We start from the raw sequence: 182,223 nt of genomic DNA, 5'->3' as shown, positions 1-182,223 counted from the left end.
TGGAGCGGTGTACGCGGAAGTGGCTCTGCCGGAGGAACATCGGGTCCAGGCGGCGGGGTTCGGGCTCCACCCGGCACTCCTGGACGCCGCCATGCACACCGTGGCCTTCCACAACCGCGACGAGGCCGATGCGGAGCTCGTGCTGCCGTTCGCCTATCGAGAGGTGGCGCTGCATGCCTCGGGGGCCTCGGCACTGCGGGTACGCGTGACACCGTCCGGCCCGCACACCATGTCCCTGGAATTGGCCGATGAGAGCGGCGCCCCCGTGGCTTCGGTGGGCTCGGTGGTGTCCCGTCCGGTCGGTTCCGAGCAGTTCGGCACGGCGGCGGCGACGGCGGACCGGATGTTCCGCGTCGCATGGGAGGAACTGCCGGTTCGGCCGGACGGTACGACCGTGGAACCCGTATCGGTGGGCGACGCCGAGGACGTACACCACCTGGCCAGGACGCCGGAGACCTCCCAACCGGACGTGCTGCTGCTGGACCTCGGCGACGGTACGGCCGAGGTGCGGGAGCTGACCGGGCGGGTGCTGCGGGTCGTACAGGCGTGGCTGGCCGAGCCTTCGTTGGCGTCCAGTCGGCTGGTCGTGGTGACGCGGGGTGCCGTCGCCGTCCGGGAGGCCGATCCGGTCGAACCGGCGGCGGCCGCCGTATGGGGCCTGGTGGGGTCCGCACAAGCGGAGAACCCCGGGCGGATTCTCCTCCTCGATGTCGACCGGGCGACGATACCCACCGCGTTGCTGCCCGCACTGCTCGCCGGTGACCAGCGCCAACTGGCCCTACGCGACGGCACCTGCTTCGCCCGGCACCTCACCCGTGTCACGGATGTACCCCAAGCCGGTCCGGGTGGTTCGGGGTCCGGCGGGACGGTGTTGGTGACGGGTGGTACGGGGGCGCTGGGCGCGGTGGTGGCGCGGCATCTGGTGACCGTGCGGGGAGTGCGGAGTCTGGTGCTGGCCAGTCGGAGCGGGCCCGAGGCCGTTGGCGCCGCCGAGTTGGAGGCGGAACTGGTCGAGGCGGGTGCGCGGATACGGATCGTCGCGTGTGATGTGGCCGACCGCGACGAGGTGGCCGGGCTGCTGGACGCTGTCCCGGAGGACGCTCCGTTGTCGGCGGTGGTGCATACGGCCGGTGTTCTGGATGACGGGGTGCTGACCGCGTTGACCCCGGAACGTATGGACGCGGTGTTCCGGCCGAAGGTGGATGGTGCGCGCCATCTGCATGAGCTGACCCGGGACCTGGACCTCTCCGCCTTCGTCCTGTTCTCCTCCGCCGCCGGCACTCTGGGCAACGCGGGACAGGGCAACTACGCCGCCGCCAACGCCTACCTCGACGCGCTGGCCCATCAGCGCCGGGCCGAGGGGCTGCCCGCCGTGTCCCTGGCCTGGGGCATGTGGCAGCAGACCGCCGGAACAGGGATGACCGGCCGCCTCGGCGATGCGGACCAGCGCCGTATGACACGTGGCGGTGTCGCCCCCTTGTCCCCGGTCGAGGGCATGGAACTGTTCGACACCGCACTGCGTACGCCCGCACCCATGGTCCTCCCCATCAGGCTGGACCTCGGCGCGCTCCGTGGCCAAGCCGCCGGCGGGGCGGTCCACCCGATGCTGCGCCGGCTGGCCCCGGCGGCCCGCCGAGCCGCTGCCCCTCGGGCCACGGCCGATGAGGGCCTGGTGACCGGCCGACTGGCCGGGGCGGATCCCGAGGAGCGGGAGCGGATCCTGCTGGACATGGTGCGGCAGGAGGCCGCCCGGGTGCTGGGACACTCGGCGGCCGCCACCCTCGACCCGGACCTCCTGTTCACCGAGATCGGTCTGGACTCACTCATGGCGGTGGAACTACGCGACCGCCTGGCCAAGCGCACCGCGCTGCGGCTGCCTCCCAGCTTTGTCTTCGACCACCCGACCCTCCGGATGCTGGCCTGGCAACTGCGGGACGAGCTGGAGAAGGCGGACGCGGACGCTCCCTCTGGTGCTGCCCCCGCCCCTGGAGCCGCCCAGGAGTGACTCGGCCCCCGCACCCGGTTCAGCTGGACCAACCCCGACCGAAGCGGCAAGAAAGGGATCGCACATGTTCAGCGCGGAGACGTACCTGGCGCATCTGGGGTTCTCCCAGCCGCCCGCCCCCACCCTGCCGAACCTGCGGCAGTTGCACCGCAGCCATCTGATGACGGTCCCCTATGACACCAACCACACCCACCGCCTCAGCGCGGAGAACATGGCCGACATCGATATCGACAAGGCATTCGAGGCCATCGTGCCGACCGGCGACGGTGGCATGTGTCTGGAGCTGAACACCCTGTTCGCCCGCTTGCTCCGCGATCTGGGCTATGACTTGGACGTCATCAGCGGAGGCACGTATCTGCCCGGTGACATCTTCGCCCCCGACCCCGAACACATGCTGATGCTCGTCCGTATCGAGGGGCAGGAGTGGCTGGCCGACGTGGGACACGCCGGTCTGTGCTTCACCGAGCCGCTGCGCCTGTCCGAGGAGGAGGTGCAGTGGCAGTACGGCTGTGCGTTCCGGCTGATCCGGCGGGACGGCTTTCTCGTGCTGCAGGCCAAGACCCTGGATCACGACTGGCGCACCACCTACCGCTTCACCACCGAGCCCAGGACCTATGACGCCTGGGCCGGCGTCGGTGATGGCAATGGCCCGGCCATTCTGGCGGCGATGCGCCGGCGCAGGCGCGCCATCGACAAGGGGCAGGTCTTCCTCACCAACAACATGTTCACGATCGTGGAGGACGGCCATGAGAAGGTCACCCTCCTCGTCGATCCGGAACAGCGCGCCCAGGTGCTCGACACGTACTGGGACGGTCGCGACTGACCGAACCGGTGCCGCCATCCCCGTCCCGGCCCGTCCCAGCAAGCGGTCCCGACCGAGCCCGCCGCCGACGACCAGCAGATGAGAGTGATGATGCGCCATGAAATTCGGCTTGCTGTACGGGGCCCAGCTGCCCCGACCCTGGACCCAGGACTCCGAACACCGCCTGTTCAAGGAGATGTTGGAGGAGATCGAGCTGGCCGATCGGCTGGGCTTCGACCATGTGTGGTGCCCTGAGCACCACTTCCTGGAGGAGTACTCGCACATGTCCGCGCCGGAGGTGTTCCTCGGCGCGGTCAGCCAGCGCACCAGCCGCATCCGCATCGGCCACGCGGTCGCTCTGATGCCCCCGGGGTTCAATCCGACGGCACGGGTCGCCGAGCGGATCGCCACGCTGGATCTGCTCTCCGACGGGCGGGTGGACTTCGGCACGGGCGAGTCCACCACCCCCACCGAGCTGGGCGGATTCGGCGTGGAGCGCTCCGTCAAACGGGATCAGTGGGCGGAGGCGGTGGACGCCGTCGCCCGTATGTTCGTCGAGGAGCCCTTCGCCGGGGTCGAGGGCAAGTACGTGTCCGCTCCGGTCCGCAATGTGCTGCCCAAGCCGCGGCAGAAACCTCATCCGCCGATGTGGATGGCCTGCGGCAACCGGGACGCGATCCGCATCGCGGCCACCAAGGGCCTCGGCGCGCTGAACTTCTCCTTCTTCGGGCCGGCGGAGACCAAGAAGTGGGTCGACGCCTACTACTCGGGCATCGAGTCCGCGGACTGCGTACCCGCGGGATTCGCGGTCAATGCCCAAATCGCCGCGACCATTCCGATGTTCTGCCACCAGGACGAGACCACGGCGGTGGAACGCGCCGTCGACGGCGTCCAGTTCTTCAACTTCGGCCTCGGCTTCTACGCGGGCTTCGGCACCGCCGCACCGGGCCGCACCCGGCTGTGGGAGGAGTTCCAGCGGGACCGCGACAAGCACGGCATGGGCCGCTCCGCCTTCGGCAAGCCCGGTATGCCACTGGGCAATCCGGCCCGGGGCGCGGTGGGCAACCCGCGTCAGATACGCGACTTCCTGCGGCTGCACGAGGAGGCCGGACTGGACCAGGCGATCTTCCTCGTTCAAGGCGGTGGGACCCGGCACGAGCACATCTGCGAGTCGCTGGAGCTCTTCGCCAAGGAGGTGCTGCCCGAGTTCAAGGAGCGCGACGAGACCGCCGAACGGCTGAAGGCGGCCCGGCTCCGGCCCGCCATCGACGCCGCCATGGCCCGGCGCGAGCCGCCACGGACGGCCGACCCCGACTACATCATCCCCGCCCGGAGCCAGAGCTGACTCCGGAGCCCGGAGCTGACAGCAAAGCCGACACGGCATCGGCATCACCGAAGCAGAAGGAGAACGTGGTACCGCCATGGCTGACACCCCCGAAGAAGAACTTCGCATCCTCGACCCGCAATCCGTCGCCGAGGAGCTGCGCAAGCACGGCCCTCCGCGGCAGATCACGATGCACGGCACCACGGCATGGCTCGTCTCCCGCTACGAAGACGTCCGGGACTGTCTCGGACACCCCGGCATGAGCCCGGCCGCCGCCTACGCCGCCTCCCAGGGCCAGTCCACTCCGGTGAGCGGGCTGTTCGAGGACACGCTGCCCGGCACCAATCCACCCCAGCACACCCGCCTGCGCAGACTGCTCGCCAAGGCGTTCACCGCCCGCAGGGTGGAGAGCCTGCGGCCGCGGGTGCAGGAGATCACCGACACACTGCTGGACCGGATCGCCGTCGACGGCCGGGCCGATCTCGTCACCGCGCTGGCCATCCCGCTGCCCATGCAGGTGATCTGTGAACTCCTCGGCGTGCCCATCGCCGACCGCACCGAATTCCACCAATGGGCCGATCTGATGCTCATGCCCCCGCTGGACCCGGACACCGCCGCGCGTTCCCAGGACGCCGCCACCAAGCTGTGGACGTACATGGAGGACCTCGCCGAGGCCCGGCGGAAGGCCCCCGAGGACGACTTGATCAGCGATCTGATGTCCGCACACGAGGACGACCGGCTCAGCCACCGCGAGGTGGTCGCCACCGCCCGGATGATGCTGATCGCCGGATACGAGCTGACCGGCAGCTTCATCAGCAACGCGGTCTTCTCGCTGCTGTCCCAGCCGGACCAGATGGAGCTGCTGCGCAAGGACCCCGAGCTGGCCGGGCGCGGTCTGGAGGAGCTGCTCCGGCACGCCGGGCCGGGCATCCTCGTCGTGCGTTTCGCCAACGAGGACGTGGAGATCGGCTCCGTACCCATCCGCGCCGGCGACCAGGTGCTCCTGGACATGGACGCCGCACACTCCGACCCGGCACACTTCACCGACGGCGAGCGGCTGGACCTGACCAGGGACTCCGCCGTGCATCTCCAGTTCGGCCACGGCATCCACTACTGCATCGGCGCGCCGCTGGCCAGGGTGGAGGGGCAGATCGCCCTGGAGAGCCTGGTCCGGCGGTTCCCCGACCTGCGGCTGGGCGTTCCCGCCTCCGAGATCGGCCACAGCAAGAACCCGTTCATCCGCTCGCTGACCGCGCTCCCCGTGGAGTTCGAGGCTCAGCGGCCCGCGGGCGCGGGGTGATCGCGGGACGGCGTCGGATCGGCCAGGCCGGTGACCCGCATGGTGATGTTCAGCCGTCCGGACTTCAGTCCGGTGGCCGGGTCGCCGGTTCCCGGCAGGATCTTGGGGACGGCGTGGTACGCGTAGCGGGAGGGGCCGCCGAAGACGAACAGATCCCCGGAGGCGAGTTCGAGGTCGGTGTACGGCTTGGTGCGGGTCTCGGTGTTGCCGAAGCGGAAGACGCAGCTGTCGCCGATGGTGAGCGAGACCACCGGGGCGGATGACCGCTCGTCCTTGTCCTGGTGCATGCCGAGCTTCGCCTGGGCGTCGTAGAAGTTGATGAGCGCGGTGTCGGGGGTGTAGCCCTGGCCCGCTGTCTCGTCGTGGTACGCGTCGGCCAGGGCGCGACGGCCCAACTCGACCATCCAGTCGGGGAATTCGGCGACCCGGGCGCCGTTCACATCGTCGGCGGTGCGGGTGTACGCGTAGGGCTGCCAGTGCCAGCCGATGCACACCGTCCGCACCGACATGACGCCCCCGCGCGGCAGCCTGGTGTGCCGGATCGGGACCGGGCCGGTGGCCCAGCCCCGGCAGGCGATGACCAGCTCCCGCTGCCGCTCGAGGCTGAGCCAGCCCGGCACATGGACGGCGCCGGGGGCCACCTCGAGGCGCGGGCGGGGGATCAGGGCGTTCATACGGGGATTCTCCGCGGACGGGGACTGGCGGGCGACATCAGGTGGCGTCGTGGAAGACCAGCCCCAGCGCGTGGCGCCGCCCGGAGCGCACCGCGCTGACCCCGTGCCGCATGACCCCGGCCGACCAGCCGCGCTTGGTGGCCACGGGACGGTCACGAGTGGTGAAGATCAGGCCGCGCCCCTGCTGGAGGACGGTCGTGGTGCCCCGGGACTGGGCCCGGGGCCGCTGCTCGACCAGCAGGAACTCCCCGCCCGTGTAGTCCGTGCCGTACGCGTCCAGCCCGATCACCACCTGGAGCGGAAAGAGCATGTCGCCGAACACATCGCGGTGCAGGGCGTTCCAGTCGCCCGGACCGTATCGCAGCAGGATCTGCGCGGAGCGGTCCTGCCCGGCCTCATGGCACATGGCCAGCCACTTCTCGAGGCTGTCCGGCCACGGCGCCGGGCGGCCGAGCCGCTCCGCCCAGTCACGGGCGATGGGCAGCAGCCGCGGATAGAGCGCGGCGCGCAGCTCGGCGACCGGTTCGGGCAGGTCATGGGTGAAGTAGCGGTACTGACCTGAGCCGAAGCGATGGCGGGCCATGTCGATGGTGTTCCGGAACTGCCCGTCCCGCTCATAGAGCCCGGCGATGCGGGTGCACTCCGCGGGGGTCAGCAGCCGTGGCGTGAGCGCGCACCCGTAGGTGTCCAGCCCCTCGGCCAGTTGTGTCCAGTCGGCCGCGGCCACGCGCTGGTGGAGACGTGCGGTGTCGGTCGTGGTGCTCATCGGTGTGCTCCGGGTTCTCCGGGATCCGGGAAGGGTGCGGTGGGGGCCCGCGGTGGCTACGAGGCCCGTGGCTCAGGTCGTCCGGAGGGCGCCTTCGTGGACGAGGAGCCGCTCCTTGCGCTCCAGCCCGCCCGCATAGCCGGTCAGTGCGCCGGTGGCGCCGATGACACGGTGGCAGGGCCGGACGACCAGCAGCGGATTGCGGCCGATCGCGGTGCCGACGGAGCGGACCGCCGTACGCGGGGCGCCGATCTGCCGGGCGATGTCGCCGTAGCTGACGGTGGTGCCGTACGGAATGGCCTCCAGCGCCTGCCAGACCCTGCGCTGGAACTCCGTACCGCCCTCGACGCACTCGATGTCGAAGCGGGTGAGCTCGCCGTCGAAGTAGGAGCGCAGCTGGGAGACGATCTCGGTGAACGCCTCGGCGTCCTCGCTCCAGCCGTCCTGGACGACGGCTCCGCCCTTCTGCCCGGGCACGGACAGGGAAACGAGCGCGGTACCTCCCGTCGCGGTGGCGGACCGCTCGCCCACCAGCAGCAGCTCGCCGAGCGGGCTGTCGATCGTCGTGTGGACCGTCATGGCTGTGGTCTCTCTCTTCTTCTCGCCGTTCTGTCTTGCGCTGCTCCCAGCATGCGTCTTTCGGACACGGAAAGCTGGCGGGATTCGGACATGGCGTTTCGGGGACCAATTCCGGTGCTCCCGCCCGCCGGGTGACGTGGCGGGCCGGCCCCGCCAGCCGGTGAATCTCCCCCCTGGGGATCAGAAGACGCGGGGTTCCTGACCCGTGGACTTGCGGTTGCGGTTGGCCATCTTCTCCCAGAAGCCGTGCAGCTCCCTGACGGGGATGCTCACCCACGGAGCCGTGTGGCGGCTGACGGCAGGGGGCCGCCAGCGGAAGCGGCTGTGCAGGAGCGCCTGCTGCTGCCGGCAGAAGGGCTCCTCCATCTCCGTCTGGGTCCTGCCGCCCTTGGGAGGATAGGGGCACAGGCGGAAGTGGCACGTGGGCAGGCAGGTGGCCCCGGGCTCGTTGCCGTCCGCCCGGCCGATGCTGTGCTCGGGGTGGAGCGGGCTGCGATCATGCGTGAGACAGGGCGGAAGGGTGTCCTTGGTGGCCCTCCTCAGCCGCTCTTCGATCTCGTCGGGGTTACCGTTGCGCTCCGTGAGATTGAGCATGACGAGGATGTCGGCGACCAGGCGCTGGGCCCGCGGGTGCAAGGTGCTCCAGCCCACCGACGGGGCGATCCACAGATTGTGCTTGCGGTAGCGCTCGGGGTCGGCCGGGCTGGAGCCGACGTTGTAGATGGCCCGGTTCTCATCGATCCACAGGAAGCGCTCGGGATGTCCGGTCTCGAGGGCCAGGGTCACCAGGTCACCGGCCTCGGCGACGAATGGGTGCAGAAGTCTGTCGGCGTGGTGTTCGGGATGGGCGCTGGTGGGAGTGGGCGTGTCGTATGCGGTGCCCGCCGTGGAAAGCCAACGGGCCACCGATCGCACGGGGTCGGCCCCTTGGTTCGGTGGGACCGTGTCGCCGTTCGGGACCTGATCCGCGGACGCCGTCCGCGCCCGGCCCCGCCGGTGCCGCTCCGTCGTGTCCGGCCCGGCTGGGCGTCCGATGGCGTCGGGAAGCGACCACAGGCACAAAGCGTGCAACAGGGTGAGTTGCGCATACCAGCAGCGGCTGCACGTCAACATCTTCTCGGCCTGCTTGACGAGATAGGCGAGCGTCTCGTCACAGACGTCGGGGTGGCGTCGTCTGCGGTTGGCGGCGTTCTTGAAGCCCCGGGCAAGAGCGTTCTCCAGCGAAAGGGGCAGGTCCGGCTCTGTGTGCGGAGCATGAGGCATCACGGGGCTGCGGAGGCGGGTGGTGGGCGCGAGGTGCTGCAACCAGATTTCCAGCCGCTCCTTCGCCTCGTCGCGGTACTTCTCGGAGACGGAGCCGACCATCATGGGAAGGAGCCAGGCTCTCAGAGCGAAGTGCCGCCACCAGCCGGCCCTGTCATTCTCGTAGTCCGCCACGAATCGGGCGTGCTCCTGTTCTCGCCGTCTCGCTTCGCCGGGGTCGATGGGTTCGCGATCTCCTCTTTCCAGCCACTTTGTGTATGCGTCATTCAATTTCCGTTTGGCCTGGCGTGTCTTCCGCAGGTACTGCAGTACGGGATCGGTCCCCAAGGGGAAGTGTTTCCGCAGCGCGCTGAAGGCCGTGTCGCCGCCCGAGCTGATTTCCTGTGTGATGGCGATCCGCACCGGATGGGAGGGCTCGTGGGTTCCGATGTCGAAGAACTGGCTGTACGGCAAAGGTGGTGGCGCCCCGGGCCGGTGTGTGGAGCGCCGGTCCGACCTGCGGTGGTCCACTTCGCGGAGGGCCGCTCCGAAGTGGCGCACCAGCTTGAGCTTCGCCTCCTCGACGGTTCGCTGGTCACCTCTGATGGCCAGTCCGGGCCAGGCGGCAAGGAGTTCATCGGCGATCTCGGTCTGCTCGGATTCGGGATCCACGCTGTCGATGTCCAGGGCCGCGGCGTAGAGATCGAAGTACTTGGGATCCTGCCGACCATGGGCGGCCTTGCGGAGAATGCCGGATAGCCTTTCGCGTCTCTTCTTACGGGCGAGGGCATGGCCGCGGGCGGGACGCGGCGCGGCAGTCGGCTGGGCGCGGCCCGTCGCCGCCCGATGACGAGAAAGCAGCACCAGTGCGATCAGCAATTCGCGGGCAGGCCCTGGGCTGTGCAGGGCGGGCTCGACGACCTGATGTATCTGATCGTCGTCCATGCGATACAGCAGGCGATATCCCAGATATGCCTGGATGATGCTGTGCGGGAAACGCACCTTGTTCTCATGGGCCATCACCAGCCCGAGCAGCTGTCCATTATTCGCGAAGCGAGAAAACTCGGTCCTGCAGGCGTTCGGATGCTCCGCGGGTTTCAGCCAGTGTGCCGTGTCGTCGAACTCGTCCGCCAGAGCCTTCCAGATGGCGGCGCGCTGCCTCTCGGAGACCGGCAGACACCCATCCCTGGGCTCCTGGCCGTCCTCGTCATCCGTGCCCGTCTCGACCAACTCGTCGAACGTCACCTCAAGGCGGTCCCGGACAAGCCCCAGGCAGGCGAGGGCGGAGATCACCCGTATGGTCTGCCAGCGCTCCTGACGGCCCATCACCAGTTCGTCGAAGAGAAGCCCGTCCTCGATCGCCTTCCGGTAGGTGTCCAGGAGCCACAGCCGGAGGGTGGCGCAGTCATGGCTACGGGTGTCCAGCCGGTCCGGTTCCTCGCGCAGGGTCATGTGTTCCAGCAGACCGCGTTCCTGGAGGAGCCGGGCGATCTGCAGATAGCTCGGCGAGTCCGAGACATTGGCCGTCTCCACGATCCAGTCCAGACGGCGCTCATCGACCTCGGAGAAGTCCCTCACCAGGTACTCCAGCGCCGCCTCCTCGCTCAGCGGCTCCAGGTCGGCGATCACGGCCCGGGTGCCCTCCAGGGGCGGATGCGGGCGGGAGGCGATGACCAGCGGCAGCTTCTGCCGGGCCGCCCGGTCGATGGCCCGGCGGATGATGTTGTCGCGGTCGTCCCGGTACTCCCTGTCGAGAAGCGCCTCCTCCAGCCCGTCGGCGATGACGACGGCCTTGTCGTCGAGCCGCAATTGCCGCCAGGTCTTGTCGAACTGGCCGCTGGCCAGCACCCCTTGATCCGCCTCCTCCGCCAGCCGGCGCCGGGCCATTTTCTCGAAGTCCAGATCCCCGTCGGCGTCCATGTCACGAAGGCGTATGGGCACGGGCACGGCGGCCTGCTGGGCCAGCATGTGCGTGAGCTCGACCAGCACCGCGGTCTTGCCCACCCCCACCCCGCCGACCAGCAGATAGGGCCGCCGCGTCCTGCGGTTGCGCAGGGTCTGGGCGATGACCTGGGAGAGCTCCCGGCGCCCGACGATCCGGTCGATGAGCGTTCCCGCGGTGGGGACCAGATCGTGCGGTGCCGATCTCGCCTTGTCGACCAGCGGTTTCTTGGTCTTGTGGTACCAGTAGATCAGGAAGAGCGTCAGGACGAAGGAACCCGCGAGGAGCGGTCCGACGACGCGGGTGGCGGTGGCGAACCACGTGGTCCGCTGCATGGTGTGGATCCAGGTTCGCTCCGCGCTGACCGAGTCGTAGATGGCCGCTGCCAGCCACAGGGCGAGGAGGGCCGTCCCGGCATAGGCGTAGGCGCGCACGAGACGGCCGAAGGTGGGCCGCCATCCGCGCCAACTCCGGTTCGGGAGGATGCTGCGGCTCGCCTCCCGGTTGGTCCTGAAGGTTCGCCAGCGTCTGCCCACGCCACCGCCGATGCGGGAGAACGCCCGTCGGGGATACAGCGTGTACCAAGGAGCGTTGGGCGGACGTATCTTTCCTTCAGGGCTTCGGACGACCTTGGTCATGAGGTCCGTTCCCAGCTGATACTCGCCGTACGGATGTCTCTCATTCCATGAAACCCACCCCTGGAACAGCACGCAACGTGGCCCGGTGCGCCCCGCGCCGCGTTCGGCCCAGGTGCGGCGCATGCCTGTGCGGGCCTCGGGCTGGTCCAGGGCCGGGCAGGGCGTGGGCTGCCGCGCTCAGCGGCCGTCCAGGGGTGTCTCGGCCCAGACGACCTTGCCGTACGGGGTGTAGCGGGTGCCCCAGCGCTGGGCGAACTGGGCGACGAGGAACAGTCCGCGCCCGCCCTCGTCGGTGGTCGCGGCGCGGCGCATATGGGGTGCGGTGCTGCTGCCGTCGGATACCTCGCAGATCAGGTCGCGGCCGCGCAGCAGTCGTATGCGTACGGGAGGGGCGCCGTACCGCAGGGCGTTGGTGATCAGTTCGCTGATGAGCAGCTTGGCGGTGCACACGGTGTCCTCCAGGCCCCACGCCCGGAGCCGGCGGGCGCAGTCGGCGCGCAGCGGGGCGACCGCCGCCAGGTCGAACGGCACGTCCCACTCGGCCACGTTCTCCGGGCCGAGCAGGCGGGTGCGGGCCACCAGCAGGGCGACATCGTCGCTCGGGCGGGGTGGCAGGACGGTCTGGAGCAGGCTCCGGCAGGTCTCGGCCGGGTCGAGGTCCGGCTCGGCCGCGAGGGCGCGGCGCAGCAGGTCCAGGCCGGCGCCGGTGGTTCGGCCGTGTCCTTCGAGGAGACCGTTGGTGTACAGCACCAGGCGGCTTGCGGCGGGCAGCGAGAAGCCGACCGTCTCGAAGGGCTCGCCGCCCAGGCCCAGGGGCGGGGAGACCGGCACCGCGGGGATGTCCACGGTGCCGTCGGGGAGGGCCAGGGCGAGGCCCGGATCGCCGGCCCGGGCCACGGTGCAGTCGCCCGACACCGAGTCGTGGATCGCGTACAGGCAGCCGGCGCCCGTGATGCGGGTGCCGTGCGGCTCGGCGTGGTGCTCCTGGTCGAGATGGGCGACCAGCTCGTCCAGGTGGGAGAGGAGCTCATCCGGGGGCACGTCCCGGGCCGAGAAGTTCTGCACCGCGGTGCGCAGCCGACCCATCGTGGCCGCGGCGTGCAGGCCCTGTCCGGCCACCTTCCCGACCACCAGCGCGACCCGGGCGCCGGGGAGAGGGATCACATCGAACCAGCTTCCGGCCGTCCCGCCCGGCGCGGGCAGATAGCGGGCCGCCACCCGCGCGGCGTCCTGATCGGGCAGACCGCTGGGAAGGAGGGTGCGCTGGAGGGCGGTGACCATGGCGTGTTCGCGGGCGTAGCGGCGGGCGTTGTCGACACACACGGCGGTGCGCACGGCCAGCTCCTCGGCGATCGCCAGATCCGTTTCGTCGAACGGCGCACGGTGCCGGGTCCGCCAGAAGGTGGCGAGGCCGAGGGTGACACCGCGGAACCGCAGCGGGACGGTGATCAGCGAGCGGATCCCGTGGTCGAGCAGGCGCCGGGCCTCTCCGGTCGGCCACTCGGCGAGGCGGGGTGGATCGGCTCGGGGGGCGGTTGGATCCGCCTGGAGGTCGGTCGGATCCGTTCGGAGGCCGGTTGGATCCGCTTGCAGGCCGGTCGGATCGGCCTGGAGGAGGACGGTGGATCCGGTCCGCACGGCCCGGCTCTGCGGTGTGGAGGGGGCGTAGACGACCCGCTCGCCCACGCGGAAGAGGGGGGCTTCCGCGGGTGCCCCGCCGACGGCGGTCCGGTGCGGCGACAGGGGCTCGTACGGCGGCTCGGGCTCCTCGCCGCGCAGTACGGGGTCCAACAATTCGACGGCGGCGATGTCGGCGAACCGCGGGACGGCCACGTCCACCAGCTTCTCGGCGGTACCCGTCAGCTCCAGGGTGGAACTGATCCGCACACCGGCTTCGGACAGCAGCTTCAGCCGCTCGCTCGCCTGCACCGCCCGGTCGGAGAGGACTCGCAGCGCGGTGGTGTCCCGCAGCGTCACCACGCTGCCGGCGGGGGCGCCCGCACGGCCCGTGGACCGCACGTTGACCGACAGTAGCCGCCCCCCGCGGGGGTGCACCTCGTCCGTGACGCGCCGTCCCGACGTCAGCAGCTCTGTCAGGTGGGGTTCGAGGCCGAGCGCGCCGACGTGGCGCCCCTCCGTGTCCGGAGCCAGCCCGAGCAGCTCCCGGGCCTCGTCGTTGACCAGCAGCAGCCGCTTGTCCGCCGTCAGGACCAGCACCCCTTCGCGGACCGAGTGCAACACCGCGTCATGGTGTTCGTACATCCGCGTCATCTGCTCGGTGCCCAGGCCGTGGGTCTGCCGCCGCACCCGCCTGTTGAGCAGCGTCGCCCCGCCCATGGCCAGGACCAGCGCCCCGGCGCCGCTGCCGAGCAGCATCGGCAGCCGGCGGTCCACCGCGCTGTGCACGCTCCGGATCCTGACCCCGACCGACACTCCGCCGAGGAAGGTGCCATCGGGCCCGGTGACGGGGACCGCCGAGACGACGGAGGGGCCCTGGCTGGCCCGGAAGGACTGCGTGATCGTCTTTCCGTGCAGCTCGTCCCGCACCAGTCCGGCGGGTCCGACGATCCGCTTGCCGATCAAGGGCGTCTCGGGGTGGGTGAGGCGGATGCCACGAGTGTCGAACACGACGACGCTGTCGACACCGGAGCCCTTCCGCGCCGCCTCCGCATGCGACTCCAGCGCCGATGTCGGTTTGTCGCCGCTCATGGCCCGGGAGATACCGGGAGCGTGCGCGAAGGTCTCGGCGACCGCGAGCGTTCGCCGACGGGCGTCGACCGTGCCGTGGCCCCGGGCATCCGCGGCGACGGCCGCCACCGCGGCGGCCACCAGAACCAGGATCAGCAGAAGCTGCAGGATGAACGCCTGCCCGGCGACGCTGCGCAGATGCGGCAGGGACCCCAGCCGCCTCCGGGCCGGACGAGCATGTCTGCTCATATCGGCATTTATAACATTCCCGTCGTCGTGGTCGGCGGGGAGTCCGCGACATCGCTTGATCGATCAATGTGCTGATCAAGGGTGGTCCGCGATGGTGCGGGGAGGTGGGTTACGCGTCCGCCCGGCCACGGGCACAATGAGGCGGCTGGACCAACTACCGCCCCTTTCAAGGAGGTTCGGGTGAGAACAGCACGCCGCACCAGAAGACGTGGTCGGTTCCGGTTGATCGCCGCGGTGTCCGGTCTGTTCGTCACGGCGGCCCTCGCGACGGTCGGCACGAGCGCGGCCGCGCCGTCCGTGTCCGGTGCCGCCGTATCCGGTGCCGCCGTGTCCGGTGCCGCCTCGGCCGTGGAGTCCCTGGATGTCCCCGGCACCGCCTGGACCGCGGACGAGCGCACCGGAACGCTGCGTGTCCTGGTCGGCTCCACGGTCCGGGGCGCCGACCTGGCCAGGCTCGACCGCACCGCCGAGCGCTTCGGTGGCGCCGTCACCGTCGAGCGGCTCGACGGCCCGCTGCGGACCCTCCTCTCCGGTGGCGACGGGATCTACTCCGCCACGGGCGTGCGCTGCTCAGCGGGGGTCAATGTGCAGAGCGGCGCCACGTATTACTTCGTCACCGCCGGCCACTGCACCGACGGCAATGCCACCTGGTACACCGGCTCCGGTACGAACACCCCGGTCGGCCCGACGACCGGCACCAGCTTCCCGGGCAATGACTACGGCGTCGTCCAGTACACCAACACGGCCGTTCCGCACCCCGGGACCGTGGGCACCGTCGACATCACCGGGACCGCCACCGCCCACGTCGGCCAGCAGGTCTGCCGCCGGGGTGCCACGACCGGTGTCCGGTGCGGAGTGGTCACCGCGCTCAACGCGACCATCAACTACGGCGGCGGTGACATCGTCTACGGCCTCATCCAGACCAATATCTGCGCCGAGCCGGGCGACAGCGGTGGTCCGCTCTACGCGGGCGACAAGATCATCGGCATTCTCTCGGGCGGCTCCGGGGACTGCACCTCCGGGGGCACCACCTACTACCAGCCGATCCAGGAGGTGCTGAGCGCCTACGGCCTCACCGTCTACTGACCCGGTCCGATCGGCTGTCGTGGCTCCGTGACGCGTCGCCGGGCCGGGATCGCCCGCCGGAGATCCCGGCCCGCGGGGGGCGGGAGCCGGTCCGGGTCCGCGCAGGGCCGCACACCGTACGTCACAGGCCGTGGCGGCGGTCGCCCAACACCGCTTCGCAGACCCGCGATTCCACCTCCGCGGAGAACGCGACCTCATCGCGGGCCCGGGTCGCGGCGACCGCCTGACGGGTCTCCTCGGCGATCAGATCCGCGTTGATATGGGCGGCCGCGGTCGCGCCCGCCGCCGCGGCGGCACCCACCTGGGCGGACAGATCGGTGACATTGCCCGCGACCCACACTCCGGGCACATCGGTGCGGCCGATCGCGTCGGCCGGGATGTGTTCACCGGCGCCACTCGGATGTTCCACCGGCCGCAGCCCGAGCGCCGCCAGGAAGCCGGTGCGCGCCACCATCCGGGGCGCGACGGCCAGTGCCTCGCGCTTGACCACGGTGCCATCGCGCATGCGCACACCGACGAGACGGTCCTCGACGATCTCCAGGGACGCCACCTCGCCGGCCACTACGCGGATGCCACGGGCGGCCAGCTGCTCCGCCTCCTCGCCGGTCGGCACCGGCAAGGTGTGGGGGAAGAAGGTGACGTCGTCGCTCCACTGCCGGAAGAGCGATGTCTGGTGCACCGACATCGGCCCGCTCCCCAGCACGCCGATGGCCTGGTCGCGGATCTCCCAGCCGTGGCAGTACGGACAGTGCACCACATCCCGGCCCCACCGCGACCGCAGCCCGGGGACGTCCGGCAACTCGTCGACCAGCCCGGTGGCCAGCAGCAGCCGGAGCGCGCGGACGCTCCGGCCGTCGGTCAGGGTCACCTGGAACCCGGTGTCCTCCCGGGCCACGGTGGCCACCTCGCCGGACACCACCTGACCGCCGTAGCCGCGGACCTCGGCCCGGCCCCGCTCCACCAGCTCGGCCGGGGGGATCCCGTCCCGGGCCAGCAGTCCGTGCACCCCCGGGGCCGGGGCGTTGCGCGGGGCGCCCGCGTCGATCACCACCACCGAGCGCCGCGCCCGGGCCAGCATCAGCGCCCCGCTCAGACCCGCGGCGCCACCGCCGATCACCACCACGTCGTAGGCGTTCTTCAGCTCATCGGTCACCTCGACCACCTCCATGGCCCACCTTGCGAGCCCGCCCCGAGATGAGGCAAACCGGATTGCCGCTATGGCAAACAGATGGCAATCGGTGGCTCGGACCTGCGGGCTCAGCCCCGTCGGGCCTCCGCCGCCTGGGCGGCGGACGTGGTGCCGCGCCGATGCGCGACCCCGCCCATGACGATGTCGACGGCCAGGAAGGCGGCGAGCGGGATGCCGAGAAGGGGCAGGTAGTAGCCGATCACGGCGATGGCCGCGGCCAGAGGGAGGAGGACGTACACCGGCACCCGTCGCCACGCGCCGCGCGGGATCGGGCGGCCGAACGCGGAGGCGCGGCCACGCTGCCACCACATGCGGTAGCCCCAGACGATCAGGAGGATCAGTGAGAGCGCGAGAGCGGCCAGGGCGATCTGGTTGACGAGCCCGAAGAGGTTTCCGGTGTGGAGGTCGATGCCCCAGCGGCTGAGCTTGGCGAGCACCGGATAGTCGGCGAACCGCTGGACGTCGGTCACCTCACCCGTGGCCGGGTCGATGGCCACCGAGTCCTGCTTCTCGGGCCAGCTGCGCTGGATCTGGCTGACGACATAGGCACTGCCCGGCTCGGCGGGCGGGACGATCTCGACGGGGTTGTCCAGGTCCTTGGCGCGGGCGGCCTTCAGGACGGTGTCCAGACCCACATCGGCGGTGTGCCCGGCCTTCTCGCCCGTACCGCCCATGTCCATCCCGGGCATGGAGCCGGAGCCCATATGGTGTCCGGCGTGTTCGCCGCCGCCGACGGTGGCCGAGACGGTCGGGGTAGTCTGGCCGATGGCGGTGCGCAGGTCCTCCACATTGGCCCCCGCGTAGGTGGACCAGGTCAGACCGGTGGCGGACAGGAACAGCAGCCCCAACGCCACCCACAGCCCGACCGCGCCATGGAAGGACATGGTGCGCTTCCGGCCGGTGGCGGCGCGGTCGGGCAGAGCGACGGCCCGCAGCGTGCGCCGCTTACGGCGGCGGCTGAACCAGAGCACCACACCGCCGAGCGCGATGACCCACAGCCAGCTGGCCGCGAGTTCGCTGTAGAGGCGGCCGGTCTGCCCGAGGTGCAGATCGCGGTGGAATTCATCGATCCAGGTGCGCAGCGGAAGGGCTCCGGTGGAGCCGTACTGCTCCAGCGCGCCGCGCACCTTCCCGCTGTACGGGTCGACGAAGACCGCCAGTGTGTGGTCGGAGCTGACGCCCTTGACGCCGGAGAGCAGCACCCGGGTGGTGGCGCCCTCCTCGGGGGAGGGGCGTACGGCGCTGATCTCGCCCTCCGGGTGGGCCTTGCGCGCGGCCGCCACCTGCTGGGAGATGGGCAGTTCGCGGTCGCCCACCGGGACGCGCAGCTCATGCGCGTAGACCAGCTTCTCGGCCTGGAACGATCCGGCGTACAGCAGACCGGTCACGGCCGCGACCAGCAGGAACGGCGCGACCAGTACGCCTGCGTAGAAGTGCAGCCGCAGCACCAGCGGCCGGAGGGCGGCCCATGCGGACCCACCGGACCCGGCCCCGCGCCGCCCGGAGTCACCCGGCCCGGACCCGCCGGGTCCGGTGGGTCCGGTGGGTCCGGTGGGTCCGGCGGGGGAGTGCGGCTCCTTGCCGGTGGCATCGTCCGGGGAGTCGCCCGTGGCCGGGGCGAGGGGTTCAGCGGACATGGACGACTCCTGGGTCGGGGGCAACGGCGGGAGGCGGACGCATTGCTGGCCGCGCCGATTGAGTCGTCGGTTGAACCCGCGGATGAGTTCCGGGCAGTTTTTGTGACCTGGCTCACATGGTTCGGGTGGGGGCGATTCACGGGCCACGCTTGTCATCCGCGTGATGAAGATTGAGCCACCGTCACGCACACCAGCGACGGCTGGCACCATGGCTGCCATGTCCGCCGGGCCACCCTTCCGCCTCGCACGAGCCGCCGTGTTCGCGGCGGTGTGCGTCGTGGTGACGGCGCTTGGACACACGCTGATGTCCGGCGACACCCTTCCGGTGTGGGCCGTGGCCGCCGCGTTCGCCGGGACGACGGCCGCCGCGTGGTGGGTCGCAGGGCGCGAGCGCGGAGCGCTGGTCGTGACCGGTTCGACGGTGGTCGCGCAGCTCGGCCTGCACATGGTGTTCCGGTTCGCGGAGGCGACAGGCGCCCCCGTGGTGGGAAGCGCCACGGGCGACGGGATGCCGGGGATGCGGGACATGGGCGGAGCCCCGATGGGCGGCGCCATGGGCCATATGCACCACGGCGCGGACGCGATGTCCGCCACCACGCCGTCCATGGGCCAGCTGCCGTGGCCCTGGGCGGGTCCGGGTGGGCCGGGCATGGCCACGGCCCACCTTCTCGCCGCGCTGATCTGCGGGTTGTGGCTGTGGCGCGGTGAGCGGGCCGTCTTCCGGCTCGGCCGCGCGCTCGCGGCCCTGCTGTTCGTCCCGCTCGTGCTCGCCCTGCGCGTCCTGGGCGCGGGCGCCACTCCGCTGCCCGCGTGGCCGTCCGCACCGGCCGTCGCCCGCCGGTTGCGCGGAGTTCTGCTACGGCACGTCATCCTCCGCAGAGGGCCACCGGCGCGGTTCGCCGCCTGCTGAACCGCCCGTCCTTCCCCTGCCCTGGTTCGGGGTCCCGCCCCGATCCGAGGTCCCACCTCGATCCGGGGTGAGCGCCGGTGACGGGCGGAGTACCGGCGCCCGCCCGGCGTCGGCCCCATCCGTCGGCACCGCCGGCCTCCGCGCCGCCCCGCCGCGCCCTCGCGCGGCCGGTGGCGCCTGCCGGTGTGCCGTTCACCGCCTTCCCGAAGGACGTTTGACGATGCCTTCCCCCATGCTGTCCGCCGCACCAAGAAGCGCCGTGCAGTCCGCTGCCGTGCACGGGTACGGCCTCGCCACCGCGGCGAACGACCACCAGGTCACCGAATGGGCGCTGGCCGCCCGTGACGGCGACCGCGACGCGGTCGACCACTTCATCCGCGCCACCTACCGCGATGTGCGCCGCTTCGTACTCCATCTCAGCGCCGACCCCCACGGCTGTGAGGACCTCGCCCAGGAAACGTATCTGCGGGCGCTGACCGGGCTGTCGCGCTTCGCGGGCCGCTCATCGGCCCGGACGTGGCTGCTGTCGATCGCCCGCCGGGTGGTCGTCGACCGCTACCGCATGGCCGCCGCCCGCCCCCGCACCCTGGACGCCGACGACTGGCAGGAAGTGGCCGAACGGGCGCAGCCCGTCGGGCTCCCCGGGTTCGACGAGGGGGTGGCGCTGATGGATCTGCTGGCGGCGCTCGCCCCGGCGCGCCGTGAGATGTTCCTCCTCACCAAGGTGCTCGGCCTGCCGTACGCGGACGCCGCCACCGCCACCGGCTGCCCCATCGGCACCGTACGTTCCCGTGTGGCCCGCGCCCGCGAGGACATCAGCGCACTGCTGGCCGCGGCGGAAAAGGCCGCGGAACCGGTGCGGTTGGCGGGCTGAGCCCAGGCGATGACGCGGGGCGCGGCGGGCAGCAGGCCATCAGCGGCTGCCCGCCGCGCCCCGCGTACGTCACCGTCTGCCCGGCTGGTGGCGTACGGAACGCGAGTCCGACAGAACGCGGGCCTTACAAGACGCGCGGGGTCTTCGACCTCGTCTGGGCGATGGACCCGGGCGGAGACACCGGTCGGTCGGACGGCCGGACCTACGGAACCGTCAGCGACAGCAGTTCGGACGGCTTGTGCAGGATCACATCGGGCTCGGCCGCGAGCAGGGTCTTCTCGTCGGTCTCGCCCCACATCGCGGCCACGGCGGTGATCCCGGCCCCCCGGGCGCTGGCCAGGTCGGTCACCGCGTCCCCGACCATCACGGTCCGGTCGGGGTCCGCGCCCATGATGTCCATCGCCTTCAGCACGATATCCGGCGCGGGCTTGGGCCGGGCCACCTCGTCGGAGCCGAGGATCACCTCGAACTGCCCATCGATGCCCAGGGTGTTGAGCAGCGAGCGCGCCCGCGGGCCGCTCTTCCCGGTGGCCACGGCGAGCCGCAGCCCGCGATGGCGCAGCTCCGACAGCAGCTCGGGCACACCGTCGAACATCTCCACCAGGTGGGCGAGCCGGTAGCTCTCGCGGACGAACGGGCCCTCCATCTCCAGTGGCAGACCCATGATCCGCATGATGTCGGGGAAGTAGCGGCCCAGATGGCGGTTGTACTCCTCGAAGGGCGGCTCACCGTCGCCGACGACCTCGGCGTAGGCGAGGGTGAATGCCTCGCGCATCACCGCGAAGCTGTTGACGAGGACACCGTCGAGGTCGAAGACCACCGAGGTGACCGGGGCGATACCCGCGCCGGAGAGCGGGCCGTCGTGACTGATCGGATGGCTGGTCATTGAGCACTCCCGTAGTGCGGGCACGGCCGGTACGGCGGACCGCCGGTCCGGGTCTCGGATGCGGTCCGTGGAGCGCGGACCGGGAAGGCGGTCCGTGGAGCGCGGACCGGAAGGCGGTCCGTGGAAGGAAATGACGAGGGTGAAGCCGAGGAGGCGGTGAGGTGACAGGCCGTCGGCGACGGTTCACACCGGCGCCGACTCCCGGACCTGCCTGGGGATCCGGGCCGAGGTGTAGACCCGTTCGATGGCGCCGATGGTCCGGCGGACCTCCTCGATCACCTGCCCCCGCCCCGCCGGATCGCGCAGCTGCGCGGGAAGCATGTCGAGTTGCCGGTCGTACTCGGTGCCGATCGGTTCGGTGGGCACGGCCACCGGGCGCGTCGTACCGTCGACGGTGCGGGTCAGGGTGGACCGCTCGAGACGGTTCGGGCTGAATCCGAAGGTGCAGCGCAGGGTCGCGCTGCCGCCGCTGCCGTCGATCGTCACCCGGGTGGAGTCCAGTGCCTCGTGCGAGGCCCAGCTCGCGTGCAGCACGACCGAACGGCCGTCGTCGGTGATGAGGAACCCGCGCGCGGTGTCCTCGACATCGGTGGCACCCTCGGTGGCGCCCGGGAGCGCCGGGCCACCGTCGTCGCCACGCCACGCGGCCCCCGAGGACCGCTGGGTGATGAAGTCGGAGGACACGGTGCCGATGGCATGCCGGAACGCGGCGGTGCCCAGCAGCGGAACCGCGATGTCGAACAGATGCCAGCCCAGGTCGACCAGCGCCCCGCCGCCCGCGAGCGACCGCTGGGTGAACCAGCCGCCCCGGTCGGGTACGCCGCGCGCCCGCACCCAGGCGAGTTCGACATGGCGGATCCGGCCCAGCCGGGCGGCGATCCGGTACAGCCCGCGCACATCGGCGCGGTAGCGCGCCGCGCTGCCGGCCAGCAGCACCGCGCCACCGGAGCGCTCCGCGGCGGCCAGCCGTTCCGCCTCCTCCGAGGTCAGGCACACCGGCTTCTCCAGGAACACCGGAATGCCCTTGGCCAGCAGCTCACTGGCGACCGCGCAGTGCAGATGGTTGGGGACCGCGACCACGGCCAGATCCACCTCGGCGGGATCGAGGTCATGGACCGCCGCGAGCAGCGGTAACCGGTCCGCGCCTTCCGCCTCGGCCTCCGCCACGGCCGCACGGCCGCGCTCGTCGGGATCCACCGCGGCGGTCACGGTGAAGGCGGGGTTGCGGAGCAGCCGGGGCAGCCAGATCGAGCGGGCCGCCCACCCCAGCCCCACCACGGCGGTCCGGATCGGCGTCTCGCCGATACGCGGCGCGCTCATGCGCCCGCGAGCACATCGGCGACGACGGCGGCCACTTCGTGCATCTGCTCCTCGCTGCCCAGCAGCACCCGGTGGTGCAGCCAGATGCAGTCGCTGGTGAGCGCCTCGGAGTGCGGGCAGCGGCGGGCGAGCTCGTCCACCGTCAGATCCGGCGCCGCGACCTCCCAGAAGGCGGCCGTACGGTAGACCGCGCGGAAGGCGACGAACGCGGGCACCCCGCGCTCGACGAGCATGTCGACGACCTTGGCGCGGCGCTCCTCGGTGATGCCCGGCACCCGGAACATCGCCATGTAGTGCGGGTTGCGGTCGCCGCGGTCGTCGCGCGACTGCGGTACGACACCGGGGATCTCGGCGAGCAGCCGGTTCAGCACCGGCCAGCGCTGCTCACGCGTGGTGATCTGGTCCTCCAGACGGGCGAGTTGGGCGCGCAGCACCGAGGCGGAGAACTCGTTCAGCCGGAAGTTGGAGCCCGAGGTGCGGTGGAAGTAGCCGCGGTCGGTGCGCGGACGTCCACAGCTGTGCCGGACGAAGCCCTTCTCGTACATCTCGGCGTCGGGGAAGAGCACCGCGCCGCCCTCACCGGCGGTCATCAGCTTGCCGTTCTGGAAGCTGAACGCCGCGACCGAGCCCAGTTCACCGACCCTCTTGCCGCGCCAGCGCGCCCCGTGGGCGTGGGCCGCGTCCTGGATCAGCGGCACCCCCGAGTCGGCGGACAGCTTGTCCAGCGCGTCCATGTCGCACATCTGACCCGCCATGTGCACCGGCATGATCGCGCGGGTCCTCGGGCCGATGGCCGCCTCGACCGCCGACGGATCGATGCAGTACGTGTCCGGGTCCACGTCCACCGGAACGGCCACCGCGCCCAGTCGCTGAGCGGCCTGCGAGGAGGAGATGAAGGTGAACGCGGGAACGATCACCTCGGTGCCGGCGCCGACGCCGAGCACCTCGAGGGCGAGCTCCAGCGCGTGCGTCCCGTTGGTGACCGCCAGGGCGTGTTCGCCGCCGTGGGCCGCGGCGAACTCCGCCTCGAAGGCATCGACCTCACCGCCCCCGATGCGCCACCATTGCCCCTGCTCCAGGGCCCGGATCAGCGCCTCGCGCTCCTCGTCGCCGTACTGCGGCCATGCGGGCAGCTCGGATTCCAGTCGCACATCATTGCTCATGATTTCCCTACTCCCTTAATGCGTTATGGAGGCAGGTCCGCGGCGGACGCATTAGCACGCTAACCGGACGACGGGCGAAACGTCATTCCCCCTCAGCGCCCCCCTATAGCCCCCTTAAAAACACGGCCGGTCAAACTCCCACGCCCAGGCCAGGGGTGCCGTGCTATAAATGGCACTTCCGTGATGAGCCGCTGTAATTGAGCCGACCCCACATGGTGAGGTGCGCAGTGAGCAGGCTGTTGTTGGTGAACGGACCGAATCTCGGCATCCTCGGGAAGCGTCAGCCCGAGATCTATGGCACCGATACGTTGCAGGACATCGAGCGCTGGGTCGGAGAAGAGGTCGCGGAGCGCGGCTGGAAAGTGGATTCCTACCAGTTCGACGGCGAAGCGGAGATCATCCAAACCATTCAGGGGAACTACGATACGGTCGGCGCCATCATCAATCCGGCCGCCCTCATGATGGCCGGATGGGGTCTCAGGGACGCGCTGGCCAACTATCCGCGGCCCTGGATAGAAGTGCATCTGTCGAATGTCTGGGCCCGCGAGCAGTTCCGCCATGAGTCGGTGACCGGACCGCTGGCCGCGGGCGTCATCTTCGGGCTCGGCGCGGTGGGCTATCGGCTCGCCGCACGCGCCCTGCTCGAAAAGGTGCCGGACTGAGCGCCCGCCCCGCCGCCACCCCACACCGCGACGGCTGACGAGCCGGGAGGCGACCATCAGTCATCTGGGAATCGACGTGGGCGGCACCAAAGTGGCGCTGCGCCTCGAACACGACGACCTGAGCACCCGCGAATCCTCCTTCCGCTGGGCAGAGCCGGACGGTACGGACGCGATCACGCCGGGCGGCGCCACCCGCGACCTGGAACTGCTGGCGCGGCACATCAGGGAACTGTGCGACCCCGAGCGACTCACCGGCGTCGGGGTCGCGCTGCCCGCCACCCTCGACGCCACCGGCACGGTCACCGCCTGGCCCGGCCGCCCCGGCTGGGCCGGAGTGGAGCTGCGTGGCGCGCTGTCCGCGCTCTTCGGCGACGCCGAGGTGCGCTGCGCCGACGACGGCGATCTGGCCGCCCTCGCCGAAGCACACGAGGCGGGCTGCCCCGATCTGCTCTACCTCGGCGTCGGCACCGGCATCGGCGGTGGCATCGTGCTGAACGGACAGCCCGTCCCCGGCGTGGGCCGCGGCTCCTGCGAGGTCGGCCACCTGATCGTGGACCGTGACGGCCCGCTGTGCGACTGCGGCCGGCGCGGCTGCGTCCAGGCGGCGGCATCGGGCCCGGCGACCCTGCGCCGGGCGGCGCGGCGGCGGGGCGAGGAGGTGGACTTCACCGCGCTGCGCGAGGCCGTGCGGGACGGCGAGCGGTGGGCCGTGGCGGCGCTGCGGGAGAGCGGCCGGGCCCTGGCCACGGCCGTGGCCGGTGTGTGCGAGCTGGTCCATCCCTCGCTGGTGCTGATCGGCGGAGGGTTCGGCGCGGCGATGCCGGAGCTTGTCGCGATGGTGGCCGAGCGCACGGCGGCGCTGGAGCGGCTGGGGCATCCGCTGCCACCGGTCCGGCCTGCGACACTGGGCGGGCTGTCGTCACTGCACGGCGCCGTTCTGCTGGCCAGGGGGCTGCCGGACTGATCCGGCCGCCCCTTGACCCTCACACCGTGTCAGGCGCTGAACTCGGAGCCATCATGTTCACCATCGGAGACTTCGCCCGGCACGGCCGCGTCTCGGTCCGGATGCTGCGCCACTACGACGCCACCGGACTGCTGCGCCCGGCCCATGTCGACCCCGCCACCGGATACCGCTCCTACTCGGCCGCCCAGCTCAGCCGGCTGAACCGGATCATCGCGCTGAAAGAGCTCGGCTTCACCCTCCAGCAGGTGCGGGACATCGTGGACGACAAGGTCGGCACCGAGGAGCTGCGCGGCATGCTGCGGCTGCGGCGGGCCGAGCTGGAGGCCGCGGCGGCCGCCGCGGCGGCACGGCTGGTGCAGGTCGAGGCGAGGCTCCGGTCGATCGAGAGCGAGGGACACATGCCCACGAACGACGTCGTCATCAAGACGCTCCCCGCGGTGCGGGTGGCGGAGCTGACCGCGACCGCCGCCGGTTTCGAGCCCCAGGACATCGGCCCGGTCATCACGCCCCTCTACGCCGAGCTGTTCCGGCGCCTCCACACGGCGGGCATCACCCCGGCGGGCCCCGGTGTCGCGTACTACGAGGACGCCCCGGAAGGCGGTGGCGCCGTCACCGTCCACGCCGCCGTCCAGGTCTCCGCCCCGCTCCGGGACGGTGCGGACCTGACGATCCTCGATCTGCCGCCCGTCGACCGGGCCGCGACCATCGTCCACCGCGGCTCGATGGACGCGGTGGTGCCCACGGCCCAGGCCCTGGCCCATTGGATCGACGGCAACGGCTACCGGTCGGCCGGCTACCCCCGGGAGATCAACCTGGAGTGCCCGGAGAACCGCGACGAGTGGGTCACGGAACTCCAGGCACCGGTGGTCCAGGCCTGACGGGACCGGACGAATTGGTCAGGAAGCCCGTGAGTGGTTCCTGCCGCGGGGGCGGCCCGCCCCGGGTGGTTCGGCGCGCGGGTCAACCCCCAGTTGCTTCAGCTGTTCGATATCGGCCGTGTCCATCCTCTCCAGGATCTCCAACTGCCGTGCCAGGGCATCGGTTTGGCCCTCGACATCGTCATGCCGCCGGAGCGCGGCCGCCGTGGTGATGTGGAAGCGGGCCAGGGCCACCTTCAGACTGCGGGTCTCGAGAATCATCCGGTAACGGGTCTCCTCGGCCAGCGCGTCCTGCACCGACCGGACCGGCCGGGCGAAGAACAGCGTGACGATCTGCCCCGCGCCGAGTGCCCCGAGCACGGCGGGGCTCTGCCACCCGATACGGTCCGGGAGGAAGACGCCGACGAGTGACAGCAGAAGCGCACTGGCCAGCAGGCATGTACCCAGCCCCAGCAGGAACTTGCTGGCGAACCCCACCGTGTGCTGCGCTCGCCGGAGGCGTTCGGCGGTCTGGATGCGATAGTCCCGCATCCTGGCGTCCTCGTAGGACAGGATGCCCTGCTTGTCCTGGATGTACGAGGAGTACTCCACGAACTCCGCGTCCCCGCCACGGGACAGCCGCCGGTCGTCGTCCGGCCGCGAGCCCAGGAAACGGGCCAGCTCCGCCAGACCGGTCATCACCTCGGTGTGCAGCACACGCTGGCAGAAGTCCAGCGCCGTCAGATGGCGCTCCAGGGTTCTGCTGGCGGTGAGCGCGTCCGAGACCACGAGCTGCCGCACGTCGTAGCGGGAGCGGATACCGGTCAGCAATAGCTGGACCTTGATGTCGGTGAGCACACCGATCACCACGACATGCGTGGTCTCCCGCCGTCCGTCGCCCAGCAGACCGTCCAGCAACGTCGTCAGCGGCGCCGGTTCGCTGAGCTCGGGACGTCCGCCGGAGCTGTGCTGGAAGTCGAAGAGGGTGTTGGACCGCACATGGTGGACGCGGAGTTTCCCGCCCCAGCCGTCTTCGGCGTCCGCGGGCGCACGCACATCCGGGGCCAGCAGGTCCGTGAGCCCGTCGACGTACGCCGCCCCCCAGGTGTCGGCCTCGCAGTGTGCTCCGTAGTGCCTGCGCTCCAGGTCGTACGCCTCTCCCGGAACATGCCAGTCACGGATGTTGATCAGATGCAGGACCCCGTCCCCGTGTCCGCGTGTCCGGGAGCCCACGGTGGCGTCGAGGAAGCGGGCAAGTGGCGAACGGCGCAGCTCCGCCGCGGACAGCGCCCGGCGGTGGCCCTCCGTGCGGAGGGACGCACCGCTCTCGCTGTCGAGCAGCAGTTTGGACACCGCGCCGTCCGGCAGGGACAACTGGCAGTCCAGGTTGAGGAAGAAGTCGTTCTGCAGACACTGTGTGATGAGTATGTACTGCGACGGTGCCGTCGGCTCCATCGCCACCCCCCGCGGTTCCGAGTGTGTCCTTTCGGTGTGCCGCACGCCCTCAGCGCGGCAGCAGCGGCCACTGACCGGACAGCCGCATGGCGGCCTCCGTGACCGCCGGATCGCCGGACTCCATGGCCACGCCGTCCAGGTAGGCGTGGGCCGCCGCTTCGTACAGCTCGTCGACCGCGTAGAGCCGCTCCTCATGGGCCGCGCGGCGGGCGCTCACGCGGGCGCCCACGGTGGCCTCGGCCTCCCTGGCACGCTCGGAACCGGCGAGATCCGTCTCGATGTCCCGCTCCAGCTCCCGCAGCCGCTCGGACGTGGTCCGGTACGCCGCCAGATACGGATGCTCCTCGCCCAGCCCGATCAGGAAGGCGATGCCACCGGAGAGCAGCAGCAGGGCGATGAACATCCAGGACACGCTGTGCGGGTCCAGGTGCAGGGAATCGAGGAGGCTCGGCGGGTTGCGCACGTTGTCCTCGACATCCGCGGCCACATCGGGCGGCAGCTCCAGCGGAGGCTCCTGCCGGAACGCCACCTTGGCCCGTAGATCCCCCAACGCCCAGGCGCCGTAAGCCCATATGCCCAGCAGGGCGAAGGCGGGCACGGACGACAGCCGGACCGCGCCGGTGACGGAGCGCCGCCGCAGGATCCAGCCCGCGATATGCGGGGCGAGGACCATCGCCACCGCCACGGCCACCATGAGGCTGTAGGAGAGCAGATCGGCGAACCGCCCGACACCGTGCAGATTCTCGAACACCGAGTAGTAGACGGGCAGTTCGACCACGATCAGGATGACCAGCACCCCGAACTTCATCCAGCGCGGCATACCGGGGCGCGCCGCCGCCCCCTCCCATGCCGCCCTGGTGGACAGGGCCCGCTCGGCCGCGTCCGCCTCCGCCACCGGATCGTGGTCGGACACCGCCTGCCAGCGGGCGTGGCCACCGGTGGTCTGCGGCTCGTCCTCGCTCCGCGTGGCGTTTGGCCGTTCGGGAGCGGTGGCGTCGTCGGCATCGGCGGGCATACGGGCGCGCAGCCACCGGCGCTCGAAACCGCCTCGTACGGTGTCGCGGAAGGTCTGCCACCGGTCGGCCCGCCGCGCCAGCCGGTCCAACTGGTCGGTGGTCACCGTCTGCCGCTGCTCCAGGGCGGCCCGCCGTCGGCCCGCGCGCTCCAGCCGCACTCCGGCGGCGGTGGCGGCCGCCCGGACCCGGCTCGCCTCCAGCGCGCCGTCCTCCTCGGCCCGCGCCTGCTCCTCGGCGAGCCGGTGCCGGACCTTGTTGCGCAGACTGGCCAGCTCGGCGAAGTAGGGCACCCGGTCTGGGGCGGCCAGCACCCAGGGGTCGAAGACCTTGTGCGAGGCCGCCGAGGCGCCGTGCTTGCGCGCCCGGTCCAGCAGCCAGACGCTGTCACCGGCCCGGATGACATCCGAGGCGACGGGCTCGGGCTGCGGCAGCGCCCCGTCGGGGAACCGCCGCGCGGCCGTCCGCCCGCCGCGGCGCCCGCGGTCGGCGTCGGCCCTGCGGCGGCGCAGCCTCAGCCGCCGCGGTGCCTCGTCGTCACCGGCGATAGGTGGTGTGGACATGTGCCTTCACCCTCCCCTCCAGAAGCTCCGTCCAGAAGGAGTTGAACTGCTCGTACCGGGAGGTGCCGGTGCCGTACTTCATGCCGTAGCCCACCGGGTAGATGTCGGCGCCGGACAGCTCCGGCCTGCCGTGCGACTTCAGGAAGCCGTCGATGACGGTCCGGCGGCTCGCGGCGGTGGACAGGTTCTGCCGCCCCAGCCGGAAGTCGGTGTCGCCCTGGTCGAAGTCGCTCACCACCAGGACGTCGAACGCCGCGTCGTCGCCGGACGGCTTGGACAGCCCGATGCGCGACAGCCCCCCGAGCACATCGGAGCCGGGCTCCTCCTTCTGGGCGCAGCGCAGCAGCTTCAGGGCGTTGGAGAGGGCCACCGCGCGCATGGTGGTGCGGGTCCGCTCGCGGTCGGCCGTCTTCGAGGTGTTCGGATCCAGATCCAGCGGGCTGACCTGGCACTTGGACGCCTCGGACACCTTGGTGATCGGGGCGAAGGACGTCTTGCGGCACTTCTTGTCCGCCAGGAACGTCTGGAGGGTCGCCCTGAGCTTGGCCTCCGCGTCGAAGCCGGTCCGGGAGGCGGCCGCCGAGCCGGAGCCGTCGACCACGACGCCACACGTCCGGGAGTAGCGTGACGGCTCGTCGGAGCCGCAGGCCGTGCCGCCCGCCGCCAGGGCGAGCACCAGCGCGGCGGTGAGCGCGTGCCGCCGGTTCCGGTGTCGCCGGGCGGCCGGACGCTCCGGAGCGGGGCTGTGGACGGTCTGGGCGGTCATCGCGTGGTCCTCCCGTCGACGCGGTCGGTGTTCTGCCGTTCGAGTATGTGCAGCGCCCGTGAGGTGGCCGTCCGGGCGCTGTCGTCGTCGGCCAGCAGCCAGACGTCGGGCCGGTACCAGGACCCGTCCAGCTCCACCCGGCCGGGCAGCCAGTCCCCGGGCGGACGCCGGGGGAGCCGGGAGAGCTGGGGGTGGGTCTCGCGCACCGCGTCCCAGTAGCAGGCCAGACGCTGATTGGCCTGGTCGACGACGGCCTGGGCATGCGACCGGCACCGGTCCACGCTGGTGCGCCACTGGCCCATCCAGTGGCCGTACCGCGCGAGCGCCGCGGGCCGGGGGTCCTCCCGGACGTCGTACTGGGTGACCACGCGCACCGACTCCGCGCGCAACCTGCTGAGCAGGGCGTGCTCCCGCCCGATGAGGGCGGCGCGCATCTGCTCGGTGGCCCGGCGGACGCCGGTGCGCACCTCCATCACATACGGGGTGATCAGCAGCTCGGGAGCCGGTGGCTCGATGGGCGGCGGTGGCGTCTTGCCCCGCTCCTCCTCGGGCGGCGCCGGGATCGGTACGCGGGGGACGCCGCGGGCGCCGTCGCGCCTGCCCCGCCATCGGGCCGCGAAGCGGGCGGTGCGGCCGAGCCTTCCCCGGCGCACCACCCCGTTGACACTGTCGGTTGTGATCATGGAAATGGATCCCCCGATTTCCCCGGCGCGGAAATTCCCGCTCCGGACAGCCGCATTGCGGACAGTGGAATTCCGCTTCCTCCCGCAAAGGGCTCGCAGTCGATGTGGATGACTCCGGCGCTGTCGTTGTCGATTCGATTCCCTGTCAGACCGTATCGATGAGGTCGTACCCGGGAATGCTCCCCATAGGACATGATCCTGAAAACGCCCGGAAGTCGACCGGAGAACGCCCTCGTCGACACCTGACGCCGGGTCATACTGGAACGGTTCCGGGGGAACGCCTCATTGATCATGACTCCCGGAACACGACCTCGGGGGAATGGGAGATGGGTCGGTGGAGAACGTTCCAGAGTGCGCGGAGCTTACGCTCCGGATCAGCCAGACGCACTTTCCGGTGGAGACCCTGGGCCCGGGGCGGCGCCTGGGCATCTGGTCCCAGGGGTGCGGGCTGGCCTGCGCCGGCTGTATGTCCCGGCACACCTGGGATCCGTCGGGCGGCGCCTCCCGTGCGGTGTCGTCCCTGCTCGGCCTGTGGCGCGCGGCGTTGGCCCGGGGCGCCGACGGGCTGACGGTCAGCGGCGGCGAGCCGCTCGACCAGCCCGCCGCCCTGGAGGCGCTGCTGGCCGGGGCGGTGCGGGCCCGTGCGGAGGCGGTGGCGCCGGGCGGTCCGGCGGCGGGTCGCGAGATCGACATCCTCCTGTACACGGGATACGAGGAGGAGGAAGTGGAAGCCGACGCGGCGCGCTCCGCCGCCGTCCGCCACGCCGATGCGCTGGTGACCGGGCGCTTCCGGGTGGCCGAGCCCACCGCCCTGGTGTGGCGCGGCTCGGCGAACCAGCGCATCCGGCCGCGTACGGCGCGGGGGTGGGCGCGTTACCAGGAGCATCTGGCCCGGACGGAGAGCGGGCCGCGTTTGCAGATGGTCGAGGGGGACGGCGATGTGCGGCTCTACGGAGTGCCGCGGCGCGGTGAACTGGCCGCGCTGGAGCGTCGGTTGCGGCGGGCGGGGATCGCCCTCACCGGTGCGAGCTGGCGCCCCTGAGCGGGGGCGCCGGGCCGGTCGGTACGGCGTGCGGCGGGCCGGGAGACTGTGGCCGGGGCGGCCGTGGACCCGGCCGCTGGGGTTCGGGCGCTTGTGGTGCGGGCTGCTGGGGGCCGGGCGCCTGTGGTCCGGGCTGCTGAGGGCCGGGCGGTTGTGGTGCGGGCTGCTGGGGTTCGGGCGGTTGTGGTGCGGGCCGCTGAGGGCCGAGCGGTTGTGGCCCCGGCCGCTGAGGGCCGGGCGGTTGTGGTCCGGGCGGTCCTGGCCCCCGCCGCTGGGGTCACAGCGCGCCCACGGCCTCGGCGATCTCCCGGCCGCGGACCACCAGGTGCACCCGCCAGCGGGCGTCCCGGGCGAGTTCGTCGCGGATCGCCCAGCGCAGCCAGGTCGCGCTGACCGCCGGTGCCAGTCCGCCCCGGCCCGCGCCGAGCAGCGGGAAGCAGATGGAGGAGAGGGCGGGCTCGTAGCGGTCGCGCTCCGCCCTGGCGAGCGCGAAGCACGCGCTGACCGCGCGGGCGATGCTCTCCGGGCGGACCTCGTACGTATCGTCCAGCGGTGTGGCCACCGCGGCGTGGTAGATCCGCCGGACGCCGCGCGCGGCGAGCGCTCCCGGCGAGGTGGGCACCACCGTGCCCGGCCGGATCGGCAGCCCCGGGCGGCCGTGGGCGCGCAGCCACGCGGCCAGTTCGCGGGCGAGCACATCGTCGACGATCTCCCCGGCGGGGTCGCGTACGGCGGCGGCCAGCCGCAGCGCGCCGGAGACGGTGGGGCGGAAGGTCTTGGACATCTCCAGGTAGACGTTCTCCGAGGAGACCAGCACCTCGATGTCCCGCAGCAGTTCGATGGGCGAGACATGCACGGTGAACGTGCTCTGCGCGTCCACCGGCACACTGTCGACCCGCAGCGGAGGCTCCTGACCGATCCGGCCGGTCCGGTCGCTGCGGCCGCTTCGGCCGCTCCCTTCGAGCGTGCCCTGCCCGGCCGCGCTCGGTCCGCCGGGGAGCCGCGCCCCGGGGCCCGGTCCGGGGCTCCGTCCCGTCGAGCCCGGTCCGCCGGAGAGGGCCGGCGGCTCGCGCAGGATGGTCAGCACGGCCTCCGCGAGCTGCTGGACGACCTGCGGTTCCTGGTGCTTGCGGAATCGCTCGGGGGTGACTCCGTACACTGCGGCGGCCGTCTTACGGCGGTCATGGGCGGGCGCGCCCCGGCGGTCGGGGAGCAGCCCGAAGGTGTGGGCCGCGGCCTGGCCGAGCAGATCCCGTTCGCCGAGGCGCCGCACCGCCTCCTTGAGCAGCGCCTCGATACCGGCCGGGGCGTCGTCGGAGCCATCGCAGAAGCCGCCCGCCACGGCCGCGGCGCGCAGCGCCGGACGATCGATGCCGCGCAGATCCGGCAGGCCGGGTCTGCGTATGCCCTTGAGTTCTTCCAGGAGTTGATCGTATGTGGGCAGATTTGACTCAAACGGCTCCTGACTCATGGTCACCAGGCTAGCGACCGGCCGAGAAAGAGGAAATCGGTCTCCCGGTGCCCGTTCCCTGCCGGACTTTGTACCGCCGGTAATTCACCGGTGCTGGAACAGATTTCCGATTTCCAGGGTTCCGCTTTCTTGATCCACGGCCCGGCGGCCCCCGGCCGCCGTTGTCGCCGTCATGAATCCAACAGCGCCTGCCCGTTCAGGAGGTGACCTTTGTGACCCATCCGCACCAGCAACCGCCCGCCACGGAATACGAGGACGACGAGGAGTACGGGGTTTCCGCGGAGCCCGAGGAGCGGCCGCGCGCACACGACGCCGGGCCGCCGCTCACCGAACACGAGGAGCCGCCCCCGTCGGCGGCCGCCGCATCGGCCGGGCTCACCGAGGACGAGATCCCCTCGGCGGCCTCCGCGCAGGTCGTGGACGGGGGTCGCGACCTGCGCGGGGACACCGGAACGCTGCCGGTCTCACTGCGCGGCCGGTTCCGTCTGAGGGCCGTGCTGCGCCGCCCCGACCATCCGCACCAGGCGGCCGTCTACCGCGTCGAGGACGACCGCGGCAGCCACATCCTGAAGTGGTACCACCGCGGCCACGCCCCGGACCGCCGGGTGTGGGAGCCGCTGCGGGACCGGCCGCGCCGCCACCTCACCCACTTCACCGAGACCAGCGACACCGGGGCCGACGGCCATCCGTACGACCTGGCGCCCTCCTACGGCGAGACCGATCTGGCCGGATATCTGAGGGACAATCCCGGCCCGGCCGACCCCGTGCTCATCCACAGCGTCGTACGGCAGTTGCACGAGGCCCTCACCACCCTGCACGAACTCGACATCGTGCACCGGGACCTCAGCCCCGCCAACATCGTGCTCGGCAGCCTCGACCCGGCCGCCCCGGACCTCGTCCTCGTGGACTTCGCCGTCTCCGCCCATGAGCCCGCCGAGCGCTACACCCGGGACGAGCGCTGGGTCGGCACCGCCCTCTACATGTCCCCGCAGGCCTCGCTGCGCAACCAGCTGATCCATCCGCCCGCCGACTGGTGGTCGCTCGGCATGATCGTCGCGGAGATGGCCGGTGGGCGCCACCCCATCCGGTTCACCGACAACGACTTCGTCCGGGAGGAGATCAGCTCCCGCGCCCCGGATCTGTCCCTGGTCACCGACCACCGGCTGCGGCTGCTGTGCCGGGGGCTGCTCACCCGCGACCCCGACCACCGCTGGGGCACCGACGAGGTGGCGCAGTGGCTGGTGGGCGGCGCACCGCCGGTCGCCCCCTGGGACACGGGCGCGGCCCCCGGCGCCTCGGACCCGGCGGACGACCCGGACATCGAGCCGTTCGCCTTCCTCGACGAGCGCTACACCCGGCCGAAGCAGCTGGCCCGAGCGTTCAGCGAGAACTGGCGGCCCGCCCGGCAACTCCTCTCCCGACGGCGTGGCCGTGGTGAATTCACGTCGTGGCTGAGGCAGTTCGAGGGCACCCCGGGCCGCGACGCCGAGGAACTGACCGCGCTGCTCGGCCTCCTGGAACCGCAGCACCCCGCCACGCCGCCGCGTGAGCCCAAGCCGGCCACGATGGTGCGGCTGATCTCGTGGCTCGGCCCCACCCTCGACGCCTCCTACCGCGGGGTGCCGCTGGACCACGCGGGGCTGGGCGATCTGCTGCGGGAGGCCGGGCGCGGCGATGAGTTCGCCCTCTCCGTCGTGGCGGACCTGCGGGACCACACCATCCTGCCGCTGCTGGACTCACGGCCCGGCGGCGAAGGGCTCGCCGAGGTGCAGCAGCGCTGGCTGACGGCCCGCTCCCGCTGGCAGCCCACCGTGGACGAGGCGCTGCACGCGTCGCCCCGGCTGCGCGACCGCCGCGCCGAGGTGCGCGCCGCCACCCGGCTCGACCGCTCCCGGCTCGCGGCCCTCCTCTCGCTCGCCGCGGCCCCCACCGCGCACCGGCGCAGGCTCCAGGAGCGGACCGCCCGTGTCCAGGCGGCGTTCCCGCAGCCGGTGGCCTGGTACGGCCGGTTGCTGCGCGACCCCGACGACCTGGTGCGGATGCAACTGGCCGAGTGGCTGGCCGGATTCGCCGAACAGGAGTCCACGGAGGCGCAGGGCCGGGTGAACGACGAGCGCGCCCTGCTCCGCCAGGAGCGCGACCTGGACGTGGCCACGCTGTGGGTGCGCAGACAGGACATGCTGCCCACGCTCGGCTGGGCCCTCGGCGGGGCCGTCGGCCTCGTCTTCCCGTGGATCTTCGTGATCGGTCTCGGCGATCTGACGGGATGGCCCGCCCAGCGCGCGGTGCTGACGGCGTGGATGCTGGCCGTCCCGGCGGCCGCCGCCGTCCTGGCCCTGGAGCTGTGGACGGCGTATCGCATCGGCAGCCCCGGCTACCACCCGGACCGTTCCCTGGCCGGGCTGCTGATCGACCGGGCGCGGCCGGTGGCCCGGTTCATCCGCCGCCCCGGCTCGCGCTTCCCCGTCCAGGGCCTGCTGATCCTCCCGGCCATCGCCCTGTTGTGGGCCACCGTGGCCTACGCCCCCTGGGTGTGGCCGATCGCCACGGTGGCCGTCCTTCTCTGGTGGACCTGGCACCGGACGCGGCGCTGGCGCCGCTATGTGGCGGAGCTGCGCGGCCGGGACGACCGGGTCCGCCCCGGCCGGCCGAGGGCGGCCGCCCCGCCGACGTCAGGGAGTGTCATATGAGTTCGGGCCAGGCGATCCCCATCATCGGCGATGTGATGCCGGATGTGTACTTCCCCCAGCCTCCGGCCGCCGAGACCCTCCAGCACACGTTCCAGAACACGGTCCAGGACACCGTCCAGAACACCGGGGTGCCGCACCAGACGGTCCAGGGCACCGGCCTTTCGGACCACCTCACCACCGGCGTCGGACAGCACATCGGCGACGCCGTGCAGAACGCCGGGGGCCATGCGCTGCACGCCGCCATGGACCAGGTGCACGACCTGATGATGCCCGCCCTGATCGGCCTCGGGTCGCTCAGCGGGGCGCTGCTCGTCGGCCGCGCCACCATGGCCGGGGCGCAGGTGCTCGCGGCCGCCGCCCTCCGCGCCGCCGAGTACCAGGCCGAGCTGCGGCAGCGGCAGTTGGACGCGCGGCAGGCCGCCGAGTGCTGGCGGGACGCCGCCTTCGCCGCCGTCCGGGCCAACGCCCGCCGTGACACGCTGCTCGCGCGCGTCCGGCGGGACGCCACGGCAGCCGGACCCGACGGGCCCCCGGAGCCGCCCGATCTGCCGCCGCCACTGTCCCTGACCGGCATGAGCCTGGACGAGGTGTGGCGACGGCTGGCCGACACCGACCGCCGGCTGCGCCACGCGGAGGTCGCGTACGCACGCGCCACTATGGAGGCCGCCGCCCGCCCGGTGGCCGGAGCGCACCCCGCGGACTCCGGCTGGCACGCCGCCCTGCGCGCCCGCCGCCGCAAGGCCCTGGAGGCGTACGAGGAGGCCGCCACCGAAGCCGAGGCGCGCGATGCGCTGCCGCAGCCGCCGCCCGCCGCCTCGGCGGCCCCGAGCGAGGAGGAGGTGCTGCGGCTGGGCGCGGACCTGCTGGCCACGCTGCCGCGGAATGTGGCGGTGGCCGACTACCGGCTGGTGGAGGGGAAGGTCACCGTCGCCGCGGAAGTGGCCGCCCAGCGGCCCGCCGCGGCCAAGCGTCATCTGCGGGAGGCCGCCCGCTTCGCCGAGCGGGTCACGCGCGACGCCGAGCGGCGGCAGGAGACCGAGGAGTGGGCCGCCCAGCAGCTCGCCTTCCTCCGCGCCGACCACCCCGAGACCCCCGTTCCGCTGCCCGACGCCGGGGCGGAGATCGCCGTCCTGGAGCGCTTTCTGCACCGGGGCGGGACGCTGGAGGAGGCCGAGCGCACCCGCGTCGCGGCCCGGGTGGGAGAGCGGGTCGACGCGTACCAGCGGATGTACGCCGCGGAGGTGATCCGCGCGGCGGTCCAGCGGTCGGAGCCCGAGAGCGCGGGATACGCCACCTCCGGGGCGGTGCAGTTCATCGACTGGACCCCGCCGGGCTGGGGCGATGACCACTGGCTGCGCATCAGCGTGGAAGCCGAGGGCACCGCCCGGGTCTCCACCATGCACCGCGAGCGCGACCCCGCCGAGGAGACCGACGACGATCTGGACCTGGACTGGCAGCGCTGCGTCGAGGCCCCCGACCATCTGCGGGAGCTGCGGAAGCTGGCCGAACGGGCCGGGCTCAGCGTGCCGTTCGAGTTCGATGAGCCACCCGCGCGGCCGGTCCCGCGCACGGCGGCCCGCCCCGCCCATGACCACCGCGCCGGACCCAGGGTCCGCCACCGTGACCAGGAGACGCAGTCATGACCGAGGCACCAACGTCCCCGGGCGGCCCCACGTCTCCGGGCCCCGCGTCTCCGGGCCGCGCTGACCGCACTCTCCCGGCCTTCGCCGAGGAGCTGGTCGGCACGCTCAGCGTCCACTCCCAGTACGTCCTGCACGGCAGCATCCGGGACATCCACCTCGTCCGCCACGACAAGGACCCCGACGAGGGCGGCCCCGAGCGGACGTACGACGCCCACCACACCCTCACCGAGGTGCTGTGGAACGCGCTGTGGCAGGAGGGGTACGAGGCGCTGATCCGCTTCGACATCGCCGACGGCTTCACCGTCGTCGCGGGCCCCGCGGCCAAGGAGGTCCGCGAGCTGCTGCACGGGCGGGACGCCACCAGGCCCGGGCGTGTCCGGCGCGCCGACACCCCCGTCCACCTGGCCGACGCGGAGCGGACCCTGGGTGACATCGTCACCGGCTGGAAGCAGCAGGGGCGGCAGCCGAAGACACCGGACGGACGCCCCCGCCCGGACACGGTACAGCGCCAACAGCCCTATCGGGTGGTGCTGTTGATCGACTATGCCGCCCGGATCCCCACCGATGTCACCCGGCTCAGCGATGCGGAGCGGGACTTCTTCCTCAACTGCCTGAAGCTGGCCGAGGACGCGCGGCCGATCTCCTCGCCGGGCAGCGGACGGCGGCTGTTCAACCCCGTGATCTGGCTCGCCGACGGGGAACGCGACCTGCCCACCTGGCTGGTGGCGGGCAGCGAACGGGTCCGTACCATCGGCATCCCGCTGCCCGACCTGGGCAGCAGACGGCGCATGGCCGAGCTGCTGGCCGTGGAGCACACCGCCGCGTCCGCGCCCGAGGACGACGGGGACGACAGGGACGACAGGGACGACGGGCCGGTGCGGCTCGACAAGCGACGGCGGCCGGACGAGCACGACCTGGACACCTTCGCCCGCGCCACCGCCGGGCTGACCCTGCGCGCGATGCGGGAGAGCGCCCGGATGGCGCTCGACCGCGGGCTGTCGTTCGCCGAGATGCGGGACGCGGTCCGGGTCTACCAGCTCGGCGTCAAGGACAACCCGTGGCGGGCGGACTACATCCGCGCGCAGATCAAGAAGGGCGAGGCGGATCTGCGGGCGCGGGTGAAGGGCCAGGAGAAGGCGGTCGGCAAGACCCTCGACATCCTCAAGCGCGCCGCGCTCGGCCTGTCCGGTGCCCAGGCGTCCCACCCCGGCAGCCGGCCGCGCGGTGTGCTGTTCTTCGCCGGGCCGACCGGCACCGGCAAGACCGAGCTGGCCAAGTCGGTGGCCAAGCTGCTGTTCGGCACCGAGGACGCCTGTCTGCGCTTCGACATGAGCGAGTTCTCCGCACCGCATTCGGTGGACCGGCTGCTCGGCGCGCCGCCGGGCTACGTGGGCTACGAGGCGGGTGGTGAGCTGACCACGGCGGTGCGCAACGACCCCTTCCGGGTGGTGCTCTTCGACGAGATCGAAAAGGCCGACAAGGGGGTGCTCGACAAGTTCCTCCAGGTGCTCGAGGACGGCCGGCTCACCGATGGTCAGGGGGTCACCACGTACTTCAGCGAATGCGTGCTGATCTTCACCTCCAACCTCGGGGTCAGGAAACGGACCGGCGAGGGCGGGCGCGAAGGGCGGGTGGCCGAGCCCGGTATGCCGTACCACCAGCTGGAGGAGATCATCCTGGCCAATGTGAAGGAACACTTCGTGGAGGGGATCGGCCGCCCGGAGCTGATGAACCGGTTCGGCGGCAATGTGGTGGTCTTCGACTACATCGACGCCAAGGTGGCCGCCGAGATCTTCGACTCCCAGGTGGGCAACATCCAGCGGGTGCTGCGCGAGGATCAGGGGGTGCATCTGCGTCTCTCCGACGAGGCGCACCAGGCGCTGTCCACGTACTGCACGGCGGATGTCGACAATGGCGGCCGGGGCATCGGCATGTTGCTGGAGACGCATCTGATCAACCCGCTGGCACGGGCGCTGTTCGACCAGGAGCAGCTGGCGGGCACCGCGGTCACCGTCACCGGTGTGCGGCCCGCCCCGGACGGGACGGTGGCGCTGGACCTGCGGGTGGTACGCACCGGGGCCGCGGGGCTCGGCTACGGCGGCGGCCGATGAGCGGTGGGGCCGCTCCGGCTGGGTGGTGGCGCGAGCCGGACGACGAGGAGGGGGAGGCACCGGCGGGACCGGCGGAAGCACCGGCGGGACCGGCGGAAGTGGCCGAACCGGCGGAGGCGGCGGGAGCCGACGCGGCGGGGAAAGCGGACGCGGAGGCCCCGGAGGCGCGACCCCGGCCCGGACCCCGGCCGGAACCCCGGCCCGGACCCCGGCCGGAACCCCGCCCCGAACCTCAGCCCGGACCCCGGTTCGCGCCGCCCCGGGCCGGGGGCGAGGTGTCCGCGCCCTGCTGGAACTGCCGTGCGCCGGTGGCTCCCCGGGACGCCCGTTGCGCGTCCTGCGACTGTGCGCGCACCCATGCGCTGCTGGTGTGCACCGAGCCCTGTCTGGAGCTCCGCCACGGCCCGGGCCCACCGCTGCGCCTGGGCCGTCACCCGGACTGGGCGCCGCGGACCGCCGCCGCGTTCACGGGCTGGAACAAGGTCTCCCGCCGTCATGCCTCGATCACGGTGGAGCCGGACGGTACCGCCTGGGTCGAGGAGCCCGAGGCGGGCAGCCGCAACGGGACGTATCTCAACGGCGCCCGGATCGCGGCGGGTGTGCGCACCCCCGTGCGCGACGGCGACCAGCTGCGGCTCGGGCTGCGGGTCAGCTTCGCCGTACGGCTGTACGGACCGGAGCCCGGCACCGGCTGAGCCGGCGCCGGGCGGGGTCGCGGGGCGGCGACCCCCGCGCCGCCCCGCGGGCTCATGTCCGCATACCGGGCGGAATGATGACCGCCCGCAGCGGTGCCAGCAGCTGGTTGGCCTCGCCCGCCCCCTCGAACGTGCCCAGGTTGTGGGCCTGGCCGGGCACCGCCTTCAGCGGCTCCTCCCCGCAGCGGTCGCCGAACAGCACCAGGGCGGGGTGCGGGCGGTGTCGCCGCGACTGCCACACCAGCCCCTGCGCGTCCGGCACCTGGCGCCGGATCTCCCGCGCCCAGGCGCGGGTCTGCGCGTACTCGTCCGTCTCCAGCAGCCAAGAGGTCTGGAACACCGCGGCCAGGTCCTCCTCCTCGATCAGCCGCACCAGGACCAGGTCCTCGGTCACCCGCACCTTGGACAGCGAACGGGTGGCCGCCAGCGCCCACGGCACCTGACGCCGCCCCTGCGGTCCGGTGAACTCCATGTCCCGCAGCATCACCTCGGCGAGGGTGGTGGTCGGTGCCACGGCCGCGTAGAGATACGGATACCGGTCCTCGGCGGTGGCGTCGAAGCGGTTGCCACCGAAGAAGGAGTGCGCGGGCTTGGGGTTGAACTCGGTGCAGCCGTAGGCGGTTTCATGACAGCGCCACAGCTCGGTGCCCGCGCTCAGGACGTACAGGTTCGGGCTCATGCGCGCACCCTCGGGGGGCGCCTGCCTCACCATCCGCCGTCTCCGATCAGCGCGGCGGCGGCCTCGGTCAGCCGGGCGTCCGGCACCCGCCCCACCAGGGCGGCGGGCGCGTCGCGCAGCCAGGTGTTGCCGCCGAGCCACCAGTCGGCGGCGCCCCACGGGTCCTGGTCCGACAGCAGCATTCTGTTGATCCGCTGCACCACCGGCCGTGGCTCACCGGTGTCCGGATCGAATTGGAAGTCCGGGTAGCGGTCGCCGCGTTCGGGATCGGACAGACGGATCAACCCGGCCCCGGCGGGATCCTCGGCGGCCGGGCCCGTGAGCTGCTCAGGACCCCGCGCGGGGGCGGTGAGCAGCCGCTGCCGTACGGACCGGGCGATCTCGGCGCTCTCGGGGTCGAGCGTCGGCCAGTCCACGGAGTCCAGCAGCCGGATCAGCTCGGCCAGCCGGTCGGTGTCCGGCAGGACGGCGGAGGGCGCCGCGCCCCCGGACCGGAACTGGTCCAGCTTTCTGCGCAGTTCCGTCTCACGGGGGAGGGGCAGCAGCGCCAGCCGCACCTGCCGCACCGCGCCGCGCACGGCCCTGGCGTCGTCTCCGGCGGCCCGCAGCCGCAGCACACTGTCCTGGAAGCCACTGAACTGCGCGGCGGTGAGCGAGGCGCGGATCTCCGGCAGATGCCGGCGCAGCAGCTCCAGGAGATCGTCGGTGGTCATGGCTGTCGTCCTTCCACGGGTGCGTGGGGAGCGGGGTTGCCCTGGTGGATGAATCCGGCCCAGGAGACGGCCCGGCCCAGGCCCCCCGCGTCGCTCTGCGTCTCGGCCAGCAGGAGCCCGGTCAGCCCGGGGACGGGATGGCGGTCGTGGTCGAGCATCCACAGCTGGGCTGCGCGCAGGGCGTCCGGCGGGGCCAGCCCGGCGACGGTCAGATGGTGGTGGAAGACCACCATCAGCGCGGCCGAGGCGCTGTCCGAGACCTTCCACCGCGAACCCACCACATCCGTGGCGCCGCGCGCCAGCAGCGCGGTGGTCGGGGTCAGCGCCTCGTCGTGGTCACGGCTGCTGAGGTCCGTCTCGCAGGCGCTGAGCACGATCAGCGGCCCGGTGGCGGGTCGTACCCCGGCGGGTACGTCGAGAATGCGCGTCACCGTCAGCCTGCCCAGGTCCGGGGTGTCCGCGGGGTCGCTCGTGGTGTCCGGGCCGGCCAGGTGGAGGGCCGAGTCGGTGGGCCGCAGCCCGGCCAGGCCGTGTACCACCAGGTGCAGCAGCGAGGCGGCGGGTACGGCCGGGTCCCCGGGGAGGTGGGAGAGCACGTCATCGGGGGTGCCCAGCGCGCTCTCGTCCGCGTCCTCGTGCCAGCCGTAGAGCAGGGCCTCGGTGTAGTACGCCGTGCGAAGGGCCGTCACCTCGTCCTGCGCCCACGTCAGATCCCCGCTGGGGTCGGCCACCAGAACCGCGCGCTCGCTCGCGGCCACCCGGCCGCGCCGGGCGGCCCGCAGGAACTCGCCGCCGGACGCGGCGTACGAGATGACGGCGTCCTCGCAGGCGTACGCGTACGGGCGCCGTCCGTCGGGCCGTGGCCCGGGGAGGCGGGCGGCGTGCCACGGAACGGCACCGAGGTTGCCGCACGGCACGAGGACCAGCCGGACCGGCGCGTCGGGTTCCGCGTGTGCTCCGGGCCCGTCCTCCGCCTGGGCGTCCAGCGCGTCCAGCACGGGCGCGAGGACGGCCGGGCCCGCCCAGTCGCACAGCCCCTCCAGCGCCGCCTCCCAGCCGCGATGGGCCTCGGCATGGGCGTCCATGCCCTGCTCGGACACGGCCGACCGCCGGGCACCCGCGTCCAGATAGCGCTCCAGCGGCTCCCGGCCGAGCGCGCCCAGCCCCGGCAGCGGCAGCGCAGTCGGCTCACCGGTGCTCCGCACCAGGACGGCCACGCCATCGGCGGTGCCCTGCCCGGGTACCAGATACACCAGGGCGTCGGAGTCGGTGGCGCGCAGCCCGTCCCGCAACTCCCCGATGCCGGGCGCGCCGAGCAGCCCGCGCAGCGGCGCCTCGCCGCTGTCCCGCCGCAGCACGTCCAGCGCGCGGCGGCGCAGCGTGCTGGGGATCTCGACGCCGGGGGCGGCCCCGGCCGGCATGACCCGCGCGAGCGCGTTCCGGACCTCCTCCGGGGTACCGCCGCCGATGCCGGGCGCGGGCCCGCCGCCGGTCGACGCGGCCCGGGGCGGGAGGTCCCGTACGGCGGTCCGCCACTGCTCGGCCAGCTCCGCCTCGCCCCGGGCGGCCAACTGCTCGGGAACCCCGGCGGCCGCGGCCGCGGCGCGCAGCACCAGGCCCCGCCCGTTCTCCAGCGACGTCACGGCCTCCTCGATCCGGCCGTCCACGGCGGCCCAGTGGGCGGCGAGCAGCCCACGGCTGGCCCCCGCCCTGGCCACCTCGAGGCCGTGCTCGGCGCCGAGTTGCAGCAGCACGTCCTCCGCCAGCACCCACAGCGAGGCATGGGCGGTGGCGACGGCCGCCTCCGTGTCATCGCGCAGCCGGTACGCCTCGGCCAGCTCCCACAGCAGCTTCTGCCGGATGTCCGGGTTGGTGCGCTCGGTGAGTTCCCGCCTGGCCTGTTCCAGCTCCCCGACCGCCTCATCCAGGTCGGCACGGTCGCCGGTCGACCTGTGGACGGCGAGCAGCGCAAGGCCGATGCCCTGCCGGATCCACACCCGCTGGTCGGGGGTCGAGGCGGGGCCGTCCAGGGCCCGGCGGGCCCTGGACACGGCCTCGGAGACCCGCGCGGGATCCGGTTCGACCATGGAGAAGAGGGCCAGCAGGGGCGCGCACTGCGCGTCCATGAGGGGCCGTGCGAACCTCGGGAGCCTCGGGTGGTTCGCCGCCTCCTCGAAGTAGGCCACGCCGGCCCGTAGCGCGGGGATCCCGCCGTCCAGCGTGGCCAGGCTCAACTGGGCCTGTCCGAGCAGGAAAAGCACCAGGAACTGCCATTCGCTGTTCTCGCCGGCCTCCTCCAGCAGGTCGAGCAGTTCGTCCAGAAGCTCCTCCAGCGTTTCGGTGTCCCGCTCGTCCAGCGCCTCGGTGAGGCGCAGTTGCAGGTGCATGCAACGGGTGCACAGCCTCAGCCCCTCCGCGCCGGGCCCGGTCGCGTGGGCGGATTCGAACACCGCGGAGGCGGGGCCGAAGAGCGCGTCGAGGCGGGCACGCGCCTGGTCGCGGTCCGTCAGATTGCCGCCCAGGATGTTGGCCGCGGCCAGCAGTCCCGGGGATATGACCCCGGCCATCCAGTCCACCCGGCCGGATCCCGCACCGGCGGCGGTGCCGATCAACTCGGCCGCCTCGGCCAGCCGGTCGGCGTCGCCCGTGCGCATGCCGTGCGCCATGCGGCTCATCGCGGCGCGCATCGCGGTCTCCGCCTCTTCACCGGCCGGTCCCTTGCTCACCTCGTTGACCAGGGCCCCCAGATCCTCGGCCCGGATGGTGCCGGGCACTTCGAGCTCCAGCAGGAGGGCGGTCTCCGCGAAGGTGAGGGCCGTCTCCTCATCGGAGGACTCCGCCATCGCCTTGACCTCATCGCCTACGGCAGCCGCACCGCCTTCGCCCGTCTCCCCGGACCCGGAGAACTCGGCGGCCAGGCCGCTCAGGGTGCGTAGCAGCTCGGAGTTGCGGCCCGGCAGCCGCTGCGCCATCTGCGCGGCCAGGTCGGCCATCTGATCGAGGTCCCGGGAGCGTACGACGGCGGGCACCCGCTCGAGGACGCCGGCCGTCCAGAGCAGGGATTCGGCGGCGTCTTCGGGGAGGGTCGGCGCCAGCTCGGTCACCAGACCCCGCAGCTCGGTCAGATCGGCGGTGAGTTCAGGGTCGCCAAGCGCCACTCGGCGCCCCAAATCGAAGGACTCCTGGAGACGGGACAGCGTGCCGTCCCATCCGGCCGTCATACCGGGCGTCAGCAGCAGTCGCACCAGGTGGAAGGCGGAGGCCCGCTCGTCCCGTGGGTCGAGCGTCTTAGGGGCGCGGGCGGCCCGCAGCACCCGCAGGCCCCTGCGCCGGTCGTCGTCCGTGGGATTGCGCCCATAGCGGTTGGCGTACAGGCCGCCGAGCCGGGCGCGTACGGTGCACAGCAGCGCGTCCCCGTCGGGCACGGCCGCCGCCAACTCGGCTTCCAGTCCGTCGAGTTCGGCGATGCGTCGGTCGAGCAATGCGGGGTCGGCGGTGGCGGGGGACCGAGTGCCGTCGGGCGCCCGCATGGCCGCCGGGCCGTCGGACGAGCCGTCCGCACCGGGGCCCTTCGAACCGGCGGGGGCGGACGAGCCCTGGGCCACCGGGTCCTCGGTGGCCGGGCTCTCGGTGGCCGGGCCCTTCGTGGCAGGGCTCTTGACGGCCGGGCTCTCGGTGGCCGGGTTCTCCGGCGGGGGCGGGGCGATCAACGCCAGCGCGTCGGCCGCGGCTCGTTCGGCGCGGTCGCGTAATGCCGCGAGATCCTCGCTGCGCATGAAACGTCCCCCTTCGTCATGCTCCTCTCATCATCCGCCCGTCCGCGTGAGCGCAGGAGTCCTTTGATCGCTCTTTCCGGAAACCGACCAGAAGACGTCCGCGAATCGCCCGCTCGGATACGCGGGTCCGGCGCCGCGTGAAAACTCCCGCGGCGCCTCCGCACTCTTCTTCGTACGGTTTCCTTAGAATCGCTCGCATGTCTGATCTGGTGACTGATGAGCTGATTGACCTGCAAAAATCCGCCGATGCAGAGCATCGCCTGATGTTCGGGCTGGACGGCGAGGAGCGCCGGGACCAGTGGGAGCGGTGGCGTGCGGCGGCGGAGCGGGTGCAGGCGGCGATCACGGAGCACGCCACGTCGGCCGGGTTGAGCAGATTCGAGGTGGAGCGAGCGGTGAAGAAAGCCGTAAGACATCCGGAGGGCTCATCCGCGGCGTAGACGCTCCGGGGCGAGGGCGGCGCGGATGGCCCCCGGGCCGCACTCGCGCCGCCCCGGGCCGCACTCGCGCCACCCCGGGTCACCCGCGCGCCGCCCCCGGGCCACCCGCGCACCGCCCCGCGGCGACCCTCGGCCGCCCCGGGCCGCCCTTGTGCCAGGCACATGCCCCCGGCACAACACCACCCATCTACGACAAAGGGGAAAACGGACATGAGGTGAATCACGTGACATCCCGTCACGCCCGGTGAGACACCTTTATCGATGCGTGACCAAATGTGTGGGTGGCGTGCTCGGCCGCGCCCTACCCTCGCCGGTGAACCAACGTTTCTGCACAGGATCCCCGCGGCGAAAAGGGTGGAGCGTACATGTACGGCACGATCGACGGGTTCAACTACGGGGCCGCCACCCCGCTGGCGGCCTACCTCATGGCCTGTCTGGGAGGAGCCCTCGGCTTACGCTGTACCGCCCGGTCCGTGCGCACCCAGCGCTCCTGGAAGGCGGGCTGGCTCGCGCTCGGCTCCGCGTCGATCGGCTCGGGCATCTGGACGATGCACTTCATCGCCATGATGGGGTTCCATGTGAAGGAGACCCCGATCGGCTTCGACGTACCGATCACCCTGCTCAGCCTTGCCGTGGCGATCGTCGTCGTCGGCATCGGCGTCTTCATGGTCGGCTACCGGGGCACCTCCCCGGGGGTGCTGCTCTCGGCCGGTGTGTTCACCGGACTCGGTGTCGCGGGCATGCACTACATCGGGATGTCCGCGATCCGCATGCAGGGGCATCTGGAGTACTCCGTGCCGACCGTCCTGCTCTCCGTCCTGATCGCGGTCGCGGCCGCGACCGCCGCCCTCTGGGCCGCCGTGACCATCCAAGGTTTCCGCGCCAGCCTGGCGTCGAGCATGGTGATGGGGGTCGCCGTGACCGGGATGCACTACACGGGCATGGCCGCGGTCAGCGTGCGGCTGGACGATGTGCTCAGCGCCTCCGTGGGCGGTGAGGCGCCCGCTTCGCTGATCCTCCCCATGCTGATCGGCCCGGTGATCTTCCTGGTGATCGCCGGGACCATCATCATGTTCGATCCACTGCTCGTCCTGGGCGAGGGGGAGTGGAACGAGAAGAAGGCGGACAGTGCGCGCAGAACCCCGCCACCACCGCCCCGGCCGGTCTGGCCGACGTGGCCGCCGGAGGAGGAGCCCGCCCGGGTCCGGACGAACCGCCCGGCCCCGCCCCATGGCCGCCACGAGTACCGCGACTGGTGAACCCACGGCCGTTCCGGGGCGGTTCCGGGGCACGACGAGGCGGCCGTGACCCGCGCGCGGAGCGGACACCGATCCGCCGCCACGGCCGCCGCGCCGCGCTCCGCACGCCCTAGTGGAACCGGTGCGTTCCCGACCAGCCGGGGTCCCCGCTCATGGCGAAGCGCACCCACGCGCCGTGCATCTCGGCGGCCAGCGACGGTGGGACGTCCGGTCCGAGCAGTCCGTTCGCCGTGCGGAGCGCGGGCAGATCGGTGGTGTCGAAGACGAACGGGAGCTCCACGGCGTGGCACGCGCCGAACGGCCCGCCCCGCCAGTCGAAGTCGTACGTGAACGCCTTGCCGTGGCGGGACACCAGCCGCTCCCGGGCGTCGCGGAAGATCGCGTCGAGGGCCGCGCTCTGTTCCGGCCGCTGGTAGAGCAGCGACTCCTGGGTGTTCGTGCCCACCAGCAGATCCACCGGATGCGGCGGCGGCGCGTCGTCGAGCCCGTCGAACACCACACCGAGCGGTGACAGCCGCGGCCCCACCCCGGGCACCTCGGCGAGCGCGGACACCAGACGCTCGTCGGGGATGTCGGCGAACGCCTCGGCCGTCGCCGCAACGCCCAGCCGGTCCGCCAGAGCGCGGGTCGTCTCCGCCGCCTCCGCGCCGGTCAGGGCGTAGAGCCCACCGCTCTGGCTGATCGCGCCCCGGAACAGCCCGGCGGCCTCGGGCATCAGCAGCAGCGCGCTGAGGATCATCCCTCCGGCCGACTGCCCGAACACCGTGACCCGGTCCGGGTCCCCGCCGTAGCCCGCGATGTGCTCACGCACCCAGCGCAGCGCCGCGAGCACGTCCAGCAGACCCCGATTGCGCGGGGCGTCCGGCAGATCGAGCCAACCCAGCGCGCCCAGGCGGTAGTTGAGGGTGACCAGGACCACGCCGTCGCGGACGAACGACGTCCCGTCGTACACCGGCGCCTGGCCGGTGCCGGAGATGAACGCGCCGCCGTGCACGAAGACCATCACCGGGGCGTTTCCGTCGGTCCGTGGCGTCCAGACGTTGAGCGTCAGATAGTCCTCGCCACGCACCCATCCCGGGCCCGTCAGCGGGCTCAGGTCCGCCGGGAACCGCCGCTCGGGTGCCGGAGCCGTCGGCCCCGGCTCGTCGGCGCCGGGTACGCCGTGTACCGGGGCCGGCGCGGCGAACCGCGCGGCGCCGGTCGGCCCGGCCGCGTACCGGATGTTCCGGAACACGCTCACCGCCATGCCGCCCACTCCTTCACCGCGAACCGCTCGCCGTCACGTCGCACTTCGACCGCGCTCGCACCGGGGAAGTGCGCGGGGAACAACAACGCGCCCTCGTCCGCGGCCTCGCCCAGCACCCGGCCCCGGGCGACCCGCGCCCGGGGCTCGTCCTCGTCGAAGCAGGGGCAGGCGTCCGGCTCCACGATCTGCAGCGGGCTGTGCATCAGATCGCCCACGAAGACCGCCCGATCCGTACCCGACCGCAGCCGCACCACGGAGGAGCCGGGGGTGTGGCCGGGGGCGGGCTCGATGCGCAGCTGGGCGTCGACGTCGTAGTGGTCGCCCTCCCACAGCACGGTCTGCCCGGCCCGGTGGACGGGGGCGACGCTGTCCTCGAACACATTCGCCATCCGGGGGCCGGAGCGGGTCCGGTTCCCGTTCTCCGGGTTCCAGTAGTCGAAGTCGGCGCGGGGGATTACGTATCGCGCGTTGGGGAAGGTCGGCCGCCACTCACCGTCCGACCATGAGGTGTTCCAGCCGACGTGGTCCCCGTGCACATGGGTGCAGATCACCAGGTCCACATCGGCCGGGCGGACCCCGGCCGCGGCCAGCTCCCCGAGATAGTTCGTATGCAAATGGTGGAAGTGCGGCATGCCCGGCCGCTCCCGGTCGTTGCCGATGCCCGTGTCGATCAGGATCGTCCGGCCCTCGCTGCGGACCAGCCAGGTCTGGATCATCGTGAGGATCTCGTCGGCGGCCGGATCCAGGAATTCGGGGGCCAGCCAGCTCTCGTGCGTGCGCCAGTGCTCCGGGGCCACGTCGGGAAAGATGAAGCCACGTGGCAGGCCCCTCGGGGCCACCTCTACCACGCGGGTGACCTCGACGTTTCCAAGCGTGATGGTATCCATGTCTCCAGCCTGCGCCTCGGCGGCCACCGGCGGTATCGGTCACATGACTGCACCACGGGCTAAAGTCGGAGGATGACCATGGTCGGGCGGGAGAGCGAGAGCGCGGCCGTACTCGGTCTGACCAGCGGTGTGCTGATCCTTACGGGTGAACCGGGCACGGGCAAGAGCACCCTGCTCGGCCTCGCGGCGGATCGCCACCGGGGCCGGGTGCTGCGGATGACGGGCAGCGAGAGCGAGGCGAACCTGACGTTCGCGGGGCTGCATCAGCTGCTGCGCCCGGTGCTGGGGGACGCCGCCCGGCTGCCGGGGCGGCAGCGGTCGGCGCTGCTGGGGGCCATGGGCTTGGCGGACGACCTCGGGGGGAGCGGCGCCGGGGACGTCGGGCTCGGCGGCACCGGCCGTGAAGCCACCGTTCCAGGGCGCGTCACGCCCGAGAACACTGGGCAGGCCGAGCTGGGCAACGCCCACCCCATCAACGCCCACCTCATCAGGTACGGCGAGCCCGGCGGCGCCCACGTCAGGGACGGCGAGCCCGGCGGCGCCCACGTCAGGGACGGCGAGCCCCGCGACGCCCACGTCAGGGAGGCCGAACCCGACGGCGGCGACACCCGGCCCGGCGGCCCGCCCGATCGCTTGTTGCTCGGGGTCGCGCTGCTCACCCTGCTCTCGGACCTCGCCCGGCAGTCGCCCCTCCTCGTGGTCGCCGACGACCTCCAGTGGATCGACGCGGGCTCGCTGGAGCTGCTCGCCTTCGCCGCCCGGCGCATCGGCGACGAACCCCTCGCCGTGCTGGCCGGGGCCAGGGACAGGGCGGACGAGGGCGCCCGGGGCGGGGCCACGGCACCGTTCTCCGGCTTTCCGCTGCTCACGCTCGACCCGCTGGACGCGACCGCCGCGGGCCTCCTGCTGGACCGGCAGCCGTATCCGCCGACCGGCAGTCGCCGGTTGCGCATCCTCGACCAGGCCGCCGGAAATCCCCTGGCGCTGATCGAGCTGGCCCGGGCGAACGACGCCTGCGGCGCGGACTCGGCCGACTCCGCCGACGCGGAGCTGCTGCCGCCCACCGACCGCCTGATGCGGGTCTTCGCCGCCGACCTCGAGACGCTGCCCGAGGCCACCCGGCAGGCGCTGCTCCTGGTCGCGGCGGACGACCGGGCGGTGGCGGGCCGGGTCGAGGCGCTGGCCCCGGCCGAGGCCGCCGGACTGCTGCGGATCACCGGCGGCGGCCGCGACGGCTGGCGGGCCCGGTTCCGGCATCCGCTGATCAGGTCCGCCATCTACCACTCCGTACCGCTGGCCGCCCGCCGTCAGGCCCACCGCGACCTCGCCACGCTGCTCGGCGCCGAGCCCGACCGCCGCGCCTGGCACCTGGCCGCCGCCGCGGAGGGGCCGGACGAGGAGATCGCCGCCGCGCTGGAGGAGTCGGCGGCCAGGGCCCGGGAGCGTGGCGGCTACACCGCCGCCACCACCGCGCTGGAGCGGGCCGCCGAGCTGAGCCCGGAGCGGCGCGACCGCGCCCGCCGCCTGGTGGCCGCGGCGGGTGCCGCGGTGTCCACCGGACAGCCGCACTGGGTGCGCCGGCTCGCCGCGCGGGCCGCCACGCTCACCGACGACCCGGAGCTGTCGGCCGAGGCATCGCTGCGCGTGGGTCAGGTGCTCACGCTGAGCACCGAGCACGACACCGCGATGTCCCTGCTGCTGCGGGCGGCGGAGGACCCCAAACTGCGCCGGGCCGCGCTCTCCTCGGCGTCGGTGGCGGGCTTCTACTCGGGCGACGAGGAATACCGCCGCACCGTACGGGCCCGGGCACATGACGACCCCTGGACGCTCGCGGTGACCGACCCCACCGCGCACCGGTCCGAGCGGGTGGCCGCGATCCCGGCGCTGGTCGAGCGGGCGGACGGCGACCCCGCCCGGCTCATCTCGCTCGGCGCCATGGCCTGGCTGCTCGACGAGACCGCACTCGCGGTACGGATCTTCGACGACGCCCTCCACCGCTGGCGGCTGGGCGGCTCCCTGCCCATCGGCCTCGGCTGCTCGGCCGGGTGGTCGTACCTGGACCACGGGCTGTGGGCGCAGGCCCGTACCGCCGCCGTGAACACCAACTCCGCGGGCGCCGGGCTGCCGCACCTCGACGCCGCCGCACGGTCGCTCGAGGCCGCCGCGCTCGCGCTGACCGGACGGACCGACGAGGCCCGCACCGCGGGTTCGGCCGCGCTGTCCCTCGTCGACCCGCACCGCAGCCGTGCCGTCGCCGTCCGTGCGCGGTGGGCGCTGGGCATGGCCGCGGTGGCCGACGGCGACCACGTCGGCGCGTACGAGCAGTTCCGCCTGCTGTTCACCGCCGACGGCGACCCCGTCCACTACGCGTGCTCCTACCCGGGGGTCGCCGAACTGGCCGCCGCGGCCGTCCGCACCGGCCACGGCGCCGAGGCCGCCGCCATCGTGGAGCGCACCGCCGACCGGCTCGCCGATGACCCCTCGCCCCGGATGCGCATCCTGATCCACCGCGCCCGCGCACTGCTCGAACCGTCCCGGGCCGAGCCGCACTTCACCGCGGCCCTCGCCGAACCCGGGGCCGGCCAATGGCCATTCGAACGCGCACAGATCCTGCTGGACCACGCCGAATGGCTGCGCCGCCGCCATCGCATCACCGAGGCCCGCCACCAGCTGAACACCGCGCTGGAGACCTTCCGCCGCCTCGGCGCCCCCTCCTGGATCGACCGCACCCAGGCCGAACTGCGCGCCGCCGGTGTCGAATCCGCCCCCGCCGGCCCCGACGCCCTCACCTCGCTGTCCCCGCAGCAGCAGCACATCATCCGCCTGGCCGCGCAGGGGCTGAGCAACCGCGAGATCGGCGAACGGCTCTTCCTCTCTCCGCGCACCGTCGGCTCGCACCTCTACCGCAGTTTCCCCAAGCTCGGCGTCACCGCCCGCTCCCAGCTGCGCGACCTGATCGAGGCGTCCGGCCGGACGTAGCCGCGGTGGCCACGTGAGCGCCCGGCGACCGCCACTCGCAGGGCAGCTCCACCGCTACGATGGCCGGCCCGCCGCGCGGGCCGGCCACCGTCACCGTTCCATCGAGCGCGGCGACACGGCGGCGTATCCCGAGCAGCCCGAGGCCACGTTCGCGGCCACCCGTCTCCCCGGTGCCGGACGTGTCCGCGTCGGATCCGTCCGCACCGGAACCGCCGGTGGCGGCCTCGGCGCCACCTCGCCCCTCGTCACGCACCGAAACGGACAACCCGCTCGGAGTGCGGGCCAGCCGGACCTCGGCCCGGTCGGAGCCGCCCTGCCCGGCGATGTTCGCGAGCGCCTCCGCCACCACGAAGTACGCGGCCGCCTCGACCGCCGCCGGTGCCCGTGCCCCGTCCTCCGGACCGTCCACTCGCACGGTGACATCGAGCCCGCCGCTCGCCGCGAGCGCCCGTACCGCCCCGGCCAGACCACGGTCGGTGAGGACCGGCGGATGCATGCCGCGCACCACCTGGCGCAGCTCCGCGAGCGCCTCGTCGGCCAGATCCTGGGCGTCGTCCAGCATCCTGCGCGCCGCCGTCGGATCCCGGTCGTACGCCCGCTTCGCCAGCCCGATCCGCAGTGACAGGGAGACCAGCCGCGCCTGGGCGCCGTCGTGCAACTCCCTCTCGATACGCCGCAGTTCGGCACCGTGTGCGGCGATGGCACCCGCCCGGGTCGCCACCAGCTCCTCCACCCGCCGGGCCAGCCGGGCCGTGGCCCGCGCCGCGTGCCGCATTCCCCTACCCATACCGACGAGGCTAGAAGACCGGCCGGACCCACGCGGGAGAGCGAGCCGCCCCTTCGACGGTGGAGCCCGCTACACCCCCGGGCCCCGGTCCGGGGGTCACCGGCATGGACGCATCAGGGTGCGGGTACGGGCCTGGGGAGTCATGGTGGAGGAACCGGTCCGCCCAGAAAGGCACCCGATGACGGATCTTCAGGAAGTGGACCGCATCGCCGCGGCCGACCACCACCTGGCGGTCGTGTCGACGACGCGCGCCGACGGCTCGGTCCAGGCGTCCGTGGTCAACGCCGGGATCGTCGGCCATCCGGTGTCCGGTGACCAGATGGTCGCCTTCGTCACCTACGGCCCCGCCAAGCTCGCCCATCTGCGGGCGCGTCCGCGGGCCACGGTGGTCTTCCGCTCCGGATGGAACTGGGCCGCGGTCGAGGGCCGCACCGAGATCGCCGGGCCCGACGACTCGTTCCCCGGGATCGCCCCGGAGCGGCTGCGCCTGCTGCTGCGCGAGATCTTCACCGCCGCGGGCGGCACCCACGACGACTGGGCGGCCTACGACCGCGTCATGGCCGAGCAGCGCCGCGCCGCGGTCTTCGTCCACCCCGAGCGCGTCTACGGCAACTGAACCCGTGGCGGCGCCGGGGCCACGGTACGCCCCCGGCGTCGTCAGAAACGGACGCGGCCGTCCCCGTCCACCCTTGTCGCGGGGGCCGGCTCCTGGGAGACCTCTTCGACCTGTCGCAGGATCCGCCGTGCCGTCGAGGCCGGGGGAATCACGGGCTCGCCGTCCGCGGTGAGCTCGACCGGGTGGAGACGCAGCCGCGGCGGGCCTTCGCCCAGGGTCACCTCGAACACCGCGCTCTCGAACCACGGCCGGTCGAACATCCGCTCCTTGTAGCGGGAGGGCGGGCGCCGGTCGGCGGGAGCCACCTCCTCGCAGGGATGGAACAGGAAGTTCCCGGTCGAGTAGAGGATGAGGCCGTCCCCGTACCGTTCGACCGGGTGGAGGCAGTGCGGATGGTGTCCGATCACCAGATCCGCCCCGGCGTCGACCAGCCGCCGCCCCAGCGGCCGCTGGTACTCGGCCAACGGCCCCTGATTGCTGGGCAGATAGCACCAGGGAACGCCCCAGTGCACCGCCACCACCACGGTGCCGGCCAGCTCCTTGGCCCGCCGGACCGCCTCCTCGGCCCGCACCACATCGGCCTCGTGCGCCCTGGTGCGGACATACGGCACGGTCCCGGGCTGCTCCTCGATCAGCACGCCGTCGAACTCGTATGCCTGCTCGACCCGCACCGGGGCGATCCCGGGCCGGTGCGAGGTGGCGTTGAAACCTGGTGGCAGGGCACAGCACAGGCTCAGAAAGGCCACCTCGGCGCGGCCCCGGCCGGTCAGCTGCACGGCGCGCAGCGCCTCGTCGAGGTTCTCCCCGGCACCGGCGTGGGCGACACCGGCCTCGTCCAGCGCCGCCCGGGTGCTGCGCAGACCGTCGATGCCGTAGTCGAGCGCGTGGTTGGTGGCCAGCGAACAGGCGTCGAAGCCGAGCCGGGCCACTTCGGGGCCCATGTCGCCGCCCACGCGGAAGGCGACCGGCTTCTCGGCCGGGTATCCGGTGTCGGTCAGCGGGACCTCGAGGTTGCCGATGGCCAGATCGGCGTCCCGCAGCAGCGGCAGCGCGGAGGTGCCCACCGAGAGGTCCCCGTCGAGGGCCACGGCCGGTCTCCGGGCGACCACCACGTCCCCCACGGCGATCAGCTTCATATGCCACTCCCCCCACTCGGGCCGGTCCGCGACGGGATCAGGCTACGCGGGAGCCGGGAGCCGGGGCATCGGCCGTGGCGTCCGCCGGGCCGGTCAGCCGTCCGCGCGGAGGATCATGCAGGTCGTGGTCGCGTGGGCGATCAACTTCCCTTGTTCGTCCAGCACCTTGCCCTCGGCGGTGGCGGTGCGGCGACCGGCGTGGAGGACGGTGCCTTCGGCGATGAGGGTCTGCCCGTCGGTGCGGGCCGCGCGGATGTAGTTCACCTTGAGCTCCAGGGTGGTGTAGCCCACCCCGGCCGGGAGAGTGGTGTGAACGGCGCAGCCCATGGCCGAGTCGAGCAGGGTGGCGGCGATACCGCCGTGGACGGTGCCGAGGGGATTGGCGAAGTCGGGGCGGGTGTCGAGGGAGACGACGACGCGTCCGGGGTCCACCTCGTCGAAGCGCATGCCGAGGAGCCGACCGATGGTGGGAACGTCGGTGGGACGCTCGGACTGCACCCATCGGATGAGGTCGAGGCCGGAGAGGGTGGTGAGGTCGGGGGTGGTGGTCACAGGCGTTCCTTGCGGTCGTGGTGGTGGCCGCGCAGTTGGGGAGGGGCGCGGCGCGGGAGCCGGTGGGGCCGTCGGCCGAGGGGTTTGTCGGCCAAGTGGGTTGTCAGCCGCAGGGTTTGTCGGCCGAGGGGGTTGTCAGCCGAGGGGTTTGTCGGCCGAGGGGTTTGTCGGCCGAGGGGTTTGTCAGCCGAGGGGGTTGTCCTTCGCACGCAGTGCGGCCAGTACGGGGGCGTACATCCGGGCCTTGATGGTGCCGAGGGAGTCACCGGCCTTGCCCGCCTGCGCCGCCGCGAGCTCGACCGCGGTCGACCGGACGGCGTCCTCCGCCACCGCGTGGTCGACGATCCCGGCGGCCAGCGCGTCATGGCCGCCGTAGCGACGAGCGGTGACCATGGCCTCGTGGGCGGTGCGCGGGCTCAGCCGGGCCTGGATGAGCGCGGACATGCCCGGGGTGAAGGGGATGTTGATGTCCGCCTCGGGCAGACACCAGAAGCCACGGTCGGCGCGCATCACCCGGACGTCATGGGCCAGGGAGAACATCGCGCCCGCCGCGAAGGTGTGCCCCTGCGGCGCGGCCACGGTCACGAGCGGCAGCGACAGCATCCGGGCCAGGAGTCCGTGGACGGAGGTGACATAGTCCTGGTGCTGGTCGGCATGTGCCAACAGCCAGTCCAGGTCCAGGCCGTTGGAGTAGAACTTGCCGGTGGCGGCCGTCACCAGGGCACACGGCCCCTCGGCCTTCTCCACCTCGTCCAGGGCGCCGTCGACGGCGGCGAGCCAGTCGGGGTGGAAGCGGTTCTCGCCGTCCCCGAGGTCGAGCACGAAGACGTTGTCCTGGCGGTCCAGCGTGGGCATGGCTGCTCCTTCACACAGGGCTGGGTCGGCCGACGGGGCCGCGCACCACCTGTCCGGCGGCCCGCGGACCACGGCGGTGGTTCACCGTGGCTTCGCGGTGGTGGCGCTGTTTCACGGTGGTGGCGCGTCGCGGTCGCGGGCGGGGTCCGCCAACGAGCCGGTGGTACGCAGAGCGTGGGCCAGAAGGTCATGGATCTCGGCGGCGGCCGCCTCCAGCGGGGCGGTGCTCCGCTCGGCCCGGCACATGATGACGGCGCCCTCCACCGCGGCGATGATGAACGCGGCCAGCCGCCTTCCCCGCTCCTCCGGCAGACCGTGCCGGACGAACAGGGTGGCCAGCGCCTCCTGCCAGCGGGTGAACGCCGCGGCCGCGGAGCGGGCGAGCTGCGGGGCGTCGTCGTTGGTCTCGACGGCCACCGCCACGATGGGGCAGCCGGTCCGGAAGTCGCCTTCGACGAGCCGTCCGCGCCATAGCGTGAAGAACGCGTCGACCGCCTCCACCGGGTCATCGGCCCGCGCACCGGTCTCGATCAGCCCGGCGATGAAGTCACCGGCGAGCGCCACCGCCTCGTCGATCAACTGCGCCCGGCCGCCCGGGAAGTGGTGGTAGACCGAGCCACGCGGAGCTCCGCTGTGCGCGAGCACCCGGTCGATGCTCGTGGCGCTCGCGCCGTACTCACGCAGCAGCGCCGCGGCGCTCAGCACCATCCGCTCGCGGCTGTCGCTCTTGCGCCGGACCATGCCACCCACCACCTCCCTTACGTGTGGGTAACTTATGCTCCATGACATAGAACATGCAAGAGCCGTCGGCGAACCCGCCCGGCCACCGGCCGTCGTCCGTTCCTACGGCACCCGAGCCGTCCACTCCTCGCTGCTGTACTTGGTGCGGGCGAGTTCCTCGGCGCGTGCCATCTCCTCCTCGGTGACGTGCCCCTGAGTGAGGCCGTAGCGGGCGCGGAAGGAGCTGAGCATGCGGTCGATGATCTCTGCTCGGGGCCGGCCGGTCTGGCGGCGCAGGGGGTCGACGCGCTTCTTGGCGCTCGCGGTGCCCTTGTCGGACAGCTTCTCCTTGCCGATGCGCAGCACATCGAGCATCTTGTCCGCGTCGATGTCGTACGCCATCGTCACGTGGTGCAGCACCGCGCCGTCACCACTGGCCAGACGCTTCTGCGCGGCACCGGCGATCTTGCCCACCTCGGAGGCGATGTCGTTGAGCGGCTGGTACCAGGCCTTGACGCCCATGTCGCCGAGCGCGGTCAGAACCCAGTCGTCGAGGTAGGCGTAGGAATCGGCGAACGACAGGCCGGAGACGAGAGAGGCCGGTACCGAAAGGGAGTAGGTGATGGTGTTCTCGGCCTCGACGAACATGGCTCCGCCACCGGAGATGCGCCGCACCACGGTGACTCCGTGGCGAGCCGCGCCCGCGGGGTCCACTTCGTTGCGGAGGGACTGGAAGCTGCCGATGATGACGGCCGGGCTGCCCCACTCCCACACCCGCAGCGTGGGCGGCCGCCGTCCGGCGGCGACCTCGTCGGTCAGCACCTCGTCCAGGGCCATGTGCAGCGCCGGGTCCTGCGGCGCGTCGTGGATCAACCGCCAGTCGTAGTCCGTCCAGTCGGTGGCGCGGGCCAGTGCCCGCCGCACCGCGATGCCCACGGCCTCGGGGGAGAAGCCGAACATCACGGTGTCGGCCGGCAGTCCCGCCCTGACGCGGGCGGCGAGCGCCTGTGCGTCGGCGTCGGCGGGCGCGCCCTCCAGGGCCCGGTCGATGGCGTGCAGCGCCTCGTCCGGTTCCAGGAAGAAGTCGCCCGCCACCCGCACCCCGCGCAGCGCGCCGTCGTGGACCTCCAGATCCACCACGACCAGCTTGCCGCCCGGCACCTTGTACTCACCGTGCATAGCCTGCACCGCCTCCTGTTTCCGCCCCGGCGCTCCCGATCATTATCCCGCGTCAGTGGCCGGTTCCCGCGCAGTGACCGGCTTCGGGCCACGGCGCGGGAGATGGGGCGGGAGATGGCGCGGGAGATGGGGCGGGGTCAGGCTCCGGTGGTCGAGCCCGGACGGACGATCATGAGGATGGTCACCGTCGCCCACAGCAGGTTGAACACGCCTGTGAACATGGCCAGTTGGACGGTGTCGGACCGCTCCAGGGCCTTGCTCGCACCGAGGCTGTCGAGGAGTTCGCCCTGGCGGGGCAGGACGAAGGCGACCAGAACACCGGCGGCCGCGGCCGTCAGGGCGATGGAGGCGGTGAGCCAGCCGCTGTCGAGGACGCCCATCACGGCGGCCGTGGCGAAGCCGAAGACGGGGACGGTCAGGCCCATCGCGGCGTAGACGCGGCAGATGCGGTGGAGCAGCCGGACCGTGGACAGGTCCGGATCGCCCTCGGCGGCGGCCGTGTGGGCGTTGCGGGCCGCGGGCGGGAACATGCTGGCCGCTACGGTGACGGGGCCGATCGCGACAATGGCGGCCAGGACGTGCAGGGAGAGCAGGAACTTGGTCATCGGGTGGCGTCCGGCTCCCTTTCGAACGTGGCAGGCACCAGCGTCTCCTTCCGAGCGTGGGCGGGTGGTACCCGCCCACGCTAAGGAGCCGGGAGAAGATCTCCCAGGGGCTGAAATGACAGAAGTCAACGGATTCTCGCCATGCCGGGCCCGATGGCGGCGTCTCATCCCTCGACGTACTGCGCCACCCCGTGTCCGAACGACCAGTCGGCCGACTCGTTCTCGGTCAGGGTGATGAACACGTTCCGCGGCTCGGTCCCCGCGTACTCCTCGGCGAGCTCGGCGATCCGCCGGTACAGCGCCTGCTTCTGTGCCGGTGTGCGCCCCGAGCGCATCGTGATCGCCACGTAGACGATGCCGTCGTCGCGCGGCACACCGAGGTAGTCGTCGTAGCGCAGCATGCCGCTGGTGCCGTCATGGCTGGTCAGCACCTGGAACCGGTCGTTGGGCGGGAAGCCGATGGTGTCCACCAGGGCGTCGTGCACGGCACGGCCGAGCGCGTCGAGCCGCTCGGCGTCGGCCCGCAGCGCGTCGATGCGGACGAAGGGCATGTCGGGGCTCTCTTTCGGGCGAGGGGTGGGGGAGGGGGCTCAGCGGACATGGGCGGCGAGCAGGCCGAGCGCCCCGTCCATCGCCCGGGCGTACACCTCGGCCGAGTCGGCGGCGCGGGCCAGCACATAGCCGCCCTGCGACACCGCGACCAGCGCGGTGGCCGTGGCCACCGGGTCGAGCCCGGTGCCGAGCTCGCCGCTCGTCCGGGCCTCCGCGAGCAGCCCGGCCAGCCGGTCGGTGAGCCAGCCGAAGGTCTCCTCGACCGGGCGACGCAGCTCCGGGTCCGCCATCACATCGGGGTCCTGGGTGAGACGGCCGACCGGACACCCCTTCAGCGCGTCCCGCTCCCGCCGCAGATAGGCGGTGATCCGCTCGACCACGGTGCCCGGACCGCCGAACTCGGCCTCCGCCCTGCCCCTCAGCTCCTCCGCGCTGCGGCTGATCGCGGCGAGCGCCAGGTCGGACTTGCCGCGGAAGTGGTGGTACATGCTGCCCTGGCCCGCTCCGGAGCGCTCCTGGATCGACTTCGGGCTCGTGCCCACGTAACCGCGCTCCCACAGCAGCTCACGAGTGCTTGCGATGAGTCGTTCCCGGGTGTCCATGGATGCGACCCTACATACTAGTAGGTACAAAAGGAAACGCGCGGACCGCCCCCGGGTGAGAGGATCCCCCCGTACTGCGTGCGCTGGTTCGGACGGTGGAAGGTGACGATGTACGCGATACCCCTGGGCGAGGACGGCGCGGAGCTGCGCCCGCTGGAGCCGTGGCAGGCCGAGGAGTTCCTCGCCCACATGGACCGGGGACGGGAGTTCATCGGGCGCTATATCGCGCTGGCGGACGCCGCCGCCGACCTGGAGTCGGCCCGGGCGTTCCTCCAGGGATACGCGGACAAGGCGGCGGCCGACGCCGGGCGGATCCACGGCATCTGGACGGACGGCAAGCTGGTCGGCGGGGTCCTCTTCCGCACGATGGACGTCCAGCAGCGCACGGCGGAGGCGGGTTGCTGGCTGGAGCCGTCGGCGGTGGGCAGGGGCCTGGTGACCCGCGCCACGCGCGTGATCATCGACTGGGCCATCGAGGAGCGCGGCATCCACCGCGTGGAGTGGTGGGCCGCGGCCGCGAACGAGGCCAGCATCGCCGTGGCCCGGCGGCTGGGCATGACCAAGGACGGTGTGCTGCGGGAGGGCCGTCTGCACCGGGGCGAGCGGCATGACATGGAGATCTGGTCGGTGCTCGCGCCGGAGTGGCGGGCGGTCCGCCGGCCCTCCTGATGGGAACCCGGACCGATGATGGGAAGCTGGACCGATGCCTTCGATGTCCGGTCCGAGCCCCGAATCGCTCGACCAGCGGCTGGCCGCCATCGCCCGCCATCCGTTCCGCGCCAAGTTCCATCTGCGCGGTCGCGACCGGGCCACGGCCGAGCTGAGCGGTCCGTCGACGTTGCGCTGGCACGCCTACGACCTGATCGCCAAGCGGCTGGCCCCCGCCGAGCCGCACAAGGACGGCAAGCAGACGCCCTATCGCGGCCATCCCGTGTTCGTCGCCCAGCATGCGACCGCCACCTGCTGCCGTACCTGTCTTCAGCGCTGGCACGAGATCCCCAAAGGGCGGGAGCTGAGCCGCGCGGAGCGGGCCTATGTGGTGGATGTGATCTGCCGTTGGATCGAGCGCGAGGTGGCGGGAGCGCAGATCAGACCAGGTCCATAAGGTTTTTTGCCATCGGCGGAGCCGGACGGTAAACCTCTCCGGGTCCGATCGCGTCTAGATCGACAACGGACGCACAGCACCGGTGGCCCTGATGGCGCCGGTTTCCCGGCTCCTATACACACCGTGTATACAGGGAGTGCATACACCCCGCGTATACACTCGGTGTATAGAGGCGTGTGCTCCCAGGGACCAACAAACGGAAAGGCATCCATGTACGGCAAGGCATTCGCCCCTGAGTACCAGGGCTCTCTCACCACCCTGTCCGTGAACTCGTCCTTGGTCGAGGTGCTGGCAGCGGGCACCGAGCAGTTGCGGGCGGCCGAACGGGGCGGCTCCCCGGGCGAGGCGGCCCGCGCGGGGCTCGCGGTCGCCGAGGCGCACCGGAGGCTGGGGCAGGTGGGTGAGGCCGACCGCGAGTGGAAGGCCAGCTACCGGGCGGCCCGTGCGGCGGGGGACCTCGGCGCGATGGCATGGGCGCTGTGGAGCGGAGGCACCCTCGCCCGGCAGCGGGGCGCGCTGGCGCTGGCGTGGCGGCTGCTCGGCCTCGCGGCCGACCTCGGCGAGCGCGGCGGGGACATCGTCGTCCGTGGCTACTCACTGGCCGGGATGGCGGAGACCGGCCGTATCCAGGGCGACTACGACGCCGTGGGCGCCCTGCACGAGCAACTCCTCGCCGAGGCACGCAAACGCGGCGAGGCACGCCACACCGTCTGGGCCCTGGAGGGCATCGCCCAGATGCACCGCAACACCGGGTCGTACGACTCGGCCCACGCGATGTTCGAGGAGGCCGCGGAGATAGCCGCGAAGGCCGAGGACCGGCGCGGACACGCCTGGGCGCTGCGGGGCATGGCCGACATCGTCTCCGTACGCGACGGGGACGTGGAGCGTGCGCTGGAGCTGCTCTCCGAGGCCGAACTGACCTGCCGCGAGATGAACCTGGTGAGCGCGCTGGCGTACAACCACAAGATGCGTGGCAATGTGCTCTACCGCGCGGGCCGTTACGAGGCGGCCCGCGCGATGTACCAGCAGGCCCTTGACGAGTTCCGCGAGATGAGCGAGCCGCGCGGCGAGGGTCTCGCCCGGCTCGGGCTCATCAAGTCCCTGGCCCGGCTGGGCCGCGACCGTGCCGAAACCGCCGACGACCTCTCCGAACTGGCCGGTGTGCTGGAGCGGATCGGCCTGCGGCACGCCCGCCGGATGGTGGACCGGGCCCGCGAGGAGTTCGGCCTCACGGAGGTCCTGGAGGTGGCGCTGTGACGACGACGTTCCCCGAGCTCCTCGGAGCGGACGAGACCGCCGCCACCGCGGACCTGACCACCGCCACCGCGGGCGAAATCCTCGGCCGCTGCCGGGAGTTGGTGCGCCCGGCGCTGGCCGACACGGTCGGGCGGCTGCACCCATGGGTGGCCGAGATGGCCGCGTACTCCTTCGGCTGGTGCGATGTGGGCGGTACGCCCGCCGAGGGATCGGGCGGCAAGGGGGTGCGGCAGGCCCTGGCCGTGCTGTGCGCGGAGGCGGCCGGGGCATCCGGTGAGGCGGCGGTCGCCGGGGCGGTGGCGGTGGAGCTGGTGCACACCTTCTCGCTGCTGCACGACGACATCATGGACGGCGACCAGACCCGCCGCACCCGCCCCACCGTGTGGAAGGCGTACGGGACCGGTCCGGCCGTGCTCGCGGGTGACGCCCTGTTCGCGCTGGCGGTGGAGGCGCTGGCCACCGTGGACGGCGCCGGAGCCGCGGCCGCGGTGCGGCAGCTGAGCGTGGCGCTGGGCGACCTCGTCCGCGGCCAGGCGGACGACCTGCTCTTCGAGTCGCGCCCCTGGACGGGGCCCGAGGCGGTGGGGCCGGCGGAGTACCGCACGATGGCCGAGCACAAGACCGGCGCGCTGCTCGGCTGCGCCGCCGCCCTGGGCGCCGCGCTCGCCGGGGCGCCGGAGCACACCGTGGCCGCTTTGGACCGCGCCGGACGGCACATGGGCGTGGCGTTCCAGGTGGTGGACGACCTGCTGGGCATCTGGGGCGACCCCGCGGTCACCGGCAAACCCGTCCACCGGGATCTGCGGCAGCGCAAGAAGACCTTCCCCGTGCTCGCCGCGCTGAGCGCCCGCGGCCCCGGCGCCCCGGCCGCCGAGCGGCTGGCCACGCTGCTGGAGGTGTCCCCGGACACCCCGGACGACGCCACCACGCGCCGGGCGGCCGCCCTGATCGAGCAGGCCGGTGGCCGCTCCGCGGCCCTGGCGGAGGCCGACCGCCACATCGCGGCCGTGGAGACATGCCTGGCGAGCCTGCCGCTCGCGCCCCGGGCGAGCGCGGAGCTGCGCACCCTGCTGGGCTTCCTCGTACGGCGCGACATCTGATCCGCAGCGGGCTCACCGCCGTGTGGTCTGGTCACGCAGCGGGCTCACCGCCGCCTGGTCGGCGGCGGTCGCGCACCGCGTCCAGCCGGTCGCGCACCCACAACTCCCCATCGCCCACATGCCGGCTGGCCGCCGTGAACGCTGCCAGGCTGTCATGGGCGCGCACCGGCGAGGCCAGGGTGCGGTTGCCGGACGCGGCGACGACGTCGGCGTGGAAGGCGATGTCCTCGTGGACCAGCTCCCCGGGGTCCCGCGGATCGCGCATCCGCTCGATCCGCTCCTGGAGCCGGTCGAGAGCGGGTGTTCCAGGCCACCGTGCCGCCGACCATCCTGTCCGGCGCCCATATGGCCGGGACCATCGCGCTGATCTCCGGTTTTCGGCAACCTCGGCGGCTTCCTGGGCCCGTATCCGATGGGCGTCGCGGAGTCGGCGACCGGCTCGGGTGCCACCGGCCTCTATGCCATCGCCGCCATCGTGGCGGCCGGTGTGCGCGGCCACCACCCTCCGCTGGGTAGGAGCACCTACCACGCCGTCACGAGAGGAGAGGACGACAGATGACACGCATCGTGCGCTTCGCCGATGAGGCCGGGACGGTCCGGACCGGAGTGGCCGACGACGCCGGCGGGATCCGCGCCTTCCCCGGTGCGCCGCTCATCGCCGAGCTGCTGCGGCTGCCCACGGTGGAGCTGCGGGCCCTGGTGGAGAACACCGTCTCCGGCCCGGCGGCCGCCCATGAGCGGGACGTCCTGCCGCTGCCGCCGCTGGACGGGCTGATGGAGCTGTGGGCGGCGGGGGTGACGTATGAACGCTCGCGCGAGGCCAGGGTGGAGGAGAGCACCGAGCAGTCGGTGTACGAGCGGATCTACGACGCCGAGCGCCCGGAGCTGTTCTTCAAATCCCCACCGTGGCGAGTGGTGACCGACGGCGAGCCGATCGCCGTACGCGACGACTCCGAGCTGAACGTCCCCGAGCCCGAACTGGCGCTGGTCCTCAACCGGCACGGCGAGACCGTCGGCTATCTGGTCTGCGACGACGTCAGCTCACGGTCCATCGAGGGCGAGAATCCGCTCTACCTCCCGCAGGCCAAGATCTACGCCGGAAGCGCCGCCGTGTCCTCGGCCATCGTGCCCGCCTGGGAGATCGAGGCGCCCGACGCGCTGGGCATCACCATGGTGGTGTGGCGCGACGGCGAGGCGGCGTACCAGGGGGTCGCCTCCACCGCCGCGTTCCACCGCACCCCGCGGGGGCTGGTGGACCACCTGTGGCGCTCCCAGCCCTTCCCCGACGGCGCCGTGCTGTCCACCGGCACCGGCATCGTGCCCGCGCTCGACTTCACCCTGCGGGCCGGGGACGTGGTGGAGATCTCCATCGAGGGGGTCGGCGTCCTGCGCAACCCGGTACGGGCCCATCAGGCCGAACTGGACTGGCTGGTGGAGGCCATCGCCGAGCCGCTGACCCGCCGTGCCCACCGCAGCCGCTTCCCGGAGTGACCCGGGAAGTGACCAGGGGAAACGCGGCGCCGCGGACGGCCCGGCGGGTCAGCGCTCCAGCGAAGCCGCGTCGCCCATGACGACGATGGGCTCGCGGTCGGGGTCCAGCGCCCGGAGCAGCTCCTTCATGGCGTCCTCCGCGAGGCCGACACAGCCGCGTGTGGGGCCGCCGTGGTCGATGTGCAGCCAGATGCCACCGCCCCGGTCCGGGCCGAGGGGGCGGGCCCGGTCCAGGGGAGAGGTGCCGGGGCGGCGGTTGTAGTCGATGGCGATCACGTAGTCGAACGAGCCGGACAGGGGCTCGCCCTCGAAGCCCGTACCGCTCGCGGTGAAGCGGGCCGAGCGGTCGTAGGGCAGCCGGGTGCCGGGGTCGGGGAGTCGTCCGCCGGCGTCCGTGAGGGTGTGGACGCCGACGGGGGAGCACAGATCGCCTTCCCGGTGGTCGTCGGTCCAGCCGTGGAGCGCGTTGTGTGCCGCCCGGCTCGCCCCGGCCCGCCACCCGGCCCCGGTGTGCTCGTACAGGACCGCCGTGGACACCGGTGAATTCCGGTCGTGGCCCGTCACCACCAGCACCTGCCGGGAGCGGCGCGGCACCCCGGCCCAGGTCCTGGGCCCGAGCCCCGGTGGCCGGGAGGGTGCCGGACGCGGAGTGCGTCGCGATGTGTCATGTGGTGTGCCATGTGATGTGCGATGTGGTGTGCGCATGGTCATGGGCCGACCCCCGGCCTGGACGGAAAGCGACGCGTGCGGCCAAGTGTCGCGCGGCGGCTCGAATGATGTCGCCGTTGCCACTGTTCGGCAGCGACCGGCCGCTGACCAGCGCTGTTGTCGCCGAAGCGGCCATGGGCGCAGCCGCCTGGGTCGGCCAGTAGAACGTTTGCTCGATTACACGGGTACGCTGCACATATGGGTGCGTATCTCCAGGGCTCGCTCTTCGACCAGGCCGATGACATCGGTCTCGGCTCGCTGCGCGGGACGCGCCGGACCGAGCTCGGGTCCGGGGCCTGGATCGATCTGCTGCCCGGGTGGCTGAGAGGGGCGGATGACCTGTTCGCCCGGCTCGTCGCCGAGGTCCCCTGGAAGGCCGAGCGGCGGCATATGTACGAGCAGGTGGTGGACGTGCCACGGCTGCTCGCCTTCTACGGCGCCGAGGACCCGCTGCCGCACCCCGTCCTGGCCGAGGCCCGGGAGGCGCTCTCCGCGTACTACGCCGCCGAGCTGGGGGAGCCGTTCACCACGGCCGGGCTGTGCTACTACCGCGACGGCCGGGACAGCGTGGCCTGGCACGGCGACCGCGTCGGCCGCGGCAGGACCGAGGACACCATGGTGGCCATCCTGTCCGTGGGTGCGCCCCGGGACCTGCTGCTGCGCCCGCGTGGCGGTGGCAAGGCCGTGCGGCGGCCGCTCGGCCACGGCGATCTACTGGTGATGGGCGGCTCCTGCCAGCGAACCTGGGAACACGCGATCCCCAAATCCTCCCGCGCCACCGGTCCACGCGTCAGCGTCCAGTTCCGCCCCAGCGGCGTGAGGTGACGACTGGATTTTGGTACAGACCATTGACATATATGTTCGGGGGCGGTGTCATGGGCCCGTCAGCTCTTGAGAGCGCCTCGGGTGGATGTCGTCATCCGGGGCCGGACCTCGGAGAGTTCCCCGTGAATGGACGTCCCGTCTCAGGGGTGTCGGCCGCCGCCGTGGCCACGCCGTCGCTGGGCCGATTATGGACGGACCGGGCCGCGGAGCCCGTGTCTGGTGTGCGAGATTGTCATGATCGTGACAATTCTTCCTTCCGTGTACCCCTTCAGGGCGCGGCCGCGAAGGGCCTGAGCGGACTGAGTCCCGGTCCGCCGTGGCGGGGGCACGGCGCATGACCTCCAGTGGGTTCACCAGTTTTCCGTAGCGCCTTTCCCGTCGCGCCATCGCGCGGCACCTTCCCACGGGCCTCTCGCCCCAAGGGCGGCCGCGCGTCGCCCGTGCGTCGCCACGCCCGATGACCGCCCGGCATCGCTGTGCGTCAGCGGCGCGGTGGCATCCGAATGTTCCGCCACGAAAGAGAGATGAGACATGCCCATAAGACGTGCCCTCGTGGCCATGGCCGCGACGGCGGCGGCCGGTATATCGGCGCTCGCGCTTCCCCCTTCGGCCGCCGACGCGGCCTCCGGCAGGGCACAGGACTCGTCGGGGGTGCAGGCACAGGCCGCCGGCTTCGTGGTGAGCCGGGCCCAGTACCAGCGGATGTTCCCGAACAAGAACGCGTTCTACACCTATGACGCGCTGGTCGGCGCGATGAACCGATTCCCCGGCTTCGCCACGACCGGTACCGATACGGTCAAGAAGCAGGAGGCGGCGGCCTTTCTGGCCAATGTCAGCCATGAGACCGGTGGCCTCCGCTACATCGTGGAGCAGGACACCGCCAACTACCCGAAGTACTGCGACACGACGCGCCCCTACGGATGTCCGGCGGGGAAGGCCGCGTACTTCGGGCGCGGGCCGATCCAGCTGAGCTGGAACTTCAACTACAAGGCGGCGGGCGACGCGTTGGGCGTCAATCTGCTCAACAACCCGGGCCTGGTGCGGACGGATGCCGTCATCTCCTGGAAGACCGCGCTCTGGTACTGGACCACCCAGTCCGGGCCCGGCTCCATGCCCGCGCACAAGGCCATGACCACCGGCGCCGGATTCGGCCAGACCATACGCGCCATCAATGGCGCGTTCGAGTGCAACGGGGCCAACCCCGCCCAGATGCAGGACCGGGTCAACCTCTACAAGAAGTTCACCGGCCTCCTCGGCGTCGTCCCCGGCGCCAATCTGACCTGCTGAGCGCGGATCCCACGGAGGAGTCATGCGCAGAATTCTGATCGGCCTGGCCACCGCGGCACTGGTGGTGCTGGCGGCCCTGCTGCCGACCGCGGGGACGAGCGCGGCCACGAGCGTGGCGATGCCGACCGGCGACGCACCGGTCGCGGCCAAGACCGCTCTCGCCGCCGACCACACGGTCACCTTCGTCAATCACACCGGACGGAATGTGTGGATCGGCAGCGCGGTCAACGCCGACGGCTCCAAGCAATTCGCCAAACTGCCCATCCTGGACCCCGGACAGTCGGCGTCGGTGACGATCCCCGAGAACGCCGACCCCGGCCACTGGCGTGGAAAGTTCTTCGCCCGCCTGGGGTGCACCGGCGCCTCGGGCAGCACCTTCCACTGCCAGGTGGGGGACTGCGGCAAGTTCGCCGACCACTGTGAGCTGGGCGAGCAGCCTGTCAGCCTCGCCGAGTTCAACTTCGACACCAAGGACACGCTCGCTCCCTGGTACAACGTGAGCTACGTCAACGCGTTCTCCAACCCGATCACCATCGCCCCCAACAACCCGGCCGGTGGCGGCGGTTGCGGCACCCAGGGCTGCACAGAGAACCTGCTGCCGTTCTGCCCGGCCGCCAACCTCACCCGCTGGCCGGACGGTACGCCGATGCTGTGCACCAACCCCAGCCGGGACGTCAAGACGCCGTACAGCAACGCGATCGCCTCCCGGTGCCCCAAGGCGTACGCCTACTCCAAGCAGGACCAGGAGCCCGGCAACCAGGTGATGCAGAACTGCGGCAAGTGCAGTGGCTTCACCGTCACCTTCAACGCGGGGTCGTGACCATGAGAAGGAGAAGCGTTCTCGCCGCGCTCCTGGCGGGTCCGGCCGCGCTGACCGCGGGAGGCCGGGCGAACGCCGAGGCGTCCACCGCCGCGGTGAAGAAGAAGGGCGTCAGCGCCTGGAAGTTCAACGGGGTCACGGCGGCGATGTCCGATGCCAAGGTGGGCTGGTTCTACACCTGGGCCTCGGGCAAGCAGCAGATCCAGCCCCCGGCCGGGGTCGAATTCGTGCCCATGATCTGGGGTCCGGGCTCGGTGACCGACGCCGAACTCGACCAGGCCAAGAGCCAGGGCACGATCCTGCTCGGCTTCAACGAACCGGATATGGCGGGCCAGGCCAATATGACGGTCGCCAAGGCGCTCGAGCTGTGGCCCCGGCTGCAGTCGACCGGTATGCGGCTCGGCGCGCCCGCGGTGGCCTACGGCGGCGATGTCGCCGGTGGCTGGCTCGACCGCTTCATGAAGGGCGCCGCCGACCGGAACTACAAGGTCGATTTCATCCCGCTGCACTGGTACGGCGCCGACTTCGACGCGACCCGCGCGACCGAACAGCTGCGCGGCTATCTCCAGGCCACCCACAACCGCTACAACAAGCCGATCTGGCTCACCGAATACGCGCTGATCGACTTCTCGACCGGTACCCCGAGGTATCCGACCCCGGCCCAGCAGGCCGCGTTCGTGAAGAAGTCCACCGCCATGCTGGAGGGGCTGTCCTTCGTCCAACGGTACGCGTGGTTCACCCTCTCCGCGGACCGCGGCGGCACCGGTCTCTACAACGGCGCGACGCCCAACCAGATCGGCACCGCCTATCGCGCGGCCGGCTGAGACAGGGCCGCTCACGCCACTCACACCACACCACGACAACCGAAACGAGGTCCTCCGCCATGCGCAAGGCAACGCTGATCGGCCGACTGGCGATCGGAGCCGCCGCACTGACCGCCGTGGTGACCGTCGCCCCGACGAGCACCGCCGCCACCAGCGACACCCCACCGCCCGGGCAGAACTGCTGGGCCACCCACTACGGCTACATACCACCCGGTGCCTACACCGCCAGCGGCGAGCTCTTCGACAACAACGCGGACACCGCCGCCACCTCCCTCAGCCGCAGTCCGCAACTGCCGTTCGGGACCAGGGTGAAGGTCACCAACGTGGCCAACGGCAGATCACTGGTCGTGCGCGTCAACGACCGCGGCACCTTCGGCTGGACGCCGGCCGTGCCCAAGTGCCTGGACCTGACCGACGGCGCGTACTCCCGGCTCGGCGGGGTCCTCGATCCCGACTCCGGCCACATCGTCGTCAAGGAGGAAATCGTGAGGTGAAAGGGCGTTTGGTGAAGGATGTGGAGCGCCGGTTCCGGCGCTCCGCGTCCGCTCCCTGACGCCCCGCTCGCGCAGCGAGCCGTCGTGCGCCGGAGGCTCCCTCTTTCCGGGGGCTGTCCACCGGAAGCGCTACCCACTGACCCCGCGGGCAAGTACTCTCCGTGGCGACACTGGTACGTGACGGGTGATGAAGCGGGGTAGCGGGGGTGCGGGTGATGGCGGAGGCCGGTGACAAGGTCGCCGACCGATATCTCCTCCAGGAGCCCATCGGGAGAGGGGGGATGGGGGTCGTCTGGTTGGCCCACGATGAACTGCTGGACCGCCAGGTCGCGGTGAAGTGCGCCCGTCCGGACGACGACCGCGCGGTGGCGCGCCTGACCAATGAGGCGCGCAACGCCGCACGGCTGCACCATCCGCACATCGTCTCGGTGTTCGACTTCGTGGACGAGGGCGAGATCTGCTGGATCGTCATGGAGTACGTGTCCGGGGGCAGCCTCGCGGACATGGTGCGCGGCCGTGTCGCGCTCACTCCGGAGGAGGCGGCCGCCGTCGGCTGCCAGATCGCCGCCGCCCTGGCGAAGTCGCATGCCGAGGGCGTGGTGCACGGCGATGTCACCCCGGAGAACGTCCTGATCACCGAGGACGGGGTCGCCAAGCTGACCGACTTCGGCATCTCCCGGGCGCTGTGGACCCAGGCCACCATGACCCAGACGGGCGGGGTGCGCGGCAAACCGCCGTATCTGCCGCCCGAGGTGGCCAGGGGAGAGGCGGCCGACCGGAAGTCCGATGTCTTCGCACTGGGCGCGACCCTCTACGCGGCAGTCGAGGGCCGGTCCCCGTACGGCGAGGCATCGCATCCCATGGCCTATGTGGCGCGGGCCATCGAGGGCTATATCGAGACCCCGCACCGGGCCGGTCCGCTGGTGGACGCGCTCACCAAGCTGCTGGCCCCGGAGCCGAAGCGGCGCCCCGCCGCCGACCAGGCCGTACGGCTGCTGCGGCGGGTCGCCCCGGCGTCCCCGCGGATCGAGGGCCTCGAGGGCCCGCACGACGGGGACACGCTGGACCGCACCCCCTTCACGATGCGGCTGGTGCCGCCGTCCGTCCGTGGGGCGTGGCGCCGCCCGAGCCGGCGGGTGGTCATCACCGCGACCGCGTTGGGCACCGCCGCGGTCCTGGTGGCCTGGGCCACCCTCTTCGGCCCGTGGGGGGACGGGCGTTCCGACGAGAGCCGCGGGTCCGGGAAGGACGGTGGGCCTGGCGCGTCCGGTACGGCCGACTCGCCGGCCCGGACGGGCCCGGCCGGCACCATAGGCGACGCGCGGACCGCCGATCCCTGCACGTTGCTCAGCCCCGCCTCGCTCAGCCGCTTCGGCGAGACCGTGCTCGACCCGGATTACGGCGAGATCGATCGATGCGATGTCCTGCTGCGCGGCGAAAGCGGATCTGACATCGCCGATGTCCAGCTCAACTTCGGCACCGATCCGCCGGAGCCGGGTGGCGATGTGCCCACCAGAAGGGTCGGCAATGTCACCGTCGGCGCGTACCAGCGCGATGGGGACGAGTGTCGGCGGAACATCGGGTCCGCCGACCGCAAGCAGATCTGGATCATCACCGAGCGGCTCGGCACCCCGGCGCCCGACCCCTGCCAACTGGGCGATGCCGCCACCGACTACGTGGTCAGCGTGCTGGACCGGGGTCAGGTCCCGCGCCGCTCCGGGCAGCCGGTGGCCGGCTCCCTGCTGCGGGGACACGCATGCCGGCTGCTGGACGGTGACGAACTCGAGCGGGTCGCCGGTGTCCGGGTGGCGGAGCGCGACCCGGGCTTCGGGGACTGGCAGTGCGAGTGGACGGACGGCTCGGGCGACGCGGGGGTGAAGGTGGTGTTCAACCGGGACAACCAGTTCACCACGGACGACGGAGAGCGGGCGGCGGTCATCGCCGGGCGGCGGAGCACCGTGGCGCCGAACGAGTGGCAGGACGACTCATGCCTGGTCCGGATGTTGCACCGCTCGTACCGCAACTACCTCGGTGACGACACCGTCGAGTTCCTGTCGCTGAACGTCTACGGGCCCAGGTCCACCGAGAAGCTGTGCGAGACCGCCAAGGCGCTCGCCGCCACGGCCGCGAAGAAACTCCCGGCATCATGACCACAACCCCTCCCGGCGGCGACCGCTCTGCCACCGGTCGGGCCACCGCCGCCCGCCGCCCCGCCACCGGCCGTACCGCCGCGGGAGGCCGCCCGCTGCCCGCCGTGCACGGCAGCCTGGCCCGCGGGGTGGCCGCGCCGGTGCCGGGCACCGCCTTCGCCCTCGCGCTGACCGGTGGCATGACCCTCGGCCCCGGCGAGGGCCGTGAGCTGCTCTTCGGGCGGAACCGCCCCGAGGTGCACATCTGTGTGGGCGAGGACGACCCCCAGGTCAGCCGCTGCCAGGGCAGACTGACCCACCGCCACGGCCGCTGGTGGGTCGCCAACAGCGGCCGGCTGCCGCTCCGGTTCCCGTCCCGGCTGCTCTTCACGGGCGAGGAGCCACTGCCCCTCGAAACCGGCTACACCCCGCTGTTCGTCCGGGGCTCGCGCGACCGTGAGCATCTGCTGGAGGTCTTCGTCAGCGGCCCCGGGACCGAGCGGCCGGTGGCCCTGCCCGGGGATGTCACCCGCCCGCCGCGCGTATGGGTGCTCACCGACGAGGAGAAGCTCGCGCTCGTCGTCCTCGGCCAGCGCTATCTGCTCCACGAGCCCCGGCCGCAGCCCCTCACCTGGCGGCAGACGGCCTCCCAGCTCGCGGAGTTGTGCCCCGGTGAGGGCTGGAGCGAGAAGCGCGTGGAGCACCTGGTCAACCGGGTCCGCACGATGCTGTCCCGGGACGGAGTGCCCTGGCTGACCCGCGAGGAGGTCGGCGAACCGGTCGGCAACGCGCTCAACGACCATCTGATCCGCGCCCTGATGATGTCGACCACGCTCGTCCCCCCGGACCTGGTCCTGATCGACGCCGCCTGACCGCTCGGCGCGCCCTGGCCGTTCCGGGTGCCTCCTCGCCGTTCGGTGCGCGCCGGCCGCTCAGAGCCTGTGTCATATCCCCGGCCGGGCGTGCGACGCCTGGCACGCTCCCCCAGCTACCGCTGGGAGGTGCCCCCTGACGCCGCACGCTGATCCGACCGAGGATATGACACAGGCTCTCAGCGCGTGTCCTCGGCCGCCGCCGCGCCGGTCTCCGGGCGCTGGAAGAGCGCGTAGAGCCAGCCCAGGGACGGGATCAGCAGCAGCGCCCCGACCGCGAACACGATCAGCACGGCGGCCAGTACCGACGGCGGTGCGGCCGCCCGCGCCACGGTGAGGTCCGGGACCAGCATCAGCGGGTACTGCGCCACGCCCCAGGACCAGACGATGAGCGCCACGGCGAGGGCGGCGGCGGCCCGGGCCCAGCCCCACAGCGACCGCATGAGCAGGGCCAGCCCCGCCACACCGGTCACGGCCGACAGCACCACCAGGGGCAGGGCGCGATGGGTGAGCCCGTGGAACAGCCGTGGCGCGTCGGCGTGCAGCACGGCGATGCCCACCAGCGCCACGGCACCCGCGGCCAGCCCGCTGACCAGGGCGCGCCGCTGGAACGCCCGCACCAGTTCGGGCCCGCCGCCGCGGGCCGCGTCCGCGCACAGATAGACGGCGGCCAGATGGGCGCAGGTCACCACGGCCAGCACACCGCCGAGGAAGGACGCCGGATTGAGCCAGCTGGTGACCGTACTGCCCGCGGCGAGGCCGGGTGGCACGCGCCCGGAGGCCACGCCACCGGCGACCGTGCCCAGGAAGAAGGGCGTGACGACCGAGGAGGTGGCGAAGCAGGCCCCGAACAGCCGCTGCTGCCACAGCTGGGTGCTGGCCTTGCGGAACGCGAACGCGGCACCGCGCGCGATGATGCCGAGCGCCGCCAGGGTCAGCGGCAGATAGAGGGTGGACATCACGGCGGCGAACACCTCGGGGAAGCCGCTCCACAGCATCACCACCACGAAGATCAGCCACACGTGGTTGGCCTCCCAGACCGGCCCGATGGCGTGCTCGATCAGTGCGCGCTGCGGCCGTCCACGACGGCTGCCACCGGCCACCAGATCCCACAGCCCGGCCCCGAAATCGGCGCCGGCGAAGAGGGCGTAGCACATCAGACCCAGCCACATCACCGCCAGGACGGTGTCCGCGAGCATCAGGACCTCCAGCGGTTCACACGACCGGATAGCCGGTCACATCGGCTTCCTGCGGGGCCACCGGGACCGGGCGCTCGCCCGCGAGCCGGCGCAGCACGTAGACGGTGGCCACCGTCATCGCGGCGTACACCACGAGCACCAGCCACAGCCCGGTCATGAGGCCGGGGGCGGGATTCACCGCGTCCCGGACGCTGAGCACCCCCTGCACCACCCACGGCTGACGGCCCTCCTCGGTGACGACCCAGCCGCACTCCAGCGACACGACCGCGGCCAGGCCGCTGAAGGACGCCAGCCACAGGAAGAGGCGCGTGCCCCGGCGGGCCAGCGGGTCGCTCTCGCCCCGGCGCCGGGTGCGCCACCAGGCCAGCAGCAGCCAGACCCCGAGCCCGATCAGGAACAGCCCGCCGAGCACCATCAGGTCGAACGCCAGATGGGTGCCGGTGATCGGGGGCCGCCGCGCGGGAGGCACCTCGTTCAGCCCCTTGACGACCGTGCTGGGGCTGAACCCGACCAGCAGCGACAGACCGCTGGGGATCTCCAGACCGCCCTTGAGGCCATGGTCGCCCGCGATACCGCCCACGGTGAGCGGCACATGGCTGGAGGTGATGAAGACACCCTCCATGGCGGCGAGCTTGACCGGCTGGTAGTCGGCCACGAAGCGGGCGATCCAGTCGCCCACCACCAGCTGGACGGGCGCGACGACGGCGCCGAGGACGAACGGGATGAAGAACCCCGCGCGGTGGTAGCGGTCGGTGCGGCCGCGCAGCAGGGAGACCGCGTACACGCTCGCGGTCAGGAAGGACGCCACCATCAGCGCGGCGAGGATCATATGGACGGTCTGCGGCGGGCTGGCCGGGTTGAACATCGCGGCCAGCGGATCGACGTCCACGACCCTGCCGTGGCGGACGGTGAAGCCACGCGGCTGGTTCATCCACGCGTTGGCGCACACCACGAAGAACGCCGAGGCCACACCGGCGATGATGATGGGGATCGCGGTGAGCATATGGACGCGTGGCGGCAGCCGGTCCCATGCGTAGAGATAGATGCCGAGGAAGATGGCCTCGATGAAGAAGGCGATGCCCTCGATGGCGAACGGCAACCCGATGACCTGGCCGTAACGGCCCATCAGTCCCGGCCACAGCAGCCCCATCTCAAAGCTGAGGATGGTGCCGGAGACCGCGCCCACGGCGAACAGCACCCCCATGGCCCGCGCCCAGCGCCGGGCCAGCAGCCGGTACGAGGGGTCGCCGGTGCGCACGCCCCACCATTCGGCGATCAGGGTGAGCAGCGGGAGCCCCACGCCCAGACAGGCCACCACGATGTGCCAGGCGAGCGAGAAGCCCATCTGGGCGCGGGCCGCGGCCAGATCGCCGGGCGTGGCCGGGCCCGCCAGCCAGTCCCTCACCACGGCCGCGGCCTGCGGCCACGGGTGCTGGTCGACAGCGGGCACGGCCGCTCCTCACTCGTCGCTGAGCCCCCCTCCCGGAAAAACACCTTTACCCGCATCTGGGATGTCGCGGGGGTTTCCCGGCCGCGACACGCCGGGGTGGGGCAACGGAGGTCGCCCCACGACCGTCACTCGGTGTCCCCGCCGATGGCCTCCAGCATCGGGACGCGCGCGGCCTGCCGCCCCGGCCAGAGCGAGGCCAGCACACCGATCGCGGCACTCGCGAGGAAGAAGAGGGCCGTCCTGTCCCAGGGGATGACGAGCGGAACGGACTCCTGGCCGAGGACGGCCGCCGCGCCGATGGCCGTACCGGCGACGACCCCGAGCGCGGAGCCGAAGAGCGAGATGGTCACCGACTCCAGGCGCAGTACGGATCCGACACCACCGTGGTCCAGCCCGATGGCCCGCAGGAGCCCGATCTCCCGCACCCGCTCGAAGACGGCCATGCCCATGGTGTTGACCACCCCGAGGGCGCCGATCAGCACGGTGACGCTGAGCATGGCGTACATGATGTTCAGGAACGGCGCGCTCCGCGCGGTGGCGGCGGCCCTCGCGTCGGCGCGGTCCTGGACGAGCAGCGCCGGGTTGTCCAGGGCGCGCCGGATCTCCTCCTGGAGCGCGGCCGTGCGGCCGGCGGCGGCCTTGACCAGGACCGAGCTGATGGTCGGCCGGTCCTCGGCGCCGGCCGCACGTGGCAGGGCGCGCTCGGAGACGAGGGCGGGGGCCAGATCCTCCGGGCCGTCGTAGATCGCGACGACCGGCAGGTCGGCCTTGGCGCCCGGCGTACGGCCGCTCGCACTGGTGAAGCTTCCGGTGACCCGGGAGCCGAGCCGCCAGCCGTGGGCGGCGGCCAGTTCCTCGGTGACGGCGATGCCCTGGCCGAGGCGGTCCAGCGATCCCTCGCGGACGGTGAGCGACGCGGCGCGTTCCACCGCGGCGGGGTCCACCGCGGTGACCGAGAGGGGGGTCTTGTCGGTGAGGTCGAGGTAGGTGGGGATGACGGGGGTGACGGCCTCGGCGTCGGCGAGCCGCGCCACCCGGGCCGCCGTGCCCTCGCCGATCTCCCCGAAGTCGACGGCCTTGATGCTCAGGTCCGAGGCCATGGAGCGGTCGGCCTCCCGCTCGTCGAAGCGGTTCACGGAGGTGACGGCCACGGTGACGGCGGTGACCATCGCCAGACCCACCATCAGGGTGGTGGCCGTGGCCGCCGTACGCCGTGGATTGCGGCGGGCGTTCTCCACCGCCAGCTTGCCCCGGACGCCCGCCAGCCGGGTCAGCGGGGAGCGCAGCAGCCCGGTGACGCCGAGCGCGAGCAGCGGGGTGAGGACGATCAGGCCGACCAGCAGCAGGGGCGCGGCGCCGAAGAGCAGATCCGGCTCGCCGACGGCCGCGGCGATCAGCAGCGCGCCGCACGCGGTGGCGATCAGCCCGATGGTGTTGCGGCGGCGCAGCGAGGCGGCGGTGGACGGCTGGACGGTCCGCAGCGCCGCCACGGGCGGTACGGCCGCGGCCCGGCGGGCCGGGACGTAGGCCGCGAGGACGGTGACACCGATGCCCACGGCGAAGGCCGCGAGCAGCGGCTCGGCGGACAACGCGGGCACGGTGGCGTTCTTGGCTCCGGAGGCGTCGAACAGGCCGCCCAGCAGATGCGCGGCGCCGACGCCGAGGCCGTAGCCGATGGCCGAGGCCACCGTGCCGACCACGGCGGCCTCGGTCAGGACCATCCGCAGCAGGTAGTTCGTGGTGGCGCCGATGGCCCGCAGCAGCGCGTGTTCCCGGGCGCGGGCGGCGCTGAGCATGGTGAAGGTGTTGGCCACCAGGAAGGTGGAGACGAACAGGGCGACCCCGGCGAAGCTCAGCAGCAGTGTGGTGAGCTTGTCCGCGTCCCCGTCGGAGGCGGCACCGGACTCCAGATCGGCGCGGGTGACCGCCCGCAGCCCGGACGGCAGCGACTTCTGTGCCGTCTGGGCGAGTTGGGTATCCGATATGCCCTCGGCGGCGGTCAGTGTGATGGCCGAGTAGCCCTTCGGCGCGGGGGCGAAGTGCCGTTGCGCGGTGGCGGTGTCGAAGGCGGTGAGCGTACCGCCGGAGTCCACCCGGCTGTCCTGGGCGGTGAAGACGCCGACCAGCCGAGCGTCGCGGGCCGTGCCCGCCACGACGATACGCACCCGGGCGCCGACCCGGTACCCGGCCCGCTCGGCGGTCCGCCGGTCGACGGCGATCTCGGCGGCGCCACGGGGGCCGCGGCCCTCGGTGAGCGGATAGCGGACGTCCTTGCCGCTGCCGTCGGGCACATAGTTGACGCCCGCTGCCTGGTTCAGATCGCCCACCAGAGTGCCGTCGGAGCCGACGAGGAAGGAGCGGCCCTCCACCACACCGCGCGCCGCGGCCGCCGTCGGCAGCGCCCGCAGCCGCCGCAGCAGCGTGTTATCGAGCCAGTGCGGCACGGCGGGATCCGCCGTGATCGAGACGGACGCATCGGGCTGGGAGTTGGACTGTGCGCGGTTCACGGCCGCTCTGACGGAGTCGCCGTAGAGCAGCGAACCGGTCACGAAGGCCACGCCGAGCACGATGGCGAGGGCGGGCATCGCGAAACGGAGCCGATGGGATCGGAGGGTGCGCAGGGCGGTGCGGAACATCGACGGCCTTCGGAGGGGCTAGTGGATCAACGGTCGGAAGGGGCGTGGCGCATCGGGCTCGAGTGCGCTCCGGTCGCCCCGGATGCCATCCTTCGCGCGGACGTGGCGCGGCGGATCCACCGGAATGCCGAAGCGGTCCGCGCTGCTTCCCCGGTTACCTCGGCCGAAAGTCTGATGTGGCGACGGCGGCCGGACCGTAGCGTGACCTGCCATGATCTCCGAGTTCCGGTCCCGTTTCCGCTTCCGGCACCTCTGGCAGGGCCTGGTCGGCATCGCTCTGGTCGTCCTCGTGGTCCTGGAGGGGCTGAACGCGCCGCATCCGGCGATGGCCGCGGCGACGATGGTGTCCGGTGTGCTGTGCCTGGCCGCGCCCGCCGTGCCGGAAGGTCTCTTCGCGCGCTACGCGATCGGCGCGGCGGCCGTCTCGTGCGTGCTGACCGTGACGGAAGCGCAGTTGTCCGAGCGGCCCCCGAACACCCCGGGCCTGGTGGAGCTGGGTGCGCTGCTGCTGCTCAGCACCCGCGCCGTGCGGCGCTGCCCGCCACTGCGAGCGGCCGGGCTGGTCGCGGCGTCCTCCCTCGCCGCCGTGGTCCTTCCGCTGCGGATCGAGCTGTGGGACGACCACCTCAAGGACCTGATCACCGTCATCGCGGTCTGCGCCGTGCCGTTCATGGTGGTGGTGGGGCTGTGCCTGCGGCTGTACGACACACTGCGGGAGCGGGAGCGGGAGGCCGTCCGGCAGGCGCAACGCCTCGAGCACGCACGGGAGTTGCACGACTTCGTGGCCCACCACGTCACGGCGATCGTCACGCAGGCCAAAGCCGCGCGCTTCACCGCCGCGGCCGGACACACCCAGTCCCCGGAGGATCTGGACCGGATGCTCGCCCAGATCGAGCGGGCCGGATCCCAGGCGCTGGGGTCGATGCGCGCCATGGTCACCAGCCTGCGGGACCACGCCACCGCCTCCGCCACGACCCGGCCCACGGGCGATCCGGCGGGTTCGCGCGGGCTGCGTGATCTGCGTGCCCTCACCGAGGAGTTCTCCGAGGTGGGACCGGCCGCCGAGCTGATCCTCGCCCCGGAACTCGCCGACCGGCCACTCCTGTCCGGCATCGCCACCACGGTCCACCGTGTGGTGCAGGAGTCCCTGACCAACGTCCGCAAACACGCCACCGGGGTCAGCCGGGTGGAGGTGCGGATCAGTGTCCGGCCCGGTGATCCGGAGGGACTGGAGGTGTCGGTCGTCGACGACGGGGAGGGCGGCGCCTCGCCCGCCGCCGAGCGCTCGGCCAAGGGGAGCGGCTACGGCCTGGTGGGGCTCGCCGAGCGGGTCGAGGGGGTCAACGGGCGCATCACATCAGGGCCACGGGACGGCGGCGGCTGGCGCGTCCTGGCGGTCCTGCCGCTGGACAGGACGGCCGTCGAGGAGACGATCGCCTGCGATCATGCGTGACATGACGATCCGGGTACTCATCGCCGACGACCAGGAGATGGTCCGCGCCGCCTTCCGCATGATTCTCGACTCCCAGCCGGACATGCGGGTCGTCGCGCAGGCGGCGAACGGCGTCGAGGCGGTCGAGCGGGCCCGCCACCTGCGGCCCGACGTCTGCCTCCTGGACATCCGCATGCCCGAGCTGGACGGTCTGGAGGCCACCCGGCTCCTCGCCGGACCCGATGCGCCCGACCCCCTCAACGTCCTCATCGCCACCACCTTCGACCTCGATGAATACGTCTACCGGGCGCTGCGCAACGGCGCGTGCGGCTTTCTGCTCAAGGACGGCGCACCCGGCCTGCTCACCGAGGCGGTACGGGCCGCGGCGTCGGGCAACTCGTTGATCTCCCCGTCGGTGACCGTCCGCCTGCTCGCGCACATGGCCCCCCACCGCGGTCGGCCCACCCCCTCCGAGACCCGTCCGGGCCGCCGGGGGAGGATCGGGCCGAAGGATCTGATCGAGCCGCTGACCCAGCGCGAGGTCGAGGTGGTCGGGCGGGTCGCCCGTGGCCGTACCAATGAGGAGGTGGCCGCGGACCTCCATGTCACCCTGTCCACCGTCAAGACCCACCTGGGCAACGTCCAGCGCAAGCTGGCCGCCCGCAACCGTGTCGAGATCGCGGCCTGGGCCTGGGAACACGGCATGGTGGACGACTCCGCGCCGGACGGCGGAGCCTGACCCGCCCGCGCGTGTCTCCGCCGCGTGCGCGCTACCAGGTGCGTGCGGCGCGCTGAAGCCGCTCCCGGACCCGGGCGACGTCCGGGTTGGCGTCGGCCCCCGGCCGCTGTACGAGGAAGAGCGTGTTGAGCGGCGGCTCTTCGGGCTCATGCAGCAGGACGAGTCCACCGGAGGCGAGTTCGTCCTGGCACAGGTAACGGGGGAGCACGCTGTAACCCGCGCCCGCGGCGACGGCCGACACGGCCCCGCGCAGATCCGGCACGGTCACCGCGGCCTGGGCGGTGAGTCGCTTGCCGAAGACATTGCGCCAGTACCGGCGGGCGATCGGGAGGTCCTCGGCGTAGGTGATCAGCGGTACGTCACGGACGGCGGCACACGGGCCGTCGGCCGCCAGACGCTCCCCGATGCGCCGGGCCCAGCCGGGCGAGGCGACCAGCACATAGTCCTCGTCCGCCAGCGGGCGCGAGGTCAGCGCGCGGCCGCCGGGGCGTCTGGTGGCGCTCCTGCAGGACCGGCTGACCGAGGCGGGTCTGACGGTGCGGGTCGGCGACCCCTTCGCACCGCATGTGGAAGTCGACCGCAATGTCATCACCGGCCAGAACCCGGCCTCCTCCGGCCCGCTCGCCGAAGAACTGCTCAAGAAGCTCGGCTGACCTCTCGGCCCTCCCCTCGCGCCTCAGCCGGGTTCGGCCGTGGTGCCCCGGACGACGAGACGGGGGGCGACCACGGCCTCCCCGTCGGGCATCTTCTCTCCCTCCAGCCGGGCGATGGCCCGGCCGACGGCGAGTTCGGTGAGCCGGGGGATGTCCTGGCCGACGGTGGTCAGGTTGATATGGGCCAGGCGTGCCAAGTGGCTGTCGTCGAAGCCGATGACGGAGATCCCGCCGGGGACGGGAACCCGGGCGCGGAGGAGGGTGTCCAGGACGCCGGTGGCGGAGCGGTCGTTGAAGGCGAGGACGGCCGTGGGCCGGGAAGTGGCCTCGAGGAGGGCGCGGGCGCCCGCGGCGCCGTCCTCCTCGGTGAGGCCGCCGGGCAGGACGCGGACGCGGTCGGCCAGGCCGTGGCGGCTCATCGCGGTGCGATAGCCGCGGCGCCGGTCGGCGGCGCCGGGCGCCCGGCCGCCGTCGATATGGGCGATGTCGCGGTGGCCGAGGGCCACCAGGTGGTCCACCGCCTGGCGGGCGCCCTCGTCATCGGCGGTCCGCACCACCTCCACACCCGGGGCGGACCCGCGCAGCCGCCGGGCCACGGAGACCACCGGGAGCTGTGCGGCGAGTTCCGCCAGCCGCGCGGCCGGGGCCTGCGGGCCGAGCAGGATCAGGGCCTCGCAGCGGTCGGCGAGCAGAGTGTCGGTGGCCCGCTGCTCCCCACGCCCGGCGGCCACGGCGCTCAGCGCGATCTGGTACCCGGCGGGCTCGGCCACCGCGTAGATGCCCTCCAGCAGATCGGAGTGGAACGGGTGCTGAAGGCCGAACTGCACTCCGAGGAGATGGGACCGGTGGCTGCGCAGCAGCCGGGCCCTGGCGTCCGGCCGGTAGCCGATCTCCTGTGCCGCCCGGAGGACCCGCTCACGGGTGGCGGCACCGGCGCCCTTGGCGTCCCGCATCACGATGGAGACCAGCGCCGTGGACACGCCTGCCCGCGCCGCCACGTCCGCGAGCGTCGGGCGCTTCCCATGAGGGACGGCCGGCGTCGGTGGCACCACTGGTCTCCCTTGGTCTCGTCGGCCGAGGTGTCGTCTCCGGCCGGGGTTTCGCTTACGGGCGCGACGATCGTAGCCCAGGGCCCGACCGAGCGCGCCCCGCTTCTATAACGTTCTAGTGATTCCGTCGTCCGCCCTTGACAGGCGTGGTCGGTGACTGGCGTACTGCTGCTCGTTCCTAGAACGTTCTAGTGATGACTGCGACGTTCTATTCGCTTTGTTGCCGGGGTCGTCGGAGAGAGGGCGAGCAGTGGCGATGTACACATTGGCGGTCTGTGCCGAGATGGTCTTCCGGGATCTGCCGGTCCAGGAACGGGCGCGGCGCATCCACGACGCCGGTTTCCAGGTCGAGATCTGGGACTGGAGCCGACACGATCTGGCCGCCCTCGAGCGGACCGGTGTGGTGTTCTCCTCCATGACCGGCTACCTCCGCGGTGGCCTGACGGACGAGGACGGGGCGGCCGAACTCCTGCGCACCGCCGAGGAGTCGGTCAAGGTGGCCGAGCGGCTCGGCTGCCCCCGGCTCAATCTGCACGGCACCGGGCTGGACGGCGCCGGCCTGCCGGTGGCGCCGGTGACGGGCGAGGCCACCGGCCCGATGTGGATCGCCGCCCACCGCACCCTCACCCGCCTCGCCGAGCTGGGCGAGCGCACCGGGGTCACCTTCACCCTGGAGAACCTCAACACCGCCGTGGACCACCCCGGTGTGCCGTTCGCCAAGGCCGCCGACACCCTGGCCCTGGTCGAGGCCGTGGACCGGCCGGGGCTGCGGATGAACCTGGACCTGTACCACGCGCAGATCGGCGAGGGAAACCTGATCGAGCTGGTTCGCCGGGCCCACGGCCGGGGCCTGATCGGCGAGATCCAGGTGGCCGACGTACCCGGCCGCTGCGAGCCCGGAACGGGAGAGATCAACTACCCGGCCCTCGCCCGGACCCTCACCGACCTCGGCTACGAGGGCACCGTCGCCATGGAGGCATGGGCCTCCGGCGACAGCGACCGCGCCCTGGAGCGCTTCCGCTCCGCCTTCACCGGCTGAAGCGCGCGGCCGCGCGGCCGTCCGGCCCTGATCGCTCGCATCCGCCACCACCCCCGGAACCACGGACCCCACGGAGCATCCGCATGACCACACCACACTCCCTCCCCATCGGCCTCATCGGCGCCGGACGCATGGGCTCCTTCCACGCCGAGACCCTGGCCCGGCGCCTCCCCGGCGTCCGTCTCGCCGCCATCGCCGACCCGGCCCCCGGCGCCGCGCAGGGGGTCGGCGACCGGCTGGGCGGCACCACGGCGTACACCGAGATAGCCGAGCTGCTCGCCGACCCCGGGGTCGAGGCGGTGGTCATCGCCACCCCGGCCCGCACCCACGCCGGGCTGGTCGAGGCCGCGGCGCGGGCGGGCAAGGCCGTCTACTGCGAGAAGCCCATGGCCGTCACGCTCGAGGAGGCCGACCGCGCCATCGCGGCCGTGGCCGACGCCGGTGTCCCCCTCCAGGTGGGCTTCAACCGCCGCTATGACACCGGCTTCCACGCCGCCCACGAGAAGGTCCGCGCGGGCGCCATCGGCACCCCGCAGCTGCTGCGCTCGCTCACCCGCGACCCCAAGCTGGCCGACCCGGGCCGTATCCCGCCGTGGACGATCTTCCTGGAGACCCTCATCCACGACTTCGACACCCTGCGCTACCTCAACCCCGGCGCCACGCCGGTCGAGGTCTTCGCGTTCGCCGACGCCCTGGTACGCCCCGACTTCAAGGACCGTGGACTGCTCGACACCGCCGTGGTCACCATCCGCTTCGACAACGGCGCCCTCGCCACCGCCGAGGCGAACTTCCAGGCGGTGTACGGGTACGACGTGCGCGGCGAGGTCTTCGGCTCGGCGGGGATGCTCACCATGGGCGACATCCGCCGCGGCCATCTGACCGCCTACGGCCCGGACGGCACCGCCGCCGAATGCGTCACCTACGACCAGGATCTCTTCCACGACGCCTACGTGGCCGAACTCGCCGACTTCGCCGAGTGCGTGCGCACCGGCCGCGCCCCCTCCGTCACCGGACAGGACGCCCGCGCCGCCCTGTCCGTCGCGCTCGCGGCCATCCAGTCGGTCACCACCGGCGGCCCGGTCCGCGTCGACGACATCGCGTAGCGGTACGGCCCTTCGGCTCTCGGTGACGGCGTCCGGCGACGTACCCCGACGACCACGTACGGGCGGCGGGTTCGTTTCCGGAGAGGCGTTATATTCGGGCTATGCAGGACGCGGCCGGTCTGCGATCCGCACGGCACCGGGCTCCCGAGGACGATGACAGGTGACGCCATGGGTGTGGATGAACAGCACCCGGACAATGCGGACACCCGGATCACTCGGTCGGCGCGGACACGGCTTCGGCTGATGGGTTCCGCGGGTGGCCAGCTGAGTGGCACCGGGCCGGTGAGGCTCGCCCTCGGACAGGCGGTCGCCGAACTCGGCGCCCTGGGCGGCATGATCCATGTGTGTGATCCCCGCCAGGGGGCGATGCGCCTGGTGGCCAGCGTGGGGCTGCCGGACAACCTGGTCGCGGGGTGGGAGACCCTCACGGACGAGGACAGCGCGGCCCCCGTGTCATGCGTCCGCTACGGCACCCACGTCTGGACGCCGCCACCGCCCGATGTGCCGCACGGCGCGCCCATCCCGTCGTCCGGCCGCTCCTCCCACGAGAACCTCCCTCCCGGTTCCGGTTCCCACGGGGACTTCCCTCCCGGCGCCGGGTCGCTTCCGCCCGGAAGCGGGGTGGCGTCGGTGCCCGTGATCACGGCTGACGGGGAGCCGGTGGGCGCGCTGTCCGCCCTGGTGGAGGCGCCGGATGAGCTGGACGACGCGCAATGCGCATTCCTGCGGCTGGTCGCCGACTGGGTCGCCGAGTATCTGCGGCCCGCCCGCCCCGCCGCCGCGGACGTCGAGCACGAGCGGCACCCCCTCGGCGGCGACGCCGTCAGCAGTGCCGTATGGCGGATGAACGACGGCCTCCTCGCCCTCGACAACCAGGCTCGGCTGACCTTCGCCAACCCCGCGGCCCTGGAGTTGCTGGGTTCTTCCGCCCAGGAGGCGCTGGGGACGGTGCTGTGGGACCACCCGGTGGTCCGGGACACCGGGATGGCCGCCTGCCACGGGCGGGTCGTGACCACTCACGCACCGGCCGGATGCGACACCCGGTGGCCCGGCAGACCGGGCTGGTACCACGTGCGCGTCGACCCCGTCCCCGACGGACTGGTCATCCACATCTCGGACATCACCGAACGCCGGGCGGAGGAGGCCGAGCAGTCCGCGGCCCAGCGCGCCGCGGCCGAGCGGGTCATGCGCATGGGAGAGCTGACCTCGGCGCTCGCCGAGGCGCTGACCGTCCAGGACGTGGTGAAGGCGGTCGCCGACCGGGTGCTTCCGCCGTTCGGCGCGACCGGCCTCATCTGCCAGGTGCTCGAGAACGGGCGGCTGCGGATGGTCGGTTCGGCCGGGTATCCGGAGGAGTTCCTGGAGACCGTCCAGAAGCTGATGGTCTCGGACATGTCCGCCATCGTCCAGGTGCTCAGCTCCCGCTCCCCGACCTTCCTGTCCACACCGGCGGAGTACGCCGAACAGCATCCGGACGCCGCCTACTACCTCTACCGCAGCGGGATGAAGGCGTGGGCGTTCCTCCCGCTGATCGCCTCCGACCAGCAGATCGGCTACTGCGTGGTCAGCTTCTCGCGGCCGCGCCACTTCTCCGAGGAGGACCGCTCCCTGCTCATCGCGCTGAGCGGACTGGTCGCCCAGGCGCTGGAGCGGGCGCGGCTGTACGACGCCGAGCACACCCGCGCCCAGGAGCTCCAGCGCGGGCTGCTGCCCCGTACGCTGCCCGTCGTACCGGCCGTCGCCGCCGAGGCCCGCTATCTGCCCGCCACCGAGGGCGTGCAGGTCGGCGGCGACTGGTACGACCTCATCCCGCTGTCCGGGGAGCGGGTCGCCCTCGTCATCGGCGATGTCATGGGCCACGGACTGTCCGAGGCCGCGACGATGGGGCGGCTGCGCACGGCCGTGCACACCCTCGCCGATCTCGAGCTCCCGCCCGACGAGCTGCTCACCCATCTCAACGATCTGGTCGGCGACCTCGGCGATGACTTCTACGCCACCTGTCTGTACACGGTGTACGACCCGGTCACCAATCGCTATGCCTTCGCGAGCGCCGGGCATCCGCCGCTCGCCATCGTCCGCCCCGACGGCACGGCCTACTTCCCGCATGTCGACGCCGATCCGCCGCTCGGCGCCGCCAGCCCGCCCTTCGAGACCCATGAGGTCCAGGTGCCCGAGGGCAGCCATCTGGTGCTGTACACCGACGGCCTGGTCGAGTCGTCGACGGTCGACATCGACGAGGGCATGGCCCGTCTCGCCCAGGCCCTCACCAGGGCCGCCGCGCCCCCTACCGATCCGCCGGGGACCGCGTCCGCCCCCACCACGCTGAACGATCCCGGCCGGCTGTGCGACGCCGTCATCAGCGCGCTGGTGCCGGAGCAGGCCGAGACCCACGACGACGCCGCGCTGCTGATCGCCCGGACGCGGTCGATGTCCCCGGAGCGGGTGGTGTCCTGGGCGCTGCCGGACGGCCCCATCGCCGCGGCCGAAGCCCGCCACCATGTCACCGAGCAACTGTCCACGTGGCATCTCGACGAGCTGACGATGACGACGGAACTCCTGGTCAGCGAGCTGGTCGGCAACGTCGTACGGCATGCCAAGGGCCCGCCGCGGCTGCGCCTGCTCTACGGCCGGACGCTGATCTGCGAGGTCTCCGACGGCAGCCTCACCACCCCGCGGATCCGCCGCGCCGCCGAGACCGACGAGGGCGGGCGCGGGCTGCAACTGGTCGCGGCGCTGTCCGATCGCTGGGGCATGCGGTTCTCGGCGACGGGCAAGTGCATCTGGACGGAGCAGGCGCTGCCCCCGCCCGCCCACCCGGCCGCCGCCTGAATGAGGGCGTGGGGCCGCTTGATGGGCACGGGGCCGCCTGGTGGGCGCGGGATCGCCTGATGGGTGCGGGGTCCGCCGCCCAGGGGACGGGCCCGCCGTGTGCCCGGCGGTGCGGCCCGCTGCCGGCACGCTCTAGGATCGGTCGGTGACCGCCGTGAAACAGCAGACCACCAGGGATCAAGCGGCACCGGGGCGGAAGCGCTCGGACGGTGCCGGCCGGAGCGCCACCGTCAAGGACGTGGCGACGCTCGCCGGGGTCTCCCCGAAGACCGTGTCGAATGTGATCAACGGCTTTGTGCATGTGTCCCCGGCGACCCGGGAGCGGGTCCAGCGGGCCATCCGGGAGCTCGGCTACCGTCCCAACCGGGTGGCCCGCAACCTCCGCCGGGGCAGCACCGGCATGATCGGTCTTGTCCTGCCCGAGCTGGACGTCCCGTACTTCGCCGAGTTGGGACGCCACTTCCTCACCACGGCCGAGGAACACGGCCGCACCCTGCTGATCGAGCAGACCCTCGGCGACCGCGAGCGGGAGGCGGCGGTGATCCACGGCCTCGGCGACCAGGTCGTGGACGGCATGGTGGTGAGCCCGCTCGCCCTGCATGGCAGCGCGCTGGCGAACCACCTCGGCACCGTGCCGCTGGTGCTCATCGGCGAACGCCCCAGCGGCGGCCTCGCCGACCATGTGGTGATCGACAACGTGGCCGCCGCCAAGGAGGCCGTGGCCCATCTGGTGGCCGGTGGGCGCCGCCGGATCGCCGCCATCGGCGTCCAGCCCGAGCCGTACATCGGCACACCGCTGCTCCGCAGAACCGGCTACCGCCAGGCCCTGGAGGAGGCCGGGCTGCCGCCGGACCCCCTCCTGGAGCGCGAGACACCCCGCTACCACATGGGCGAGGGCGCCCGTGCGATGGCGGCGCTGCTGGACCGGCCGGCACCGCCGGACGCCGTGTTCTGCTTCAACGACGCGCTCGCCCTCGGCGCGCTGCGGACGCTGTACGAGCGCGGACTGCGGGTGCCGGACGACATGGCCGTGATGGGCTTCGACGACATCGAGGCCGCGCGCTACAGCACACCGAGCCTGAGCAGCGTGGCACCGGACAAGAACGCCATCGCCCGGCACGCCGTCGATCTGCTGCTGGAGCGGATCGAGACACCGGACCGTCCGGCCCAGGAGGTCGTCGTCGGGCACACCCTCCACACCCGCGAGTCCACCGAGGGCGGCATCCCCGCCACCGCTCACTGACCTCCCAGACCCGTGGTGGCCACCGACTTCACGATCTGACGCTGGAACATCATGAAGACGATGAGCAGCGGGATGGAGCCGAGGATCGAGGCGGCCGACTCCTGGGCGTTCCGGAGCCCGGTGGAGTCCTTCACGGTCGACAGCCCCACCGGCAGCGTCATCAGCTGGGGATCGCTCGTGCTGATGAACGGCCAGAGGAAGTTGTTCCAGGTGTTGATGAAGACGAAGATGGCCACGGCCGCGAGGATCGGCCGGGACAGCGGCAGCACCACACTCCAGAACACCCGGAAGCTGCCCGCCCCGTCGATCCGGGCCGCCTCCTCCAGCTCCCGCGGAATGCCGTCGAAGAACTTCTTCAGGATGAACACCATCGCGGGCGCCACCACCTGCGGCAGGATCACCGCCGCGTAGGTGTCGACGAGGTTCATCGCGAGCATCTGCCGGAACAGCGGCACGATCAGGATCTGCGGCGGCACCATGATCGAGGCGACGGTGACGGCGAAGAGCACCCGGCGGCCGCGGAAGAGCGTGCGCGAGAAGGCGTACGCCGCCATCGCCGAGATGGCCACGGTGATGGCCGTGACGCACACGGCGATCACCACGCTGTTCACCGCCCACACCGGCAGATTGCCCTGGCCGAAGATGGTCCGGTAGGCGTCGAGGGTGAAGCCCGCCTTGGGGATCCAGTCGACGCCCGACGCGCTCGCGTCGACCTCCGACTTGAACGAGGTGTCCACCCCCCAGCCGAACGGCACCAGCCAGACCACCGTCAGCAGCGCGAGCGCCAGCAGGGTCAGCACACGGGGGAGCGGGCCCGTCCCGAGCGAGGGGTGCCAGACGGGGCCGCCGTAGCGGCGCCGCCGGACCACCTCCCGGGGCATGGTCGAGCGGGGCTTTCCGGGGGTACGGGGGGAAAGTGTCTCGGTGGTCATGGCGCGATCAGTCCTCCCTGCGCGAGAAGATCTTCAGCTGTGCGATCGAGAGGATGATGATGAGCCCGAAGAAGACGTACGACACCGCCGAGGCATAGCCGAGCCGGTAGTTGGTGAAGCCGGTGTCGTAGATGTACTCCAGGATCGGCCGGGTGGACCCGTTCGGGCCGCCCTTGGTCAGCAGATAGATCTGGTCGAACACCTTCAGCGACGCCATCACCTGCAACACCGCGATCAGCCCGGTGGTCCGGCGCAACTGCGGCAGGGTGACCGACCACAGCCGGCGCCACGCCCCGGCGCCGTCCAGCGCGGCCGCCTCGTAGAGGTGGTCGGGTATCGCCTGCAGCGCGGCCAGGTAGAGCAGGAAGTTGAATCCCACGGTCCACCACAGGGTCACCAGCGCGATGGACCACATCGCGTACTTCTCGTCCGTCAGCCAGCCGATGCCGTCGATCCCGAAGATCTTCAGCAGGCCGTTGAGCATCCCCCGGTCCGGCTGGAACAGCATGCTCCAGATCTGGTAGACCACCGCGACCGGCAGCAGATGCGAGGCGAAGAAGGCCAGCCGCCACAGCCACTGCCCCGGCATCCCCGTGTACACCAGCAGGGCCATCGCCAGGGCGACGAGCACGAGGGGGACGGTGGTCAGGACCGTGAACCAGACCGTGTTGCCGAGGGTCTGCCACACCTGGCTGTCGCCGAACGCCTCGGAGTAGTTGTCCAGGCCGACGAGGGCGTTGTCACCGTGCCCGGTCAGGCTGGCGTCGGTGAAGCTCATCCACAGGCCGATGCCGATCGGCACGATGAGGAAGAGCGTGAAGAACACCAGGAAGGGGGTGGCGAAGAGCCACCCGGCACCGCCCGACCGACGTCGGTCCGTGGCGGCGGCCCGCCGGAATCCGGCGCGCCGGGATCCGGCCGCGGCCCGCCGCGCGGGCGTGGAGACGGAAGCCATGACATCGCTCCTTTCCATTGCGACTCCGTCGCGATCAGGCCGGATTCGGCTGGGCCAGCAGGGTGTTGATCTGGGAGACCATCGTGCGCACCGCGCTCTGCGCGGACGACGAGCCGCCGAGCGCGGGATCGAGCGCCTGGCACATCCGGGTCTGGAAGTCCGAGCCGGAGCCGGCGAACCACACCGGCGGGTCGAGCACGAGCTGTTTCGCGGCGCCCGCGTACTCGGACTGCGGGCGCAGCTTCGCGTACTGCGGGGACGAGACGGCCGGTGTGTACGCGGGGATGTGGCCCGCCGTCGCCCAGGTCAGCCCGGACCGGACCAGCTCGGCCACGAACCGGTGGGCGCGCCGCCTGCGCTCCGGATCCGGGTTGTCCTGGTGCGGCAGCACCAGGGCGTGGCTGTCCGAGGCCCCGGCCGGTCGGTCGTAGAAGGTGGGGATGGGGGAGCCGCCCAGCTTGTCCTTCAGGGCCGACTTGTAGGTGGCCATGTCCCACTCACCCGAGAAGATCATCGGCGAACGGCCGTTGGCGAAGGCGGCGATGGCCGTCTGGACGTCCATGGTGCGGCTGTCGCGGCTCAGGTCGGCCATGAAGCGCACCACCTCGACGGCGGTGTCCTCGTCGATCTCGGCCCGCTTCCCGGTGAGGTCGAAGGTGGCGCCGGTCTGGCTGAACAGCGTCCAGAACATCCGCCAGCCCATCGCCGCGTCGTTGGCGTGGCCGAAGACCGGCCCCAGCTTGCCGCCGTCCTTGCGGAGCTTGTCCATCAGTTCCAGGGCGTGTTTCGGCGATTCGAAGGGCACCAGTTGCCCGTCACCGGTGAGCAGCCCCGCCTTGTCCATGACGTCCCGGTCGAAGAACACGACGAACGGGTGGGTGTCCAGCGGAACGGCGTACGGGTCGTCCTGGTACAGACTCCGCTTGACGAGCGTCTTGTTGAGGTCCTCCTGCTTCAGGCCGAACTCGGCCAGCAGATCCAGGTCCCACGGGTCGAGCAGACCACCGGGGGCATAGCCCGCCAGCCGGGTCAGGTGCATGATCGCCACATCCGGCGAACGGCCACCGGCGGAGGCCATCGCCAGCTTGGTGTAGTACGGCGGGCCCCAGTCCAGCACCGTCGTCCTGACCTTGAGACCCGGGACGCGCTTCTCCACGTTCCGCGTCATGGTCTTCATCAGTTCGCCGTCGGGGCCGGTGAACAGCGTCCAGTACTCGATCTCGTCGGCGCTCCGCACGCTTCCGGCGAGCGAACCGCAGCCGCTGAGCGCGGACGCCGACACGGCGGCCCCCGCCCCGTACACCGCGCCTCTCAGCAGACCGCGCCGGGTCAGACCGCTCATCGCCCCTCCTCACCGGCCGGGCGCTCGAAGGCGGCGGGGCGCTGCTGCGCCGCGCGCAGCCGCTCCACGTCCAGCTTGTGGCTCCGGTCGAAGCGGTAGACGCCGTTCTGCTCCTGGAACACGTCGGTGAGCTGGGTGTAGCAGTAGCCGAACATCAGGGGGTCGTCGAGCAGTGCCCCGGTCAGCCCCGCGAAGCGGGCCTGGAACTCCTCCTCGGTCCGCGGCCGCTGCCCGTACCCCCAGGACACGTCGCGGTCGTCACCGGCCGCGGCGTCCGCCTCCTCGGGGTTCCACCAGATGCCGCCGAACTCGCTGCAGAAGTAGGGCTGGCCGCGGTACGGCAGCGACCACACCGCGTCGGTGTCCTTCTTGCCGGGGTTCCCCCGGTTGTCGGGGTTGAGATACGGGTCGTCCTTGTCCAGTCCCGCCATCTGGCGGCGGAACGCCTCCGGGTCCTGCTCGTAGCTGTGCGAGTCGTACACATCGGTCTCGGCCACGCGGTGGGAGTAGCCGGAGGCGTCCAGGATCGGACGGGAGGTGTCGGCGGCCTTCGTGGCCAGGAACATGCCCCGGGTGACATCGTCCAGGACGGTCTGCCGGTCGTGGAGTTCCTGGTGTGTCTCGTTGAGCGGGCACCAGCCCACGATCGACGGATGGGAGTAGTCGCGCTCCACGGCCTCCAGCCACTGGGCGATGAATCCGGCGGTGGGCTGCTGGTTGTCCCCCGTGGTGCGGCCGGTACTGGCTCCCCAGTCGCCGAACTCGCCCCAGACGAGATAGCCGAGCCGGTCCGCGTGGTGCAGGAACCGCTCCTCGAAAACCTTCTGGTGCAGCCGTGCCCCGTTGAACCCCGCGGCCAGCGACAGCTCGATGTCCCGTACCAGGGCGGCGTCGTCGGGCGCGGTCATCAGCCCGTCCGGGTACCAGCCCTGGTCCAGGACGAGCCGCTGGAAGACCGGGCGGCCGTTGAGCAGCAGCCGCTTGCCGTCGATGGCCACCGACCGCAGCCCGGCGGTGCACTCGGCCCGGTCCACGGTCTCTTCGGCGCCGTCCAGCAGCTCGATCCGCACCCGGTACAGATGGGGATCCTCCGGAGCCCACGGCCGGCGCCGGTCCTCGGGCAGCGCGAGCACCATTCGGGGGGCCAGATCCAGGTCGGCCCGCACGCTCGCGTCGGCCACCGGCCGTCCGTCCGCGTCGCTCACCCGGGCCGTGATCCGGTGGCCCGGGCGGTTGGCGCTCAGCGGCAGTTCGAGGTGGAAGGCCCCGGACGCGAGGTCGGGGGTGATCCGCGGCCTGCGCAGATGGACCTCGGGCACCGGCTCCGCCCACACCGTCTGCCAGATACCGGTGGTGCGGGTGTAGTGGCAGTCGCTGTTGGCGTAGTCGGTGGCCTGCTTGCCACGCGCCTGAGTGCCGTGGCGGGCGTCCCGGGCCCGTACGACGATCACGACTTCCGCGTCGCCGCCGGCCGCCCCCGCCACCACGCCGAGGTCGGCGGTGAAGGAGGTGAAGCCGCCACTGTGCCGGGCCACCTCGCGGCCGTCGGCCCATACGGTGGCATCGTGGTCGACGGCCCCGAAGTGCAGCAGCACCCGCCGGCCGGCCCAGCCCGCCGGTATCCGGACCGTGCGCCGGTACCAGACCGCGGGGTGGAAGTCGGTGTCCCCGATCCCCGACAGCTCGGACTCGGGGCAGAACGGGACCAGGATCCGCCCGTCCAGCTCCTGGTGCACCAGGCCGCGCTCGAGTCCGCTGTCGCCGGGGTCGAAGGCGAACTGCCAGGTGCCGTTGAGATTGAGCCAGTCCTCACGGACGAAACTGGGCCGGGGATATTCGGGTCGTGGAACGCCGTTCGAGACTTCGGGCGAGGTGATGTCCGAGTGAGCCATGGGATCTCCGGGAAGGCGGGGGATTTGACCGGGCAGGGGTATGCCATCACCCGTTTACATCGATGTAAAGATCCCGCGCAGCAACTTTTGCCACGACCTCGGGCGTCCGCCGGTGAGCCTGGCTAGATCTCGCCCTTCTTCACCTTGTACAGCTCGATGTCCTGGTTGGCGAAAAGGTGCACATAGCCACAGTTCCAGCAGATCAGCCCGGTGGCCGATTCATTGGCCCAGCCGAACTTGAACAGCTCCATGCCGGTGCTGTTGAGCTTCACCTCGCGATCCCGGAAGAGGTCGCCCTTGCAGAACACACATGTGATCCACATGTCCCCGATAGCCGCACGTACAGGCTTGGCCACGCTCTCTCACCTTCTCCGGCCACCGAAGCGGCCCCCGCCTCGCGTCAACAACGTTGATCAGCATAGGACGGGGGCCACCCGGCAGGTCAGCCGCGATAGGTGTGCAGGTAGTCGAACCGCGCGACCGCGCCCGCGGTGTTCTGCGCGACCAGCCCGATTCTGAGTTTGCTCACGGTCGGCAGGGACCAGACGCCGGTGTGGACCCAGTGCACCCCGTCCGTGCTGGTGGCGGCGCGCACCTCGGTCTCGTCCCGCGCGGTGTCGGCGTGGTACGACAGCCGCATCCACAGCGTGTCCGCGGGCGGGCCGCCGAACATCGGCCCGTAGGCCACCGGGGTCGGCGGTGTGGTGGTGGGACGCTCGCCCTCCTTCGCGAACTCGGTGACATGCGTGGTCTTCCCGTCCGCGTGGCTCACCGGGAGCACCGCGTGCACCAGCTTGTATTGACTTCCGCTCACTCCCCTAAAGGGAGGTGATTCCTACCACGGTTGGCTGACCGTCTCGGTGGGTTCCTGCTTCACCGCGCTGTGCCGGTACGGGTACCGGTCTTACCTGCGCTCGACAGGCTGTCACCGCCAGTCCGGCGGCCCGGCCGATGTTCACGGCCGCATTGATGTCCCGGTCCAGGACGGTCCCGCAAGTCTGACACGTCCATTCGCGGACGTGCAGGGGTTTGGGGCCGTCCTTGACGCCGCAGGCCGAGCAGACCTGTGAGGTGGGCTCGAAGCGTCCGATGCGCACGAGGGTGCGCCCGTACCGGCTGGCTTTGTACTCCAGCATCGTGACGAACGCCGACCATCCGGCATCGTGGACGGACTTGGCCAGGCGTGTGCGGGCGAGTCCCTTGACTGCCAGATCTTCCACCGCGATGGCTTGGTTTTCGCGGATCAGCTTGGTGGAGAGCTGGTGGTGGAACTCTCGCCGCGCATCGGCCACCCGCGCATGGGTGCGGGCGACGTGAAGCCTGGCCTTTTCCTTGTTCTTCGACCCCTTTGCCTTCCGGCTCAGGGCCTGCTGTACGCGCTTGAGGCGCTTCTCAGCCCGGCGCAGGAAGCGCGGGCTGTCGATCTTCGTGCCATCGGAGAGGACCGCGAAGTGTCCCAGGCCCAGGTCTATGCCGACCTCCGGTGCGACCGGCGGGAGGGTTCCAGGAGCGGTCTCCACGACGAACGAGCAGAAGTACCGCCCGGCCGCGTCCTTGAGTACCGTCACGGTGGCTGGAGTGGACGGCAGGGTCCGCGACCACTTCACGCGCACCTCGCCGATCTTCGGCAGGCGCAGATCACCGCCGGCCGTGATGGACCAGCGGGCGTTGGCGGTGAACCGTACCGACTGCCGTTGGTCCCGCTTGGACTTGAAGCGCGGTTCGGCGATCGAAACATCCGAACTGGTCGCCACTGCGCGTTCGTCCTGCGCGCGTATTTGGTTTTCGTGATGAAGAACCGGCACAAGGTGTTTGCCGACCGGCACTACTGGCGGGCGAACAAGTTGTGGTCCGGCGCCTACTTCGCCGAATCGGTCGCGCCGCTTGTCTGTCTGTCGTCCGCCAGACATCGAGCAGCACAATCGGCTGACCTGAAGGCCCGTCATGAGCGCCGGTCAACAGTGCAGACCCGTGCACACGGCTGAGGTCAGAGCGGGCCGCCTCGCGGGGCGTCGTGGGGGTGGGCCGCGCCGGTGCCTCGCGGGCCGGGCGTGCGGCGGCCGTCGCCCGAGCCGCGGGCAACAGCCCGGCCAGCAGCGTGCACAGCGGCGCGGCGACGAGAGTGCCGGGGCCGCGTCGAGGGCTCCGGCTGCGGCTTCGTCTCATCTACGCGGTCCCTTCCGGCTCGAAGGAGCTCAGGCTCGGGTCGTAGTCCAGGTCACCGATGTCGAACATCGGGGTCATCCAGTGGTAGAAGTTGTCACCGCGCTCCCGCAGCAGGTCGTACAGGCGGCGCATCAGACGGCGGCGCACGGGCAGCAGTTCGGGGTGCTCATAGCGGTTGGTCAGCTCATGGGGGTCGGCGTCCAGGTCGTAGAGCTCGTTGACCGACTCCGGGTTGACGATGAGCTTGTGGCGCTCGTCGCGGATCATCCGCTGTGGATACGGGAAGTGGTGGCCGTGGAACTCGGCCAGCAGCTCGGCGGGCCACCGCGGATGCTCACCCCGCACCAGCGGCACCAGGCTGCGGCTGTCCACGGCGGGTGAGGTGTCACAGCCCGCGAGGTCCAGGATGGTGGCGGTGCAGTCGGTGAGGCTGACGAACTCCTGGCGCACCTGCGGGGCTTCCCCGGGGACGCGGATGATGCCGGGGATGCGGTAGATGTCCTCGTACATCGCCGGGCCCTTGTCGTGCAGCCGGTGGGCGCCGGTGAACTCGCCGTGGTCGGCGGTGAAGAACACCGAGGTGTCATCGGCAAGACCGAGCTCGTCGAGGCGGGTGAGGATGCGCCCGATCTGCTCGTCGACCAGCGTGACATAGCCCCAGTAGACCGCGATCAGCTTGCGGGTGACCTCGATGGGGATGGTGTCGAAGGTCCAGTGGGCGCTGTAGTTGCGCTGTACCGGTGGCTTTCCCTCGAAGGTCTCGGCGATCGAGGCGGGCAGCTCCACCAGATCGGGGTCGTAGCGGTCGAAGTACGCGTCGGGCAGCAGATACGGCAGATGCGGCCCGAAGAAGTGGGTGGCCAGGAAGAACGGCCGCCCGTCCGCGGCGTAGCGGTCGAGCTGCTCGATGGCGCGGGTGGCCAGATAGTGCTCGAAGGTGGCCTCCACCGGCTGGTGGAGCCGCGCCGCCAGCAGATTGCCCGGATTGCCGTTGGGCGTGGTGCCGCGGATCGGATCGGATATCCGGTACGGCGGCAGGCCCCGCTCCTTCAGATACGCCGCGTAGTCCGGGTGGTCCACGGGGTTGTGCCAGCCGGGCAGATCGGGTCCGTCGAAACCGTACGAGGCGGCGTTGCGGTGGGTGCCGACATGCCATTTGCCGACCAGTCCGAGCTGGTAGCCGCGCTCGGCCAGGGCGCCGGGGAAGGTGAACGCGTCCTCGCGCAGATCCTCCAGATAGCCGACGTTGCGCTCGTAGTTGGCCAGCAGCCGGTGGCGGAAGGGCGCCTGGCCGGTGAGCAGACTGGCGCGGGCCGGGGTGCAGATGGCGGTGGGGGTGTAGAAGCGGTCGAAGCGGGTGCCGGTCGCCGCCAGCCGGTCGAGGTTGGGCGTGGCCACATGGGGATTGCCGTAACAGCCGAGGGTGTCGACGCGGTGCTGATCGGTCATCAGGAACAGCAGGTTCATCGGGCGGCCGCCTTCGTGTAGAGGTCACCGGCGTAGAACGTGGACGGGTCGGGAGCCTTCGGCAGTTGCCCGGTCCGGACGAAGAAGTGGCTCATGCCGTCCAGCCACTTCCCGACGGTGCCGTCCTTGGTTCTGGCCACCAGCTCGGCGGTCGTCATCGTCTTCACATGCTTCGCGTCCGCCGCGACCTTCGCCTCATCGGCCTTGAGCAGCTTCGCGGCCAGCGCGATGGACTCCTTCGCGTGCGCGGCCCGCCAGTCGTTGGCCTCCTGGAGCACCTTCACGACCTTCCGGTCGCGCTCCGGCTTCGCCTTGGCGGCCGAGACGAACGCGGTGGGGAAGGAGGAGCCGGGGAGGTCCTCGGTGCTCGCCACCTCCTTCATCCCCGGCACCTTCTCCTTGATGGTGTCGATGAGCGGATACCAGATCCCGGCGCCGTCGATCTGGCCGGAGGAGAACGCGGAGACCACGGTGGGCGCGTCCATCACCACCTTCGAGATGTCCTTCATGGTCATCCCGGCCTTCTGCAGCGCCAGATTGAGCGCCATCTCACCGGAAGTGCCCTCGGGGACGCCGACCTTCTTCCCTCTCAGGCCCTGGATCGAGTCGATACCGGGCCTGGCGATGACCCGGTCGGCGTAGGTGAGGGTGTCGATGGCCACGATGGTGGCCTTGCCGGAGGCGGGCAGCCACAGGGCGCCGGGACCGATGTAGCCGTAGTCCAGATTGCCGGTGCGCAGGGCCTGGATCTGGACCGGGCCGTTGACGAACACCTTGGGCTCGGCGGTCAGGCCGTGTTTCTTCCACAGGCCCCGCTCCTCGGCGATGGCCAGCAGACTCGCGCCGTTGTAGTCGGCGATGTAGCCGAACCTGACCGCGGAGCCGCCGCTGCCGGAGGACGAACACGCGGCCACCGAAAGTGCCGCTCCGGTCGCGGAGAGTGAGATCATGAAGTCGCGTCGGCTCATCCTCATCGCGGGTGAGTCCCTTCGAAAGAAGTGCGGTTGGGGAGTGCGGTCAGGCGGCGGAGCCGGCCGGTGACTGGTGGTAGACGTGGGTCCAGACGTCGTTACGGATGCGCGCGAACTCCGCGGAGAGCCGGATCTCCTCGGTCCGCGGATAGGGGAGGTCCACATCGATGACCCGGTGGATCCGGCCGGGCCTCGCGGCCATCACGACCACCCGCCCGGCCAGATACACCGCCTCGTCGACGTCATGGGTGATGAACAGGACGGTGCGCCGCTCCTGAGTCCAGGTGTCCAGCAACTGGTCCTGCAACTGCACCCGGGTGAGCGCGTCCAGCGCCCCGAACGGCTCGTCCATCAGCAGGACTTCGGGGTCCACGGCGTAGGCTCGGGCGATGGCGCAGCGCTGCTTCATCCCCCCGGAGAGGGTTTTGGGCAGGGCGTCGGCGAAGTCGGCGAGCCCGACCAGCTCGATGGCGTGATCGGCGCGCCGCCGGCGCTCCGCGGCCGGGACGTGTGCCAGCTTCAGCCCGAACTCGACGTTCCCGCGCACCGTCAGCCACGGGAACAGCGCGTACTGCTGGAAGATCACCCCACGGTCCGGCCCCGGCCCGGTGACCGGCGCGCCGTCCACCGTGACCGTGCCGGAGGTGGGCTCCACCAGTCCGGCCACCATGGACAGCAGGGTGGACTTGCCGCAGCCGGACGGGCCGACGACCGCGACGAACTCCCGGTCCCCGATGTCCAGGGAGACCTGGCCGAGGGCGGTGAAGGTGGTGCTCTTCAGCGGGTAGGTCTTGACCACGTCCCGGAAAGAGATCTTGGGGCTCATCGGCGCTCCTGCCACGCGGTGAGACGGCGTTCGGCCAACAGCAACAACCGGTCCATGACCAGGCCGATGACACCGATGCTGATCAGACCCACGAAGATCGTGGGAACGTCGTAGTAGGTCTGGGCGTGGACCATCTCGAAGCCGAGACCCTTCTGGGCGCCGATCATCTCGGCCGCCACCACGGTCGCCCAGGCCGCCCCGAGCCCGATGCGCATGCCGACCAGGATGAACGGCGTGGACGCCGGGATGACCACCTTGAGGAAGACGGTCCGGTCCGAGGCGCCGAGCACCCGCGCCGCGTCGATCAGCGTCCGGTCCACTCCGGTCACCCCCTGGAAGGCGGCCACCACACAGGACATGAACGCCGCCAGGAAGATGACGAAGATCTTCGGTGTCTCGCCGATGCCCATCAACACGATCACCAGCGGGATCAGCGCGAGTGGCGGGATCGTACGGAAGAACTGGACGTACGGCTCCAGCAGGCCCCGGGCCACCGGATACCAGCCCATCAGGAAGCCCACGGGCACGGCGACCAGGGTGCCGAGCGCGAACCCCAGGAGCACCCGCTGGAGGCTGGCCAGCGCGTCCTCGGTGAGGGTTCCGTCGGAGAGCAGTTCCCGCGCTCGCGAGCTCACGGAGAGCGGTCCTGGGATGTCCGCGAGCCCCGCCGCGGCGGTCAGCGCCCAGACGGCGATGGCCAGGACGAGGGCGATCAGATTGAACACGAGGGGGTGGACGGTGCGTCGTGCGCCGCGTGGCGCCTGTGGTGTCGTGGGGGTCTTCTCGGGCGCGGTGACCACCGTCATGGACGCCTCGCGGGGTACATGGGTCCTCCTCTTCGGCCCGGGACCGGGCCGGGTCAGCCCGGACCGGCCGGGTAATGACTGAGCAGCGGGGATTCACGCAGGACAAGGGCGATACCGCCCAGGGCGCCACCGGCCTCGCCGAGCGCCGCCGGTCTCAGGTCCACACGGTCCCGTGAGATCGGCATGATGTGTGCGCGCAGCGCCCGTTCGACCGGCTCGAAGAGCGGGGGGCCGGCCGCGGCGAGCTCGCCACCGAGCACGATCACCCCGGGGCCGATCGCGTTGCACACGGCGGCCAGCACGGTGCCGATGTGGGCGGCGGCCGCCTCCAGTGTGCGCAGCGCCACCGGATCGCGGGCCTCCAGCGCCCCGAGGAGCGCGGCCAGGCCGTCCGCGTGGCCGCCCGCGCGACGGTAGGCGGCGAGCACGGCGCCCACCGAGGCCACCGTCTCCAGGCAGCCGGTGGCGCCGCACGAACATCGTCCGTCGCCCGACTCGACCGCGATATGCCCGAACTCGCCGGACAGGCCGTACGCCCCGCGGTGCAGGGAGCCGGCCACCACCAGCCCGCCGCCCACACCGTGCGACAGCCGCAGATACAGGACGTCCTGACCGCCCGCCGCGGCGCCCCAGGTGGCCTCGGCGAGCGCGGCGAGCCGGGTGTTGTTGTCCACCAGCACCGGGGCCTCGAAACGCTTGCGCAGCAGGGCGGGCAGCTCGGCGGACGGGCACGGTTGCGCGGGCCCCGCGTCGGGGTCCTCGACCGGGCCGACCACACCCACCCCGATGGCGTTCAGCGCGCCCAGCCGCAGGGCGCCGTCGGCTAGCGTGCCGACCAGCCGCTCGGCCAGGGCGATCCGCTCCTCCCAGGGCAGCCCCGGGTCGTGCGGTTCACTGGCCGAGCCGATCACCTCGTGGGCGACGTTGACCGCGGAGACATGCACCGCCCGGCGGGCGAAGTCGATGCCGATGGCCTGGCCCGCGCTGGGGTTGAGCGTCAGCGCCTCCACCGGCCGTCCCCGCCTGCGCGGGGCCGTTCCGGGCGCCGTGGCGACCACGGCGCCGCTCTCGATCAGCTCGGTGACGATATCGCTGAGGGTGGTCCGGGAGAGCCCGCTGTGCTGCCCCAGTCCGGCCCGGCTGAGCGGGCCGTGTTTGCGCAACAGATCCAGTACCAAGTCTTCGTGTCCCCGCCGCAGCCGGGCCAGCGGGCCGTCCTGATGGGGGTGCATGCCGAACAGCATGCGCACGCCAATCTATTTCGTCAACACCCCGGAATAAAAGAAGGCTCAGGCGTCGCGGACGCAGCGGAAGCCGAGGTTGCCGGTGGAGCTGTCGGGGGTGTTGGAGGTGCGGGCGGCCACGCGGTAGCGGTTGCAGTACGACTGATGGCACAGGTAGGAGCCGCCGCGCATCACCTTGGCGGTGCCCGTGGCCGGGCCGCCGGGATCGGTGCGCGGCCGGTCGGTGTGGTCGGTGGACCACCAGTCGGCGCACCACTCCCACACGTTCCCCGACACGTTGTACAGACCGAACCCGTTGGGCTCGAAGGCGTCCACCGGGGCCGTCCCCCGATAGCCGTCCTCCGCCGTGTTCTTGACGGGGAAGCGCCCCTGCCAGATGTTGCAGCGGTGCACACCGCCGGGGGTCAGCTCGTCCCCCCAGGGGTACCGGCGCCCCGCCGCCCCGCCACGGGCGGCGTACTCCCACTCGGCCTCGGTGGGCAGCCGGGCCCCGGCCCACCGGCAGTACGCCACCGCGTCGTTCCAGGAGACATGGACCACCGGGTGGCGGTCCCGATCGCCGATCCCACTGCCAGGACCCTCCGGCGCCCGCCACGAGGCCCCCTCGACCCCGCACCACCACGGCGTCCCCTCGGGGCGCGGCGCGCCCCGGCGCAGCGCGGCGGGCAGGAACCCGGCGAACACATAGGACCAGCCGAACCGTTCGGCCTCGGTCACATGGTCGGTCTCGCGTACGAAGCGGGCGAACCGCTCGTTGGTCACCGCGTGCACATCGATCCGGAACGCGGCGACGGTCACCTCCCGGATCGGCCCCTCGCCGTCGGCGGGGAAACCCTCCGCGTCCTCGGCGCCCATCAGGAAGGCCCCGCCCGGCAGCGGCGCCATGTCCGCGTCGTGGCGGCCGGTCCCGGCCGTGGCCACGGGGGCGGTGGCGGCCGTGGCCGTGGGGGCGGTGACGTCCGCGCCGCCGCGCGATGGGGCACAACAGCTGGTAGGGCCTGCCTGGCTACGGTCCATGCGATCCTCTCCCGGGCCTGCGAGACGGTGACGGGCGGGACGCCCTGCGGAAACGCTGCCCGCGGCGTGTGCCGAGTATTTCACCGGAAATCGTCCCCGGGCCCGCCACCTCCCGCGCACCCCCCGTATCCCGCCCCAGCGCACGTGCTATAGCTGTTGGCTGACTCTTCATCACGGCGACATCTCCCGCCGCCGCTCAAGGAATGCGATCATGCTGACCTGAGCATGCCAACCCCCCACCCTCCCGGTGTGCAGTCACGCCGAGGTCGTTCAGGAGGACGCAGTGAAGAAGAGTTCGCGGATCGGCAGAGTGTCCGCCATCCTCGGCAGCGCCATCGCGCTGGTCGTGGCCTTCCCGGGCAGTGCGCTCGCGGACCCGCCCAAGGCCCTGCCCGCCAACGCGGACGGCACGGAGCAGACGTTCCAGCCGGCGTTCGACTACGACACCGACGGCTGCTACCCCACGCCCGCCATCGGCCCCGACGGGACGATCGCGGGTGGGCTCAACCCCAGCGGCGCCCTCAACGGCCAGTGCCGCGACTCCTGGGACCTGGACAACACCAACAGCTACTCCCGCGCCAAGTGCAACAACGGCTGGTGCGCGATCATCTACGGCCTGTACTTCGAGAAGGACCAGGCCGTGGCCGGTAGCGGTCTCGGCGGCCACCGCCACGACTGGGAGCACGTCGTGGTGTGGGTGCAGAACAACGAGGCCAAGTACGTCGCCACCTCGGCCCACGGCAACTTCGACATCTACAACCGGGACCAGATCCGCTGGGACGGCACCCACCCCAAGGTCGTGTACCACAAGGACGGTCTGAGCACCCACTGCTTCCGTCCGGCGAACTCCAACGACGAGCCGCCGGAGAACCACTACCACACCTGGCAGTACCCCGCGCTGGTCGGCTGGAACGGCTACCCCGCCGGGCTGCGCGACAAGCTGAGCCAGGCCGACTTCGGCAGCGCCACCCTCGGCCTGAAGGACAGCACGCTCAACTCCCACCTCGCGAAGGCCAAGCCGGCCGACATCCCCTTCGACCCCAACGCGTGAGTGACACCGCCCCGGGAGGCGACGTGGCGTCAGCCGCCGCCTCCCGGGGCCGGGCGCGGCCCACCGGCCCGGTCGGCGGCCCGGTCAGCGCCGGTGAGGCCCGGCCGGCGGCGGCTCGACCTCGAGATAGCGGTGGCGGCGCGGCCCCCGGTACTCCAGCGTGTCCCAGCCCAGCCGCCGCAGTACGTCCGCGCAGTTCCGCAGCGCATCCTCCGCCGCGTACCCGGCGCCACTTCCCGGCGGCCCCAGCCACTCGACCCGTACCACCCCGGCCCGCTCCGCCGCGCCGAGGCAGTATCCGGTCGCCGTACGACGGCCCTCCGCGTCGACGGCCGACGGCGGAACACCGGCCGCCTCCAGCGCCAGGGCCACGGCCCGCACCGGTTGACGCCGTTCCCACTCGGCGGGCACCCCTTCCGGGTCGGCGGCGTCGGCGTTCATCAGCCGGCGGATCTGCAGCAGCCCCTCGAACGCGGTCCGCACCGCGGCCTCGCGGCCCCGGTCGTCGTCGCCGGGGAGCGCCGCGGCGCCGGTGGCCACCTCGAACTCCGCCATCCCTTGTCCCCCTCGGCCCCGGCCCTCCGTGGCCTCCCGTGGTCCGGCCGCGCCGCTCAGCGCCGTCGCAGACGGTCGGCCTCGAGCACGGCGGCGGCGAAGGCCTCCGGAGCCTCCTGGGGCACATTGTGACCGATGCCCTTCAGTGTCCGGTGGGCGTACGGCCCCGAGAACTTGTCGCGGTACGCGGCCCCGCCCCCGGGCGGGGTGAAGGGATCGCGCCCGCCGTCCAGGGTGACCGTGGGGACGCCGATGACGGGACCCTTGGCCAGGCGCCGCTCCAGACCGTCGTACCGGGGATCGCCCGCCGCGAGCCCCAGCCGCCACCGGTAATTGTTTATCACGATGCGCACATAGTCCGGATTCCTGAAGGCGGCGGCGGTGCGTGCGAAGGTGGCATCGTCGAAATGCCAGGTCGGGGAGTTGAACCGCCACACGAGCAGCGCCAGTTGGCGTCGGTAGTCGGGGTTCTCCAGCCCGAGCACCCCCCTCTCGGTGGCAAAGTAGTACTGATACCACCAGGCCCATTCGACCTTCGGCGGCTGTGGCCGCTGGTTCGCCTTCCGGTTGCTGATCAGGTAGCCGGTGACGGAGACCAGGGCCTTGCAGCGCTCCGGCCACAGCGCCGCGACGATGTCGGCCGTTCGCGAGCCCCAGTCGAATCCGGCGAGGGTCGCCCGCTCGATCCCGAGGGCGTCCATCAAGGCGATGAGATCGACGGCGAACACCGACTGCTGGCCGTCGCGGAACGTCCGGGGCGACAGAAAGCGCGTCGTCCCGTAGCCGCGCAGATACGGGACGATCACCCGATAGCCCTTGGCGGCCAGCAGGGGCGCCACATCGGCATAGCTGTGGATGTCATAGGGCCAGCCGTGCAGCAGGATCACCGCGGGGCCGTGGGCCGGACCCGCCTCGGCGTAGCCGACGTTCAGCAACCCGGCCCTGATCTGCCGCGGGGCGGCGAAGGACGGATGCGGCCGCGCGGCCGACACCCCCTGCTCCTCCGGGTCCGAAAGCACCCCCGAGGCATCCGCCGAGCCGGTGGCGGCCCTTGCGGCGAGCGGTGCCCCGATCGCACTCGCACCCACGATCTTCCAGAAGCTGCGCCTGCTGAACATCCGCACCCACCCTCCACCAGTGCGAACCGCTGCCCGGCCCTGGCATCCACCATGGCGCACGCGGCTGCACCCCGCACGCCGTGCGTCACCTGCCGGAGAGGTGATAGGAGGGGTGGAGTGGGTCTCTACTCGGATGGACGGTCTCCACTCGGGCGGATGGCGCTCTACTCGTAGAGCTCCTCCTCCTCGGCGAGGTCACGCTCCGCCGTCACCGCCATCCTGCGCTTGATCACCGCGACCGCCGCCAGCGCGCTCGCGGTGAACGCCGTCGCGATCAGCCACGGCCGGTCCAGCACATGGCAGGTGAGGTGGTCGAGGGAGTAGCGGCCGGGCCCCGAGATCCCGAGCGCCGCCGCCGAGCAACCCAGCAGAGCCGGGAACTCATAGCCTCCGGACTGGGCGAAGAACCCGGCCGGCGCGTTCACCGACACCGCCCCCGCCATCGTCCCCGCGGCCGCCGCGCCGGCGGCGGGAGTGGCGAGCCCGAGCGCGAGCAGCAGCCCGCCGCCCGCCTCGCCCAGCCCGGCCACCACGGCGCAGGCCCGCCCCGGCCGGAAGCCCATCGCCTCCATGGCCTGGGCGGTACGGGCCAGGCCGTCGCCCCCGCCCCAGCCGAAGAGCTTCTGCGTGCCGTGTGCGGCCAGCACCCCGCCCACGCCGAGGCGCAGGGTGAGCAGCCCGAGATCCTTGCGGTGGGGCATGAGGTCTCCTCCGCTCCGGGGCATGGTGTCTCCTCCGTTCCCGTACGGGCACACCACGGGCGGCCGCCCGGCGTCTCACCCAGTCTCGGCACGTCTCCCGGGCCCCGCCGTCGTTACTACGCCATCGGAGTGCATGCCGATGTCCCGGTGAGTCCTGGTGCTCGTCCAGCCAGGTGCCGGGCGAGGACGGTTGACACGGGCCCCGGCGCGCTCGGCCTCGGACAGCAGCGAGCGGGCGAGATCCGCGCCGCCCTGGCCGTGGAAGGCGAGGGCCACCGCGCCCCGGTCCGAGGCCGCCCCGGAGGAGAGCGTCTCGGTGGGATGGCCGACCGGGCCCGTCGGCACGCATGGCACGCTGGGCCTTTGCATGTTCGTGTACCACCGAGGAGACGAGCGACCGTGTCGGAGAACCACCCACCGGAGTCCGGCGCCGCGCCGGCGGTGCTCGCCGAGGAGCGACGACTCCACAAGGACCTCGGATTCTGGGCCCTGACCGCGATCGGGTTCTCCAACATCCTGGGGTCCGGGTGGCTGTTCGCGGCCCTGTACGCCGCCCAGACCGCCGGCCCCGCCGCCCTGCTGTCCTGGATCGCGGCGGGTGTGCTGTGCGCCCTGATCGCGCTGGTCATGGTGGAGCTCGGCGCCACCCGCCCGGAGGGCGGCGGCACCGTCCGCTGGCCGCTGTACGCCAGCGGACGGCTGGTCGGCACGATGATCGGCTGGTCGGTGCTGCTCTCGGTGGGTGGCACGGCGGCCGAGATCAGCGCGATCATGCAGTACGCCGCCCACTATCTGCCGGGGCTCTACAACGGCGGCAGCCTCAGCGCCTCCGGACTCGCCGTGGCCGTCGCGCTGAGTGTCGTGCTGACGGCCTTCAACTGGTTCGCCGTGCGGATATTCGCCCGGCTGAACAACCTGATCTCGGTGTTCAAGGTCGTCGTCCCCATCCTCACCATCGTGGCGCTGTTCCTGTCCGGCACCCACTCCGGGCGTCTCACCGATCACGGCGGTTTCGCCCCGTACGGCTACGCGGCCTGCCTGACCGCGCTCGCCGGCGGTGGCATCGTGTACTCCGTCAACGGCTTCCAGGCCCCGCTCGACTTCTCCGGTGAGGCCCGCAACCCGCGCCGTACCGTACCGGCCGCGGTGCTCACCGGCATCGGTCTCGCCGTGCTGGTCTACCTCGGACTCCAGCTGGCGTTCCTGTACACGGTGCCCGAGTCGCTGCTGGGCCACGGCTGGAAGGGAGTCGACTTCGAGTCGCCCTTCGGGCAGCTCGCCCTGGTGCTCAATCTCCACTGGCTGGCCACGCTGCTCTACGCGGACGCGGTGATCTCACCGGGCGGGTCGGCCTATGTGGGCGTGGCGATCGACGCTCGCCATACGTACGCCCTGGCCAAGAACGGTCTGCTGCCCCGCTTCTTCATGCGCATCCACCCCTGGTCCGGGGTGGCGCGCCGGGCGCTGCTGCTCAACCTCGCGGTCATCGTCGTCTTCATGCTGCCGTTCGGCGGCTGGCAGGACATCGTGAGCGTGATGGGGGACATGTATCTGCTGATCTACGCCGCCTCGGCGGTGGCCGTCGCGGCGTTCCGGGCACATGACCGCGAGCGCGGAGTGGCCCGGACCGAGGGCCAGGTGCCCGGGGTGCGCTGGATCGCACCGGTGAGCTTCGTGGTGGCCAGCGAGTTCGTCTACTGGTCCGGCTGGCACGATCTGCGCCTCGCGCTGCCCTTCGTACTGCTCGGCGCCGGGTTGTTCCTGCTGCAGCGCCGTGAGGACGGAGGCGCGTCGCTGGGGGAGGAATTGCGGCGCGGCGCCTGGCTGGTCTTCCACCTCGCCGCGCTGACCGTGCTGTCGTGGCTGGGCACCTTCGGTGGTTCCGGCCGCCTCCCGGCGCCGTACGACACCGTGACGGTGGGCGTTCTCGCGCTCGCCGTGTTCGGGTGGGCGGTCCGCGAGGGCGCCCAGCACCTGCGCACCGCGCAGCTCAGCGCAGCGTCGCCGTGAAGCTCCGGCCGTAGGCGTGGCGGGTGGTGACGACGATCCGGGTGCCGCCGGGGACCCGGCCCACCCGGACACCGTCGTCCGCCGCCACGGCCCGCATCCTCCGGCCCCGGATGACGAGAGAGACCGTGTCGCGCTCGGTGGTCGGGTCGGACACCGCGACCGCCACGCCGCCGTCATGGGTTTCCCGCAGGATCACCGAGCCGGGCCCGCGCACCGACAGCCGCCCGGCGTGGTGGTTGCCGGGGGCGAAGGCGTTGAGCGCGGTGATCCGCAGGCCCTGGTGGACCACGGCCTGGAGCCGGGTGGTGTTGGCCAGGACGGCGAGCGGGCGCCGGGCGTAGCCGTCCAGTTGGCGTTCGGTGGCATTCGGGACGAGGGCGTAAGCCATCGAGGTGTGCGGCGCGCCCGCCGCCCGCTCCACCGTGATGGCGAAGAGCTGTTTGGTCACCGGGGTGTCGGGGTTGGCCAGGCGGACCGCGCGGCGGCTGCGGGTGACGGTGTCCAGTGTGACGGTGGGCGGTGGCCCGTCCAGGAAGACGTACCCGACCGAGCCGGCCCGGGTGGCATTGGCGTGGCGCAGCCATGCGAGCGGGGCCGTGCCGGTGCCGGACCAGGGCGCACCGCCGCGGAGCCGCCCGGTGAGGACGAGGGTGTCCGAGGGCGCGGCGATCCGGGTGTCGAGAGTCGTGGTCACCGCGCGGCCGGTGGCATCGCCGACCCCCGCGGCCAGCACCACGATCTCGTCGTCGAACAGGAACCACGACTTGGTGGCATCGGCGTTGCGGTACACCACGAAGTCCCCGGGCAGGTCGCCCGCCTGCTTCGCGTCGTACGCGACGTCGTCGGACTGGACGAGTCCCGTCACGCCGTACGGGCCCAGGGCGGCGCCACCGGAGAACGGGTGGGTGCTCCGGGGGAAGTAGACATAGGTGTTCTGCGCCTCCGACGAGGAGGTGAAGCCACGCTCGGGGTTGTCGTACCAGAGCGTGCCGTACAGCTCGGGGACGGTGCGGCGGGTCTCCACGGGGGCGGTGACACCGGCGAGGCGGTACGGCGGGACGGTGGTGAGGTAGTCGATGCCGAACGCCTGGGTCTGGTCCTGGCCGGACAGATACAGATGGTGGGCGCCGTCCCCCTGGAACCAGGGCATCAGGTTCTCCCCGCTCATGTACTCGTATCTGCTGATCCTGGACGAGCTCCGGGCCAGGGCGAAGGCGTAGCCGGGGCGCCGGTGGACGGTTCTGTCCATCGCGTTGAACGCCACATGGCGCGCGGCGGGCCCGAGGTCGCCCGCCGGGACCGAGGAGTCGGCGAGGATGTCGGCGTAGGCCGCGATGCTCACCGGGGAGACGAACCCCGAAGGGTCGAGCGTGGCCTTCGAGGTCTGCCGCAGATACGCCACATAGCCCTTGAGCGCCGTGGCGTCGGCGCCGGTGGCATGGGCGGAGAGGCCCACCACGGCCTCCACCACCTCGGCCGCGTCGGCGTACCCCGTGGCCGGCCGGGACACCCCGCGCCCCTTGACGATCTCCATCAGCCAGCCCTCGAAGATCAGTGGCGCGAAGCCGTCCACCACCCACCCCTGGACGACGCGGACCAGTTGGTCGCCGGTCGTGTAGCCGGTGCCGTCGAGCATCTTGACGGTCTGCACGACACGGGTGAGCAGGCCCTTGCCGTAGGAGCCCGTGTAGGCCACGGACGCGTGCTGGATGAAGGAGCCGTCGGCGTAGAAGCCGTCGGTGACACCGTGCCGCAGCTCGTACGGGTCGATGGTGGCCAGGATGGTGAGCTGGTCGGCGAGGGCCTTGGTGATCCGGGCCTCGTCGCCGAGTACGGCGCCCTGGAGGACGCGGTTGGTGGTGATGTCGGCGAGGTTGGCGCCGGTGTGGAAGCGTGAGTCGAGGTCGACGTCGCCGCCCTCGCCGTTGCGCAGATACGCGTCCATCGAGGCGACGTAGGTGGCGGCGAGGCCGGGCCGGTAGGCGGCGAGTTCGTCCGCGAGCAGCGCCAGCGTCTTGCTGACGTGGGTGGAGATGCCGATCTCCCAGGTGAACCAGTTGCCGTAGTAGCCCTTGGACTGGTCGCCGTAGTAGTGCTCGTGGAGCCATATCAGGCCGTCGATGACGCGCCGCTGGACACCGGTGTCGCCGTGGAGACCGGACGGGCCGGACGGTGTGCCGCCGTCCGGGGTGCGGGTGGCGAGGGCGATCTCGTAGAGGTACTGGAACGAGGTGTTCAGGTTGGGGTCGCTGGTGCCCAGCGCGAGGCCCTGGAAGAGCTCGCCCTGCCCGGCGCGGTCCATCGCGGTGAGCCGGGAGCGGGCGGTCGTGGCGATGGCGGCGAGTTTGGCGCGCACCTCGGGGCGGGCGTTGGTCTCCCGCGTCCCGGCGAAGACGGCCACGGTGTTGTCGATCAGCCGGGTGTGAGCGGCCCCGGTCGTTTCACCGGCCGCCGCTGGGTGTCCCGCGGCCCGTGCGCGCAGTGGCAGGGCCATGGCCGTCAGTGCGGCGGCCGGGAGCGTGGAGACGAGAGCACGACGCGAGAGAGGCACGGGCACGCTCCAACGGTCGACGGGGTCCGATGGGGAACCGACGGACCATTGAAGCAACCCCGGCTTTCCCTGTCACGGGGCCGGACTGGGCCGGACTGGGCAGGAATGGGCCCGGACTGGGCCGGAATGGGGCCGGAATCAGGGGTGCGTGGGCCGATTCGTGTCGCCAATATGGGCAACGAAATCGTTGACAATCTTGTTGGCCTAGATTTACCTTCGACAGGCACTCACTCAGGGAGGGCACGATGCCGAAGGAAGCCCGTCCAGGCACCGGAGAGCAGGCCAAGCAGCATGCGTTGGAGCAGCTGAGGCAGGCGATTTCGCGCGGGGAGATGGCGCCGGCCCAGCGGCTGGTGGAGAACGAACTCGCCGAGCAATTCGGTGTGACCCGGGCGAGCATTCGCGCGGCGCTGATCGAGCTGGCCTCCGAGGGTCTGGTCGAGCGGATCCGCAACCGTGGCTCACGGGTGCGGGTGGTGAGCGTGGAGGAGGCCGTGGCCATCACGGAATGCCGCATGGTCCTGGAGGGGCTGTGCGCCGCCAAGGCGGCCGTCGAGGCCGACGAGGAGCAGCTGACCGAACTGGCCGACCTGGGCACGGCGATGTCCAAGGCGGTCGCCGACGGCGAACCGCTGACCTACTCCGACCTCAACCACCAACTCCACGCCCGCATCCGGGAGTTCTCCGGTCAGCGGGTGGCGGTGGAGCTGCTGGAGCGGCTCAACGCACAGCTGGTGCGCCATCGGTTTCAGCTCGCGCTGCGGCCGGGACGTGCCCAGCGGTCCCTGGGTGAACACCTGGCCGTGATCGAGGCGATCAGGGCCAGGGACCCACAGGCGGCCGAAGCGGCCGTCCGTGCCCACCTCGCCAGTGTGATCGACGCCTTGAGCGAATGACGCGGGGCGCGAGCCACGGGGTGGGCCACCGACCTGTCCAGCAAGGAGATATCAGCAATGACGCACGGTAGCGCGGGCGACGCGCCCGCCGCCGCACGGCCGAGCGGTGTGATCGTCACCGACCCGCCTCGCGCCGAGGCCGAGCATGTGGCGGCCCTGCGGGGGTACGGCGTGGCCACGGTGCACGAGGCCATGGGCCGCACCGGATCCCTCGGCCCCGGGCTGCGCCCCGTCCAGCAGGACGTGCGCATCGCGGGCACCGCGGTCACGGCGCTGTGCCGGCCCGGCGACAACCTGATGATCCACGCCGCGGTCGAGCAGTGCGCCGAGGGCGACGTCCTCGTCGTCACCACCACATCGCCGTCCACGGACGGCATGTTCGGCGAGCTCTTCGCCACCGCACTCCAGTACCGCGGCGTCCGCGGCCTGGTCATCGACGCCGGGGTGCGCGACACCGCCGAGCTGCGCGCGATGGGCTTCCCCGTGTGGTCGGCCGCCGTGTGCGCGCAGGGCACCGTCAAGGCCACGGCCGGATCCGTCAATTTGCCCGTGGTGGTGGGCGGGCAGTGCATACGCCCCGGCGATGTGATTCTCGCCGACGACGACGGGGTGATGTGCGTACCCCGCCGGTCGGCCGCCACGGCCGTCGAGGCGGCCGTGGCGCGCACCGCGAAGGAGGCGGCGACCCGGGCCGCCTTCGCCGAGGGCCAACTGGGCCTGGACCGCTACGGGTTGCGGGAGACCCTGGCCCGGCTCGGGGTGCGGTACCAGCCGTACGCCGAGTATGCCGAGGACGTCCGTGCCGAGGACGTCCGTGCCGAGGCCGTCCGTGCCGAGGCCGTCCGTGTCGAGGACGTCCGTGGCGGGACCGTCTCATGAGCGGGCCGGAGGGGGTGCGCTGCATGCTGATGCGCGGCGGCACCTCCAAGGGCGCCTACTTCCTCGCGGAGGACCTGCCCTCCGACCCCAGCGCCCGGGACGATCTGCTGCTGCGGATCATGGGCAGTCCCGATCCACGCCAGATCGACGGCCTCGGCGGGGCACACCCCCTCACCAGCAAGGTGGCCGTGGTCTCCGCCGCCCGGGGCCCGGACGCCGATGTCGACTATCTCTTCCTGCAGCTCGGCGTGGACAAGGCCGAGGTCTCCGACCGGCAGAACTGCGGCAACCTCCTGGCCGGGGTCGGCCCCTTCGCCGTGGAACGGGGCCTGGTCGCCGCCCGGGACGGGCGGACACCGGTACGGATCAGGATGGTCAACAGCGGTGACCACGCCACCGTGGCCGTTCCCACCCCGGACCGGCGCGTCGACTACACCGGCTCGGCCGAGATCTCGGGCGTCCCGGGCTCCGCCGCCCCGGTGGTGATCGGCTTCGAGCGGGGCAGCGGCCCGCTGCTGCCCACCGGCCACGCCCGCGACCTCATCGACGGTACCCCGGTGACCTGCGTGGACAACGGCATGCCGACCGTGCTCATCGCCGCGTCCGCCCTGGATGCAACCGGCTATGAGGACCCCGGGGAACTGGAGGCGAACGCGGCACTCGGCGCCCGGCTCCAGGAGATCCGGCGGGAGGCGGGCCGGCTGATGGGCCTGGGCGATGTGAGTGCCACGACCGTGCCCAAGCTCAGTCTGCTGGCCCCGCCCGCACACGGTGGCACCGTGATGACCCGGACCTTCATCCCGGTCCGCTGCCATACGGCGATCGGCGTCCTGGGAGCCGCCAGTGTCGCCGCCGGGCTGTGCGTCGAGGGAAACGTCGGCGAGGACGTGGCCCGGCTCCCGGCGACGGGGGAGCGGCTGCGCATCGAACACCCCACCGGCTTCCTGGACATCGACACGTCCGTGGACAACGGCGCCACTCCGGCGGCGCGGGGCACGGCCGTCGTGCGCACCGCACGGAAGATCTTCGACGGCACGGTCTTTCCCCGGCCCGCCTGATCCACCGCCCATCGGGCGGGCGGCATGCCGGTGGCGTTGCCGGGCCCGTGGCCGGTGGAGCCGTTCGGCCGGCGCTCCGTCTTCTGGGTCGGGCCGGTGCCGCTGGTCGCCCGGATCCGCCCTGCCCGGCCACGCCGCACAGCGGGCCCACAGGAACGCCTCATGTCCGTCAAAGGTTCGCCCGCTAGCCTCCGGGCATGTCGATGACGCGCTCCACGGATGAGGCACTGGCACGGGCCGCCGTGCTCGCCCTGATCGCCCAGGCGGAGCTGACGCCGAAACCGGGCCTCGCCGACACTCGCGATCTCCAGGCCCGTGCCACCGGCGCGGATCTGCTCGCGCTGCGCTGGTCGGCCAAGGCGCTGACGCCCGGGTTCGCGGCCATGGCCGCCGCCGCCCGTCGTCCCGGTGAGCCGACCCGGGCGCTGCGCGAGGAACTGGGGGCCATCGGCCGCTGCGCCGAGTGGACGATGGCACGGGCCGGTGGCGGCGCGGCCGCCGGCCCTCTCCACCACGGCGCGCTGTGGGTGATGGGCCTCCTGGTGGCGGCCGCCGCGCTGCGCCCCGGCGCCGGGCCCGACGAGGTGACCGCCATCGCCAAACGGATCGCGGATCACCCCGACCGTGGCGCGCCGCGCCGGCCCTCGCCGGGCTCACATGTCTCCGCCACCTATGGGGCGCCGGGCGTGCGCGGCGAGGCACGGGCCGCCTTTCCCCATGTGCGCCGCGCTCTCGATGCCCTGTCCCGGGCGCGTGCGGCGGGCGCCACCGAGACCCAGGCGCGGCTGGACGCGCTGCTCACCGTGATGAGCACCCTCCAGGACACCGGCCCGCTGTACCGGGCGGGCCCGCCCGCGCTCAGACGGGTCAAGGAGGGCGCGTACGCCGTGCTCGCGGCGGGCGGCACCGCCACGTCCGAGGGCGCCGCCGCCCTGGCCGCGCTGGACGCGGAGCTGCGGGAGCGGGGCGTCGCGCCGCGCGGAAGCGCCGCGTTGCTCGCGGGCGCCCTGTTCCTGGACGGCCTCCCGGCGCCGTCCGCCACCGCACCGGCCGTCACCGCACCGGCCGTCACGGCGCCGTCCGGGCGGTGACCGCCCTCGGACTTTCCGGGTGTTCAGTCCTTCGCCGGTGCCGTCAGCCCGTGGCGGTGGAGGAAGGCGTCGACGAGCCGGTCGGTGAACTCCTGGCCGACGGGTTCGCCGGTCACCAGCACCCGGTAGTAGACGGGGCCCATGAGCTGGTCGGTCTCGGCCGCCAGATCCAGGCCGGGCGGCAACTCCCCGCGCTCCATGGCCCGTTCCAGCGGAAGGCGGTCGCGGCCGCGCTGGTCGTCGAGGTACCGGGATCGGAAGTCCGCGGCGAACGCCGGATCGTGCTGCGCCTGGGCGACCAGGGCCTTGAAGACGGCACCGGAGTCGGACGCGCTGAGGAACCAGGCCAGCTCGCGCAGATACGTGCGCAGGTCCCGGGCGAGGTCACCGTGGTCGCGCACGGTCAGGTCCTCGGCCACGTCCTGGAGGAACGCGTCCATGAGGACGTCGGTCTTGGTGCTCCACCAGCGGTAGATGGTCTGTTTGGCGACACCGGCCCGGGTGGCGATGCCCTCCATGGTGACGCCCGCGAAGCCCTTCTCGACCAGCAGGTCGTCGGCCGCGTTCAGCACCGCCAGCCGGGCCTGCTCGCTGCGTCCGTGCCGGTTGCCGTGGTGACGTGCCGCCGGTCGGCCGGTATCGGGCGTCCCGGTGGTCTGTGTCGCGCGTGCCATCTCGCCTCCCCGGGTCAGGATAGCGACCCGCCGGGGCCGCTCCCCCCGGGAGACCCCCGCCGTGGAGTCGGCATGACACATCGGCCGTCGCGTCCGAGCCACCTGGCCGGGCCCGCCCGCCGGTGGGAGATCACCGGCTCGCGGGCCCGGATGCCGAGAGGGGAGTGGCTAGTCCCGTTCCCCTTCGGCCTGTGAAGGAGTCGTCCTCTGTACGTCGGGGTGGCCGGTGTCCATCTCGTCGTCGCGCTCGCCCTCGGCCTGCGAGGGAGTCGTCCACGGCACGTCCGGGTGGCCGGTTTCCCGTTTGTGTTCGGTGCGGGAGGGGGCTGCCTCGGTCATCTGATGCCTCCGCTCCTCGTGCCCTCCTGGTGCGGACGCTGCCGATTTTACGCCCGAAAGCCCACGTCGGCGTGGTGGCGATCACGAGGGCCGGAGCGAGGCCGGGAGCTGCCGGTTCACCAGCGCGGCGTACCGGCCCCCGGCGAGCATGAGGTCGTCATGGACACCACGCTCCGTGAAACGGCTGTCTTCCAGCACGACGATCTCGTCCGCATCCATGATCGTGCTGATCCGGTGCGCGACGACGATCCTGGTACAGCCCAGCGCGGACAGCTCACCGGCCACCTCCGCCTCGGTCACGGCGTCCAGGTGACTCGTGGCCTCGTCCAGCACCAGCAGCGCGGGGTCGGCCAGGAGCGCGCGGGCGATCGCCAGACGCTGGCGCTGGCCCCCGGACAGCGCGCTCCCGCCCTCCGAGACATGTGTCTCCAGCCCCATGGGCATTCGCCGCACATCGGTGAGCAGCCCGGCCCGGCCCAGCGCCTCGAAGAGGGCCGTGTCGGGCAGGCCGTCCCGGCCGAGCCGCAGATTCGATCCGATGGTGCCGCCGAAGACATGGGGTTCCTGCGTGACGACGCCGAAGCGGCGGCGCAGACTGTCCGCGTCGTACTCCTCGATGGCGCGCCCGTCGAGCAGCACCGTGCCCTCGGTCGGCCGCAACAGCCCGGCGAGCAGGCGGATCATCGTCGTCTTCCCGGAGCCACTGGTCCCGACGACGGCGAGTTTCGCGCCCGCGGGAACGCGCAGGGTCAGGTCGCGCAGGATCCACGGCCCCTGCCCGTAGCGGAAGCCCACCCCGCGTAGCTCGATCTCGCCCCGCACCACGGCCGGGGCGATGCCACCCGGCCGTGGGACCTCCGGCCGCTCGTCCAGCACATCGTGCACCCGCTCCAGATGGGCACCGATGGTCTGGAGGTAGCGCATGCTCGTGGCCAGCCCGGCGATCGGGGTGAGCAGCCCGGCCGCGACCGCGTTGAGCGCGATCATCGAGCCGATGGTCAGGGCGCCCGAGCGCACCTGCGCGATGCCCAGCAGCAACAACACCAGCGGGGACGCCACCTGCAACAGCAGAGTGAGGGAGTCGGTGAGGGCGTCGAGGCGGCGTCGGCGGAGCGCCGCCCGCAGATAGTCGCCCATCGACCCACGCCAACGGTCGAGCACGCTGCCGACCAGCCCCGCGCTCTTCACGAATTCCGCGCCCCGCAACGCGTCCACCGCCACCGACTGTGTGGCGGCCTCGGCGCTCAGCTCCCGTTTCGCCAAGGCGTTGGCCGGTCGCAGGGTGGCCAGCACGATGGCGATCTGCGCCACGCCCAGCCCCGCTGCCAGGAGCGCGTACCAGGGACTGACGGCGCACAGCAGCACCAGATAGCCGACCACGAAGACACTGTCGATGACCAAGGTGACCATGCGCGAGGTCAGCAGGTCCCTGATCACGGTGTTGCTGTTGAGGCGGGCCAGCAGATCCCCGCTGCTCCGTGCCTGGAAATAGCCGAACGGCAGACGGAACAGATGGGTCATAAACCGGTCGCCGAGTGCGCCGTCGAGCCGGTGTTGCAGCACCAGCAGGGCCCCGGCCCGCCCCAGCCCGATCAGTGCGTACACCGATACGAAACCGGCGATGCTCAGGGAGAAACCCGAAAGCGTCCCGGCCCGTTCACCGATGAGCGAGTCGATGCCGTACTTGGTGAGAAACGCCGACCCCAGGGCGAGTAACTGCACCATCCCGGAGAGCAGGACCGCGAGGACGGCCCACCGCGGTGCCATCCGCATCATGTCGCGCATCAGCCGCAGCGGCCAGGAATCCCGGGACCCGCGCCGCTCGGTGAACGACGGGCCGGGGGCGAACTCCAGCAGGGTGCCCGAACTCCGCGCGCGGAACTCCTCATGCGAGACGGTGGCGCGTCCCTCGCCCGGGTCGAGCACTCGCACCCCCTTGCGCCCGACATCTCGCACCACCACGAAATGGTGGTCGTCCCAGTGGGCGATGGCGGGCTTGCGCACCGCGCCGAGTGCGTCCGGCCGTATCCTCAGCCCCCGGGCCTCGAGCCCGTGGGCGTGCGCGACCTCCAGGATCCGGCGGGCGCTCGCGCCGTCGCGGCTCATCCCGAACTCCGCGCGCAGCTCCCGCAGGGGGACCCTGCGGCGGTACGCCCCGAGCACCATGGCCAGACAGGCGGGACCGCACTCGACCTCGCTCATCTGGGCCACGAACGGCACCCGCGCCCCCACCTGCCCGCCGCTCATACGTGTCTCCTCCCGCGCCGCGTTCTCTGCCGCAGCAGCGTGCGGCACACCGGTTCGGTCCCGGTTCACCGCCGGTTCATTCCGCCGCCGGCGGGTGCGGATGGCAACGCGGGAGGCGGCGGCACAAGGTTTCCGCAAGGTTCCCCGCCAACTCGCTCGCCCAGTTTTGGTGGTGTCACACCGGGCCGACCGGAGTGACGTCCATGAACGAACCGACGAGAGCACGTCGAACGGAGGAACCATGAACCGGACCACCAAGGCATGGAAGGACCCGGTCTTCCGCGCCGGGCTGAGCTCCGAGGAGCTCAGCGCACTGCCCGCCCACCCGGCGGGTGCGATCGAGCTGACCGACCAGCGGCTGGACAACGTCGTGGGCGGAGGGCTCACCGACACCTGGGTGACGTGCGGTCACAAGACCTGCCGCACCTGCTTCACCTGTGACTGGCTCTGTGGCTGACCCGGTGCGTCCCCGGACGCGGTGACCCATGAGCCATTCCGGCGCGGGCCCCACGGGGTCCGCGCCGGACCGCAAGGGCCTCTTCGCACGGCGACAGGGCCATAGAGGGCGACGCGGCCATCAAAAGAGGGGGAGAGATGAGGAATCGGCAGCAGGACATCCTGGACTCGACGACGTGGTGGCGAGGCGTGCCCCTGCACGACCGGCGGCCGGGCGCTCCGGCGGCGGCCACCGCGGAGCAGCGTGCACAAGGGCTGCGCCGCCTGGAGCTGTGGCGCGGTGGCATTCTCTTCTCCGCCGGGAAGCCCACCACCGGCGTGGACCCGCTGGAGCGCTGGACGGCCACGGGCGTCACCGAGGAGGAGCTGATCACCCTGCTGGGCGAGCCCGCGGACTCGCTCGCCGGGAGGCTGCCCGCACCGGAGTGGCTGAAGACGATCGCCGAGGCATGGCGTCATCACACCTCGGACGGCGACGACGACGTCCGGGGACATGTCCATGCGGCGGCCCACGGTCACGGCCATGACCACGGTCCCCGGTCCGGGCTGGGCCCGGCCGAACTGGCCCTCCCGCTGCTGCGCTGGGCCCGCGGGGAACTACGGCGCCGGGTGCCGGGGCTCCATCCGGACCACCCCCTCCTTCTCCCCGCCCTGGACACGATCTCCGGCATGGTGTCCCGCGTCCTGGTTCTGGAGCTCAACGTGGCCAGGGTGACCGGGGAGCTGGCCGGCGCCACCCCCGAGGAGCGGTTCGCCTCGTTCATGGCCACGGTCCGCACCCCCGGGCGGGCGCTGGAGATCCTGTCCGAATACCCCGTACTGGCCCGTGAACTGGTGGCTTCGCTGCGTCACTGGATCGACGTGAGACAGGAGTTCGCCGAGCGTTTCCTGGCCGATCTGCCCCGGCTGCGCGCGGTGTTCGGCGGCCCCTGGCGTGGTCTGGGCGATGTGACGGACATCGGCTTCGGCGCCGGTGACACCCACAACGGCGGCCGGTCGGTCGCGCTGTTCACCCTCTCCGACGGTACGAAGCTGGTCTACAAACCGCGGTCGGTCGCCGTCGAACGCCACTTCAACGACCTGCTCGGCCGGCTCAACGACCGGGGGCTGCGCCATCCGCTGCGTACCGTGGAGGTACTGTCCCGCCCCGGGTACGGATGGGTGGAGCACGTGGCCTCCGGGACGTGCGCCGACGAAGCCGGGGCCGACCGGTTCTTCTGGCGCCAGGGCGCCCAGCTGGCGCTGTTCCACGCCATCTGCGGTGCGGATCTGCATCTGCAGAACCTGATCGCGGCGGGGGAGCACCCGGTCTTCGTCGACTTGGAGGCCACCTTCCTCGGGCGGTCCCGAGCGGTGGCCGACCCTGTGCTGCGGATCGCCGGGGCGGTGCCCGATGTCCTCAACGACTCCGTCCTGGGCATCGGGCTGCTGCCGGAGCGGATCATCGAGGTGGATGACTCGGGCTGGCGCGACGCGGAGATCAGCGGGCTCGCGGGCGGCGGCGACCAGCTCTCACCGAGCGTGCTGCCGACCTACGCCGGCCAGGGCACCGACGAGATGAGGCTGGTGCGCGAGCGGATGCCCATCGCCGGCGCGGCGAACCGAGCCTCCGTGGGCGGAACGTCCGTCGATCCGCTGCGGTACCGCCGGTCCCTGGTGGAGGGCTTCGAGTCCACCTACCGGCTCATCGAACGGGAACGGGACGAACTGCTCGCCGAGGACGGCCCGATCGCCGCCTTCGCCGAGGACGCCGTGCGCTATGTGCCCCGCCCGACCTCGGTCTACAGCCGCATCCTCGCCGAGTCGATGCACCCGGACGTCCTGCGCGACTCGCTGGACTGGGAGTATGTGCTCGAAGCCGGCCTCGCCGACGGGCATCGGGGCGTCGAGGGCAGAGTCGAGCTGCTGACCAGCGAACAGCGCCAACTGGCCGGGCTCGATGTGCCGACCTTTCACACCACGCCGTCCGCCACCGACCTGTGCGACGCGGGCGGTGTCGTCGTCCCCGGCTTCCTGGCCAGTTCCGGGATGGAGGCGGTGCGCGCCAAGATCCGCCGCATGGGCCCCGTCGATCTGCGCCGCCAGAAGTGGTGCGTCGACGCGTCACTGACGGGCCTCACCTTCGGCACACAGGGGAGGCCCGTCCCCCGGCCGGAGGAGCTGCCGGACCGCCCCCTCGACACCCGGCTCGCCCTGCGGGCCGCGACCGCCCTCGCGGACGAACTGCTCGACACCGCGGTGCACGGCACCGACGACCAGCCCCCGCACTGGCTGTCGCTCAATGTCGTGGGGGAGCGCTACTGGCGCGCGGGACCCGCCGGGATCAGCCTCTACGACGGGGTGAGCGGTATCGCCCTGTTCCTCGCGCACCTCGGCTCGATGACGGGGGACCAGCGGTACCGGAACGTGGCCGAACGCGTCGTGGAATCGCTCGCGGCCGCGCTGACCAGCCCCGACCGTGGCCGCCACCTTCGTTTCACGCTGAGCATCGGCGGATTCGGCGAACTGGGCGGCGCCGTCTACACGCTCACCCACCTGGCCGCACTGTGGGACGCGCCCGAACTGCTGGACGCGGCCGTCGCGCTGGTTCCCGAGCTGGCCGGGCGGTTCGAGGGCGACCGGGAGCTGGATGTGGTGCAGGGAACGGCCGGGGCGGCGCTGGCCCTGGCCGCGCTCCACCGGACGCGTCCGGACGAGCGCATCGCGGACGCGCTGCGGCTCGCCACCGCCACACTCGCCAAGGCGGCGACCGAGGTGACCGGCGGAGTGGCCTGGCGGACGGCGGTCGACCCCGACCGGCCGCTGCTGGGAATGTCCCACGGGGCGAGCGGCTTCGCCCTCGCCCTGGCCCGCGCGGCCGAGCTGACCGGCGAGGATCACCACTACCGGCTGTGCGAGGAGGCGCTCCGGTTCGAACGCCACGGTCTGGACCCCGAGCGAGGCAACTGGCCGGATCTGCGCAGCATCGTGCCACGGGGATCCTTCATGGACGCCTGGTGCCACGGTGCCGCCGGTATCGGGCTGGTCCGGGCGGCACTGCTCGGTGTCGAGGGGCTCGCCGATGCCCACCGGCTCCTCGCGGAGGACCTGCGCATCGCCGCGGCCACCGTCCGCGACGACCTGCTGCGGGACGGCGCCCGCACGGGCCTGGGCAACGACTCGCTGTGCCACGGCGATCTGGGGCTGGTGGCGACGTTGCTCGCGGCCGGTCCCGCGCTGGGGGAGACCGACGACCTCGGCCCCCGCGTGGCGCGCCTGGTGGCCGACCGGGTGCTGGCCGGGGACGTCCGTCCCGGCGTCCCGATGGGAGTGACCACCCCCGGACTGATGACCGGATCGGCCGGGATCGGATACGGACTGCTGCGTGTGGTCGCACCGGACCGGGTGCCCGATGTCCTCACCCTCGCCGCCCCCGGAGCCGGCGGCGGATGCGGTGGACGCCGATGACCCCGGCACCGGTGCGCTACTGCATCCTCGGGCCACTGGAATTCCGGGGGCCGGACGGCGCTTTCCGCATGGTCAGCCAGGCCAAGTGCCGTGCGCTGCTGGCCGTACTGCTCGTCAACGCGGGCCGTACGGTGCCGGCCGGGGAACTGCTGGAGCAGCTCTGGCCGGGCGGGGCGCCGAAGTCCGCCCCCAAGCTGGTCCAGCAGTACGTCCACCGGCTCAGGCGTGCGCTTCCCGCGGCCCCGCCGGAGCGATGCCCGGCGGGGCGGGGCGGAAGCCGGCTGCTCACCAGCCCGCCCGGCTACCGGCTGGCGGTGGACTCCGGTGAGCTGGACGCCGACCGCTTCACGGCGCTCGCCCGTGCGGCGCGCGGGTTCCTGGCCGAGGGGAGGACCGGGCAGGCGGCGGAGGGGCTGCGGCGGGCCCTGGACATGTGGCGCGGGCCCCTGCTCGCCGATGTCCCGGACATCCCAGCGATCACGGCCGAACTCGTACGGCTGGAGGAGGCGCGGCTCGCGGCCACCGAGGCATGGGTGTGGGCCGAACTGCACCGGGGGCACGCCCAGGACGTCGTACCGGAACTGGAGATCCTGGTCGCGGCCCACCCGCTGCGCGAGTCCTTCCGCCATCAGCTCATGATCGCGCTGTGTCTGTCCGGGCGCCGTGCGGACGCGCTCGGTGCGGCCCGGCAGTTGCGGCACGTACTGGCCGAGGAACTGGGCATCAGGCCGGGAGCGGAGGTCCTCGCCATGGAACAGGCGATCATCCGGGACTCCCTCGCGGATCTGCCGGGCCTGGTGTCGAAGGCGATCGGCGCACCGCCGGCCGCCCGGGGCGTATGAAGGACGCACCCGGGCGACCGGCGGTGACCCACTCCGAGCCCGGTTCGCGTTCCCCGTCGTGATGTCCCTTCCATACCGGGAAGTCCTCCCCGTACCTTGGGGAGTTGTTGACTCGGTATTGCGCCGACTGTCATACACAGGTGGTCGGTGCGGGGGCTACGACACAACGGGGGAAACGCATGGGGGCGCGATTCGGCGTGCTCGGTGCCATAACGGTGTGGCGGGACGGGACGCCGGTGGACGTGGGGCACGCACGGCAGCGGCTGGTGCTCGCGGCACTGGCCGTGGACACGGGACGGGTGGTGCCCACGGGGCCACTGGTGGACCGGGTGTGGGGGGTGAGGGTGCCCCGGCGCGGCCGGGAGGCGCTGTACGCGTATGTGTCCCGGTTGCGGCAGGCGCTGGCGGGCACGGGAGCGGAGCTGGTGCGCGAGCAGGGCGGCTACCGGCTGGCGGCGGAGACGGACGCGGTGGACGTGCTGCGGTTCCATGAGACGGTCGGCCGGGCCCGTGCGGCCGGCCGTGGGGAGGAGGCGGCGGCGCTGTGGGAGACCGCCCTGGGGCTGTGGCGGGGTGAGGCGTTCGCCGGGGCGGACACGCCCTGGTTCAACGCTCAGCGTTCGGTGCTCGAGGCCGAGCGGTTCACCGGGCAACTGGATCTGATGGACGTGCGGTTGCGGCTGGGACAGCACAGTCGGGCACTGCCCGAGCTGGCCGCCCGCGCCGAGGCGCATCCGCTGGACGAGCGGGTGGCCGGGCAACTGATGCTGGCCCTGTACCGGTGCGGGCGCCAGACCGAGGCGCTGGAGCACCATGAGCGCATCCGGCGCCGGCTGGCCGAGGAGACGGGGCTCGATCCCAGCCCGCCGCTGGAGCGCCTGCGCCAGCGGATCCTCACCGCGGACCCGGCGCTCGACCTCGCCCCGGCCGCGGCGGTCATGACGCCGCGGCGGCGGCCGCAGCCGGTGCCTCAGCAACTCCCCGCACCGCCGGTCACGTTCGTCGGCCGTGAGCGGGAACTCGCCGCGCTCGACGAGCTGTGCGAGGCCGCCGACGGGGAAGGCACCCACGTCATCGCGGCGATCAGCGGTGTCGGCGGAGTGGGCAAGACCTGGCTCGCGCTGCGCTGGGTCCATCGCAACCTCCCGCGCTTCCCGGACGGGCAACTGTATGTGAACCTGCGCGGGTTCGCTCCCGCCGCCGGCCCCGTGCCCGCGGCGGCGGCCGTACGCGGCTTCCTCGACGCCCTGGGCGTGGATCCGCAGGAGATGCCCGCCGATCCGGAGGCGCAGGCCGGGCTGTACCGGTCGCTGGTCGCCGACCGCCGGATGCTGATCATGCTGGACAACGCCCGCGACGCCGACCAGGTGCGGCCGCTGCTGCCCGGCATGGGCGGCTGTGTGGTGCTGGTGACGAGCCGTGACCGGCTGACCGGACTGGTCGCCGCCAACGGGGCACGACCCTGCGCGGTGGACCCGCTCACCGACGGCGAGGCGTGGCTGCTTCTGGAGCGGCACCTCCGGCGGGTCCGGCGGAGGGACGACCCGAAGGCGTTCGACGCGATCGCCGCGGCGTGCGCGGGGCTGCCGCTGGCGCTGGCGGTCGTGGCCGCGAGGGTCGCGGTGACCCCGCGGTTTCCCCTGCGGACGCTCGCTACGGAGCTGCACGACACCCAGCTCGGCCTGGACGTCTTCAGCGGGGGCGATACCGCGACCGACGTACGGGCGGTGTTCTCCTGGTCGTACCACGCGCTCGGCACGGACGCCGCACGGCTGTTCCGGCTGCTCGGCCTCCATCCCGGACCGGACCTCTCTCTCCCGGCCATGGCGGGCCTGGCCGGTCTCCCGGTTCCCCGGGTGCGCCCCCCGCTCGCCGAGCTGGCCCGGGTGCATCTGGTCGACGAGGTCACACCTGGCCGGTACACGCTGCACGACCTGCTTCGCGCCTACGCGGCCGAACTGGCCCACACCGTGGACTCCGAGGCCGATCGGAGCGCCGCCCGGCACCGTGTCGTCGAGCACTATCTGCACACCGCCGATCGCGCGGCCGGGCTGCTGGACCCGCACCGGGACCGCGTCCCCCTGCCTCCCGCCGTCTCGGGTGCCGGTCCGCAGGAGCCGGCGGACCGGGCCGCGGCGCTGGGCTGGTTCACGGCCGAGCACGCCGTATTGCTGGGCGTGGTCGACCTGGCGACCGATGCCGGTCTCGACGCGGGCGCCTGGCGGCTGGCCAGGAACCTGGAGACCTATTTCGACTACCGCGGACACTGGCACGACTGGGCCGCCGTCCAGCGCATCGCCCTCGGTGCGGCCCGGCGGCTCGGCGATCCGGCGTGGCAGGCCGGCGCCCACCGCGGCCTCGGCAACTGCCACACCCAGATGGGCCGCCTCGACGAGGGACACCGCCACTTCCGTCACGCCCTCGACCTCTACGAGCGGGTGGGCGATCCCGTCCGTCAGGCACATGTTCACCGTGGCCTGGGCTGGGTCTGCGGCCGGCTGGGTCGCCACCGGGACGCGCTCGGTCACAACGAACGGGCGCTGACGCTCTACCGGCAGGCGGGCCACCGGGCCGGGGAGGCCCTGGCGCTCAACAACGTCGGGTGGGTGCACGCCGTACTGGGCGACTACCGGCAGACGCTGGACTACTGCGCCCAGGCGGTGTCCGTGAACCAGGAGATCGAGGACCGGCATGCCGAGGCCGGGGCGTGGGACAGTCTCGGTTACGCCCATCACCACCTGGCCGAGTACCCCGCCGCCGTGACGTGCTACGACCGGGCCCTGCGCCTGGTGCGCGGCTTCGGCGACCGGTACAACGAGACCGAGATCCTGAACCATCTCGGCGACACCCAGCTGGCCGCGGGCGACCTGGACGCGGCCCGTGGCGCCCGGTGCCAGGCCCTGGAGATCGCCCTCGAGATCGGCCATCCGGACACCGACGAGCTGCGTGCCAAGCGGGACGACCTCGACCCGGCAGGCGCCCGTGAGCTCGGGGCTCTCCACCCGGCCGGGCGCTGATGCCGGCCCGTGAGTATGTCTAGACCAGTGTCATGTTCGCTGCCATGATGACCTCGCACCCCCCCGCACCCCGGCTTCACCAGCACTCCTCATTTCCCCCACTGACGCGGCCCATCGGCCGTGCGAGAGGTGACGTATGTCCAGACGCGTCTCCACCCGATTCCGGACCCTGCCCTGCTGGGCGTCGGCCTTACTCCTGGCCCTCGGCATGACCGCACTGGCCCCCGAGGCGTCCGCCCGGCCGGCCGTGCCGAGCACGATCCCGCTGAAGTTCACCAACAACTCCGGGCGCGGCGACCAGATCTACGTCTATACGCTCGGCACCCTGCTCTCGACCGGGCAGCAGGGCTGGGCCGACGCCTCCGGGACCTTCCACCCCTGGCCCGCCGGTGGCAACCCGCCCACCCCCGCTCCCGACGCGTCGATCGCCGGACCGGCCAACGGCCAGTCCCTGACGATCCGCATCCCGAAGCTCTCCGGCCGGGTCTACTTCTCCTACGGCCAGAAGATCGACTTCAGGCTCACCACCGGCGGTCTGGTGCAGCCCGCCGTGCAGAACCCCTCCGACCCCAATCGGAACATCCTGTTCAACTGGAGTGAGTTCACCCTCGACGACTCCGGGCTGTACATCAACAGCACCCAGGTCGACATGTTCTCCGCGCCGTACGCGGTGGGCGTGCAGGGCGCCGACGGCAGCACGAAGACCGCCGGGCACCTCAAGGCCGGCGGCTACAACGGCGTCCTCAACGCGCTGCGGGCACAGGGCGGCGGCTGGGGCAAGCTCATCCAGACCCGTCCGGACGGCACCGTGCTGCGGGCCCTGTCACCCGGGCACGGCATCGAGGCGGGCGCCCTGCCCGCCAACGCGATGGACGACTACATCAACCGTGTGTGGCAGAAGTACGCCGGTTCCACTCTCACGGTCACGCCCTTCGCCGACCGGCCGAACGTCAAGTACTTCGGGCGGGTCTCCGGCGACGTCATGAACTTCACCAATGGTTCGGGAGCCGTGGTCACCAGCTTCCAGAAGCCGGACTCCGACTCCGTCTTCGGCTGCTACAAGCGCCTCGACGCACCCAACGACCAGGTACGCGGCCCGATTTCGCGGACCCTGTGCGCGGGCTACAACCGCACCACGCTGCTCACCAACCCCAACCAGCCGGACACCAGTGACTCCGGGTTCTACAGGGACGGCGTGACCAACCACTACGCCCGCGCCATCCACGGCCAGATGGCCGACGGAAAGGCGTACGCCTTCGCCTTCGACGACGTCGGCCGGCACGAGTCGCTCGTCCACGACGGCAATCCGCAGCAGGCGTCCATCACCCTGGACCCCTTCAACTAGGCCGGGAGGAGGCACGGCATGAGACGCAAGAGACCGCTGCGCACCCGCCTGGCCGCACTCGCCACCGGAGCACTCGCCCTGCTGGCTCCCCAGCTCCTCCCGGCCACGGCCCAAGCGGCGCCCTCCGCCACCGTGTGCAACAAGTACTGCGACGCCCGCGATCCGGCGCTCGCCCCGCAGACCCGCACCCCCGTCACGGCCACCCTCTTCTCCCGCTCCATCGCCCTGCACTTCGACGACACCGATGCGATGGGCTGGGCCTCCATCGACAACGGCAGCCCCGGTGACGAGGTGTGGCTGGACCGCTCGTTCGACGGCGGCCGGACCTGGTCCTCGGGCAGCCGCCTCGGCAACACCGCCATCCCCGCCGGGCAGCGCGGCTGGCGTACCCTGATGTACAACGTGGACGACTGGGGCGCCCAGGGCATCGGCGCGCTGCGGGCCTGCGGCAAGGCCGGTGACCGCGCCGACATCGCGTGCACGCCCTGGGCCCGTACGACCTGGAACGCATGGGACCGCCGTACGGCCGCGGCCACCGCCCAGATGGCGTTCTACTCGTACGGCACCGGGCTGTTCTCCACCACCGGCTGGTGGAACTCGGCCAACGCCCTCACGGCCGTCATCGACAACATCCGCGTCACGGGCATGCGCAGCTACGAGTACGCGATCGCCCGCACCTACGACCTCAACCTCGGCGCGCAGGGCGGGCAGTTCCGCAACGACTACATCGACGACACCGGCTGGTGGGGGCTGGCCTGGGTGGCCGCCTACGACCTCACCGGGGACTCCCGCTATCTCGCCACCGCCCGCGCCGACGCCGACTACATGGCCTCCTACTGGGACTCCACCTGTGGCGGCGGGGTGTGGTGGAGCACGGCGAAGACGTACAAGAACGCCATCGCCAACTCCCTCTACCTCCAGCTCAACGCCGCCCTGCACAACCGGATCCCCGGCGACACCGCCTATCTCCAGCGCGCGAAGGCGGAGTGGAGCTGGTTCCAGGGCACCGGCATGGTGAACTCCTCGAACCTGGTCAACGACGGCATCGACCTGGGCACCTGCAAGAACAACGGCAGCGCGGTCTGGTCCTACAACCAGGGTGTGCTGCTCGGCGGCCTCACCGAGCTGTACCGGGCGACCGGTGACGGTTCCGTGCTCGACACGGCCCGTCGCATCGGCACGGCCGCCACCACGTCGTCCCAGCTCAACACGGCCGACGGCATCCTCAGAGACCCCTGTGAGACCGGCGACTGCGGGGCCGACGGCCCGTCGTTCAAGGGCGCCCATGTGCGGGGGCTGGCCAAGCTCAACACGGCCCTGCCCGACCACCCCTACACGGCCTACCTCAAACGGCAGGCCGACCGCGCCTACGCCGCCGATCGCAACGCCCTGGACCAGTACGGACTGCGCTGGCCGGGACCGCTGGACAAGACCGACGCGGCACGACAGCACAGCGCACTGGACCTGATGAACGCGGCCTCCTAGGCGACGCCTGCGGCCACGACAGCGGCCGCGGCCGCGGCGGCGCTCATCAGGGCCGCAGGATGAGCTTGCCGCGGCTGTGGCCGGTCTCGCTCCGCTCATGGGCCTCGGCGGCGTCGGCGAGCGGGAAGCTCCGCACCACGGGCACCCGCAGCCGGCCCTCCGCGGCGAGCCGGGCGTAGTCGGCGATGGCTTCCACGGGGCGGTCGCCGCCACCCCCGGAGAAGGTGACACCGAGATCGGCGGCCGCGGGGTCGGCGATGGTGACGACGCGGTCGGTCGTGCCGCCCCGCAGCTCGATCGACACGGGCAGGGCGCCCTGGCCGGCCGCGTCGTAGACGGCGTCGACACCCTTCGGCGCCACGGCGCGCACCCGGTCGGCCAGGCCCTCGCCGTAGGCCACCGGGATCGCGCCGAGCGAGCGCAGATAGTCGTGGTTGGCGGGCGACGCGGTGCCGATGACGGTGGCGCCACGGGCCACCGCGAGCTGGACACCCACTCCGCCGACCGCTCCGGCGGCCCCGTGCAGCAGCAGGGTCTCGCCCTCCTTCAGCCCCAGCAGGTCCAGGACGCGGGCCGAGGTCTCGGTGGCCACGGGCAGCGCCGCGGCCGTCTCCCAGTCGAGTCCGGCCGGCTTGGGGGCGACATCGGTGGCCAGCGCGTACGTGGCGTAGGCCCCGGTGTCCGTCCAGCCCAGCACCTCATCGCCCACCGACACACCGGTGACCCCGGCACCGACCTCGTCCACCACCCCGGCCGCCTCCGAACCCGGGATCGCGGGGAACGCGGAGGGGCCCATCTGCGGCATCCAGCCACGGCGGATCTTGTAGTCGAGGGGGTTCACGGCGGCGGCCTCGACCTTCAGCCGCACCTGCCCGGGACCCGGATGGGGCTCCTCCGTCTCCTTCAGCCGCAGCACCTCGGGGCCGCCGTACTCCTCGTAGACGATCGCCTTCATCTCACTCACTCCCGTCAGCCCTGTGGAGGGGGCATGTTTGTATCGACAACGCCATCGTCGGCCGGGACATGCCCCGCCCCGGCCGTTCCTTCGGCCAGTTCCACCTGGCCGGAGGGACAGCCGGGGCCGCGGGACGGGCCCATTACGCTGACGGACATGGACCTCACGGCCGCAGTCGATGTGATCCGGGCGCCCCTGGGCGAGATCCTGCCGCGCCTGTCCGCCGCGCTCTCCGAGGCGATCGGGCACCAGGCGATGGCCGAGCTCTCCGGCAACTGCCCGCACTCACCGTTCAAGGCCCATGGCGACCCGCCCGGCGACCCCGGAACCGCCATCACCTCCGCCGAGCTGGCCGCCGTCGCCCCGGTGGCACGCGCCGAGGGAACGTGGCAGGGCCGGGCGTGGATGGCCGGGGCCGAGGTGCCCGTGCTGGCCGTGCACAGCGACGCCACCGCACGGGGCGCGCTGCTCGTCCTCGTACGGACCGAGGAGACCCCCGTCCCGGCCGAGGACCTGGCGGCCGCCCGCGCCCTGTGGGACCTGGTGACCGCCCACCGCGACCGGATGGCCTTCGAGGCGGTGCCCGGGGCGCTGGGCCAGTCGCGGGCCGCCGCCGCGGCGCGGGCCACGGCCATCGCCGAACTGGCCGACGCCCACGGCGCCGCCCTGTCCGCCCTGCTCGGCGTGTTGCGCGGCCGCGATCTGGACGACCGGACCGCCCGGGCCCGCGCGGTGGACCTCGCCGTCGGCGCCCTGGCCGAGCTGCGCGCCCGGACCGACCGCGATCAGGCGCTGGTGGAGGAACCGGCCGGTGACGCCTTCGCCCGGCTCGCCGAATCGCTCCGCCCGGAGCTGCGCGGCCTGTCGGTACGGCTGGACCTCGGTCCGCCCGGCACCGAGGAGGGCGCGGACCGGCTGCTCGCCGCTGATGTGGCCAATACGGCCCGCGCGGTGGTGCGGGCCGTGGTGCACGCCATGCTGGACGAGCAGGGACCGGGCCGGGCCGGCGCGCCGCGCCCGGTGCACCGCGTGCACATCGGCTGGAAGGTCGGCGAGGGCGAGCTGCGCGCCACCGTACGGGACGACGGCCCCGGCGTCCTGCGGCGGACCGCCCTGGACGCCCGCCGGGTCGGGGAGCGGCTGGCCGCGCTGGGCGGACGGCTGGACGTGGACGCGGTCCCGGAGTGGGGCACCACGGTGACGGCCACCGTGCCGCTCGGCCCGCCGCAGCCGGCCCGCGCGGATCCGCTGGACGTCCTGGGGGCGCGCGAGCTGGAGGTGCTGGCGCGGCTGGCCCGCGGACGGCGCAACCGGCAGATCGCCCAGGAGCTTCACATCAGCGAGTCGACGGTGAAGTTCCATGTGGCGAACATCCTGGAGAAGCTCGGTGTCACCTCGCGGGGCGAGGCGGCCGCGCTGGCCCACACCTGGGGGGCCACCGGCTCCTGAGCGGCCGCTGACATGGCGTACCGGCAGGCACGTCGGCGGACAGCCTCGGGCTTCGGAACGTATCGTTGGCGAGGAACGGCGAGCGGAGCGTTTGATGACCACACCGCGGGACCTGCTGATCGTCACCCTGGACGTGGCACCCATCCGCCCCCTGGAGCGGGGCGACCTGTCGCTCGCGCTCGCGGGAGCCGAGCTGATCGACCTCCTCGGCACCGAGGCGCTCACGATCGAGGACGAGCGGATCGTGCCGGGGCTCTGCCCGCCGACCGGGGATCGCCTGCTGGACGAGGCCGCGGCGTCCCTCGTGCGCCGGCCGCCCCACGAGCCGGTCGGCGACTGGCTGTGGCGCAGGGGCCGCGGTCTGTCCTCCGCCTATCTGGACGCCCTGGAGGAGGCGGGACAGATCACCCGGCGGCGCCACGGCTGGCTGCCGCTCCGCGCCGGTCAGGCGGTGCCGGTCGACTCGCCCGCCCGCCGCCACGCGATGGACCGCTGGGCCTCGGACGAGCCGGTCCTCGCGAACCTCGCGGCGGCCATCGGCATCCGTGAGGACCCCGCGGAAGACTCCGCGGGCACGGCAGGCGACGCGACCGTGACCGTGCTCGCCGCCGTCAACGACGCCGTGATGGAGCTGGAGGCCGAGCGGCAGCGGCGGGCCATCGAGGAAGCGGCCTACGACAACATCTGGCGCGGCCAATGACCGTGTGACGGTGACGGGGGAGCGGCGGACGCCGCCGGGGGTGGCGCGGCGATCGCGGGCGGCGGCGGCCGGGCCGCCGCCGCCCGCGGCGGCGGGTCTACTCCTTCGTCACCAGGTCAGGGGCAGTTCGTAGACGTCTGTCACCAGGCCACGGGGAGTTCGTAGACGCCGTAGACCGATCCGTCGTGTTTGAACGGGATCCGCTCCAGCTCGGTGGCCGGGCGCAGGGTGGGGATACGGCGGTAGAGGGTGCCGTAGACGACCTGGAGCTCCATCCGGGCCAGCGGCTGGCCCAGGCACTGGTGCACCCCGAAGCCGAAGGCCACATGGCGGCGGGCGTCCCGCCGGAGGTCCAGCCGGTCGGGCTCGGCGAACATCCCGGGGTCGCGGTTGGCGATGTCATTGGCGAGGATCAGCCCCTCGCCCGCGCGGATGACCTCCCCGCCGATCTCGATGTCCGCCACCGCCACCCGGCGCCGCCCGCTGTGGGTGATGTGCAGATAGCGCAGCAGCTCCTCCACCGCCGAGGCGATCAGCCGGCGGTCGTCGGTGTCGCGCAGCAGCGCGAGCTGTTCGGGGTGCTCGAACAGGGCGAGAGTGCCGAGCGCGATCATGTTCGCGGTGGTCTCGTGACCCGCGATCAGCAGCAGCACACCCATCTGCGCCGCCTCGTTGCGGGACAGCTCGCCCGCCGTGACCCGCTCGGCGAGACCGGACAGCAGATCCTCCACGGGATGGGCCATCTTCTCGCCCATCAGGCCGTCCAGATACTCGATCAGGTTGCCATGGGCGGCCGAGCGCTGCTCGGGGGTGACATCCCGGTTGATGATGACCTTGCTGTTGTCCTGGAAGAAGTCGTGGTCGGCGTAGGGCACTCCGAGCAGCTGACAGATGACCAGCGAGGGCACCGGCAGGGCGAACGCCTCCACCAGGTCCACCGGGTTCGGACCGGCCAGCAGCTCGTCGATCAGATCGTCCACGATCCTCTGCACACCGGGCCGCATGGCCTCCACCCGCTTGATGGCGAACGGCGCCGTCACCATCCGCCGCAGCTGGGCGTGCTCCGGGTCGTCCTTGAGGATGAAGCTGACCCCTATACCTCCGGGCGGCATGGGGGCCTGGCGGGGGTAGCCGGGCCGGTAGATGTCGGCGCTGACCCTCGGGTCGCCCAGCAGCGCCCGCTGATCGGCGTACCGGGTCACCAGCCACGGGGTGCTGCCGTCCCAGAGGCGGACCTTCGCCAGCGGGCCCTCCCGCTGCAGGTCCCGCAGCGCCGGGGGCGGGTCGAACGGGCAGCCCGCCGCCCTGGCCATCGGAAACTCCGGGGCCCGCGCGGCGCGCTCGTCCACCGGGTTCACTGTGCTGGTCATCGCTCCCTCAATTCGTTTGAGGCGTGTGGTGGAACCCCCGTTGTCCCCCGTCAGCGGGTGACGGGCGCCAGCCACAGCCCGACGATCCCGTCGATCAGGCCGGTGGCGGCGTCGTGCCAGCTGGACCGGGGCGTGGCGGTGTTCTCGGCGAGTGCGCGTTCCCGCTCGGCGCATATGTGCAGGATCAGCTGGCGCGCCATGGCCCCGCGCTCGATGTGCACCTCGAGCGGCAGCTCGGGGAGACACCGGTTGAACCCCTCGACGGTCCGCTGGAGCGCCGGAGAGGCCAGGGACTCATCGGTCATGATCTCGTGGAGCGCCGGGTCGGTCATCACCTGGGCGCAGAACCGCGCGTACCAGGTCGGGCTGGGCAGCTCCGCCAGATGCTCGAGAACCGGACGCACCAGACAGGCCACCCAGTCCCGTACGTCGGTGGAGTCGCCGATCTCGCCCAGAATCCGCAGGCGCAACCGCTCGACCTGCTCGGCGTGTGGCCGGGCGATCGCCCGCACCAGGTCGGCCTTGGTGCCGAAGTGGTAGCCGACCGCCGCGTTGTTGCCCTGCCCGGCGGCCTCGCTGACCTGGCGGTTGGAGACCGCGTACACCCCGCGCTCGGCGAACAGCCGCTCCGCGGCGGCGAGGATCGCCCCACGCGTGGCATCGGCCCGCTCGTGCCGTACGGCCCGGTCCGCCATGGTCACCACCGCACCGGAAGGCAGCAGGGCCCGCCCACGGCCAGGCCCTCGGGCCCGGCGACCGGCAGTGCCCGGCCGGTGGTCACCGGCTTCGCGTCGGACATCCCGTCCGACTCGCTGTCCGGCACGCGGGCCGCGTCTGCGGCGTTCGGCAGCCGGGTGAACCGCGGGCCGGACGGCACCTGTAACCGCTCGCCATCTCCTGAAGTCACGACGCTCTCCCTCGCTCCGGGGCCGGGCGGTCATCGACAAGATCAGGCAACCCCATGGGGCACGCTTAAGTCAAGCGACTGAATTAAATTACCCCTCATCGTTCACATTGTCGTGATGGTCGTCCTCGGCCTGGCGGTGGGCGCGCCGGGCGGTGCGCTCGGCGGTCGAAGCCGCGGATGAGACCGCGGCCGGCGACCGACCGGGTCACCGGCCGCGAGCCCGCCTCACTTCCGCGTGGCGATCCGCATGAAGGTGATGGAGTTGGCCGGGAAGGTGTAGTCGAAGGTGGTGCCCACACCGTCGAATGTGGAACTGCTCGGCTTGATGGGCTGATCGGTGGCGGTGTTCACCGCGTCCGGGTCGCCCTGGAGCGTGGTCAGCCGTGCGGTCCGCCGGACCTTGACCCCCCGGCCGAGGTCGATCCGGGTACGGGCGGCCGCGTCCTGGGCGTTGACCACCTTGACGATGAGCTCACCGGTGGCCTTGTCGCGGGTCACCACCTGGCGGAACGGCTCGGCCACCTGGTCGTCGGTGAACGAACCCCACTTCTTCCCGTCCAGGTACAGCGTCACCTGGCGGCCGCGGACCTCGATCCGCACGTCGTACGACCGGCCCGTCTCGATCTTCGTGCCGTCCTCGGCCATCGTCTGCTTGGCGCCGTCCGTGGCCTTCTCCACGGCGGACCGGGTGTTGCCCCAGCCGCCGAGGTTCCACCAGTAGTAGTTGCCGGTGTCCTTGACCCCGAAGGCGATGAGGAAGCCCTCGCTGCCCGCGCGCTTGGTGGCCCTCAGCTTCAGGTCGTAGTTCTGCCAGCCGCTGTCGCCCGCGGTGACCATGGTGTTCTCGGCGGCGGTGTCGGACTGGACGTACGCGCCGTCCCGCACCTGCCAGGAGCCGGTCCCGGTGGCCTTGGTCCACTTGCCGTCGCCGCCGGAGAAGTCGTCGCTGAGCAGGGTGGCCCCGTCCGCCGAGGTGACCTGGACGTCGTCGTACGCGGCGCTGGTGGCCCAGGTGGACAGGCCGACGGCGCCGGTGATCGGGCCGGAGGGGAGGGACGGGGTGGCGGACGCCCGGCTCGGCACCACCTGGTCCCCGACGTTGTTCATGAACAGCTTCTGGGTCTCATAGCTGGTCGAGCCCCAGGCGGCGGCGTTGTCGAACCAGATCAGATCCGGCCGCCACTGGACGTAGTCCTCGTTGGCCAGCAGCGGGGCGTAGGAGGCCATCTCGACCACGTCGGCGTTGCGCTCCAGGCCGGTCATGTACGCGGCCTCGGCGAGGGAGTTGGAGAAGCGGTTGTCCTGCGAGGCGTATTCGCCGAGGAACACCTTCGGGCCCTGGCGGTCGTAGGAGTCGTAGCGGTTGTTGTTCTCCAGGAACCACCGCGGGCTGTTGTAGTAGTGCTCGTCGACCATCTTCACCTTGGCCGCGCGGTTCAGCTCCCACGCGCGGTCGAAGGTGACACCGCTGTCGTCGGGTCCGGAGTTGCTGATCACCGTGATCTCCGGGTGCTTGGCCTCGATGGCCTCGCGGAACTCGGTGAACCGCTCGAAGAAGGCGTCGGGGAGGTTCTCCTCGTTGCCCACCTCCAGCCGGTCCAGGCCGAAGGGGGTCGGATGGCCCATCTGAGCCCGTTTCTTGCCCCAGGTGGAGGTCACCGGCCCATTGGCGAACTCGATCAGATCGAGGGTGTCCTGGATGTGGCGCTTGAGCAGTTCGGGGTCGTCGGTGGCCTTGTTCTGGCCGCAGCCGGTGACGAGCGCGGGCACCACGGGCAGCGGTCTGGCGCCGATGTCCTCGGCGAACTGGAAGTACTCGTAGTAGCCGAGGCCGTAGGACTGGTTGTAGCCCCAGAAGTTGGCGTTGGTGGGCCGCTCCTCGACCGGGCCGACGGTGTCCTTCCACTGGTAGGACCGCTTGCGCTCCCAGCCCGGCGCCTCGTACGCCTCATGGCTTCCGGTGTTCACCAGACAGCCGCCCGGGAAGCGCAGGAAGCCCGGCTTCAGCCCGGCGATCTTTTCCGCGAGGTCCTTGCGCAGCCCGTTCGGGTGGCCCTTGTAGGTGTCGCGGGGGAAGAGGGAGACCATGTCGAGCCGGACGGTGCCGCCACCGCCCGCGGTCACCGCGAGCCGTCCGGTGGCGTCCGTGGCTCGCGCGGTGAGGGTCCCGGTGTACTTCGTCCAGCGGTCCCCGCGCACGGTGGCGCGCAGCGGGGTGGCGAGCGCGGTGGCGCCCGAGGCGGTGTGCAGACCGATCGTCAGCGGGGTGCCCGAGGGGTTGTCGGTGCGGGCCCAGACCGAGAAGTCGTACTTCTTTCCGGCCCGGACGGCGATGCCGGTGTTGTAGCCGGAGTTGGTGACGCCGTATCCCCCCCCGGCGCCGCCGCCGTCCCCGCGGAGGTCAAGCCGCAGATAGGCGCGGTTGTTCTCATTGAGCCGGGCCGCGTCGTTCACCACGCGCGCCGTGCCGGTGGCGCCACCGGTCGCCGTCTCGGTCCACGAGGTGAGCGGGGTGTACGAGGCGTTGTCGGCGGTGTCGTACTCGAAGGACCGGTTCTGGACGAGCTCGGCGTACAGCCCGCCGTCCGCCGCGCGGTTGATGTCCTCGTAGAAGACGCCGTACATCGCGTCGTCGATCTCCGGGCCCGCGCGGTCCTGATCGACGGTGATCGAGTAGTCGGTCACGGCCGCGGAGGAGGCCCCGGCGGCCGTGGGGTCGGTGAGCAACGCGGCGGCGAGCGAGGTGGTGAGCAGGGCGCTCACGGTGAGGCCGGGGCCCCGTCTGATACGTCCCGTTGTTCGCATGGCGACTCCTGTACCGCAGAATGTTCGAAATATCGGACACTGCTCAGTACTTCGAACGGACGATAGGCAGGGGACCTACGGGGCGTCAATGGCCGGTGCGCGACGGGGATATGGCACCGGCTCTCAGTCCGCCGAACGCGGCGGCGCCGTCGTGCCGCGGACCTCCAGCACCGGGGCGGTGAGGGCCACCTCGCCGGGGCGCGCGGGGTCGGCGATCCGGTCGAGCAGCCGGCGCGCGGCGCGGCGGCCGATGTCATGACCGGCGTTGTCCACGGTGGTGAGCCACAGATGGCGCAGCCGCGCGAGATAGGTGTTGTCGTAGCCGACGAGGGCGAGGTCGCCCGGCACCCGCAGGCCGAGCTCCTCGGCGGCCGACAGGGCGCCGACCCCGGCCATGTCGTTGAACGCGAAGACGGCGGTGGGCCGGTGCGGCGCGCCCAGCAGCCGGACCGTGGCCCGGTAGCCGCCCTCCTCGGTCAGATCGCCCTGCTCCACGGTCGCCGACGCGGACAGGCCGTGCTCGCGCATGACCGCCTCGAAGCCACGGCGGCGCAGTGCGCCCACCACGCCCTGCCCGGCGATATGGGCGATGTGCCGGTGGCCCAGGCCGATGAGGTGCTCGGTGGCCAGCCGGGCGCCCAGCTCGTCGTCGCCCGCGACGATGTCCACATGGGGCAGCACGGGCTCGCGGGTGCCCGCGACCACTGTGGGCACCCGCGCGGCCGCCGTGCGCACCGCCGCCGGGTCCGGGAGGGTGCCCACGGCGATCAGGCCGTCCACCCGCAGCTCGGTGAAGGTGTGGGTGAGGTCCTCGCCGAGCCGCCGGTTGAGCCGGCCGTCGGCCAGCAGGGTGCGCAGACCGCTCGCGTACAGCTCGGAGTTGAGGCCGTCGAGCAGTTCCACGAACCAGGGGTTGCGCAGATCGTTCAGGAGCACTCCGACGGTCCGGGTGCGCCGCTCGCTGAGGCTGCGCGCGGCGGCGTTGGGCCGGTAGCCGAGCTCCTCGACGGCGGCCAGGACGGCCCGCCGCTTCTCGGGGCGCACCTGCTGGGAGCCGCGCAGCACCAGGGAGACCAGCGACTTCGACACTCCGGCCCGTTCGGCGACATCGCGGATCGTCGGTGGTCTCATGGTCTGGACCGTTCCACAGGGTGGATGCGGTTGTCAAAGGGGGTTGACACCTGCGGGGATGGCTTTCAGTGTGGGTCGGGAAAGATCTGGAACGGTCCAAAGAAGGGCAGTCATGGTGAGCACGCTCGGGGTCGCCGTCGTGGGATTCGGCTGGATGGGACGGGTGCACACCCAGGCGTACGTCCGGCTGCCGCACCACTTCCCGCAACTGGCCGTACGGCCCGAACTGGTCGCCGTCGCCGACGAGGTGCCCGGCCGCGCCGAGGAGGCCGCCGGGCGGTACGGCTTCGCCACCGCCGCCCGGGACTGGCAGGAGGTGGCCGCCGACCCCCGGGTCCAGGCGGTGAGCATCGCCGCGCCGAACTTCCTGCACCGCGAGATCGGCGTCGCCATGGCCCGTGCGGGCAAGCACATCTGGATCGAGAAGCCGGTCGGGCTCACCGCCGACGACGCCCGCGCGGTCGCCGGGGCCGTGGCCGAGGCCGGGGTCCAGGGCGCGGTCGGCTTCAACTACCGCAACGCACCCGCTGTCCAGACCGCCCGCGCGCTGATCGCCGCCGGGGAGATCGGCACCGTCACCCACGCCCGCGTCCGCCTCTTCAGCGACTACGCCGCCCACCCCGAAGGGGCCCTGACCTGGCGGTACGAACGTGCGCGGGGCGGCAGCGGAGTGCTGGGCGACCTCGCCTCCCACGGGGTGGACCTGGCCCGCTTCCTGCTCGGCGAGATCGACGCGCTGACCGCCGACACCGCCGTGTTCGTACCCGAACGGGCCCGGCCCACCGGCGCCACCGCCGGTCACACCCGGGCCACCGGCGGCGAGCTGGGCCCGGTGGAGAACGAGGACTACGTCTCGTGTCTGCTGCGCTTCGCCTCCGGTGCCCGCGGGGTGCTGGAGGCGTGCCGGGTCTCGGTCGGCGAACAGAACACCTACGGCTTCGAGATCCACGGCACCGAGGGCGCGGTGTTCTGGGACTTCCGGCGCATGGGCGAACTCGGCGTCAGCCGCGGCACCGCGTACCAGGACCAGCCCGTGTCCACCGTGTACGTCGGCCCCGGGCACGGTGAGTACGCCGCCTTCCAGCCCGGCTCGGCCAACGGTATGGGCTATGACGATCTGAAGGTGATCGAGGCGTACCACTTCCTGCGCTCCATCGCCGAGGGCACGGCCCACGGCGCCACCCTGGACGACGCCGTGCACAGCGCCACCGTGCTGGACGCCATGACCCGCTCCGCCGACCTGGGCACGTGGGTGAGCCTGGGCTGAGCCGAGCGGCGGACGACTTCCGGTTCATGGCGGCCGCGGTGAGCACACGGGGCCGAACCGGCGTACTGGAGGGGGCGGGGAACCGCGCCACACACCCTCGACGCCGGAGGTACCTCACCCGTGACCACCACGACCGAAGCGGCCCCGACCGCGGCCGATCGCCGCGACGCGGGCGATCCGCGGGGCGGGCGGTTCGATTCCTCCCTCGGCCTCATCATGCTGCTGCTCGTGGTGGTCGTCGCACAGGGGCCGGTCCGCCGGGCGCTGTCGGCCCCGGTGGCACAGAGCTGGATGACCGTGTTCACCGCGGTGGTCCTCCAGGCCCTGCCCTTCCTCGTGCTCGGGGTGCTGCTGTCGGCGCTCATCGCGGTGTTCGTCCCGCCGTCGTTCTTCGCCCGCGCGCTGCCGCGGCGTCCCGCCGTCGCGGTGCCGGTGGCGGGCGTGGCCGGGGCGGTGCTGCCCGGCTGTGAATGCGCCTCCGTCCCGGTGGCCGGGGCGCTGGTGCGCAGGGGCGTCACCCCCGCGGCGGCGCTGGCGTTCCTGCTGTCCGCCCCGGCGATCAACCCGATCGTGCTGACCGCCACCGCCGTCGCGTTCCCCCGCCAGCCGCAGATGGTGCTCGCCCGGTTCGTGGCGAGTCTGTTCGTGGCGTGTGCGATGGGCTGGCTGTGGCAGCGGCTGGGGCGGGCCGACTGGCTGCGCCCACCGGCCCGCCCCGCCTTCCACGGCCACGGCAAGGGCGCCGCGTTCTGGGCGTCCGTGCGCCACGATGTGATGCACGCCGGTGGCTTCCTCGTCGTCGGCGCGATGGCCGCCGCCACCCTCAAGGCCGTGGTCCCGGCGAGCTGGCTGCGCGGGGCCGCCGATGACCCGGTCGTGTCGATCCTGGCCCTGGCCGTGCTCGCGGTGCTGCTGTCGATCTGCTCGGAGGCCGACGCCTTCGTGGCCGCGTCCCTGTCGCAATTCTCGCTCACCGCACGGCTGGCGTTCCTCGTCGTCGGGCCGATGATCGACCTGAAGCTGTTCGCCATGCAGACCGGTACCTTCGGCCGCGGCTTCGCGCTGCGGTTCGCGCCCGCCACCTTCGTTCTCGCCGTCCTGGTGTCGACCCTGGTCGGGGCGGTGCTGCTGTGAACCGGAAGGCTCAGGCGATCGTGTTGTTCCTGGTCGGCGGGGCGGTGCTGCGGGCCGGATCGACCGACCTCTATCTGCGCTATGTGAAGGCGGGGCTGCGCCCGTTGCTCCTCGCGGCCGGTGTCGTCCTGATGGCGGCCGCCGTCGCCACCGTCTGGTACGAGCGGCGGACGCGCACGGCCGGTGAGGACGCGGGGGAGGGCGAAGGCGGCCACGCGCACCGGGAACCACGTGTCTCCTGGCTCCTGGTGCTCCCGCTGTTCGCCCTCATCCTGGTGGCGCCGCCCGCGCTCGGCTCGTACACGGCCATGCACACCGGCACGGCGCTGCAACGCCCTTGGGGCTTCCCCGCCCTCCCCGCCGGGGACCCGCTGCCGCTCAATGTGGCCGACTACGCCGGGCGCGCGGTGTACGACCACGGTCGCTCCCTGGAGCACCGGAGGGTCAAGATCACCGGCTTTGTCGCGCTCGACGGCCACGGCGCCCCCTACCTCGTCCGGATGGCGCTCAACTGCTGTGCCGCCGACGCCCAGCCCGTCAAGATCGGCCTGACCGGACGGATGCCGACGGTGCTGCAGCCCGACACCTGGCTCCAGGTCATCGGCACCTACACCCGCAAGCGGACCAAGGACCCGGTGGGCGGTGGCGCCATTCCGTACCTCGAGGTCAGCCGGTCCACGCCGGTCCCGGCCCCGCGCGATCCGTACGACGAGAGCTGGAACGGCTGACCGACGGGGGCTGGAACGGCAGCGGGCTGACCGGGGGTCAGGCCGCCCCGGCCGCCTCGCCACCCGGCCGGATACAATCCGCCGCGTGGCTGCTGATCTTGAGGCAATGGGCGGCCGACCATTGGAGTTCTTCCTGCCACCCCCCTGGGAGCCGACCATGGAGCACACCTCGCCCGAACGGACGGCCACGGCGCCGCTCGGACCACCGCCGCCGTTCGACCCGGAACTCACCTCGGCGCTCGCGGCCATCCATGAGCTCGTGCCGCCCGGCGGATCCGGGGCCGATCCGGGTGCGACGCCCCCCGAGGACGTGCCCGGACTGGCACCGGTGACGAACGAGGCCCTGGAGCGCGACGGGGTCTTCCGGGTCGAGGAGCGGTCCGTCCCCGGCCCGGCGGGCGCGCCGGACGTCTCCCTGCTGATCTGCCGTTTGGCGGACGCGGCCACTCCGGTGCCCGCGCTCTACCACATCCACGGGGGCGGCATGACGGTCGGTGACAACCGTACCGGCATGCCGGAGATGCTCGACCTCGCCCAGGAGCTGGGACTCTCCGTGGTCTCCGTGGAGTACCGCCTGGCGCCCGGGACCCAGCACCCGGGGCCGGTCGAGGACTGCTACGCCGGTCTGGTCTGGACGGCCGAACACGCCGCCGAGCTGGGCATCGACCCGGGGCGCGTCATTGTCGCCGGGGGCAGCGCGGGCGGTGGCCTCGGCGCGGCCGTCGCCCTGCTGGCCCGGGACCGCGGCGGCCCCGCCCTGTTCGGGCAGCTGCTGATGTGCCCCATGCTGGACGACCGCAACGACACGCCCTCCGCCCGGCAGCTGACCGGCGTCGGGGTGTGGGACAGGGCCGCCAACGAGGCCGGGTGGACGGCGCTGCTGGGCGCCGCGCGCGGGGGTGACGATGTCTCGCCGTACGCCGCACCGGCCCGTGCGGCGGATCTGTCCGGTCTGCCGCCCGCGTTCATCGACGTGGCGTCCGCCGAGACCTTCCGCGACGAGGACGTCGACTACGCCTGCCGCATCTGGCTGGCCGGGGGACAGGCCGAACTGCACGTCTGGGCCGGCGGCTTCCACGGATTCGACAGCATGGCACCGCAGGCGGCCATCTCGCGGGACGCCCGGGAGGCGCGGCTGCGGTGGCTGCGCAGGCTCCTGGCCGACTGACGGCGGGCCGCGCGGTGACCGTGGGGACGGTCATGTGGTGATCCGTGGGGATGGCCGCGTGGTGACCGGGACGGCCGCGTGGTGACCGTACGGACGGCCGCGTGGTGACCGTACGGACGGCCGCGTGGTGATCCGTGGGCGGACCACCACACGACCGTGAGAGTCAGTGGTCGGCGGTCAGTGGGACTCTCGGGGCACCGGATGTCCGCTGCCGCCGACCAGGAAGTCCAGGTCAAGGCCCTGGTCCGCCTGCAGCACATGCTCGGTGTACAGCCTGCTCCAGCCCCGGTCGGCGACCGGCGGCGGGGGCTCCCAGGCGGCCCGTCGGCGCTCCAGCTCCTCCTCGCCCACGTCCAGGGTCAGCGTACGCGCCGGGACGTCCAGCGTGATCCAGTCGCCGTCGCGCACCAGCGCGAGCGGGCCGCCGACGGCGGATTCGGGGGACACATGGAGCACCACGGTGCCGAAGCCGGTGCCGGACATCCGGCCGTCACAGATGCGCACCATGTCCTCGACGCCCCTGCGCAGCAACTTGGGCGGCAGCACCACATTGGACACCTCGGGCATGCCCGGATAGCCGCGCGGGCCGCTGCCCCGGATCACCAGCACGGTGTTCTCGTCCACCGGCAGATCCTCGTCGGCGTGCACGGCGAGGTAGTCCTCCGGGGTGTCGAACACCAGGGCCTGGCCACGGTGGGTGAGCAGACGGCGCGATGCGGCGGACTGTTTGATCACCGCGCCGTTCGGCGCGAGATTGCCGCGCAGTACGGCGGTGCCGGTGCCGGCCTCCTGGAACGGGTCGTCCAGCGTCCGGATCACCTCGCGGTTCCAGCACTCGGCGTCGGCGACGTTCTCCGCCACCGTACGGCCGGTCACCGTGGTCGGCTCCGGGTGCAGCAGCGCGCCCAGCTCGCGCATCACCACCGGCAGCCCACCGGCGTAGCAGAAGTCCTCCATCAGGAACCGTCCGGAGGGCTGCAGATCGACCAGCGTGGGCACCTCCCGGGCCAGCGCGTCGAAGTCGTCGAGAGCCAGCGGCACCCCCAGCCGTCCCGCGATGGCCAGCAGATGGATCACCGCGTTGGTGGAGCCGCCGATGGCCGCGTTGACCCGGATCGCGTTCTCGAACGCCTCCCGGGTCATGATCTGAGACGGCCGCAGATCCTCCTCCACCATGGCCACGATCCGCTGCCCGGCGCGCTGCGCCGTCTCGTACCGCCGCGAGTCCACCGCCGGCCAGCTCGCCGAATAGGGGAGCTGCATACCGAGCGCCTCGGCCATCGACGCCATGGTGGACGCGGTGCCCATGGTCATGCAGTGCCCGTTGGACCGGGCCATACAGCCCTCGGCGAAGAAGCACTCCTCCTGGGTCATCCGCCCGGCCGCCAACTCGGCCTCGAACCGCCACACCTGGGTGCCCGAGCCCACATCCCCGCCCCGGTACTTGCCGTTGAGCATCGGGCCGCCGGTGACCATGATGGCCGGCAGATCGACGCTGGAGGCGGCCATCAGCAGCCCCGGGGTGGTCTTGTCACAGCCGGACAGCAGCACCACACCGTCCAGCGGATTGGCCCGTATCAGCTCCTCGGCCTCCATGGCCAGCAGATTGCGGTAGAGCATCGCGGTGGGTCGCATCAGCGTCTCGCCCAGCGCCATCGCGGGGAACTCCAGCGGAAAGCCACCGGCCTGCCACACCCCGCGCTTCACCGACTCGGCCACCCGCCGCAGATGGCTGTTGCAGGGCGCCAGCTCCGACCACGTCGTGGCGATGCCGATCACCGGACGGCCGTCGAACACCTCACTGGTATAGCCCTGGTTGCGCATCCAGGACCGATAGACCATCCCGGACCGGCCCTCCGCACCGAACCAGGCCGCGCTGCGCCGACGGCCGTGTGTTCCCGTGTCAGTCATTTCCGCACTCCCTCTGGCGATCCTTGTCAGCGAAGGGTGATGACGTTTCCGGTGATGAGCGCGGCCTCGTCCGAGGCGAGGAAGACGATGGTCCTCGCGACGTCGGCCGGATCGGCGACATGGAAATGGGTGGGGCTCGCGGCGACGAACCGCCGGACCTCGTCCGTGACCCACCCGGTGTCGGTCACGGGCGGCCGCACCACATTGGCCGTGATGCCGAGGCCGGCCAACTCCGCGGCCGCCGACAGCGTGTAGTCGGTCTGGGCGGCCTTCGCGGCGCCGTAGGACACCTCTCCGGGGAAACCGAGCTCCCCTCCCGACGTCAGGCCCACGATCCGCCCCCAGTCGGCACCGCGCGCCCGGTGGCGGCGGGCCAGCTCGCCGATCAGCAGCGCGGGCGCCATCGCGTCCACCGAGAACTGCCGGGACCAGGTCTCCGCGGTGACGGGGCGCAGCGGCCGGTCGAACCGGTCGGCCGAATCGGGGGTGAAGGTGTCCTGGATCCACCCCGAGGCGTTGTTGACCAGGATGTCGACCGGGCCCAGGCGGTCCTCGGCGAGGTCGAAGAGCCGCTCCGGAACCGCCGGGTCGCCGAGGTCCGCCTCAAAAGCCTCGGCGCGCCCTCCGGCCCGGCGGATCTCGGCCGCGACCTCTTCACCGTCGGTGGATCGCGCGGCGTGGTACGGATCCGGGGCGTCCCCCTCGCCGGTGCCGGATGGCGGTCGCAGATAGGTGCAGAGCACCGCGACACCGCGGGCCGCCAGCGCTCGTGCCGTCGCGGCCCCGATTCCCTGGTTCGCCCCCGTCACCAGGGCGACATGGCTGGTTGACGATGTTTCCCGCATCCCCGCAGTACAGCAAAGACGAGCGCCACGCGGAAGATCGTGTCTCCGTTCAGCCCTCGGGGCGGCGAGCCGTACGGCCCGGTGGGGGTGGGTGCGGTAAGCATCCGGTGCGTGTGGTGTGGATCGGTGTCCGGCCTACGGTGAGGAGTGTCCGTATGAGGGGTGAGCTGTCCGGTGCCACGGCCCTGGTCACCGGCGCCACGGCGGGGATCGGCCGGGCCGTGGCGCTGCGGCTGGGCGCGCTGGGGGCCGAGGTCGTCGTCCACGGCCGGGACGCGCGCCGGGGCGCGGAGGTGGTCGAGGAGGTGTCCGCGGCGGGGGCCACGGCCAGGTTCGCGGCGGCGGATCTGGCCGAGGCCGACGATGTGCGGCGGCTGGCCGCCGAGGCGGGGGACGTGGACATCCTGGTCAACAACGCGGGCGTCTACCGGTTCGCGGACACCGCCGGGACCTCGTCCGAGATGTTCGACGTCCATATGGCCATCAACGCCCGCGCACCGCTTCTGCTGGTCGGGCGGCTCGCGCCGGGTATGGCCGCCCGGGGCCACGGGGCCATCGTCAACCTCAGCACCATCGCCGCCGGTGCCCCCGCCCGCGACGCCGGGGCGTACGGCGCCTCGAAGGCCGCGCTGGAACTGCTGACCCGGGTGTGGGCCGATGAGTTCGGCGGCCGGGGAGTCCGGGTCAACGCCGTCCGTTCGGGCCCGGTCCGCACCCCGGGCACCTCCGAGATGGGGGAGGAGGCCCTGCGGACCGTGGTGCGGGCCACGGTCCTGGACCGGCCCGCGGTGCCCGAGGAGATCGCCGAGGCCGTGCTCTTCCTCGTCTCCGCGCGGGCGAGCTACATCACCGGCGCCATCCTGGAGGCCCGGGGCGGCGAGCCGGCCATCGGCTGACGCACGCCGGCCCCTGGGGCGGCCTCATCAGGACGCTGCGCCGGTCCACGCGATGGGCTGCTCCGTCCAGATGCACTTGCCCTCGGCGGTGTAACGGGTCCCCCAGCGCTGCGACAGCGCGGAGACCAACTGCAGCCCCCGGCCTCCCTCGTCCGTCTCGGCGGCCCGGCGGATCCGGGGAGTGGTGGCGCTGGCGTCCGAGACCTCGCAGATCAGCGATCCGCCGCGGATCAGCCGGAGCCGGGTCGGCCCCCTGGCGTGCCGGACGACATTGGCGACCAGCTCGCTGGCCAGTAGTTCGGTGGTCATGACCAGCTCGTCGAGACCCCATGCCTGGAGCTGTTCGCGCACATGGGCGCGGGCGAGACCGGCGGCCACCGGGTCCGCCGGCAGTGGCCACCCGGCGGTGTTCCCGGACGCCAGCCCGTGCAGCCGGGCGATCAGCAGGGCGGTGTCGTCGGCGGTCAGCCGCTTCGTGGGCAGCATGGCCCCGACCAGGAGGTCGCAGAGCCGGTCGAGCCGGTCGTGGTCCGTCCCGTGCGGGCCGCCCGCCCCGCGGCCGCTCATCCGGGGGCGGGGCGGAGGACAGGTGAGGAGACGGCCGTACTCGCTGGTCAGCACCTGGGTGCACTCGGCGATACCGGTGTCGATGTCGCGCGCCGCGGACTCCACCAGGCCGTCGGTGTACATCACCAGCAGACTCCCGTCGGGCAATCGCAGATCCACCGTGGAGAACGGGGGCTCCCCGGCGCCCAGCGGCGGATCGGGCGTCGGCCCCAGGCACTCCACGCTGCCGTCGGGGCGCACGATCAGGGGCGGGGGATGACCGGCGCGGGCGAGGGAGCAGTGCCCCGTGATGGGGTCGTACACCGCGTACAGACAGGTGGCGAAGGAGTCGTCGCCCAGATCGCTGACGACCTCGTTCAGATGGGCCAGGACCTCCTCGGGGGGCAGCTCGAGGTTGGCGAGCGTGTGCACGGCGGTGCGCAGCCGCCCCATGGTGGCGGCCTCGGCCAGACCGTGGCCCATCACATCGCCGATGACGAGGGCCACCCGTTCAGCGGACAGCGGGATCACGTCGTACCAGTCGCCACCGATGTCCGTACCGCTGCTGGCGGGCAGATAGCGGACGGCGGGGGTGAGGGTGGCCGGTGAGGGCAGGACCCGGGGCAGCAGACCGCGCTGGAGGGCTTGGGCGCGGGCGTGCTCGGTGTCGTAGAGCCGGGCCCGGGCCAGCGCCTGGGCGACCATTCCGCTGAGTGCGGTGAGCAGGGTGCGCTCATCGGCGGACAGGTGCCGGGGCTCGTCGAAGGAGACGCTGCAGGTGCCGATGGCGTTGCCGGAGGCGATCAGCGGAAGCACGGCCCAGGCGTTCTTCCGTGCGATGGCGGGGTTGCCGGTGAGATCGGGGAACAACCGCTCGTACTCCTCGGTCGAGGCGATGAAGCGCGGCCGGCGCGAGCCGAGCACTTCGTTGAGCAGCCGGTAGCCCCCGAACGCCGGGACCCCGTCGACCCTGCTGAGGAAGGCCCGGGGATAGCCCACGGACCCCACCACGTTCAGCCGGCCGCCCTCCAGACACAGCATCAGCAGACCCGAGGCGCCGAACGGCGGCAGCACATGGGCGGCCACGACCTGGACGACGTCCTGGGTGGTCACCGCGTCGGCGAGCGCGTTGCCCAACTCGCCGATGCGGGCGGCCTGTTCGGCGCCGACACGCTCGGCCTCCGCGCGCCGCGCGGCCTGGGTGCGCCGTTCGGTGACATCGGTGAGATAGGCCGTCAGCCCATCGGGCACCGAGACCAGCCGGATGTGGTACCAGCGGCCGTCGGTGGGCCACTGGATGTCGAACCCGGTCGGCCTGCCGTCGGAGGCGGCGCGCCGGCAGCGGTCCTCCAACTCGGGGACCGTGCCCGCGGGGCCCTCCCAGAGCGGCCGGCCGAGCACCTCTCCGGCCGGGCCGACCAGGCGCTCGGCCTCGACATTGAGGAAGGTGATCCGCCAGTCCCGGTTCACCGCGAAGAACGCGTCGCTCATGTAGCGCAGCGCCTGCCCCACCGACTCCCGCGCCATCCGGCTCTCGGTGGTGTCCCAGACCTTCCCGAGCATGCGGACCGGCTCGCCGTTCGCGTCGAGCTCGAGATGGGCGCGGCTCTGCACCCAGCCGGTGGTGCCGTCGGGGCGGCGGACCCGGTACTCGGCCTCGTAGCCGCTCCGCTCGCGCAGCGACTTCTCGGTGGCGGCCATCACCCGCGGCATGTCCTCCGGGTGGATCAGGTCGAGCCAGCTCTCGATCCGCCGCTCGTAGCCACCTGGGAGGCCGAGAAGCGTCAGCCCCGCCCGGTCCCAGCGCATCTCACCGGTGTGGATGCCCCATTCCCAGGAGCCGGCCTTGACCGCGTCCAGGGACTGCTGGAGCACCGAGCCGCCCGGCCGCTGCTGCCACCAGGGGTGCTCGTCGCAGTCGTCGACCGCGGCTCCCGAGCGTGCGAGGCGGCGCTCCGCCCAGCGTCCCACCGCCTCGAGGAAGGCGGCCTGCTCAGGGGCCGGCTCCCGCGGGCCGGTGAGGACGGACAGCGCGCCCACCGGCCCGTCCGGCCCGCTCAGCGGAACGGACGCCACCGTGGTCGCCGCCGGGAGGCTCCCGGCGGCGGCGCGGGCGGCCTCAGCGGGCCCGGCGGCTTCCCCGGGCCCGGCGGTCTCTCCGACCCCGGCGGTCTCTCCGACCCCGACGGCCTCGCCGGACGCCGCCGGCAGCCATACGAAGCGGCCGTCCCGTACCGCGCGGGCGGGGGCGAGCGGGGCATCGTCCTGGCGGATCTCCTCCCAGCCGCCCAGGGCGGGCAGCGGCAGCCCGCTGGCGAGGACCAGGCGCAGCGTACGGCTCCCGGCCGGGCCGCAGGACCAGTGCACCAGGCCCGCCAGGCCGCCCAGCTCGGAGACCGCCTGGTCCAGGGCGTGCTGCAGCACCTCGCGGTCGGTGAGCGCCGTGCCGACCGCCGAGAGGAGGGATAGCCGTTCATCGCCCCATGAGTGGGAGCGCCCCACCGCGTCTGTTCCGCGCCGCTCCACCATTCCAGGACCTCACTCACGGAATAGGGCGTTCTCGGACAAACGTAGCACTGGCATATGCCGCACATCACTTGGTGGACGTCCACCGCCAAGTTCCCTATTTTCCCTACTGGAAAAATAGGGAATGATGGAGTCCGGCCGAATGGAGGGGAGCGGGCGTGACGGTGGTGGATGCGGCGGCCGAAGCGCCCGACCGCGCGTGGTGGCTGCAGATCGCCGGAGAGGCGGCGGACGACCTCGCCACGGACGCGGTCGTTCGCGATCAGGCAGGTAAGACGCCGTACGACGAGATCGCGCGGCTCCGCGAGGCGGGGCTGCTGGCGCTGCTGATCCCCGTCGAGCACGGCGGCGGGGGAGCGGGCTGGTCCACGGCCTGCGCCGTCGTACGGAAGATCGCAGCGGCCGATGGCGCGATCGGCCAGGTGCTCGGCTGTCACTACCTGCTGTCCTTCAGCGCCCGCTTCTTCGGCGGGGCCGAGCTCGCGGCCCGGGTGGAGCGCGAGTCGGCGGCCGGGCAGTGGTGCTGGGGCGGCGGTCTGGCCCCCCGCGAGCCACGGCTGACGCTCACCTCCGGGCGGGACGGCCGGCTGGTGAACGGACGCCAGGGGTACGCCACCGGCGTCCTGGTCGCCGACCGGCTGGCCGTCCGCGCCACCCACGCCGACACCGGCGAACCGCTGGCCGTGCTCGTCGACACCGCCCACCCCGGTGTGGTGTGCGGCGGCGACGACGGGGACACCTTCGGACAGCGGCTGGCGGCCGGCGGCAGCGTGGAGTTCGACGCGGTGCCGGTCGGGGACGACGCGGTGCTCGGCACGCTCTCCTGGGACGAGGACACCCTCTCGCCGTTCAGCGGCCTGGCCGCGCCGACCGGCCGACTGGTCTCGGCGCAGATATGTCTCGGGATCGCGCAGGGGGTGCTCGCCGAGGCCCGCGAGTACACCAGGGCGGTGCACGCTCCCTGGCCGCACACCTCCCCGCGCGATCCGCACGCGCTGACCACCTACGGGGAGCTGACCGTCGCCACCTTCTCCGCCGCCGCCCTCGCCGACCAGGCGCTGGAGGCCCTGGACGGCGGGCTGGCGCGCGGCGAGGACCTGACCGACGACGAATGCGCCGAGATCACCGTGCTCGCCGCCGCGGCCGAGGCCGCCGCCTCCCGGGCCGCCCACGACGCCACCGCCCGCGCCCTGGACGTCGTCGGCGCCCGCTCCGCCTCCTCCGCCTACGGATTCGACCGCTTCTGGCGCAACGCACGCACCCACACCCTCTACGACCCCGTCGCCCACCGGCTCCACGAGGTCGGGGACTACTTCCTCAACGGCGAGCACCCCCCGTTCACCCTGCCCTTCTGACGGCCCGGCGTTCAGGTGGCGGATAATCGGCGCATGCGGATCTCGGCGAAGGCGGACTATGCGGTGCGGGCGGCGTTGGAACTGGCCGTGGCGGGGGAGGACACCTCCGTCAAGGCCGAGGCGATCGCCGCCGCGCAGGGCATCCCGCACAAGTTCCTGGAGGGGATCCTGGGCGATCTGCGCCGGGGCGGCCTGGTGGCCAGCCAGCGCGGCGGCAAGGGCGGCTACCGGCTGGCCCGCCCGGCGGACGCCATCAGCATCGCCGAGGTGATCCGGGTGGTCGACGGCCCGCTGGTGTCGGTGCGCGGAGTGCGCCCGCCCGAGCTGTCGTACTGCGGCCCCGCGGAGTCGCTGCTGCCGCTGTGGATCGCGGTACGGGCCAACGTACGCAAGATCCTCGGCGAGGTGACCCTCGCGGAGGTGGCCGCGGCCAAGCTGCCCGGCGACGTCCTGGGTCTCGCCGAGGACCCGGAGGCGTGGACCAACCCCTAGGCCTCCCCTAGGCCTCCCCTGGACCTTCTTACGAGCCCGCGTCCAGGCCGTCGACCATGCGGTCGAGCAGCCGGGCGAACGTGGCGTCGGGGGTGAGCGGGCGTACCGGGGCGGAGAGGGCCTCGGCCAGCTCCGGATGGTGGCCGTCGGCGGCCACCGCGGCGAGATAGCGGGCTTCGGCGGCGGCTTGCCCGGGGGAGGCGGAGAGGGCGGCCTGGGCGATCTCGTCGGCGACGAGTCTGGCGGCGAAACCCGTGATCAGGCTGAACACCTCCAGCTTCGCGCCGCCGTCCAGCGCGGTGGGCCGCAGGGCGGCGAGCGCGTGTTCCAGGAAGGCCAGGGTGTTGGGCCCGAGGGACCAGCGGCGGTTGAACAGCGCGGCGGGCAGCCAGGGGTGGCGGAGCATCAGGGCGCGCTGGGCATGGGCGATGGCCTTTAGATCGGCACGCCAGTCGCCGGTCAGCGGGTCCGGCGGTGACAGCTCGCCGCTCACATGGTCGACCATCAGCTGCAGCAGCGTCTCCTTGTCGGGGGCGTAGCTGTACAGCGACATCACCCCGGCGCCGACTTGCGAGGCCACCCGCCGCATGGTGACCGCGTCGATTCCCTCCGCGTCCGCGAGAGCGACCGCCGCGGCGGTGATCGCCGTACGGCTGAAGGCGGGTTTGCGCCCCTTGCGGGGGCGGTCGGAGTTCAGCCACAGCTGTTGGGGGTCGACGCCTCCGGCGCCGGACCCGTCACCGCGCACCACGACCTGATCGCTCCTTCCCCGCCACGGCGACTTGCCCCGCCATGGCGACTTGCCCCGCCATGGCGACTTGCCCCGCCACGGCGACTTGCCCCGCCACGGCGACTTGCGGAATCCATCCAAGCATCTACTATTCTCGTACGTGGTACGAGATTAGCGGAGGGGAACGCGGGATGACGTCACACACACGCGATGGAGTGTCCGGAGCCACCGGCGGCGGGGCCGGAACCACCTGGGTCGCGCCCTCTGCCAAGCCGCCGCTGTCCGCACGGATGATGCGGGCGACCTGGCGCGGCCTTCCGGCCAAGCGGTACGAGGCGGGATGGGAGCCGGGCCTGGAGGTCCCGGCCGCCGACGGCAGCCTCCTCCGCACGGACCACTACTTCCCGCGCGCGGACGGCGACTTCCCCACCCTGCTGGTGCGCTCGCCCTACGGCAGGGGAGTGCCCTGGTCACCCATGTACGGCGTGCTCTTCGCCGAGCAGGGCTTCCACGTCGTGCTGCAGAGCTGCCGCGGCACCGGTGGCTCGGGCGGCGAGTTCCACTTCTGGCGGAACGAGGCCGCCGACGGCCTGGCCACCGTGCGCTGGTTGCGCGACCAGCCCTGGTTCAACGGCGCGCTGGGCACCCTCGGCCCGAGCTACCTCGGCTATGTGCAGTGGGCGCTCGCCCTGGACCCGCCGCCGGAGCTGCGGGCGATGGTGGTGCAGGTCGGCCTGCACGATCCGTATGCCCTGTTCCACCGCGACGGTGCCCTGCGACTGGAGAACGCGCTGCTCGTGGGCTCCGGTATGACCTCCCAGCACCGGGGGTTCGGCCCCTTCCTCCGGGCCACGCTGCGGCTGCGGCGCCACCTCGCGGAGATGACCCGGGCGCTGCCGCTGCGCGGCTCGTACGTCCGCGGACTCGGGGGCGAAGTGCCCTGGCTGGACGAGGTGATGTCGCACCCGGACGCCGACGACCCGTTCTGGGAGGGCGCGTCCACGGGTGGCGCCGCGGCCACCTCGCCCATCCCCACCTGTCTGATCAGCGGGTGGCATGACGCGCTGGTGGACCAGACCTTCGAGCAGTACGCCCGGCTGCGCCGGGCGGGCTGCGAGACCTCCCTGCTCGTCGGCCCCTGGACCCACACCTCCGCGCTTCAGGCGGGCTGGCCGGAGGTCTTCGCCGAAAGCCTCGCCTGGCTGCGTGCCCATCTGTGCGACGACCCCTCGGGGCTGCGCCCGGCCGGGGTGCGGGTGCACATCGGTGGTCAGGGGCACTGGCGGGACCTCGCCGAGTGGCCGCCGTCCCCGGCCGTCGGCCAGTGGTTCGCCGCGGGGGACGGGCGGCTCCTCCGGCAGCCGCCCGAGACGTCCGTCCCGCTCGCCGCCTTCCGCTACGACCCGGCCGATCCCACCCCGTCCATCGGCGGGCCACTGCTCTCGCCAGCCGCCGGGAGCCGTGACAACGGCGACCTCGAGGGGCGCCCCGATGTGCTGACGTTCACCAGTGAGCCGCTGAACGAGCCCATGGATGTCCTGGGCCCGGTGGCCGCACGGCTGCGGATCTCCACGGACACCGGGTACGCCGATGTCTTCGCCCGGCTCTGCGACGTCGACGAAAAGGGCCGCTCCTTCAATGTGTGCGACGGGCTGGTGCGGCTGCCCACCACACCGGCGCACCCCCTGGAGATCACCGTGCCGATGAGCTCCACCGCCCACCGCTTCGTCCCCGGCCACCGGATCCGTCTGCAGATCAGCGGTGGCGCCCACCCACGGTTCGCCCGTAACACCGGAAGCGGCGAGCCGGTGCTCGACGCGACCACCCTCACGCCCGTGCGCGTCACCGTGCACGGGGGCTCGGCCCTGGAACTGCCCCAGGTCCGCGCCGAACGATGAAACGGTCGCCGGCGCGCGGGGGGCGTCAGCGGCCGTTTCATCCGTTCACGGCGTATCGGCCGTCTCATCCGGTTCGCCCAGGTCGGCGCGCCAGTCCGTGACCTCGCCCGCGGTGTGCGGGGAGACGATGACACCCGGCATCTCCCACAGGGGCGAGTCCACCGGCAGCGGCTCATGGGTGAAGGCGTCCAGCGCGGCCCCGGCCGGCCTGCCCTGGGCCAGGGCGTCCACGAGGGCCTGTTCGTCGACGAGCGGGCCACGCCCGACGTCGACCAGCCGCGCGCCCCGCTTCATCGCCGCCAGTACGGGCGCGTCCACCATGCCACGGGTGGCGGGGGTGAGCGGGGCGGCCGGGACCACATAGTCCGCCTCGCCCAGCGCTTCGCGCAGACCCGCCGGGCCGTGCACCACGCCGAAGTCCGGGTCGGCGGCCCGTGGTGTGCGGCCGGCGCCACTGACCCGCCTGCCGACCGCGCGCAGCAGCCCGGCGACGGCCCGCCCGATGGAACCGGTGCCCCAGACCAGGACCGTACGGTTGCCGATGCGCTCGCTGTCCGAGGGGGCCGCCACTCCCGGCGGCGCTGATGCTCCCAGGTGCCGGGGAAGTCCTTGGCGAGGGAGACGACGCTGACCACTTGCTGGACGACAACCCGGCCCTGTGGTTCCTGTGGGACGACAGCCAGGCTCACCGGTTCTGCCGTCCCCGGTGGTGCGAAACGGATGCGCCGCAAGGAGACTTCGCGTGCACGCTGTACCTGGAGCATCCCGGCGAGCACTCATGGGCGTTCGTTGACCCGGTGGTGGAAGCGTTTCGGAACCAGATCGAACGCGCCCTGGACACGCTGACGGCGGCCGGCGCGGGAGGATGGGGCACATGACATCCGAGACCGGCTATCTGCTGGACAACCGGCAGCGCGAGGCCGGCCGGCGCTTCGAGGCGCTGGCCGAGCTGTTCGACCCCTGGACCCTGGACCACCTCGACCAGCTCGGCCTGGCCGCCGGATGGCGCTGCTGGGAGGTGGGAGCGGGCGGGCCCTCGGTGCCCACCGCCCTCGCCGAGCGTGCCGGGCCCACCGGGCGGGTGCTGGTGACCGACATCGACACCTCCTGGCTCACCGAGCTGTCCGGCCCGGCCACCGGACCGATCGAGGTACGGCGCCATGACGTGGCCCGCGACGAGCCACCGGGCGACGGCTTCGACCTCGTCCACGTCCGGCTGGTGCTGGTGCATCTGCCCGACCGGGCCGAGGCGCTGCGGCGGATGGCCGGGGCGGTGCGGCCGGGCGGATGGCTGGTGGTGGAGGACGCCGACCCGGCGCTCCAGCCCCTGGCCTGCCCCGAGGAACGCGGCCCGGCCGAGGAGCTGGCCAACCGGATCCGCCGCGGATTCCGCGCGCTGCTCGCCGAGCGCGGTGTGGACCTCGCCTTCGGCCGCACCCTGCCCGCCCTGCTGCGCGGCGCCGGGCTGCACGACGTCCGCGCCGAGGGCTGCTTCCCGCTGACCTCCCCGGCCTGCCGGGAGCTGGAGGCGGCCACCGTGCGCCAGCTGCGCGGGCAGCTGGTGGCGGGCGGCCTGGCCACCGAGGAGGAGATCGAGCGCCACCTGGACCATCTGCGCGGCGAGGGCATGGACGTCACCACCGCCCCGCTCATCACCTGCTGGGGCCGACGCCCGCACTGAGCGCCGAACGCACCGAGGAGCCACATTCGGCCCCGAGCAGAGACACTCAGCCCCGAGGAGCCACACTCGGCCCCGAGCAGAGACACTCAGTCGAGCAGGCCGAGCTGCCCCGCCGCCCGGATCGCCAGCCAGACCTCGGCGAACGCGCCGGTGGTGGACAGATCGCGGCCGGTCAGCTCGCTGAAGCGGCGCAGCCGGTAGGCGAGCGTATTGGGGTGCACATGGAGCGCCGCGGCCGCCTCGTCCGTACGGCGGTCGCGCTCCATCCAGGTGCGCACCGACGTCAGCAGCCGTGAGCCGTGACCGGTGTCGTAGCGCAGCGCCTCGCCCAGCACATGCTCGACCAGATCGGTCAGCGCGGCCGGGTCGTCGGGCAGCCAGCGGCCGGTGACATCGTCGCCGTACCGCACGAGGGCGCGGCCGGACGCGACGGCGTGCGAGGCCGCCCACAGCGCCTCGCGCTGGGCGATCCGCAGCGGTGAGCCGGGGCTGAACGGGCGGCTCATCCCGGCGGCCACCCCCGGCAGGGACTCGACCGCCTCACCCAGGTCGGGCGAGCCGAGCAGATAGCGGTCCTCACCGCGCTTGAGCAGCAGACACGGCTGGTCCTCCAGCGCCCGCAGCACGGCGTCCTCGGTGACGCCCCTGACCACCGCCAGCACCGTCTCGCCCTCGATGGAGTGGCGCAGCAGATGGCGCCGCGCCACCGCGGGTTCGAGCGCGCCCTGGAGCAGCTCGGCGAGGGTCTCCGCGCCCTCGCGGCGCAGCGTCTCCCGCTCGGTGCGGACCATGGCGAGCTGGAGGGCGGCCACCGTGGCGATATGCTGCACCACGGCGAGCCCCGCCGGGCGTGCGCCCTCCCGCTCGAAGGCGATGAGGAAGCCCGCCGGGCCACCGGGGGAGGGGACCGGGAGGGCGAAGCCACCGGGGATGGTCGGCGGGGCGTCCGCCGAGCCGGGGATCACCGACGCGTCGGGCGCGGGCACCCCCGGCAGCAGCGGCCGGCCCTGCGTGGTGCACAGATAGATGTCGTAGCCGGACAGCTTCTCCAGCCGGCCGAACAGCGTCGCGGTGTCCAGATTCTCCGAGGTCAGCCAGCGCAGCGCGCCGAACACCTGAAGCTGGGCGCCCAGCCGGTGCCGGGCGTCCTCCTGGACGGCGGCGGCCACCTCCTGCGCCACCGCCATGAACGGCACCGCCAGCGGAATCTCCAGGACCGGCATCCCCCGCTCCTCGGCGGCGTCGAAGAACGCCCGGCGCAGCGGGGGCATCCGCAGCTGGGCGGAGACCGCCAGGGCGGCCACCCCGGCGTCGTCCAGCCGCTCCAGATAGGCGCGCTGCCCGGCCGCCGAGCGGGGCATCGCTATCCCCGTCGTCATGATCATTTCGGAGCCGAGCAGCCAGGGCGTGGGGTCGTCCAGCTCGCTCACATGCGCCCATGACACCGAGCGGTGCAGCCCCGCGCCACCCGCGATCAACCGCAGTTGCAGGGCCGGATACGACAGCAGATCCTCGACCGTCACACCCTGCTCTTTGTTGTTCACCACAAATCGAGCCTAACTCTTTGGCTCAGCAACGATTGTCGCGCGGTTCCTCCGCTGTGCAGACTCGCTCGACCGGACCCCACCGGCGCACGTCAAGAAGGGACCGCAACACCATGACCGAACCCCGAGGACCCGTCGACTCCTCCCGGGTCCCGCGCTTCGCCGGCCCGGCCACCTTCGCCAGGCTGCCCCGCCTCGACGAGGTCGCGGGGGCCGACGTGGCGGTGGTGGGCGTCCCGTTCGACGGCGGTGTCTCCTACCGCCCCGGCGCCCGCTTCGGGCCCGCCGCGGTCCGCGAGGCCAGCCGGCTGCTGCGCCCCTACCACCCGGGCCTGGACGTGTCCCCGTTCGCCACCCAGCAGGTGGCCGACGCCGGGGACATCGCCGTCAACCCCTTCGACATCGGCGAGGCCATCGAGACCATCCAGGACGCCGCGGGCAGCCTCCAGGCCGAGGGAACCCGCCTGGTCACCATCGGTGGCGACCACACCATCGCGCTTCCGCTGCTGCGCGCCGCCGCACGGCGCCACGGCCCGGTCGCGGTGCTCCACTTCGACGCCCACCTGGACACCTGGGACACCTACTTCGGCGCCGAGCACACCCATGGCACCCCGTTCCGCCGGGCCGTGGAAGAGGGCATCGTCGACACCTCCGCCCTCTCGCACGTCGGCACCCGCGGCCCGCTGTACGGCAAGCAGGACCTCACCGAGGACGAGAAGCTGGGCTTCGGCATCGTCACCTCCGCCGATGTCTACCGGCGCGGCGCCGACGAGGTGGCCGACCAGCTGCGGCAGCGCATCGGCGACCGGCCGCTGTACATCTCCATCGACATCGACTGCCTGGACCCGGCCCACGCCCCCGGCACCGGCACCCCCGAGGCGGGCGGCCTGACCTCGCGCGAACTCCTGGAGATCCTGCGCGGACTGGCCGGATGCCGGCTGATCGGCGCGGACGTGGTGGAGGTGGCGCCCGCCTACGACCACGCCGAGATCACCTCGGTCGCGGCCTCCCACGTCGCCTACGACCTGATCAGCCTGCTCGCACTGGGGGGGAAGCGGGAGAAGACGGATGAGTGAATCCCCGGCGCTGACCGAGGTCGAGAGCTACGGGGTCGAGCGCATCCCCGACGCGGACCGCAGCGCGACCCCCTTCGACCTGTTCCGCGTCGCGTTCGGTGGCGCCAACACCTTCGCCACCTGTGTGCTCGGCGCCTTTCCGATCCTCTTCGGGCTCTCCTTCTGGCAGGGCCTGGCGGCCACGTTGCTCGGCGTGGTCGGCGGCTCCCTGATCCTCGCCCCGCTCGCGGTGTTCGGCCCGTGCAACGGCACCAACAACGCGGTCTCGTCCTCGGCGCACCTGGGGGTGCACGGGCGGATCGTCGGCTCGTTCCTCTCGCTGCTCACCGCCATCGCGTTCTTCTCCATCTCGGTGTGGTCCTCCGGTGACGCGCTGGTCGGCGGCGCCCACCGGCTGCTGGGCGTGCCACAGAACGACGGGGTGTTCGCGCTCGCCTACGGCGTCTTCGCGCTGCTGGTGCTGACGGTGTGCGTGTACGGCTTCCGGTTCATGCTCTTCGTCAACAAGATCGCGGTGGTGGCGGCCTCGACGCTGTTCGTCCTCGGCTTCTTCGCCTTCGCGGGGGACTTCGACCCCGGCTACCAGGGGATGTTCCCCTCGGCGTCCACGGCCGGGTTCTGGCCCGCGTTCATCGGCTCGGCGCTGATCGTGCTGTCCAACCCGGTGTCCTTCGGCGCCTTCCTCGGCGACTGGGCGCGCTACATCCCCGCCGACACCGCGCGCCGCAAGGTGGTCACGGCGGCCTTCGCCTCGCAGCTCGCCACCGTCCTGCCGTTCTTCTTCGGCCTGGCCACCGCCTCGATCATCGCCAAGAAGGCCGCGCCGTACATGGACGCGGGCGCGCCGAACTACGTCGGCGGACTGCTGGCCATCTCGCCCGGCTGGTACTTCCTGCCGGTGTGTCTGCTCGCCCTCATCGGCGGCATGTCCACCGGCACCACCTCGCTCTACGGCACCGGCCTGGACTTCTCCAGCGTGTTCACCCGGTTCAGCCGGGTGCAGGCCACCCTGCTCGTCGGGGTGATGTCGATCGGGTTCATCTTCCTCGGCCGCTTCGCCGCCAATCTGTCCCAGTCCATCTCCACCTTCGCCACGCTGATCATCACCTGTACCGCCCCCTGGATGGTCATCATGGTGCTCGGCTATGTGACCCGGCGTGGCTGGTACGACCCCGATTCGCTCCAGGTGTTCAACCGGCGCCAGCGCGGCGGCCGCTACTGGTTCCACCACGGCTGGAACTGGCGTGGCATGGGCGCCTGGCTGACCGCGGCGGTGCTCGCCCTGCTCTTCGTCAACGTCCCCGGCCAGTTCGTCGGGCCGTGTGGCGATCTGGCCGACGGCGCGGACATCTCGCTGCCGGTGGGCCTCGCCACCGCGTCCCTCCTCTATCTGGCGCTGTTGTGGCTCTTCCCCGAGCCGCGCGAGGTGTACGGGCCCGAGGGGCCGCGGCTGGTCCGCGCCTCGGACGCGCCCGTACCGCCGATCACCACGGAGGCCGGTACGCCCGTGCCCGCGGTGGCGGAAGGGGTGTGAGGCCGGCGTGCGCCTCATCGACCTCTCCGTACCCGTGGCCACGGGCATGCCGGTCTACCCCGGCGATCCGCGGGTGGCCATCGCCCCCGCGCTGAGCGTCGCCGCCGACGGGGTGAACGTCCTGCACCTGGACATCGGGTCGCAGTCCGGCACCCATGTCGACGCGCCGTTCCACATCGACGACGCGCTGCCCACCCTCGACCGGCTGCCCCTGGAGCGCTTCTGGGGCCGGGCGGTGGTGGTGGACGCCCGTGGCGCGGGGCCCCGGACACCGCTCGGGCCGTCCCTGTTCGAAGGCCGGCTGCGGGCCGGGGCCATCGTGCTGGTGGCCACCGGCTGGTCGCGGCACTGGGGTCACGACGACTACCTCGCCCATCCGTATCTCACTCCGGAGGCCGCCGAACTCCTGGTGGAGGCCGGGATCCGCACCGTCGGCATCGACGCGCTGAGCGTCGATGCCACTCCCGCCGACGACCTCCCCGCCCACCGGATCCTGTGCGGCGCCCACGCCGTTATCGCCGAGAACCTCACCGGTCTCGACCCCCTGCTCGACGCGCAGACGGCGGGAGAGCCCATCGAGGTCTCCCTGCTGCCGCTGCGGCTTCCCGCCGCCGACGGCGCCCCGGTACGGGCCGTGGCCCGCGTCGGCTGAACCACCCACGCATGGCACACAAGGCACGCATGGCACGCAAGGAGCACCACCCCATGAACGACGAGGTTCTGCGGGCCGCCGACGCCCTGGTGGCGGCTTTCGGCGAAGGCCGTCTCGACGACTACTTCGCGGCGTTCGCGCCCGACGCCACATTCGTCTTCCACACCACCTCCGAACGCCTCGGCTCCACCGCGGACTACCGGGCACTGTGGGACCGCTGGGTCGCGGAGGACGACTTCCGCGTCCTGTCCTGCGCCTCCACCGACCGGCTGGTCCAACACCTCGCGGACACGGCGGTGTTCACCCACCGGGTGGAGACCACCGTGAGCACCACGTCCGGTGCGGAGACCACCCACGAGCGCGAGACCATCGTCTTCCGCCGTCAGACCCACGGCCACTGGCTGGCCGTGCACGAACACCTCTCGGCAGCGCCCGGCACGACGACGGCCACGGCCACCGCCACGACGACGGCCACGGCCCCTCCCACGACGACGGCCACGGCCACTCCCACGACGACGGCCACGAGCACGGAAACGGAACGATGAGCGAGCTTCTCGTACTGCGCAACCACATCGACGGCGAGTACACCGACGCGGCCGACGGCGGCCATCTGGAGGTCACCGACCCCGTCACCGGCGAGGTGTACGCCACCTCGCCCCGGTCCGGCGCCGCCGACGTCGACGCCGCGATGGCAGCCGCCGCGGCGGCCTTCCCCACCTGGCGCGACGCCACCCCGTCCACCCGGCAGAAGCTGCTGCTGAAGATCGCGGACGCGGTCGAGGCGCGAGCGGAGGAGATCGCGGACGCGGAGTGCCGCAACACCGGAAAGCCGCGCGCCCTCACCCTCACCGAGGAGATCGCCCCGATCGTCGACCAGATCCGGTTCTTCGCCGGAGCCGCGCGTCTGCTGGAGGGCCGGTCCGCGGGCGAGTACATGGAGGGCCTGACCTCGATCGTCCGGCGGGAGCCGATCGGGGTGTGCGCCCAGGTCGCGCCCTGGAACTACCCGCTGATGATGGGCGTGTGGAAGTTCGCCCCGGCCCTCGCCGCGGGCAACACCGTCGTCCTCAAGCCGTCGGACACCACCCCCGCCTCCACCGTGCTGCTCGCGGGCATCATCGGCGACATCCTCAAGGAGATGGGCCTTCCGGCCGGCATCTTCAACGTGGTGTGCGGCGACCGCGAGACCGGCCGGCTGATGGTCGAGCACCCCACCCCGGCGATGGCGGCCATCACCGGCTCGGTGCGGGCGGGCATGCAGGTCGCGGCGTCGGCGGCGAAGGACATCAAGCGGGTCCACCTCGAACTGGGCGGCAAGGCCCCGGCGGTGGTCTTCGAGGACGCCGATATCGCGGCGGCCGTCGAGGGCATCTCCCTCGCCGGATTCTTCAACGCCGGACAGGACTGCACCGCGGCCACGCGCGTCCTGGTCCACGAGTCCATCCACGACGCGTTCGTGAGCGCGCTCGCCAAGGCCGCGGCCGAGATCAGGACGGGTGGTGGCATCGACGACGAGGACGTGCTGTACGGGCCGTTGAACAACGCCGACCAGCTGGCCCAGGTCACCGGCTTCATCGACCGGCTCCCGGCGCACGCCACCGTCGAGACGGGTGGCCACCGGGTCGGCGACAAGGGCTTCTTCTACGCGCCGACCGTGGTCTCCGGGCTCAGGCAGGACGACGAGATCGTCCAGAACGAGGTCTTCGGCCCCGTCATCACCGTGCAGTCCTTCCGCGACGAGGCCGAGGCCGTCGCGTACGCCAACGGCGTGGAGTACGCGCTGGCCTCGTCGGTGTGGACCAAGGACCACGCCCGCGCGATGCGGATGTCCAAGGCCCTGGACTTCGGCTGCGTCTGGATCAACACCCATATGATCCTCGCCGCCGAGATGCCGCACGGCGGCTACAAGAAGTCCGGCTACGGCAAGGACCTCTCCGCGTACGGCTTCGAGGACTACACCCGCGTCAAGCACGTCATGACGGCCCTCTGAGATCCACCGCCCTCCCGCCTGTCATCACCGCGCCGCTCGACCCGGCGCGGTGATGGCACACCCGGTGCCGTACGTGCGTAGCCTGGTGCGCCATGAGCGAGATGATATTGCGCCGGGCCCAAGTCTCCGACCACGGGACGATCGTCGAGTGCGTCCGGGAGTGGTGGGGCGACTCACGCACCCCCGGCCAGGCGCGTGAGCTTTCCATGCTGCTGCCCAGACTGTTTCTGCAGTTCTTCTCCACCACCAGTCTGGTGCTGGAGGACGGCGACGGCATAAAGGCGTTCCTCGTGGGTTTCCACGCCGCGGACAACGACCACGAGGCGTACATCCACTTCGTCGGGGTGGCGCCCGAGCTGCGCGGGCAGGGCGTGGGCCGCAGGCTCTACACGGCGTTCTTCCAGCGCGCCGCCGAGGCGGGCCGCCGCGAGGTGCACGCCATCACCTCGCCCCTGAACACCGGGTCGGTGGCCTTCCACCGGGCCATGGGGTTCATGCTCGAGGAGGGCGACCGTGAGGTCAACGGCCTTCCCGTGCACGGCGATTACGACGGCCCCGGGCAGCACCGGGTGTGTTTCCGCCGGCAGATCGCCGTTCATCGCTGACTGGGGACGAGAGGGCTTGACGGTGGTGGTGCGCTGCTCTACACCAGTATGGGAGCGCTCCCATGGCTCCCGTGATGTGTTCCACGACCAGGGCGTCCGTATCCGTTCCGCGGCCGCCCACGGACCGAACCTCATGGACCGCCGAAAGGAAAGCGCATGACACGCGCCAGACATCCGCTCACCGCCCTGATCCCCTTACTCGCGTTCCTCGCCGTTCTCGTCCCGCTCGGCGCCGGCACGGCGCACGCCGAGTCCAACGGCGGGGTGAAGGTCATGCCGCTGGGCGACTCGATCACCGACGGGTTCAACGTCCCGGGCGGCTACCGCACCGGCCTGTGGCAGAAGCTCACGGCGGGCCGTTACAAAGTCGACTTCGTCGGCTCGCTCTTCAACGGCCCGTCAGGCCTCGGCGATCACGACCACGAGGGCCACTCCGGCTGGACGATCCAGCAGATCGACGACAACGTCGTGAACTGGCTGCGCACCCAGAACCCGCACACCATCCTGCTGCACATCGGGACCAACGACATCTATGGCAGCAACCCCGCCGGGGCGCCGGCCAGGCTCTCCACCCTCATCGACCACATCACCGCCCAGGCGCCGAACGCGGAACTCTTCGTCGCCACCATCACCCCGCTGGGCTTCATGGACTCGACCGTACGGGCGTACAACGCGGCGATTCCCGGCATTGTGCAGAGCAAGGTCAACGCGGGCAAACGCGTCCATCTGGTTGACATGTACAGCGCATTGACGCCCGCGGACCTGGCCGACGGAGTGCACCCCAACGCCGGTGGCTACGACAAGATGGCCGACATCTGGTGGCGGGCGCTGCGGTCGGTGCCGGGCAGCATCGGCAACCCCTCTCTCGCCGCCACGCGGTCCGGGGCGCACGGTAGCGGGTCGGCCGCACGGGCGGCATGAGCCGCCCCCTCACCGTCACAGCCCAGGAAGGACCGTCATATGAACCACACCCCCGCCCCCGCGGAAACCACCCGCACGCCCGGCCGCCGCCGAAGGACACCGAGGTCGATGGCCGCGGCGTTACTCGGCGGCGTACTGCCGCTGCTCGCCGCGCTGTTCCTGCTGGCACCGCCACCCGCGGCGGCCGCCTCGCTCACCGAGGTCACGGGCTTCGGCAACAACCCGAGCAACCTCCGCATGTACGAGTACGTGCCGAACAACGTCGCGGCACGGCCCGCCGTCGTCGTGGCGGTGCACTACTGCACCGGCTCGGGGCCCGCGTTCTACTCAGGCACCGAGTTCGCCTCCCTGGCCGACCGGTACGGCTTCATCGTCATCTACCCCTCCGCCACCAGAAGCGGCGCCTGCTTCGACGTCTCCTCCCCACAGGCGCTGCGGCACGACGGCGGCAGCGACCCGGTGGGCATCGTCTCGATGGTCCGCTACGCCCAGCAGCGCCACAACGCCGACCCCAACCGGGTGTACGTCACCGGCGCCTCGTCGGGCGCCATGATGACCAACGTCCTGCTGGGCGACTACCCGGATGTGTTCAAGGCGGGCGCGGCCTTCGCCGGCGTGCCCTTCGGCTGCTTCGCCACCACCGACGGATCCGGCTGGAACACCGCCTGCGCCAACGGCACCATCACCAAGACACCGCAGGCGTGGGGCGACCTCGCGCGCGGGGCCTACCCCGGATACCAGGGCGCCCGGCCGAGGATGCAGTTGTGGCACGGCACCGCGGACGGCACCCTGCGCTATCCGAACTTCGGCGAGGAGATCAAGCAGTGGACCAATGTGCTCGGGGTGAGCCAGACCCCCGTCTTCACGGACCATCCGCAGTCCTCCTGGACCCGCACCCGCTACGGCGCCACGGGCAACCAGGCCCCCGTTGAGGCGATCAGCGTTCAGGGCACCGGACACTCCCTCCCGATTTCCGGAATGGCCGCACGGGCCATCACCTTCTTCGGCCTGGACGCCGGATGACCCGCTGACGGGCCGACCACACGAAGAACGGGCCGACACGGTGAACCGGCCGACACGACGATGAGAAAGGCGCCTCGGGGCCGCCGAAACCGGCCCCTTGGCGGCCTTCCGCGGGTACGTGGGCGGCCGGTGCCCGCAGCCGCGGACAACTCCTCCGCTACCTCGCCCCCGGCCCCGCCGACGCCCGTCCGCGCCCTTGCCGCATACCCTCTGAGCTGGTCTTTCTCCAGACCCGTGGCTATGTTTCACCCCTCGGGAAAGGGGAGGACGTGGACCGGAACATACGCACGGTGGACGACGTCTTGAGGCTCCTGGACGGCCTCTTCGCACCGGAGGCCGACCGCTGGACGGCCGACGGTGCCTCGTGGTGGGACGGTTTCTACGCGGACCGCTCCAAGGCCGTGCCGTTCTTCGTGGCGAAGCCCGACGAGCATCTGGTGTCATACCTCGACCGTGGCCTGATCACCCCGGGCCGGGCCCTCGACCTCGGGTGCGGCCCCGGCCGTAACGCCCTCCACCTCGCCTCCCAGGGCTGCACGGTGGACGCCGTCGACCTCTCGCCCACGGCCATCTCCTGGGCCGAGGAACGCGCCCGTGCGACCGGGGCCGAGATCCGTTTCCACCGCGGCGACGCCTTCGCACTCACCGTCGGCGAGTTGGCCGGGCCGTACGACCTGATCTGCGACTCCGGCTGCTTCCACCATCTGCCGCCGCACCGCCGGATCAGCTACCTGGCGCTCCTCGAGCGCGCCCTGGCCCCCGGTGGCCATCTCGCCCTCACCTGCTTCGCGGCGGGCGCGATGGGCTCCGAACTCCCCGACGTGGCCTGCTACCGGCAGTCCGGGCTCCACGGTGGCCTCGCCTACACACCGGATTCCCTGCGCTGGATCTTCTCCGAGTTGACCGAGATCGAGCTGCGCCGGATGCGCGACGAGCCGTCCGGCTCCCCGCTCTTCGGGGAGCCGTTCCTGTGGACGGCCCTCTTCCGTCGCCCGACCGGCGCGGGAAGCACGGCGGACTGAGGGCGCCGCCGGTGGTCAGCGGGGTGGAGCGGGGCCCGACACCGACACATCGGCCGAGGCGTCCCCGAGACCGGCGTTCCACCGCTGGTCGTCGCGGTCCTCGGCCGAGCGCAGCTCGACCTCGCTGCCGGGGTCGTCACCGTCCGGGGTGACCGCGAAGTCGGGTGCGATATGAGGGCGGATCACCCCGTCGCGGTCGACCGCGAACCGCAGGTTCTCGCCGTTGTCGCCGTCGGCGGAGGAGCACGGCCAGATGCCGACACCCCGGTCGGTGTCCCCGCGCGAGTCCAGACAGAAGTCGGGGTCGGCCTCGGTGTGCAGCAGCCCCTGGGAGTCCAGCCGCCACCGCTGGGTGTCGCTCCCGCCGCACCGGGCCAGGATGGCGTCCGTGCGCTTCTCCAACCGCTGGTCGCGGATGTCCAGACAGAGCCCGGAGCCGCCGTTGATCACCGCCGTGAAGCTGTCGTCCGGAATCGGGGCGGCGGGCGCCGGGGCGGTGCTCGGGGGAGTGGTGGCGGGGGCGGTGGTCGGCGGTTCGGTCATGCCGCCGGGGTTCGGCGGGCGTTGTGGCCCCTTCGTCGGGGGCGGGGAATCCGCCGTCGGGTCCGACGACGGAGCCGCCGGGGTGGCCGTGGGCGCAGGGGTGTTCGCACGGCCGGCCGGGGCCATGTCGTCCCCGTCGGACACCAGGAGGGCGACGGTGAGGGCCACCGCCGCCACGGCCGCCACCGCGACCAGCGCGGCCGTCGCGGGCTGCCGGGACCCCGTCCAGGCCCATCGGCGCCGACGGGCCACGGAGCCACCGTCCATCGGCACATACGCCCCGGCTCCCGCGACACCGGTGGACCCCACCGGCGGATACGGCGGCGGGGGAGCCGGGGCCGGGGGAGGCTCCGGCCCCGGCGGCTGCGCGGGCGACGGTGCCGCCGACCCCGCAGACGGCACACCGCCGACCGGTTCCGCCGTGACATAGGCCGTCCCACCCCACCCCAGGAGCCCATCGGCGATCACGGGCCGGGGGTCCTCGTCCATCCGTATCAGGTCGCCGTACACCCCGGCACACGAAGGGCAGCCGGACAGATGGCGGTCCAGGTCGTCGCAGCGCCGGGGGTTGTCCGGCCGTACGGCCGCCTCGATGAGGCCCCGGAACCCCCGGCAGGTCTGCTCGCCGCCGCGCTCCAGATGGGTCCGCAGCCATGCCTCGCGCAGCGCGCCCTGTGCCGTCTCCCGGAGCGTGGGCACGGTGTGCGGCGCCACCCCCGCGAAGGTGGCCACCACCGTGTCGGGCTCCTCCTCCATCACGCTGTACCACAGGACGTCGCGGGTGCGCGCCGAGAGGCTGAGGAAGCCGCCGAGCATGGCCGAACGCTCCCTCGGCCCCGGGAGTCCGGCCGTACCGCCCGTGGCGGTACCGGAGTTGTGGAGCCACTCGGCGAACGCGGGGTCCAGCCGCTCCTCCCGGCTGCCCTCCGCCCAGGTGGCGGCCACCCGCTGGACGAGCAGCAGCAGATGGTGGCGCCACGGCCCCCAGGGGTCGATACCCCGGCAGGTCTCCTGGGCGGCGAGGCCGAAGGAGAGGTCGGCGAGCTGGTCGGCGTCGGCCTGGGCCCTGCCGCAGAGCCGGGCGTAGGACAGCACCGCCGGAAGGTGGCGCTCCCTCAGTTCCTGGGTGGCGGGGAGGGCGGTGGGCGCCCCGGAGCGGATCCGCTCGGTGAGCTCCGTGTCGGACAGTCGGGCGTACGACAGCTGTCCGGTGGTGGCATCGGGTTCGGTTCCGTGCGGGTCGGTCACCCTCACCACTCCTCGCGTCACCGACAGTGAGACGAGTGCCCATAGTGGTGGAGGGCGCGGGTGCGGGTAAAGGTATCCGCCAGGAACTCCCCTGAGACGACAAATCTTTACCGGTCGGTTTCGGCTACCGGCCGGTGGTGAAGCGGCCGACGAGTTCGCGTTTGAGCACCTTGCCGCTGGGGCCCAGGGGGAAGGCGTCGATGAACTCCACGCGGCGGGGGTACTTGTGCCCGGCGAGCCGCTCCCTGGCCCACGCCACGATCCCGGAGCCGAGTGCCGCGTCCGGAGCCGTTCCGGGGCGTGGCCGCACCACGGCGCACACCTCCTCGCCGTACACCTCGTCGGGCAGTCCGATGACGGCCACCTGGGCGATGGCCGGGTGGTGCATCAGCACGTCCTCGACCTCGCGCGGATACACGTTGTAGCCGCCGCGCACCACCAGGTCCTTCTTGCGGTCCACGAGGGTGAGATAGCCCTCCGCGTCCTTGGTGCCGAGGTCGCCCGAGCGGAACCAGCCGTCGACCAGCACCTCGGCCGTGGCCTCCGGACGGTTGAGGTAACCGGCCATCACATTGTGGCCACGGATGACGATCTCACCGACCGCGCCCGTCGGCAGCAGCTCGACGCGGTCCTCCACATCGGCCGCGGCGATCTCCGCCTCGACGCCCCAGATCGGGCGCCCCACCGTCCCCGGTCTGCGCGGCCACGCCTTCTGGTTGTAGGCGACCACCGGTGATGCCTCGGTCAGCCCGTACCCCTCGTAGATCGGGCAGCCGAAGACCGCCTGGAAGTCCTCGAGCACCTTCACCGGAAGCGCTGAGCCCCCGGAGAAGGCGCGGTCGAGGGCGGGGCGGCGGGGGTCCTCGGCGGCGGCGTCGAGCAGGGCCAGATACATGGTGGGCACGCCCATGAAGACGGTGCACCCCTCGGTGACCATCAGGTCCAGCGCGCGGGGGCCGTCGAACCGGTCCATCAGCACCATCGTGCCGCCCGCCAGGAATGTGGTGCTCATTCCGCAGGTCTGCCCGAAGGTGTGGAACAGGGGCAGACAGCCGAGCAGCACATCGTCGGGGCCGAGATCGAACGGCGAGCGCATCGTGGTGCTCACGTTCATCACCAGGTTGAAGTGGGTGATCATCGCACCCTTGGGACGGCCGGTGGTGCCCGAGGTGTACAGGACCACGGCGAGGTCGCCGGGTTCGCGCGGAACACACCGCTCGATGGGCTCGGTGCCTTCGGCGAGGGTGTCCAGGCGCGGCCGGCCGCCGTCCTGCTCCTCCAGCACGGTGACCACCGGAACCCCGGCCACCTCCGCTCCCTTGGCGCCCTCGGTGAGCATCGGCGCCCCGCACACCAGCACCTTCGACTCCGAGTCACGCAGCACATGGACGATCTCGTCGGCGCGCAGCAGACCGTGCACCGGGACGGCCACGGCGCCGAGCGCCAGCACCCCGTAGTACACCATCGGGAAGTGCGGGGTGTTCGGCAGCAGCAGCGCCACCCGGTCGCCGGGGCGGATGCCCTGGTCGCGCAGTACGGCGGCGTACCGCCGGGTGGCGTCCCACAGCTCGCGGTAGGTGATGCGCCGCGAGCCGAAGACGAGCGCGGGGTGGTCGGGGCGCCGCAGCGCGGACTCGGCGAGCACCGCCGCCGCGGTGAGCGTCATGCCCCGGCCCGCTGGGCGGCCAGCCGCTGCTTGTCCGGCTTGCCCGCACCGGTCAGCGGAAGGTCGTCGTGGAAGGTGATGGCGGCCGGCACATGCTTGGGCGAGAGCTCACCGGACACATGGTCGAGCAGCGAGGTGAAGTCGGCGGCGCCACCGGGCCGGAGCACCACGGCGGCGTGAATGTGCTCCACCCGGTCCCCGTCGGCCACTCCGTACACCGCGGCCTGGGCCACCTCGGGGTGGGTCAGCAGCGCGTTCTCGACGGCGGTGGGATGGACCTTGATCCCGTTGGTCTTCATCACCTCGCCCACCCGGCCGTGCAGTCGCACATAGCCGCGCTCGTCGAGGGCGCCCAGGTCGCCGGTGTACACCCAGCCGTCGCGTACGGACTCCGCGGTCAGCTCCGGCTCGCGCCAGTAGCCGAGCATGTTGAACGGCGACCGTACGCAGATCTCACCGATCTCGCCCACCGGCAGATCGCGCTGGTCGTCCACGTCGCGGATGCGCACCTCGGCGGTCAGCCGGCCGGCGGTGGACCGCAGTTCGGGGTCGAAGTGGTCCGGCGGGGCGAGCACGCTGATCCCGCTGGTCTCGGTGGTGCCGTAGAACTGCAGCAACACCGGGCCGAACACCTCGACCGCCTCGGCCAGCCGGGCCGGGGCGGCGGGGCAGCCGCCGTAGGAGATGATCTGGATGCTCGACAGATCGGTGTCCTTGATGGCCGGGTGGTCCACCAGCATGTACAGCTGCGGAGGGGTGAGGGTGAGCGCGGACACCCGGTGGCGCTCCACCGCGTCGAGCACCGCGCTCGCGTCGAAGCCGTCGTGCAGCACCACCGTGCCACCGGAGGCGAGGGCGAGGTCGGCGCCCGAGCCGTTGGAGTGGCTCACCGGCAGCGTGGACAGATAGGTGATCGGGCCCGGAGCGTCAAGTCCCGCCCGCAGATAGAGAGTTCGGACGCGGAAGGGGAGGGTCACCCCCTTCGGGGTGCCGCTGGTGCCACTGGTGAACAGGACCACGGCCGGGCGCTCGGGGTCGGTCTCCACGACCGTCAGATCGAAGGCGTCCGCGTCGCCCGTGGTCAGGTCCAGCACATCGGGGCCGAGGGAGCCCAGCGCGGCGAGCCGGGGTGGCTCCGGCAGACGCTCGCACAGCTCCCGGGCCAGGCCCAGGTTCTCCTCGTCCACGGCGAGGAAGGTGGCGCCCGTCTTCTTCAGGATCTCGTGCCGCTCGCGGGTGGCCAGCTGATCGGTGGGGTCCACCGCGTTGGTGGAGTGCAGATGGACCACCGTGGCACCGATGAGGTTCGCCGCATAGCGCAGAATGATGGTGGCCGGGGTGTTGGCGACCGTCAGTACGGCCACGACCGGAATTTCTTCCTCCGCTATCTGGCGGCGCAGCAATTCCGCCGCGGTGACCACGGCATGGGCGAACTCACCGGCGGTGCACCGCTCATCGTCGCGGAGCAGGGCAACCCGCTCCGAATCGGCCGATAGAGCCTCGAGGACCCGTCGGACGTAATTGTCGGTCGGAGACATCGAAACTCCAGTTCGCCGTGTGCCGATGAGTTCAAGGTGCCGTTTCCCGCTGCAGGATGACACCCGGTCCCCGTCATGGCAACCTTCTCCCATCCACCCGTCAGTTTCTTGCCGTGAAACCGGGTCGGAGGTGCGGAAGTTGCCTTTCGGCATACCGATTGACGGCCGACCGCATGTAGATTGGCGCCGACGGGGGGTCGTTACGGCTCATCCCGCTTTCTGCGCGATCCCCAAGTAGCCTAAAAGCGAAGTGAGTGGACGTGACGACCCAATATCTGGACCTGTTTTCGCGCCTCACCGAGGGTTCTGACGGTGGAAAGCGAGAGTTCCTGGAGATCGGACGGCTCGCTGGTCAGTTCCCCGCCGCCAGCGTCAGCGGCGTCGAGGACACCTCCCGGATCAGCGTCTGGTGCAGCAACGACTACCTCGGCATGGGCCAGCACCCCGCCGTCCTGGAGGCCATGAAGGAAGCCGTCGACCAGTACGGGGCGGGCGCCGGCGGCTCGCGCAACATCGGCGGCACCAACCACTACCACGTATCTCTGGAGAAGGAACTCAGCGCGCTCCACGGCAAGGACGACGCGCTGCTGTTCACCTCCGGCTACACCGCCAACGACGGCGCGCTGTCCGTCATCGCGGGCCGCATGGAGGGCTGCGTCGTCTTCTCCGACGCGCTGAACCACGCCTCCATCATCGACGGCCTGCGCCACAGCGGTGCCCAGAAGCGGATCTTCCGCCACAACGACACCGCGCACCTCGAGGAGCTGCTCGCCGCCGCCGACCCCGACGCGCCCAAGCTGATCGTCGCCGAGTCGGTCTACTCGATGAACGGCGACATCGCGCCACTCGCCGAGATCGCCGACATCGCCAAGCGCCATGGTGCCATGACCTTCCTCGACGAGGTGCACGCGGTGGGCATGTACGGCCCGCAGGGCGCGGGCATCGCGGCGCGCGAGGGGCTGGCCGACCGGTTCACCGTCATCATGGGCACGCTGGCCAAGGGTTTTGGCACCAACGGCGGGTACATCGTGGGCCCGGCGGAGGTGATCGAGGCGGTGCGGATGTTCTCCCGCTCCTTCATCTTCACCACCGCGCTGCCGCCCGCCGTGGCCGCCGCCGCCCTCGCCGCCGTGCGCCATCTGCGCTCCTCGGAGGCCGAAAGGGAACGGCTGTGGGCAAACGCACAGTTGATGCACCGGCTGCTGAAGGAGCGCCGGATCCCCTTCATCTCCGATCTCACCCACATCGTGTCCGTGCTGGTGCGGAACGAGGCCCTGTGCAAGCGGATGTCCACGGCCCTGCTGGAGCGGCACGGCATCTATGTGCAGGCGATCAACGCCCCCAGCGTACGGGCCGGCGAGGAGATCCTGCGGGTGGCACCCGGAGCCGTGCATTCCATCTCCGCGGTGGAGATGTTCGTCAAGGCCCTTGACCAGGTCTGGGAGGAGCTCGGCGGCCCCCGCGAGGACGTCGAAATACGGTTGCGCAATGGGGTCGACCGGGGTTAGGCAAAAGTGGCGCACAGCATGTGGATCTTGCTTGACACGCCTTGGCGGCGAGAGGTTTGATGAGCCCACGCGAACAGCTGGGTGATTCTTGAGACCCGCTAGCGGAACGGGGATCTCGGGGGAGCACTTCATGGGGTGCCGCGGCGATGCGGCACGCTTTGGCCCGGTGCGAACGGGCGGAAACGGGGGTTTCGGGGTGACGCTTGCGTATGTCCTCGACGGTGGTATGAACGATCAGCCGGGAGCCGGCGCAGAGCTGTATGAACTCTTTCCGAGTGTGCAGCACACCTATCAACGAATCGCCGGGTGGACGGGTATCGAAGTCCAGCGGATATTCGAAGAAGAACGGCAACCCGGACAAGAGCATCGACAAGGGATCGGCGCCATTCGTCAGGCCGCGGCCGTATTAGGAATTGCGGATGTTCTCGCCGAGGAATACGGCATAACACCGGCCGCCGTATGCGGACTGAGTTTCGGCGCACTGGTCGGCGCGACACTCGCCGGAGCCGTCGGGCGTGAGGACCTCTTCACCCTGCTGATGCGATTGCGGGAAGTACCCCCGCCGGCCACGGACAGCGGCCCGCAGGCCGTCGCCATGCTGCGGATCCCGTACGACACCGCCCCCGACGACCTGCTCGCCGACGTCCCCGATGTGTATCTCTCCGCCGACCTCGGCAAGGTCGGCACGGGACAGGAGCGCATGGTGCTGCTGGGCGGCTACCGCTCCGCGCTCCAGGAGTTCGGCACGGGGTTCCCGGCCGGCGCGCTGCATGTGTCCGACGACCACGGCGCGGCCTTCCACTCGCCGCTCCAGCAGCACATCAGCGACTTCCTCGAGCCCACGCTCGAGGCCATGACCTTCCATGACCCACGGGTGCCCGTGCACTCCTGCATGGAGCGCAAGGCCCTCACCACCGCCGAGGAGATCCGCGATCTCTTCCGGCGCAACCCCACCGCCCCCGTGAGCGTCCCGCACATGATCGGCGGGCTGGAGGACGGTGGCACCGAACTCGGTCTGGTGCTCGGCCCCGCCGCGTTCGGCACCTTCCAGACCGCGGCCTTCCCCGTGGTCCACGTGGAATCCCCGGACCATGTCTTCGAGGCGATGACCGCGGTCTACGACTTCGGCATCGAACTCCCCTCCACGGAAGCCGGGGTGACGCGGTGAAGGACGTGACCGAGCAGATCGACCAGTGGCTGTCGCAGGACATCGACGCCTGGACCCGCCGGGTCGTCCGCCGCCACTTCGACCCCGACACCGGCACCCCGTACTGGCTCAAGCGCGCCGCCGAACTCGCCATCGACCCACGGGACATCACCCGCCACGACGAGCTGACCGCGTTCGGCCCGATGCCCCTGGGCGACCTGCGCACCCTGGACCCCGCCGAACTCGTGCCCCAGGCCGTGCCCCGGCCCCTGACCGGCCGGATCTGGGACTCCGGAGGCACCACCGGCAACCCGTGCCGCGTGTACTACACCGAGCCGATGCTCGAGCACCGCGCCGCGTGGCGCCGCTGGGTGATCGAGCGCGAGGGATTCGAGCCCGGCCGCACCTGGCTCCAGGCCACCCCCACCGGACCACACCTCATCGGACACGGCGCCGTGGACCTGGCCGACCTCTACGACGGCCGGGTGTACGGCATCGACTTCGACCCCCGCTGGGTCAAGCGGCTGCTCCGCGACGGCAGACTCAAGGACGCGCAGGAGTACACGGCCCACATCACCGAGCAGATCGCCGCGGTCCTGGAGCACCAGCCGGTCGACTACCTCGTCACCACCCCGGCCCTGCTGCAGGCCCTGATCAAGGCGAGGCCCGAGCTGGTGGCGCGGCTGAAGGGCGTACGGCTCAGCGGGACACACGCCACCCCCGCCATGCGCAAATCCTTCCACCGGGCCCTGGGCGGCGGACTGGTGGTCGTCACCTACGCCAACACCTTCGGCAACACCGTGGGCCTGCCCGCGGAGGACGACGGCGCCCTCATGCCGTACCTGCCGAACTACCCGCAGGTGACCATGGCGGTCGTCGACAAGGACGACTGGTCCGAGGTGGTCGGATACGGCGAGCAGGGCCAGGTCCGGCTGACCGTCCTGCACGACGACCTCTTCCTGCCCAATGTGCTGGAGCGCGACCTCGCGGTGCGGTACGACACGGGCCCGGAGTGGCCGTGTGACGGGGTCGCCAACGTCAAGCCACTGCAGGTCGTGCGATCGGCGCCGGAAGGCATCTACTAGCCCCCGGCCAGACCCACAAGACATCCACGAAGCCACGGGAACACGGATCGCGGACCAGGGCCACGGGCCAGGGTCACGGTCCACCGGCCGTGGGACATGAGCGCCCCGCGTGGCATCCGCCACGCGGGAGGGCACCGCCCGCCCATGTCCCGTCCGTTCCCGCCCGCTTCGCCATCTCGTTCTCCTGTCCCGCTGTCCTACCCGGGCGCGGCGCAGACCTTCGCGTTGCGCTGGTGTGCGCCCGGCGCCCCACGTTCCTGGATCCAGGGAGTCACGCTCATGAAGGGTTCCGCCGGCACCTCGCCGAGCACGACGGACGCGCCGATCGCGGTCGTCGGACTGTCCTGCCGCCTCCCCGGAGCACCCGACCCCGCCACCTTCCGGCAACTGCTCCGCGACGGCGCCGACGCCATCACGGAGGCCCCCGAGGGACGAGGGGACGGGGGCAGCGATGCCCCCCGGCGGGGCGGATTCCTGGACCGGGACCGGATCGACCACTTCGACGCCGCCTTCTTCGGCATCTCGCCGCGCGAGGCCGCGGCCATGGACCCCCAGCAGCGCCTGACCCTGGAACTGGCCTGGGAGGCACTCGAAGACGCCGGAATCGTTCCGGACCGGCTCCGCGACAGCCGCACCGGCGTGTACATCGGTGTGATCGCGGACGACTACGCCACCTTGGTCCGGCGGGGTGGCCCGGACGCCATCGACCGGCACAGCTTCACCGGACTCCACCGCGGCATCATCGCCAACCGCGTCTCCTACCACCTCGGCCTGCGCGGCCCCAGCCTCACCCTCGACGCCGGACAGGCGTCCTCGCTGGCGGCCATCCACCTGGCCTGCGAAGGCATCCGCCGCGGCGAGACATCCATCGCCATCGCCGGCGGCGTCCACCTCAACCTCGCCCCCGAAAGCGGCGTCAGCGCCGCCCGGTTCGGCGGGCTGTCACCGGACGGCGTCACCTACACCTTCGACGCCCGCGCCAACGGTTTCGTACGCGGCGAGGGCGGCGGCGCCGTCGTCCTCAAGCCCCTCGCGGACGCCCTCGCCGACGGTGACTCCGTGTACTGCGTCATCCGCGGCAGCGCACTCAACAACGACGGTGGCGGGGACCACCTCACCACCCCCCACCAGGAGGCCCAGGAGGACCTCCTGCGCCGTGCCTACCGGCAGGCCGGAGTCGACCCGGCCGGTGTTCAGTACGTGGAACTCCACGGCACCGGCACGAGGGTCGGCGACCCCGTCGAGGCGGCGGCGCTGGGCGCGGTCCTGGGCGCGGCTCGGCGGCCCGCCGACGCCCCGCTGCTGGTGGGGTCGGCCAAGACCAACGTGGGTCATCTGGAGGGCGCGGCCGGTGTCGTCGGCTTCATCAAGACGGCCCTGGGGCTCAAGCACGGCGAACTCTTCCCCAGCCTCAACTTCCGGACGCCCAACCCGGATATTCCGCTGGACCGGCTGAGGCTGCGGGTGCAGACGGCATCCGAGCCGTGGCTCGCGGATGCCGCGGGGACGCGGGAGGCGCTGACCGCCGGGGTCAGCTCGTTCGGAGTGGGCGGGACCAATTGCCACGTGGTGCTGTCCGGTGCTCCGGAGCTTGCGGGTGCCCGGGACGTGACGGGAGCCGATGGGAAGGGCGCTCCGGGCCGGATCCCGTGGGTGGTGTCGGCCCGCTCCGAGGCGGCGTTGCGGGCGCAGGCGGGTCGGCTGGCGTCGTATGTGGCGGGGCGGGTGGAGCTGTCGGCCGGGGACGTCGGGTGGTCGCTGGCGACGACGCGCAGTGCGTTCGAGCACCGTGCGGTGGTGTGGGGGTCCGACCGTGCGGCTTTGGCCGAGGGCTTGGGCGCGGTGGCTGAGGGGGGCGGTGCTCCGGGGCTGGTGCGGGGCGTGGCCGCGGGTGGTGATGGCCGTGCGGTGTTGGTGTTTCCGGGGCAGGGGTCGCAGTGGGTGGGGATGGCTGCGGGGCTGCTGGATTCCTCGCCGGTGTTCGCGCGGCGGATCGGGGAGTGCGCGGCGGCTCTGGCGCCGTATGTGGACTGGTCGCTGGTGGATGTGCTCGGCGATCCCGTGGCGCTGGAGCGGGTGGATGTGGTGCAGCCTGCGCTGTTCGCGGTGATGGTGTCGCTGGCGGAGCTGTGGCGTTCGTACGGTGTGGAACCTGCCGCGGTCATCGGCCACTCGCAGGGTGAGATCGCGGCGGCGTGTGTGGCGGGTGCGTTGTCGCTGGAGGATGCGGCGCGTGTGGTGGCGTTGCGGAGCAAGGCGCTGCGGGTGTTGTCCGGGCGTGGTGGCATGGTGTCGGTGTCGCTACCGGTGGAGGCGGTGCGGGAGCGGCTCGCGGCGTGGGGCGAGCGGCTGTCGGTGGCGGCGGTGAACGGGCCCTCGGCGGTCGTGGTCTCCGGTGACGCCGACGCGCTGGACGAGCTGCTGGCCGCGTGCGAGGCGGAGGAGATCCGGGCCCGCCGCGTTCCCGTGGACTACGCCTCGCACTGTTCCCATGTCGAGTCCATCGAGGGTGAGTTGGCGCGGGAGCTGGCGGGCATCGCTCCTCGCGCGTCGTCGGTGCCGTTCTACTCGACGGTGACCGGCGGAGTACTCGATACGACCGGCCTGGACGCCGGGTACTGGTACCGGAATGTGCGGCAGACCGTGTGCTTCGAGGAGACCGTACGCGCCCTGCTGGCGGCTGGCTTCCAGGTGTTCATCGAGGCCAGCGCCCATCCCGTACTCACGGTGGGGGTGGAGCAGACCGCCGAGCAGCATGGCTCTGCGGTGGCGGCCATCGGGTCGCTGCGCCGCGACGAGGGCGGCCTGGATCGCTTCCTGACCTCCGTGGCCGAGGCGTATGTGGGCGGGGCCCCCGTCGACTGGGCGGGAATGTTCGCGGGGACGGGCGCGCGACGGGTCGAACTGCCCACGTACGCCTTCCAGCGCAAGCGGTACTGGCTGGACGTCCAGGCCCTGCCGCAGCCGGGCCCGCTCGTCGACGCCGACGCGGCCGATCCCGAGGGCGGCGCGGACCACACGTCGGCGACCGATGCGGCGTCGCTCCTGCGCGCACGTCTGGCCCCGCTGGACGACGCCCAGCGAGCGGAGCTGCTGGCGGACCTGGTACGTGACCAGGTCGCCACCGCACTGGGGTACGAAGGACCGGGAGCCGTCGAGCTGGGTCGGACCTTCAAGGAACTGGGCTTCGATTCGCTCGGCGCCGTGGATTTCCGCAACTGCCTGAACACCACGACCGGACTGCGACTGTCGACCACGCTGCTGTTCGACCACCCCACCCCCCGGGCCCTGGTACGCCATCTGCGGGACAGGCTCCTGGGTGACGACGGGCCCGAGGAGACCGCGTCGGCACCGGTCGGCGTGGCCCCCGACGAGCCGATCGCGATCGTGGGCATGAGCTGCCGCTACCCCGGTGGCGTGCGGTCGCCCGAGGAGCTGTGGCAGCTGATCGCCTCCGGTGGCGACGCCATCGGGGCGTTTCCGGCGGACCGGGGCTGGGATCTGTCCGGGCTGTATGACGCCGACCCCGGACGAGCCGGGACGACGTACACCCGGGAAGGCGGATTCCTCTACGACGCCGGGGACTTCGACGCCCCCTTCTTCGGGATCTCGCCGCGCGAGGCGCTGGCGATGGATCCGCAGCAGCGGCTGCTGCTGGAGACCTCTTGGGAGGTCTTCGAACGCGCGGGGATCGACCCGGCCGGGCGGGAGAGGAGCCGAACCGGTGTCTTCGTGGGCGCGATGTCCCAGGACTACGGTCCCCGGATGCACGACGCCTCCGACGAGCTGCAGGGGTACCTGCTGACCGGCAACACCGTCAGCGCCGCTTCCGGCCGTATCTCCTACACCATGGGCTTCGAGGGCCCGGCGATGACGGTGGACACCGCCTGCTCGTCCTCCCTGGTGGCCCTGCATCTGGCGGTCCAGTCGCTGCGCCAGGGCGAATGCGCGCTCGCGCTCGCCGGTGGTGTGACGGTGATGCCGACCCCGGGGCTGTTCGTGGAGTTCAGCAGGCAGCAGGGGCTGGCCCCGGACGGCCGGTGCAAGCCGTTCGCGTCGGCGGCGGACGGCACGGGCTGGGCCGAGGGCGCCGGGATGCTGCTGCTGGAGCGGCTGTCGGACGCGCGGCGGAACGGTCACCAGGTGCTCGCGGTGGTGCGGGGCAGCGCCATCAACCAGGACGGTGCGTCAAACGGCCTGACCGCGCCGAACGGACCCTCCCAACAGCGCGTGATCCGGGCGGCGTTGGCGAACGCCGGACTGTCGCCCGCCGAGGTGGACGCGGTCGAGGCGCATGGCACGGGCACGGCCCTGGGCGATCCGATCGAGGCCGAGGCGCTGCTGGCGACCTATGGGCGGGAGCGCGGCGCCGAGGACCGGCCGCTGTGGCTGGGTTCGGTGAAGTCGAACATCGGTCATACACAGGCGGCCGCGGGTGTCGCGGGCGTGATGAAGATGGTGCTGGCGATGCGGCATGGGGTGCTGCCCAAGTCGCTGCACGTCGATGAGCCGTCGCCGCATGTGGACTGGTCGGCGGGTGCGGTGGAGCTGCTGACGGATGCGGTGGAGTGGCCGGACACGGGCCGGTCCTGGCGTGCGGGTGTGTCGTCGTTCGGCATCAGCGGGACGAATGCCCATGTCATCGTGGAGCAGGCCCCCGCAGAGGTGGGCGTTGCCGAGCCGGCGGATGAGGGGCGGGGGGCCCCGGAGTCGGTGCCGTGGGTGGTGTCGGCGAAGTCCGAGGGTGCGTTGCGGGCGCAGGCGGAACGGTTGCTCTCGGCGGTACGTGGCGGCATGGATGCTGAGGCGTCGGTTGAGGACGTGGCCTCGTCGCTGGTGACCACGCGGTCAGCGTTCGAGCACCGGGCGGTGGTGCTGGCGGGCGACGGTGAGGGGTTTGCGGCCGGGCTGGAAGCGCTGGTGGAGGGCGTTCCGGCGGCGGGGGTGGTGCGGGGCTCTGTGGTGCCGGGGAAGTTGGCGGTGTTGTTCTCGGGTCAGGGCAGTCAGCGGGTCGGTATGGGGCGGGGGCTGTATGAGGCGTTCCCGGTGTTCGCGGATGCGTTTGATGAGGTGTGCGCGCTGTTCGATGGGGTGTTGGCGCGTCCGCTGCGGGATGTGGTGTTCGGCGATGCGTCGGGTCTGGATGAGACTGGGTTTACGCAGTGTGGGTTGTTTGCGGTGGAGGTGGCGCTGTTCCGGTTGGTGGAGTCGTGGGGTGTGCGGCCGGATTTCGTGGCGGGGCATTCGATTGGTGAGTTGGTGGCGGCGTATGTGGCGGGTGTGTTGTCGCTGCGGGATGCGTGTGTGTTGGTGGCGGCTCGTGGGCGGTTGATGCAGGCGTTGCCGTCGGGTGGGGTGATGGTGTCGGTGCAGGCCGCCGAGGCGGATGTGGTGCCGTTGCTGGCTGGTCGTGAGGCTGAGGTGAGTGTGGCGGCGGTCAACGGTCCGCGTTCGACCGTGATTTCCGGTGCGGAAGATGCCGTGGTGGAGGTCGCCGGGCTGCTGGAGGCCGGGGGTGTCAAGACCAAGCGGTTGCGGGTGTCGCATGCGTTCCACTCGCCCCTGATGGAGCCGATGCTGGCGGAGTTCCGCCGGGTGGCCGAGGGGTTGTCGTACGCGAGCCCCCGCATCCCCGTCGTATCGAACGTGACGGGTCTGGTGGCGGACGCCGAGACGCTGTGCTCCGCCGACTACTGGGTACGGCACGTCCGCGAGACCGTGCGCTTCGCCGATGGCGTGAAGAGTCTGGTGGACCAGGGCGCCACGACCCATCTGGAGCTGGGCCCGGACGGTGTGCTGTCCGGGATGGGCCAGGAGTGCGCTCCCGACGCCACCTTCGCCCCCGCCCTGCGCACCGGTCGTGATGAGGCCGCCTCGCTGCTCGAAGCGCTGGCTCATATCCATGTCCAGGGTCGATTCGTGGACTGGGCGGCACTGCTCGCACCGGCGCGCCCCCGGACCGTCGAGCTGCCCACGTACGCCTTCCAGCGGGAGCGCTACTGGCTGGAGTCGGCCGCGGTCACGGCGGATGTGGCCTCGGCGGGGCTCGGTTCCGCGGAGCATCCGCTGCTTGGTGCCGCGGTGACGCTGCCCGACTCGGACGGCTGCCTGTTCACCGGTCGGCTGTCCGCGCGTACGCACGCCTGGCTGGCCGACCATGAGGTGCTGGGGGCGGTGATGCTGCCGGGGACGGCGTTCGTCGAGCTGGCGCTGCACGCGGGCGACCGCGTCGGATGCCCCCGGCTGGAGGAGCTGACGCTCGAGGCACCGCTGGTTCTGCCCGAGCACGGTGGCGTACAGGTGCGGGTGACGGTCTCCGATGGCGACGACTCGGGGCGCCGGACGCTGACCGTGCACTCACGCGATGACGGCGGGGAAGGGCCGTGGCTTCGACACGCCACGGGCAGTCTCGCGCCCGAGCCGTCCACTTCCGCTCCGCCCGCCCTCCCCGCCTCCGTATGGCCGCCGAGGGACGCCGAACCCGTGGCGCTGGACGGGCATTACGAGCGGCTTGCCGAAACGGGGCTGCGGTACGGACCGGTGTTCCAGGGGCTGCGTGCCGTGTGGCGGCGCGGGACCGAGGTGTTCGCCGAGGTCGCGCTGCCCGACGAGGTGGAGCAGGACCCGCGCCGCTTCGGCCTGCACCCGGCCTTGCTGGACGCCGCCCTGCACGCCGTGGGAGCCGCGGCCACCGGAACGTCGCGGGCCACCGGCGTCCCTGAGAAGATCCGGCTGCCGTTCTCATGGAGCGGGGTGTCGGTGTACGCGGCGGGCGCCGCCATGCTGCGCGTACGCCTCACCCCGACGGGCCCCGATGGCATGGCGCTGTCGATGGAGGTGACCGACGCGACCGGTGCGCCGGTGGCCACGGTGGACTCGCTGGTGACGCGCCCCGTCTCCCCGGAGCAGGTCAACGCGGCGCGCGGGGCGGCGCATCAGTCCCTCTTCCAGCTGAACTGGAGCGTTCTGCCTGGCGCCGAGACACCCGCGAACTGTGCCGAGGTGGCGCCGCTGGACGGCGTCGACTGGCACGGCATGGCGGCATTCGGGGAGGCGATCGGCGCCGAAGGGGCCGTGCCGCCGGCGGTGGTGTGTGTGGTCCCGCCGGGGCCCGCCGCCGAGGGCGATGGGCCGACCGAGGCCGACGCGATACGGGACGTGATCCATCGGGCGCTGGAGCTGGTGCGCGGATGGCTGGCCGAGGAGCGGTTCGCCGGATCGCGCCTGGTGATCGCCACGCATGGCGCGGTGACCGTCGAGGACGATGCGAGCAGCCAGAACGACAGGGCGGTGCTGGATCTCGCGGCGGCCGCCGTATGGGGCCTGGTGCGGACCGCGCAGACCGAGCACCCGGATCGGTTCGTCCTGGTCGACCTGGACGGTGGGGCTCGGGAATCGGAGCACGAGTTCGGGCGCAGGCCACTGACCCCCGAGGCCCTCTCCCAGCTGTCCGCGGCGGTGGCGAGTGGCGAACCCCAGGTGGCCGTGCGCGGCGGGCGGCTGCTGGCGCCCCGCCTGGGCCGGGTACGTACCACAGGTACGACCCCGACGACCCCGACCGCCCCGACGACCCCGACCGCCCCGACGACCCCGACCGCCGAAGCCGCGACACCCTCGGCGACGCCCTCGGCGGTGTGGGATGCGGAGGGCACGGTCCTGGTGACCGGCGCCACCGGCACGCTCGGCGGGCTGGTCGCCCGCCACCTCGTGGCCGAGCGCGGCGTACGCCATCTGCTGATGGTGAGCCGTCGCGGCGCGGGCGCCCCCGGCGCCCGCGCGCTGGCGGCCGAGCTGGTGGCGGCGGGCGCGTCGGTCAGCTGGGCCGCCTGCGACGTGGCCGACCGGGACGCCCTGACCGCCGCCGTGAAGGGCGTCTCCGAAGCACATCCGCTGCGCGGAGTGGTCCACACGGCCGGAGTGCTCGACGACGGCGTCATCGCGTCGCTGACATCGGAGCGCGTGGACGCGGTGCTGCGCCCGAAGATGGACGCGGCCATCACCCTGCACGAGCTGACCGAGGCGATGGACCTGTCGGCGTTCGTCGTGTTCTCCTCGGCCGCCGGGACCTTCGGCACGGCCGGACAGGCCAACTACGCGGCCGCCAACGCCTTCCTCGATGCCCTGATACGGCGCCGCCGGGCCTCGGGGCTGCCCGGTCTGTCCCTCGCCTGGGGCTTGTGGGACGAGGCCGACGGAATGGCCGGTGGACTTGCCGAGGCGGATCTGCGGCGCATGGGCCGGGCCGGAGTGGACGGTCTGTCGCCGGAGGAGGGCCTGGCCCTGTTCGACGCGGGATGTGCCGGGGAACTGCCCGTGGTCATCCCGATGCGGCTGGACCCGGCAAAGGCGCGTGACGCCGACGGCGAAGTGCCGTACATCATGCGGGACTTGGTGCGGCCCATGGCGCGCCGGGCCGCGGCGGAGGGCACCGGTGCCGCAGGTGACCTGCGGGAACGGCTTGCCACGGCGTCATCGGATGAGGACGGCGAACGCCTGGTACTGGACCTGGTGCGGCGGTGCGTGGCCACGGTGCTCGGACACGGTGGGGCGGCCGCGGTGGAGCCGGGCCGCGCCTTCAAGGACTTCGGCTTCGACTCGCTGACGGCGGTGGAACTGCGCAACCGCCTGGGCACGGCCACCGGGCTGCGCCTCACGGCCACGCTGGTGTTCGACTATCCGAACCCGATCGCCCTGGCCCGCCATCTCCACCAGGAGCTGACCGGCGGGGACGACGGCGTACGTACCGCCCGGCCCACCCTGCCCACCGGCAAGGCGGACACCGATGACGACCTGGTGGCGATCGTCGGCATGGCCTGCCGTTTCCCCGGTGGCGCCCGGTCCCCGGAGGAGTTGTGGCGGCTGCTCGCGGCGGGTGACGAGGCCATTTCCGGCTTCCCCGTCAACCGTGGCTGGGATGTGGCGGGGCTTTACGACCCCGACCCGGAGGCGGACGGCAAGAGCTATGCGCGGGAGGGCGGCTTCCTGCACACCGCCGGCGAGTTCGACCCGGCCTTCTTCGGCATCTCGCCGCGTGAGGCCCTGGCGATGGACCCGCAGCAGCGGCTGCTGCTGGAGACGTCATGGGAGGCGTTCGAGCGGGCCGGAATCGACGCGACGACCCTTCGGGGCAGTGCGACCGGTGTCTTCGCTGGACTGATGTACCACGACTACGGCTCGCAGCTCCGGAGCATCCCCGAGGGCGCCGAGGGCTACCTCGCCACGGGTGGGTCCGGAAGCATCGCATCGGGACGGGTCGCCTACACCTTCGGTCTCGAGGGCCCGGCCGTGACCATCGACACCGCGTGCTCGTCGTCGCTGGTGGCGCTGCATCTGGCCGCGCAGGCGCTGCGGCAGGGCGAGTGCTCCCTGGCGCTGGCGGGCGGAGTGGCGGTGATGTCCACCCCCGCCACCTTCGTGGAGTTCAGCCGTCAGCGAGGCCTGGCGCCGGACGGTCGCTGCAAGCCGTTCGCGGCGGCCGCCGATGGGACGGG

The 182,223-nt window shown here is 72.0% G+C and carries 142 protein-coding genes and 4 pseudogenes; 75 read left to right on the top strand and 71 right to left on the bottom strand.

What is annotated here, in order from left to right; genetic code table 11:
* From NP777_RS24720 to NP777_RS24705, 4 genes are all read left to right on the top strand, one after another.
* A partial coding sequence (locus tag NP777_RS24720; RefSeq protein WP_256652373.1) for a type I polyketide synthase occupies positions 1-2,005 on the top strand: 2,005 nt, incomplete at its 5' end.
* A 64-nt stretch (positions 2,006-2,069) separates the two neighbouring features.
* On the top strand, positions 2,070-2,828 hold the full coding sequence (locus NP777_RS24715; RefSeq protein ID WP_256652372.1) for an arylamine N-acetyltransferase family protein: 759 nt from the start codon (positions 2,070-2,072) through the stop codon (positions 2,826-2,828).
* Between the two features lie 97 nt (positions 2,829-2,925).
* Entirely contained in the window at positions 2,926-4,152 is a 1,227-nt protein-coding gene (locus NP777_RS24710) for an LLM class flavin-dependent oxidoreductase (protein ID WP_256652371.1), read from the top strand.
* 76 nt (positions 4,153-4,228) lie between these two features.
* A complete protein-coding gene (locus NP777_RS24705) occupies positions 4,229-5,431 on the top strand; it encodes a cytochrome P450 (RefSeq protein ID WP_256652370.1) in 1,203 nt (400 codons plus the stop codon).
* On the opposite strand, the gene NP777_RS24700 is transcribed toward NP777_RS24705, so the two are convergent.
* From NP777_RS24700 to NP777_RS24680, 5 genes are all read right to left on the bottom strand, one after another.
* Positions 5,407-6,105 (bottom strand): alpha-ketoglutarate-dependent dioxygenase AlkB family protein, encoded by a 699-nt coding sequence (locus NP777_RS24700; RefSeq protein WP_256652369.1) that lies wholly within the window; start codon positions 6,103-6,105, stop codon positions 5,407-5,409. The genes NP777_RS24705 and NP777_RS24700 overlap by 25 nt on opposite strands.
* A gap of 37 nt (positions 6,106-6,142) precedes the next feature.
* Complete coding sequence (locus NP777_RS24695; RefSeq protein WP_256652368.1) at positions 6,143-6,871, bottom strand: 2OG-Fe(II) oxygenase; 729 nt, start codon at positions 6,869-6,871, stop codon at positions 6,143-6,145.
* Positions 6,872-6,943: 72 nt separating this feature from the next.
* Positions 6,944-7,450 (bottom strand): methylated-DNA--[protein]-cysteine S-methyltransferase, encoded by a 507-nt coding sequence (locus tag NP777_RS24690; protein ID WP_256652367.1) that lies wholly within the window; start codon positions 7,448-7,450, stop codon positions 6,944-6,946.
* 180 nt (positions 7,451-7,630) lie between these two features.
* Complete coding sequence (locus NP777_RS24685) at positions 7,631-11,068, bottom strand: ATP-binding protein (protein ID WP_256652366.1); 3,438 nt, start codon at positions 11,066-11,068, stop codon at positions 7,631-7,633.
* 381 nt (positions 11,069-11,449) lie between these two features.
* Positions 11,450-14,209, bottom strand: a complete 2,760-nt coding sequence (locus tag NP777_RS24680; protein ID WP_256652365.1) for a SpoIIE family protein phosphatase — start codon at positions 14,207-14,209, stop codon at positions 11,450-11,452.
* A 180-nt stretch (positions 14,210-14,389) separates the two neighbouring features.
* On the opposite strand from NP777_RS24680, the gene NP777_RS24675 reads away from it, so the two are divergent.
* Positions 14,390-15,295 carry a S1 family peptidase gene (locus tag NP777_RS24675; protein WP_256652364.1) on the top strand — a complete coding sequence of 302 codons (906 nt, stop codon included), beginning with the start codon at positions 14,390-14,392 and terminating at the stop codon, positions 15,293-15,295.
* Positions 15,296-15,416: 121 nt separating this feature from the next.
* On the opposite strand, the gene NP777_RS24670 is transcribed toward NP777_RS24675, so the two are convergent.
* Entirely contained in the window at positions 15,417-16,463 is a 1,047-nt protein-coding gene (locus NP777_RS24670) for an NAD(P)/FAD-dependent oxidoreductase (protein WP_256652363.1), read from the bottom strand.
* 89 nt (positions 16,464-16,552) lie between these two features.
* Entirely contained in the window at positions 16,553-18,121 is a 1,569-nt protein-coding gene (locus tag NP777_RS24665; RefSeq protein WP_256652362.1) for a PepSY-associated TM helix domain-containing protein, read from the bottom strand.
* A 217-nt stretch (positions 18,122-18,338) separates the two neighbouring features.
* On the opposite strand from NP777_RS24665, the gene NP777_RS24660 reads away from it, so the two are divergent.
* Both NP777_RS24660 and NP777_RS24655 read left to right on the top strand, forming a co-directional pair.
* Complete coding sequence (locus NP777_RS24660) at positions 18,339-19,031, top strand: hypothetical protein (protein ID WP_256652361.1); 693 nt, start codon at positions 18,339-18,341, stop codon at positions 19,029-19,031.
* Between the two features lie 220 nt (positions 19,032-19,251).
* Complete coding sequence (locus tag NP777_RS24655; protein WP_256652360.1) at positions 19,252-19,905, top strand: sigma-70 family RNA polymerase sigma factor; 654 nt, start codon at positions 19,252-19,254, stop codon at positions 19,903-19,905.
* Positions 19,906-20,107: 202 nt separating this feature from the next.
* On the opposite strand, the gene NP777_RS24650 is transcribed toward NP777_RS24655, so the two are convergent.
* From NP777_RS24650 to NP777_RS24640, 3 genes are all read right to left on the bottom strand, one after another.
* The gene (locus NP777_RS24650) at positions 20,108-20,791 is read right to left on the bottom strand and encodes an HAD-IA family hydrolase (protein ID WP_256652359.1); all 684 of its coding nucleotides are present in this window, start codon (positions 20,789-20,791) and stop codon (positions 20,108-20,110) included.
* Positions 20,792-20,974: 183 nt separating this feature from the next.
* Positions 20,975-22,111, bottom strand: a complete 1,137-nt coding sequence (locus NP777_RS24645) for a Gfo/Idh/MocA family protein (protein ID WP_256652358.1) — start codon at positions 22,109-22,111, stop codon at positions 20,975-20,977.
* On the bottom strand, positions 22,108-23,274 hold the full coding sequence (locus tag NP777_RS24640) for a DegT/DnrJ/EryC1/StrS family aminotransferase (protein WP_256652357.1): 1,167 nt from the start codon (positions 23,272-23,274) through the stop codon (positions 22,108-22,110). Before NP777_RS24640 ends, NP777_RS24645 begins: the two co-directional genes overlap by 4 nt.
* 227 nt (positions 23,275-23,501) lie before the next feature.
* On the opposite strand from NP777_RS24640, the gene NP777_RS24635 reads away from it, so the two are divergent.
* From NP777_RS24635 to NP777_RS24625, 3 genes are all read left to right on the top strand, one after another.
* Complete coding sequence (locus tag NP777_RS24635) at positions 23,502-23,936, top strand: type II 3-dehydroquinate dehydratase (RefSeq protein WP_037956014.1); 435 nt, start codon at positions 23,502-23,504, stop codon at positions 23,934-23,936.
* A 76-nt stretch (positions 23,937-24,012) separates the two neighbouring features.
* On the top strand, positions 24,013-24,900 hold the full coding sequence (locus tag NP777_RS24630; protein ID WP_256652356.1) for an ROK family protein: 888 nt from the start codon (positions 24,013-24,015) through the stop codon (positions 24,898-24,900).
* Positions 24,901-24,953: 53 nt separating this feature from the next.
* The gene (locus tag NP777_RS24625; RefSeq protein WP_256652355.1) at positions 24,954-25,778 is read left to right on the top strand and encodes a MerR family transcriptional regulator; all 825 of its coding nucleotides are present in this window, start codon (positions 24,954-24,956) and stop codon (positions 25,776-25,778) included.
* A gap of 18 nt (positions 25,779-25,796) precedes the next feature.
* Here the strand turns inward: NP777_RS24625 and NP777_RS24620 are convergent, their stop codons facing one another.
* Genes NP777_RS24620 through NP777_RS24605 form a run of 4 tightly spaced genes read right to left on the bottom strand, consistent with a single transcriptional unit; the run spans position 25,797 to position 30,237 of the window.
* A complete protein-coding gene (locus NP777_RS24620; RefSeq protein ID WP_256652354.1) occupies positions 25,797-27,212 on the bottom strand; it encodes a hypothetical protein in 1,416 nt (471 codons plus the stop codon).
* 49 nt (positions 27,213-27,261) lie between these two features.
* Positions 27,262-28,788: a hypothetical protein gene (locus NP777_RS24615; protein WP_256652353.1), complete on the bottom strand. Its 1,527-nt coding sequence runs from the start codon at positions 28,786-28,788 to the stop codon at positions 27,262-27,264.
* Positions 28,763-29,554 carry a hypothetical protein gene (locus NP777_RS24610; RefSeq protein WP_256652352.1) on the bottom strand — a complete coding sequence of 264 codons (792 nt, stop codon included), beginning with the start codon at positions 29,552-29,554 and terminating at the stop codon, positions 28,763-28,765. The genes NP777_RS24615 and NP777_RS24610 overlap by 26 nt, the downstream gene beginning before the upstream one ends.
* Positions 29,551-30,237: a hypothetical protein gene (locus NP777_RS24605; RefSeq protein WP_256652351.1), complete on the bottom strand. Its 687-nt coding sequence runs from the start codon at positions 30,235-30,237 to the stop codon at positions 29,551-29,553. The genes NP777_RS24610 and NP777_RS24605 overlap by 4 nt, the downstream gene beginning before the upstream one ends.
* Positions 30,238-30,571: 334 nt before the next feature.
* Between NP777_RS24605 and NP777_RS24600 the strand changes: the two genes are divergently transcribed.
* On the top strand, positions 30,572-31,279 hold the full coding sequence (locus NP777_RS24600) for a 4Fe-4S cluster-binding domain-containing protein (protein WP_256652350.1): 708 nt from the start codon (positions 30,572-30,574) through the stop codon (positions 31,277-31,279).
* Between the two features lie 277 nt (positions 31,280-31,556).
* Here the strand turns inward: NP777_RS24600 and NP777_RS24595 are convergent, their stop codons facing one another.
* Positions 31,557-32,750: an Appr-1-p processing protein gene (locus tag NP777_RS24595; protein WP_256652349.1), complete on the bottom strand. Its 1,194-nt coding sequence runs from the start codon at positions 32,748-32,750 to the stop codon at positions 31,557-31,559.
* 212 nt (positions 32,751-32,962) lie between these two features.
* Here NP777_RS24595 and NP777_RS24590 point away from each other — a divergent pair, with 212 nt between their 5' ends.
* The 4 genes from NP777_RS24590 to NP777_RS48155 all read left to right on the top strand — a co-directional run bounded on the left by NP777_RS24590 (position 32,963) and on the right by NP777_RS48155 (position 39,889).
* Positions 32,963-35,440, top strand: a complete 2,478-nt coding sequence (locus tag NP777_RS24590; RefSeq protein WP_256652348.1) for a protein kinase domain-containing protein — start codon at positions 32,963-32,965, stop codon at positions 35,438-35,440.
* Positions 35,437-37,083, top strand: coding sequence for a hypothetical protein (locus NP777_RS24585; RefSeq protein WP_256652347.1), 1,647 nt, complete (start codon positions 35,437-35,439; stop codon positions 37,081-37,083). Before NP777_RS24590 ends, NP777_RS24585 begins: the two co-directional genes overlap by 4 nt.
* A complete protein-coding gene (locus tag NP777_RS24580) occupies positions 37,080-39,194 on the top strand; it encodes an AAA family ATPase (protein ID WP_256652346.1) in 2,115 nt (704 codons plus the stop codon). Before NP777_RS24585 ends, NP777_RS24580 begins: the two co-directional genes overlap by 4 nt.
* A gap of 308 nt (positions 39,195-39,502) precedes the next feature.
* Positions 39,503-39,889, top strand: coding sequence for an FHA domain-containing protein (locus NP777_RS48155; protein ID WP_256652345.1), 387 nt, complete (start codon positions 39,503-39,505; stop codon positions 39,887-39,889).
* A gap of 52 nt (positions 39,890-39,941) precedes the next feature.
* On the opposite strand, the gene NP777_RS24570 is transcribed toward NP777_RS48155, so the two are convergent.
* From NP777_RS24570 to NP777_RS24560, 3 genes are read right to left on the bottom strand one after another with little or no spacing between them, the layout of a single operon-like run.
* Complete coding sequence (locus NP777_RS24570) at positions 39,942-40,568, bottom strand: RES family NAD+ phosphorylase (RefSeq protein WP_256652344.1); 627 nt, start codon at positions 40,566-40,568, stop codon at positions 39,942-39,944.
* 26 nt (positions 40,569-40,594) lie between these two features.
* The gene (locus NP777_RS24565; RefSeq protein ID WP_256652343.1) at positions 40,595-41,281 is read right to left on the bottom strand and encodes a hypothetical protein; all 687 of its coding nucleotides are present in this window, start codon (positions 41,279-41,281) and stop codon (positions 40,595-40,597) included.
* Positions 41,278-45,057 (bottom strand): CHAT domain-containing protein, encoded by a 3,780-nt coding sequence (locus NP777_RS24560; protein WP_256652342.1) that lies wholly within the window; start codon positions 45,055-45,057, stop codon positions 41,278-41,280. Before NP777_RS24560 ends, NP777_RS24565 begins: the two co-directional genes overlap by 4 nt.
* Positions 45,058-45,254: 197 nt before the next feature.
* Here NP777_RS24560 and NP777_RS24555 point away from each other — a divergent pair, with 197 nt between their 5' ends.
* The gene (locus NP777_RS24555) at positions 45,255-45,497 is read left to right on the top strand and encodes a hypothetical protein (RefSeq protein WP_256652341.1); all 243 of its coding nucleotides are present in this window, start codon (positions 45,255-45,257) and stop codon (positions 45,495-45,497) included.
* Positions 45,498-45,862: 365 nt separating this feature from the next.
* The gene (locus NP777_RS24550; RefSeq protein WP_256652340.1) at positions 45,863-46,756 is read left to right on the top strand and encodes an MHYT domain-containing protein; all 894 of its coding nucleotides are present in this window, start codon (positions 45,863-45,865) and stop codon (positions 46,754-46,756) included.
* 109 nt (positions 46,757-46,865) lie between these two features.
* On the opposite strand, the gene NP777_RS24545 is transcribed toward NP777_RS24550, so the two are convergent.
* Positions 46,866-48,002 (bottom strand): carboxylesterase/lipase family protein, encoded by a 1,137-nt coding sequence (locus NP777_RS24545; RefSeq protein ID WP_256652339.1) that lies wholly within the window; start codon positions 48,000-48,002, stop codon positions 46,866-46,868.
* On the bottom strand, positions 47,993-48,889 hold the full coding sequence (locus NP777_RS24540; RefSeq protein ID WP_256652338.1) for an MBL fold metallo-hydrolase: 897 nt from the start codon (positions 48,887-48,889) through the stop codon (positions 47,993-47,995). Before NP777_RS24540 ends, NP777_RS24545 begins: the two co-directional genes overlap by 10 nt.
* Before the next feature lie 78 nt (positions 48,890-48,967).
* Between NP777_RS24540 and NP777_RS24535 the strand changes: the two genes are divergently transcribed.
* A complete protein-coding gene (locus tag NP777_RS24535) occupies positions 48,968-51,868 on the top strand; it encodes a helix-turn-helix transcriptional regulator (protein WP_256652386.1) in 2,901 nt (966 codons plus the stop codon).
* A 31-nt stretch (positions 51,869-51,899) separates the two neighbouring features.
* Here NP777_RS24535 and NP777_RS24530 read toward each other — a convergent pair.
* Positions 51,900-52,619 (bottom strand): annotated as a pseudogene (locus NP777_RS24530) (sensor histidine kinase); the annotation flags it as partial.
* A 214-nt stretch (positions 52,620-52,833) separates the two neighbouring features.
* Here NP777_RS24530 and NP777_RS24525 point away from each other — a divergent pair.
* Positions 52,834-53,271 carry a TIGR03618 family F420-dependent PPOX class oxidoreductase gene (locus NP777_RS24525; protein ID WP_256652337.1) on the top strand — a complete coding sequence of 146 codons (438 nt, stop codon included), beginning with the start codon at positions 52,834-52,836 and terminating at the stop codon, positions 53,269-53,271.
* A 41-nt stretch (positions 53,272-53,312) separates the two neighbouring features.
* Here the strand turns inward: NP777_RS24525 and NP777_RS24520 are convergent, their stop codons facing one another.
* The 8 genes from NP777_RS24520 to NP777_RS24485 all read right to left on the bottom strand — a co-directional run bounded on the left by NP777_RS24520 (position 53,313) and on the right by NP777_RS24485 (position 59,472).
* The gene (locus NP777_RS24520; RefSeq protein WP_256652336.1) at positions 53,313-54,407 is read right to left on the bottom strand and encodes a CapA family protein; all 1,095 of its coding nucleotides are present in this window, start codon (positions 54,405-54,407) and stop codon (positions 53,313-53,315) included.
* A 93-nt stretch (positions 54,408-54,500) separates the two neighbouring features.
* Positions 54,501-54,959 (bottom strand): PaaI family thioesterase, encoded by a 459-nt coding sequence (locus NP777_RS24515; RefSeq protein ID WP_256652335.1) that lies wholly within the window; start codon positions 54,957-54,959, stop codon positions 54,501-54,503.
* 183 nt (positions 54,960-55,142) lie between these two features.
* Positions 55,143-55,814: an enoyl-CoA hydratase-related protein gene (locus tag NP777_RS24510; RefSeq protein ID WP_256652334.1), complete on the bottom strand. Its 672-nt coding sequence runs from the start codon at positions 55,812-55,814 to the stop codon at positions 55,143-55,145.
* A gap of 111 nt (positions 55,815-55,925) precedes the next feature.
* On the bottom strand, positions 55,926-56,555 hold the full coding sequence (locus NP777_RS24505) for a TetR/AcrR family transcriptional regulator (RefSeq protein ID WP_256652333.1): 630 nt from the start codon (positions 56,553-56,555) through the stop codon (positions 55,926-55,928).
* A gap of 102 nt (positions 56,556-56,657) precedes the next feature.
* Entirely contained in the window at positions 56,658-57,713 is a 1,056-nt protein-coding gene (locus NP777_RS24500) for a lipoate--protein ligase family protein (RefSeq protein ID WP_256652332.1), read from the bottom strand.
* Positions 57,714-57,850: 137 nt separating this feature from the next.
* On the bottom strand, positions 57,851-58,318 hold the full coding sequence (locus NP777_RS24495; protein WP_256652331.1) for a DUF2269 family protein: 468 nt from the start codon (positions 58,316-58,318) through the stop codon (positions 57,851-57,853).
* A gap of 164 nt (positions 58,319-58,482) precedes the next feature.
* Positions 58,483-58,869, bottom strand: coding sequence for a tautomerase family protein (locus NP777_RS24490; protein WP_256652330.1), 387 nt, complete (start codon positions 58,867-58,869; stop codon positions 58,483-58,485).
* Between the two features lie 39 nt (positions 58,870-58,908).
* Positions 58,909-59,472 (bottom strand): TetR/AcrR family transcriptional regulator, encoded by a 564-nt coding sequence (locus NP777_RS24485; protein WP_256652329.1) that lies wholly within the window; start codon positions 59,470-59,472, stop codon positions 58,909-58,911.
* A gap of 108 nt (positions 59,473-59,580) precedes the next feature.
* On the opposite strand from NP777_RS24485, the gene NP777_RS24480 reads away from it, so the two are divergent.
* The 4 genes from NP777_RS24480 to NP777_RS24465 all read left to right on the top strand — a co-directional run bounded on the left by NP777_RS24480 (position 59,581) and on the right by NP777_RS24465 (position 62,934).
* Positions 59,581-60,141, top strand: coding sequence for a GNAT family N-acetyltransferase (locus tag NP777_RS24480; RefSeq protein WP_256652328.1), 561 nt, complete (start codon positions 59,581-59,583; stop codon positions 60,139-60,141).
* Between the two features lie 34 nt (positions 60,142-60,175).
* Positions 60,176-60,577, top strand: coding sequence for a DUF4186 domain-containing protein (locus tag NP777_RS24475; protein WP_256652327.1), 402 nt, complete (start codon positions 60,176-60,178; stop codon positions 60,575-60,577).
* 210 nt (positions 60,578-60,787) lie between these two features.
* Positions 60,788-61,834 carry a tetratricopeptide repeat protein gene (locus NP777_RS24470; RefSeq protein ID WP_256652326.1) on the top strand — a complete coding sequence of 349 codons (1,047 nt, stop codon included), beginning with the start codon at positions 60,788-60,790 and terminating at the stop codon, positions 61,832-61,834.
* A gap of 53 nt (positions 61,835-61,887) precedes the next feature.
* Complete coding sequence (locus NP777_RS24465) at positions 61,888-62,934, top strand: polyprenyl synthetase family protein (RefSeq protein ID WP_256652385.1); 1,047 nt, start codon at positions 61,888-61,890, stop codon at positions 62,932-62,934.
* A 31-nt stretch (positions 62,935-62,965) separates the two neighbouring features.
* Here NP777_RS24465 and NP777_RS48150 read toward each other — a convergent pair whose 3' ends face one another.
* A complete protein-coding gene (locus tag NP777_RS48150) occupies positions 62,966-63,433 on the bottom strand; it encodes an FCD domain-containing protein (RefSeq protein ID WP_256652384.1) in 468 nt (155 codons plus the stop codon).
* Between the two features lie 56 nt (positions 63,434-63,489).
* Between NP777_RS48150 and NP777_RS24455 the strand changes: the two genes are divergently transcribed.
* Positions 63,490-64,425, top strand: coding sequence for a fumarylacetoacetate hydrolase family protein (locus NP777_RS24455; protein WP_256652325.1), 936 nt, complete (start codon positions 63,490-63,492; stop codon positions 64,423-64,425).
* 48 nt (positions 64,426-64,473) lie between these two features.
* Here NP777_RS24455 and NP777_RS24450 read toward each other — a convergent pair whose 3' ends face one another.
* Positions 64,474-65,136: a L,D-transpeptidase family protein gene (locus tag NP777_RS24450; protein WP_391858567.1), complete on the bottom strand. Its 663-nt coding sequence runs from the start codon at positions 65,134-65,136 to the stop codon at positions 64,474-64,476.
* 195 nt (positions 65,137-65,331) lie between these two features.
* On the opposite strand from NP777_RS24450, the gene NP777_RS24445 reads away from it, so the two are divergent.
* From NP777_RS24445 to NP777_RS24415, 7 genes are all read left to right on the top strand, one after another.
* The gene (locus NP777_RS24445) at positions 65,332-65,958 is read left to right on the top strand and encodes an alpha-ketoglutarate-dependent dioxygenase AlkB (RefSeq protein ID WP_256652324.1); all 627 of its coding nucleotides are present in this window, start codon (positions 65,332-65,334) and stop codon (positions 65,956-65,958) included.
* A 531-nt stretch (positions 65,959-66,489) separates the two neighbouring features.
* A complete protein-coding gene (locus tag NP777_RS24440; protein ID WP_256652323.1) occupies positions 66,490-67,245 on the top strand; it encodes a chitinase in 756 nt (251 codons plus the stop codon).
* Between the two features lie 22 nt (positions 67,246-67,267).
* Positions 67,268-68,065 carry a thaumatin family protein gene (locus NP777_RS24435; protein WP_256652322.1) on the top strand — a complete coding sequence of 266 codons (798 nt, stop codon included), beginning with the start codon at positions 67,268-67,270 and terminating at the stop codon, positions 68,063-68,065.
* A gap of 2 nt (positions 68,066-68,067) precedes the next feature.
* Entirely contained in the window at positions 68,068-68,889 is an 822-nt protein-coding gene (locus NP777_RS24430; RefSeq protein ID WP_256652321.1) for a glycoside hydrolase family protein, read from the top strand.
* 59 nt (positions 68,890-68,948) lie between these two features.
* Positions 68,949-69,383, top strand: a complete 435-nt coding sequence (locus NP777_RS24425; protein ID WP_256652320.1) for a septal ring lytic transglycosylase RlpA family protein — start codon at positions 68,949-68,951, stop codon at positions 69,381-69,383.
* 215 nt (positions 69,384-69,598) lie between these two features.
* Positions 69,599-71,533 carry a serine/threonine-protein kinase gene (locus tag NP777_RS24420; protein WP_256652319.1) on the top strand — a complete coding sequence of 645 codons (1,935 nt, stop codon included), beginning with the start codon at positions 69,599-69,601 and terminating at the stop codon, positions 71,531-71,533.
* Positions 71,530-72,384 carry an FHA domain-containing protein gene (locus tag NP777_RS24415; RefSeq protein ID WP_256652318.1) on the top strand — a complete coding sequence of 285 codons (855 nt, stop codon included), beginning with the start codon at positions 71,530-71,532 and terminating at the stop codon, positions 72,382-72,384. The genes NP777_RS24420 and NP777_RS24415 overlap by 4 nt, the downstream gene beginning before the upstream one ends.
* 179 nt (positions 72,385-72,563) lie before the next feature.
* On the opposite strand, the gene NP777_RS24410 is transcribed toward NP777_RS24415, so the two are convergent.
* The 3 genes from NP777_RS24410 to NP777_RS24400 form a co-directional block, all read right to left on the bottom strand.
* Positions 72,564-73,583: a cytochrome d ubiquinol oxidase subunit II gene (locus NP777_RS24410; protein ID WP_256652317.1), complete on the bottom strand. Its 1,020-nt coding sequence runs from the start codon at positions 73,581-73,583 to the stop codon at positions 72,564-72,566.
* A gap of 16 nt (positions 73,584-73,599) precedes the next feature.
* On the bottom strand, positions 73,600-75,033 hold the full coding sequence (locus NP777_RS24405; RefSeq protein WP_391858566.1) for a cytochrome ubiquinol oxidase subunit I: 1,434 nt from the start codon (positions 75,031-75,033) through the stop codon (positions 73,600-73,602).
* Positions 75,034-75,158: 125 nt separating this feature from the next.
* On the bottom strand, positions 75,159-77,669 hold the full coding sequence (locus NP777_RS24400) for an ABC transporter permease (protein ID WP_256652316.1): 2,511 nt from the start codon (positions 77,667-77,669) through the stop codon (positions 75,159-75,161).
* Positions 77,670-77,880: 211 nt separating this feature from the next.
* Here NP777_RS24400 and NP777_RS24395 point away from each other — a divergent pair, with 211 nt between their 5' ends.
* Positions 77,881-79,122 carry a sensor histidine kinase gene (locus tag NP777_RS24395; protein WP_256652315.1) on the top strand — a complete coding sequence of 414 codons (1,242 nt, stop codon included), beginning with the start codon at positions 77,881-77,883 and terminating at the stop codon, positions 79,120-79,122.
* A complete protein-coding gene (locus NP777_RS24390; RefSeq protein ID WP_391858565.1) occupies positions 79,115-79,840 on the top strand; it encodes a response regulator transcription factor in 726 nt (241 codons plus the stop codon). The genes NP777_RS24395 and NP777_RS24390 overlap by 8 nt, the downstream gene beginning before the upstream one ends.
* Before the next feature lie 31 nt (positions 79,841-79,871).
* On the opposite strand, the pseudogene NP777_RS24385 reads toward NP777_RS24390, so the two are convergent.
* Positions 79,872-80,339: pseudogene (locus tag NP777_RS24385) on the bottom strand (LysR substrate-binding domain-containing protein); the annotation flags it as partial.
* Position 80,340: 1 nt separating this feature from the next.
* On the opposite strand from NP777_RS24385, the pseudogene NP777_RS24380 reads away from it, so the two are divergent.
* Positions 80,341-80,493: pseudogene (locus NP777_RS24380) on the top strand (type 1 glutamine amidotransferase domain-containing protein); the annotation flags it as partial.
* 23 nt (positions 80,494-80,516) lie between these two features.
* Here the strand turns inward: NP777_RS24380 and NP777_RS24375 are convergent.
* A complete protein-coding gene (locus tag NP777_RS24375) occupies positions 80,517-81,542 on the bottom strand; it encodes a LacI family DNA-binding transcriptional regulator (protein WP_256652313.1) in 1,026 nt (341 codons plus the stop codon).
* A gap of 256 nt (positions 81,543-81,798) precedes the next feature.
* Here NP777_RS24375 and NP777_RS24370 point away from each other — a divergent pair, with 256 nt between their 5' ends.
* From NP777_RS24370 to NP777_RS24355, 4 genes are all read left to right on the top strand, one after another.
* Complete coding sequence (locus NP777_RS24370) at positions 81,799-82,581, top strand: TIM barrel protein (RefSeq protein ID WP_256652312.1); 783 nt, start codon at positions 81,799-81,801, stop codon at positions 82,579-82,581.
* 83 nt (positions 82,582-82,664) lie between these two features.
* Positions 82,665-83,684: a Gfo/Idh/MocA family oxidoreductase gene (locus tag NP777_RS24365; RefSeq protein WP_256652311.1), complete on the top strand. Its 1,020-nt coding sequence runs from the start codon at positions 82,665-82,667 to the stop codon at positions 83,682-83,684.
* Between the two features lie 168 nt (positions 83,685-83,852).
* Positions 83,853-86,513, top strand: a complete 2,661-nt coding sequence (locus tag NP777_RS24360; protein ID WP_256652310.1) for an ATP-binding SpoIIE family protein phosphatase — start codon at positions 83,853-83,855, stop codon at positions 86,511-86,513.
* 145 nt (positions 86,514-86,658) lie between these two features.
* The gene (locus tag NP777_RS24355; RefSeq protein ID WP_256652308.1) at positions 86,659-87,756 is read left to right on the top strand and encodes a LacI family DNA-binding transcriptional regulator; all 1,098 of its coding nucleotides are present in this window, start codon (positions 86,659-86,661) and stop codon (positions 87,754-87,756) included.
* Here the strand turns inward: NP777_RS24355 and NP777_RS24350 are convergent.
* The 13 genes from NP777_RS24350 to NP777_RS24290 all read right to left on the bottom strand — a co-directional run bounded on the left by NP777_RS24350 (position 87,750) and on the right by NP777_RS24290 (position 101,374).
* A complete protein-coding gene (locus NP777_RS24350; protein ID WP_391858568.1) occupies positions 87,750-88,637 on the bottom strand; it encodes a carbohydrate ABC transporter permease in 888 nt (295 codons plus the stop codon). The two genes, NP777_RS24355 and NP777_RS24350, sit on opposite strands and share 7 nt — an antisense overlap.
* Positions 88,638-88,695: 58 nt before the next feature.
* On the bottom strand, positions 88,696-89,643 hold the full coding sequence (locus NP777_RS24345; RefSeq protein WP_256652305.1) for a carbohydrate ABC transporter permease: 948 nt from the start codon (positions 89,641-89,643) through the stop codon (positions 88,696-88,698).
* 34 nt (positions 89,644-89,677) lie between these two features.
* Complete coding sequence (locus tag NP777_RS24340) at positions 89,678-90,985, bottom strand: extracellular solute-binding protein (protein WP_256652304.1); 1,308 nt, start codon at positions 90,983-90,985, stop codon at positions 89,678-89,680.
* On the bottom strand, positions 90,982-92,877 hold the full coding sequence (locus tag NP777_RS24335) for a glycoside hydrolase family 2 protein (RefSeq protein ID WP_256652303.1): 1,896 nt from the start codon (positions 92,875-92,877) through the stop codon (positions 90,982-90,984). The genes NP777_RS24340 and NP777_RS24335 overlap by 4 nt, the downstream gene beginning before the upstream one ends.
* Before the next feature lie 122 nt (positions 92,878-92,999).
* Entirely contained in the window at positions 93,000-93,233 is a 234-nt protein-coding gene (locus NP777_RS24330) for a hypothetical protein (protein ID WP_256652302.1), read from the bottom strand.
* Positions 93,234-93,319: 86 nt separating this feature from the next.
* Positions 93,320-93,691, bottom strand: a complete 372-nt coding sequence (locus tag NP777_RS24325; RefSeq protein WP_256652301.1) for a hypothetical protein — start codon at positions 93,689-93,691, stop codon at positions 93,320-93,322.
* Positions 93,692-93,695: 4 nt separating this feature from the next.
* Positions 93,696-94,823, bottom strand: coding sequence for an RNA-guided endonuclease InsQ/TnpB family protein (locus tag NP777_RS24320; protein WP_256652300.1), 1,128 nt, complete (start codon positions 94,821-94,823; stop codon positions 93,696-93,698).
* Between the two features lie 220 nt (positions 94,824-95,043).
* Positions 95,044-96,510, bottom strand: coding sequence for a sulfatase-like hydrolase/transferase (locus NP777_RS24315; protein ID WP_256652299.1), 1,467 nt, complete (start codon positions 96,508-96,510; stop codon positions 95,044-95,046).
* On the bottom strand, positions 96,507-97,484 hold the full coding sequence (locus NP777_RS24310) for an aliphatic sulfonate ABC transporter substrate-binding protein (RefSeq protein ID WP_256652298.1): 978 nt from the start codon (positions 97,482-97,484) through the stop codon (positions 96,507-96,509). Before NP777_RS24310 ends, NP777_RS24315 begins: the two co-directional genes overlap by 4 nt.
* Before the next feature lie 43 nt (positions 97,485-97,527).
* Positions 97,528-98,307 (bottom strand): ABC transporter ATP-binding protein, encoded by a 780-nt coding sequence (locus NP777_RS24305; protein WP_256652297.1) that lies wholly within the window; start codon positions 98,305-98,307, stop codon positions 97,528-97,530.
* Positions 98,304-99,113, bottom strand: coding sequence for an ABC transporter permease (locus NP777_RS24300; protein WP_137976450.1), 810 nt, complete (start codon positions 99,111-99,113; stop codon positions 98,304-98,306). The genes NP777_RS24305 and NP777_RS24300 overlap by 4 nt, the downstream gene beginning before the upstream one ends.
* A gap of 53 nt (positions 99,114-99,166) precedes the next feature.
* Positions 99,167-100,357, bottom strand: coding sequence for an ROK family transcriptional regulator (locus NP777_RS24295; protein WP_256652296.1), 1,191 nt, complete (start codon positions 100,355-100,357; stop codon positions 99,167-99,169).
* Between the two features lie 45 nt (positions 100,358-100,402).
* Positions 100,403-101,374, bottom strand: coding sequence for a formylglycine-generating enzyme family protein (locus tag NP777_RS24290; RefSeq protein WP_391858564.1), 972 nt, complete (start codon positions 101,372-101,374; stop codon positions 100,403-100,405).
* Positions 101,375-101,657: 283 nt separating this feature from the next.
* Between NP777_RS24290 and NP777_RS24285 the strand changes: the two genes are divergently transcribed.
* Positions 101,658-102,425 carry an NPP1 family protein gene (locus NP777_RS24285; RefSeq protein WP_256652295.1) on the top strand — a complete coding sequence of 256 codons (768 nt, stop codon included), beginning with the start codon at positions 101,658-101,660 and terminating at the stop codon, positions 102,423-102,425.
* 84 nt (positions 102,426-102,509) lie between these two features.
* Here the strand turns inward: NP777_RS24285 and NP777_RS24280 are convergent, their stop codons facing one another.
* The 3 genes from NP777_RS24280 to NP777_RS24270 all read right to left on the bottom strand — a co-directional run bounded on the left by NP777_RS24280 (position 102,510) and on the right by NP777_RS24270 (position 104,799).
* Complete coding sequence (locus NP777_RS24280; protein WP_256652294.1) at positions 102,510-102,980, bottom strand: hypothetical protein; 471 nt, start codon at positions 102,978-102,980, stop codon at positions 102,510-102,512.
* A gap of 56 nt (positions 102,981-103,036) precedes the next feature.
* A complete protein-coding gene (locus NP777_RS24275) occupies positions 103,037-104,098 on the bottom strand; it encodes an alpha/beta fold hydrolase (RefSeq protein WP_256652293.1) in 1,062 nt (353 codons plus the stop codon).
* Between the two features lie 164 nt (positions 104,099-104,262).
* Positions 104,263-104,799, bottom strand: a complete 537-nt coding sequence (locus NP777_RS24270) for a DoxX family protein (protein WP_256652292.1) — start codon at positions 104,797-104,799, stop codon at positions 104,263-104,265.
* A 399-nt stretch (positions 104,800-105,198) separates the two neighbouring features.
* On the opposite strand from NP777_RS24270, the gene NP777_RS24260 reads away from it, so the two are divergent.
* Positions 105,199-106,809, top strand: coding sequence for an APC family permease (locus tag NP777_RS24260; RefSeq protein WP_256652291.1), 1,611 nt, complete (start codon positions 105,199-105,201; stop codon positions 106,807-106,809).
* Here NP777_RS24260 and NP777_RS24255 read toward each other — a convergent pair.
* Positions 106,790-109,360, bottom strand: coding sequence for a polysaccharide lyase family 8 super-sandwich domain-containing protein (locus NP777_RS24255; protein ID WP_256652381.1), 2,571 nt, complete (start codon positions 109,358-109,360; stop codon positions 106,790-106,792). The two genes, NP777_RS24260 and NP777_RS24255, sit on opposite strands and share 20 nt — an antisense overlap.
* A gap of 245 nt (positions 109,361-109,605) precedes the next feature.
* Between NP777_RS24255 and NP777_RS24250 the strand changes: the two genes are divergently transcribed.
* The 4 genes from NP777_RS24250 to NP777_RS24235 all read left to right on the top strand — a co-directional run bounded on the left by NP777_RS24250 (position 109,606) and on the right by NP777_RS24235 (position 113,284).
* Entirely contained in the window at positions 109,606-110,256 is a 651-nt protein-coding gene (locus tag NP777_RS24250) for a GntR family transcriptional regulator (protein ID WP_256652290.1), read from the top strand.
* 57 nt (positions 110,257-110,313) lie between these two features.
* Positions 110,314-111,135, top strand: coding sequence for a 4-carboxy-4-hydroxy-2-oxoadipate aldolase/oxaloacetate decarboxylase (locus NP777_RS24245; protein WP_256652289.1), 822 nt, complete (start codon positions 110,314-110,316; stop codon positions 111,133-111,135).
* The gene (locus tag NP777_RS24240) at positions 111,132-112,193 is read left to right on the top strand and encodes a 4-oxalomesaconate tautomerase (protein ID WP_256652288.1); all 1,062 of its coding nucleotides are present in this window, start codon (positions 111,132-111,134) and stop codon (positions 112,191-112,193) included. The genes NP777_RS24245 and NP777_RS24240 overlap by 4 nt, the downstream gene beginning before the upstream one ends.
* A gap of 203 nt (positions 112,194-112,396) precedes the next feature.
* Positions 112,397-113,284: a triphosphoribosyl-dephospho-CoA synthase gene (locus NP777_RS24235; protein ID WP_256652380.1), complete on the top strand. Its 888-nt coding sequence runs from the start codon at positions 112,397-112,399 to the stop codon at positions 113,282-113,284.
* Positions 113,285-113,307: 23 nt separating this feature from the next.
* On the opposite strand, the gene NP777_RS24230 is transcribed toward NP777_RS24235, so the two are convergent.
* From NP777_RS24230 to NP777_RS24220, 3 genes are all read right to left on the bottom strand, one after another.
* Positions 113,308-113,958, bottom strand: a complete 651-nt coding sequence (locus tag NP777_RS24230; protein WP_256652287.1) for a TetR/AcrR family transcriptional regulator — start codon at positions 113,956-113,958, stop codon at positions 113,308-113,310.
* A gap of 168 nt (positions 113,959-114,126) precedes the next feature.
* Positions 114,127-114,297 carry a hypothetical protein gene (locus tag NP777_RS24225; RefSeq protein ID WP_256652387.1) on the bottom strand — a complete coding sequence of 57 codons (171 nt, stop codon included), beginning with the start codon at positions 114,295-114,297 and terminating at the stop codon, positions 114,127-114,129.
* Positions 114,298-114,378: 81 nt separating this feature from the next.
* A complete protein-coding gene (locus NP777_RS24220; RefSeq protein ID WP_256652286.1) occupies positions 114,379-116,544 on the bottom strand; it encodes a peptidase domain-containing ABC transporter in 2,166 nt (721 codons plus the stop codon).
* 241 nt (positions 116,545-116,785) lie between these two features.
* Between NP777_RS24220 and NP777_RS24215 the strand changes: the two genes are divergently transcribed.
* The 6 genes from NP777_RS24215 to NP777_RS24190 all read left to right on the top strand — a co-directional run bounded on the left by NP777_RS24215 (position 116,786) and on the right by NP777_RS24190 (position 127,136).
* Complete coding sequence (locus NP777_RS24215; protein WP_044579866.1) at positions 116,786-117,001, top strand: mersacidin/lichenicidin family type 2 lantibiotic; 216 nt, start codon at positions 116,786-116,788, stop codon at positions 116,999-117,001.
* A 137-nt stretch (positions 117,002-117,138) separates the two neighbouring features.
* A complete protein-coding gene (locus NP777_RS24210; protein ID WP_256652285.1) occupies positions 117,139-120,447 on the top strand; it encodes a type 2 lanthipeptide synthetase LanM family protein in 3,309 nt (1,102 codons plus the stop codon).
* Positions 120,444-121,289, top strand: coding sequence for an AfsR/SARP family transcriptional regulator (locus tag NP777_RS24205; protein ID WP_256652284.1), 846 nt, complete (start codon positions 120,444-120,446; stop codon positions 121,287-121,289). Before NP777_RS24210 ends, NP777_RS24205 begins: the two co-directional genes overlap by 4 nt.
* 179 nt (positions 121,290-121,468) lie before the next feature.
* Entirely contained in the window at positions 121,469-124,306 is a 2,838-nt protein-coding gene (locus NP777_RS24200; protein ID WP_256652283.1) for an AfsR/SARP family transcriptional regulator, read from the top strand.
* 136 nt (positions 124,307-124,442) lie between these two features.
* Positions 124,443-125,651 (top strand): glycoside hydrolase family 64 protein, encoded by a 1,209-nt coding sequence (locus NP777_RS24195; protein WP_256652282.1) that lies wholly within the window; start codon positions 124,443-124,445, stop codon positions 125,649-125,651.
* An 18-nt stretch (positions 125,652-125,669) separates the two neighbouring features.
* Positions 125,670-127,136, top strand: coding sequence for a glycoside hydrolase family 76 protein (locus NP777_RS24190; protein WP_256652281.1), 1,467 nt, complete (start codon positions 125,670-125,672; stop codon positions 127,134-127,136).
* A 46-nt stretch (positions 127,137-127,182) separates the two neighbouring features.
* On the opposite strand, the gene NP777_RS24185 is transcribed toward NP777_RS24190, so the two are convergent.
* Complete coding sequence (locus NP777_RS24185) at positions 127,183-128,091, bottom strand: NADP-dependent oxidoreductase (protein ID WP_256652379.1); 909 nt, start codon at positions 128,089-128,091, stop codon at positions 127,183-127,185.
* Between the two features lie 156 nt (positions 128,092-128,247).
* On the opposite strand from NP777_RS24185, the gene NP777_RS47785 reads away from it, so the two are divergent.
* Entirely contained in the window at positions 128,248-129,540 is a 1,293-nt protein-coding gene (locus NP777_RS47785) for a response regulator transcription factor (RefSeq protein ID WP_305890078.1), read from the top strand.
* 94 nt (positions 129,541-129,634) lie between these two features.
* Entirely contained in the window at positions 129,635-130,240 is a 606-nt protein-coding gene (locus NP777_RS24175) for a GOLPH3/VPS74 family protein (protein WP_256652280.1), read from the top strand.
* 140 nt (positions 130,241-130,380) lie between these two features.
* Here the strand turns inward: NP777_RS24175 and NP777_RS24170 are convergent, their stop codons facing one another.
* The 5 genes from NP777_RS24170 to NP777_RS24150 form a co-directional block, all read right to left on the bottom strand.
* Complete coding sequence (locus NP777_RS24170; protein ID WP_256652279.1) at positions 130,381-131,610, bottom strand: cytochrome P450; 1,230 nt, start codon at positions 131,608-131,610, stop codon at positions 130,381-130,383.
* A gap of 50 nt (positions 131,611-131,660) precedes the next feature.
* Positions 131,661-132,305, bottom strand: a complete 645-nt coding sequence (locus NP777_RS24165) for a TetR/AcrR family transcriptional regulator (protein WP_256652378.1) — start codon at positions 132,303-132,305, stop codon at positions 131,661-131,663.
* A 2-nt stretch (positions 132,306-132,307) separates the two neighbouring features.
* Positions 132,308-132,517, bottom strand: coding sequence for a hypothetical protein (locus NP777_RS24160; protein WP_256652278.1), 210 nt, complete (start codon positions 132,515-132,517; stop codon positions 132,308-132,310).
* Positions 132,518-132,742: 225 nt separating this feature from the next.
* Positions 132,743-135,322, bottom strand: a complete 2,580-nt coding sequence (locus NP777_RS24155; protein WP_256652277.1) for an alpha-L-arabinofuranosidase C-terminal domain-containing protein — start codon at positions 135,320-135,322, stop codon at positions 132,743-132,745.
* 123 nt (positions 135,323-135,445) lie between these two features.
* On the bottom strand, positions 135,446-136,453 hold the full coding sequence (locus NP777_RS24150) for a LacI family DNA-binding transcriptional regulator (protein WP_256652276.1): 1,008 nt from the start codon (positions 136,451-136,453) through the stop codon (positions 135,446-135,448).
* Between the two features lie 112 nt (positions 136,454-136,565).
* Between NP777_RS24150 and NP777_RS24145 the strand changes: the two genes are divergently transcribed.
* From NP777_RS24145 to NP777_RS24130, 4 genes are all read left to right on the top strand, one after another.
* Positions 136,566-137,720, top strand: a complete 1,155-nt coding sequence (locus NP777_RS24145) for a Gfo/Idh/MocA family protein (RefSeq protein WP_256652275.1) — start codon at positions 136,566-136,568, stop codon at positions 137,718-137,720.
* A gap of 120 nt (positions 137,721-137,840) precedes the next feature.
* Positions 137,841-138,854: a permease gene (locus tag NP777_RS24140; RefSeq protein WP_256652274.1), complete on the top strand. Its 1,014-nt coding sequence runs from the start codon at positions 137,841-137,843 to the stop codon at positions 138,852-138,854.
* Positions 138,851-139,582, top strand: a complete 732-nt coding sequence (locus NP777_RS24135; protein WP_256652273.1) for a TIGR03943 family putative permease subunit — start codon at positions 138,851-138,853, stop codon at positions 139,580-139,582. The genes NP777_RS24140 and NP777_RS24135 overlap by 4 nt, the downstream gene beginning before the upstream one ends.
* Before the next feature lie 157 nt (positions 139,583-139,739).
* A complete protein-coding gene (locus tag NP777_RS24130) occupies positions 139,740-140,750 on the top strand; it encodes an alpha/beta hydrolase fold domain-containing protein (protein ID WP_256652377.1) in 1,011 nt (336 codons plus the stop codon).
* 177 nt (positions 140,751-140,927) lie between these two features.
* On the opposite strand, the gene NP777_RS24125 is transcribed toward NP777_RS24130, so the two are convergent.
* Both NP777_RS24125 and NP777_RS24120 read right to left on the bottom strand, forming a co-directional pair.
* Positions 140,928-142,661, bottom strand: a complete 1,734-nt coding sequence (locus NP777_RS24125; RefSeq protein ID WP_256652272.1) for an IlvD/Edd family dehydratase — start codon at positions 142,659-142,661, stop codon at positions 140,928-140,930.
* Positions 142,662-142,687: 26 nt separating this feature from the next.
* Positions 142,688-143,506, bottom strand: coding sequence for an SDR family NAD(P)-dependent oxidoreductase (locus NP777_RS24120; protein ID WP_256652271.1), 819 nt, complete (start codon positions 143,504-143,506; stop codon positions 142,688-142,690).
* A gap of 155 nt (positions 143,507-143,661) precedes the next feature.
* Between NP777_RS24120 and NP777_RS24115 the strand changes: the two genes are divergently transcribed.
* Positions 143,662-144,402 (top strand): SDR family NAD(P)-dependent oxidoreductase, encoded by a 741-nt coding sequence (locus NP777_RS24115; RefSeq protein WP_256652270.1) that lies wholly within the window; start codon positions 143,662-143,664, stop codon positions 144,400-144,402.
* 27 nt (positions 144,403-144,429) lie between these two features.
* Here NP777_RS24115 and NP777_RS24110 read toward each other — a convergent pair whose 3' ends face one another.
* The gene (locus NP777_RS24110) at positions 144,430-147,477 is read right to left on the bottom strand and encodes an ATP-binding SpoIIE family protein phosphatase (protein WP_305890077.1); all 3,048 of its coding nucleotides are present in this window, start codon (positions 147,475-147,477) and stop codon (positions 144,430-144,432) included.
* A gap of 155 nt (positions 147,478-147,632) precedes the next feature.
* Here NP777_RS24110 and NP777_RS24100 point away from each other — a divergent pair, with 155 nt between their 5' ends.
* Positions 147,633-148,829: an acyl-CoA dehydrogenase family protein gene (locus tag NP777_RS24100; RefSeq protein WP_256652269.1), complete on the top strand. Its 1,197-nt coding sequence runs from the start codon at positions 147,633-147,635 to the stop codon at positions 148,827-148,829.
* Between the two features lie 33 nt (positions 148,830-148,862).
* Positions 148,863-149,321, top strand: coding sequence for an RrF2 family transcriptional regulator (locus NP777_RS24095; RefSeq protein ID WP_256652268.1), 459 nt, complete (start codon positions 148,863-148,865; stop codon positions 149,319-149,321).
* Positions 149,322-149,349: 28 nt separating this feature from the next.
* Here the strand turns inward: NP777_RS24095 and NP777_RS24090 are convergent, their stop codons facing one another.
* Positions 149,350-150,072 (bottom strand): TetR/AcrR family transcriptional regulator C-terminal domain-containing protein, encoded by a 723-nt coding sequence (locus tag NP777_RS24090; RefSeq protein WP_256652267.1) that lies wholly within the window; start codon positions 150,070-150,072, stop codon positions 149,350-149,352.
* Positions 150,073-150,344: 272 nt separating this feature from the next.
* Between NP777_RS24090 and NP777_RS24085 the strand changes: the two genes are divergently transcribed.
* Entirely contained in the window at positions 150,345-151,949 is a 1,605-nt protein-coding gene (locus NP777_RS24085) for a CocE/NonD family hydrolase (protein ID WP_256652375.1), read from the top strand.
* A 45-nt stretch (positions 151,950-151,994) separates the two neighbouring features.
* On the opposite strand, the gene NP777_RS24080 is transcribed toward NP777_RS24085, so the two are convergent.
* Positions 151,995-152,519: an NAD(P)-dependent oxidoreductase gene (locus NP777_RS24080; RefSeq protein WP_256652266.1), complete on the bottom strand. Its 525-nt coding sequence runs from the start codon at positions 152,517-152,519 to the stop codon at positions 151,995-151,997.
* Between the two features lie 65 nt (positions 152,520-152,584).
* Between NP777_RS24080 and NP777_RS24075 the strand changes: the two genes are divergently transcribed.
* Positions 152,585-152,827, top strand: coding sequence for a hypothetical protein (locus NP777_RS24075; RefSeq protein ID WP_256652265.1), 243 nt, complete (start codon positions 152,585-152,587; stop codon positions 152,825-152,827).
* The gene (locus NP777_RS24070) at positions 152,824-153,630 is read left to right on the top strand and encodes a class I SAM-dependent methyltransferase (protein WP_391858563.1); all 807 of its coding nucleotides are present in this window, start codon (positions 152,824-152,826) and stop codon (positions 153,628-153,630) included. Before NP777_RS24075 ends, NP777_RS24070 begins: the two co-directional genes overlap by 4 nt.
* Before the next feature lie 86 nt (positions 153,631-153,716).
* Here NP777_RS24070 and NP777_RS24065 read toward each other — a convergent pair whose 3' ends face one another.
* Positions 153,717-155,177 (bottom strand): PucR family transcriptional regulator, encoded by a 1,461-nt coding sequence (locus NP777_RS24065; protein ID WP_256652263.1) that lies wholly within the window; start codon positions 155,175-155,177, stop codon positions 153,717-153,719.
* Positions 155,178-155,287: 110 nt separating this feature from the next.
* Here NP777_RS24065 and speB point away from each other — a divergent pair, with 110 nt between their 5' ends.
* The 9 genes and pseudogenes from speB (at position 155,288) to NP777_RS24015 (ending at position 163,997) form a co-directional block, all read left to right on the top strand.
* Positions 155,288-156,250 (top strand): agmatinase, encoded by a 963-nt coding sequence (speB, locus tag NP777_RS24060; protein ID WP_256652262.1) that lies wholly within the window; start codon positions 155,288-155,290, stop codon positions 156,248-156,250.
* Entirely contained in the window at positions 156,243-157,784 is a 1,542-nt protein-coding gene (locus tag NP777_RS24055; protein WP_256652261.1) for a purine-cytosine permease family protein, read from the top strand. The genes speB and NP777_RS24055 overlap by 8 nt, the downstream gene beginning before the upstream one ends.
* Before the next feature lie 7 nt (positions 157,785-157,791).
* The gene (locus NP777_RS24050; protein ID WP_256652260.1) at positions 157,792-158,436 is read left to right on the top strand and encodes a cyclase family protein; all 645 of its coding nucleotides are present in this window, start codon (positions 157,792-157,794) and stop codon (positions 158,434-158,436) included.
* Positions 158,437-158,489: 53 nt separating this feature from the next.
* Positions 158,490-158,981 carry a YybH family protein gene (locus tag NP777_RS24045; protein WP_305890076.1) on the top strand — a complete coding sequence of 164 codons (492 nt, stop codon included), beginning with the start codon at positions 158,490-158,492 and terminating at the stop codon, positions 158,979-158,981.
* A complete protein-coding gene (locus tag NP777_RS24035) occupies positions 158,978-160,426 on the top strand; it encodes a gamma-aminobutyraldehyde dehydrogenase (RefSeq protein ID WP_256652374.1) in 1,449 nt (482 codons plus the stop codon). The genes NP777_RS24045 and NP777_RS24035 overlap by 4 nt, the downstream gene beginning before the upstream one ends.
* A gap of 92 nt (positions 160,427-160,518) precedes the next feature.
* On the top strand, positions 160,519-161,031 hold the full coding sequence (locus tag NP777_RS24030) for a GNAT family N-acetyltransferase (RefSeq protein ID WP_256652259.1): 513 nt from the start codon (positions 160,519-160,521) through the stop codon (positions 161,029-161,031).
* 156 nt (positions 161,032-161,187) lie between these two features.
* Positions 161,188-161,952 (top strand): SGNH/GDSL hydrolase family protein, encoded by a 765-nt coding sequence (locus NP777_RS24025; RefSeq protein WP_256652258.1) that lies wholly within the window; start codon positions 161,188-161,190, stop codon positions 161,950-161,952.
* A 108-nt stretch (positions 161,953-162,060) separates the two neighbouring features.
* A pseudogene (locus NP777_RS24020) lies at positions 162,061-162,972 on the top strand (extracellular catalytic domain type 1 short-chain-length polyhydroxyalkanoate depolymerase); the annotation flags it as partial.
* Between the two features lie 272 nt (positions 162,973-163,244).
* Entirely contained in the window at positions 163,245-163,997 is a 753-nt protein-coding gene (locus NP777_RS24015) for a class I SAM-dependent methyltransferase (protein WP_256652257.1), read from the top strand.
* A 15-nt stretch (positions 163,998-164,012) separates the two neighbouring features.
* On the opposite strand, the gene NP777_RS48145 is transcribed toward NP777_RS24015, so the two are convergent.
* The 3 genes from NP777_RS48145 to NP777_RS24000 form a co-directional block, all read right to left on the bottom strand.
* Positions 164,013-165,788: a ricin-type beta-trefoil lectin domain protein gene (locus NP777_RS48145; protein WP_256652256.1), complete on the bottom strand. Its 1,776-nt coding sequence runs from the start codon at positions 165,786-165,788 to the stop codon at positions 164,013-164,015.
* A 124-nt stretch (positions 165,789-165,912) separates the two neighbouring features.
* Positions 165,913-167,454, bottom strand: a complete 1,542-nt coding sequence (locus NP777_RS24005; RefSeq protein ID WP_256652255.1) for a long-chain-fatty-acid--CoA ligase — start codon at positions 167,452-167,454, stop codon at positions 165,913-165,915.
* Positions 167,451-168,992, bottom strand: coding sequence for an ANL family adenylate-forming protein (locus tag NP777_RS24000; protein WP_256652254.1), 1,542 nt, complete (start codon positions 168,990-168,992; stop codon positions 167,451-167,453). The genes NP777_RS24005 and NP777_RS24000 overlap by 4 nt, the downstream gene beginning before the upstream one ends.
* 254 nt (positions 168,993-169,246) lie before the next feature.
* Between NP777_RS24000 and hemA the strand changes: the two genes are divergently transcribed.
* From hemA to NP777_RS23980, 4 genes are all read left to right on the top strand, one after another.
* Positions 169,247-170,500, top strand: a complete 1,254-nt coding sequence (gene hemA / locus NP777_RS23995) for a 5-aminolevulinate synthase (protein ID WP_391858562.1) — start codon at positions 169,247-169,249, stop codon at positions 170,498-170,500.
* Between the two features lie 538 nt (positions 170,501-171,038).
* Positions 171,039-171,668: a hypothetical protein gene (locus NP777_RS23990; protein ID WP_256652252.1), complete on the top strand. Its 630-nt coding sequence runs from the start codon at positions 171,039-171,041 to the stop codon at positions 171,666-171,668.
* Complete coding sequence (locus NP777_RS23985) at positions 171,665-172,732, top strand: arylcarboxylate reductase (RefSeq protein ID WP_256652251.1); 1,068 nt, start codon at positions 171,665-171,667, stop codon at positions 172,730-172,732. Before NP777_RS23990 ends, NP777_RS23985 begins: the two co-directional genes overlap by 4 nt.
* Positions 172,733-173,011: 279 nt before the next feature.
* The coding region (locus NP777_RS23980; RefSeq protein WP_305890075.1) for a type I polyketide synthase at positions 173,012-182,223 on the top strand (9,212 nt) is incomplete at its 3' end.

Source organism: Streptomyces rugosispiralis, from assembly GCF_024505145.1.
GTDB classification, from domain to species: Bacteria; Actinomycetota; Actinomycetes; order Streptomycetales; family Streptomycetaceae; genus Streptomyces; species Streptomyces rugosispiralis.
This window is presented reverse-complemented; position numbering and strand designations above follow the sequence as displayed.

Excerpts from the sequence above, each read along its gene's own strand:
- NP777_RS24230 (WP_256652287.1), bottom strand. The coding sequence starts at position 113,958 with ATGGCACGCGCGACACAGACCACCGGGACGCCCGATACCGGCCGACCG.
- NP777_RS24045 (WP_305890076.1), top strand. The coding sequence starts at position 158,490 with ATGAACGACGAGGTTCTGCGGGCCGCCGACGCCCTGGTGGCGGCTTTC.
- NP777_RS24580 (WP_256652346.1), top strand. The coding sequence starts at position 37,080 with ATGACCGAGGCACCAACGTCCCCGGGCGGCCCCACGTCTCCGGGCCCC.
- NP777_RS24110 (WP_305890077.1), bottom strand. The coding sequence starts at position 147,477 with ATGGTGGAGCGGCGCGGAACAGACGCGGTGGGGCGCTCCCACTCATGG.
- NP777_RS24525 (WP_256652337.1), top strand. The coding sequence starts at position 52,834 with ATGACGGATCTTCAGGAAGTGGACCGCATCGCCGCGGCCGACCACCAC.
- NP777_RS24025 (WP_256652258.1), top strand. The coding sequence starts at position 161,188 with ATGACACGCGCCAGACATCCGCTCACCGCCCTGATCCCCTTACTCGCG.
- NP777_RS24290 (WP_391858564.1), bottom strand. The coding sequence starts at position 101,374 with ATGGACCGTAGCCAGGCAGGCCCTACCAGCTGTTGTGCCCCATCGCGC.
- NP777_RS24495 (WP_256652331.1), bottom strand. The coding sequence starts at position 58,318 with ATGACCAAGTTCCTGCTCTCCCTGCACGTCCTGGCCGCCATTGTCGCG.
- NP777_RS24370 (WP_256652312.1), top strand. The coding sequence starts at position 81,799 with ATGTACACATTGGCGGTCTGTGCCGAGATGGTCTTCCGGGATCTGCCG.
- NP777_RS24555 (WP_256652341.1), top strand. The coding sequence starts at position 45,255 with ATGTCTGATCTGGTGACTGATGAGCTGATTGACCTGCAAAAATCCGCC.
- NP777_RS24535 (WP_256652386.1), top strand. The coding sequence starts at position 48,968 with ATGGTCGGGCGGGAGAGCGAGAGCGCGGCCGTACTCGGTCTGACCAGC.
- NP777_RS24475 (WP_256652327.1), top strand. The coding sequence starts at position 60,176 with ATGCCTTCGATGTCCGGTCCGAGCCCCGAATCGCTCGACCAGCGGCTG.
- NP777_RS24620 (WP_256652354.1), bottom strand. The coding sequence starts at position 27,212 with ATGGAGCCGACGGCACCGTCGCAGTACATACTCATCACACAGTGTCTG.
- NP777_RS24360 (WP_256652310.1), top strand. The coding sequence starts at position 83,853 with ATGGGTGTGGATGAACAGCACCCGGACAATGCGGACACCCGGATCACT.
- NP777_RS24645 (WP_256652358.1), bottom strand. The coding sequence starts at position 22,111 with ATGAGCGCGCCGCGTATCGGCGAGACGCCGATCCGGACCGCCGTGGTG.
- NP777_RS24340 (WP_256652304.1), bottom strand. The coding sequence starts at position 90,985 with ATGAGCGGTCTGACCCGGCGCGGTCTGCTGAGAGGCGCGGTGTACGGG.
- NP777_RS24695 (WP_256652368.1), bottom strand. The coding sequence starts at position 6,871 with ATGAGCACCACGACCGACACCGCACGTCTCCACCAGCGCGTGGCCGCG.
- NP777_RS24705 (WP_256652370.1), top strand. The coding sequence starts at position 4,229 with ATGGCTGACACCCCCGAAGAAGAACTTCGCATCCTCGACCCGCAATCC.
- NP777_RS24215 (WP_044579866.1), top strand. The coding sequence starts at position 116,786 with ATGAACCGGACCACCAAGGCATGGAAGGACCCGGTCTTCCGCGCCGGG.
- NP777_RS24310 (WP_256652298.1), bottom strand. The coding sequence starts at position 97,484 with ATGAGGATGAGCCGACGCGACTTCATGATCTCACTCTCCGCGACCGGA.
- NP777_RS24335 (WP_256652303.1), bottom strand. The coding sequence starts at position 92,877 with ATGGCTCACTCGGACATCACCTCGCCCGAAGTCTCGAACGGCGTTCCA.
- NP777_RS24030 (WP_256652259.1), top strand. The coding sequence starts at position 160,519 with ATGAGCGAGATGATATTGCGCCGGGCCCAAGTCTCCGACCACGGGACG.
- NP777_RS24095 (WP_256652268.1), top strand. The coding sequence starts at position 148,863 with ATGCGGATCTCGGCGAAGGCGGACTATGCGGTGCGGGCGGCGTTGGAA.
- NP777_RS24200 (WP_256652283.1), top strand. The coding sequence starts at position 121,469 with ATGGGGGCGCGATTCGGCGTGCTCGGTGCCATAACGGTGTGGCGGGAC.
- NP777_RS24455 (WP_256652325.1), top strand. The coding sequence starts at position 63,490 with ATGACACGCATCGTGCGCTTCGCCGATGAGGCCGGGACGGTCCGGACC.
- NP777_RS24175 (WP_256652280.1), top strand. The coding sequence starts at position 129,635 with ATGACCACACCGCGGGACCTGCTGATCGTCACCCTGGACGTGGCACCC.
- NP777_RS24485 (WP_256652329.1), bottom strand. The coding sequence starts at position 59,472 with ATGGACACCCGGGAACGACTCATCGCAAGCACTCGTGAGCTGCTGTGG.
- NP777_RS24225 (WP_256652387.1), bottom strand. The coding sequence starts at position 114,297 with ATGACCGAGGCAGCCCCCTCCCGCACCGAACACAAACGGGAAACCGGC.
- NP777_RS24640 (WP_256652357.1), bottom strand. The coding sequence starts at position 23,274 with ATGAGCAATGATGTGCGACTGGAATCCGAGCTGCCCGCATGGCCGCAG.
- NP777_RS24680 (WP_256652365.1), bottom strand. The coding sequence starts at position 14,209 with ATGAGCAGACATGCTCGTCCGGCCCGGAGGCGGCTGGGGTCCCTGCCG.
- NP777_RS24125 (WP_256652272.1), bottom strand. The coding sequence starts at position 142,661 with ATGACTGACACGGGAACACACGGCCGTCGGCGCAGCGCGGCCTGGTTC.
- NP777_RS24085 (WP_256652375.1), top strand. The coding sequence starts at position 150,345 with ATGCGGGCGACCTGGCGCGGCCTTCCGGCCAAGCGGTACGAGGCGGGA.
- NP777_RS24655 (WP_256652360.1), top strand. The coding sequence starts at position 19,252 with ATGCCTTCCCCCATGCTGTCCGCCGCACCAAGAAGCGCCGTGCAGTCC.
- NP777_RS24520 (WP_256652336.1), bottom strand. The coding sequence starts at position 54,407 with ATGAAGCTGATCGCCGTGGGGGACGTGGTGGTCGCCCGGAGACCGGCC.
- NP777_RS24400 (WP_256652316.1), bottom strand. The coding sequence starts at position 77,669 with ATGTTCCGCACCGCCCTGCGCACCCTCCGATCCCATCGGCTCCGTTTC.
- NP777_RS24210 (WP_256652285.1), top strand. The coding sequence starts at position 117,139 with ATGAGGAATCGGCAGCAGGACATCCTGGACTCGACGACGTGGTGGCGA.
- NP777_RS24395 (WP_256652315.1), top strand. The coding sequence starts at position 77,881 with ATGATCTCCGAGTTCCGGTCCCGTTTCCGCTTCCGGCACCTCTGGCAG.
- NP777_RS24130 (WP_256652377.1), top strand. The coding sequence starts at position 139,740 with ATGGAGCACACCTCGCCCGAACGGACGGCCACGGCGCCGCTCGGACCA.
- NP777_RS24415 (WP_256652318.1), top strand. The coding sequence starts at position 71,530 with ATGACCACAACCCCTCCCGGCGGCGACCGCTCTGCCACCGGTCGGGCC.
- NP777_RS24430 (WP_256652321.1), top strand. The coding sequence starts at position 68,068 with ATGAGAAGGAGAAGCGTTCTCGCCGCGCTCCTGGCGGGTCCGGCCGCG.
- NP777_RS24240 (WP_256652288.1), top strand. The coding sequence starts at position 111,132 with ATGAGCGGGCCGGAGGGGGTGCGCTGCATGCTGATGCGCGGCGGCACC.
- NP777_RS23990 (WP_256652252.1), top strand. The coding sequence starts at position 171,039 with ATGCGATTGCGGGAAGTACCCCCGCCGGCCACGGACAGCGGCCCGCAG.
- NP777_RS24055 (WP_256652261.1), top strand. The coding sequence starts at position 156,243 with ATGAGTGAATCCCCGGCGCTGACCGAGGTCGAGAGCTACGGGGTCGAG.
- NP777_RS24195 (WP_256652282.1), top strand. The coding sequence starts at position 124,443 with ATGTCCAGACGCGTCTCCACCCGATTCCGGACCCTGCCCTGCTGGGCG.
- NP777_RS24615 (WP_256652353.1), bottom strand. The coding sequence starts at position 28,788 with ATGTCCACACCACCTATCGCCGGTGACGACGAGGCACCGCGGCGGCTG.
- NP777_RS24670 (WP_256652363.1), bottom strand. The coding sequence starts at position 16,463 with ATGGAGGTGGTCGAGGTGACCGATGAGCTGAAGAACGCCTACGACGTG.
- NP777_RS24190 (WP_256652281.1), top strand. The coding sequence starts at position 125,670 with ATGAGACGCAAGAGACCGCTGCGCACCCGCCTGGCCGCACTCGCCACC.
- NP777_RS24650 (WP_256652359.1), bottom strand. The coding sequence starts at position 20,791 with ATGACCAGCCATCCGATCAGTCACGACGGCCCGCTCTCCGGCGCGGGT.
- NP777_RS24220 (WP_256652286.1), bottom strand. The coding sequence starts at position 116,544 with ATGAGCGGCGGGCAGGTGGGGGCGCGGGTGCCGTTCGTGGCCCAGATG.
- NP777_RS24165 (WP_256652378.1), bottom strand. The coding sequence starts at position 132,305 with ATGGCGGACCGGGCCGTACGGCACGAGCGGGCCGATGCCACGCGTGGG.
- NP777_RS24550 (WP_256652340.1), top strand. The coding sequence starts at position 45,863 with ATGTACGGCACGATCGACGGGTTCAACTACGGGGCCGCCACCCCGCTG.
- NP777_RS24560 (WP_256652342.1), bottom strand. The coding sequence starts at position 45,057 with ATGCGCAGCGAGGATCTCGCGGCATTACGCGACCGCGCCGAACGAGCC.
- NP777_RS24245 (WP_256652289.1), top strand. The coding sequence starts at position 110,314 with ATGACGCACGGTAGCGCGGGCGACGCGCCCGCCGCCGCACGGCCGAGC.
- NP777_RS24450 (WP_391858567.1), bottom strand. The coding sequence starts at position 65,136 with ATGACCATGCGCACACCACATCGCACATCACATGGCACACCACATGAC.
- NP777_RS24350 (WP_391858568.1), bottom strand. The coding sequence starts at position 88,637 with ATGCCCCGGGAGGTGGTCCGGCGGCGCCGCTACGGCGGCCCCGTCTGG.
- NP777_RS24545 (WP_256652339.1), bottom strand. The coding sequence starts at position 48,002 with ATGGCGGTGAGCGTGTTCCGGAACATCCGGTACGCGGCCGGGCCGACC.
- NP777_RS24005 (WP_256652255.1), bottom strand. The coding sequence starts at position 167,454 with ATGACGCTCACCGCGGCGGCGGTGCTCGCCGAGTCCGCGCTGCGGCGC.
- NP777_RS24625 (WP_256652355.1), top strand. The coding sequence starts at position 24,954 with ATGTTCACCATCGGAGACTTCGCCCGGCACGGCCGCGTCTCGGTCCGG.
- speB (WP_256652262.1), top strand. The coding sequence starts at position 155,288 with ATGACCGAACCCCGAGGACCCGTCGACTCCTCCCGGGTCCCGCGCTTC.
- NP777_RS24610 (WP_256652352.1), bottom strand. The coding sequence starts at position 29,554 with ATGACCGCCCAGACCGTCCACAGCCCCGCTCCGGAGCGTCCGGCCGCC.
- NP777_RS24035 (WP_256652374.1), top strand. The coding sequence starts at position 158,978 with ATGAGCGAGCTTCTCGTACTGCGCAACCACATCGACGGCGAGTACACC.
- NP777_RS24595 (WP_256652349.1), bottom strand. The coding sequence starts at position 32,750 with ATGAGTCAGGAGCCGTTTGAGTCAAATCTGCCCACATACGATCAACTC.
- NP777_RS24275 (WP_256652293.1), bottom strand. The coding sequence starts at position 104,098 with ATGTTCAGCAGGCGCAGCTTCTGGAAGATCGTGGGTGCGAGTGCGATC.
- NP777_RS24540 (WP_256652338.1), bottom strand. The coding sequence starts at position 48,889 with ATGGATACCATCACGCTTGGAAACGTCGAGGTCACCCGCGTGGTAGAG.
- NP777_RS24000 (WP_256652254.1), bottom strand. The coding sequence starts at position 168,992 with ATGTCTCCGACCGACAATTACGTCCGACGGGTCCTCGAGGCTCTATCG.
- NP777_RS24605 (WP_256652351.1), bottom strand. The coding sequence starts at position 30,237 with ATGATCACAACCGACAGTGTCAACGGGGTGGTGCGCCGGGGAAGGCTC.
- NP777_RS24295 (WP_256652296.1), bottom strand. The coding sequence starts at position 100,357 with ATGCTGTTCGGCATGCACCCCCATCAGGACGGCCCGCTGGCCCGGCTG.
- NP777_RS24500 (WP_256652332.1), bottom strand. The coding sequence starts at position 57,713 with ATGCACGGTGAGTACAAGGTGCCGGGCGGCAAGCTGGTCGTGGTGGAT.
- NP777_RS24470 (WP_256652326.1), top strand. The coding sequence starts at position 60,788 with ATGTACGGCAAGGCATTCGCCCCTGAGTACCAGGGCTCTCTCACCACC.
- NP777_RS24410 (WP_256652317.1), bottom strand. The coding sequence starts at position 73,583 with ATGCTCGCGGACACCGTCCTGGCGGTGATGTGGCTGGGTCTGATGTGC.
- NP777_RS24565 (WP_256652343.1), bottom strand. The coding sequence starts at position 41,281 with ATGACCACCGACGATCTCCTGGAGCTGCTGCGCCGGCATCTGCCGGAG.
- NP777_RS24155 (WP_256652277.1), bottom strand. The coding sequence starts at position 135,322 with ATGCGAACAACGGGACGTATCAGACGGGGCCCCGGCCTCACCGTGAGC.
- NP777_RS24185 (WP_256652379.1), bottom strand. The coding sequence starts at position 128,091 with ATGAAGGCGATCGTCTACGAGGAGTACGGCGGCCCCGAGGTGCTGCGG.
- NP777_RS24440 (WP_256652323.1), top strand. The coding sequence starts at position 66,490 with ATGCCCATAAGACGTGCCCTCGTGGCCATGGCCGCGACGGCGGCGGCC.
- NP777_RS24435 (WP_256652322.1), top strand. The coding sequence starts at position 67,268 with ATGCGCAGAATTCTGATCGGCCTGGCCACCGCGGCACTGGTGGTGCTG.
- NP777_RS24280 (WP_256652294.1), bottom strand. The coding sequence starts at position 102,980 with ATGGCGGAGTTCGAGGTGGCCACCGGCGCCGCGGCGCTCCCCGGCGAC.
- NP777_RS24365 (WP_256652311.1), top strand. The coding sequence starts at position 82,665 with ATGACCACACCACACTCCCTCCCCATCGGCCTCATCGGCGCCGGACGC.
- NP777_RS24700 (WP_256652369.1), bottom strand. The coding sequence starts at position 6,105 with ATGAACGCCCTGATCCCCCGCCCGCGCCTCGAGGTGGCCCCCGGCGCC.
- NP777_RS24235 (WP_256652380.1), top strand. The coding sequence starts at position 112,397 with ATGACGCGCTCCACGGATGAGGCACTGGCACGGGCCGCCGTGCTCGCC.
- NP777_RS24145 (WP_256652275.1), top strand. The coding sequence starts at position 136,566 with ATGGTGAGCACGCTCGGGGTCGCCGTCGTGGGATTCGGCTGGATGGGA.
- NP777_RS24425 (WP_256652320.1), top strand. The coding sequence starts at position 68,949 with ATGCGCAAGGCAACGCTGATCGGCCGACTGGCGATCGGAGCCGCCGCA.
- NP777_RS24480 (WP_256652328.1), top strand. The coding sequence starts at position 59,581 with ATGTACGCGATACCCCTGGGCGAGGACGGCGCGGAGCTGCGCCCGCTG.
- NP777_RS24250 (WP_256652290.1), top strand. The coding sequence starts at position 109,606 with ATGCCGAAGGAAGCCCGTCCAGGCACCGGAGAGCAGGCCAAGCAGCAT.
- NP777_RS24445 (WP_256652324.1), top strand. The coding sequence starts at position 65,332 with ATGGGTGCGTATCTCCAGGGCTCGCTCTTCGACCAGGCCGATGACATC.
- NP777_RS24420 (WP_256652319.1), top strand. The coding sequence starts at position 69,599 with ATGGCGGAGGCCGGTGACAAGGTCGCCGACCGATATCTCCTCCAGGAG.
- NP777_RS24585 (WP_256652347.1), top strand. The coding sequence starts at position 35,437 with ATGAGTTCGGGCCAGGCGATCCCCATCATCGGCGATGTGATGCCGGAT.
- NP777_RS24660 (WP_256652361.1), top strand. The coding sequence starts at position 18,339 with ATGTCCGCCGGGCCACCCTTCCGCCTCGCACGAGCCGCCGTGTTCGCG.
- NP777_RS24490 (WP_256652330.1), bottom strand. The coding sequence starts at position 58,869 with ATGCCCTTCGTCCGCATCGACGCGCTGCGGGCCGACGCCGAGCGGCTC.
- NP777_RS24715 (WP_256652372.1), top strand. The coding sequence starts at position 2,070 with ATGTTCAGCGCGGAGACGTACCTGGCGCATCTGGGGTTCTCCCAGCCG.
- NP777_RS24205 (WP_256652284.1), top strand. The coding sequence starts at position 120,444 with ATGACCCCGGCACCGGTGCGCTACTGCATCCTCGGGCCACTGGAATTC.
- NP777_RS24115 (WP_256652270.1), top strand. The coding sequence starts at position 143,662 with ATGAGGGGTGAGCTGTCCGGTGCCACGGCCCTGGTCACCGGCGCCACG.
- NP777_RS24710 (WP_256652371.1), top strand. The coding sequence starts at position 2,926 with ATGAAATTCGGCTTGCTGTACGGGGCCCAGCTGCCCCGACCCTGGACC.
- NP777_RS24150 (WP_256652276.1), bottom strand. The coding sequence starts at position 136,453 with ATGAGACCACCGACGATCCGCGATGTCGCCGAACGGGCCGGAGTGTCG.
- NP777_RS47785 (WP_305890078.1), top strand. The coding sequence starts at position 128,248 with ATGGACCTCACGGCCGCAGTCGATGTGATCCGGGCGCCCCTGGGCGAG.
- NP777_RS24690 (WP_256652367.1), bottom strand. The coding sequence starts at position 7,450 with ATGACGGTCCACACGACGATCGACAGCCCGCTCGGCGAGCTGCTGCTG.
- NP777_RS24320 (WP_256652300.1), bottom strand. The coding sequence starts at position 94,823 with ATGACGGGCCTTCAGGTCAGCCGATTGTGCTGCTCGATGTCTGGCGGA.
- NP777_RS24300 (WP_137976450.1), bottom strand. The coding sequence starts at position 99,113 with ATGACGGTGGTCACCGCGCCCGAGAAGACCCCCACGACACCACAGGCG.
- NP777_RS24070 (WP_391858563.1), top strand. The coding sequence starts at position 152,824 with ATGACATCCGAGACCGGCTATCTGCTGGACAACCGGCAGCGCGAGGCC.
- NP777_RS24170 (WP_256652279.1), bottom strand. The coding sequence starts at position 131,610 with ATGACCAGCACAGTGAACCCGGTGGACGAGCGCGCCGCGCGGGCCCCG.
- NP777_RS24315 (WP_256652299.1), bottom strand. The coding sequence starts at position 96,510 with ATGAACCTGCTGTTCCTGATGACCGATCAGCACCGCGTCGACACCCTC.
- NP777_RS24120 (WP_256652271.1), bottom strand. The coding sequence starts at position 143,506 with ATGCGGGAAACATCGTCAACCAGCCATGTCGCCCTGGTGACGGGGGCG.
- NP777_RS24305 (WP_256652297.1), bottom strand. The coding sequence starts at position 98,307 with ATGAGCCCCAAGATCTCTTTCCGGGACGTGGTCAAGACCTACCCGCTG.
- NP777_RS24570 (WP_256652344.1), bottom strand. The coding sequence starts at position 40,568 with ATGAGCCCGAACCTGTACGTCCTGAGCGCGGGCACCGAGCTGTGGCGC.
- NP777_RS24390 (WP_391858565.1), top strand. The coding sequence starts at position 79,115 with ATGCGTGACATGACGATCCGGGTACTCATCGCCGACGACCAGGAGATG.
- NP777_RS24510 (WP_256652334.1), bottom strand. The coding sequence starts at position 55,814 with ATGCCCACGCTGGACCGCCAGGACAACGTCTTCGTGCTCGACCTCGGG.
- NP777_RS24665 (WP_256652362.1), bottom strand. The coding sequence starts at position 18,121 with ATGTCCGCTGAACCCCTCGCCCCGGCCACGGGCGACTCCCCGGACGAT.
- NP777_RS24270 (WP_256652292.1), bottom strand. The coding sequence starts at position 104,799 with ATGCCCCACCGCAAGGATCTCGGGCTGCTCACCCTGCGCCTCGGCGTG.
- NP777_RS24345 (WP_256652305.1), bottom strand. The coding sequence starts at position 89,643 with ATGGCTTCCGTCTCCACGCCCGCGCGGCGGGCCGCGGCCGGATCCCGG.
- NP777_RS24505 (WP_256652333.1), bottom strand. The coding sequence starts at position 56,555 with ATGGTCCGGCGCAAGAGCGACAGCCGCGAGCGGATGGTGCTGAGCGCC.